Below are 229,056 nucleotides of genomic sequence, written 5' to 3'. Positions count from 1 at the left end.
CGACAGGTTCGGCAGCGTCTGGCTGGACACCTGGGAGATCGCTTCGCCGGTGACCAGCGCATCGATTTCCAGACGGTCGGCCATGCGTGCAGCGCCGCGCAGCATCATGCGCTTGAGGGTCACCCCCATGTAGCTGTTGTCGACTTTGTTGAGGATCTCGCCGACCACTTCTTCGAACGGCACGCTGATGAACAGTACGCGCTGGCTGCTGCCGTACTTTTTCCACAGGTAGTGGGCCACTTCCATCACGCCCAGTTCGTGGGCCCGGCCGCCGAGATTGAAGAAGCAGAAATGGGTCATCAGGCCGCGGCGCATCATCTGGTAGGCCGCCACGGTTGAGTCGAAGCCGCCGGACATCAGTACCAGTGTCTGCTCCAGGGCGCCCAGCGGGTAGCCGCCAATGCCTTGGTGCTGGTTGTGGATCACGTAAAGGCGCTGATTGCGGATTTCGATGCGCACTGTCACTTCAGGTTGCTTCAGCTCGATACCAGCGGCGCCGCACTGCTGGCGCAGCTGGCTGCCAACGTAGCGGTCGACGTCCATCGAGGTGAAGTCATGGTGGCCCCCGCGCTTGCAGCGTACGGCGAAATACTTGCCGCCCAGCAGGTGGCCAAAGTGCTGCTTGCACTTGGCGACGATATCGTCGAAGTCACCGAGCGGGTATTCCTCCACCTGCAGGAAGTGGGTGATACCCGGGGTACAGGTGAGGCGCTCGATCATCTCGCGCTGGACTTTTTCGTCTTCGACGCGGGTAACCACTTCGAGGTTGTCCCAGACACCATCGACCGCGAGCTCAGGGTCGAGATCCTTGAGCACGTTACGGATATTCTTGCCGAGCTGGCGGATGAAGCGCTTGCGTACCGGCCGGCTCTTGATGGTGATTTCTGGGAAGACTTTGACGATAAGTTTCATTGGTTAACAGCGCGCGCAGGGCCTGCCGAAAAATGAGGGGCGCGAATTATATCGGAAATTGCTCAGGATTTGACCAACTTTTGTACAGAAGGTTGGATTTATATTGCCTGTACTGGCCTCATCGCCGGCAAGCCAGCTTCTACAGGACATCGGTAGGCCTCAAGACCTGCGCCTAGATGTGGGAGCTGGCTTGCCGGCGATGAGGCCCTTAAAGGAAGCACACAACCCATTCGATGCACGATATTGGTGCGCCAACCCGAAAAACCGCCTCGTAAGGGTGCATCTTTAACCGCCAAGCCACCGCCAAATGCCCGCAAACGCCCCTTTTTATCCCGGCCTCGCCATTTTCGGGCACTGGCATGCAATTTGCTCCCTTGTGAGGCAGGTAAGCTTGGCCGACTATCCGCGCCCGGCAACACCCTTTTTTCCAGGGCAGCGGCCCACCGCGCTCTAGACCATCCGGAGGACAACATGTCGAAGTCGGTTCAACTCATCAAAGATCATGACGTCAAGTGGATTGATCTGCGTTTCACGGACACCAAAGGCACTCAGCATCACGTGACCATGCCAGCGCGTGATGGCCTGGACGAAGACTTCTTCGAAGTCGGCAAGATGTTCGACGGCTCCTCCATCGCTGGCTGGAAAGGCATCGAAGCCTCCGACATGATCCTGATGCCGGTCGACGATACCGCCGTACTGGACCCGTTCACCGAAGAGCCGACCCTGATCATCACCTGCGACATCGTCGACCCGTCGAGCATGCAGGGCTACGATCGCGACCCACGTGCGATCGCCAAGCGCGCTGAAGAATACCTCAAGAGCACCGGCATCGGTGACACCGTCTTCGCCGGCCCAGAGCCTGAGTTCTTCATCTTCGACGAAGTGAAGTTCCAGTCGGACATCTCCGGCTCGATGTTCAAGATCTTCTCCGAGCAAGGCTCGTGGATGACTGGCGCTGACGTGGAAGGCGGCAACAAAGGTCACCGTCCTGGCGTCAAAGGCGGCTACTTCCCGGTTCCGCCGTTCGACCACGACCACGAAATCCGTACTGCCATGTGCAACGCGCTGGAAGAGATGGGCCAGACCGTCGAAGTTCACCACCATGAAGTGGCGACTGCCGGCCAGAACGAAATCGGCGTCAAGTTCAACACCCTGGTGAAGAAAGCTGACGAAGTACAGGCCCTGAAATATGTCGTGCACAATGTTGCCGACGCATACGGCCGTACCGCCACCTTCATGCCAAAACCACTGTACGGCGACAACGGCTCGGGCATGCACGTGCACATGTCGATCTGGAAAGACGGCAAGAACACCTTCGCGGGTGAAGGCTATGCCGGTCTGTCCGAAACTGCCCTGTACTTCATCGGCGGTATCATCAAGCACGGTAAGGCCCTGAACGGCTTCACCAACCCGTCGACCAACTCCTACAAGCGTCTGGTTCCAGGCTTCGAAGCCCCGGTTATGCTGGCATACTCGGCACGCAACCGTTCCGCCTCGATCCGCATTCCTTACGTCGGCAGCCCTAAAGCCCGTCGTATCGAAGCGCGCTTCCCGGACCCATCGGCCAACCCGTACCTGGCTTTCGCAGCCCTGCTGATGGCTGGCCTGGACGGCATCCAGAACAAGATTCACCCAGGCGATGCTGCCGACAAGAACCTGTACGACCTGCCGCCTGAAGAGGCGAAAGATATTCCGCAAGTTTGCGGCAGCCTGAAAGAAGCTCTGGAAGAGCTGGACAAAGGCCGTGCGTTCCTGACCAAAGGCGGCGTGTTCTCCGACGACTTCATCGATGCCTTCATCGAACTGAAGAGCGAAGAAGAGATCAAGGTCCGTACCTTCGTGCACCCGCTGGAATACGAGCTGTACTACAGCTGCTGATTTGATTGGCGCCTTGCGCCGATGAAATCCCGAAAACGGCCTTCTCATGAAGGCCGTTTTTGTTTTCCAGCCGCCCGAATCGACCTTGCCAATGAACTTCGCCCCCGCCTGGACCAGCTTCAGGAGACGCTGCTCTTCGAGTTGCGGCGCTTCGATCAACGGCAACCAGGGGATTGCCCGCTCAAATTGGCTGACGCCCTCGCGCTGCGCACCCAAGATCCTTTACTCCACCAGGCTCTGGCGCGAGCCACCCAGCACCTCTGCGTCGTACCCCAGGCACGCTGATGCTCTATATTGGTGCAATGCGACGTCACATGCCCTGCCCCGCATCCCAAAACAGGTCACGCTGAACGGTAAATCAGTGCTTTCTGATCCGAATAGGCGCAATTTCGGGGATTTATAAAGCAATCCCGCTTCTTTTCGGAGCCTTGGTTTGTTTCTTGCATTTTCTACGCAAAGAGCCTGGCATGAGCAAATCCATAGTGCGCCGGCCACGCTCACCGCCATGCCCGGCAAGCGCCAAAAGAGGTCAACGACGCCTTATGACCATCAGCGATGCACAGCACCGTCTGCTTCTGGACAACCTGACCACCGCCACGCTCTTGCTCAACGCCGAGCTGCGCCTGGAGTACATGAACCCGGCTGCGGAAATGCTCCTGGCCGTGAGTGGGCAGCGCAGCCACGGGCAGTTCATCAGTGAACTGTTCACCGAATCGTCCGAGGCGCTCAACTCCCTGCGCCAGGCGGTCGAACAGGCGCACCCGTTCACCAAGCGCGAAGCCCAATTGACTTCGCTGACCGGGCAGACCATCACCGTCGACTATGCAGTAACGCCCATCCTGCACCAGGGCAACACCCTGCTGCTGCTGGAGGTGCACCCGCGTGACCGCCTGCTGCGCATCACCAAGGAAGAAGCCCAGCTGAGCAAGCAGGAAACCACCAAAATGCTGGTCCGCGGCCTCGCCCACGAGATCAAGAACCCACTGGGTGGCATCCGTGGCGCGGCGCAACTGCTGGCTCGGGAATTACTCGAAGATGGCCTGCGCGACTACACCAACGTGATCATCGAAGAGGCCGATCGCCTGCGCAACCTGGTCGATCGCATGCTCGGGTCGAACAAGCTGCCATCGCTGGCCATGACCAACATTCACGAAGTCCTTGAGCGGGTCTGCAGCCTGGTCGACGCAGAAAGCCAAGGATGCATCACTTTGGTGCGCGATTATGACCCGAGCCTGCCGGACGTGCTGATCGACCGCGAGCAGATGATCCAGGCGGTGCTGAATATCGTGCGCAACGCCATGCAGGCGATCAGTTCGCAGAACGAGTTGCGCCTGGGCCGCATCACCCTGCGCAGCCGCGCGATGCGCCAGTTCACCATCGGCCATGTGCGCCACCGTCTGGTGGCCCGCGTCGAGATCATCGACAACGGCCCCGGCATCCCCAGTGAACTGCAAGACACCCTCTTCTATCCCATGGTCAGTGGCCGCCCCGACGGTACCGGGTTGGGCCTGGCCATTACTCAGAACATCATCAGTCAGCACCAGGGCCTGATCGAGTGTGAAAGCCACGCCGGCCACACCGCCTTTTCGATCTTCCTGCCACTGGAACAAGGAGCCACCGCCTCATGAGCCGAAGTGAAACCGTATGGATCGTCGACGATGATCGCTCCATCCGCTGGGTCCTGGAAAAAGCCCTGCAACAGGAGGGCATGACCACCCAGAGCTTCGACAGCGCCGATGGCGTGATGGGCCGCCTGGCCCGGCAGCAGCCGGACGTGATCATTTCCGACATTCGCATGCCCGGCGCCAGCGGCCTCGACCTGCTGGCACAGATTCGCGACCAACACCCGCGCCTGCCGGTCATCATCATGACCGCCCATTCGGACCTGGACAGCGCAGTGGCGTCGTACCAAGGGGGCGCTTTCGAGTACCTGCCCAAACCGTTCGATGTCGATGAGGCGGTCTCGCTGGTCAAGCGCGCCAACCAGCATGCGCAGGAACAGCAAGGCCTCGATGTACCTCAGGCCCTGGCCCGTACGCCGGAAATCATCGGTGAAGCCCCGGCGATGCAGGAGGTGTTCCGCGCCATTGGCCGGCTGAGCCACTCCAACATCACCGTACTGATCAATGGCGAGTCGGGTACCGGTAAGGAGCTGGTGGCCCACGCCCTGCATCGCCACAGCCCGCGGGCTGCCTCACCGTTCATTGCCCTGAACATGGCCGCCATTCCCAAGGACCTGATGGAGTCGGAGCTGTTCGGCCACGAAAAAGGCGCCTTTACCGGTGCGGCCAACCTGCGGCGCGGCCGCTTCGAGCAAGCGGACGGCGGCACCTTGTTCCTCGACGAAATCGGTGACATGCCTGCCGATACGCAGACCCGCCTGCTGCGTGTGCTGGCCGATGGCGAGTTCTATCGTGTGGGCGGTCATGTGCCCGTAAAGGTCGATGTGCGAATAATCGCTGCGACCCATCAAAATCTCGAGTCACTGGTACAGGCTGGCAAGTTCCGTGAAGACTTGTTCCATCGCCTGAACGTAATCCGTATTCATATCCCGCGCCTGGCCGACCGCCGCGAGGACATCCCTGCACTGGCCCGCCACTTCCTTGGCCGCGCTGCTCAGGAGCTGGCCGTCGAACCGAAGCTGCTCAAGCCGGAAACCGAAGAATTCATCCGCAACCTGCCTTGGCCTGGCAACGTCCGCCAGCTGGAAAACACCTGCCGCTGGATCACCGTCATGGCCTCCAGCCGCGAAGTGCTGATCGGCGACCTGCCACCGGAATTGCTCAACCTGCCGCAAGACGCTGCACCGGTGACCAACTGGGAGCAGGCGCTACGCCAATGGGCCGACCAGGCCTTGGCACGCGGGCAGTCCAACCTGCTCGACAGCGCCGTGCCCAGCTTTGAACGGATCATGATCGAGACGGCGCTCAAGCATACTGCCGGGCGTCGCCGGGATGCAGCGGTGCTGCTGGGGTGGGGGCGCAATACCCTGACTCGCAAGATCAAGGAACTGGGGATGAACGTGGATGGCGGGGATGACGATGAGGGCGATGATCACTGACTTCCCGATGAATCACTAACACCGTTGGGGCCGCTTTGCGGCCCCAGCCATTTCTGGGCCATGCACCGAAGCTGTGCCAGCTGCACCGCGCCAAGGCACAAATCCCATCAAAACCCGGCCAGATCGCCCTTAAACCCAATGTTTACGGGTTTTCAAAACTGGCACGCCACCTGCAATAAGCAACGTATCTCCAGTTTCGGGGGCCTCGGTACAGGCAGGCCGGGTGAACCCCTCTTTTATACGCAGTTGCTCCAGCTTTTGGGGACCTCGGTACAGGCAGGCCGGGAATCCCCTCTTTTACACGCAGTAGCGCAAGCTTTGGGGACCCTGGTACAGGCAGGCCGGGACATCCCCTCTTTTATTCATGCAGCCTCACCTGCACCCGCCAGCGCCCCGCGTCCTCTGCACCGGCCCATTCGCCACGCAGAGGGCGCGCGGCAATCACGCTCAGCAGCAACCCTTCGTCACTTTTCTGCAAACGCCAGCTCACCGGCTTGCCCTGCAGGGTCAGCTGCCCGCGCTGGGCTTTGCCATCAGCCTGGAACAGCAACGCGACCGTACCCTGGACATTCTCGCCATGCAGCTTGGGCTCATCGTTGAACCACAGGTCCAGCCCATCCTGCACCACCTCCACCTGCTCAAGCACTAGCGCTTCGGGTGCAGTCAGACGGCCGATCATCAAACCGACCATCAGGCCTACGATCGCCAACGAGAGCAAAACCTTCGGCAAGCCCTTCGAACGCACATCAGGTTCGGGGGTAGAATGCTCGCCATCTTCACGCTTGGAGCCGTGCATGTTTCACGTCATCCTCTTTCAACCTGAAATTCCGCCCAATACCGGCAATATCATTCGCCTCTGCGCCAACAGCGGCTGCGCCCTGCATCTGATCGAGCCAATCAGCTTCGAGCTCGACGACAAGCGGCTGCGCCGCGCAGGGCTGGATTATCATGAGTATGCCACGCTCAAGCGCCACGAAAGCCTGGCCCGATGCCTGGAGAACCTGGGCAACCCACGCTTGTTCGCCTTTACCACCAAGGGGTCGCACCCATTTCATGAGGTTGCCTACCAGCCGGGCGACGCCTTCCTGTTCGGGCCAGAAAGCCGTGGCCTGCCGGCCGAGGTGCTGGACAGCCTGCCGGCCGAGCAGCGCCTGCGCTTGCCGATGATGCCGGGATGCCGCAGCCTGAACCTGTCCAACACCGTGGCGGTGACGGTGTATGAGGCGTGGCGGCAGCAGGGGTTTGCCGGCAGCTGACAAGCTTGGAGTAGACAGTCGGGTAATAAAAAGGCGACCTCGAAGGTCGCCTCTGTGCTACCGGGCAAGATTACTGCACGGTCGGTGCTTCACCCGCTTCCTGCATGCGCTGCATCTCTTGCGCGTACAGGGCGTCGAAGTTGACCGGCGACAGCATCAGGGCCGGGAACGAGCCACGGGTCACCAGGCTATCCAGGGTCTCGCGGGCGTACGGGAACAGGATGTTCGGGCAGAACGCACCGAGGGTGTGGCTCATGGAAGAGGCGTCGAGGTTCTTGATCAGGAAGATACCGGCCTGCTGAACTTCAGCGATGAACGCCACTTCGTCACCATTCTTGACGGTCACCGACAGGGTCAGCACCACTTCGTGGAAGTCGCCCTCTAGGGCCTTCTGCTTGGTGTTCAGGTCCAGGGCAACGCTCGGCTCCCAGGTCTGACGGAAGATCTGCGGGCTTTTCGGGGCCTCGAACGACAGGTCGCGTACGTAGATACGCTGCATGGAGAACTGAGGGCTGTTGTCTTCGGCTGCTGCGCCGTTGGTCTGTTGGTCAGTCATGGCAGATCCTTATCCTAATGTTTTTTAATGCAGTGCAAATCAGGCCTTGAGCAGCGCGTCGAGCTTCCCCGCGCGCTCCAGGGCGTAGAGGTCATCGCAGCCACCGACATGTTTACTGCCGATCCAGATCTGCGGCACCGAAGTCCGGCCGGCCTTCTGAGTCATCTCGGCGCGCACCTGCGGCTTGCCGTCGACCTTGATTTCCTCGAAGGCCACGCCCTTGCTCTGAAGCAGGTACTTGGCGCGCATGCAGTAGGGGCAGTAGTCGCTGGAGTAGACGATGACGTCGTTCATATCACTTCACCAGGGGCAGGTTATCGGCTTTCCAGCTGGAAACGCCACCACTCAGCTTGGCGGCGTTGTAACCAGCCTTGAGCAGTTCGCGGCAGATGGTGCCGGACTGCTGGCCCATTGCGTCGACGACGATCAGGGTCTTCTCTTTGTGCTTGTCCAGTTCGGTCATGCGGGTCGCGACCTTGTCCTGCGGGATGTTCACCGCACCGACGATGTGGCCGGCGGAGTATTCCTTGGCAGGGCGGATATCGATGACAAGGCCCTTCTCGGCATTGACCAGGGCGGTCAGTTGGCCATTGCTCAGGCTCTGTCCGCCACGGCGGATTTCATTGAGCAGCAGCAGGACCAGCAGAACAACGAAGATCGCAACCAGGATGTAGTGATCTGTCGCGAATTGAATCAGGTGAGCAACCATCAGCGGTGTTCCAGGCGATTGAAAATGCCGGCCAGTATACACAGCCCCCCAAGACCGCCAAAGCCCGACGGGCCGGCCGGGAAAGTACCTTCATGTTGCTGCGGGCGCCACGCTGGTCAGGGAACAGGACGAATATTCGCCGCAGGTGGCGCATTTGCCCTAAAATGCGTGTCTTTATCATCTTTGAACAACCGTGAGTTTGATTGATGACGAGTACGCCCAAACCCCTGGTCCTGATCATTCTGGATGGCTTCGGCCACAGTGAAAACCCCGAATACAACGCCATCTATGCCGCCAACACGCCGGTCTATGATCACCTGCGCGCCACCGCGCCGCATGGCCTGATTTCCGGTTCAGGGATGGATGTCGGCCTGCCGGACGGGCAGATGGGCAACTCCGAAGTCGGTCACATGAACCTCGGCGCCGGCCGTGTCGTCTACCAGGACTTCACCCGCGTCACCAAAGCCATCCGCGACGGCGATTTCTTCGAGAACCCGGTGCTGACTGGCGCGGTGGACCAGGCTGCAGGTGCCGGCAAGGCCGTGCATATCCTCGGCCTGCTCTCCGACGGCGGCGTCCACAGCCACCAGGATCACCTGATCGCCATGGCCGAACTGGCCGCGCAGCGTGGCGCCGAGAAGATCTACCTGCATGCGTTCCTTGACGGTCGTGACACCCCGCCGCGCAGCGCGCAATCGTCCATCGAGCTGCTCGATTCGACCTTTGCCAAGCTCGGCAAAGGCCGTATCGCCAGCCTGATCGGCCGTTACTACGCGATGGACCGCGACAACCGCTGGGACCGCGTCAGCGCCGCCTACAACCTGATCGTCGACAGCGTTGCCGAACACACGGCAGACAGCGCCATTGCTGGACTCGAAGCGGCCTATGCGCGCGATGAGAGCGACGAATTCGTCAAGGCCACACGCATTGGCGAAGCGGTAAAGGTCGAAGATGGCGATGCCGTGATCTTCATGAACTTCCGTGCCGACCGCGCACGTGAGCTGTCACGCGTGTTCGTCGAAGCCGATTTCAACGAGTTCCCACGGGCACGCCTGCCAAAACTGGCTGCCTACATCGGCCTGACCCAGTACTCGGCGAAAATCCCGGCCCCTGCGGCGTTTGCCCCGGCCAGTTTGAACAACGTGCTGGGTGAATACCTGGCAAAAAACGGCAAGACTCAGCTGCGCATCGCCGAAACCGAGAAATATGCACACGTCACCTTCTTCTTCTCCGGGGGGCGCGAAGAGCCGTTCGAAGGCGAAAAGCGCATTCTGATCCCGTCGCCGAAAGTCGCCACCTACGACATGCAGCCGGAAATGAGCGCCCCAGAGGTCACCGACCGTATCGTCGAGGCCATCGAGCAGCAGCGCTATGACGTGATCGTGGTCAATTACGCCAACGGTGACATGGTCGGCCATACCGGCGTGTTCGACGCCGCAGTCAAGGCCGTCGAAGCCCTGGACGGCTGTGTCGGTCGCATCGTCGGGGCCCTGGACAAGGTGGGCGGCGAAGCGCTGATCACTGCAGACCACGGCAACGTCGAGCAGATGGAGGACGAATGCACCGGCCAGGCGCACACCGCCCACACCACCGAGCCGGTGCCGTTCATCTATGTCGGCAAACGCCAGGTCAAAGTTCGCGAGGGCGGCGTGCTGGCCGACGTGGCGCCGACCATGCTCAAGCTGCTGGGGCTGGAAAAGCCTGCGGAGATGACCGGAACCTCGATCCTGGTCGACGATTAAACTGCAAGCCTCACGCTGCAAGCTGCAAGCGAAACCTGGCCCGGCGCCTGCTTTTTCTTGCCGCTTGTAGCTTGAAGCCTACCGCTGACGCCGTGAGGCGTTTTTTTTGCAGGCCCGGGCGGGCATACTAGGCCAGTCTCCATCCTTGGTACGCCCAACCTCATGCTTCGCGCCCTGATCCTCCTAGCCCTGTCTTGCCTGCTCAGCCCGGCCTTCGCCGACGAGCGCGCACAGACCCAGCAACAACTGGACGCCACCCGCCAGGACATCGCCGAGCTCAAGAAGACGCTGGGCAAGCTCCAGGAAGAAAAATCCGGCGTGCAGAAAGACCTAAAAGCCACCGAGACCGACATCGGCAACCTCGAAAAGCAGGTGGAGGCTCTGCAGCAAGAACTAAAAAAGACCGAGGGCGAGCTGGAGCGCCTTGATACCGAGAAAAAAAAACTCCAGAGCTCGCGCATTGAACAACAGCGACTGATCGCCATTCAGGCGCGGTCCGCCTACCAGAACAATGGCCGTGAGGAATACCTCAAGCTGCTGCTCAACCAGCAGAACCCAGAGAAGTTCGCCCGCACCCTCAGCTACTACGACTACCTGAGCAAGGCGCGCATGGAGCAACTGCGTGCCTTCAACGAGACCTTGCGCCAGCTGGCCAATGTCGAGCAGGACATTTCCCGCCAGCAAGAACAATTGCTGGCCCAGCGCGCCGACCTCGACAGCCGTCGCCAGGCTCTGGAAGCCGAGCGTGGAAAACGTCAGCAGGTGCTGGCCAAGCTCAACAGTGACATGAAAGACCGCGACAAGAAGCTGCAGGCCCGTGAACAAGACCAGGCGGACCTTGCCAAGGTGCTCAAGACCATCGAGGAAACCCTTGCCCGTCAGGCCCGTGAGGCCGAGGAAGCGCGCAAGAAGGCCCTGCTGGCCGAGCAGGAGGCCCAAAAGCGCCGACAGCAGCAAGCGCTGGCCGCACAGCAAGACAGCGAACCGCCAAAAAAGGCGCGCACCACCCTTGGCCCGTTGGTTTCCAGCGACAGCTCAACCTACGGCGGTGCTTTTTCTGCTGCACGGGGCAAACTTCCCTGGCCCGTCAATGGTCGATTGCTGGCACGTTTCGGTGAAGCCCGTGGCAGCGATGCCCGAGCCAAGTGGGACGGCGTGATGATCAGCGCCAACCCCGGCACCCAGGTGCGCGCCGTGCACGGCGGGCGCGTGGTATTCGCCGACTGGTTGCGCGGTGCTGGACTTCTGGTCATTCTCGACCATGGTAATGGTTACCTGAGCCTGTACGGCCACAACCAGAGCCTGCTCAAGAGCGCCGGGGACATCGTCAAGGCCGGCGAAGCCATTTCCACAGTTGGCGACAGCGGCGGCCAGGATGCCGCCGGCTTGTACTTCGCCATCCGCCAGCAGGGCCGGCCCACCGACCCTTCGCAGTGGTGCAGAGGTTAAGGTTCAAGCCTAGTCACTTTTTCACGGCCTGGCGCTCCACGCTGGGCCGATGCTCCCCAAGGAGCGCCTACAGGATCAGGAGTTCGTTCGACATGCTGCACTCGCCTCGTCTCACCCAGCTGGCCCTGACCATCGCCCTGGCGACTGGTATGCCTTTGGCCATCGCTGCCGAGCCGGCGCCCGCCGCGGTGCCTGCCACCGAGGTGACCGCCAAGGCCCCGCTGCCACTGGAAGAGCTGCGCACCTTCGCCGAGGTCATGGACCGCATCAAAGCGGCCTATGTCGAGCCGGTAGACGACAAGACGCTGCTGGAGAACGCCATCAAAGGCATGCTCAGCAACCTCGATCCACATTCGGCCTACCTTGGCCCCGAGGACTTCCAGGAGCTGCAGGAAAGCACCAGTGGCGAGTTCGGTGGCCTGGGTATCGAAGTCGGCCAGGAAGACGGCTTCGTCAAGGTAGTCTCGCCCATCGATGACACCCCCGCCTCGCGCGCCGGCGTGCAGGCTGGCGACCTCATCGTCAAGATCAACGGTGCGCCCACCCGTGGCCAGAGCATGACCGAAGCGGTCGACAAGATGCGCGGCAAAGTCGGCGAGAAGATCACCCTGACCCTGGTACGTGACGGCGGCACCCCGTTCGATGTGAACCTGGTCCGTGCGGTGATCCAGGTCAAGAGCGTTAAGAGCCAGTTGCTGGAAAACGACTACGGCTACATCCGCATCACCCAGTTCCAGGTCAAGACCGGCGACGAAGTCGGCAAGGCATTGGCCAAGATGCGCAAAGACAATGGCAAGAAACTGCGCGGCGTTGTTCTGGACCTGCGCAACAACCCCGGTGGCGTCCTCCAGTCGGCGGTGGAAGTGGCCGACCACTTCCTGACCAAGGGCCTGATCGTGTACACCAAGGGCCGTATCGCCAACTCCGAACTGCGCTTCTCCGCTGACCCGGCCGACGCCAGCGAGGCCGTACCATTGGTGGTACTGATCAACGGTGGCAGCGCCTCGGCATCGGAAATCGTCGCCGGTGCCCTGCAAGACCAGAAACGCGCCGTACTGATGGGCACTGACAGCTTCGGAAAAGGCTCGGTGCAGACCGTGCTGCCGCTGGCCAACGACCGTGCCCTGAAGCTCACCACCGCGCTGTACTTCACCCCCAATGGCCGCTCGATCCAGGCCCAGGGTATCGTGCCCGACATCGAGGTGCGCCCGGCCAAACTTACCGCAGAGGTCGATACCGAAAACTTCAAGGAAGCTGACCTGCAAGGCCACCTGGGCAATGGCAACGGTGGCGCTGACCGCCCGACCGGCAGCAGCAAGCGCAAGGAGCGCCCGCAGGACGATGACTTCCAGCTGAGCCAGGCCCTCAGCCTGCTCAAGGGGCTGAACATCACCTCCGGCAAATGATTCATCCGATGCGGTATCTGCTGCCCGTGCTGTTATGCCTGTCAGCCGCGTTCGCCCATGCAGCGCCGGCCAAGAAGGCCTACATGAGCATCATCATCGACGACCTGGGCCAGAGCACCGAGCGCGACAGCAGAACCCTTGCGCTGCCGGGCCCTGTGACGATGGCGATCATGCCGGATACACCCCACGCCAGCGAGTTCGCCCGCCAGGCGCACAAGGCAGGCAAGACGGTAATCCTGCATATGCCCATGGACCCCGCCACCGGGCCCTATGCCTGGCACCCGGACATCGCCTTGCCGGAGCTCGCCAGGCGACTGGACGCGGCCTTGGCCAAGGTGCCCTACGCCGCCGGCATCAACAACCACATGGGCAGCCGCATGACCGCACAGCGTGGCGCCATGACCTGGCTGATGGGTGAGCTCCAACGGCGGCATCTGTTTTTCGTAGACAGCCGTACCAGTGCTGCCACCGTCGCTGCCGCCGAGGCGCAGGCACAGGCCCTTGGGCATGTCTCGCGCGACGTGTTTCTGGACGACGTACGCACCACAGAGGCCATCACCACACAGCTGCAGCAAGGCGTGGCACTGGCACGCAGGCAAGGCTCGGCTGTGCTGATCGGGCATCCTTATCCGCAAACCCTGCAGGTGCTGGAACAGGAAATGCCCCGGCTGCGAAGCCAGGGCATTGAGTTGGTAACACTGACACAGATGATTGCCGAACGCGGTAATCAGGCCATGCCTGCCCATGGCAAGCACGGCCGCTACAGCAATCGCTGAGCCATTCATTCAAAGGGGATCAGCCCCTCCACCTGGTTCAGGCGTAAATCTCCCCGGTAAATAGCGACCAGGTCTTCGCCGCTGGTGGCAGCCCGCAGCTGCGCCAGGCGCCCCAGTTTGCGCTGTGCCCACAGTTTCAGGTGGCCTTTGCTGAACTGCCGCGCCGGAGTGCCGATGTCCGGGTAGTGAAAGTGTGCCTCCCACAGCCCATCGCCCTGACCCTGGCCGGCCCGCGGCAGGCGCCTGACCTCGTAGACATCCAGGTAATCACCTGCTGCCAATGCCTTGCGTGGCCCAGCGCGCTGGACAGTGACCTGGTTGTTGTCGAGCAGAAACTTGAGGCTCCGTGCGTCGGGGTGGTCGGTGGACAGATAGATGCCGGTCAACAGGTCTCGGCGGGTTGCCTGCAAACGCTCGATGGCCTCACCCAGATTCTCGAACAAGGCATCTTCGGGGCTCATCCTTGGCAACGTGCTCAGGGCATGACGCAGTTTTTCCAGGTGCCCGTCGACAACCGTGGCCAGACTATTGGGCTGCTCTGCCTGAAAGAAACTTCTGGCCAGCTTGTTGATCCGCTCGACCTCCGCAAGCAGGGCCTGTGCACGCTTTCGCGCCAGGCGGGGTTCCAGCGGGGAGAATGGCGGCTCTGACTCAGCGGGTTGCGGCACATCCTCGACCCACTCGCTGCCGCGCTGGTGGAAGGTCTTCAGTACATGCTGAGTACGCTCATCACGTTGCTGGACGATGGCGACACCATCTACCTCGACTTCCTGAGCGAGAACTTTGCGCCCGCGCTGAGTCCTGACCAGCTTGCGCCGCCCACCGCGTGGGGCATAGACCGTTGGACGCGGTGGGGCGGGCTCGCAGAGTTCCTGCTCTCGCACTGCCTGGGCGAGGTCACCTTGAGCAGCGCGCTGCAATCCGTGCAAGGTTTTCTTGTACAGTTGCAGCGCCTCCTGCCTGATAGCCGCGCCCCCCACACTGCCCAGATAGTCGGCCATTGCCGCAGCCTCCTCGTAGCCCTCCAGGATGCCGCTCAGTACCTCGATCCGTTCAGCCAGCGACAGCTCACTTCCTGCCAGGTCGCCATGCGCGTTGCCTGCACTTTTCAGGCTGTCACCGGCCAGGTAATCGAGGTATTGCGATAAAACCCGCTCCTCAACATCGGCCAGCCTTTCCAGGCTGGCTTCGGCCAGGTCTTGAAGCAGACGAAAATCGAGGTCGATGGCCGACAAGCGCCGCGCCTCGATGGTGCCCTTGAGCTCGTTATCTTTGTTGATGCGCTCCTGCGTGTCATCGTCCTTGAACACGAAAGTGTCGTCTTTGAGGGTCTCTTCGAGTAGCGCGTCAAGCAGCCGGGACATGTCAACCAGATCCACCTCCCATTGGATGACCTCCTCCAGTACAGAGCGAAAGTGTTTGTACTGGCTGATTTCCTCCTCGCTCTCAGGGTGGATGACAACCTGCTCGGCGAGGTTTGCCAGGTCCTCTGCATTGATGATCTTGGCCATCTCGTTGTAGAAGACTGAGATATTTTCGATCAAGCTCTGACGGATCAGGCTGCGCTGACCTGCGACGACAATGCTGTAGGCGGAATCTTCGTGGCGCATATTGAACAGGCTGTTGATCACCTGCTCATGCTTGAGTGAGCTCTCAGCCAGGCCTTTGACTTCGTAGATGATTTTCAAATGGATCTGCTTGCGCAGACGCCGGGTCAACTCAAGCTCGCGAGTCGTCAGCTCGTCCGGTTCAGTCACCGCTTCCAGCACTGCGATGCGCTTGTCCTTTTCATTGAGCAGGTCGCGATGCCTGTTCAGGGTTTCGGCCAGCGCATTATGCTGGTTGGCCAGTACCGATTCTTCGCTCTTGAGTTGCTCGACTTTCTTGCGGTTTTCCTCTTTCAGGGCTTCAAGGCGACTGCGTGGCATGCCGCCTCGCAAGCGCAAGCCACGATCGACACGCCATTGTCCATGCTCGAACGCCAACCAAGGCCCCATGACACCGTCGGCCCCGACCATACGCAAACCTTGTTCTTCAAAGGTGGCCCGATATACACCGTCGCCCAGCGTAAGGTAATAGTGCTCACCAACGCGGTACAACCCGCGTCCAGGCCCCGCTGCAAGCGGTTCCAGGCCTTCCAGCGATTGCTCGACGCGCATGCCGGACACCACCTTGCGCTGCTGGGGCGAGAGCACATTGAACCCCTGTGCGCCGCGCCAGGAAAAATCCAGCCGGGTCGAGCCATGTTGCGCCAGCCCTCCCGGAACACCGACCTTGCCTTGTACGGGAACCACCAGTGCTTCTGCGCCACCCCATGCGGGCATTGCGCCCCGACGGGGAATGTTCTGTACAGGCTCGCCTAGGGGTAACTGCGGTAGACGCAAATGCATCAAGGCCATGCAAGCGTTGAGCAATAAGTCGACCACAGCTGCGCTGCGCTCGAACGCGCTGCCATCTCGCAAGGCCGCAAGGTCGTTGTGCAACCCGGAAATGGCCTGTACCAGCCAGGCAACGCCGGCCACTGGCCCACGCAGCATCAACGTCACAACATCGAACAACAGCCAAGCCCCCCGAACGAGAATCGCCCAGCGACTCTCGGCGTTGGAAACCGATTCGCGGTCAGCCAGCTCCACCAGCAGGTTGCGATTGGCCATATAGAGTTTCACATCAACATCATTGCGCCAGAACTGCGCTGCAAAGGTTGGCGGGTGCCCTCGCTCAGGCAGTAGCTGGGTGTTCAGGATAGGCCCTGGCCAATGCGGCTCGTAAAAGCCGCCATACGCGTAGACGGCTCGCGAGGCAGGCGACATCCACTCAAGGACGCTGTCCTGCAACGGCCCGGGCCTGCGGATTGCAGCCATCATCAGGTCCAGGCTGGCAAACTCGAGCAGAGGCGTTTCGTTGTACAGAGGCCGATACAGCAAAACCCTTGCAGGCTCCGTAGCGAACAGAACATACATGCCACTGACCTCATCCTGTTCGATCTCGCCCGCTTCACGCCTGAAGGCCAGAGGCATCAGCATCAGCGCTGGCAATTGCGGATCAAGGTAGCCGTGGCAGAAGTCTGTAACACATTGCAAGCCTGCGTCGCTCAGCTCGCCCTGCAAGCGGGCATAGAGCGCGCTGAACAGTAGTGAACACCGCCATTCACGGCCAAAGCGTTTGATCCGCTCGGCTTGGGTAGCGGGGTCGTCCAGCTTCCGCGCGACGTAGGTGGGGTAGTGCTTGCCGATGTCGACCCGCTGCACCAGCGACTTGACGTAGTCGGCATTCATCCAGTCCATGATCAACTGGTTTTCACGGTGCGTTACGGCGGTAAGCTGTGCGTTTTGAAGCGACCAGAGATTACCGATGGCGAACTCGGTCAAGGTCATGCTGCGGTGTTCAACCGTCGAATCACCCGGCCCAACGCCTGCACCACCGGGCCAGCCAGCATTGATGGTCAACTGCAGGTCCAGGTCATCCGAGAAGTAATTGGCTTCGACCGGAAAATCGGCAAGCATCTGCGCCCGCAGCACCTGCCGGGTATAACTGCGCAGATCGAGCACATCCTCGAGCGCCCCGCTCCCTTCGGACTGAGCCTGAGCCAACGCCAGTTCGAACACCCCCCGCTGATAGGCAAAGCCATTCGCAGCACTGCTATGGCGCAGGCCAGGCGGCAACGCAATCTGTGCCCCGCTGGCCTGGCCGTAACCTTCAATGAACCAGCGCGCGGGGTCACTCAGTGCAGCAAAGTCCCTCTCAAGCAGCGAACAGTTTGGCAACTGCGCATAACGCAAACGCTCAATGTCATCGAGCATGATCTCCAGCAGCAGGCTGCTTTGCTGGGCAAACACGTCGCCTTCGAGCTCATAGCGGTGCCATGCCATGGATTCGAAGCGCTGGCGCTCGGCAAGTTCGTCCCGCAGCGCTTTAGCGAAGAGATCCAGCGATGAAAATGCCCTCACCAGGCTGGACGGGGCGCACCACAGAAACACCTCGCGTTCGTCCCACTCGCCCCTGACCAGCAGGTTGGGCAGCCACTGAACATCCTTATCGAGTTGCACCTGGACCAGAAAAACCGAAGGAGTGGAGCCGTGATTCTTAAGCAAGCTGAGCAAACACTGACGTTGTTGTTCATCCAGCCCCTGCAGTGGCAAATTATGCAACAACACCCTTTTGAGCAGGTGCTGCAGCCACAGGTCCCGGCTAACGCCCTGACTGCCTGGCGCCTTCCAGAAATCGACCTGGGCTTGGCAGAAGCTGTCCGCAAGCAAAAGCAGGAGGTCATCCAGCTCAGCCAGTTGGGCCCCGATTGAAATCGCCCCGGACGGCAACGGGTTACCCGCCTGGTCGCGCAGGAACCAAGGTTCCCGGACCGCCAGCAGGAAATCCCCACCGTCAGCCCCTAGCGACGCCAGGGGCTGACGGGCGTGCAATGCTTCAAGCATGACCTCCAACAATGGCCGAGGTGTCCAGGCATCGTAGGTCTGTGGGCCGGACGCAATGTGGGCAGGGATGTTGAGTATGAGCGATTCGGCATCGGGCAGCCCGGCACCAGCCAGAGTGGCATGGCAGGGGACCAGCAATTCGAGAACCTGCTGGCTCAGAACACTACGCAGGGTTGGGCGACTGAGAAACTCGGTAGCGACTGCCCGACGAAAGTCAGGAACAGGACTTGGCTGGATGGGCATGGGCGGCTTCCTCGCGGCAAATGGAGCGCAAGGATGTGCCAAGGGGCAGAGTTCACTGCGTTACATAAAGCTGTAGCCCCTGCGCGGCCAGGTATCCGGCCGCGCAGGGGCTGACCGGATCAGCTGTAGACGCGACCCAGCAACTGGCGATGGCTCTCGAACTGGTCGAGAACATCACGCACGATCTGCTCAGGCGCGAAGCCCATCAGGTCGTACTCCTGGCTGCCATCGTGCAGGTACACTTCGGCGCGATAGAAGCGCTGGCGCACCTCTGGCTCGCCCTCGACCGGCGCATCGCTCGGTGCGGCCATGTAACCGTCCAGGCTCACTTCGTAAACGAAAGGGTTGCCCTCTTCCATCATCACCCGCAGGCCCATCATGTTGCGCGACTGGCCAACACGGCTCTCGACATCAAAGCCCAGGGTGCGCAGCTGCTCGGCAGCCTCTTTAAGGGCCGGACTGACCTGCCTGTCCATGAAGCGCTGCACCACTGCCTGGGTCGGCTGCAGCTCCAACTGGCTCAGACGCTCACTGAAACCGCGGCGACCACGGGCAGCCAGCTCGGCACGCTCCTGCTCCACGGCAACGTCCTGCTTCATGGCCTTGTACAGGCCGAACATGAACAGTACCAGCACCACCGAGAACGGCAGGCCCGCCAGCACCACCATGGTCTGCATGGCTTCGAAGTTACCGGCGAACAGCAGGCCAATGGTGACCAGGGTGATGATCACCGACCAGAACACCACCATCCAGTGCGGAGCATCTTCGTCGACCTTGCCACCTTTGCACGACAGGTTGGCCATCATCACCGCGCCGGAGTCGGCCGGAGTGAGGAACAGCACGAAGCCCACGAACACCGCCACACCGATCACGATCTTGGCGGCTGGGAAATACTCCAGCAGCTGGTAGATCGACATCGACGGCTGCTCCAGCGCGGTCTTGCCCAGCTCGACGGCGCCCTGGTTGATCACCAGGTCAAGTGCGGTGTTACCGAAGATCGACAACCAGGCCAGGGTGAAGCCCAGCGGGATCAGCAGTACGCCGCAGACCAGTTGGCGCACGGTACGGCCCTTGGAGATACGGGCAATGAACATGCCGACGAACGGACCCCAGGAGATCCACCACGCCCAGTAGAACACGGTCCACAGGCCTAACCAGCGCTCAGAGTTGCCGGCCTCGCCTTCGTAGACATAAAGGTCGAAAGTCTTCAGTACGATGCCGTTGAGGTAGTCGCCGACGTTCTGCACCAGGCCGTTGAGCAGGTGCAGGGTCTCACCGCCCAGCAGCACGAAGATCAGCAAACCACTGAACAGCATAATGTTCAGGTTGGACAGGCGGCGAATACCGTTTTCCACACCTGATACCGCAGCCACCGTAGCCACGCCGGCCATGACCAGAATCACCACCAGCAGGCTGGTCTGGCTGTGGTCCATGCCGAACAGGTATTCAAGGCCCGAGGACACCTGCATCGCGCCGATCCCCAGGTTGGTCACCAGACCCAGCAGGGTGACGAACATGCCAAAGATATCCACGGCGTTGCCAGCAGCACCCTTGACCCAACGCTCACCGACCAGCGGATACAGTGCCGAGCGCAGCGCCAGCGGCTGATTGTGGCGGTAGGCGAAGTAGCCTACGGCCAGACCGACCAGGGCGTAGATCGCCCAGCCATGCAGCCCCCAGTGCAGGAAGGTCAGTTGCAGGCCCTGGCGCGCGGCCTCGAGGCTGGCAGGGGTGCCCTGGGGCGGATTGAAGTAGTGGTCCAGCGGCTCAGAGGCGCCGAAGTACAGCAACGAGATACCGATACCGGAGGAGAACAGCATGCCGGCCCAGGCGCCGTAGCTGAAGTCGGGCTGGTCATCCTTGCCGCCGAGCTTGAGCTTGCCGTAGTCGGAGAACGCCAGGTAAACGACAAACAGCAGGTAACCGCAGATCACCAGCATGTAGTACCAGCCGAAGGTGCGTGTCAGCCACTTCTGGGCCACGCCCAGTACCTGACCGGCAGTTTCGGGAACAGCGATAAGCAAGGCAGTCAAAACGAGGATCATCAGCGCGGAGGTGAAAAACACTACGCGATTGACCCGTACCCTCTCGGCGGGGGGTTTGGTAAGGGAGGCAGAACTCATTGCACGAATGCTCCGGGCAGTGCGGCTGTGGAGGCTAATCAGTCTTTTCCCGAGCAATTGGTGGAATACCCCCACTGCGTCAGGTGTTATAAAAGCAACTTGGAAACCGTGATCCCGAATAAAAACGTTGCAAAACCAGACAGGTGGTCTGCGCAAATGCCTCGCCAAATCAGCTTGGTGCGCGCATTCGTCACAGAGCACCCCGCCCGCTCCAAGGGCCTGCCGCAGGCGCATGGCCGTTGAGCAAATTCTGCATTTCGCATCGCTAATACCCGTCAACACCTTGTATTACGGGGGTTACGCGATTTCCTGGGGTGTCAATTCGTGCCACTGAAACAGCCTTAGAAACTGTCAATGGCACAAATTGTCGCAGAGCTTATTCTTTATTGATTGAACGTTCAATCAAAACAAAATAGACTGGTCCTCGCCGAGTCAGCCGCACTTCGTCTGCTCGCCAGGCCTGAGGAGATAGCAAGATGCCCAAGGTCGGTATGCAACCCATCCGCCGCCAGCAATTGATCGAAGCTACGCTGCAAGCAGTCGATCAGGTCGGCCTGGGAGATGCCAGCATTGCGCTGATTGCCCGTTTGGCCGGTGTGTCGAACGGCATCATCAGTCACTACTTTCAGGACAAGAACGGCCTGATAGCGGCGACGATGCGCTACATCATGAACATGCTCAACGAGGGCGTGATCGCTCGTCGCCAGGCACTGACCGACGACAGTCCGCGAGCCCACCTGAGGGTGATCATCGAAGGCAACTTCGATGCCAGCCAGGTGAATGGCCCGGCAATGAAAACCTGGTTGGCCTTCTGGGCCTCCAGCATGCACCAGCCGTCCTTGCACAGGTTGCAGCGGATCAACGATCACCGCCTGTATTCCAACCTGTGCTGCCAGTTCCGCCGCGCCATGCCGCTCGATGAAGCGCGCACCGCCGCCCGCGGCCTGGCTGCCTTGATCGACGGGCTGTGGCTGCGCGGAGCGCTGTCGGGCGACGCCTTCGACACCGACCAGGCGATACAGATCGCTTACGAATACCTGGAACTACAACTGGCTAAACAGCAGCGCCCGGACACGCAACCACCGGCCTCTGAAAAAATGCGCACAGCCCTTGCCCAGCCGGCCGGAGCGTGACGCGAAAGCCACTCACACACTGCACTTGCGAGGACACTATGGCCCGTTTCGGAACGCAAAAACTCTACATTGACGGCGGTTATGTCGACGCTGGCAGCGATGCCACCTTCGAAGCCATCAACCCGGCGACCGGCGAAGTCCTCGCCCACGTGCAGCGCGCCACTCAGGCCGACGTCGAGAAAGCCGTCGAAAGCGCCGAGCGCGGTCAGAAAATTTGGGCCGCAATGACTGCCATGCAGCGTTCGCGCATCCTGCGCCGTGCCGTCGACATTCTGCGCGAGCGCAACGACGAGCTGGCCATGCTGGAAACGCTGGACACCGGCAAGTCGTACTCCGAAACCCGCTACGTCGACATCGTCACTGGCGCCGACGTGCTGGAATACTACGCAGGCCTGGTACCGGCCATCGAAGGCGAGCAGATTCCGCTGCGTGAAAGCTCGTTCGTCTACACCCGCCGCGAGCCGCTGGGCGTGACCGTCGGTATCGGTGCCTGGAACTACCCGATCCAGATCGCCCTGTGGAAGTCCGCCCCGGCCCTGGCCGCCGGCAACGCGATGATCTTCAAGCCTTCGGAAGTCACCTCGCTGACCACCCTGAAACTGGCGGAGATCTACACCGAAGCCGGCCTGCCGGACGGCGTATTCAACGTGCTGACCGGCAGCGGCCGCGAAGTCGGCACCTGGCTGACCGAACACCCACGCATCGAGAAAGTTTCCTTCACCGGCGGCACCACCACCGGCAAGAAAGTCATGGCCAGCGCTTCGAGCTCCTCGCTCAAGGAAGTCACCATGGAGCTGGGTGGCAAGTCGCCGCTGATCATCTGCGCCGACGCCGACCTGGACAAGGCCGCCGACATCGCCATGATGGCCAACTTCTACAGCTCCGGTCAGGTCTGCACCAACGGTACCCGCGTGTTCATCCCTGCCCAGATGAAAGCGGCCTTCGAAGCCAAGATCGCCGAGCGCGTTGCCCGTATCCGCGCCGGCAACCCGGAAGACGAAAACACCAATTTCGGCCCGCTGGTCAGCTTCCAGCACATGGAAAGCGTTCTGGGCTACATCGCCAAGGGCAAGCAAGAGGGTGCCCGCGTACTGTGCGGCGGCGAGCGTCTGACCGAAGGTGATTTCGCCAAGGGTGCCTTCGTGGCCCCGACCGTGTTCACCGATTGCACCGACGACATGACCATCGTCAAGGAAGAGATCTTCGGCCCGGTGATGAGCATCCTCACCTACGAAACCGAAGAAGAAGTCATCCGTCGCGCCAATGACACCGAATACGGCCTGGCCGCAGGCGTGTGCACCAACGACATCACCCGCGCCCACCGCATCATCCACAAGCTCGAAGCCGGCATCTGCTGGATCAACGCCTGGGGTGAATCGCCGGCCGAAATGCCGGTCGGTGGCTACAAGCAGTCGGGCGTCGGCCGTGAAAACGGCATCAGCTCGCTGGCGCAATACACTCGCATCAAGTCGGTCCAGGTCGAACTGGGCGGCTACTCGTCGGTCTTCTAAGAAACTCAGCTCCAGGCCGCGAGCTACTAGCTGCAAGCAAGAGCCGGTTGCATCCACGCCACCGGCCCTTGCAGCCCTAATCCATTCGCGAGCTTCGCACGGCTGTGTTTTCTTGCAGCTTGTAGCTTGAAGCTTGCCGCTGCTTTCGAGGAGAAAGCCCATGGAATACGATTACATCATCGTTGGTGCCGGCTCGGCCGGTAACACCCTGGCCACTCGCCTGACTGAAGACGCCAGCGTCACCGTCCTGCTGCTCGAAGCCGGTGGCCCCGACTACCGCTTCGACTTCCGCACCCAGATGCCGGCCGCCCTGGCATTCCCGCTCCAAGGCCGTCGCTACAACTGGGCCTACGAGACCGACCCGGAGCCGCATATGGACGGCCGCCGCATGGAATGTGGCCGCGGCAAGGGCCTGGGTGGTTCCTCGCTGATCAACGGCATGTGCTACATCCGCGGTAACGCCCTGGACTTCGACGGCTGGGCTAAGTTGCCGGGCCTGGAAGACTGGGCTTACCTGGACTGCCTGCCGTACTTCCGCAAGGCGGAAACCCGTGACATCGGCCCCAACGATTACCACGGTGGCGAAGGCCCGCTCAGCGTTGCCACGCCCAAAGCTGGCAACAACCCGCTGTTCAACGCCATGGTCGAGGCCGGCGTCCAGGCCGGTTACCCGCGCACTGAAGACCTGAACGGCTACCAGCAGGAAGGCTTCGGTCCGATGGACCGTTCGGTGACCAAGAACGGCCGCCGCTCCAGCACCGCCCGCGGTTACCTGGACCAGGCCAAGAAGCGCCCGAACCTGACCATCGTCACCCATGCCCTGAGCGACCGCGTGCTGTTCGAAGGCAAGCGCGCCGTTGGCGTGACCTACCTGGTCGGCGACAGTGAAGAGCGCGTCGAAGCCCGCGCCCGCAAGGAAGTCATCGTAAGCTCTGGCGCCATCGCCTCGCCGCAACTGCTGCAGCGCTCCGGCGTGGGCCCGCGCGCCCTACTGGAGAGCCTCGACATCCCGGTCGTGCACGACCTGCCGGGCGTCGGCGAGAACCTGCAGGATCACCTCGAGCTTTACCTGCAATACGCCTGCACCCAGCCGGTGTCGCTGTACCCGTCGCTGCTGTGGTGGAACCAGCCGGCCATCGGTGCCGAGTGGCTTTTCAACGGCACCGGTATCGGCGCCAGCAACCAGTTCGAGGCAGGCGGTTTCATCCGTACCCGCCCTGAGTTCGAATGGCCGAACATTCAGTACCACTTCCTGCCTGTCGCGATTAACTACAACGGTTCCAACGGCGTGAAGGAACACGGTTTCCAGGCACATATGGGCTCGATGCGTTCGCCTAGCCGTGGCCGCATCCAGGTCAAGTCCAAGGACCCTCGCCAGCACCCGAGCATCCTGTTCAACTACATGGCCACCGAGCAGGACTGGCAGGAGTTCCGTGACGGTATCCGCCTGACTCGCGAGATCATGGCCCAGCCAGCGCTGGACCCGTACCGTGGCCGCGAAATCAGCCCGGGCGCGCACGTCCAGACGGACGAAGAGCTGGACAAGTTCATCCGCGAGCACGCCGAAACCGCCTTCCACCCGTCCTGCTCGTGCAAGATGGGTACCGACGACATGGCGGTGGTCGATGGCGAAGGCCGCGTGCACGGCATGCAGGGCCTGCGTGTAGTGGATGCGTCGATCATGCCGATCATCATCACCGGCAACCTCAACGCCACCACGATCATGATCGCCGAGAAAATTTCGGACAAGATCCGCAACCGCAAGCCGCTGCCTCGCAGCACTGCCAAGTACTACGTGGCCAACGGCGCCCCGGTAAAAGGCAAGCCAATGCGTGAAGTGAAGCAGGCCTGACCTGCAACAGCCTCATCGCCGGCATAGGCAACACAAGGAAAGGCACCCACCGCGGTGCCTTTTCTACATCTGCAGAAACGCTTTACATGCTGCCAATTCATCAGGTTAGAATCGATTGGCACGCGACCTGCTAGTTCTTCAAAGCTATCGAGTCCTCTTCCCCGCGTTATCCCGGAGTACCTGCCTTTGGATGCAAGCACCATCAACAGCCTGTTCCTGATCGGCGCATTGCTGGTGGGCGCAAGTATCCTGGTCAGTTCGCTGTCGTCGCGCCTTGGCATTCCAATCCTGGTCATCATCCTCGCGGTCGGCATGCTCGCAGGCGTGGATGGTGGCGGCATCATCTTCAACAACTACCCGACCGCCTACCTGGTGGGCAACCTGGCACTGGCGGTGATCCTGCTCGACGGCGGCCTGCGCACGCGGGTAGCGAGCTTCCGCGTGGCTTTGTGGCCGGCGTTGTCGCTTGCCACCGTCGGCGTGATGATCACCACTGCCCTCACCGGACTGGTCGCGGCCTGGCTGTTTGACCTCAGCCTCATCCAGGGCCTGCTGATCGGCGCCATCGTCGGCTCCACAGACGCCGCAGCGGTGTTCTCGCTGCTCGGGGGCAAAGGCCTGAACGAACGGGTCACGGCCACGCTGGAGATCGAATCGGGCAGCAACGACCCCATGGCCGTATTCCTCACCGTCACCCTGATCGACATGATCGCCAGCGGTCAGACAGGGCTGCACTGGAGCCTGCTGGGGCACCTGCTGCGCGAGTTCGGCATCGGTGGCCTGCTGGGCCTGGGCGGTGGCTGGCTGATGCTGCAACTGGTCAACCGGATCAACCTGGCCGGTGGCCTGTACCCTATTCTGGTCATCGCTGGCGGGCTGGCGGTGTTCTCACTGACCAACGCCCTGCACGGCAGCGGCTTCCTAGCCGTTTACCTGTGCGGCCTGGTGCTGGGCAACAAACCGATCCGCAGCCGTCACGGCATCCTGCACATGCTCGACGGCATGGCCTGGCTCGCCCAGATCGGCATGTTCCTGGTGTTGGGGCTGCTGGTCACCCCGCATGACCTGCTGCCGATCGCCCTGCCGGCGCTGGGCCTGGCGCTGTGGATGATCCTGATCGCGCGGCCGCTGTCGGTGGTTGCCGCCCTGCTGCCGTTCAAGGCCTTCCACGGCCGCGAGAAAGCCTTCATTTCCTGGGTCGGCCTGCGCGGCGCGGTACCCATCATCCTCGCGGTGTTTCCGCTGATGGCCGGGCTGCCTGACGCGCAGCTGTTCTTCAACCTGGCGTTCTTCATCGTGCTGGTATCGCTGCTGGTACAGGGCACCAGCCTGCCGTGGATGGCCAAGCTGTTGAAAGTCACGGTACCACCGGACCCGGCGCCGATCTCGCGCTCTGCGCTCGAGGTGCACATCACCAGCGAGTGGGAGTTGTTCGTCTATCGCCTGGGTGCGGAGAAGTGGTGCATCGGTGCCGCCCTGCGCGAACTGAAGATGCCCGAGGGCACGCGTATTGCCGCACTGTTCCGTGGCGAACAGTTATTGCATCCCTCCGGCAGCACCGTACTCGAAGTCGGCGACATGCTCTGCGTGATCGGCCACGAACATAACCTGCCAGCGCTGGGCAAGCTGTTCAGCCAAGCCCCGCAACGCGGCCTGGACCTGCGTTTCTTCGGCGACTTCGTGCTCGAGGGCGATGCCGAACTGGGCGCGGTGGCAGCTCTTTACGGCCTGAAACTCGACGGCCTGGACGCAAAAATGCCGCTGGCGCAGTTCATCCGACAGAAGGTCGGGGGCGCTCCAGTAGTGGGCGATCAGGTGGAATGGCACGGCACGATCTGGACCGTGGCGACCATGGACGGGAACAAGATCCAGAAAGTGGGCGTCAGATTCCCCGAAGGAACGCGACCCGGACCAGGATTGTTCCTCTAAACTCCGAATCTGCATGATCCACAAGTAGTCTGCCTATGTCCCTGCGCGTGTACCTTCGCACAGCCCTGCTCGGGCTGTGCCTGTCCCTGTCGTTCGCCGCTGCTGCGGCCGAAGCGCCGAGCGCTGCCAGTATCCAGAACAGCCTCGACAAGATCGCCGAACGCAAGCTGCCCGAGGCCGATCAGAAGGCCTTGCAGCAGGTGCTCGAACAAACCCTGAGCCTGCTTGCCAACAAGGAAGACAGCGAGAAGAAGCTTGCCGCGCTCAAGCAGCAGCTGGCTGACGCCCCCAAAGAGACCAGCGACAGCCAGAAAGAACTGGCCAAGCTCAAGGCCAGCAAGCCACAACCGGTCGCCCAGCGCTACGCCAGCCTTAGCGTGCCGCAACTGGAGCAGATGCTCAGCGAACGCAACACCCTGCAGGGCGAGCTGCAAAAAGCGCTGTCCGACGCCAACAGCCTGATCATCAATTCGCAGACCCGCCCCGAGCGCGCTCAGGCTGAGATCAGCAACAACCAGACCCGCAGCCAGCAGATCAACACTATCCTCAAGAGCGGCAAGGATGGCGGCAAATCAATCAATGCCGACCAGCGTAACCAGCTCAATGCGGAACTGGCTTCGCTCAACGCCGTGACCCTGCTGCGCCGCCAGGAGCTGGCCGGCAACGGCCTGCTGCAAGACCTGGGCAACGCCCGCCACGACCTGCTGATTGAACGCACCGCTCGCCTGGAGCAGGAAATCCAGGACCTGCAGACGCTGATCAATGAGAAGCGTCTGGCCCAATCCCAGCAAACCGTCACCCAGCAGTCGATCGAAGCGCAGAAGGCTGGTGGCAGCAGCCTGCTGGCCAGCGAAAGCGCAGCCAACCTCAAGCTCTCTGACTACCTGCTCAAGAGCACCGACCGCCTTAACGAGCTGACCCAGCAGAACCTGCGCACCAAGCAGCAGCTCGACAGCCTGACCCAGGCCGACCAGGCCCTGGACGAGCAGATCAGCGTACTCAAAGGCAGCCTGCTGCTGTCGAAGATCCTCTACAAGCAGAAACAAGCCCTGCCGCATCTGAAGCTTGACCGCGACCTGGCAGACCAGATCGCCGACATCCGCCTGTACCAGTTCGAGATCAACCAGCAACGCGAGCAGATGAGCAGCCCGGTGACCTACGTCGACAAACTGCTGGCCAACCAGCCGCAGCAAGACGTCACCCCGGCCTTGCGCAAGGCTCTGCTGGAAGTGGCGATCACCCGCAGCGACCTGCTCGAGCGCCTTAACCGCGAGCTGTCGGCCCTGCTCAACGAATCGATCACCCTGCAGCTCAACCAGAAGCAGCTGCTCAGCACTGCGCAAGGCCTGCGCACCACGCTCGACGAGCAGATGTTCTGGATCCCGAGCAACAAGCCGCTGGACTGGGACTGGTTGAAGACTGTTCCGGAACGCTTTGCCAAGCAGGTCGCCGACCTGCCCTGGGGCTCTGGCCTGAAGGAGCTGGGCGACGGGCTGAGCCAGCGCCCATTGCTGTTCCTGCCGTTGCTGCTGGTGATCGGCGCCCTGCTGTGGCGCCGCAAGTACCTCTACCAACGGCTGAACAAGGTGCACCAGGATATCGGCCATTTCCGCCGTGACAGCCAGTGGCATACGCCCCAGGCGATCCTGATCAACATCCTCCTGGCTATGCCAGTGAGCCTGGGCCTTGCCCTGTGCAGCTATGCCTTGCAGATCGACGCCCGAGGGCAGAATGCCAACCTTGGCTCCGCGCTCTGGCAACTGGCCCAGGCCTGGCTGGTGTTCTACACCGCCTACCGCATCCTCGCTCCCGGCGGAGTGGCAGAAATTCACTTCCGCTGGCACAAGCCTCAGGTCGAGTTCCTGCGCGGCTGGGTGCGCAGGCTCGGCACCGTGGTGCTGGCGCTGGTCGGCGTCGTGGCGGTGGCCGAGCACCAGCCGTCGGCACTGGCCGACGACGTGCTGGGCATCGGGGTAGTGCTGACCTGTTATGCACTGATGGCCTGGCTACTCAGCCGCCTGTTGCTGAGCAGCCCCGCGCACCGCGACGCCTCGCTGTTCCGCAGGGCCGTCGGGCTGGCCTTCACAGCCTTGCCGATCGCCCTGTTCGTGGCGGTCTGCTTTGGCTATTACTACACCGCACTCAAACTCACCGACCGGCTGATCTACACCCTTTACCTGCTGATGTTCTGGCTGGTGATCGAGGCCGCCTTCGTACGCGGCCTGTCGGTTGCCGCGAGGCGCCTGGCCTACCAGCGTGCCCTGAGCAAGCGTGCGGCAGCCAAGGAAGGCCTGGATGGCGAAGTCATTACCGAGGAGCCGACGCTGGACATCGAGCAGGTCAACCAGCAGTCGTTGCGCCTGATCCGCCTGGCCTTGCTCGGTGGCTTCATTGCCGGCCTGTACTGGGTGTGGGCCGACTTGATCACGGTGTTCGCCTACCTCAACAACTTCACCCTGTACGAATACACCAGCGGTACCGGCACGGCCGCCAGCATGGTGCCGATCAGCCTCGGCGACCTGCTTGGTGCACTGGTGATCGTCGGCATTACCTTCGCCCTGGCCGGCAACTTGCCGGGCCTGCTGGAGGTGCTGGTGCTGTCGCGGCTGAACCTGGCCCAGGGCAGCGCCTATGCCACCACCACCCTGCTGTCGTACACCATCGTCGGGATCGGCATCGTCAGTACCCTGTCGACCCTCGGCGTAAGCTGGGACAAGTTGCAGTGGCTGGTGGCAGCCCTTTCGGTCGGCTTGGGCTTCGGCATGCAGGAGATCTTCGCCAACTTCATCTCCGGCATCATGATCCTGTTCGAGCGCCCGGTGCGCATCGGCGACACCATCACCATCGGCAACCTGTCCGGCACCGTGAGCAAGATCCGTATCCGCGCCACCACCATCACCGACTTCGACCGCAAGGACATCATCGTCCCCAACAAGACCTTCATCACCGGCCAGCTGATCAACTGGTCGCTGACCGATACGGTCACCCGCGTCACACTGAAACTGGGCATCGACTACGGCTCCGACCTGGACCTAGTGCGCGAGCTGCTGCTCAAGGGCGCCCACGAGAACCCACGGGTGCTCAAGGACCCGGAGCCGCTCGTGTACTTCCTCAATTTCGGCGAAAGCTCGCTGGACCACGAACTGCGCATGCATGTACGGGACCTGGGCGACCGCAACCCGACGCTGGACGAGATCAACCGCTTTATCAATCGCGAGTTCAAAGCGCACAACATCAAGATCTCTGTTCGCCAGGTCGAGGTGTACCTGATGGACATGCAGGGCGGCAAGCAGCAGCTGATACCGGTGGAGCAGCCAAAACCGGATGGTACTCAACCAGTGTGAGTAGACGCCGTAGCGCTTGAACACCCAAAATACATACGAGGGCTGCGCCCTCGATCGCCGGCAAGCCGGCTCCCACAGGGTCCGCGCCGCTGCGATAGTCATGTGGGAGCCGGCTTGCCGGCGATTGGGCCGCAAAGCGGCCCCTTGGCACCGATCCCCAGGAGCAGCCCGTGAAAGCCCTCGACCAACTCACATTCGACAACCGCTTCGCCCGCCTGGGCGATGCGTTCTCCACTCAGGTCCTGCCAGAACCCATCGCAGATCCGCGCCTTGTCATAGCAAGCAAGTCGGCCATGGCCTTGCTCGACCTGGACCCTGCTCAGGCCGATACGCCCGTGTTCGCCGAATTGTTCAGCGGGCACAAGCTCTGGGAAGGGGCCGATCCGCGCGCGATGGTCTATTCCGGCCACCAGTTCGGCTCGTACAACCCGCGCCTGGGCGATGGCCGCGGCCTGCTGCTGGCCGAGGTAGTCAACGACGCGGGCGAGCACTGGGACCTGCACCTCAAGGGTGCTGGCCAGACGCCCTACTCGCGCATGGGCGACGGCCGCGCAGTGCTGCGTTCTTCCATTCGCGAGTTTCTCGCATCCGAGGCCCTGCACGCCTTGGGTATCGCCACCAGCCGGGCACTGTGCGTGATCGGCTCCAGCACCCCGGTATGGCGCGAAACCCGCGAGAGCGCCGCCATGCTCACCCGCCTGGCGCAGAGCCACGTGCGCTTCGGCCACTTCGAATATTTCTACTACACCAAGCAACCGGAACAGCAGCGGGTACTGATCGACCATGTGCTGGAACAACACTACCCCGAATGCCGTGAGGCCGAACAACCATACCTGGCCATGTTCCGCACCATCGTCGAGCGTAACGCCGAACTGATTGCTCACTGGCAGGCGTACGGCTTCTGCCATGGGGTGATGAACACCGACAACATGTCGATCCTGGGCATCACCTTCGATTTTGGCCCTTATGCCTTCCTCGACGACTTCGACGCCAACTTCATCTGCAACCATTCCGATGATCGTGGCCGCTACAGCTATGCCAACCAGGTGCCGATAGCCCACTGGAACCTCAGCGCGCTGGCCCAGGCCCTGACCACCGTGATCGAGGTCGAGCCTCTGAAGGAGGCGCTGGGGCTGTTCCTGCCACTGTACCAGGCGCATTACCTGGACCTGATGCGCCGGCGCCTGGGCCTGACCACGGCCGAGGACGATGACATGGCGCTGGTCGAGCGCCTGCTGCAGCGCATGCAGAGCGGTGGGGTGGACTACAACCTGTTCTTCCGCAGGCTGGGCGATCAACCGGTGGCCGAGGCACTCAAGGGCGTACGCGACGATTTCATCGATCTGGCAGGTTTCGATGCCTGGGGCGCGGACTATCTGGCCCGCTGTGAGCGTGAAGCCGGTAATGGCGATGGGCGCCGCGAGCGTATGCATGCGGTGAACCCGCTGTACGTGCTGCGCAATTACCTGGCGCAAAAAGCCATCGAAGCCGCCGAGGCCGGTGACTACAGTGAAGTGCGGCGGCTGCATCAGGTGCTGAGCACGCCATTCGAGGAACAAGCAGGAATGCAGGCCTACGCCGAGCGACCGCCAGCATGGGGCAAACACTTGGAAATCAGCTGCTCCTCATGATGGCTGACCGCAGTACCGGCCTCATCGCCGGCAAGCCGGCTCCCACAGGGACCCCACTGGACCTGGGTCTTGTGCGAAACCTGTGGGCACCGGCCGGCCGGCGGTAGGGTCCAAACAAACACTACAAGGAAACGACATGTCCGACCCACTGCTGATCCCTTGCCCCCACTGCGACGGCCTCAACCGCCTGCCTGCCACCCGCCTGGGCGATGCGCCGAAATGCGGCCGCTGCAAACAGGATGTGCTGTTGGGCCGGTCGTTCGAGCTCAGCGAACGCAACTACGCCAGCCAGATCAAAGGCGACCTGCCGCTGCTGATCGACGTCTGGGCCGACTGGTGCGGCCCGTGCAAGTCCTTCGCCCCCACCTTCGAACAGGCCGCGCGCCAGCTCAACGGCCGCTGCCGCCTGGCCAAGCTCGACAGTGAAGCCAACCGCAACCTTGCTGGCCAGTTGGGTATCCGTTCGATTCCCAGCCTGATCCTGTTCAAGAACGGCCGCGAAGTCAGCCGCCAGGCTGGCGCGTTTCCACTGCAGTCGTTGCTGGAGTGGCTACGCAGCCAAGGGGTTTAAGCGTTTTCCTCGAGCAGCGAGTGCAGCTCGACAAACTGCTGGGTCAGCTTGTGCCGTGGCTCCAGGTGGATCAGCGGTAAACTGGCGTGGTGCGACTCGCGCATCTTCACCGAACTGCTCAGGTATACAGGCAATACCGGCAGGCCTTCGGCCAGCAGTTCGTCGAGCATCTGCTGGGGCAGGCTGGCGCGGGACTGGAACTGATTGACGACAATGCCTTCGACCACCAGCTCTTCGTTGTGGTCATCCTTCAACTCTTCGATCTCAGCCAGCAGCCCATACAGCGCCTGGCGCGAGAAACTGTCGCAGTCGAACGGGATCAGCACACGGTCTGCCGCAATCAGCGCGGATACCGCATAGAAGTTGAGCGCAGGCGGCGTATCGATGTAGATCCGCTCGTAATCCTCATCGAGCTCGTCGAGCAACTTACGCAGCTTGTTGATCTTGTGCTTGGCCTCAAGCTTGGGCTGCAAATCGGCCAGCTCGGACGTGGCGGTGATCACATGCAGGTTGTCGAACGGGGTTTCGTAGATATCGACCTTGTTCTTCTTGCTGAACGGCCCGCTGGAGAGGCTTTGCTTGAAGAAATCGGCGATGCCCATTGGAATGTCTTCGCCGGTTAGGCCGGTCAGGTACTGAGTCGAGTTGGCCTGGGCATCCAGGTCGATCAGCAGGGTCCGATAACCCTCGCTGGCGCTGACCGCCGCCAGATTGCAAGCGATGCTCGACTTGCCCACGCCACCTTTCTGATTGAACACCACGCGCCGCATGAGAGACCTCCGTGTATCAACGAATGCCCGAGTATGTGGCGGAGCAGCGGCATTGGCCAGCGCCAATTGCCCCACGCCGATGGCAAGGGCTCAATTGACCCCTGCGGTTACGCCCGTCAGCAATTCGGCAAAGGCCTTGGCCATTGCCGACCCGCCATGTTGACGCTGGACCAGCCATACAGCAGAGGTGGCGCCTTCATCCAGAAGCGTTCGGTACACCACGCCCTCGATGCGCATGCGCTGAAAGGAAGCGGGCAGAATCGACACCCCAAGCCCCGCCGACACCAGCCCAATGATGGTCATGGCCTCCCCTGCTTCCTGGGCGAAATGCGGATTGAACCCTGCCTGCCGCGCCAGGCTCAGCAACTGGGCGTGTAACCCACTGCCGTAACTGCGCGGAAAGAACACGAACGGTTCATGGGCCAGCGCGGCCATGTGTACGCCGTGCTCGGTGCCCTCGGCCAGCGCATGTGAGGCATTGATCACCGCCACCAGCGGTTCGCGAAACAGTTCGGTGGCCACCAGCCCTTCCGGCAAGGGCATGGGGCGCATCAGCCCGACCTCGATGGACTCGTCGAACACCCCTTCGGCGACATCGCGGCTGCTCATTTCCTTGAGGTTCAAGTGCACCGCCGGGAAGCGCTGGCGGAAGGCATGAATCGCCTTGGGAATCTTCGAGGTAAACGGCGCCGACGACGTAAAGCCGATCTTCATTTCGCCCAGCTCACCCAATTGCGCACGGCGCGCAACATCGGCCGCCTTCTCCACCTGCGCGAGTACCTGGCGGGCTTCCTCGAGGAACAGCCGCCCGGCCTCACTCAGCTCGACCCGACGATTGGTACGCTCGAACAGGCGCGCGCCCAGTTCCTGTTCAAGGGCCTGGATCTGTTGACTCAGGGGTGGCTGAGAGATACCCAACTGCAGGGCCGCACGCCCGAAGTGCAGCTCTTCGGCAACCGCAATGAAGTAACGCAGGTGGCGCAGTTCCATGAAGCCTCCCTAATAGGTCGTAAAACATCTTAAATAGGTCGAACAATATATTGGATCTAATCATTAGCCAGCTATATGCTTTTTCCATTGCGCCAGAGGTACCCGCCCGTGAAAACTGCTGTAGCCCCCCTTCCTGCCGACCCCGAGCCTGCCCCGCTGAACGATATCTGGATCGAGAAAGGCACCCCTGCCTTCATGAAGACCGTATTGGCCCTTTTCAGCGGCGGCTTCGCGACCTTCGCCCTGCTGTATTGCGTGCAGCCGATGATGCCGCTGCTGTCGCAGGAGTTTTCGATCAATGCCGCGCAGAGCAGCCTGGTACTGTCGGTGTCGACCGGCATGCTGGCGTTCGGCCTGCTGATCACCGGGCCGATTTCCGACCGCATCGGGCGCAAGCCGGTGATGGTTTTTGCGCTGCTCTGCGCAGCGTTATCGACCATCGTCAGCGCGGTGATGCCGACGTGGGAAGGCGTACTCGCCACGCGGGCGTTGGTGGGTCTGTCGCTGAGCGGCCTGGCGGCTGTGGCGATGACCTACCTGAGTGAAGAAATCCACCCGCAGCACATTGGCCTGGCCATGGGCTTGTATATCGGTGGCAATGCCATCGGCGGCATGAGCGGCCGCCTGATCACCGGTGTTCTGATCGACTTCGTCAGCTGGCACACGGCAATGCTGACCATCGGCGGCCTGGCCCTGATCGCCGCGCTGGTGTTCTGGAAGGTGCTACCCGAATCGCGAAATTTCAGGGCGCAGACGCTCAAACCGCGCAGCCTGCTGGACGGCTTCGTCATACACTTCAAGGACGCGGGCCTGCCTTGGCTGTTCCTCGAAGCCTTCCTGCTGATGGGCGCGTTCGTCACCCTGTTCAACTACATCGGCTATCGCTTGCTGGCCGAGCCCTATCACATGAACCAGGCGCTGGTCGGTCTGCTCTCGGTGGTCTATCTGTCGGGTATCTACAGCTCGGCGCAAGTGGGTGCGCTGGCAGATAAACTTGGGCGCCGGCGGGTGTTCTGGGCGAGCATTCTGGTCATGGCGGCCGGGCTGTTGATGACATTGGCCAGCCCACTGGTGATGATTATCGTTGGGATGCTGATCTTTACTTTCGGCTTCTTCGGAGCGCACTCGGTGGCCAGCAGCTGGATCGGCCGCCGAGCGCTGAAGGCCAAGGGGCAGGCTTCTTCGCTGTACCTGTTCTGCTATTACGCGGGATCGAGTGTGGCCGGGACGGCAGGCGGGGTATTCTGGCACCAATGGGGCTGGAGTGGCATCGGGCTGTTCATCGGCAGCCTCCTGGCGGTAGCGTTGCTGGTGGCGTTGCACCTTAGCAAGCTGGCGCCCAAGGCTGCCTGAAACAGGGCTGCTCTGCAGCCGAATCACCGGCAAGCCGGCTCCCACAGGTAAACCACTGTAATCAAGGGCAGTGGGATACCTGTGGGAGCCGGCTTGCCGGCGATTGGGGCTTCAGATCAGTTCAGGATCTCGACAATGTCCACATCCACTTCACGGCTCATCAGGTGCTTTTCCACCTCACCGGTCAGCTTGACCTTGGTCTTGTCGTTGAACGGCGTCGGCGGCAGGTCTTCATCGTCGATCTCAACGGTGATGGTGCCGGTGCTGTCCTTGAATTCGTACTTGTCGTCGTTGTCGATCTTCTTGGTGACATAGCCCTGCAGCACCACGGGGGTGTCATCGGCTGCGTCACTGGCAGCGGCAACGGTAGTCACCGACTGGGCGCCCGGGCCGGTGTAGCCGGCGGCCAATGCAGCGGTGCTGAACAAGGGGGCGAGGATCAGGGCAAGGTAACGAGTTTTCATGAGGATCGGGTCCTGTTTCGGTTTCGATGGGACCAGATTAGCGACGATCGCTGAATTAAAACTTAATGCAACAAAAACCTGCCCGCAGGCTAGTGCCGGTCAGTTAGCGCTATCAGGGCCGCTTTGCGGCCCCAATCGCTTGCCTGACTAGCATTCAGATCACTGGTGATACTGCGCCGACAGCTCATGCACGGCGTTGATGAACACACCCGCATGCTCCGGGTCGACCTCCGGCGTAATGCCGTGACCGAGGTTGAACACATGGCCGGTACCTTTGCCATAGCTCGCCAGGATACGTGCCACTTCGTTGCGAATGGCCTCGGGCTTGGCGTACAGCACGGTCGGGTCCATGTTGCCTTGCAGGGCAACCTTGTCGCCAACGCGGCGGCGGGCGTCGCCGATCTCGCAGGTCCAGTCCAGGCCCAGGGCATCAGCGCCGGCTTCGGCGATGCTCTCCAGCCACAGGCCGCCGTTCTTGGTGAACAGGATTACCGGCACCTTGCGCCCATCGTGCTCACGGATCAGGCCGCTGACGATCTTGCGCATGTAGGCCAGGGAGAACTCCTGATACGCCGCCGCCGACAGGTTGCCGCCCCAGGTATCGAAGATCTGCACGGCCTGGGCGCCAGCCAGGATCTGCCCGTTGAGGTAGCTGGTGACCGACTGTGCCAGCTTGTCCAGCAACAAGTGCAGGGCTTGCGGGTTGTCGTAGGCCATCGCCTTGGTCTTGCGGAAGTCTTTGGACGAACCGCCTTCGACCATGTAGGTGGCCAAGGTCCACGGGCTGCCGGAGAAACCGATCAGCGGCACACGGCCGTTCAGCTCGCGCCGAATGGTACTGACGGCATCCATCACGTAGCCGAGGTCTTTTTGCGGATCAGGGATTAGCAGGGCTTCGATGTCGGCCGGGGTGCTGATGACCTTCTTGAAACGCGGACCTTCGCCTGTCTCGAAGTACAGGCCCAGGCCCATGGCATCAGGAATGGTGAGGATGTCCGAGAACAGGATCGCTGCGTCAAGCGGGTAGCGCTCCAGCGGCTGCAGGGTGACCTCACAGGCGAACTGCGGGTTCATGCACAGGCTCATGAAGTCACCGGCCTTGGCGCGGCTGGCGCGGTATTCCGGCAGGTAGCGGCCGGCCTGGCGCATCATCCATACAGGGGTGACGTCTACGGGTTGCTTGAGCAGTGCACGCAGGAAACGATCGTTCTTCAGGGCAGTCATGTCGGCATCCGGCAAAAAAGTGCGGGCATTTTCTCAGACGCCAGCGCAAAAGGCACGGTTGAGACCATGCGTTTTGTCTATTGGGTGCCGTGGATCAAGCAATTTTGTATACAAAAAATGATGGGGCCGCTGTCCGGCCCCATCGGAGCCATCAGACTTCGAGGTAATCCAGGATACCTTCGGCAGCGGTACGACCTTCGAAAATGGCGGTCACCACCAAGTCCGAACCGCGCACCATATCGCCACCGGCGAATATTTTCGGGTTGCTGGTCTGGTGCTTGAACTTGCCTTTTTCCGGGGCCACCACGCGGCCTTGGCTGTCCATCTGGATGCCATGCTGCTCGAACCAGGGTGCCGGGCTCGGGCGGAAGCCGAACGCGATCACCACGGCGTCCGCCGGGAGGATTTCTTCGGAGCCCGGGATTGGCTCAGGGCTGCGGCGGCCACGGGCATCAGGCTCGCCAAGACGGGTCTCGACCACCTTCACGCCTTCGACCTTGTCTTCACCGACAATGGCGATCGGCTGACGGTTGTAGAGGAATTTCACGCCTTCTTCCTTGGCGTTCTTAACCTCTTTGCGCGAGCCCGGCATGTTGGCTTCGTCACGACGGTAGGCACAGGTCACCGCCTTGGCGCCCTGGCGGATCGAGGTGCGGTTGCAGTCCATTGCGGTGTCGCCACCGCCCAGCACCACGACTTTCTTGCCCTGCATGTCGATGAAGTCTTCCGGCGACTTCTCGAAGCCCAGGTTGCGGTTGACGTTGGCGATCAGGAAGTCCAGCGCGTCATGCACGCCAGGCAGATCCTCGCCTGGGAAGCCGCCCTTCATGTAGGTGTAGGTACCCATACCCATGAACACGGCGTCATACTCGGCGAGCAGCTGTTCCATGGTGATGTCGGTGCCCACTTCGGTGTTCAGGCGGAACTCGATACCCATGCCGGTGAAGACTTCGCGACGATTGCTCAGCACGGTCTTTTCCAGCTTGAACTCAGGGATGCCGAAGGTCAGCAAGCCGCCGATTTCAGGGTTCTTGTCAAACACCACCGGGGTAACCCCGGCGCGCACCAGCACGTCGGCACAGCCCAGGCCCGCCGGGCCAGCACCGATGATGGCAACGCGCTTGCCGGTCGGTTTGACCTTGGACATGTCCGGGCGCCAGCCCATGGCGAAAGCGGTGTCGGTGATGTACTTCTCCACCGAACCGATGGTCACCGCGCCGAAGCCATCGTTCAGTGTGCAGGCACCCTCGCACAGGCGGTCCTGCGGGCACACACGGCCGCAGACTTCCGGCAGGGTATTGGTCTGGTGCGAGAGTTCCGCCGCAGCCAGGATGTTGCCTTCGGAGACCAGCTTCAACCAGTTAGGGATGAAGTTGTGCACCGGGCACTTCCACTCGCAATACGGGTTACCGCAGCCCAGGCAGCGGTGTGCCTGCTCTACGGACTGCTGGGGTTTGAAGGGCTCGTAGATTTCCACGAACTCCTTCTTGCGCTGGCGCAGCAGCTTTTTCTTCGGGTCCTTTCGGCCCACTTCGATGAACTGGAAGTCGTTACTCAGACGTTCAGCCATTTTTCAAAACCTCTTAACAGCAGCTGCAAGCTACAAGCTGCAAGCCGCAAGACGATCACTTAAGCCGGGCAAACCTCGAGCTGCTCTTACTTGCAGCTTGAGGCTTGCCACTTGCAGCTGTTTTTACTGCGGATTGGCACGGGTGCTGGACAGCAGTTGCTTGAGGTTGGCCGCCTTCGGCTTGACCAGCCAGAAGCGCCGCACGTAATCGTCCAGGTTCTCCGAGAGCTCACGCCCCCACTCGCTGCCGGTTTCTTCCACGTATTCGCCAAGGACCCGCGCCAGGTGGCTACGGTAGGCTTCCATCGCTTCACCACTGATACGCTGGATTTCCACCAGTTCGTGGTTAAGTTTGTCGACGAAGCTGTTGTCCATGTCGAGCACGTAGGCGAAGCCGCCAGTCATGCCAGAGCCGAAGTTGTAACCGGTCTTGCCCAGAACGCAGACAAAGCCACCGGTCATGTATTCACAGCAGTGATCGCCAGTACCCTCGACAACAGCGTGGGCGCCGGAGTTACGCACAGCAAAGCGCTCGCCTGCGGTGCCGGCGGCGAACAGCTTGCCGCCCGTGGCGCCGTACAGGCAGGTGTTGCCGACGATAGCGCTGTGCTGGGTTTCGAACGGGCTGCCCGCTGGCGGCACGATGGTGACCTTGCCACCGGTCATGCCTTTGCCGACGTAGTCGTTGGCGTCACCTTCCAGGTACAGGTTCAGACCACCGGCGTTCCACACGCCGAAGCTCTGGCCCGCGGTACCCTTGAAGCGGAAGGTGATCGGCGCTGCGGCCATGCCCTGGTTGCCGTGCAGCTTGGCGATTTCGCCGGAGATGCGCGCACCAATGGAGCGGTCACAGTTGCAGATGTCGAGCGCGAACTCGCCACCGGCCTGATCGCGGATGGCCGGCAGGGCCATTTCGACCATCTTCTCGGCCAGCTCGCCCTTGTCGAACGGCGGGTTCTTGTCGACTTCGCAGAACTGCGGCTTGTCGGCCGGGATGTGCGAGCTGCCCAGCAGCGGCGACAGGTCCAGGTAGTGCTGGCGTTCGGTATCGCCTGGCAGCACGTCGAGCAGGTCGGTCCGGCCGATCAGCTCGCCCAGGCTGCGAACACCCAGCTTGGCCAGCCACTCGCGGGTTTCCTCGGCGACGAAGGTGAAGAAGTTGATCACCATGTCGACGGTGCCGATGTAGTGGTCCTTGCGCAGCTTGTCGTTCTGCGTGGCCACGCCAGTGGCGCAGTTGTTCAGGTGGCAGATGCGCAGGTATTTGCAGCCCAGGGCGATCATCGGTGCGGTACCGAAGCCAAAGCTTTCGGCACCGAGGATAGCGGCCTTGATTACATCCAGACCGGTCTTCAGGCCGCCGTCGGTCTGTACCCGTACCTTGCCGCGCAGGTCGTTGCCGCGCAGGGTCTGGTGGGTTTCGGCCAGGCCCAGTTCCCACGGAGCGCCGGCGTACTTGATAGAGGTCAGCGGCGAAGCACCGGTACCACCGTCATAACCTGAGATGGTGATCAGGTCGGCATAGGCCTTGGCCACGCCAGCGGCGATGGTGCCAACGCCTGCCTCTGCCACCAGCTTGACCGATACCAGGGCTTGAGGGTTGACCTGCTTGAGGTCATAGATCAGCTGGGCCAGGTCTTCGATCGAGTAGATATCGTGGTGCGGTGGCGGCGAGATCAGGGTCACGCCCGGTACCGCATAGCGCAGCTTGGCGATCAGGCCGTTGACCTTGCCGCCTGGCAACTGGCCGCCCTCGCCCGGTTTGGCGCCCTGGGCAACCTTGATCTGCAGAACCTCGGCATTGACCAGGTATTCCGGGGTCACGCCGAAGCGGCCGGTGGCCACCTGCTTGATCTTGGAGCTGCGGATGGTGCCGTAACGCGACGGGTCTTCACCGCCCTCACCGGAGTTGGAGCGCGCGCCCAGGCGGTTCATGGCCTCGGCCAGCGCTTCGTGAGCCTCTGGCGACAGCGCACCCAGCGAGATACCGGCGGAGTCGAAGCGCTTGAGGATCGCCTCCAGCGGCTCGATCTGATCCAGCGGCAGGGCCTCGTCGGCCACCTTCACTTTCAGCAGGTCGCGGATCATCGACACCGGGCGCTGGTCGACCAGCGTGGTGTACTCCTTGAACTTGGCGTAGTCGCCCTGCTGCACGGCGGCCTGCAGAGTATTGACCACATCCGGGTTGTAGGCGTGGTACTCACCACCGTGGACGAACTTGAGCAGGCCACCCTGCTGGATCGGCTTGCGTGCGCTCCAGGCCTCAGCGGCGAGCAGCTTCTGGTCGCCCTCGAGGTCGACGAAACGCGCACCCTTGATACGGCTGGAGACGCCTTTGAAGCTCAGGCCGACGACTTCTTCGGCCAGGCCCACAGCTTCGAACAGCTGGGCGCCACGGTAGGAGGCGATGGTGGAGATGCCCATCTTCGACAGGATCTTCAGCAGGCCCTTGGAGATGCCTTTGCGGTAGTACTTGAAGACTTCGTCCAGGTCGCCCAGCACTTCGCCGGTGCGGATCAGGTCGGCCAGCACTTCATACGCCAGATACGGGTATACCGCAGAGGCGCCGAAGCCCAGCAGCACGGCGAAGTGGTGCGGGTCACGGGCGGTGGCGGTTTCGACCAGAATGTTGCTGTCGCAACGCAGGCCCTTTTCTGTCAGGCGGTGGTGGACCGCGCCAACGGCGAACGAAGCATGCACCGGCAGCTTGCCCGGTGCGATGTAACGGTCGCTGAGTACCAGCTGGGTCTTGCCCGCGCGGACCGCTTCTTCAGCCTGGTCGGCGATGTTACGGATGGCCGCTTCCAGGCCAATGCCTTCCTCGTAGTTGAGGTCGATCAGCTGGCGGTCGAAGCCTTCGCGTTCCAGATTCATCAGCGAACGCCACTTGGCGGGCGAGATGACCGGGGAGCTGAGGATTACCCGCGAGGCGTGCTCTGGAGATTCCTGGAAGATGTTGCGCTCGGCACCCAGGCAGATTTCCAGCGACATGACGATCGCTTCGCGCAGCGGGTCGATCGGCGGGTTGGTGACCTGGGCGAACTGCTGGCGGAAGAAGTCGTAAGGCGAACGCACGCGCTGCGACAGCACGGCCATTGGCGTGTCGTCACCCATCGAACCGACCGCTTCCTGGCCTTGCTCACCGAGTGGGCGCAGAACCTGGTCACGCTCCTCGAAAGTGACCTGGAACATCTTCATGTACTGCTTGAGCTGGTCAGCGTCGTAGCTGGCCGCGCCCTGGTCGTCGGTGAGCGTCGCCTGGATGCGCAAGGCGTGCTGACGGAGCCAGCGCTTGTACGGGTGGCGCGACTTCAGGCGGTTGTCGATGGCATCGGTGTCGAGGATGTGGCCGGTCTCGGTATCCACGGCGAAGATCTGGCCTGGGCCGACACGGCCCTTGGCGATTACATCCTCAGGCTTGTAGTCCCACACGCCAATTTCCGACGCCAGGGTGATATAGCCATTCTTGGTGGTCACCCAGCGCGCCGGGCGCAGGCCGTTGCGGTCAAGCAGGCAGACCGCATGGCGGCCTTCGGTCATGACGATGCCGGCCGGACCATCCCACGGCTCCATGTGCATGGAATTGTATTCATAGAACGCGCGCAGGTCGGCGTCCATGGTCTCGACGTTCTGCCAGGCTGGCGGTACCAGCATGCGCACGCCGCGGAACAGGTCGATACCGCCGGTGACCATCAGCTCCAGCATGTTGTCCATGCTCGAGGAGTCGGACCCTACGCGGTTGACCAGCGGGCCGAGCTCTTCGAGGTCGGGGATCTGGTCGTTGGCGAACTTGGTGCGACGGGCCATGGCCCAGTTGCGGTTACCGGTGATGGTGTTGATCTCGCCATTGTGGGCGAGGAAGCGGAACGGCTGCGCCAGCGGCCATTTCGGCAGGGTGTTGGTAGAGAAGCGCTGGTGGAACACGCAGATTGCGGTTTGCAGGCGCTCGTCGTCCAGGTCTGGATAGAAGGCCGCGAGATCGCGCGGCATCATCAGGCCTTTGTAGATGATGGTCTTGTGCGAGAAGCTGCAGATGTAGTGGTCGGCGTCGTGGGCGTTGGCCACGGACGAACGGCGACGGGCACTGAACAGCTTGATGGCGAATTCCTGATCGCTCAGGCCTTCACCGCCGATGAACACCTGTTCGATCTGCGGCAGGCGCTCCAGCGCCAGGCGGCCGAGCACGCTGGTGTCGATCGGAACTTTGCGCCAGCCAATCAGGGTCAGGCCGGCAGCGATGATTTCGCGGTCCATGTTGGCGCGAGCGGCTTCTGCTTTTACCGGGTCCTGATTGAAGAACACCATGCCAACGGCGTACTGCTTGGGCAGCTCGACGGCAAAGTGTTCCTGGGCCACGGCGCGCAGGAATTGATCGGGTTTCTGCATGAGCAGACCGCAACCGTCACCGGTCTTGCCGTCGGCGTTGATGCCGCCGCGGTGGGTCATGCAAGTCAGGGCCTGCATGGCAGTTTGCAGAAGGTGGTGGCTGGGTTCGCCCGTCATATGGGCGATCAGGCCAAAACCACAGTTGTCCTTGAATTCTTCGGGATGGTACAGACCTGTTTTCATAGACACTTTCTCACCAGGTTCACCTCTCAACCGGAGGCAAATCTCTTTTTTAACAACCACTTACCATCCACGCCGATCAAATGCCAGCTTTTTTGCGGTGGCCATGGAAAACCATTGTTGCACAGCGACAGCGATGCCCACAAATTTTCATGTCTCACCATTGAAAATTTATGTCGCGATTTTGAATGTTTTTGCGCCATGCGCCGTGATAGCGGCTTGGCTCGAGTCTGAAGCGTTTCAGCCATGACTGCAAGGTTGGCTTGTGGCCGGCAGCCTGGGACAGAAAAGCCTGCCGCGCTCGGGCGCAGCAGGCTAGACGAAAGTCAGTTATCGCTCAGCAACTGGGCGGCGGGGTGGTGCCGCCCGGAAGGTATCAGCGGGCCGTAGCCAGCTCTTGTTGGACGCTGGCGACAGTACGTGGCCAAGGTTTACCAGCCTGAACCTTCGCTGGCAAGTTCTTGATTGCCGCAACCGCTGCATCGCGGTTGGCGAAGCTGCCGTAGGTGACCACGTAGAGCGGCTTGCCTTGCAGGTTTTTCTTGAAGTAGCGATAGTCGCCACCCTGCGCCTTGACGAAGGCCTGCGCCGACGCTTCGGAGCTCGTACCAAGGATCTGCACTACATAATTGCCTGGTTTCTGTCCGGAGTACCAGCCGCTGTTACCGCTGCCGCCAGCAGGTTTGGCAGTGGCAACCTGGGTCGGTGCCGGAGCGGGCTTGGCAGGTGCAACCGGCTTGGCCGGCTGGGTTGCTACCGGCTTCTGCGCAGGCGCAACCGGCTGAGCCGGCGGCGCGCTGGTGGTGGCCTGGGCCATGGTGGGTGCGGGGCCTGCAGCCTCACCCTGCGGCGGGGCAATGGTCGTTACCGTTGGCGGATTGCCTGGCTGCAGCGCAGTGCTGTCCGCCGGGCCACCTTCTTCACCATCCCCCATGCCGGCGGCCTGCGCCAGCGGCTCGCGCATCACCGGCTGCGACTGGCCAACCAAGGGCAGTGGCATCGGCTGCGACGAGCCTGAGAATTCGATGGCCGGGTCAGTGGGCTTTGCTTCCCCCAGCGGCAATTGGGCTTGGGCCGCGGGCGCATCCGTAGCCGCCTTGTCGCTTTTCTTGGGCATGAGAACCGCGGCAGCAACGGCCACCACAACGACAGCGGACAGCGCGAGCACGTGTTTCTTAGGCATTTTGAACCCCATGGTTGGTCGCTTCGCCGTACTACGGCTGGCGATCATGGCTTCGATCAAGGTATCGCGGGCGACCTGGTTGATGTTGCCAGGCCAACCGTCGGAGTGTTCATGAATATCGACGATCTGCTCATGGGTGAACACCTCGATGCCCCGGCCTGCACCTTCCAGGCGCTGCTCCAGGTACTCGCGGGTCTCTTCCTCGCTGTAGGGGGCGAGTTCGATGACGTGGAAACGTTCTTCCTCGACATGGATCTCATCCAACCCGGCGATCAGCGACGCTTCGCCGAACAGGAACACGTGCGGGCGCCCCTCCGGGACACCTGCCGCCAGCTCCAGCAACGCTTGGAGTGCCGACTCGTCGAGTTGTTCCGCATCGTCCACCAGTAAATAGACTTCCTGCCCGGTGAGGGCAAGCTGTACCACCTTGGAGAGGATCGCCTGAACTTCCGCCGGGGCCACGTCCAGCGCCTGGGCCACCTGGCCCAGCACGCTGGCGGCGTCGCTGGCGCCGCGCGCCGATACCACTACGCTCTGTACCGACTGCTTGTTGGTACTGGCCACCAAGGCCTGGCGCAACAAGGTTTTACCACTGCCGACCGGGCCTGTAACCACCAGCATCAGCTGGCTGTAACGGGCCAGGTGGTGCAGTTGGCCGAGCACAGGCTTGCGCTGGGCAGGGAAAAACTTGAAGCCGGGCACACGCGGCGCGAACGGATCGTGGCTCAACTGGTAATGGTCGAGAAACGCCTCATCGGCATGCAAACTGGTCATTGCGCTGTCACAACCTCAAAGCTGGGCCACGATCGCGCGGTAATCCGCCGACAGCGTGGCCTGAAGAATCTCTTTCGGATAGTCGTCGGTAACCACGGCTTCGCCCATCTGGCGCAGGAGCACCAGACGCAAACGCCCATCAATCACCTTCTTGTCGACCGCCATATGCTCCATGAAATGCGCCGGGGTCATTTCCTGTGGTGGCACCACCGGCAAACCTGCATCCTGCAGCAGGCGGATTGCGCGATCGCGCTCGGACTGATCGATCCAGCCCAGACGCATCGACATCTCCAGGGCCATCACCGTACCCGCTGCCACGGCTTCGCCGTGCAACCAGACACCGTAGCCCATATGCGTTTCGATGGCATGCCCGAAGGTATGCCCCAAGTTGAGCGTTGCGCGCACACCAGACTCACGTTCATCAGCCCCGACCACCGCGGCCTTGGCTGCACATGAGCGCTGGATCGCTTCGGTCAGCGCCGCTGGCTCGAGGGCGCGCAAAGCCTTGATATTGTCCTCGAGCCAACCAAGGAAGGGCTTGTCGCAGATCAGCCCGTACTTGATCACTTCGGCCAGGCCCGCCGACAGCTCGCGCTCGGGCAGGGTATTGAGGGTGGTGGTGTCGATCAGCACGGCGTTGGGCTGGTAGAACGCACCCACCATGTTCTTGCCTAGCGGATGGTTGATGCCGGTTTTGCCGCCGACAGAGGAGTCCACCTGGGAAAGCAGGGTGGTCGGTACCTGGATGAAATCGACGCCGCGCTGATAGCACGCCGCAGCGAAGCCGGCCATGTCGCCGATAACGCCACCACCGAGGGCCACCACCGTGGTGCGGCGGTCGTGCCGGGCCGTGAGGAGGCCGTCGAAGATCAACTGCAGGGTTTCCCAGTTTTTGTGGGCTTCGCCATCCGGGAGGATCACTGGCAGCACCGAATAGGCACCCAGCGCCTTGCTCAGGCGTTCGAGATACAGGGGCGCGACGGTCTCGTTGGAAACGATGGCAATCTGCCGGCCGGCAATATGCGGCGCCAGCAGTTCTGGCTGGTCAAGCAGGCCTTCGCCAATGTAGATCGGGTAGCTGCGCTCGCCCAGGTCGACCTTAAGTGTCTGCATGTATCCCCACAATGTACTTGGGCGCGGCGTCGGCTGAGCGACCCACGCGGTAACGTTGAACCTCGCCTCGGCGCTGGCCGAGAATAGTCCCGGCCTACCGGGGCGGCAACTGCTGCAAGCGCTCGAGAATATCCAGTACGACCATGCGCGGGGGCCGTTCGTCGGTTTCAACCACGATGTCGGCGATCTCACGGTAGAGCGGGTCGCGTGCTTCAAGAAGGCTACGCAAAGTCGCTTCCGGATTGGCAGTACGCAGCAACGGGCGATTGCGATCGCGCGCAGTACGCCCGACCTGCTGTTCCACTGAGGCATGCAGGTAGATCACCCGGCCACCATGGTGCAGGGCCTGGCGGTTGGCCTCGCGCATCACCGCGCCGCCGCCGGTCGCCACGACCACGCCATCGAGCGCGCAGAGCTCGGCGATCATCGCCTGCTCACGGTCACGGAAGCCCGGCTCGCCTTCTTTGTCGAAGATCCACGGGATGTTGGCGCCTGTTTTCAGTTCGATTTCCTTGTCGGAATCTTTGAACAGCAGGCGCAGCTCTTTGGCCAACAGGCGCCCGATGGTGCTTTTTCCAGCGCCCATGGGCCCTACAAGTATCAAATTTCGCACAGAATCAACGACTCACAGCAATCGCCTGGTCATTCATGATACGCGGAGTCAGGAAGACCAGCAGCTCGGATTTTTTCTCTTGTAATGCATCGCGTCGAAACAGCCGCCCAACATACGGCAGATCGCCGAAAAATGGCACCTTGTCCACCACATTGTTTTGCGTAGTCGAATACACACCGCCAATGACGATGGTTTCCCCGTCAGCTACCCGTACCTTGGCATTGACCTCGTTCTTGCGGATCGGCGGCACATCGTTCAAGGCATTGACGAAATCAGGCTCGTCCTTGGTCACCTTGACCGTCATGATCACCTTGCCGTCCGGCGTGATCTGCGGAGTGACCTCCAACGACAGCGACGCCTCGCGGAATGTAACCGACGTAGCGCCACTCTTCGTGGTCTCCTGGTAAGGGACTTCGGTACCTTTGAGGATGCGGGCAGTTTCGTTGTTAGCGGTGACCACCTTGGGCTGGGAAATGATTTCACCATTGCCGGTCTTCTCCATGGCGCTGAGTTCAAGGTCCAACAGCACGCCCCCACGCAACACTCCAAAGCCGATGCTGGAGCCGGCCCGCTCCATGCCAAGATCAACAAACACGTCCTTGCCCAAAGCAGGGGCTTCGCTGTAGAGGCGAGGGCCCCAGCGCACCCCAAGGCTGTTCTCGTAATCGACATTGGCCTCCACGATGCGCGCCTCGATCTCTACCTGTCGTACCGGCACATCCAGTTGCGCAACCAACTGGCGCAACTCGGCAAGCCGGTCCTCAGGCTGGTGCGCAACCAGCGTATTGGTGCGCACATCCACACTCAAACTACCGCGGCCAGTCAGAATGCCGTCATCGGCCAACGTAGCCAGCAGCAACTCGGCAAGTTCCGAGGCCTCGGCGTGGTGTATCGGCAGCAACTCGCGGCGCAACGGCCGCGATTGGGCCTCCAGCTCCAACCCCATGCGCGCTCCCAGAGCCTGTTCGGCCAGCTCAACCGCTGGCGCCACCAACAGCACATTGCCCTCCTCCCGCCGGCCCAGCCCTTTGCTGCGCAACACCAGTTCCAGAGCCTGATCCCAAGGAACATCCTGCAGACGCAAGGTAATACTGCCCTGCACCGTGTCGCTTGCGACCAGATTGATCCCGGCATAATCGGCAAGCACCTGCAACACAAGGCGCACTTCTACGTCCTGGAAGTTCAGCGAAATCGGTTCACCCCGATAAGGCGTTGCCGCCAGCAACGGCATCGGCAGCAATGCCGCCACCAGCCACTTCATCAACCCGTTCATTGTCCTCCTGGATCTCCCTGTCCACGCCCTTCCTGAGCGTCAGCAATGTAGTGCGCTCACGCCAAGTGCCTCCTACGAACAACCGTTCGCACACCTCGACCTGTTGCTCATCTACGCGCACTACCACCCCCTCATCGCGCCCCAGCCGGTCACCGGAACGCACGCGATAGAGCCGCCCTGAAGACAACAGCAGAGCCTCATGCTGCATGCCTCGGGACAAGCTGCCGACCATTTCAAGCTGAGCAAGCGGTATATTGGCGAGCCCTTGCCTGACAGCGCGGCCCGACCAAACTGAAAACGGATCGGCAACAGGTGGCTTAATGTGATCACGGGCAGGCAACCAAGCCAGTGATTCCGGCTCTGCCACCGCCCCATCGGCATGGAAGGCGTCGACACGCAGCCTTAACCTCAACAATCCGGGCCTGCCATGAGCACTGGCCAGATGCATATCACCGGCACGCAGCAGGCGAACCTGCCCAAGCCAATCATCGAGCCACATTCGCAATGCCGCGTAACGCCCCACTACCTGCACATCCAGCGGCGTTCGTCCAAAACCTGCCTGACTCTGCTCCTCCAGTACCTCAAGTTGCTCGAAATGCAGCCCATGCACAGGCCCCGACGCGGCCAACTGATCGAGCAGATCACTGATTTCGCCCCCAGCCGCCAGGCGCCATCGCATATCGTCCAGGCGCCGCTGGGCTTCACTCAGCGCTTGCGGGGAATGCACACGTGCCAACACTTGGGTGGCCTTGGCCTGATGCATGTCGTTCAGGGTCCTTTGGTTTGCCTGCTCTGTCTGCTGCAGTTGCCGCCATTCCGGCCAGCGAACCAGGCACCCAGCCGCAAATACAAGGCACGCCGTGACTATCGGCAGTGCACATCGGAACAAGCGCGAGCGCGCGACGAGCGCCTGCCAGTCCAGACGCAAGAGCAGATTCACGACCAGGACGCCGACATCCGCGCCAGCAGCAAGAACTCTTCTCCTGCAGGCATGCTCTTGATCCGCTTCAGTTCCAGATCGAGCAATATCCCGGAGCGCCCGAGATCCCGCATCAACTGAGCGATCACAGCACTGGAAGCGGCCAGCCCAGCCAAGTGCAACCGCTCACCCTCGACCCTCAGTTCGACAACCTGAACGCCCTCAGGCAATGCCCGCTCCAGATCGGTAAACAGCGTCGTCAGAAGCTCTTGATCAGCGTACAAGGCGTCCAGTACGGTCGTTTGGGCCCTTACTGCGTCGATGGCCTTCTGAATACCGTCTAGCTGCTCCAACTGCGTATTGAGCTCTGTGATGACGGCCTGACGAGCGAGGTTGGCATTAGCATGATGCTGCGCACGCTGGCGTGCCAGCTGGTCCATCAACAACACAACACACAGTGCCAGCACCACACCGCCAAGCAGCATGAACCGCAAGCGGCGAAGCGCCGCCTGGCGCTGCTGCTCGCGCCAGGGCAGAAGATTGATACGCAGCATCAGCGCAAAGCTCCCAGCGCCAGGGCAGCCGCCAGTGCCATATTGTCGTCGTGGCATGTAAGACCTGCCACCTGCGGCAATGGCCGGCAAGGCATACTCAACTGGTCGAACAATTCACCGAGCCGAACTTGCTCAAGCAGCACGCTTCCCGTCAGAAGCAGGTCTTGTACCTGTAGATCATCGACAAACAGTTCACCCAGCCGGCCCAAGGCCACTTCGCGCCGCTGCGGCAACATACCCTGTGACCAGCAATGCAGGGTTGCGCCGCCGGGCTCGAGACGCAGCAGCGCGGAGCCGTCTGCACGCGGTTGTGGCATCATTCGCAACAAGGCGATGCTGTCGACCTCCACGACCTCCAGCTGCAACCCAGCCTCATCGAACAGCGCTTCCAACGGCTGCAGCACGGTCTGCCGGCAGGCCACCACCAGGACATCATGTGCGCCAGCCTGTCCACATGAAGCACCCAAAACCTGGAAGTCCATCACCAGGTCTTCCAGCGGAAACGGAAACAACCTGTCCGCATCAGCCAAAAGTTGCGCCTCCATCTCGGCTACTGGCAGGTCTGCCGGTAGCTGGCACAACTTGCAGATTACCTGCGAGGCAGGCAGGGCCACTGCGACCCTGCGCTGGCGACTGCCACTGCGCCGACAAGCACTACGCAGCGCCGCAACAACGCGATCGGGCACCTGCCACCAATCAGCAGTACCTGCGGGCTCGAATCGCTCAACCTCCCAGGCAAGACGCTCACAGCGCCCTTTTCTACGTCGCAGTTGTACAAGCCGAACCGAATCGGCGGCAATTTCAACCCCCAACAGTGAACCGGCATCCTTGCCAATGCGTCCAAGCATCGCTGCTCCTTTGTGTCAGCCCTGAAACCCGCGCCAGCACCATGGTTTGATGACCAGACGGTGCAGCGGGCCGCCCGGCCGGTCACCCGGCGAGGCGAAAAATGCTTATAATGCCCAGCGTTGTGCGACACGTTTTGCGTGTCTCCTCCCACCAAGCTGTATGGTCAGCTTGATGTGGTTTTCCAAAGGAAACCGAAAACTTGGGTACCCATCCCCAAGAAACAAAACCAACCCAGAAGTCCACTGCCTTCAAGGACTTAACGCTGCGGCGGATGGCAAAACCCAAGGTCGTTCAGCTCTCGGTAGCACGACCGCAGGACCGGCAATCCCGGTTTTGGAGAGCCCTCTACACACCAACCCAAGCGGGGGAGAAGACCCCCGCAGGGGTCCCCTCCTGCTTATTTTGAAACAGGAGGTAACAACTTCCCGACCAACGGTCATTTCACCGTCTTGGTTCGGTCCTTCCTCTGGAGACATGAGCGGAAGCTCTGTCTGTCATTGTCCAACTGCCGCCTACATGGAGCAGTAGCGGACTCGTTGTGCGACCAACGGTAGCCTACGACGGCATGCATCACTGGCAACGGTGGTGTGTGAAGCCCGTCTGACAATGTAGCCCCCACCTCGGGTGCATTCTCTCCGCGAGGAGAGGTGCGGAGACTCGGAGCAGTGCCGGGTTGAGGCGCTAGGCTGACTGGTATGGGTAACGTATGTGAACCACTGATAAACACCGTAAGCATTGCCAAGCCAAAGCTGCTGACAGGCTTGAACCAAAAGGTACGTGATCGGATATCTCCGTAGCGCTTGGGGATACGTCGCCTTCAAGATCACCGGTGAAAAGGTGGGCCCTAACCCAGTCGTGTGACAGACAGGGAACGTGGTAAGCCCGTATCGCTGCCCTGTGGGCAGGTGAACCGTAAGGAACACTGTTGGCGGTGCGGGTATGGGATCGCAGAGAAAGCGAACGCCAGGCTGTAATGGCTTGGATAGGGGTTGGAACATCACCCCACGGGAAACCGGGCAGACTTCTGCGTGGTCTTCTGCCGCAATGACTCTGACTGAGACCGTCTCATCAACTTCAGGGCTGGCTTCATTGGCCCTTGATCATCCAACCCTGACGGGGTGCACGCGCCCCTCAGGGGTACGTGCGCCTTCCGCTCGGGTGGTATCACTTTGAGAGGAAAGCAGCATGAAAGAGCTCAGCCAGCAAGGTGAGCCTGCGCTTTCCGGCACTCCGCAGCAGTGGCATGACGTCGATTGGCGTCGGGTTCAGCGGAATGTCCGGGGAATGCAGGTGCGAATTGCGAAGGCTTGTCGGGAAGGCAAATGGCGCAAGGTTAAATCCCTGCAACGGATGCTTACCCACTCGAAGTCGGCCAGATACTTGGCCGTACGGAGAGTCACGGAAAATCAGGGAAGCCGCACGGCGGGAGTCGATAGGCAACTCTGGGACACACCCAACGCTAAATGGAATGCGGTTGGTCAGTTGAAGACGCGGGGTTACCGGGCTCGGCCACTACGGCGAGTCTACATCCCGAAGTCGGATGGACGGGAACGCCCTCTGGGCATACCGACCATGACGGATAGGGCCATGCAAGCACTGTACATGCTGGCCCTGTCTCCCATCGCAGAAACCCAGGGCGATCCGAATAGCTACGGCTTTAGGATCGAACGTTGTACGGCGGATGCGATGGCGCAGCTCTTCCTGTGTCTTTCCAAACAGGCTTCCGCCTGTTGGGTTTTGGACGCAGACATCGAAGGGTTCTTCGACAACATCAACCATGAATGGCTGTTAGGAAACGCCCCTACGGATAACCGGATGCTTCGGCAGTGGTTGAAGGCTGGAGTCATCCACAAGGGGCAGTTGCACGCAACGGATGCAGGCACGCCACAAGGGGGAATTATCTCCCCGGTGTTGGCGAATCTGGCACTGGATGGTCTGGAAACACTCCTCAAGCAACACCTAGGAGTGACAAGGGCGAAGAAGCTGAAGGTGAATGTGGTGCGATACGCGGATGATTTCGTGATTACTGGCACTTCCTCGGAAGTGCTGGAGAACGAAGTAAAACCTTGGGTAGAACAGTTCCTCGCGAAGCGTGGACTGCGGTTGTCACTCAAGAAAACGCGTATTGCTCACATCGACGAAGGCTTCGACTTCCTTGGATGGAATTTCCGGAAATACGAAGGAAAGCTGCTGATCAAACCGAGCAAAAAGAACGTTAAAGCGTTCTACGGCAAGATCAGGGAGGCAATCAACACCCACAAGACGAGTAAGCAAGAGGATCTAATCCAACTGCTAAATCCGATGCTGAGGGGTTGGGCGCTATACCATCAGCCAGTGGTAGCCAAGCAAACGTACAGCCGGATGGACCACCGAGTGTTTGTAAAACTGTGGCGTTGGGCGAAACGGCGACATCCAAACAAGTCCCTCGACTGGGTTAGGAAGAAGTACTTCCGAGCCTCCGGAGAACGGAACTGGGTTTTCGCCACCACGACAGTGGACGATGCTGGGAGGAGACGGGAGATCGAGCTTTGCTCGCTCGCGAGCACGCCGATCGAGCGACACAAAAAGGTGAGTGGGGATTACAACCCTTATGACCCTGCCATGGAGGCCCAAAGCGAAAAACTGCGGATGGACCGGATGCTGAAAAAGCTGCAGTACCGGAAACAAATCGGCAGCCTATACGCCAGCCAAAACGGCCTGTGTTTGCTTTGCAAGCAACCGATCACCAAGGAAACGGGGTGGCACGACCACCACATCATCCACCGGGCCGTTGACGGTGGTGACGCCTTGGCCAATCGGGTACTCTTGCACCCCAACTGTCATAACCAGCTCCACACGCGTGGTCTGTACGTGACCAAGCCGGCTCCCCTTGGGGGCTTAAAGAAGGCTTGAGCCGTATGCGCTGAAAGGCGCACGTACGGTTCTTAGGGGGGAGTCAGCCAGCAATGGCTGGCTCCCACCCGACTTTTTCGTCCGCCGGCTCCGTGCGCAACTCACCCCTCAACCTGGACACCCAAAAGCCTTGATACGCCTGCTGAAGTTCTTCTGGTGGTCTTTCGTCGCAGTCATCTGCGCGCTCGTACTCGGTGTGAGCGGTGCGTTTCTGTATCTTAGCCCCAACCTGCCGTCGGTCGATTCGCTCAGAAGCATCCAGTTGCAGATCCCCCTGAGGGTGTACAGCAGCGATGGCAAGCTGATCGCCGAGTTTGGCGAAATGCGCCGCTCGCCCATCCGCTTCGCGGACATTCCCCCGCAATTCATTCAGGCGCTTCTGTCAGCAGAGGACGACAATTTCCTCAATCACTACGGCGTCGACCCGGGAAGCCTGATGCGCGCCGCGACCCAACTGGTGAAAACCGGTCACATACAGACCGGCGGCAGCACAATCACCATGCAGGTGGCGAAGAACTTCTTCCTCACCAGCGAGCGCAGCTTCTCGCGCAAGACCAACGAGATTCTCCTGGCCCTGCAGATCGAGCGCGAACTGACCAAGGACGAAATCCTCGAGCTGTACGTGAACAAGATCTACCTGGGCAACCGCGCCTACGGCATCGACGCTGCCGCACAGGTTTACTATGGCAAGTCGATCCGTGACGTGAGCCTGGCGCAGATGGCGATGATCGCCGGCCTGCCCAAGGCACCGTCGCGCTTCAACCCTTTGGCCAACCCGGTGCGTGCAAAAGAGCGTCGCGACTGGATCCTGGGCCGCATGTACAAGCTCGGCAAGATTGACGAGGCGAGCTACCAGGCCGCCCTGGCCGAACCGCTCAACGCCAGCTACCACGTATCGGCGCCTGAGGTTAACGCGCCCTACATCGCCGAGATGGCCCGTGCCGAAATGGTTGGCCGCTATGGCAGCGATGCGTATACCGAGGGTTTCCGCGTCACCACCACAGTGCCGAGCGACATGCAGGAAATCGCCAACAAGGCCGTTCACGGTGGCCTGTCCGATTATGATGAGCGCCACGGCTACCGCGGCCCTGAATCGCGCTTCCCGGGCAAAGGCCAGGCTGCCTGGCTGCAGGAATTGAACAAGCAGCGCACCTTGGGCGGGCTGGAACCGGCCATCGTTACCCAGGTTGATAAGAGTGGCCTGAAGGTGCTGACCCGTGGCGGCAAGGAAGAAGACGTCGCCTGGGACACCATGAAGTGGGCGCGCCCGTTCATCAATAGCAATGCGCAGGGCCGGGCGCCACAATCGCCGGCAGACGTAGCCCAGGTTGGCGACCTGGTGCGCGTGCAGCGGCTGGACGACGGCAAACTGAAGTTCAGCCAGGTGCCGGCAGCACAGAGTGCACTGATTACTCTGGACCCTTACAACGGCGCCATCCGTGCGCTGGTTGGGGGTTTCTCGTTCGAGCAGAGCAACTACAACCGCGCCATGCAGGCCAAGCGCCAGCCAGGGTCAAGCTTCAAGCCGTTCATCTATAGCGCAGCACTGGACAGTGGCTATACCGCCGCCAGCCTGGTCAACGACGCTCCGATCGTGTTCGTCGACGAGTACCTGGACAAGGAATGGCGACCCAAGAATGACACCAACACCTTCCTCGGCCCGATTCGAATGCGCGAAGCGCTGTACAAGTCGCGCAACCTGGTATCGATCCGCCTGCTGCAGGCCATGGGCGTAGGGCGTACCATCGACTACATCACCAAGTTCGGCTTCAACAAACAGGACCTGCCGCCCAACCTGTCGCTGGCATTGGGCACCGCGACCCTGACGCCAATGGAAATCGCCACCGGCTGGAGCACCTTCGCCAACGGTGGTTACAAGATCAACCCGTACCTGATCGAGCGCATCGAGAGCCGCAACGGCGAGACGCTGTTCACCGCCAACCCTGCGCGCGTGCCGCAGGGCGCCGAAGACGATGCGGGCCTGGCGGCACCAGAACAGCCGATCAGCACGGCGTCGCTGCCAGGTGAGGCGCCGTCCGTTCCTGGCCTGCCCGCACCCGCCACACAGGTACCGGTAACCGCCGAGCAGATCATTGATGGCCGTACCACCTACATCCTCACCAGCATGCTGCAAGACGTGATCAAACGCGGGACCGGGCGCCGCGCCCTGGCCCTGGGTCGTACGGACCTGGCGGGCAAGACCGGCACCACCAACGAGTCCAAGGATGCCTGGTTCTCCGGCTACAACGCCGATTACGTCACTACCGTCTGGGTCGGTTTCGACCAGCCGGAAACCCTGGGTCGCCGCGAATACGGCGGGACGGCTGCCCTGCCGATCTGGATGAGCTTCATGGGCGCGGCCCTGAAGGACAAGCCCAACCACCCGCCTGCAGAACCGGAAGGCATCCTCAGCCTGCGGGTCGACCCGGTCAGCGGTCGTGCGGCCTCTCCAAGCACGCCTAACGCCTACTTCGAACTGTTCAAGGCTGAAGATTCGCCACCGTCGGTGGATGAACTGGGCAACGGTGCAGCGCCGGGCAGCCCGCTGCCGGCCGATGAAGCGGCGCCCATGGATCTGTTCTGAGCTGCAAGCTGCAAGAGGTTCCTATACTGGCTGTCCCACCGCGCCAGTCAGTACTAGCACGATCCGGCTTGTAGCTTGTAGCTCGCAGCTTGAACAAAAAAAAACCGGCTCATATGAGCCGGTTCTTTTTTGCGCCCTGCTTCAGCCGTTGAACACTTCGTCAACGCTGTTGAGCGGGTAGTGCTTCGGATATGGCAGGGTAGCCACGCCGGATTCGATGGCAGCCTTGGCTACGGCATCGGAAACCACGGTGATCAGACGTGCGTCCAGCGGCTTCGGAATGATGTACTCGCGACCGAATTCCAGGCCTTCAACGCCATAGGCTTCGCAAACTTCCTTAGGCACCGGCAGCTTGGCCAGGTCCTTCAGGGCGATGGCGGCGGCGATCTTCATTTCTTCGTTGATACGCTTGGCGCGTACGTCCAGGGCACCACGGAAGATGAACGGGAAGCCCAGCACGTTGTTGACCTGGTTCGGGTAGTCGGAACGACCGGTAGCCATGATCACGTCGTTGCGGGTGGCATGAGCCAGCTCTGGCGAGATCTCCGGGTCCGGGTTCGAGCAGGCGAACACGATCGGGTTGGCAGCCATCGATTTCAGGCCTTCCGCGCTCAGCAGGTTCGGGCCGGACAGGCCAACGAACACATCGGCACCGTCCAGCGCATCAGCCAGGGTGCGTTTGTCGGTAGCGTGAGCGAACTGGGCCTTGTACTGGTTCAGGTCGTCACGGCCAGCGTGGATCACGCCGCTGCGGTCGATCATGAAGATGTTTTCGACCTTGGCGCCCATGCTGACCAGCAGCTTCATGCAGGAGATGGCGGCAGCGCCGGCACCCAGGCAGACGATCTTGGCGTCTTCGAGCTTTTTGCCTGCGATTTCCAGGGCGTTGATCATACCGGCTGCGGTAACGATTGCGGTGCCGTGCTGGTCATCGTGGAACACTGGAATGTCGCACTGCTCGATCAGGGTGCGCTCGATTTCGAAGCACTCTGGCGCCTTGATGTCTTCGAGGTTGATGCCACCGAAGGTGATCGAGATGCGGCGAACGGTGTCAATGAAAGCTTGCGGGCTTTCCGACTCGACTTCGATATCGAATACGTCGATACCGGCGAAACGCTTGAACAGAACACCCTTGCCTTCCATGACCGGCTTGGAAGCCAGTGGGCCAAGGTCACCCAGACCGAGGATGGCGGTGCCATCGGAAATAACTGCAACAAGGTTGCCCTTGCCAGTGTATTTGTAGGCCAGCTCAGGATCACGGCCGATTTCACGCACCGGTTCTGCAACGCCTGGGCTGTAGGCCAGGGCGAGATCGCGGGCGGTGGCGGTGGGCTTGGAGAGCTCGACGCTCAGTTTCCCCGGACGAGGTTGAGCGTGGTATTCGAGAGCGGCGGTTTTCAGGTCTGACATGGTGGGCATTCCGCTATTTACTGTTCTGACGGACCGCCGAGGATACGCAAAGAGCCGGGGAGCCACAAGACTGGTCGGTCACTTGTGTCAAGGCCTTTAGCCTACGACTTTACGCTATAACACACGGGGGCATTCAAGCGACAGTGTGTACAATCTAGTAGCGAAATGTCTACATCTTTTCAGCTTGAAATGCGCTCCAGCATGCTCGGGTCGGTGATTGGCAACACCCAGCGTCGCTGCCCCGGCTTGAGCCCACCCTTGCGGGAACGATCCAGCACCCAACCACGCGCCTCGACCTGGCGTCCCTTGAGGTTATCGAAGAAGCCTTTGGGGAAGTTGCGTTGCAGACGAGCGGGAACCTGAAGCACCACGCCAGTTTCCAGTTCCAGCCAGATGCCGCCACGATTGCGTGCAATATTCCGGATGGTGCCGCCGATCACTGCAAAGCCCGACTCGCGGACCTGGCTTGCGCGAAGTACCGGTGAACTGCGCCAAAGGCCAGCGCCTGCCTTGCGCGCCGATTGCTCGGCCACTTGCTGGCACGCCACCAAACGCACATTGGGCGCAACCGCGACGCGATAACCAAGCCCTTCGCCAAGCAATCGCGCTTCAAGATTGTCGCCAGTGCGGGCGTAAACATGTGCCAGCGTCCGGCCGTACTTGTCCTTGGGCTCGACGCCGAGCACCAAGCCGACACGGCCGTCGCTGGCTTTGACCAAGGCTTGCAAACGCCGCTTGGCGGCCTCGGCAAACGGTTCGCTGGTGCGCCCCTTGCGCCCTATCTCCGGGGCGTTGATGCCAATCATGCGCACGCTGCGACCATCGGTAAGGCGCAGGGTATCGCCATCGACCACCTGACGCACTGCCACGATCTGCGGCCTGTCCGGCAATGGGCAAAACGCCAGGGCCGGCACTTGCCAAAGCGCGCCCACAAAAAAGGCGCCCACAAGGGGCGCCTTTTTCAGCAACAACGCGAAGCCCGAAGGATTCGCCATGCGCATGATTACTTCTTGGTACCGAACATACCGAAGCGATCGGCGAAGCGCTGAACGCGACCACCGGTGTCCAGCACTTTCTGCTTACCGGTGTAGAACGGGTGGCACAGGTTGCAAACGTCGATCGCCAGGGTGCTGCCCAGGGTCGAACGGGTTTCGAATTTGTTGCCGCAGCTGCAGGTCACAGCAACTGCTTCGTAGTTCGGATGAATATCAGCTTTCATGGTCACTTCCTCGAGCTGCGTGCCGCCACCCAACACCAATTGTTGAATACCGCACGTAATTAGGCGGGGAATAATACCAGAGAGCTGCGTCGACGCAAGTTGTCGCTTGCACCGACTGTCGTCTGCTAGGCTCGCCAGTCTTTGAAATGCCCTGCGAGACCTTACGCGTGTCCGACGTCATCCTGCGCCTTGCCCTGCCCTCCCCCCTGCGTCGCCTGTTCGACTACCGGGCGCCGGCGAGCATGGCGCGCCAGGCACTCACTCCCGGGATGCGCATCCGAGTGCCGTTCGGCCGCCGCGAGATGATCGGCGTGCTGGTAGAGGTCTGCGACCACAGCGAAGTCCCTGCCGACAAGCTGAAACCGGCCAGCGCCCTGCTCGACCCCGTTTCACCGGTGCCGGCGCCGCTGTTCAAGCTATGCCTGTGGACGGCCCAGTACTACCAGCACAGCCTCGGCGACACCCTGAGCTGGGCCTTGCCCACCTTGCTGCGCCAGGGCGAGCCGGCCGAGATGCGCCAGGAACGCTTCTGGCACGTGGCCCCCGGCGCCCGCCTTGAAGACCCCCGCATCGCACGCGCACCGCGCCAGCGCGACGCCCTGAAAACCTTGGCCCAACACCCGCATGGCGTTGCCCACAGCCTTTTGAGCAAACTGAACCTGAACAAGGACAGCCTCGATCTGCTGCTCGCCAAGGACCTGGTTCAGCAGGAAGTACGCCGCCACCTGCCGGCGCAACGGCATGAACACTGGCTGGCCCAACCGGAACTGCCGCTCAACGACGAGCAGCGCGAAGCATTCGAGGCTGTGCGCGATGGCTTTGGCGGTTTCAATGCGTTCCTCCTGGCCGGCGTTACCGGCAGCGGCAAGACCGAGGTCTACCTGCAACTGATCCGCGAAACCCTGGAGGCTGGAAAGCAGGCGCTGGTGCTGATCCCGGAAATCAACCTCGGCCCGCAAACCCTGGCGCGTTTCGAACAGCGTTTCAACGCACGCATCGCCTTGGTGCATTCGGCCGTCAATGACCGCGAACGCCTCGACGCCTGGCTGGCAGCGCGAGATGGCGAGGCCGATATCATCATCGGCACGCGTTCGGCGCTGTTCACCCCAATGAAGAACCCGGGCCTGATCATCATCGACGAGGAACATGACGGTTCCTATAAGCAGCAGGAAGGCCTGCGCTACCACGCCCGCGACCTTGCGATGGTGCGCGCTCACCAGGAAAACATCCCGATTCTGCTCGGCTCAGCCACCCCTTCGCTGGAAACCCTGCACAATGCCCTGACCGGCCGCTACCGCCTGCTACGCATGAACCAACGCGCAGGGGGCGCGCGCCCGCCACGCATGTTACGCCTGGACGTGAAAAGCCTGCCGCTGGACAGTGGCATCAGCGGTCCCCTGCAACAGGCCATCCGCCAGACACTGGAAGCAGGCCAGCAGGTGCTGGTTTTCCTCAACCGCCGCGGTTTCGCCCCGACGCTGCTATGCCACGACTGCGGCTGGCTCAGCGAATGCCCGCGCTGCGATGCCCGCATGACCGTGCACCAGCGCGCCGGCGTGCTGCGCTGCCACCATTGCGGGTACGACGAACGCCTGCCGCACCAGTGCCCTAAGTGCAACCATGTCGACTTGCGCCCGGTAGGTGCAGGTACCGAGCGCGCCGAGGAACGTCTGAAGGTATTGTTCCCCGATTACCCAATCCTGCGGGTCGACCGCGACAGCACGGCCCGCAAGGACGCCATGAACAATTTGTTCAGCACCATTCAGCGCGGCCAGCCGAGCATCCTGGTCGGGACGCAGATGCTGGCTAAGGGGCACCACTTTCCGCGGGTTACCTTGGTCGCGATTCTCGATGCCGATGGGGGGCTGTTCTCCGGCGACTTTCGCGCCACCGAGCGCATGGCACAACTCATCGTGCAGGTGGCCGGGCGCGCCGGGCGTGCCGAGGAGCCCGGCAAAGTGGTCATCCAGACGCACCTGGCCGACCACCCCCTACTGGTACAGTTGACCGAGCAAGGCTACTTCGCCTTTGCCGAACAGGCCCTGGACGAGCGCCGCGCCGCCGGCCTGCCACCGTATTCCCACCTTGCCCTGCTGCGCGCCGAAGCGCACAAGCCAGGGCAGGCCGAAGGTTTTCTCGACGAAGCCTGCAACGCAGCGCAGCGCCTGGTTGCGGAGCAACGCTTGCCCGGCATTGAACTGTTGGGCCCGGTGCCTGCTCCGATGGAGCGCAAGGCCGGGCGCTTCCGTGCGCAATTGCTGATACAGGCCGAAACCCGGGCACCGCTGCATCGACTGATCAGTGCCTGGTTGCTAGTGTTGGAGCAGCTTCCAGGCGGGCGACAAGTACGCTGGTCGCTGGATGTCGACCCGGTCGACCTTTATTGAGCTGCAAGCAAGAGCAAGAGCAGGCCGGGCGATGGCGCTTTTTCTTGCAGCTTGCAGCTTGCAGCTCAAAGGTTGGCAACCCGGCCCCAGCAACGGATAATACCCAGTTTTTCCACCTGCGCATCCAGGCGCTCCACCGCGCTAGCGGTCGAAAAGAGATCCCCATGAAAGACACCATTCGCCAGCTGATCCAGCAAGCCCTCACCCAACTCGTCACCGACGGTGTGCTGCCTGAAGGGCTGTCGCCGGCGATCCAGGTGGAAAACGCCCGGGACAAGACACACGGCGACTTCGCCAGCAACATCGCGATGATGCTGGCCAAGCCGGCTGGCATGAAGCCGCGTGACCTGGCCGAAAAGCTGATTGCAGCCCTGCCGGCCAGTGCAGACATCAGCAAGGCCGAAATCGCAGGCCCAGGCTTTTTGAACTTCTTCCAGAACACCGACGCCTTGGCCAACCGCCTGGACGCCGCCCTGGCCGATGCACACCTGGGTGCGCGCAAGGCTGGCCCTGCGCAGAAGGTGGTGATCGATATGTCGGCACCGAACCTGGCCAAAGAGATGCACGTCGGCCACCTGCGATCCACCATCATCGGTGACAGCGTCGCCCGCGTGCTGGAATTCCTGGGCGACCAGGTCATCCGCCAGAACCACGTGGGCGACTGGGGTACTCAGTTCGGCATGCTGCTGGCCTATCTGGAAGAAAACCCGATCACCAGCGACGAGTTGTCTGACCTGGAGAACTTCTACCGCGCCGCCAAGAAGCGCTTCGACGAGTCCGAGGAATTCGCCACCCGCGCCCGCGGCCTGGTGGTCAAGCTGCAGGCCGGCGACCCGGACTGCATGGCCCTGTGGACGCGCTTCAAGGACATTTCGCTGTCGCACTGCCAGAAAACCTACGAGTTGCTCAACGTCAAACTGACCATGGCCGACGTGATGGGCGAAAGCGCCTATAACGCCGACCTCGCCAACGTGGTTGCCGACCTCAAGGCCAAAGGCCTGCTGGTCGAGGACCAAGGCGCCCAGTGCGTGTTCCTCGAAGAGTTCAAGAACAGCGAAGGCGAGCCATTGCCCGTGATCGTGCAGAAGGCCGACGGCGGCTACCTGTACGCCACCACCGACCTGGCTGCAGTGCGCTACCGCAGCAATGTGCTCAAGGCCGACCGCGCACTGTACTTCGTCGACCAGCGCCAGGCGCTGCACTTCAACCAGGTGTTCGAAGTGGCGCGCCGCGCCGGTTTCGTCGGGCACCCGATGCAGATGGAACACATGGGCTTCGGCACCATGAACGGCGCCGATGGCCGCCCGTTCAAGACCCGTGACGGCGGCACCGTGAAGCTGATCGACCTGCTCACCGAGGCCAAGGAGCGTGCCTACGCACTGGTCAAGGAGAAAAACCCGAGCCTGGCCGAGGACGAATTGCGCCACATCGGTGAAGTGGTCGGTATCGGCGCGGTGAAATACGCGGACTTGTCCAAGCACCGCACCAGCGACTACAGCTTCAACTTTGAGCTGATGCTCAACTTCGAAGGCAACACCGCGCCCTACCTGCTGTACGCCTACACCCGCGTGGCCGGCGTGTTCCGCAAGTTGGGCAAGGGCTTTGACGAGGTGGAAGGCCACATCGTCCTGCAGGCTGCCCACGAGCAGGACCTGGCTGCACGCCTGGCGCAATTCGGCGAAATCCTCAACAACGTCGCGGACAAGGGCACCCCGCACGTGTTGTGCACCTACCTGTACGACCTGGCCGGCCTGTTCTCCAGCTTCTACGAGAATTGCCCGATCCTCGCCGCCGAAACCCCCGAGCAGCAGCAGAGCCGTCTGCGCCTGGCGGCCCTGACGGGTCGCACCCTGAAGCAAGGTCTGGAACTGCTCGGCCTGGAAACCCTGGAGCGCATGTAAGTTGGCCGCCAAGAAAAAACCAGCTCCCAAGCGCGGTGCAAGCCGCACCCAGGCACCGGCCAAACAGCCGATCCCCGGTTGGATATGGTTGGCGGTCGGCCTGACGGTCGGCGCCTTCATCGTCTTTCTGATGAAGCTCGAGCCTGGCGGTGGCGATATCAAGCGCGCCAAGCCCGAGCAGCAGAAGCCCGAGAAAGTTGCCGAGGCGGGCAAGTCCACGGCGGCCACGACGCAGCAGCCGGTAAAGCCCAAGTATGACTTCTACACTCTGCTGCCCGAGTCGGAAGTGATCGTGCCGCCAGAAGCCGTGCCTGAGAAGACGCCGCCTGTCCCAGCCCAGCCGGTGACTCCGGTCACACCTGCCGAAGCGGCGAAAATCGACACTGCGCGCGCCCAGGCTGCACTGTTGGGCCAGACGCCACCCCCGGCTCCGCCAGTGATCAAGCCTGCGGCCACCACGCAATACTTCCTTCAGGCCGGGTCGTTCCGTAAACAGGCCGACGCCGACAAGGTGCGGGCGCAGATCATCCTGCTGGGCCAGACGGTGAAGGTGGAGTCGGGCACGGTCAAGGATGAAACCTGGTACCGCGTGCTGGTCGGCCCATACAGCAACCGTGAACAGTTGACCGGTGCGCAGAAGCAGCTGGCCGGAGCGGGGTTCAGTAACCTGCTACTGCAGCAGCGGCAGACCCGCCAGTAACGAAAAAGGCCTTGTCGCTCTGCGTGACAAGGCCTTTTTTGTGCTCAACGGCGTTCGGCGTTGGCCTGGGAAACCTGACTGTTCAGCGTCCAGAAGTCATACAGCACACCCACCAGGAACAGGCCACCGGTGAAGAAGTAGATGATCGCGGTGATCCACTTGCCCTGGTACAGGCGATGCACGCCAAAAATACCGAGGAAGGTCAGCAGTATCCAGGCAATGTTGTAGTCGATGCGTCCAGACTGGAAGCGCAAGTCGGCCTCCCGGTCCATCGACGGAATCAGGAACAGGTCGATCAGCCAGCCTATGCCGAGCAGACCCAGGGTGAAGAACCAGATCGTCCCGGTAATCGGCTTGCCGTAGTAGAAACGATGCGAACCAGTGAAGCCGAAAATCCACAACAGATAGCCGATGACCTTGCTGTGGGTGTCGTGAAACGGCGCCCCGCTTTCATAGCTGTTCATTCATAGCCCCCATGGCTTAGCCGAAAATTTTCTAAAAAAAAATGTGACTTTTGCGGTGCAGGCCGACGTACGGCAGCATGACAATCGACCAACGGATCAGAAATTGATCAAAAAGCTGTTATAAAGTTGCGCGCCAACACCAAAACCAACATCAAAACTTCACAAGAGCTTCATCTATGCCGCCTTTGTTAAAGACATGGCTGACCCTCTGCCTATTATTGCCCCTGGCCGCCCACGCCACCAACCGTGAGCAACGTCTTCCCAATGGTTTCACCGGCTATACCACCAATGCCACGGTGAAACACGCGCCGAGCAAGCACACCGCGATGCGTGCACGCGCCAATAACGCTGGTCAGGTTCATAACCTGCCGGTCGCCGCCATGTCGCCGAAACAGAGCAGCGATGTGCTAAGCCGCGCCGTGAACGTGCTCGGTACCCCTTATGTTTGGGGCGGCAGCAGCCCTAAAAAAGGCTTCGACTGCAGCGGGCTGGTCAAGTACGCCTTCAACGATGTGGCTGATGTCGACTTGCCGCGCACCTCCAATGCCATGGCCCAGGGCCACGGCGTGAAGGTGGCTAAAAGCGATCTGAAGCCTGGCGACCTGATCTTCTTCAACATCAAGAGCCGGCGCGTCAACCACGTAGCCATCTACCTGGGCAACGATCGCTTCATCCACGCACCGCGCCGCGGCAAGCGGGTGAGCATCGACAACCTGAGCAAACCTTACTGGCAGAAGCACTATGTCGTGGCCAAGCGGGTGTTGCCGAAGGCGCCGCAGCAGTTGGCCCTGGCCAAGCGCTAACCTGGCCAGTTCACCCATGGATTGCTGGGGCCACTGCTATACGGCCCCGATCAAACCTTCGGTCTTCAATCGCTGCAACGCCCCCTCCATCGTCCGCATTCCTTGCGCAGCCCCCGTCTGCATCACCGAATTCAATTGTGCCATACGCCCCTCGCGGATCAGGTTGCGCACCGCAGGCGTAGCCACCAGCACCTCCCGGGCGGCCACCCGCCCACCCCCCACACCCTTGACCAGCACCTGTGCAACCACCATACGCAGTGACTCCGCCAACATCGCCCGCATCAGCGGTTTCTCCTCGGCGGCAAACACTTCCACCAGCCGGTCGACACTGCCAGCAGCCGAGCGCGTATGCACCGTTGCCAGCACCAGGTGCCCGGTCTCCGCGGCCCGCAACGCCAGGCGAATCGTCTCCAGGTCGCGCAATTCGCCTATGACGATCACATCTGGGTCCTGCCGCAGCGCGCTGCGCAACCCTTGCGAAAAGTCACGGCAGTGCCGACCGATCTCACGCTGATTGACAAGGCTTCGCTCGCTGCTGTGGATAACTTCGACTGGGTCTTCGAGGGTGATGATGTGCAAGGAGCGCTGGCGGTTCAACTGATCGATCAGGGTAGCCATAGTGCTGGATTTACCGCTGCCGGTAGGCCCGCCGACCAGAATCAGACCGTCAGTCCAATGTGCAACAGACCGAAACACATCTTCCAGGCCGAGCTCGTCGAGTGTCGCAATCCGCTTCGGGATCAAGCGAAAGGTGGCCGCCGGGCCATTCAACTGGCGAAAGAGGTTCAGACGAAAGCGCCCGAGCGAGGGCAGATCCAGTGCCAGGTCCTGCTCATCACCTTGCGCCCACCGCTGGCGCTGGCCCTCATCGAGCAGCGGCGCCAGGGCATCGCTCAACGCCACGGGCGTCACGCTCGGTAGCGCCATGCGCCGCAGTTCGCCATCCACGCGTAGCATTGGTATCTCGCCCGCGGCCAGGTGCAGGTCACTCGCCCCTGCATCGCCAGCCCGGGCCAACAGGTCAGTCACGTCCATGAGACTCCCCAACGGCCATCAAGCAGGTAGAATGCCGCAGACTCCTGAGCCAACGGCATCGATCCATGTCCACCATAGCAGACAACCTTTGCGCCCTTGCCGCACGTATCGATAGCGCAGCCAAGGCCGCCGGACGCGACCCGGCCAGCCTTCATCTGCTGGCAGTCAGTAAGACCAAACCGGCTAGTGCCATCCGCGAGCTGCATGCCGCAGGCGTTTGTGATGTCGGTGAAAACTACCTGCAGGAGGCCCTGGCCAAACAGGACGACCTGCGGGACTTGCCCTTGATCTGGCACTTCATCGGCCCCATTCAGTCGAACAAGACCAAAGCCATTGCCGAGCATTTCGACTGGGTACACTCCGTGGACCGCCTGAAGATCGCCCAACGCCTGTCCGAACAGCGCCCCAAAGACCTGCCACCTCTGAACATCTGCCTGCAGGTGAATGTCAGCGGCGAAGAAAGCAAATCCGGCTGCGCCCCCGAGGACCTGCCGGCATTGGCCAATGCCGTGGCCGTACTGCCCAACCTGCGCCTGCGCGGGCTGATGGCGATCCCCGAACCCAGCGAAGACCGCGCCGAGCAAGAAGCCGCCTTCGCCAGCCTGCGGCAGTTGCAGGAGGGCCTGAATCTTGGCCTTGATACCCTGTCCATGGGCATGAGCCACGACCTGGAAGCCGCGATCGCGCAGGGTGCGACCTGGGTGCGTATCGGCACCGCCCTGTTCGGCGCCCGCAGCTACGGCCCCGCCTGATTCCATGCTTTACTCACTCTTTCCCTCAAGGACCTGACATGAGCAAGACACGTATTGCCTTCATCGGCGCCGGCAACATGGCTGCCAGCCTGATCGGCGGCCTGCGCGCCCAGGGCCTGGACGCCACGCAGATCCGCGCCAGCGATCCAGGCGCCGAGACCCGCACCCGGGTCCAGGCCGAGCACGGTATCGAGGTATTCGAAGACAACGCACAGGCCATCGCCGGGGCCGACGTGATCGTCCTGGCAGTCAAACCGCAGGTGATGAAAACCGTCTGCGAGGCCCTGCAGCCGAACCTGCAGGATGGCCAACTGATCGTTTCGATTGCCGCCGGCATCACCTGCGCCAGCCTGCAGGCCTGGCTCGGGGCCCGCCCGGTAGTGCGTTGCATGCCCAACACGCCGGCCCTGCTGCGCCAAGGCGTAAGCGGGCTGTATGCCACCGCCGAAGTGAGCAGCACACAGCACCAGCAGGCCGAGCAGCTGCTATCGGCCGTGGGCACCGCCTTGTGGCTTGAGCATGAACACCAGCTCGATGCCGTGACAGCTGTCTCGGGCAGCGGGCCGGCCTATTTCTTCCTGCTGATCGAAGCCATGACTGCCGCTGGCGAGAAGCTTGGCCTGCCACGCGAAACCGCTACCCAGCTGACCCTGCAGACCGCACTGGGTGCCGCGCACATGGCGGTGGCCAGTGACGTTGACGCCGCCGAGCTGCGTCGCCGGGTCACTTCGCCAGCCGGCACCACAGAGGCTGCAATCAAGTCGTTCCAGAGCAACGGTTTCGAAGCCATCGTCGAGCAGGCACTGGCAGCCGCGGCGAAGCGTTCTGCCGAGCTGGCCGAGCAATTGGGCAAATAAGGAGTATTAGATGAATGCATTGTCCGGCGCCGCGATCTTCGTGGTGCAAACCTTGGTCAGCCTGTACCTGGTGATCGTCCTGCTGCGCTTCGTGCTGCAGTTGGTAAAGGCCAACTTCTACAACCCGCTGTGCCAGTTCGCGGTGCGCGCCACGCAGCCGCTGCTCAAGCCGATCCGGCGCATCATCCCAAGCGTCGGCGGCCTGGATACCTCGTCGCTGCTGCTGGCGGTGGTGATCCAGGCTCTGCTGATGGGCTTCGTGCTGATGGTGACCTACGGCACCTTCGGCGATGTGCTGCACCTGCTGATGTGGGCGATCATCGGCATCACCTCGCTGTTCCTGAAGATTTTCTGGGTCGCGATGATCGTTATGGTGATCGTGTCCTGGGTTGCGCCGAACAGCCACAATCCGGCGGCCGAGCTGGCCTACCAGATCAGCGAACCAGTGCTGGCGCCGTTCCGTCGCATTGTGCCCAACTTGGGCGGCATGGACATTTCGCCGATCTTCGCCTTCATCGCGATCCAGGTGCTCCAGTCGTTTGTCATGCCACCGCTGGCAGCCTATGCCGGCATGCCACAAGAACTGTGGCGGATGATCTGACCCCTGTTGTTCCCAGCGGCAAGCCTTTGCTTGCCGCTGGGGGTAGCGCTCTTTAGACTTACGCCTCCGTCAAGCGTGAGCAGGGTCGATGTCCACTGTCCTTCCCGAAGATTCCGTCGGTCTGGTTACACCGCAAACAGCCCGGTTCGATGAACCGCTGGCCCTGGCCTGTGGCCGTTCTCTGGCCAGCTACGAGCTGGTTTACGAGACCTATGGCAGCCTGAATGCCAGCGCAAGCAATGCTGTGCTGATCTGCCATGCCCTGTCTGGCCATCACCACGCGGCCGGCTACCACGCCACCACCGACCGCAAGCCCGGCTGGTGGGACAGCTGCATCGGCCCCGGCAAGCCGATCGACACCAACCGTTTCTTCGTGGTCAGCCTGAACAACCTCGGTGGCTGCAACGGCAGCACCGGCCCCAGCAGCGTCAACCCCGCCACCGGCAAGCCGTATGGCGCAGATTTCCCGGTACTGACCGTTGAAGACTGGGTACACAGCCAGGCACGTCTGGCCGATCGCTTGGGCATCCGGCAGTGGGCGGCCATTGTCGGCGGTAGCCTCGGCGGCATGCAGGCCCTGCAATGGACCATGACCTACCCCGACCGCGTGCGCCACTGCGTCGACATCGCCTCGGCACCGAAGTTGTCGGCCCAGAACATTGCTTTCAACGAAGTGGCGCGCCAAGCCATCCTCACCGACCCCGAATTCCACGGCGGCTCGTTCCAGGACCAAGGCGTGATCCCCAAGCGTGGCCTGATGCTGGCGCGCATGGTCGGGCATATCACCTACCTGTCCGACGACTCGATGGGTGAAAAGTTTGGCCGGGAGCTCAAGAGCGACAAGCTCAATTACGACTTCCACAGCGTCGAATTCCAGGTCGAGAGCTACCTGCGCTATCAGGGCGAAGAATTCTCTGGCCGCTTCGACGCCAACACCTACCTGCTGATGACCAAGGCGCTGGATTACTTCGACCCGGCGGCGGCCAATGGCGGCGACCTGGCCGCGACCCTGGCCCACGTCACAGCCGACTACTGCATCATGTCGTTCACCACAGACTGGCGCTTCTCGCCGGCCCGCTCGCGCGAGATCGTCGATGCCCTCATGGCAGCACGCAAGAACGTCTGTTACCTGGAAATCGACTCCCCTTACGGGCACGATGCCTTCCTGATCCCCACGCCTCGCTACATGCAGGGTTTCGCGAACTACATGAACCGCATCGCCATCTGAGGACAGCATGAGAGCCGATCTGGAAATCATCCACGACTGGATTCCCGCCGGCAGCCGGGTACTCGACCTGGGCTGCGGCAGTGGCGAGCTGCTGGCCTCGCTGCGTGATCGCAAGCAGGTCACCGGCTACGGCCTGGAGATCGACCCCGACAACATCGCCGCCTGTGTGGCCAAAGGCGTCAACGTCATCGAACAGGACCTGGACAAAGGCCTGGGCAACTTCGCCAGCAACAGCTTTGACGTAGTGATCATGACCCAGGCCCTGCAGGCCGTGGAGTACCCTGACCGCATCCTCGACGAGATGCTGCGGGTGGGCCGCCAGTGCATCATCACCTTCCCCAACTTCGGCCACTGGCGTTGCCGCTGGTACCTGGCGACCAAAGGCCGCATGCCGGTTTCGGACTTCATGCCGTACACCTGGTACAACACGCCGAACATCCACTTCTGCACCTTTGCCGACTTCGAGCAGCTGTGCCATGAGCGCCGCGCCAAGGTCCTGGACCGTCTGGCGGTCGACCACTTGCACCGCAATGGGTGGGGCGGCCGGCTTTGGCCTAATCTGTTAGGGGAAATCGGCATTTATCGCGTCAGTAGCCCAGGCCTGCAGGAGCACCAGCTCGCGGTCTGACGCCCAGCAGAGGAATCGCACCATGCGTCGCCTAGCCCTGTTTCTGATCAGCTTGTGCCTGGCACTGCCGGTACTGGCTGCCGATGCCGCCAAACCCGAGCGCAAGGAAGTGTTCGGCGATGTGACGGTGCACTACAGCGCCTTCACCTCCAGCATGTTGCAGCCGGACGTTGCCGCCGCCACAGGGCTTGTCCGCAGCAAGAATCAGGGGGTGCTCAACATCGCCGTGCTCAAGGCCAGCAAACCCGCCATGGCGGTGGTCAGCGGCACGGTAAAAGACCTCACCGGGCGCAGCAACCCGTTGTCGTTCAAGCAGATTACCGATCGAGGCGCGATCTACTACATCGCCCAGTTCAAGATCGAACAGGCCGAGACGCTGACCTTCGACCTGAATGTCGAAACCGGCGGGGTCAGCCATAAACTCAGCTTCAACCAGGAAGTGTTCCCAGGCGAATGATGAATCTCCAGCAACTCGTATTGGCCAGCCACAATGCCGGCAAACTCAAGGAACTCCAGGCCATGCTCGGCCAGGCCGTGCAACTGCGCTCGATCGGTGAGTTCAGCCAGGTAGAACCCGAAGAAACCGGCCTGTCGTTCGTCGAGAACGCCATCCTCAAGGCGCGCAATGCCGCACGCATCTCCGGGTTGCCGGCGCTGGCCGACGACTCTGGCCTGGCGGTCGACTTCCTCGGTGGCGCGCCAGGCATCTACTCGGCGCGTTATGCCGACGGCAAAGGCGATGCGGCAAACAACGCCAAACTGCTCGAAGCACTCAAGGATGTACCGCAAGATCAGCGCGGCGCCCAGTTTGTCTGTGTACTGGCACTGGTACGCCATGCCGACGATCCACTGCCCATCCTCTGCGAAGGCCTGTGGCATGGGCGCATCATGTGCGAAGCCAGCGGCGAACAAGGCTTTGGCTATGACCCGCTGTTCTGGGTGCCTGAGCGCAACTGCTCGAGCGCCGACCTCGCGCCTGCCGACAAGAACCAGCTCAGCCACCGCGCCCGCGCCATGGCTCTGCTGCGCCAACGTCTGGGCCTGGCATGATCGAACTGTTGTCTACCCAGCCGCGCCAGCCTGGCGTGGCGGGTTTCGCCACGCTGCCACCTTTGGCACTGTACATCCACATTCCGTGGTGCGTGCGCAAATGCCCTTACTGCGACTTCAACTCCCATGCGGCTGGGCCTGATCTTCCGGAAGAGGCCTATGTCGATGCCCTGCTGACCGACCTCGACCAAGAGCTGCCTGCTGTTCAGGGAAGGCCAATATCATCGATCTTCTTCGGCGGCGGCACCCCTAGCCTGTTCAGCGCCAATGCCCTTGGCAGGCTGCTGCGCGGCGTGGAGCAACGCATCCCCTTCGAGCCGGACATCGAGATCACCCTGGAAGCCAACCCCGGGACGTTCGAGCAGGAGAAATTCAAGGCGTACCGGCAAACGGGCATCAATCGCCTGTCGATTGGCGTACAGAGCTTCCAGCCGGCCAAACTGCAAGCGCTGGGGCGCATCCACAATGGCGACGAAGCAATCCGCGCAGCGGGCATGGCCCGGGCAGCCGGCTTCGACAACTTCAACATGGACCTGATGCACGGCCTGCCAGATCAGTCGCTGAACGATGCGTTGGGTGACTTGCGCCAGGCCATCGACCTGGGGCCAACGCACCTGTCCTGGTACCAACTGACCGTGGAGCCAAACACGGTGTTCTGGAACCAACCGCCGGAACTGCCCGAGGACGACATTCTTTGGGACATTCAGGAGGCCGGCCAGGCACTGATGGCGGCGCACGGATACAAGCAGTATGAGGTTTCGGCCTATGCCCAGCCTGGGCGTGCCGCCAAGCACAACCTGAACTACTGGTGCTTTGGCGATTTCATCGGCATCGGCGCCGGCGCCCACGGTAAGCAGACCTTTGCCGACGGCCGCATCCTGCGCACCTGGAAGACCCGCCTGCCCAAGGACTACCTGAACCTGGCCAAGCCGTTCAAGGCCGGCGAGAAGCTGCTGCCGGTGGACGAGCTGCCGTTCGAGTTCTTGATGAACGCACTGCGCCTGACAGATGGCGTGGAAGCCGAGCTGTTCAGCCAGCGTACCGGCTTGCCGCTGGTGCAACTGGCTGAGGCCCGCCGCGCCGCCGAACAAAAAGGGCTTTTGCAGGTCGAACCGGATCGGCTGGTGGCCACGCCACGCGGCCAGTTGTTCCTCAATGACCTGCTGCAGTATTTCTTGACCTAAGGATGACCCATGGATCTGGTACTTGACCTGCTGGCAACGGTTTCTCGCTGGAGCCGTAGCAACCTGTCTGAGATTTCGCTGGCCTTGGTAGGCTGCCTGCTGGTGCTGTTTGGCACCGACATCAAGGGCTGGGTGGAACAACGGCTAGGCGGCCTGGCAGGTGCCCTGAGGGTTCCATTCATGGCGCTGCTGGTGATGATCGGCAGCGGCGCGGCGCTGATTTATGCCACGCCGTGGGTGGTGAAGGGGCTGAGCCAGTTCAACAACTACGCGTTGGCGCCGGTGCTGTTGGTGGTGCTGGTGTTGATTGGCGTGGTCGCTGATCGGCGGGGGTAAAGCTCACTGGAAGCTGCCCCGCAGAACCAGGGCAGCTCTACCACTCGACTGCCCCTTGCAGGGAGTCACCGAGGCGGTCAGGCATGCCCACCTCGGCCTTGATTACAAACAAGCCCCGGAGGGCTTGCATAGGCGGCTCAGCGCAACATCGAAAGGCTCAGACAGCCAATCAACCCACCTTCTCGAACTTCAAATCCCAAACTCCATGTCCCAAGCGCTCACCACGGCGCTCGAACTTGGTGATCGGACGCTCTTCGGGGCGCGGCACATAAGCCCCGTCCGCTGCCAGGTTTCGGTACCCCGGCGCCGCGCTCATTACTTCCAGCATGTATTCGGCATACGGTTCCCAGTCGGTGGCCATATGGAATATGCCTCCCGGCTTGAGCTTGCGACGCACCAGCTCGGCGAACTCCAACTGCACGATACGACGCTTGTGGTGGCGCGCCTTGTGCCATGGGTCGGGGAAGAACAGCATCAAGCGGTCGAGGCTGTTATCGGCCACACAGCGGTTGAGCACTTCAATGGCGTCGCAATCGTACACCCGCAGGTTTTTCAGGCCCTCGGTCAGCACGCCGTTAAGCAGCGCGCCGACACCCGGGCGGTGCACTTCAACACCGATGAAGTCTTGTTCAGGTGCAGCAGCGGCCATTTCCAACAGGGAATGGCCCATGCCGAAGCCGATCTCCAGGGTGCGCGGCGCCGAACGACCGAACACCTGGTCATAGTCCACCGGGCTTTCGGCCAGCGGCAGGATATACAGCGGGCCGCCTTGGTCCAGGCCTCGTTGCTGGCCTTCGGTCATGCGCCCGGCGCGCATCACGAAACTCTTGATGCGGCGGTGTGGGCGCGCTTCGCCGTCGGTGGTGATCGGCGTATCTTGCGATTCAGTCATCAGTAGCTCTTACTTGATCAGACCATCCAGCGGCGAAGACGCGCTGGCATAGAGTTTCTTCGGCATGCGCCCGGCGAGGTAGGCCATGCGCCCAGCGACGATTGCGTGTTTCATGGCCTCGGCCATCAGCACCGGCTGCTGGGCGTGGGCGATAGCCGAGTTCATAAGCACCGCTTCACAGCCCATTTCCATGGCGATGGTTGCATCGGAGGCGGTACCCACGCCTGCATCGACCAGCACCGGCACCTTGGATTCTTCCAGGATGATCTGCAGGTTGTACGGGTTGCAGATACCCAGGCCAGTGCCGATAAGGCCGGCCAGCGGCATGACCGCGATGCAGCCAGCTTCGGCCAGCTGACGAGCAATGATCGGATCATCACTTGTATAGACCATCACGTCGAAGCCATCCTTGACCAGTACTTCGGCGGCCTTCAGGGTTTCGATCACGTTGGGGAACAGGGTCTTCTGGTCTGCCAGGACTTCCAGCTTGACCAGGTTATGACCATCGAGCAATTCACGGGCCAGACGGCAGGTGCGCACCGCTTCTACGGCGTCATAGCAGCCGGCGGTGTTCGGCAGAATGGTGTAACGGTCCGGTGGCAGCACGTCGAGCAGGTTCGGCTCGCCCGGGTTCTGGCCTAGGTTGGTGCGGCGCACGGCGACAGTGACGATTTCGGCGCCCGAGGCCTCGATGGCCAGGCGGGTTTCTTCCATGTCACGGTACTTGCCGGTGCCGACCAGCAGGCGCGACTGGAAAGTACGCCCGGCCAGGGTAAAGGGCTTGTCGCTACGAACGTTGCTCATCAAAGATCCTCTGGAAAAGGTTGCTGGGCTTGCAGGTGAATCGCCAGGCCGGAATCAGCCGCCACCGATGGCGTGGACCACTTCGACCTGGTCGCCGTCATTGAGCTGCGTGCTGTCGTGCTGACTGCGCGGCACGATATCCAGGTTCAATTCCACTGCCACCCGGCGCCCGGTCAGCTCCAGGCGGGTCAGCAGCGCCGCGACGCTTTCGCCCGCGGGCAATTCATAGGGTTCACCGTTCAATTGAATGCGCATGCGCACGGCCACCATTGTGCGTTGGGGGCCAGCATTCTAGCGCCGATCAACGCGTTAACCCAAGGGCGGTGCACGCCATTAGTCGTGATTGTGGACCGCTTGGTCAGCCCAAACGCCATGCCGCCATACCCAGGCAGACCCAGCCGGCCAGGAAGCACAAGCCGCCGATAGGGGTGATGATGCCAAGCTTGCCCAGCCCGCTCAGGGTCAGTAGGTACAGGCTACCGGAGAACAGCACGATGCCCAGGGCGAACAGACCACCGGCCCAGCCAACCAGGCGCCCAGGCAAGTGCGCCGCGAGCAGCGCGACACCGAAGATTGCCAAGGCATGCACCAGTTGATAAGTCACCCCGGTTTGAAAGATGGCCAGGTAATCAGCGCTCAGGCGGTTTTTCAGCCCATGGGCGGCGAATGCGCCCAGGCCGACACCGGTAAAGCCGAAAAAGGCGGCGAGCATGAGGAAGGTGCGAAGCATGGGACGACTCCTGGGATCGGGTCTGTATAATGGCCCGTTCCACCGGTCCGGCCAAGCCATCGCCATGCTGTCATCCCTACTCCGTCGCCTCGCCCGCGCCCTGTTCTGGTTCGCTGCCGGCAGTATCGTGCTGGTGCTGGTGTTCCGCTGGGTGCCGCCTCCCGGCACGGCATTGATGGTCGAGCGCAAGGTGCAGTCGTGGGTCAGTGGCGAGCCGATCGACCTGCAGCGCGACTGGCAGCCGTGGGAGAGTATCTCCGATGACCTCAAGGTCGCGGTCATCGCCGGTGAGGATCAGAAGTTCGCTAACCACTGGGGGTTCGACATCCCCGCCATCCAGGCGGCGCTGGCCTATAACGAGCGCGGCGGCAACATCCGTGGTGCCAGCACATTGACCCAGCAGGTGGCCAAGAACCTGTTCCTGTGGTCGGGCCGAAGTTGGTTGCGCAAGGGGCTGGAGGCCTGGTTCACGGCGCTGATTGAGCTGTTCTGGTCGAAAGAGCGGATCCTTGAGGTCTACTTGAACAGTGCCGAATGGGGCAAAGGGGTGTTTGGTGCCCAAGCTGCGGCGCGTTACCACTTTGGTATCGATGCCAGCCGGCTGAGCCGCCAGCAGGCTGCTCAATTGGCTGCAGTGCTGCCAAGCCCCATCAAGTGGAGCGCCAGCCGGCCTAGTGCCTACGTGGCGAGCCGGGCAGGCTGGATTCGCAGGCAGATGAGCCAGCTGGGTGGGCCAAGCTATCTGATGCAACTGGATGCTTCGCGCAGGCCCTGAATGAACACGCTGACTTTAGCTGCCCCTTCCCGAGGCCGGTAAAGACTGCGCAAACAAAAAAAGCCGCTCACCCTGTCATAGGTCAGCGGCTTTTTAGTGCATCAGGCGCCAATCAGGCTGCAATCAACGCTTTTACCTTGTTCATCGCATTCTTTTCCAGCTGACGAATACGCTCAGCCGAAACGCTGTACTTGTCGGCCAGCTCATGCAACGTGGCTTTTTCTTCAGCCAACCAGCGCTGGTAGAGAATGTCGCGGCTACGCTCGTCCAGGCCCTGCAAGGCTTCATGCAGATTGCTGGTGGAGTTGTCGCTCCAGTCAGCGTCTTCAAGCTGCACAGCCGGGTCGTAGCGATGGTCTTCCAAGTAATGTGCAGGCGACTGGAAGGCGCTGTCGTCGTCCGCTTCCGCTGCAGGGTCGAAGGCCATGTCCTGGCCACTCAGACGGCTTTCCATCTCACGCACTTCTCGCGGTTCGACACCGAGACTTTCAGCCACGCGGTGGACTTCATCGTTATTCAACCAGGCCAGACGCTTCTTCTGGCTGCGCAGGTTGAAGAACAGCTTGCGCTGGGCCTTGGTGGTAGCCACCTTGACGATGCGCCAGTTGCGCAGGATGAATTCGTGGATTTCAGCCTTGATCCAGTGCACAGCGAACGACACCAGGCGCACACCCATTTCGGGGTTGAAGCGCTTGACCGCCTTCATCAAGCCGACGTTGCCTTCCTGAATGAGGTCGGCCTGGGCCAATCCGTAGCCAGCATAGCTACGGGCGATATGTACGACGAAGCGCAGGTGGGCCATCACCATTTGCCGAGCGGCCTCAAGATCCTGCTCATAATAGAGACGCTCGGCCAGATCACGCTCCTGCTCGACAGTCAGCAGCGGGATGCTGTTGACCGTGTGCACATAGGCTTCCAGGTTTGCACCGGGAACCAGGGCATAGGCAGGTTGCAACGATGTGGTCATTCAAGAACCTCCGACTTACCAGACTCGTGCCTTGTGAGCACTGCCAACATAGACCTGGAACCAAGGTGCAAGTTCCAAAAATGAAAAATTGTCAATGCTGGCTCAGAAAAACTATCGCGGGGCCAGCTCGTTCAAATGGCGAGCGACCGCAATCCATGCACCGATATACCCCAACAGTACCGCCCCGATCAAGAGCGACAGACCATCGGATGCTGGCACCCCGCCCAGGGAGAAGTCGCTGCCGTAGAGCCCGGACAGCCCTACAACGGCCTCGTTCAGCCAGTTGAGGCCGAACGCGAGGATACCCCAGGCCAGCAGGCCGGCACCCAGGCCGTACAACGCGCCCATGTACAGGAAAGGCCGACGTACGTAGCTGTCGGTGCCGCCTACCAGCTTGATGACTTCGATCTCGGTGCGGCGGTTTTCAATATGTAGACGAATTGTGTTACCGATTACTAACAACAAGGCAGAAATAAGCATCACCGCCAGGCCGAAGACGAACCGGTCGCCCAGTTTGAGGATCGCCGCCAGGCGCTCCACCCACACCAGGTCGAGTTGTGCGTTTTCCACCCGCGGCAGCTCGGCCAGACGCTGACGCAACGCTTCCAGGGCCGGCTTATCGACTTCGGTCGGGGTCACCACCACGACGCCAGGCAGCGGGTTGTCGGGCAACTCTCGCAGGGCTTCGCCCAACCCGGACTGCTGCTGGAACTCTTCCAGCGCCTGCCCTGGGCTGATGTACAAGGCATCGGCCACTCCAGGCATGCCTTTGATCTCTTCGCGAAGGGCCTCCCCCTCCTTGCTGCCCGCATCGAGCTTCAGGTACAGGGAAACCTGCGCGGCGCGCTGCCAGGAGCCCCCCAGTTTCTCGACGTTCTTCAACAGCAGCGACAGGCCCATGGGCATGCTCAGCGCCACGGCCATCACCAGGCAGGTGAAGAAGCTGCCGATCGGCTGCTTACCCAGGCGACGCAGGCTGTCGGCCAGGCTGGCACGATGGCTGTCCAGCCAGGCATGCAACAGCGTGCGGAAGTCCGGGCCGTCATCATCATGCTCGCCGCGCTTTTTCCTGGTATCCGCGTCGGCGGCCTTGGGCGCCACCCGCTCGGAAACCTTGGGTGTACGTGTAGTGCTCATTGCCCGGCCTCCCCATCGCCGATCAGACGGCCGCGCTGCAAGGTCAGCATGCGGTGGCGCATGCGCGCAATCAGTGCCAGGTCATGGCTGGCGATCAACACCGTGGTACCCAGCCGATTGATGTCCTCGAACACCCCCATGATCTCTGCGGCAAGGCGCGGATCGAGGTTACCGGTGGGTTCGTCGGCCAGCAGCAAGGCGGGCTGATGGACGATCGCGCGAGCGATACCGACCCGCTGCTGCTGGCCGGTGGACAGGTCGGCCGGGAACAGCTCACCCTTGTCGACCAGCGACACACGCTCCAGCGCCGAATCCACGCGTTTGGTGATCTCAGCCTTGGACAGGCCGAGAATCTGCAGCGGCAGGGCGATGTTGTTGAAAACGGTGCGGTCGAACAGCAACTGGTGGTTCTGGAACACCACCCCGATCTGCCGACGCAGGAACGGGATCTGCGCATTGCTGATCTGGCCCAGGTCCTGCCCTGCCAGCATCAACTTGCCGCTAGTGGGGCGCTCCATGGCCAGCAGCAGACGCAGCAAGGTGCTCTTACCGGCGCCGGAATGGCCGGTGACGAACAGGAATTCGCCCCGGCGCGCCCGGAAACTCAGCTCATGCAAGCCAACATGGCCGTTGGGATAGCGCTTGGCAACCTGTTCGAATCGGATCATGGGTGCTCTCGCTCGGCAAACAGAGCCTTGACGAACGGCTCGGCTTCGAAGGTGCGCAGGTCGTCGATGCCTTCACCCACGCCGATGAAGCGGATCGGGATGTTGAACTGCTTGGCAAGGGCGAAGATCACCCCACCCTTGGCGGTGCCATCCAGCTTGGTCAGGGCCAGGCCGGTCAGCTCGACGCTCTGATTGAAGTACTTGGCCTGGCTGATGGCGTTCTGGCCAGTACCGGCATCGAGCACCAGCAGCACCTCATGCGGCGCCTCGGCGTCAAGCTTGCCGATGACCCGGCGAACCTTTTTCAGCTCTTCCATCAGGTTGTCTTTGGTGTGCAGACGGCCGGCGGTATCGGCGATCAGCACATCGACGCCACGGGCCTTGGCGGCCTGCACGGCATCGAAGATCACCGACGCGGAGTCGGCACCGGTGTGCTGGGCGATCACCGGGATCTGGTTGCGCTCGCCCCAGACCTGCAACTGCTCGACTGCGGCGGCACGGAAGGTATCACCCGCAGCCAGCATGACTTTCTTGCCCTCGAGCTGCAGCTTCTTGGCCAGCTTGCCGATAGTGGTGGTCTTGCCGGCGCCGTTGACGCCTACCACGAGGATCACATAGGGCTTGTTCTGCGCCTGGATCTTCAGCGGTTGCTCGACCGGGCGCAGCAGCGCGGCCAGTTCTTCCTGCAGCGACTTGTACAGGGCATCGGCATCGGCCAGCTGTTTGCGCGCGACCTTCTGGGTCAGGTTCTGAACGATGGTCGAGGTCGCCTCCACGCCAACGTCGGCGGTCAGCAAGCGTGTTTCGATCTCGTCTAGCAGGTCGTCATCAATGACCTTCTTGCCCAGGAACAGGCTGGCCATGCCTTCGCCGATGCTGGCGCTGGTCTTCGACAGGCCCTGCTTGAGGCGAGCGAAGAAGCCGGGCTTGGCAGGTTCGGCAACGGCTGGGGTAGCGGCGGCGACGGCCTGTTCGGGGGCCGGGCGCTCGGGAATCGCTGGCGGGGCTTTTGGCTCAAGGTCTGGAACCAGGGCGACCGGCTCTTCGGCAACGGGCAAGACCAGGTTGCTGACCGGAGCTTCGGGGGCTGCTGCGACTGGAGCAGGGCTTTCGAGCTGCGCAGCAGCGGGCTCAGCACTCGCAGGCAACTCCGCGCTCACAGGGGCAGGGGCAGGCTCGGGAACCGGCACTGGCTCAGGGGCTGGAGCAGGCTCAGGAACCGGTGCAACCTCAGGAGCCGGAGCAGGCTCAGGGGCCGGTTCGACCTCCGGGGCCGGAGCAGGCTCAACGACAGGCGCAGGCTGGGGGGCCAGCACCGGCTCAGCGGCAGACGGGGGCGCTTCGGCAACCACCGGCTCGGCCGCAGCCGCTTCAGGCTGCTCGGCGGCAGGCTGCGGCGATACCGGCTCTACTGCCTGAGCATCAGGGGCTTGTGGCTGTTCGGCGACAGGTTGCTGCGGCTTCTTGCGAAACCAGCTGAACAGGCCTTTTTTCTCGCCAGCCTCGGCCGGCGCTTTTTTGTCGTCGTTGGAACCAAACATGGAAGACGGCTATCTCAGGGTAGCGATGGGCCAGCAGCGGCTCATCTGGAATTCTCTAAACGCAGAACAGACTCTTTTGAAGCCAGCTGGTTCATGCGCAATGTTTTGTCTTAATGGACCTGCAGGCCAGAACGGCGACAGGCATGGTCGCCAGGCAACCGGATCAGTATCCTAGCACCTCCTGGCCCGCCGACGCTAAACCCTGCGGGCCGCCGAACAGGTTAAACACCTTATGAATGCTCTAGCCCGCCGCGCCGCTGGCCTGTTGCTCAGCACGCTCTGCCTGCCGCTCGCAGCCTTTGCCGCCGATGCGCAACCCACCCACGAATTCATCCTCGACAACGGCCTGAAAGTGGTCGTGCGCGAGGACCACCGCGCACCAGTAGTGGTTTCGCAGATCTGGTACAAGGTCGGCTCCAGCTATGAGACTCCCGGCCAGACCGGGTTGTCCCACGCTCTGGAACACATGATGTTCAAGGGCAGCGCCAAGGTCGGCCCCGGCGAAGCTTCACGCATCCTGCGCGACCTGGGCGCGGAAGAGAACGCCTTTACCAGCGACGATTACACCGCCTACTACCAGGTTCTGGCCCGCGACCGCTTGCCGGTGGCTTTGGAGCTGGAGGCCGACCGGCTGGCCAGCCTGCGCCTGCCGGCCGATGAGTTCAGCCGCGAAATCGAGGTGATCAAGGAAGAGCGCCGCCTGCGCACTGACGATCAGCCAAGCGCCAAGGCTTTCGAGCTGTTCCGCGCCATGGCCTACCCGGCCAGCGGCTACCACACCCCGACCATCGGCTGGATGGCCGACCTCGAACGCATGAAGGTCGAGGAGCTGCGCCACTGGTACGAGTCCTGGTACGCGCCGAACAACGCCACCCTGGTGGTGGTCGGCGATATTACCGCCGCCGAGGTCAAAGGCCTGGCGCAGAAGTACTTCGGCAGTATCCCCAAGCGCGCTGTTCCGGCGGCCAAGCTGCCGCTGGAGCTGGCCGAGCCAGGCCGGCGCCAGCTGACCCTGCACGTACGCACCCAACTGCCAAGCCTGATCTACGGCTTCAACGTACCGGGCCTTGCGACCGCCAAGGACCCGCGCACCGCGCACGCCCTGCGCCTGATTTCGGCGTTGCTCGACGGCGGCTACAGCGCCCGCCTGCCGGCGCGCCTGGAGCGTGGCCAGGAACTGGTGGCCGGCGCCTCGTCCAGCTACAACGCCTTCACCCGCGGCGACAGCCTGTTCCTGATCTCGGCTACCCCTAACGTGCAGAAGCAGAAGACCCTCGCCGATGTCGAGAAAGGCGTCTGGCAATTGCTCGATGAACTCAAGACCACCCCGCCGAGTGCCGAGGAACTGGAACGTGTACGCGCCCAGGTGATCGCCGGGCTGGTCTACGACCGTGACTCCATCAGCAGCCAGGCCACCACCATCGGCCAGCTGGAAACGGTCGGCCTGTCCTGGAAACTGATCGACAGCGAACTGGACGAACTCAAGCGTGTGACCCCAGAGGACATCCAGGCCGCCGCACGCACCTATTTCACCCGCGAACGCCTGAGCGTTGCCCATGTACTGCCTGAGGAGTCCGCTCATGAGTGATCGCAGCGCACCACGCTACACCCTGATCGGCACGGGCATCATCGCACTGGTGGTGGCGTTGACCTGCGTCCTGGCTCGCCCTGCCCACGCCGAAGCCGACAGCACCGCAGCGCGCCCCGCCAATACCCTGCAGTCGCTGGCCGAGCTGGACGGCAAGGCCCCCAGCCGGCGCCAGCTGAACATCCAGAACTGGACCACTGCCGAAGGCGCACGCGTCCTGTTCGTCGAGGCCCGCGAGCTGCCGATGTTCGACCTGCGCGTGACCTTTGCCGCCGGAAGCAGCCAGGACGGCAACACGCCGGGCCTGGCCACCCTGACCAATGCCATGCTCAACGAAGGCGTTGCCGGCAAGGATGTGACCGCCATCGCCGAAGGCTTCGAAGGGCTCGGCGCAGACTTCGGCAACGGTTCCTACCGCGACATGGCCGTGGCCTCGCTGCGCAGCCTGAGTGTGAAGGACAAGCGCGAACCGGCCCTGAAGCTGTTCGCTGAAGTGGCCGGCAAGCCGACCTTCCCGGAGGACGCACTCAAACGAATCAAGAACCAGCTGCTGGCCGGTTTCGAATACGAGAAGCAGAACCCCGGCAAGATCGCCGGCAAAGCGTTGTTCGGCAAACTTTATGGCGAACACCCTTACGCCCATCCAAGCGACGGCAGCGCTGAAAGCATCCCGGGCATCACCTTGGAACAGCTGCGCGCATTCCACGCCAAAGCCTATGCAGCGGGCAACGCGGTAATCGCCCTGGTCGGCGACCTCAGCCGTGAAGAGGCCGAGACGATTGCCGCCCAGGTCTCCGCCGCCCTGCCCAAAGGCCCGGCGCTAGCCAAGCCTGCGCAACCCGTCGAGCCCAAGGCTGGCGCTACCCACATCGATTTCCCGTCAAAGCAGACCCACCTGATGCTGGCAGAGCTGGGCATCGACCGCCAAGACCCGGACTGGCCAGCCCTGTCGCTGGGCAACCAGATTCTCGGTGGCGGCGCCTTCGGTACCCGCCTGATGAGCGAAGTGCGGGAAAAACGCGGCCTGACCTACGGCGTATACTCGGTATTCAGCCCGATGCAGGTGCGCGGCCCGTTCATGATCAACCTGCAAACCCGTGCCGAACTCAGCGAGGGCACCCTCAAGCTGGTGCAGGGCATCCTTGCCGACTACCTCAAGAGCGGCCCGACCCAGCAGGAGCTGGACGACGCCAAGCGCGAACTGGCCGGCAGCTTCCCACTGTCGAACGCCAGCAATGCGAGCATCGTCGGCCAATTGGGCGCCATCGGCTTCTACAACCTGCCACTGACCTGGCTGGAAGACTTCATGCAGCAGTCCCAAGCGCTGACCGTCGAGCAGGTCAAGGCAGCCATGAACAAGCATTTGGCAGCCGACAAACTGGTGATCGTTACCGTCGGCCCGAGCGTGCCGCAAAAACCGCTGCCAGCCCCTACTGACAAACCCGCCGAGCAGCCCCTCGGCGTACCGGAGCACTAATGCCTAGATCCACCCCTCCCGCCCGCCCTCAGCAGGGCCAAAGCAAGGGTCAGGGCCACCTGCGCATCATCGCCGGCGAGTGGCGCAGTCGCCGCCTGGCGGTGCCTGAAGGCGAAGGCCTACGGCCGACCACCGATCGGGTGCGTGAAACCCTGTTCAACTGGCTGGCGCCCTACATCGAAGGCGCCCGGGTGCTGGATGCCTTTACCGGCAGTGGCGCCCTGGTGCTCGAAGCGTTGTCCCGCGGTGCTGCAGATGCCGTCGCACTGGACAGCAACGCGGCAGCTATCAACAACCTGAAGAACAACCTGGAAATCCTGCGCTGTCCGCGCGGGCAAATCCTCCAGACCGACGCCCAGCGCTACTTGCAAGCCCCGGCCAAGCAACAGTTCGACGTCGTGTTTCTCGATCCGCCGTTCCATCAGGACCTGCTGGCCAACACCTGCAACCTGCTTGAGCAGAACCAGTGGCTTCGCGAGCAGGCGTGGATCTACACCGAGAGCGAAGCGGCACCCTCTACCCTGCAAATGCCAGGCAACTGGCGCCTGCACCGCGAAAAAAAGACTGGCCAAGTGCATTACGCGCTGTGGCAGCGTGCCTGACTGCGAGCCCTAACTATTTAACGCAGGCAAAGGCACAATCTCACCGAAGCTGCTCCTGGTCACCTAAACCAGGAGCACTTGAGCAATGCCATCGACTCCCCCGTTTACCCTCGACGACAAAACACTGTCAGCCGGCATCGAGTCCATCGCGGATGCCACCCAGCCCTCGTTGCAGCACTTCACACTGGATAACGGCCTGAGTGTCTACCTGCGCGAGGACCACAGCACCCCGCTCGCCGCAATCCAGCTCTGGTACCACGTTGGCACCAGCCATGAACCAGCCGGCCATACCAACCTCTCGCACCTGCTGGAACACCTGATATTCGAAGGCAGCCGCAAACTCGAGGCGGGCCGATACACCCAGGTGATAGCACGGCTCGGCGGAGAGGCCAATGCCACTACCACCGATGATGCAACGGCATACGACGTACTGTTACCCGCGGCACGATTGCCGATTGCGCTGGAAATAATGGCGGATGCCATGACGGGCGCAACCTTTGGCCAGGCAGAAATGGAACGGGCAGTCAAAGCGATCGAAGACGAGCGGCGACTCAAAGTTGAAAACGTTCCTGCACAGCAAGCCGCCGAACGACACATGGCGCTTGCGCACGGTGGCAGCCCGTATGCCACGGCGACGTTTGGCAACCCGTCAGACCTGAGCAACTTGCGCTTGGATATGGTGCGTACCTGGTATCAAACGTGGTACCGGCCCAATAACGCCACCCTCGTGGTGGTGGGCGCGGTCGATCTTCCCACGCTTCGCCAGCACGTAAGCCGCTATTTCGCCAGCATCGCCAGGGCTTCGCTTGGCGCAGTACCGGTCCCCCGGCATGACGCGCACCTGCAGGAACGAAGCCAGAAGCTGGAACTGCCAGGCCTGCGTGATGGTTTGTTCATGTCCTTCAATGTACCAAGCCACGCCACGGCCATCGACGCAAGCACAGTGCCTGCCCTGGGCCTGCTCTGTGAAGTGCTTGGCAAGGGGTTCAGCGCAAGGCTCTACAGCGAGCTGGTGCGAGACCAACGGCTGCTCAAGGGCATCGGCCTGTCATATGAGCCAATAGCGCGTGGCGACACGCTGTTGACCCTCTCAACCTATATCAACAGTCAAAGATCCACGCACGAGCACGCCGTAGAAGCGATCTATGCCTTGATCGATACCCTGCGCCATACGCTGCTTTCCCCCCAGGAACTGGAGCGCGCGAAACTGCGCATGCTTACCCGCCGCCTGTTCAGCCGCGACAGCATCACCCTTCAAGCTGAGCGCATCGGTGCAGGGGCGGCCGCTGGTCTGTCTACCTCGCTGATCGATCAAGAAGCCGAAAGTGTCCGCCACCTCGATAGCGCGACATTACGACAGGTAGCGTTCGACTATCTGAGCCGCGAAAGGCTGACCATCACTCACCTGCAAACAGGAGCAGCGGCATGAACAAACCTCTTACAACCAGCAGCATGCCACTGATTTGCAAGGGCCCCATGACCGATACCGCCGTGGCAGCAATGGCCAGGCTGGAGTCCACGCAAGGCCTTGACCTGGAGCAGCACCAGCCCCTGCCGGCCCAGATACAGCAATGGCAGACCGACGAAGGCGCCAAGGTCAGCTTCACGCCATCCCATGACCGCCCGATATTCGACCTGGCGCTGCGCTTTCGCGCTGGCAGTGCGCTCGATGGCAATCGTCCGGGCCTCGCCGCGCTTGTCCTTTACAGCCTCGACCAGGGTACCGAGGGTCTGGATGCCGCCCAATTCGCCCAGGCCATCGAGGGGCTAGGCGCGATCATGGCGAGGCAGATGAACCAGGATGAGGCTGTGATCACGCTGCGCTGCCTGAGCCTGCCGGCGCTGCGTACAAGCGCCCTGCAACTGCTCACGCAAATGCTGGCACGCCCCGCCTTCCGGGAAGAAGCCGTCGCAGGTATCCGCGAACGACTGCTCAACTACCTTGGCGCAATGGCATCGACCCCGGTCTTTGGGATGTCCCACGCGACAATGAGCCATGTGTTCGATGGCCACCCCTACGCCACACATTGGGCTGGCACGCCTGAGAGCCTCAACCAGATCGACGAGCAGCAGCTGCGCGACTTCCACCGACGTGCCTACTCTGCCAACAACCTCGATATCGGCCTGGTGGGCGACCTGTCGCGCGACGAGGCGCAGACACTCATCACGGAACTCCTTCAGGCGCTACCGCAACACTGGGCAGGACAGCCCCCGCCACCGGCGCCGTTGCCAGAGGCCCTCACCCGGCATCAAGAACACACCGCAAGTACCACACGGGCCACGCTGACTCTGCTGCTGCCCATATCACCCGACAAGCCAGGGTATGCAGCTTTGACCATGCTTGACGAAATCCTCGGCAGCGGTTTCGAGTCGCGTCTGACACAAGAGCTACGAAGCCGTCGTACCTTGACCTACACCATCCGCTCGTCGCTCAAACCCTTTGATGCGGCGAGCCTGCTGCAGATTGAATGGGACATCGCACCCGAATACCGCGATGCCTCGCGTGAGCTGGTTTCAGGAATGCTGGCTTGCCTGCGCGAGCATGGCCCAAGCCAGGCGGAGTGCGACATGGCGTGCAACCAGATAGCAGGCAGGTTGCATCGCACCATGGTGAGCAACGCAGAGCTGGCCGAGAGTCTGGCAACGTCAAGCCACCTTGGGCAACCAGCAGATCATTTTGCAACCTACATCCAAAGCCTGGCAGCGCTGACCCCCAAGGACATTCGCGAAGCCGCCCGCGTATGGCTGAGTCCTGCGCAGGAAGTGTTCATCACTGTCGGCCCGTCCCATGCACAAAAATCTTTGCCCGAGCTGTCCTGACGGACCAATAGCGTGAGTACAACGGCGGTGTTTCATGGCAGTCTAGGCAAGCACAACACGAGTCGCCCAGCATGCCCAGTCTTCCCGCCACCTTTCGCCCGGCCACCGGGTTGTCCAACCCTCACCTGCAAACCCTTTGGGGCCCGCTATGGCGCAAGCTGCCTGCGCTTGAACGCAAGCGCGAGCGCCTGTGGCTGGCCGATGGCGACTTCATGGACCTCGACTGGCACGGGCCTCACCAGCCAGATACACCGCTGGTGCTGGTGCTGCACGGCCTGACCGGTTCGTCCCATTCGCCTTATGTCAAAGGCTTGCAGCAGGCGCTCAATGCCCGCGGCTGGGCCAGCGTTGCGCTGAACTGGCGTGGCTGCTCGGGGGAGCCGAACCTGCTGGCACGCAGTTACCATTCCGGGGCCAGCGGGGACCTGGCCGAGGTTGTCGCCCACCTGCGCGCCCAACGCCCGCTGGCCCCCTTGTATGCCGTCGGCTATTCGCTGGGCGGCAATGTGCTGCTGAAGTACCTGGGTGAAAGTGGCAGCGCCAGCCAGTTGCAGGCGGCCGTGGCGGTTTCCGTACCGTTTCGCCTGGATCAGTGCGCCGACCGCATCGGCCAAGGCTTTTCGAAGGTCTATCAGGCACATTTCATGCGCGAAATGATGGCCTATGTGCAGGTCAAACAACGGCACTTCCGCGCACAGGGCCGTCATGAAGGCCTTGCCGCACTCGACCGGCTCGGGTCATTGCGCAAGCTCCGTACCTTCTGGGATTTTGACGGCAAAGTGACCGCGCCACTCAACGGCTTTGACGATGTACACGACTACTACCGTCGCTCATCGAGCCGCTACTATCTCGGGGAAAACCGCACGCCGACGCTGATCATCCACGCAAACGATGATCCGTTCGTATCCCGCCACAGCCAGCCCACGGCGAGCGAGCTGACACCGCAGACTCAGTTCGAGCTGCACGAGCGGGGTGGGCATGTGGGGTTCGTCGAAGGCAGCCTGCGAAATCCGGGGTATTACCTTGAGCGGCGGATTCCGCAGTGGCTGGTGGATGGGCGATAAACCAGCGGATCAGTCGCCCGTGGCAACCTGACGGGTTGGCTCATTGATCCACTCACTCCACGACCCGGCATACAGCCTGCCCAGCGGATACCCCGCCAATGCCAGGGCAAACAGGTTATGGCAAGCCGTCACTCCCGAACCGCAATACGCCACCAAGTGTTCCGGCGAACGCCCCGCCAGCTTCTCGGCAAAGCGCTGCCTGAGCTGCTCTGGCGCGAGGAAACGCCCATCTTCGCCCAGGTTGTCGGTGAAGGCTGCGCACTGAGCGCCAGGAATATGCCCGGCCACCGGATCGATCGGCTCCACATCCCCACGAAAACGCGGCAACGCACGCGCATCGATCAATGTCAGCTCGGGGCTTGCAAGCTCAGTGACCAAGTGCTCTGCGTCAATCAGCAGCTTCGTATCCGGCTCGCCGTTGAACGTACCCTCATAGCGTGCTGGCGCGTCCAGGCTCAATGGCTGGCCTGCGGTGTGCCAGGCTTTGAGGCCTCCGTCGAGCATGGCCACACCTGTGCGGTTACCCAACCAGGCCAGCAGCCACCAGGCACGAGCGGCAAAGGCACCAGGCCCATCGTCGTACAGCACCACCTCGCTGTCATTGTCCAGCCCCCACTCACGCAAGCGCTCGACCAGCCGCTGCGGATCAGGCAAGGGATGGCGGCCGGTCTTGCCCTTGCTTACCGGCCCACTCAGATCGCGCTCCAGGTCGGCGAAGTGAGCCCCGGCGATATGCCCCTCGGCATAGCTGCGTTGGCCGTAATCCACGTCTTCCAAGGCAAACCGACAATCGAGGATCACCAACTTGGGCGAGCCCAGGCGCTCAGCCAGTTGCTGCGGGGTGATCAATTGCGCAAGGGGCATGACAATCTCCTGATCGATGGCACGAAGGCTCTGGGCTAACGTTCCAGGGCCTGGTTGAACGGAACATGAAACTCCTGACACAGGGCGTCCACAGCACTGCGGGCGCTGGCGGTGACGAAGCCGAGCTCCAGCACCAGTACCTGATAGACACCACGCTTGAAGGCTTCTTCACCCAGGTGAGCGGAATGCTCCCGCGTGGTGCTGAGAAAGCGGACCCAAGAGGTAAGCACGATCCAGGCGTTGATGGTCAGCGATTCGATCTGCGCAGGTGCCATGACCAGAATGCCGGCCTCAACAAAGCCCCGGTAGATCGCCTGGCCCTGGCGCAGGCAACGTTCGGAAAAGCGCCGGTAACGGGCGGCCAGCTCAGGGTCGCTGTCGAGCAGGTGCTCAAGGTCACGATGCAGGAACCGGTAGTTCCACATCGCTGCGAGCAACGCCTTGAGGTAGAAGCGCTTGTCTTCGACGGTAGCGGCGCGCCCCTGCGGCGGGCGCAGGAAGCTGTCCACCAACTCTTCATACTGGCTGAACAACAGGGCGATGATCGCCTGCTTGTTAGGGAAGTGGTAGTAGAGGTTGCCGGGCGAGATTTCCATGTGCGCAGCAATGTGGTTGGTACTCACGCTACGCTCGCCTTGCTGGTTGAACAGTTCAAGGCTGTTCTGCACGATGCGCTCTCGGGTCTTCATGCGCGGGGCCATGCTCAGCTCCCAGTCTGCAGGCTTACGGTAAGGGTTCATATTACGGGGTAACAGGGCCCGGATGCACCGTGCGGTGGCGCGAAAATATTCGTACCATCGTCCCGATTAGAGTATAGGCTCTAGAGATTCTCTAGCCCCGATGAGAGCCGCCGTGACTTCACCTATCGCCGTGCCTCCCTTGCAGTCCGACATCGACCTGGCGGCCACGTTCGCCACCCAGCGCAAAGCATTTGCGGGCAACCCCATGCCGCCCCTGGCCCAACGCCGGCAATGGCTGAAAAGCCTGCGCGAGGCCTTGCTGGCGGATCAGCAACGACTGATAGAAGCCATCGATACGGATTTCTCCGGCCGCAGCGCCGACGAAACCCTATTGGCCGAACTGCTGCCTTCGGTACAAGGTATTCGCCATGCCGAGCGCCACCTCAAGCGCTGGATGCGACCTGCAAGGCGAACCGTAGGCCTGGCCTTCCAGCCGGCCATCGCCCGCGTGCTATATCAGCCGCTGGGCGTAGTGGGCATCATCGTGCCGTGGAACTACCCCCTGTTTCTCGCCATTGGCCCGCTGACCTGCGCCCTGGCCGCCGGCAACCGGGTGATGCTCAAGCTCAGTGAGGCCACACCTGCCAGCGCCCTGGCGCTGAAAACCTTGCTTGAGCAGGTATTCCCGCACGACTTGGTCAGCGTGGTGCTGGGCGAGGTGGAAGTCGGCCAGGCATTTGCCCGGCTACCCTTCGATCACCTGCTGTTCACCGGCGCCACAAGCGTCGGGCGCCAGGTCATGCTGGCCGCAGCGCAAAACCTGACCCCGGTCACACTGGAACTCGGCGGTAAGTCGCCGGCCATCGTTTCGTCCAGCGTGCCGCTGGATAGCGCCGCCGAGCGTATCGCGTTCGGCAAGACCCTCAACGCCGGCCAGACCTGCGTCGCCCCAGATTACGTCCTGGTACCACGCGAACGCCTGATCGCCTTCAGCGATGCCTACCGCAGGGCGGTCCACCGGTTTTACCCACGCATCGCCGACAACCCAGACTACAGCGCCATCATCAATCCGAGGCAACTGCAGCGCCTGCAACACCTGGCGGACGACGCCAGCAGCAAGGGCGCGCAGATCATCGACCTGTACCCGGACGAGCCCCGCCAGGGCAGGCGCCTGCCGCCGCAGTTGCTGCTGGAGGTCAATGACAGCATGCAGGTGATGCAGGACGAAATCTTTGGCCCGCTGCTGCCGGTAATACCCTATGACAGCATCGACGATGCCCTTGACTACATCAACGAACGGCCACGCCCACTGGCGCTGTACTACTTCGGCTACGACCGTGCCGAGCAGGAACATGTACTGCAGCACAGCCACTCCGGCGGTGTATGCCTCAACGACACACTGCTGCATGTCGCTCAGGACGATCTGCCGTTCGGCGGCATCGGCCCTTCGGGCATGGGCCACTACCACGGCCATGACGGCTTCCTGACCTTCAGCAAGGCCAAGGCAGTGCTGGCCAAGCAGCGCCTGAACGCCGCACGCCTGATCTACCCGCCATATGGCAAGGCGTTGCAGCGCCTGGTCTACAAACTGTTCATCCGCTGAGGTCCGGGCCATGCAGCGGCGCGAATTCATGCGTTTCAGCCTGGGGGCCAGTGTGTTCCTGGCCAGTGCCAGCCTGGTCGGTTGCAGCCCTCAGGCGCCTGCATCCGGGTACCACGTATTGCGCGAAGACGACCTGCCATTGCTGCGGGCACTGATCCCGGTGGTGCTTGCCGGTACTTCGGCAAGCGCAGTACTGGTGCTGCCCACTCTCGACGACAAACTGGCGGCACTGTCCCCGCAAATGCTCAAGCTCACCCGGCAGTTGTTCGATGTGCTCAGCCTGCCGCTGACCCGTGGGCCGCTGACCGGGGTCTGGGGCGCCTGGGAACAGGCCGGTGAACCGCAGATAACCGCTTTTCTGCAACGCTGGCAGGACAGTTCGCTGAACCTGCTGCGCATGGGGCACTCGTCGATCGTGCAACTGCTGACGATGGCCTGGTACGAACGCCCGGAAAGCTGGGCAGCCTGTGGTTACCCCGGGCCGCCGAAAATCTGACCAACAACAAGAGCATCTTCAATGCCTGTCATCGACCCGTTTCGCCAAGGCCTCGAACGCGGCTGGATTACCCATGATGGCTCACGCCTGGAGCAGGACCTCAGCCTGCAAGCCGACATTGCCGTGATAGGCAGCGGTGCCGGCGGCGCCACCAGCGCGCAGATGCTCAGTGCCGCAGGCCTCAAGGTACTGCTGATCGAGGAAGGCCCCCTCAAAACCAGCAGTGACTTCCACCTGCTAGAGAATGAGGCCTACGCCAGTCTCTACCAGGAAGGCCTGGGCAGGATGAGCAAGGACGGCGCCATTACCATTCTGCAGGGCCGTGCGGTAGGCGGCACCACGCTGGTCAACTGGACCTCCAGCTTTCGCACGCCCGCGCCGACCTTGGCCCACTGGGCCACGGCCCACAACGTAAAAGGGCTGGACAAAGACGCACTACGCCCCTGGTTCGAACGCATCGAGCAAGACCTCGGGATTACCCCCTGGGCGGTGCCACCAAACGCCAACAACGACGTACTGCGCCGTGGGTGTGAACAGCTCGGCTACCGATGGGCCGTAATTGCGCGCAATGTCCGGGGGTGCTGGAACCTTGGCTATTGCGGCATGGGTTGCCCGGTCAACGCCAAACAATCGATGCTGGTGACGCGCATTCCAGCCATGCTCGACAAGGGCGGCGAGCTGCTGTACCTGGCCCGGGCCGAACGCTTTGAGCATGACGGCGAGCGCATCGAGCATCTGCGCTGCCAAGGGCTGGACGCACGAGGAATACACACCAACGGGCGCAGCATCACTGTGCGCGCACGCCACTACATCCTCGCAGGCGGTGGCATCAACAGCCCCGCCCTGCTGCTGCGCTCCAAGGCTCCTGACCCCCACCAGTGCCTGGGCAAGCGGACTTTCCTGCACCTGGTCAACTTCAGCGCGGCACGCTTCGAAGCACGCATCGACCCTTACTACGGCGCTCCGCAGTCCATCTACAGTGACCACTTTCAATGGCAGGACGGCGTCGATGGCGCGGTCGGCTACAAACTTGAAGTACCGCCCCTGCACCCGGCGCTGGCCAGCACCTTGCTCGGTGGCGATGGTGTCGAAAATGCCCTGCGCATGGCCGAGCTGCCGCACACCCACGTCATGCTTGCGCTGTTGCGCGACGGTTTCCACCCAGAAAGCCCGGGCGGCACGGTGGAACTGCGTGGCGATGGCTCACCGGTGCTCGATTACCAGGTCACCGACTACTTGCGAGACGGCCTGCGCCGGGCCTTTCACAGCATGGCCCAGATTCAGTTCGCGGCGGGCGCCACACAGGTTACACCCGCGCACAGCAGTGCCTGCGCGGCTACAAGCCTGGCGCAGGCCCAACGCATGATCGACGGCTTGCAGCTGGAGCCGTTCCATACGCGCCTGGGCAGCGCCCACGTGATGGGCGGCTGCGCAATGGGCGAAGACCCACGTCACGCGGTGTGCGACAGCCTGGGCCGTCACCATCAGCTGGAAAACCTGTCGATTCACGACGGCTCGCTGTTCCCGACCAGCATCGGTGCAAACCCGCAACTGTCGGTCTACGCCATCAGCGCGAAGCTCACCGACGCCCTGCTCTCCCGCCTGGCACAGAGTGCATGACAACAAATGCCCCTGCTGTCTATAGTGCCATCAGCCGGCCGCATGACTTGGCCGCGCGCAATCGCTGCGCTACCATCCGACTCCCCAACGCACTCCAGCCAGGATGACGCGATGAACCGAGTGTTGTACCCGGGTACTTTCGACCCTATTACCAAGGGCCATGGCGACCTGGTCGAGCGCGCCTCGCGGCTGTTCGACCACGTGATCATCGCAGTGGCAGCCAGCCCGAAGAAGAACCCGCTGTTCCCGCTGGAACAACGGGTAGCGCTGGCCCGTGAGGTGACCAAGCACCTGCCCAATGTCGAAGTCATCGGCTTTTCCACCCTGCTTGCGCATTTTGCCAAGGAACAGGGCGCCAACGTCTTCTTGCGTGGGCTGCGGGCAGTGTCCGACTTCGAATACGAATTCCAGCTGGCGAACATGAATCGGCAACTGGCGCCAGAGGTCGAAAGCCTGTTCCTCACGCCTTCGGAGCGCTATTCGTTCATTTCCTCGACCCTGGTCCGGGAAATCGCTGCACTGGGAGGCGACATCACCAAGTTCGTGCACCCGGTGGTGGCCGAGGCTTTGACTGAACGCTTCAAGAAATAAGCCTGAGCGCTGATTATCGCGCCCGCGTGCACTGCGGGCGCGAATGCGGCACAATTGTGCCCATTGCGTTGAACATGCCCGGGCGGTGAGCCCCGGCCGGAGTCCCCATGTCCCTGATTATCACCGACGATTGCATCAACTGCGACGTCTGCGAACCCGAGTGCCCGAACGAGGCCATCTCCCAAGGCGAAGAGATCTACGTGATCGATCCGAACCTGTGCACCCAGTGCGTGGGTCACTACGACGAGCCGCAGTGCCAGCAGGTCTGCCCGGTCGACTGCATCCCGCTGGATGAAGCGCACCCGGAAACCGAAGAACAGCTGATGGCCAAGTACCGCCGGATTACCGGCAAGGCTTGATCGATGCGCCGCTCCGTATGGCCCAATCGCCGGCAAGCCGGCGATTGGGCCATACCATTCAACGCTGGCAACGCGGGCAGTAAACGCTGGCCCGCTGCCCAAGCTTGGCCTCACGCAAGGTAGTGCCGCACAGCTTGCAAGGCATCCCGCCCCGGCCGTACACGAATAGTTCCTGCTGGAAATAACCCGGCTGTCCGTCGCCGCCAATGAAATCGCGCAAGGTCGTGCCCCCTTGCTCGATGGCTGCCGCCAGCACGCGCTTGATCTCGATGGCCAGTTTCAGGTAACGGGTACGGGAGATTCCGCCCGCCTCACGGCGTGGGTCGATACCGGCGGCAAACAGCGCCTCGGTCGCGTAGATATTGCCCACGCCCACCACCACCGCGTTATCCATGATGAAAGGCTTGACGGCCATCGTCCGCCCACGCGACAGCTGAAACAGGCGCTCGCCGTCGAACAGGTCGGTCAACGGCTCTGGGCCCAGACGCAGGAGCAGCTCGTGATTGAGCGGATCAAGGCTCCAGAGCATGGCACCGAAACGACGTGGGTCGGTGTAGCGCAGCATCAGCCCCGACTCCAGTTCGATATCGACGTGCTCATGCTTGGCCGCCGGTAGCCCCAGCTGCACCAGACGCAGGTTGCCCGACATGCCCAGATGGCTGATCAAGGTGCCGACCTCGGCATTGATCAGCAGGTATTTGGCGCGCCGCTCGACGCTGAGAATACGCTGCCCGGACAAACGCACGTCCAGGTCCTCCGGGATTGGCCAGCGCAAGCGCCGGTCTCTCACCACCACGCGGCTGACCCGCTGGCCTTCCAGGTGCGGCGCGATACCACGCCGCGTGGTCTCTACTTCGGGTAATTCCGGCATGAATCAGTGCCCGCCCAGCTCGCGAATGGTCTGTTTGAGGTTCTCGAAGTCGTACTCCGACAAACCGATGTAGTCCAGTACCAGCGGGCCGACCGCATTCCACTCATGGTCGACATGCTGGTTGCCCAACACCCGGCAGGACGCGCAGATGTGTTCGGCCATCTTCAGCACCGCCAGCAGGTTCTTCAGCTGGCTCTGGGTGTTGCGCGGCGACTCCTCGCGGAACACGGCCAGGGCATTGTGATGGTTGGCGATGGCCGCGCTGATGTGCTCCGGCAGGCGCCAGGACTTGGCGGTGAAATAGCCGACCACCGAATGATTGGTGTTGAATGCACGGTTCTCGGTGTCGACCACCCGTGTTTGCGCATCAGCCTTGGCGTAGGCCTCTTCCAGTACATCCATATAGTTGGGGAAACGCTTGAGCATCAGCGGGACGCCGCAATCATGGAACAGCCCGAGGGTGTAGGCCTCGTCCGCCGCCTGGATGCCGGTACGCTTGGCCAGTGTCAGGCAGGTCATGGCAACATCCTGGGCAGTGTCCCAGAAGCGGTTGAGGGTAACGATGGTCTCGTCGCTCATTTCGCCCTTGATCGACTGGGCGTTGATCAGGTTGATGATCGAACGGCTACCCAGCAGGTTTACCGCACGCTGGATCGAACCGATCTTGTTGGACAGCCCGAAGTGCGGCGAGTTGACCAGCTTGAGCAAGGCACCGGACAGGCCAGGGTCCTGGGAAATCAGCTTGGCGATGGTTTCCAGGTCCGGGTCGGGCATGTACTGCTCGAACTGCAGGTCGACCATGATCTGCGGTTGCGGCGGGATGGTAATGCCTTGCAAGGCTTGCTGGATCTGTTCGGCGCTGAGTTCTTGGGACATACGTACATACTCGTTGAGGACGGGGGATTCTAACCCTGTAGGTCGCTCGACTTGTAGCGCTTGTGCCCGCGAACAGGCAGGGCAGTTTGTCGTACCCTGCACCGAATCAAGGGCCAACCGGTTATACTCCCGCTCTTTTTTCCCGGAGCGACGTCATGTCCCTGCCCAGCCTTCGCCTCAAAGCCAATGCCGACCGCCGCCTGCGCGCCGGCCACCTGTGGGTCTACAGCAACGAAGTCGATGTCACCGCGACGCCGCTGCAGGGCTTTCAGGCCGGCCAACAGGCGATCCTCGAGGCCGCCAACGGCAAGCCGCTGGGTATCGTGGCGCTGAGCCCGAACAACCTGATCTGCGCCCGCCTGCTGTCGCGCGATGCCAAGCTGCCGCTGGACAAGTCGCTGCTGGTACACCGCCTCAACGTTGCGCTGTCCCTGCGCCAGCGCCTGTTCGACCAGCCGTGCTACCGCCTGGTCTATGGTGATTCCGACCTGCTGCCGGGCCTGGTGGTCGACCGCTTCTTCGACATTCTCGTGGTACAGCTGGCCTCCGCCACCATGGAACTGCACAAGGACGACGTGATCGCCGCCCTCGTCCAGGTCCTCAAGCCCAGCGGCATCCTGTTCAAGAACGATTCCGCCGCCCGCGACGCCGAAGGCTTGCAGCGTTACGTCGAAACCGTCTACGGCGAAGTGCCGGACTGGGTGCCACTGGAAGAAAACGGCGTGAAGTTCGAAGCGCCGGTACGCGAAGGCCAGAAGACCGGCTGGTTCTATGACCACCGCATGAACCGCGCGCGTCTGGCGCCCTACGTCAAAGGCAAGCGTGTGCTCGACCTGTTCAGCTACATTGGTGGCTGGGGCGTGCAGGCCGGCGCATTCGGCGCCAGCGAAGTGTTCTGTGTGGATGCCTCAGGCTTTGCCCTGGATGGCGTTGAACGTAATGCCGCGCTCAATGGCATCAGCGAAAAACTGACCTGCATCGAAGGCGACGTGTTCGAGGCTCTGCGCGAGCTGAAAGCCGCTGAGGAGCGCTTCGACGTGATCATTGCCGACCCACCCGCGTTCATCAAGCGCAAGAAAGACCTGAAAAACGGCGAAGCCGCCTACCGCCGCCTCAACGAACAGGCCATGCGCATGCTGACCAAGGACGGCATCCTGGTCAGTGCTTCGTGCTCGATGCACCTGCCCGAGGACGACCTGAACAACATCCTGCTGACCAGCGCCCGCCACCTGGACCGCAACCTGCAACTGCTCGAACGCGGCGGCCAGGGCCCGGACCACCCGGTTCACCCGGCCATCGCTGAAACCCGCTATATCAAGAGCATTACCTGCCGGTTGCTGCCCAACAGCTGATACACGTCCAAGGGGCCGCGCTGCGGCCCATTGGATGCCTCAGATGTCCAGCACGTAAGAAGCAATACCGAAATACACCAGCACACCTGCCGCATCGGCGATAGAAGTCACCAGCGGCCCGCTGGCAGTGGCCGGATCGAGCTTGAGCCTGGTGAACATGAAGGGCAGGCTCATGCCAATCAGGCTGCCAAGCAGGACGATCACCAGCATGCTGCTGGCAACGATCAAGGCGACATCCGCCCCACCGCGCAGCGCCCCCAGCGATGCCACCGCCACCGCCATAGTGCCGCCCAGCGCCAGCGCCACAGCGCATTCACGTGCCAGCATGCGCAACCAGTCGCGCATCACCACCTCGCCCGTTGCCAGGCCACGTACCATCAGTGTCGCCGACTGCGCACCCGCGTTGCCACCGCTGTCCACCAAAAGCGGCAGGAAAAACACCAGGACGATATGCGCGGCAATGGTTTCCTCGAATGCCGCGATCCCCGCCCCTGAAAACAGATTGCCAAACACCAGCAGCACCAGCCACAACACCCGCTTGCGGTACAGCAGACTGACAGTGGCGTCCCTGAGATTGCCCACGTGGTTGGTGATGGATGCGCCCTTGTGGAAGTCCTCGGTAGCCTCTTCGACGACCACATCGAGTGCGTCATCGCAGGTCACCAGGCCTACCAAACGGCCGGCCTCATCCAGCACCGGCACCGCCAGCAGGTCGTGCTCGCGGATCAACCGCGCCACTTCTTCCTGGCGGGTCGAGGTACAGACGCAGATGACCTTACGCACCATGAACTGCTCGATCGGTTGTTCAGGCGCGGCAAGGATCAGCTCGCGCAGGGAAAGTGTACCCAGCAGGTTGCGTTTCTCGTCGAGCACATAGGACTGATAGATGGTTTCTGCATCTGCGGCCTCGCGGCGCAGCATGTCGATCGCCTGGCTGGCAGTGAGGCCGGCATCGAGACACGAATATTCGCTGGTCATCAGGTAACCGGCAGTGCCTTCGGGGTAGCCTTCAGGATGAAGCAGGCAATCACGACGCGCCTGGGCAGCCTGACGCAGGTCGAGCGGGGAAACGACGAAATCGGAAGTGTGTTGCATGAGATTCTCCAGGCGCCGACGCAGGCACCCGTAAACCTCAGCCACACGGGCTCAAGCCTTCGGAAGCCCTGGCGACGGCGCGCTCAGTGCCAATTTGCAGGTTCTGTATGAACTGAAACTGGGAAGGTCCATTGAGGTAATGTCTCGTGAAGCCGCACATGCGGCGCGGCGGATCATAAGCAGCCAAGACGCACCTGTCAGCTGCGCACTGGGCTTTTCAGATCGGTCCTACAAAGTGCCGGTCATGCTCCCCGAGCCACCGCCCAGACACATCGCCATTCCCTCGCTGCGCCAGCGGTGTAGAATCGGGCTATTCATCGCCAGTCATCCCCGGCGGGTTTATGAGCTCTGGTCGAGCACGCGGCGATCCCGTTGTGTCTTCGGCCCCATCCGTGCCAGTGGCAACCGGCCTAAGGCGCATAGGAAAAGAGAAGCTCACTCCCCTTTTTGTGACCTGATTAAGCCGCCAGGAGTGCTTCATGCCTGATTATCGTTCCAAGACTTCCACCCAAGGCCGCAACATGGCCGGCGCCCGTGCCCTGTGGCGCGCAACCGGGATGAAAGACGAAGATTTCAAGAAACCGATCATCGCCATCGCCAACTCGTTCACCCAGTTCGTCCCGGGCCATGTGCACCTGAAGGACCTGGGCCAGCTGGTCGCCCGCGAAATCGAACGCGCCGGTGGCGTGGCCAAAGAGTTCAACACCATTGCGGTGGATGACGGCATCGCCATGGGCCATGACGGCATGCTGTACTCCCTGCCGAGCCGCGAGATCATCGCCGACGCCGTGGAATACATGGTCAATGCCCACTGCGCCGACGCCATCGTGTGCATTTCCAACTGCGACAAGATCACCCCCGGCATGCTGATGGCCGCCCTGCGCCTGAACATCCCTGTGATCTTCGTGTCCGGCGGCCCGATGGAAGCCGGCAAGACCAAACTGGCCAGCCACGGCCTGGACCTGGTCGACGCCATGGTCATTGCTGCAGACTCTTCGGCCTCCGACGAAAAGGTTGCCGAATACGAGCGCAGCGCCTGCCCGACCTGCGGTTCCTGCTCCGGCATGTTCACCGCCAACTCGATGAACTGCCTGACCGAAGCACTCGGCCTGGCCTTGCCAGGCAACGGTTCGACCCTGGCCACCCACGCCGACCGTGAGCAGCTGTTCCTCACCGCCGGCCGCACGATCGTCGAGTTGTGCAAGCGCTACTACGGCGAGAACGACGACTCGGTACTGCCGCGCAGCATCGCCAACTTCAAGGCGTTCGAAAACGCCATGATGCTCGACATCGCCATGGGCGGTTCGACCAACACCATCCTGCACCTGCTGGCCGCAGCACAGGAAGGCGAAGTGGCATTCGACCTGCGTGACATCGACCGTCTCTCGCGCAAAGTACCGCAGCTGTGCAAAGTGGCGCCGAACATCCAGAAGTACCACATGGAAGACGTCCACCGCGCCGGCGGCATCTTCAGCATCCTCGGCTCGCTGGCCCGCGGCGGCCTGCTGCACACCGACCTGCCGACGGTACACAGCCGCAGCATGGAAGAAGCCATCGCCAAATGGGATATCACCCAAACCGACGATGAAGCGGTGCACACCTTCTTCAAAGCCGGCCCGGCGGGTATCCCGACCCAGACTGCCTTCAGCCAGTCGACCCGTTGGGAAACCCTGGACGACGACCGTGAAAACGGCTGTATCCGCAGCTTCGAACATGCCTACTCACAGGAAGGCGGCCTGGCAGTGCTGTACGGCAATATCGCCCTGGATGGCTGCGTGGTGAAAACCGCAGGTGTCGATGAGTCGATCCACGTGTTCGAAGGCAACGCAAAAATCTTCGAAAGCCAGGACAGCGCCGTGCGCGGCATCCTCGCCGACGAAGTGAAGGCCGGTGACATCGTCATCATCCGTTACGAAGGTCCGAAAGGTGGCCCGGGCATGCAAGAAATGCTCTACCCGACTTCGTACCTGAAATCCAAAGGCCTGGGTAAAGCTTGCGCGTTGCTCACCGATGGCCGCTTCTCGGGTGGTACCTCGGGCCTGTCGATCGGCCATGCCTCGCCAGAAGCCGCTGCTGGCGGCGCGATCGGCCTGGTACGTGACGGCGACAAGGTATTGATCGACATCCCCAACCGTTCGATCAACCTGCAGGTCAGTGATGAAGAGCTGGCTGCACGCCGCGTGGAGCAGGACAAGAAAGGCTGGAAACCGGCCGAAGTACGCCCACGCAAGGTTACCACCGCGCTGAAAGCCTACGCCCTGCTGGCGACCAGTGCCGACAAGGGTGCTGTGCGCAACAAGGCGATGCTTGAAGGGCTGTGAGGCCTTGATGACGTGAAGAAACCGGCGCCCTGAGCCCTAGTGCCAGGCAGTCAAGTGATTTAGGGCCGCTTTGCGGCCCATCGCCGGCAAGCCGGCTCCCACAGGCACCCCGCTGCTCTCAAGCTCAGCGCAAACCCAGTGGGAGCCGGCTTGCCGGCGATAGGGCCGGTAAATCCGATACAAGACTCAAAAGAAAGCCCCGCAAAGGTAATCCTGGCTAGAAAATTCGCACGAGTGGCATTCGCCCTGATGAAAAATCAGAACGAATAGGTCACCAAAGGCGCGAAAATGGCTTGCTGATAACCATAGAGTCTCCCACATGTACAGCGCAGACCTCAGGATCTGCGCGGTCCATGTGGGCCTGCACAGGCACCCAATGGCCTACTGAATCTGCTCCGGCGTGACGATCACCCAGTTCTTGTCCGCTGTCACCGGCAACCCCGCCTTCGCCTGGGCCGCCGCGTTCCTGGCGATCATCCCGTTCAACTGGTCCATGTATTTGGCCTTGCGGTTTATCCACAGGTGGATACCGCCCTTGCCAATGTCCACGCCATGAAACTGCATGTAGCCATCACTGGTCGGGGTATCACCGCCCACCAGTACCGGCTTCTTCCACTCATCGATATAGGTAAGGATCGCCGCCTGTTTGCCAGCCATCCAGGTCGCCGGCGTCCACAGGTAAGGGGTCAGTTCCAGGCCAGCGTTGGCCGTCGCATCGTACTTGCCTTCACTGATCTGCTTGCGTGCGGTGGTCAAGTGGCCGCTGGTGCGGTCCTTGAGTAGCAGGCTGACGCCTATGACGTTCTGCGGTTTCACGTTGTAGCCGTACTTGGGGTCGGACGCGACCATGCGCACCAGCTCTTCGGACGCTGCCGAAATGACATACACCTCGATGCCATTTTCCATCAGTTTGTTGTAAAGCTCGGCCTGGCCGGTGAAGACCTTGGGTGGTTGCACCTCGATGGCTTTTACCTTGCCCCCTTCAAAGTAGGTGCTAGGGATAGGCGTGGCAGAAGCCATCAGCTCATCGACCTGCACTTTCAGCTCCTTGAGGGTAAAGCCCGAGAACACCTGGGCCACCCACGGGTAGCAGACCATGTCGTCGATTTCGCACAGGCGGTAGTAGTAACTGAACAGGCTTTCCTTGTGCTCGGCGGTGTCTTTGAACGGGATCAGCTTGAGTGACGGGTCGAGCTTTTCGCGGGTCAGCAGGCCCTTGTTCTCCATGAACGGCAGCAAGGCTTCTTCAAGGTCGTAGCGGTAGCTGGTGTTGTCCATGTCGAACACCGCGTAATTTCCCTTGTTGGCATTGGCGGCAATCATCGCGTCGAGCTGCTTGGCCGCCTCAGTTGGCCAGTGCTTAAGCTCAGTGGCTCCGCTTTCGATACTGAACAGCAGCGACAAACCGATGGCCAAGGCTTTCGGAGCAAACTTCATGTACGAATCTCCTGAATTGATCGGGAAAAGCTAGACCACCCACTCACCCGAGCCCCCTTCCACTGCGACGCTCATACAATTGTAAACGTCGTGTTCATTGCTATTTACGACCACCTGTTATTCCATAAACGACTAAGCAAATTACCTTTGGGTATAAATTCGTTTGTTTTCAGGCTGTTAGCATTTCCGTTCGCAATCGCTCACAGAGGCGATGCCTCTTCTGCTTTTTCCTGGAGCTTCAATGAACCTGCCGCTGTCTCTCAACCTGCTAGTGTTCCTGGCCTTGCTGCTGGGCCTGGCGCAAACTCGCCATACCGACTGGAGCCTGGCCAAGAAAGTCTTGCTCGGCCTGGCATTGGGTGTGGGCTTCGGCCTGGTGCTGCACACCATCTACGGTGCTGGCCACCCGGTACTGAAAGCCACCATCGGCTGGCTGGACCTAGTCGGCAACGGCTATGTCGGCTTGCTGCAGATGATCGTCATGCCGCTGATCTTCGCCTCGATCCTCAGCGCCGTGGCCCGCCTGCACAACGCCTCCTCGCTTGGCCGCATCAGCTTCCTGACCATCGGCACACTGCTGCTGACCACTGCCATCGCAGCGCTGATAGGTATCGCCCTGACCAATCTGTTCGGCCTGAGCGCCGAGGGGCTGGTGGCAGGCGCACAGGAAAGCGCACGCCTGCAGGCCATCCACAGTGACTATGCCGGCAAGGTCGCCGACCTCAACATCCCGCAACTGCTGCTTTCGTTCATCCCAAGCAATCCGGTAGGCGACCTGGCACGGGCCAAGCCGACCTCAATCATCAGCGTGGTGATCTTCGCCGTGTTCGTCGGGCTGGCCGCGCTGCAGCTGATCAAGGATGACTCCGAGAAGGGCGCACGCGCCCTCTCGGCCATCGATACCCTGCAGGCCTGGGTAATGCGCCTGGTGCGCCTGGTGATGAAGCTGACCCCGTACGGCGTGCTGGCGCTGATGACCAAAGTGGTGGCCAGCTCCAACCTGGACGACATCCTCAAGCTCGGCAGTTTCGTCGTAGTGTCGTACATCGGCCTGGGCCTGATGTTCGTGGTGCACGGCATCATCTTGGCCGCAACCGGCGTCAGCCCGCTGCGCTTCCTGCGCAAGGTATGGCCGGTGCTGACCTTCGCCTTCACCAGCCGCTCCAGCGCGGCAAGCATCCCGTTGAACATCGAGGCGCAGACCCGTCGCCTGGGCGTACCACAGTCGATCGCCAGCTTCAGCGCCTCGTTCGGTGCAACCATTGGCCAGAATGGCTGCGCCGGGCTCTACCCGGCCATGTTGGCGGTGATGGTGGCCCCGGCAGTGGGTATCGACACCTTCGACCCGCTGTGGATCGCGACCTTGGTGGCCATCGTGACCTTGAGTTCCGCTGGCGTTGCCGGCGTGGGCGGCGGTGCGACCTTCGCAGCGCTGATCGTGCTGCCAGCGATGGGGCTGCCGGTCGAGCTGGTGGCACTGCTGATTTCGGTTGAACCGCTGATCGACATGGGCCGAACGGCCTTGAACGTGAACGGCTCGATGACGGCGGGCGTGGTGACCAGCCAGTTGTTGAAAGAAACCGACAAGGATGTGATGGCCGGCGATGAGCATGCCGAGTTGAGCCACTCCTGATCTCAACGGGGCTGCTTGCGCAGCCCCAAGCACTTCAAGACTTGTCCCACACCTCGAAGTGATACGCAGGCTTGTCCGCCTCTGTCTGCGGCTCACTCGATGCCAGCTGCCACTGCGCCTTGTCGAACTCCGGGAACCACGCATCCCCTTGCGGCGAAAGCTCCACCCGGGTCAGATACATACGGCTCACCAAGCCCTTTTCCAGGGCCTGAGCGTACAACTGCGCCCCGCCGATCAGCATCAGTTCGTCAACACCCTGCTCACGCGCCCATTGCTCAGCGCGCTCCAGCGCATCTTCGAGCGAAGCGAACACTTCGGCGCCGGCCAGCGCCAAGCCCGTCTGACGACTGACCACGATGTTCAGGCGCCCCGGCAGCGGCCTGCCCAGCGAATCCCAGGTCTTGCGGCCCATGATGATCGGCTTGCCCAAGGTGGTGGCCTTGAAGTATTTGAAATCCCCCGGCAAGTGCCAGGGCATGGTGTTGTCGATGCCGATGACGCGGTTCTCGGCGAGGGCCGCAATCAGGCTGAGGGGGAGTGAAGTAGTCATGCCGGCGAGGATAGCAAACCCATGGTGGGTTATGCTTGCGCCCTGAACCGTGCAATGGAATACCCTGTGACTGGACATACTCCACTGGACAAGCGCTGGCTCACCGAAGCGGTGCGCCTGCGCGAGGAACACGCCGGCCCCCTGGAGGATCAGGAAGCCAACCGCCACGCCCGCCAGCAGGGCGGCGACCTGGCAGCCCGCATCGAAGCACGTGCACTGTTCCTGGCCGATCGGGATGGCATGACCACTGCCCTGCAGCACTGGAAACAAGGCGCACGCCTGGCCCTGCTGGCGTTGCTGCTGTTGGCCATACTCAGCGGCGCGGGCCTTGCCTTTGCCGCCCTCGGCGATGGCCTGCGCCCGGTGAACGTGTTCTGGGCGCTGGGCAGCCTGCTCGGGCTCAACCTGCTGATGCTTCTGGGCTGGGCCGCCGGGCTGGCCTTGAGTGGCGAACATGGCGCCAGCCTGGGACGGCTGTGGCTCTGGCTGAGCGAACGCTTCGCGCGCGACGCCAAGGCCGTACACCTGGCGCCAGCACTGCTGGTGCTACTGCAGCGCCAGCGCCTCAACCGCTGGTTGCTTGGCCTGCTCGTGCACAGCTTGTGGCTGGCGGCCATGCTCAGTGCGCTGACACTACTGCTGGTGTTGCTTGCCACCCGGCGCTACGGCTTCGTCTGGGAAACCACCCTGCTCGCCCCCGAGCCCTTCATCACCCTTACCCAAACGCTTGGTGCCCTGCCCTCACTGCTCGGCTTTGCCGTGCCGGACGAGGGCATGATCCGCGCCAGCGGCGACACCCAGCTGGCCGTTGATATCGCCCGCCAGGCCTGGGCCAGCTGGCTGCTGGGCGTAGTGTTGGTTTATGGCCTGCTGCCGCGCCTGCTGTTGGCTGGTTTGTGCCTGTGGCGCTGGTACCAGGGTCGCCGACGCCTGGCACTGGACCTCAGCCTGCCCGGCTACGCCCAACTGCGCGATGCACTGATGCCCCGCAGCGAACGGATTGGTGTGCAGGACACCGCCCCCGAAGCGTTGCCACAGTTCCAGGCAGGTCAACTGGAAACCGGCAGCAGTGGGGCCTTGCTGGTCGGCCTCGAACTGGACGACCAGCGCCCATGGCCGCCTGCGCTGGCCAAGGGGGTGACCGACGCCGGCGTACTCGACAGCCGTGAATCGCGCAACCGGCTGCTCGAGCAGTTGAGCCGCTTCCCTCCGGCACGCCTGGCCATCGCCTGTGACCCCCGCCGCTCACCTGACCGCGGCAGCCTGGCACTTCTGGCAGAGCTGGCACGCAATGCCGGTGCCACGCGCATCTGGTTGTTGCAGGCTGCCCCGGGCCAGGTCCTGGACGCCGAGCGCCTGGGGGACTGGCATGAAGCCCTCGACCGGCTGGGCCTGCCCCACGCCGACAGCGCCCCCATGAACTGGCTGGAGCATGGCCATGACTGAGCCACTGAAACTGGCCGTGGTCGGCCACACCAATGTCGGCAAGACCTCGCTGCTGCGCACCCTGACCCGCGATGTCGGCTTCGGCGAGGTGTCTCATCGCCCGAGCACCACCCGCCACGTCGAGGGCGCGCGCCTTTCGGTGGACGGTGAGCCGCTGCTTGAGCTCTACGATACCCCCGGGCTGGAAGATGCCATTGCCTTGCTCGACTACCTGGAGCGCCTCGAACGGCCGGGCGAGCGCCTGGACGGCCCGGCACGGCTGGAGCGCTTTCTGCAGGGCAGCGAAGCACGTCAGCGCTTCGAGCAGGAAGCCAAGGTGCTGCGCCAGTTGCTGGCCAGCAACGCCGGCCTGTATGTGATCGATGCCCGCGAGCCGGTGCTGGCCAAATACCGCGACGAACTGGAGGTGCTGGCCAGTTGCGGCAAGCCATTGCTGCCGGTGCTCAACTTCGTCGCCAGCAGCCAGCATCGCGAACCTGAATGGCGCGAGGCCCTGGCCCGCCTCGGGCTGCATGCGCTGGTACGGTTCGACAGCGTTGCGCCTCCCGAAGACGGCGAGCGCCGCCTTTACGAGAGCTTGGCATTGCTGCTTGAAGACGCCCGCCCCGCCCTGCAGCGGCTGATCGACGACCAGCAGGCACAGCGGCTGGCCCGCCAGCACAGCGGTAAACGGCTGATCGCAGAGCTGCTGCTCGACTGCGCAGCATGTCGGCGCAGCGTCGAAACTGAACCAGCGGCTGAAGCCAAGGCCATCGAGGCCTTGCGCCAAGATGTGCGCCAGCGAGAACAGCGCTGCGTCGAAGCGCTTCTGAAGCTCTACGGTTTCCGTCGCGAAGATGCCAATGCCGGTGACCTGCCGCTGTTGAACGGGCGCTGGGGCGATGACCTGTTCAACCCTGAAACCTTGAAGCTATTGGGCGTACGCCTGGGCAGCGGCGTGGCGGCAGGGGCAGCGGCCGGCGCGGGGGTCGACCTGCTGGTCGGTGGCCTTACGCTGGGTGCTGCCGCCTTGGCCGGAGCCATTGCCGGCGGAGCCCTGCAGACTGCACGCAACTATGGCGCACGGTTGATGGGCAAACTGAAGGGCCAGCGCGAGCTGACGGTGGATGACACGGTGTTGCGGCTATTGGCGTTGCGTCAGCAACAGTTGATGGCAGCACTGGATACCCGCGGGCATGCAGCACAGAACAGTATTCGCCTGAATGAGCCGGACGAGAAAACCTGGCGTGAAGGCAAGCTTCCCGAGGCGCTGAGCAAAGCGCGGGCGCATCCGCAGTGGTCGACGCTCAATCCGGGGGCGCGGGTGAACCAGACTGAGCGGCAGGAACAGCTGGAAGCACTGGTATTGCAGATTTGAGCTATCCGTTCCAGCCTGATCGCGGGTAAACCCGCGCCCTCAGGTTTGGCACTGCCAACCTGAGGTCGCAAGCCTCACAGATCTTACTGCTGCGCCACCTTCTCCGACTTGCCGTCATAACGCTTGCGCCACTCGGCCAGGATCTGGTCACGGTTCTTCGAAGCCCAGGCAAAGTCGTTCTTGATCAGGCGCTGCTCATAGTCCGCGGGCAGCTCGGTTTGCGGCTTGGCAATGCCCGGCGCAGCGAGTACAGCGAAGTTCTCCTTGTACAGTTCCATGGCCGCAGGGCTTGCCGAGAAATCCGCCAGCCGCTTGGCGGCATCAGCCTTCGGTGAACCTTTGATCACTGCAGTCGCCTCGATCTCCCAGCCCAGGCCTTCCTTGGGCAGGACGATATCCAGTGGCGCGCCCTGGCGCTTGAGCTGCACCGCCGGGTACTCGAAGGAGATACCGATCGGGAACTCCCCTGCCGCAGCCAGTTTGCAAGGCTTGGAGCCGGAATGGACGTACTGGCCGATGTTCTGGTGCAGCGCGTCCATATAAGCCCAGCCCTGAGGCTCGCCAAAGGTCTGCAGCCATGCGCTCACATCCAGGAAGCCGGTACCCGACGACGCCGGGTTCGGCATCACGATCTTGCCCTTGTACTCCGGCTTGGTCAGGTCCTGCCAGCTCACCGGTTTGCTCAGGCCCTGCTTCTGAGCCTCGATGGTATTGAAGCAGATCGTCGCGGCCCAAACGTCCATGCCGACCCAAGCTGGCGGGTTGGCAGCGTCACGGTAGTTGGCGGAGATCTTGCCCAGATCTTTCGGTGCATAGGCTTCAAGCATGCCGTTCTGGTCGAGGATGGCCAGGCTGGAAGCCGCCAGCCCCCATACCGCATCGGCCTGCGGGCGCTCTTTCTCGGCCAGCAGCTTGGCGGTGATGATGCCGGTGGAGTCACGCACCCACTTGATCTCGATGTCCGGATTGGCCTTTTCGAAGGCCAGCTTGTACGTCTTGAGCTGCTCGGCTTCCAGGGCGGTGTAGACGGTCAGCTGCGTACTGGCGGCCGAAGCCTGCAGGCTGAATACAGCGGACACGGCAGCGGCAAGTGCGAGGGGCTTGAACATGATGCGTTTCCTGTCAGTGTGGGCAGTCGGTCAATGGCCGGGAGCGCGCTGGCGCCAGGCCTGGGAGCGGCGTAGCAGGCCGCGGGAAGCGCCGGCCAGCAGCAGCGATGCAGCCGCACTGGTCAGCAGGATCAAGGTCGACATGGCGGCAGCGCCGCCGACATTGCCGGCATCGTCCATGTTCAGCACGGCGACGGCGGCGAGAATGGTGTCGGGGCTGTACAGGAAGATTGCCGCCGATACCGTGGTCATGGCCGAGACGAACAGATAACGGATGATGTCCAGCAGTGCGGGCAGGCAGATCGGCACGGTGACCCGCACGAAGTGCTTGTACAACGGCGCCTTGAGCGACAGCGCGGCGGCCTCGAACTCGCCATCGAGCTGGCGCAACGCCGTGGTTGCGGTCATCTGCGCAGTGGTCAGGTAGTGGGCGATGGTGCATACCACCAAGAGCCCCATGCCGCCATAGAACACGTGCAGGGGGTTGCCACTGAGGTTGAAGAAGAAGACATAGCCCAGGCCCAGCACCAACCCCGGCACCGCCATGGGGATGAAGCTGAGTAGGCGCAGGGCCTGGTTGAGCAAACGCTGGCCCTGGGTTTTCTCCATCAGGTAGGCACCGGCAAAAATCACCATGCTGCCGATCAGCGCGGTGCCGATGGCCATGGTCACGCTGTTGCGATAGGCCAGCCAGCCACCGCCAGCGGTGTCTTCGAACATGTAGTGCTTGAACGACAAGGTCAGGTTGTAGGGCCAGAAGGTCACCAGAGACGAGTACACCGCCATACCGATCACGCCCACCAGCACCGTGCATACCAGCAGGACGATCACCAGATAGCAGGCATCACGACCAGACGACGGCTTGGGCTCGAACACCTGGGCACGACCACTCATGGCCTCGCCCTGACGGCGACGCAGCCAGGCATCTACCGCAAAGCTCAGCAATGCCGGCACCAGCAGTACCATGCCGATCAATGCACCCCGGCCGAATTGCTGCTGGCCGACGACCGCCTTGTAGGCCTCGAGCGCCAGCACCTGGTAGTCGCCACCGACAACCACCGGTACACCGAAATCGGTGATGGTCAGGGTAAACACCAGGCAGAACGCCGCGAACACCGCCTGGCGCGTTGCCGGCCAGGTAATGCTGCGAAACGCCCGCGAAGCCCCGGCTCCCATGCTGGAGGCGGCATCGAACAACCGTGCGTCGGCCAGCGACAAGGCCGACAGCAGGATCATAAGCGCATGCGGGAAGGTGTAGATGGCCTCCCCCAGGACAATGCCCCAGAAGCCATAGATGTTGTCACTGAGCAACCCGCGCAGCAGGCCTTGGTTACCGAACAGATAGACCAGGGCAATCGCCGGCAACATCGACGGCGCCAGCAGTGGCAGCAGCGAGATCCCCCGCCACAGCCCCTTGGCCGGTATCAGCGTGCGCTGCAAGGCATAAGCGAACAGGTATGCCAGGGGGACCACGATCGCGGCAACCGTGAAGGCAACCGACAAGCTGTTGCCAAGCAGCCAGTGGAAGTTTTCGCTGGCGAACAATTCACGAGCCGCCAGCAGGCCGCCACCCTGGCCGGCATCACCGCTGAAGCCGCGCCAGAAGATCGCCAGCAACGGCATCAGCACCGCCAGCAACAGCAAGGTCAGCAGCAGGCACTTGCCACCGACGACGAACAACCGATCACCGAAGGCAACATCATTACGCGCTGTGTGCTTGGGTTGGGTCAGCGACAAGGGCATGGGCGCGGCCATCTCAGGCAAACACCTGCAGGCTCTGTGGCGGTAGAGCCACCCAGATGTCCTGCGAGCCCAGGCGTGGCATGGCTTCTGGCGACAACTCGGCGAGCAGCGGATGGCCCGGCAGGGCCTTGAGCTCAAAGCTCATGCGGCAGCGGTTGCCGAGGAATGTGATTTCATGGACCTTGGCCGGGAAGAGGTTTTCTTCGTGCATCACTGGGTTGACGGTAATTGCCTCCGGGCGGCAGAACAGTCTTCCGCTGCTGGCCCGCAGCGCACCCGCTGCCAGACGCATACTCATGGCGCCCACTTGAGCGTGGCTGTCGCCAGTACGCTGAAACGGCAGCCAGTTGCCTTGGCCAACGAACTCGGCAACGAACGGCGTGGACGGCTGATCGTAGATTTCCTGAGGGGTGGCGTACTGCTCGACCTGGCCGTTGTTCATCACCGCAATGCGGTCGGCCATCAACATGGCCTCGTCCTGGTTGTGGGTGACCATCAGCGTCGTGATACCCAGTTGACGCTGCAGCTGTCTAAGTTCGGTACACAGGTGCTCACGCACACGCGCATCCAGCGCCGACATCGGCTCGTCGAGCAACAGCAGCGAGGGCGACGGGGCCAGGGCACGGGCCAACGCAACCCGCTGCTGTTGACCACCGGACAATTGCCCGGGGTATTTCTTTTCACTGCCGGCCAGGCCTACCAGGTCCAGCATCTCGGCTACGCGCTGGCGGCTTTCTTCACGGCCACTGCGGTTCAGGCCGTAGGCAATGTTGGCTTCGACATTGAGGTTGGGGAACAGCGCGTAGGATTGAAAGAGGATGCCGTAGTCACGCGCCTGGGGGGGTAATTCGCTGATGTCACGCTCACCGATGTACAACTCGCCACGGTCTTGGCGTTCCAGCCCTGCGATGCATCGCAGCAGGGTGGTCTTGCCGCAGCCGGAAGGGCCGAGCAGGCAAACCAGCTCGCCGGCGGCGATGTCCAGGGAGACATTGTTCAACGCCGTGAAGGCGCCGAAACGCTTGTGGATACCGCGCACTTTCATTTGTGCGCCCGGGGTGGCGTGGTTCATGGCAAAGCCTCATCGAGCAGATGTGGCCATGCTAAAAAGGCTGTGCGAAGGTTCTGTGGCGGCGGGGCAAAAGCGGGCGATAGTGGTATAGGCAGATTTTGTAGTGACGCTGCCGGTTCAGAACTGCGACCCCACCACTTCTTGCGCTACACCGAGAAAGGCTGCCGGCAACCGGGCCTGGCGTCTTTCCTTCAGGCAGTACAGGTACTCATGCATCACCGGCGCGTCTTCCAGTGTCAGCACCCGCAGCTCCGAGTTGTGCGGCACCTCGTGCCGGGCAATCACGCTGACGCCGATATTGCGCAGCACCGCCTCACGGATCGACTCGCGGCTGCCGATTTCCAGCACCGCTTCGGCCTTCAGCCCAGCGCCGTGCATCATTTCTTCGGTGAGCTTGCGCGTGGTCGAGCCTTTTTCGCGCATCAGCAGGCATTGCCCTGCCACCACCTCGATAGATACCACTTGACGGTGCGCCAGCGGATGATTGCGGTGCACCGCCACCACCAGCGGGTCAGTGCCCAGCACGCGCCTCACCAGGCGAGCATCCTCCACCAACTGTGAAGAGGCGGCGACATCGACGCGGTAGTCCTCCAGCATCTCCAGCACCTGCTGCGAATTGCCGATTTCCACGGTCACGCCCACCTGTGGCAAGCGCTCACGGAAGATCTTCACAAGGTCGAGGATGTAATACGGCGCGGTGGCAGCGATGCGCAGGTTGCCTTGGGCATGGCCGCTGTTGCGCAGCTCGAACTCGATATCAGCTTCCTGTTGCAGCAGCGCCTTGACCATCGGCAGCAGGCGCACGCCCTCCTCGCTCAGCACCAGGCGTCGGCCGCCGCGGTAGAACAGCTCCACCGCGTACTGGCTTTCGAGGTTGCGGATCTGGGTGGTCACCGTCGGCTGGCTGAGGCCAAGTTTCTTTGCCGCCAGGGTGATGCTGCCCAGGCGGGCCACCATGTAGAAGGCTTTGAGCTCGGCACTTAGCATTGCTGGGCTCCGCAGCCGCAAAAGCAGCCGTAAGCAGAGGCAGCGCTGTGTAGTTTCATAAGTCTGGATTCCACCTCGATCAGCTTGTAGCTTGCAGCTGCTACTTGCGCAAAAGGCGCAGGCCGTTGAACACCACCAGCAGGCTGACGCCCATGTCGGCGAACACCGCCATCCACAGCGTGGCCATGCCGGCAAAGGTGATTGCCAGGAAGATGGCCTTGATGCCCAACGCCAGCACGATGTTCTGCTTCAGGATCGCCGCACTTTGCCGCGACAGCCTGACGAAGGCCGGGATTTTGCGCAAGTCGTCATCCATCAGCGCCACATCGGCGGTCTCGATGGCGGTGTCGGTACCGGCCGCCGCCATGGCGAAACCGATCTCGGCGCGGGCTAACGCTGGCGCATCGTTGATGCCGTCACCGACCATGCCAACCCGGTGCCCCTGGGCGTAGAGCTGCTCGATCGTGCTCAGTTTGTCGGCAGGGAGCAGGTTGCCTTCGGCGCGGTCGATACCTACCTGGGCAGCGATGGCCTGGGCAGTATGGGCGTTGTCGCCGGTAAGCATGACAGTCTTGATGCCCAGCGCGTGCAACTCGGCGATGGCCTCACGGCTGCTTTCCTTGACCGTGTCGGCAACGGCAAACAGCGCCAACGGGCCAGAGCGGTCAAGCAACAGCACCACCGTCTTGCCTTGGCGCTCGAGTTGGTCCAGCTGTGCTTCGAGCTGCGGTGAGCACAAGCCCAGCTCTTCGACCAGACGATGGTTGCCCAGGTGATAGGTTTCGCCATCGATGTCACCACGCACACCGCGCCCCGCCAAGGCAGAGAACGCGCTGACCTCACTCAGGGCCAGCCCCTGCGCCCTGGCGAACTGGGCGATGGCAGCCGATACCGGGTGGTCTGAGCGCTCGGCCAGGCTTGCCGCCAGTGCCTGGGCGCGGCCCTCGAACAATGGGTCTAGCACCTTGGTATCGGTCTGCACCGGCTTGCCGTAGGTAAGAGTGCCGGTCTTGTCCAAGGCCAGGAAGTCCAGCTTGCGGCCCCCTTCCAGGTACACACCCCCCTTGATCAGGATGCCCTTGCGCGCCGCAGCCGCCAGGCCACTGACAATGGTCACCGGGGTGGAAATCACCAGGGCACATGGGCAGGCCACCACCAACAGCACCAAGGCGCGGTAGACCCAGTCGAACCAGGCGCCGGCCATGAACAGCGGCGGGATGAGCGCTACGGCCAAAGCCAGGGCGAACACCACAGGCGTGTAGATGCGCGAGAAGGTATCGACGAAACGCTGGGTAGGCGCTCGAGCGCCCTGCGCCTGCTCCACGGCCTTGATGATACGGGCCAATGTGGAATGCCCTGCCACTGCAGTTACCCGGTACTCCAGAGCGCCGGCCTGGTTGATGGTGCCGGCGAACAGCTTGTCGCCAGGGGCCTTGTCCACAGGCAGGCTCTCGCCGGTGATCGGCGCCTGATCGACGCTGGATTGCCCACTGACCACTTCACCGTCCAGGCCGATACGCTCACCGGGGCGTACCCGCACAAGCGTACCGATCGCCACGTGGCGCACCTCGGCCTCACGCCATTGGCCGTCGGCCTGCTGCACTGTGGCCATGTCCGGCGTAAGCTGCATCAGGCCACTGATGGCATGGCGCGCACGGTCAAGTGAACGTGCCTCGATCAGTTCGGCGATGGTGAACAGCACCATGACCATGGCCGCCTCAGGCCACTGGCCGATCAGCACGGCACCGGTCACGGCGATACTCATCAGAGCGTTGATGTTCAGGTTGCGGTTCTTCAGGGCAATCCAGCCCTTCTTGTAGGTGCTCAGGCCACAGCCAAGGATCGCTGCCAGCGCCAGCGCGGCTACCACCCACTCGGGAGCAAGCGCGCTGAAATGAATGATTTCGGCAGCGATCGCCGCGATGCCGGACAATGCCAATGGCCACCAGCGAGTCTTGGCTGGCGCGGGTGCGATGACGCCACCCTCTTCCTCTACAGCCAGCGGTTCTGCCTTCATGCCCAGGCTTTCGATGGCCCGCTCAATCTCAGTAGTGCCATCCAAGGTATGGCGCACGCCCAGCACGCGGTTGATCAGGTTGAACTCCAGCTGCTCGATGCCGGCCAGCTTGCCGAGCTTGTCCTGGATCAGGGTCTGTTCTGTCGGGCAGTCCATGGCTTGTATGCGAAAACGGCTGAGCCGGGCCTGGTCACTGGCCTTTTCGCTCAATTGCACAAACGCAGGCGCCGCACTGGAACCGCAGCAACTGTGCGCATGTGCGTCGTGGCAATGGCTTTTACCGGCGTTGACGTGGTCATGGTCATGCACGTGTTCGTGGCTGACAGGCTGGTTCATGGGGTCGTCCTTATTGAGCACCTGTTGCCAAGTGAACACCCTGTAGCCACTATAGGGTCAAGCCACCTGCTGGAGATTCGCCATGAAAATCGGAGAATTGGCCAAAGCCACCGACTGTGCGGTGGAGACCATCCGTTACTACGAGCGTGAGCAGCTACTGCCGGAGCCAGCACGTACCGACGGGAATTACCGCTTGTATACCCAGGCCCATGTCGAGCGGCTGACCTTCATACGCAACTGCCGCACCCTGGATATGACGCTGGACGAGATACGCAGCCTTTTGCGCCTGCGCGATAGCCCAGCAGGCTCATGTGGCAGCGTCAATGCGTTGATCGACGAACATATCGAACACGTGCAGGCGCGGATCAATGGTCTGGTGGCATTGCAGGAGCAACTGGTGGAATTACGCAGGCGGTGCAGTGCGCAGGGAGAGGAATGCGCGATCTTGCAGCGGTTGGAGGTAAACGGAGCAGTATCTGTGCCGGATACCGAGCATTCGCACGTGGGGCGTAGCCACGGGCATTGAAGCCGCAGGGGCTGCTGCGCAGCCCTCGGCATTTGAGTAAATCAGACCGCCATCGGCGCCGTCATCGGTGCATGGTGCTCATAGCCTTCCAGGCTGAAATCGCTTGGTTCGATCTTCTCCAGCCATTCTGGCTCGTACTTGCCCGTCTCGGCGAACGCAGGCACGCGGTCGCTGATCACCAGCTTCGGCGCTTCCAGCGGCTCGCGCTTGAGTTGCTCGTTAAGCATGTCCAGATGGTTTTCGTACACATGGGCATCGCCAATGAAGTACGTGAACCAGCGTGGCGTGTATCCGGTCAGGCGGCCGAACAGCGACAGCAGCGCCGCACCTTCGGTGAGGTTGAACGGCGTGCCCAGGCCCAAGTCATTGGAGCGGATGTAGAGCGTCAGGGAGATTTCCCTGGTCTGGACATTCGGGTGGAACTGGTACAGCAGATGGCACGGCGGCAGCGCCATTTCGTCCAGCTGCGCGCAGTTCCAGCCATGGAACAGGATGCGTCGGCTGCCAGGGTCGTTGGCGATGGTGTCCAGGCACTGACGCACCTGGTCGATGGCCTTGTACAGGACGACGAACGCCTGGCCATCTTCCTCGTCCTGGGCAATCCTGCGAAAGCCAGCTTTTTCGGCCATTTCGATCGCTGCCGGGTTGCTCAGCGGGATGCGCTTGTAGCCCGGCCACTGGCGCCACTGCACCCCGTAGATCTCGCCGAGGTCGTCATGGCCCTGGCGGAACGGGTTGGCCAGCCACTGGGCGTTCTCGTTGGCGTTCTGATCCCACACCTTGCAGCCCAACTCGCGGAACTCACCGGCGTTTTTCACGCCCCGCAGGAAACCGACCATCTCGCCGATTGCCGACTTGAACGCCAGCTTGCGCGTGGTGATGGCCGGGAAACCCTTCTGCAGGTCGAAACGCAGCATGGCGCCCGGCAGGCTGATGGTGCGGATGCCGGTGCGGTTTTCCTGCAGGGTGCCGTTTTCGATGACGTCGCGGACCAGATCTAGATACTGTTTCATGACTTTCCTGTAACAAGAACGGCAGGGGGATCGCCCCTGCCGTGAAAATCATACGGCTGGTTTTGCCGTAGGTTTGCGGTTGTAGGCCAACCAGATCAAGAACAGGCCACCGACGATCATCGGCACGCAGAGTAATTGACCCATGGTCAACCAGCCAAAGGCGATGTAGCCAAGCTGGGCGTCGGGCACCCGTACAAACTCCACGATAAAGCGGAAAATGCCGTAGAACAGCGCGAACATACCGGAAACGGCCATGGTCGGGCGCGGTTTGCGCGAGTACAACCAGAGAATCACGAATAATGCCACACCTTCCAGGGCAAACTGGTACAGCTGCGACGGATGACGGGGCAACTGAGCAGGGTCGCTGAACGGCGGGAAGACCATTGCCCAAGGTACATCGGTGGCCTTGCCCCACAATTCGGCATTGATGAAGTTGCCGATACGCCCTGCCCCCAGGCCAATCGGCACCAGCGGTGCGACGAAGTCCATCAGTTCGAAGAACGACTTGTTGTTGCGCTTGCCGAACCACAAGGCTGCCAGCATGACGCCGATGAAGCCGCCGTGGAACGACATTCCCCCCTTCCATACCTCGAAGATCAGTGTCGGGTTGGCCAGGTAGGCGTGCAGGTCGTAGAACAGCACATAACCCAAGCGTCCGCCGACGATAACCCCCATCGACAACCAGAACACCAGGTCAGAAAGCTTTTCGCGCGACCAGGTGGGGTCGAAGCGGTTGAGCCGGCGTGAGGCGAGCAGCCACGCGCCGCCAATGCCGATCAGGTACATCAGGCCGTACCAATGGATTTTCAGCGGCCCGAGCGCAACGGCCACGGGGTCTATCTGCGGGTAAGGCAGCATGGATATTCCTCTGGTTTCAAATCAAAAAGCTCAGACCTACGCTAAACAGCAGCGCGGCGAACAAACGCTTGAGCAGACGGGGCGACAACTTGTGCGCCAGCCGCGCGCCGAAGCGGGCGAAAAACATACTGGTCACGGCAATGCCGACCAGCGCTGGCAGGTACACGAAGCCCACGCTATGGGCTGGCAGATGCTCATCGTGCCAACCCAGCCACATGAAACTCAGGGCGCTGGCCACGGCAATCGGCAGGCCGCAGGCCGAAGACGTGGCCACCGCCTGCTGCATCGGCAGGCTGCGCCAGGTCAGGAATGGCACGGTCAACGAACCACCGCCGATCCCGAAGATTGCCGAGGCCCAACCGATCACGCCACCGGCGCCGATCAGTGCGGGCTTGCCGGGAATGCCGCGGCTGGCCTTGGGTTTGAGGTCCAGTGCCATTTGCGCGGCAATGATCAGGGCGAATACGCCGATGATTTTCTGCAACAGCGGGCCCTGGATAAGCGAAGCCGTCTTGGCGCCCACCCCGGCGCCCAGCAGGATACCCACGGTCATCCAGGCGAAGATCGGCCACTGCACCGCACCCCGGCGATGGTGCTCGAGCACGGCATTGATCGAAGTGAAGACGATGGTTGCCAGCGAGGTACCGACTGCCAGGTGAGTGAGCACCGAAGCGTCGAAGCCTTGCAGGGTGAAGCTGAACACCAGCACCGGCACGATGATGATGCCGCCGCCCACGCCAAACAGCCCGGCAAGCACGCCGGCACAGGCGCCCAGAAGCAGATAGAGTGCGAACTCCATTCGTCGTCCCCGAAAAAACAATCCGGCATGGTAACGGAAGCCGGGCTCGGGGCTCTAGTGAACTCTGTGACAGGATGGATCGGCGCCGCCGCAGTGGGTAGAGTGGCAAAAAACACAGAGGCCCAACCTATGTGCCTGATCGTATTCGCCTGGCGGCCAGGGCATGCCCTGCCGTTGATCGTGGCGGCCAACCGCGACGAGTTCTATGCCCGGCCCACTCAGGCGCTGGCACACTGGGAAGATGCGCCCGGCGTGCATGCCGGGCGTGACCTGGAGGCCGGCGGTACCTGGCTTGGCGTGGGGCCGCGGGGGCGGTTCGCCGCCCTGACCAATATTCGCGACCCAGGGCAGCCGTTGGGCTCCCGCTCGCGCGGCGAGCTGGTGGCGGCATACCTGCAGGGTGAACTTGGGGTCGAGGCATATCTGGACCAGGTCGCCAGCCGCAGCAAACAGTATTCGGGGTTCAACCTGCTGGTTGGCGATGGTGTGCGCCTGGGGTATCTGCACGCTCGAGAAGCGGCGCCGCGCTTGCTGGCGGCTGGTGTGTATGGGCTTTCCAATGCCGGGCTGGACACGCCGTGGCCCAAGCTGGTCAAGGCGCGCGACGGGCTGGAACGGTTACTGGGGTCAGCAGACCCACAGCGTTTGATGGCGTTGCTGGCCGATGGTGAGACGGCTCCTGAGGCGGAGCTGCCGGAAACTGGCGTGGGGGTGGCGACAGAGAAGCTGCTGTCGAGTGTGTTTATTGCCAGCCAGAATTATGGGACGCGGGCCAGTACGGTGCTGATCGTGGATGATCAGGGTAAAAGACGGCTTATCGAGCGCAGTTTCGGGCCTTTTGGGGGGCACTTGGGGGAGGTTGAGCTTTGGGTTTGAGGGCCATGGGGCTGCTTTGCAGCCCTTTCGCGACACAAGGCCGCTCCTACAAGGGTCGCGTCGCCTGTAGGAGCGGCCTTGTGTCGCGAAAGGGCCGCAAAGCGGCCCCAGAATTCACAAGGTCTTGTTGGCCTCTGGCCCGATCATCCGCGCCAGCCCCAGGTTCTTCAGCGCCAATTGCAACGAGCTGTGGATGACCTGCGGGTTGTCATGGCTCAGGGCATCGGCCAGCAGCTCCTTGGCCTTGCTCATGTTGATCTGACGCAGCATCCACTTCACCTTCGGCAGGTTGGTGGCGTTCATCGACAAGCTGTCGAAGCCCATGGCCATCAACAGGACCGCTGCTGCCGGATCACCGGCCATCTCGCCGCAGATACTGACTGGCTTGCCCTCGCCATGAGCATCACGCACCACAGTGTTCAAGGCTTGTAGCACTGCAGGGTGCAGATAGTCGTACAGGTCGGCAACCCGCGGGTTGTTGCGGTCCACTGCCAGCAGGTACTGGGTCAGGTCGTTGGAGCCTACCGACAGGAAATCCACCTGACGCGCCAGCTCTTTGGTCTGGTACACCGCCGCCGGGATCTCGACCATCACCCCAACCGGTGGCATGGGCACGTCCGTGCCTTCGTCACGCACCTCGCCCCAGGCGCGGTGAATCAGGTGCAGCGCCTCTTCCAGTTCGTGAATGCCGGAGATCATCGGCAGCAGAATGCGCAGGTTGTTCAGGCCTTCGCTGGCCTTGAGCATGGCGCGGGTCTGGACCAGGAAGATTTCCGGGTGGTCGAGGGTCACGCGAATGCCGCGCCACCCCAGGAACGGGTTTTCTTCCTTGATCGGGAAGTACGACAGTGCTTTGTCCCCACCGATGTCGAGGGTACGCATGGTCACAGGCAGCGGGTGAAACGCCGCCAACTGCTCTCGATAGATGGCCAACTGCTCTTTTTCGCTGGGGAAGCGCTGGTTGATCATGAACGGCACTTCTGTGCGGTACAGGCCCACCCCTTCGGCGCCCCGCTGCTGGGCACGGGCCACGTCGGCAAGCAGGCCGGTATTGACCCACAGCGGCATGCGATGACCGTCCGGGGTGACGCACGGCAGTTCGCGCAACGCATCCAGGCCCTGGGCCAGCTGACGCTCTTCTTCGACCACCTCGCTGTATTGCTTGCGCAGCACGTCGCTGGGGTTGGTGAACACCTCGCCCTTGTAGCCATCGACGATCAGCTCGATACCATCGACCTTGGAATACGGCAGGTCGACCAGGCCCATCACCGTCGGGATACCCATGGCACGGGCCAGGATGGCGACGTGGGAGTTGCCCGAGCCCAGCACCGAGACCAGGCCTACCAGCTTGCCTTCCGGCACCTCACCCAGCATCGCCGGCGTCAGCTCCTCGCTGACCAGGATGGTGTTGTCGGCATACACCAGCGATTGCGAACGGGCTTGCTGGAGGTAGGCCAGCAGGCGGCGACCGAGGTCTTTGACGTCCGAGGCGCGTTCGCGCAGGTAGTCGTCGTCCATCAGCTCGAACCGGTTTACGTGCTCGCCGACCACCTGGCGCAAGGCGCCCTGGGCCCACTGGCCGGTCTTGATGACGTCAGTCACCTCACCGCCCAGGGCGGCGTCCTCAAGCATCATCAGGTACACGTCGAACAGCGCGCGTTCTTCCGGGCGCAGCTGGGTGGCCAGCTTGGCCGAAAGCTTGCGCATGTCGGCGCGCACGCCCTCAAGGGCGTTGTGGAACAGTTTGAGTTCAGCGTCGATGTCTTCGACCGTCTTGTCCGGCACCACCTCAAGGTCGGCAGGTGGCAACATGACCACGGCACGCCCGACGGCAGCACCCGGCGAGCCTGGCACGCCGACGAAGCGAGCTTCCTGGATGCCCTTGCCCTGGCGGCCCAGGCCACGAATCGAGCCGGTGGCCTCGGCGTGAGCGATAACTCCGGCGAGCTGAGCACTCATGGTGACCAGGAAAGCTTCTTCACCCTCGTCGAACTGGCGGCGTTCTTTCTGCTGAATGACCAGCACGCCGACCACACGACGGTGGTGGATGATCGGTGCACCCAGGAAGGAAGCGAAACGCTCCTCGCCCGTCTCAGCGAAGTAGCGGTAACGTGGATGATCAGCGGCGTTTTCGAGGTTCAGCGGCTCTTCCCGGGTACCGACCAGGCCAACCAGGCCTTCGTTGGGGGCCATGCTGACCTTGCCGATGGAACGCTTGTTGAGGCCTTCGCTGGCCATCAGCACGAAGCGGTTGGTTTCTGGGTCGAGCAGGTAGACCGAGCAGACCTGGCTGCCCATGGCCTCCTTGACGCGCAAGACAATGATCCCCAACGCCGTCTTGAGATCTTTGGCGGAGTTCACTTCCTGGACGATCTTGCGCAGCGTATTGAGCATGGCTCGGGGTCGAACTCCGTCGTCAGTCGCGCGTCAAAAGACGCGGTGCTAGCTCTTTCAGGGCGCGGCGATACACTTCACGCTTGAAGGTCACCACCTGGCCCAGCGGGTACCAATAGCTGACCCAGCGCCAGCCATCGAATTCGGGCTTGCCGGTCAGGTCCATCCGCACCCGTTGCTCATTGCTCACCAGGCGCAGTAAAAACCATTTCTGCTTCTGGCCGATACACAGCGGTTGGCTGTGGGTACGTACCAGACGCTGGGGTAAACGATAACGCAACCAGCCGCGGGTGCAGGCAAGAATTTCCACATCATCGCGTTCAAGGCCAACTTCTTCGTTCAGCTCGCGGTACAGGGCATCTTCCGGCGTCTCGTCAGGGTTGATACCACCCTGAGGGAATTGCCAGGCATCCTGGTTGATCCGCCGAGCCCATAGCACCTGCCCGGCATCATTCGTGAGAATGATCCCGACATTTGGGCGAAAACCATCCGGGTCGATCACGGCAGCAACCTCGCAAACGCATGTCACCGCATTGTTCCACAAAGCCTGCGAGCGCAGCAACGCGCCCGCCACGCTTATGTGCAGCGAGGTCAAAACTCCGTATTCTGCGGGCCTACCCTATGGCTGACGCGAGTAACCGCAATGCGCCTGGCTTTATTCGACCTGGACAATACCCTCCTCGGTGGCGACAGTGACCACGCGTGGGGTGATTACCTGTGCGAACGGGGGATTCTTGACCCGATCGCGTACAAAAAACGTAACGATGACTTCTATCAGGATTACCTGAACGGCACCCTCGATCTGCAGGCCTACCTGGCCTTTTCCATGGAAATTCTCGCAGCCACCGAACCCGCCCAACTCGACCAATGGCACCGCGAGTTCATGCACGACTGCATCGAGCCGATCATCCTGCCCAAAGCCCTGGCCCTGCTGCAGCAACACCGTGAGGCAGGCGACCAACTGGTGATCATCACCGCCACCAACCGTTTCGTCACAGCGCCGATTGCCCGCCGCCTGGGCGTTCGCACGCTATTGGCGACCGAATGCGAAACACGCGATGGCCGCTATACCGGGCGCAGTACTGATATACCGTGCTTCCGTGAAGGCAAGGTGACGAGGCTGGAACGCTGGATGCTGGAGAACGGGTTCGATCTGCAAGACAGCTATTTCTACAGCGACTCCATGAATGACTTGCCGCTGTTGCAGCGGGTGTCACATGCTGTCGCGGTGGACCCGGACCCTAACCTGCAGGCGGAGGCTCAACGGCGCGGATGGCCGGTGATTTCGCTTAGGGATTGACGCTTTTTGGAGCCGCCTTGTGCCCCATCGCTGACAAGCCAGCTCCCACGAGGTAAGTAGTTGGCTTGCCGGCGATGGGCTGCAGGGCGGCCCGGTCAACTTCAGACCGGCTTGGCGCCCATCAAACCGGCGATGGACAGGAAGCAGACACCGCTGAAGACCGCCAAGGCCAAGGTAAACCGCAAACCCACCACCTCAGCCTTGCGCAGCCGGTTCAGACGCACCAGCAGCCACCACGCGGCGAACGCACCGAGGGTATAGATGACGCTGGACGCCAGCACCCAGGTCTGCCCCAGCGGCCAACCTACCAAGTGAACCAGCCACCAACCGGTGAACGGCATGCTCAGCAGGCTAACGCCCATCACCAGCCAGACGAACACCAAAGGCCGACTCAGCAGCTTGCCATAGACTTGGGCGTCACCTTGGCGCCGGGCGTGTACGGTCCAGATCGCCAAGCCCAATGCGCCCAGCAATAACAGGGCGGTGGCAATGAGGTGCAGGGCCTTGAGGGTGGTCAGGTGTTCCATGTCTTCACATCCTTGGAGGGTTAGCCAAGCTTAGTCGCTCAACCCAGGAACAGCCGGTAAGCCGGATTGTCTGTCTCATCCCAGTACGGATATCCGATCTTGGCCAGCGCCGCCGGCACCAGGTGGCGCTCGTCCTCAGGCACCTGCAACCCCGCCACCACACGCCCATCGGCAGCACCGTGGTTGCGGTAGTGGAACATCGAGATGTTCCAGCGCCCGCCCAGCTTGTTGAGGAAGTTGAACAGCGCCCCAGGCCGCTCAGGGAATTCGAAGCGCAGCACAATCTCGTCGCGGGCGCCGGCCGAATGGCCACCCACCATGTGGCGGATGTGCATCTTGGCCAGTTCGTTGTCAGTAAGGTCGGTGACCGGGAAGCCCTGCTCAGTCAGTTGCTGCACCAACGCAGCGCGCGGGTCGTTCTCCGGATGGGTCTGCACGCCAACGAAGATATGGGCTTCGTCAGATGTGTGCTTGCGGTAGTTGAATTCGGTGATCTGGCGCTTGCCGATGGCCTCGCAGAACGCCTTGAAGCTGCCCGGGCGCTCGGGAATGGTCACGGCGATAATCGCTTCGCGTTTCTCGCCCAGCTCGGCACGCTCGGCGACGTGACGCAGGCGGTCGAAGTTGACGTTGGCACCCGAGTCAATGGCCACCAGCGTTTGCCCGGTTACACCGTTGAGCTCCACATACTTCTTGATCCCAGCAACACCCAAGGCGCCTGCAGGCTCGGTGATAGAGCGTGTATCGTCGTAGATATCCTTGATTGCTGCGCAGATCTCGTCAGTACTGACGGTAACCACTTCATCCACATGCAAGCGGCAGATGTCGAAGGTATGCTGGCCGATCTGCGCCACGGCCACGCCATCGGCAAACAGCCCGACCTGCGGCAGCACCACGCGCTCCCCGGCGGCCATGGCCGCTTGCAGGCAATTGGAGTCATCCGGCTCGACGCCAATCACCTTGATTTCAGGGCGAAGGTATTTAACGTAGGCGGCGATGCCGGCGATCAGCCCACCGCCGCCCACCGGCACGAAGATAGCATCCAGCCGGCCAGGGTGCTGGCGCAGGATTTCCATTGCCACGGTGCCTTGCCCGGCAATGGTGTGCGGGTCGTCATAAGGATGGATATAGACGAAGCCCTTTTCATCGACCAGTTTCAGCGAGTAGGCCAGCGCCTCGGGGAACGAGTCGCCATGCAGTACCACCTTGCCGCCACGCGAGCGTACGCCTTCGATCTTGATCTCCGGGGTGGTCTTGGGCATCACGATGGTGGCCTTGATGCCCAGCTCGCGGGCTGCCAGGGCCAGCCCCTGTGCATGGTTGCCGGCCGAGGCGGTGACCACGCCGCGCGCCAGTTCTTCCGGGCTCAGTTGCGCCAGCTTGTTGTAAGCCCCACGGATCTTGAAGGAGAACACCGGCTGCAGGTCTTCACGCTTGAGCAAAATCTGGTTGCCCAGGCGCTTGCTCAGTTGCCCGGCGCTGTGCAGCGGGGTTTCGACAGCGACGTCGTAGACGCGCGAGGTGAGGATCTTCTTGACGTACTGTTCAAGCATCGGGAAAGCATCACTGGCCGCGGGACAAGGGCTGCGAGTCTACCCCAGCGCTACGTCGGGCGACCACAGCAAAGCCGCCCGAGCCGTTATACTAGCCTCCTTTCATACCGCCCTGCCCCTTTCCGGAGCCCGCATGACCCAGGACCAACTCAAACAGGCCGTCGCCCAGGCCGCTGTCGACTTCATTCTGCCCAAGCTGGATGAAAAGAGCGTCGTCGGCGTCGGCACCGGTTCGACTGCCAATTTCTTCATTGACGCCTTGGCCCAGCACAAGACGGCGTTCGACGGCGCGGTCGCCAGCTCCGAGGCCACTGCACAGCGTCTGAAGGGCCATGGCATCCCGGTCTATGAGCTGAACAGCGTCAGCGAGCTGGAGTTCTACGTCGACGGCGCCGACGAGAGCGACGCACACCTGAACCTGATCAAAGGCGGTGGCGCGGCACTGACGCGGGAGAAAATCGTCGCGGCCGTGGCCAAGACCTTCATTTGCATCGCCGATGCCAGCAAGCTGGTGCCGGTGCTGGGCGCCTTCCCGCTGCCGGTCGAGGTCATCCCGATGGCCCGCAGCCACGTGGCGCGCCAACTGGTCAAGCTGGGCGGAGACCCGGTGTACCGTGAGGGTGTGGTCACCGATAACGGCAACGTGATCCTGGATGTGTACAACCTGCAGATCACCAACCCCGTGGAGCTGGAAGCGCAGATCAATGCGATCGTCGGCGTGGTGACCAATGGCCTGTTTGCCGCACGGCCGGCAGACTTGCTGTTGCTGGGCACCCCGGAAGGCGTGAAGAGCCTGAAAGCCGAGTGATGCCATTGCCGGCAAGCTGGCTCCCCCAGGCAATCCACAGCAGTGGAGAACTTGTGGGAGTCGGCTTGCCGGCAATGACGCTCAAAAGCCGGGTCAATCCGATGGCTGTTTGAACACATAGAACAGGTTCGGCTCACTGACCAGATAAATGGTCCCCGCTTCATCCATGGCAATCCCCTCCGCCTGCGGCACCGTCTGTTTCAGCCCTTGGTAACCCTTGCGCAGCGACAGCGTGCTCAGCGGTTTACCCTTCACATCCAGCTCCAGCACCAGGCGTGATTCATCCGACAGCGCCAGCAGATGCCCGCTGCGCTCGTCGAACTGCAGGCTCGACAGATCCCTCACGAACAGCCGCGCATCACGCTTGCGGTCCTGCACCACATGCACTGCATAAGGCTGCTCCGGGTTTTCATGGGGAAAACCGTGAATTTCGTAGATCACCATCGGGTCCCGCTCCTTGGCCACGAACAGGCGTTTGCCCGCCGAGTCATAGGCCAGCCCCTCGAACCCCTTGTTGCCGTTCAGGCCGATACCAAGGCTCAACTGCTCGGCATCGTTGGCATCCAGGAACATTGTGTCGTCCTCAAGGCGCACGCGAATCAGCCGTTGCTGGCGCTCATCGGTGATCACGTAACTGTTGGGCCCTACGTATTCCACCGCCTCGGGGTCGCCGAAACCGGTCAACGGCACCCGCCGCAGGATACGGCCGTCGAGGGACAACTCGATCAGTTCGGACCGCTTGTTGGTCACCGTGAACAGGGTCTTGCGGTCGGGGTCGTAAGTCAGTGCCGAAACATCATCGTCCAGCCCGTCTATAGGCTGCGCCTCGGTCACTACCCGATAGCGATCCAGGCCCATGCTTTGCTCAGCGGGCTGCCACCAGGTCTTGAAGTTGAACCAGCCACGCTCGAGCAAACGGAACTGCTGCTCCGCCACGCCCAGCAAGAGCACGGCGAGCAGGCCAATGACAGCCAGGACCAGGGGCAGACGAACATAGCGACGCATAGGGCAGACTCGGTTTGAGGATGACGAATCTAACCACGAACAACTGAAGTAAAGCTTAATGCCAGCATGCGAAAAATCTGAAATGGCCGTCAGTTTTTCTTGAACCGATAGAACAGCGCCGGCTCACTGACCATGTACAGGTTGCCCTGATCGTCCATCGCCACCCCTTCAGCACGCGGAATGGTGTCCTTGAGGCCGTTGAAACCGCCCAGCAAGGTCATGAAACTCACCTGCTGACCTTGCTCGTCGAGCTCCAGCAGCATGTTGGAGTCCGCCGACAGCACCAAAAGGTGGCCCGTACGCGGGTCGACGCTCAAGGCTGAGAGGTTGCGCAGGTCCAGTTCGTTGCTGGCCAGCGGCTGCTTGTCACCTTTGAGCGGGCTGCGCCCATCGGTGCTCCAGGTATAGAGCTTTGGCGGCCGCTCCTCGCCGATCACCAGACGCTGGCGCATCGGGTCCCATGCCACAGCTTCGAAGCCTTTGTTGCTTTTCACCGACTCGCCCAGGTCGTGGCTCTGAAAATCTGCATGGTTCAGCGACTTGGTTTGCGCATCCACCTTGACCACGGTCAGATCGTGCAGACGTTCATCGGTAATGGCCAAGCGGCCATCTTCCAGCACGGCAACCCCTTCGGGGTTGTTCCACCCCTGCAATGGGATCTGCCTCAGCACATCACCATCCAGGCTCAGCTCGACCAGGAACGGGTTCTTGCCCATGACCACAAACAGCGTGCGGGTATGCGGATTGAACGCTACGTCCGAGGCTTCATCATCTTCCATGCCCGGCATAGGCTTGGCATCGATATCGACCTTATAGTCCGGCAACCAGACGCTTTCGCTGCGCTCGGCGCTGCTCTCGAAGCCTTCCTGGACCCACAGTCGGCCGCGGTCATCCCAGTGCATCGCCACGGCCACGCCGTAGCCGATCACCGCAGCTACGGCCAGGCCGAACGGCCAGCGCAGGTAGAAGCGACGCTTGGGGGATACGGAAGCGCTGGAAGACAGGGCCATACAGAGTATTCCTGGGTAAATAGGCGGAGATTCGCGCATTATCCAGATAGGTTGTGAAAAAAACGGTAAAACGCGCGCCCGCTTCGCGGGCGACGCAGTCTCTGCTCAGAGCACCCGGCTTTCGAAGCGGCTGACGCCCGGCAACTCCAGCACCAGCTCATCACCCACTTCGAAGGGGCCGACGCCTGCCGGGGTCCCGGTCAGGATCACATCCCCCGGCAGCAGCGAAAAGTGCGAGGCCATGTGCTGGATGATCGGCACGATCGGGTTGAGCATCATCGCGCTGTTACCGTCCTGGCGAACGTCACCATTGATGGTCAGGCGCACCGGGATGTCGGCCAGGTCTTCGAACGTGCCGGCAGCGACGAAAGGCGGCAGTACGCAGGCACCGTCGAAGCTCTTGCAAGTCTCCCACGGCATGCCCTTTTCCTTGAGCTTAGCCTGCACGTCACGCAGGGTCAGGTCCAGCGCCGGGGCAAAGCCGGAGATGGCATCCAGCACTTCCTCTTCAGATGGATGTGCCGACAGCGGCTTGCCCAGCAACACCGCGATTTCGGCTTCGTAATGCACCGAACCACGGTCGGTAGGAATCTTGAAACCACCCTCCAGCGGCACCACGCAACTGCCCGGCTTGATGAACAGCAACGGCTCGGTCGGAATGGGATTGCCCAGTTCCTTGGCGTGCTCGGCATAGTTGCGGCCAACGCACACCACCTTGCCCAGCGGGAAGTGGATACGGGTGCCGTCTACGTACTGGTGCTGGTAACTCATGGCCGACTCCTTTGATTACTGCTTTTATTCAGGAGCGAAGATCTTACCCGGATTCATGATGCCGTTAGGGTCGAAGACGGCCTTTATCGCCTTCATGCAGGCGATTTCCTGTGGTGAGCGGCTATAGCCAAGGTAATCGCGCTTGGTCATGCCCACACCGTGCTCGGCGGAGATCGAGCCGTTATAGCGCTGGACGATCTCGAACACCCACTTGTTGACCTTGGTGCATGAAGCGAAGAAATCGTCTTTGCTCATGGACTCGGGCTTGAGGATGTTCAGGTGCAGGTTGCCGTCGCCGATGTGCCCGTACCAGACCACCTCATAGTCGGGATAGTGCTGGCTGACGATGGCATCGATGTCGCGCAGGAATGCCGGCACCTTGGAGACCGTGACCGAAATGTCGTTCTTGTACGGCGTCCAGTGGGAGATTGTTTCGGACAGGTACTCGCGCAACTTCCAAAGGTTTTTCAGTTGAGCTTCGCTCTGGCTCATCACCCCGTCTATTACCCAGCCTTGCTCGACGCAGTGCTCGAAGGTGGCTAGCGCATCGTTGGCCACCTCCTCGGTGCTGGCCTCGAACTCCAGTAGGGCATAGAACGGGCAGTCGGTGGCGAACGGCGCAGGTACATCGCCACGTGCCATGATCTTGGCCAGGCCCTTGTCGGAGAAAAACTCGAATGCCGTGAGGTCAAGCTTGCCCTGGAAGGCATGCAACACCGGCATGATCGAATCGAAGTCTGGCGTGCCCAGCACCATCGCGGTTAGGTTGCGTGGGGCGCGGTCCAGGCGCATGGTGGCCTCGACCACGAAACCCAGGGTACCTTCGGCGCCGATGAACAACTGGCGCAGGTCATAGCCCGTGGCGTTCTTGATGAGGTCCTTGTTCAGCTCGAGCAACTCGCCCTTGCCAGTGACAACTTTCAGGCCAGCAACCCAGTTACGGGTCATGCCGTAGCGAATGACCTTGATGCCGCCTGCGTTTGTGCCGATGTTGCCGCCAATCTGGCTGGAGCCACTCGAGGCGAAATCCACCGGGTAATAAAGCCCCTGTTCTTCGGCGAATGCCTGCAGCTGGCGAGTAATGACCCCTGGCTGGCAGACCACCGTGCGGTCGAAGGCATTGAAATCGAGAATCTGGTTCATGTAGTCGAAGGCGACTACCACTTCACCATTGGCTGCCACGGCACCGGCGGAGAGCCCGGTCCGACCGCCGGAAGGCACCAGCGCCACCTGATGGCGATTGGCCCAGCCAACGATGGCCTGAACCTGTTCCACGCTTTTGGGGAACACGATTGCTGTGGGTGCGGGCGGAAAATGCTTGGTCCAGTCCTTGCCGTACGCTTCTAGGGAAACGGCATCGGTCAGGACCTTGCCAGGGTCTACCAAGGTCATCAGTTCATCAATTACCGCGGGGTGCGTCATCGCCGGAACTCTCGACTTATTCATAGTCACCCTGAGTACTCTTCACCTGTCGGGATAAGCTCAGATTGTGTCGCGTATGCTAGCATAGCGCCCCCGCTGTTCGTGCTAAGGCCCGCGCTGCGCCTAGCATCACTTCTCGCCATTTTTTCTCCGGGATACAGGTTTACGCAGATGAGCAAGACTTCTCTCGACAAGAGCAAGATCAGGTTCCTTCTTCTTGAAGGGGTGCACCAGAACGCGGTGGATACCCTCAAGGCCGCCGGGTACACCAACATTGAGTACCTCACTGGCTCGCTGCCGGAAGCAGAACTCAAGGAAAAGATCGCTGATGCGCACTTCATCGGCATCCGTTCGCGTACCCAGCTGACCGAAGAGATCTTCGACTGTGCCAAGAAACTGGTCGCCGTCGGTTGCTTCTGCATCGGCACCAACCAGGTCGACCTGGACGCTGCACGCGAGCGCGGCATTGCCGTGTTCAACGCGCCATACTCCAACACCCGTTCGGTGGCGGAACTGGTACTGGCCGAAGCCATCCTGCTGTTGCGCGGCATCCCCGAGAAAAACGCCTCCTGCCACCGTGGCGGCTGGATCAAGAGCGCGGCCAACTCGTTCGAAATCCGCGGCAAGAAGCTGGGCATCGTCGGCTATGGCTCGATCGGTACCCAGCTGTCGGTACTGGCCGAGAGCCTGGGCATGCAGGTCTACTTCTACGACCCGCTGACCAAGCTGCCACTGGGCAACGCCGTACAAGTCACCAGCCTGCACGAACTGCTGGGCCTGGCCGACATCGTCTCGCTGCACGTGCCTGAGCTGCCATCCACCCAGTGGATGATCGGCGAGAGAGAAATCCGCGCGATGAAGAAGGGCTCGATCCTGATCAACGCCGCCCGTGGCACCGTGGTAGAACTGGACCACCTGGCCGCAGCCATCAAGGACAAGCACCTGATCGGCGCCGCCATCGACGTGTTCCCGGTCGAGCCACGCTCCAACGATGAAGAGTTCGAAAGCCCGCTGCGCGGCCTGGACAACGTGATCCTCACCCCGCACATCGGCGGCTCCACCGCCGAGGCCCAAGCCAACATCGGCCTGGAAGTGGCCGAGAAGCTGGTCAAGTACAGCGACAACGGCACCTCGGTATCGTCGGTCAACTTCCCGGAAGTCGCCCTGCCGGCGCACCCGGGCAAGCATCGCCTGCTGCACATCCACGAAAACATTCCGGGCGTGCTCAGCGAGATCAACAAAGTCTTCGCCGAGAACGGTATCAACATCTCCGGTCAGTTCCTGCAGACCAACGAGAAAGTGGGTTACGTGGTAATCGACGTTGACGCCGAGTACTCGGACCTTGCGCAAGAGAAGCTGCAGCACGTCAAGGGCACCATCCGCTCGCGCGTACTGTTCTGAGCGTAATTGCGGTATGAAAAAAGGGAGGCCTTGGTGGCCTCCCTTTTTTTGTTTCGCCAACAAGCCAGCTCACACCACGATGCCAGTAGGGATCGACTTGCCAGCTTAAGGGCTGCGTAATGGCTCGGCTTACTTCACTTCAACCGTGATCTTCTTCGACTCAACGCTTGGCTTGAACGGCACGTGATACTGGTCACCCAGCACCAGCTGCAGGGTGTGCTTGCCCGGCGTCAGGGTAAGGGTGGTCTCGGTCTGGGCCTTGCCGAAGTGCAGCACCTGCGGGCCGGCAGGCAGCGCTGCCCCGCCTTCCGGCATCAGGCTGGTCGGCAATGGCTGATCGGCAACAGGCTCCTTGTCCACATCCACCAGCAGGTGGTGGTGGCCCGTGTGCGGGGTCTGGTCACCCGCAGGCTTGAGCCCCATGCCTTCGATGCCAAACTTGACGGTGAAGGTCTTGTCGACCGTTGCGCCGTCGGCGGGGGAAACGATGAAGACCTTGGCATCCTTGGGCGGCTCCTGGCTCTTCAGCGCATCCGCAGCGCTGACCAGTACCGAGGCCCCCATCAGCAGACCGGCTACGGCAGCACGCGAAAATAGGCTGTTCATTCACTTCTCCTGTGATTCACTTATTGACCGCAACCTGCAAACGAACGGCGGCGGAAGTTCACCATAGCCCACAAAGAGAAAAAATTCAGTTAGGGTTAAACCTCGCCAAGGCTTCAAGGTCATAGGCTGCGCTCGACCACGACGAGGAAGAAAGTCGTGGCGACAGTTATTCATTTGCCAAAGAAAAGGGGCATTAGATGCGTTCGACCATGGGTGTACTGCTGGCAGTACTGATCACGCCATTGGCTCAAGCCGAGCTGATAGACGAAATCGCCGACCGGGGCGAACTGCGCATTGCCGTACAGGCCGACAACTCGCCGTATGCCTTCAAGCAAAACGACCATCTGACGGGGTTTGAAATCGAATTCGGCCAAGAGCTGGCCAAACAACTGGACCTGCGTGTCGAGTTCATTGAAACGCCTGTGGCCGAGATACTGCCGGGTGTTGAAAGTGGCAAATACGACATCACTGTGACCCCATCGGACAATGCTCCCAAGGCCGATACGCCGTTTGATCTGAGCCAGCCTTTTGGCGAGAGGAAGCTGGTCATCCCGTTCCAGAAAGACAACCCGGCGTTCGAGAGTGCGGTGAACAACGCGCTGCAGCGCCTCAAGGACAGCGGCCGTACAGCGGAGCTTGAGCAGAAGTGGTTCAAGGGTGTGCCGGAGACGGCTACCGGGCAGTGAGTCACTTATTGCCTGCACCAGCTTTTTCGCGGGTAACCTCGCGAAAGGGCCAGCACCAAACTACGCTGACAACCCAGCCAGCGTTCGCTGGGCCTCTTCCAGCTCCAGCTCACTGAACACCAGCACTCCCTCCCGCCGCAGCAGTGCGGTGGTCACCCCCTGCCCTGGCACCTTCACCCCAGCGAACGTGCCATCGTAGGTCAAGCGGTTGCCACACGAAGGGCTGCCCGCCTTAAGCACAGCCACCCGGATGCCATGCCGACGCACCAGCGCCAGCGCCTGCTGGGCACCGGCAAGAAAGGCCGCGCTTACGTCCTCGCCATTCACCGTCAGCACCTGCGCCGCCCCGTCGAGCACCTCGCCGCCCTGCCCGCCCGGGATCTCCGCGGGCGGGCGCGGTGTGGGCAGGCCGCCGGCCACCTCCGGGCACAACGGCACTACACGCCCTTCAGCCTGCCAGCGCTGCAACAGATCAGGATGGCCGCTGGCCCGCCCGTCATAACGCACCGGCTGTCCCAGCAGGCAGGCGCTGACCAGCACCTTGGGCGGGTCAGAACGGGTCATTGCCACGGCGCCGGAACCAACCCGTCAACGAAAGCCGCTCACGCCCCGCTGGCAAGACTTCGTGAGGCACTTCACCCGATAGAAACACCACCAGACAGCCGGCAACGGGCTGCACGTCATGCTCGACAGCGTCAGCCAGGAACATGCGCAACTGGCCACCATCCTGCGGCTGCCAGTCTTCATTGAGGTAAAGCACAGCCGAGACCATGCGCCGGTCGTCGTCGCGAAAACGGTCCAGGTGGCGACGGTAGAACGCACCTGGCGGGTATAGGGCGAAGTGACACTCGAACTCTTCAAGGCCAAGGAACAGGCCCTGGTTGATTGCCAGACGCAGCTGGTCCATGGCTTCCAGGTATTTGTCGCAAGCCTCGGCCTGCCCCGGGTCGACCCACTGGATCTGGTCCCCACGGATCGCCTCGCGCACTTCCTGGGCCACACCGCGCCCCACCCCGGCAGGGTTGAGCTGGCCTTCGGCATCACGGCGCCGACACTCGGCCGCAAGCGCACGCACCAGCTCAGCCGGCAGGAAAAGGGCCTGCTGCGACCAGCCATGGGAGGCCAGATCGTCAACGACGGCCGCAAGCATCGGGTGTTCAGGGGAGATATGCATGGCGCGCATCATATCCATTAGCCATGCACTCGCACAGCGCCACTTGGCCGAGAATTACGCCCCTATCTCGACAAACCGGCGCCGAGCCAAGGACAATAGCCACCTGCCGACAGGAGTCCTGAATGCGCCGTCTGTTTTCCCTGATTCTGCTGATGATCTGCACCATGCCTGTCTGGGCAGACAGCCTTGATCAGCTCTACAAGGCCGCCGGTTGGCCCGACCAGCGCGCCCATTTCAATGATGCCGTGAGCGCCGCCCAGCAGCGCTACCGCAACAGCCTGCCGCCTGCGGTTTACCAGGCTCTGGTCAGCAACAGCAACCAGCGCTTCCAGGCAGCGGCCATGGACCGCCGTGCCCAGGCACAATTGCGCAGCGCCCTGCCCGACCCTGCGCCGGCGCTGGCCTTTTTCCAGTCACCGCTGGGGCGCAAGATCGTCGCCGCCGAACTGCTGGCCACGCGCAAGGACCAGCTGGCCAAGCACGCCAAGGGCTTGCCGAAAATTCAGGCCAGCGATAACCGTCTGTTGATCATCGGACACCTGGCTCAGGCCCTCCCGGCCCGCGAAGCCGGTGCCGAGGTTAGCCTGGCTATCGCCGGCGTGGCGGCCGACAGCCTCAGCTCGATGATCCCCGGTCTGTTCGGCGGCGGCCAGGCCCAAGGCCTGCTCGATGGCCAGCGCCAGCGGCTGATGAACCAGATTGGCGAAGACCTCAACAACACGTTGCTTTACGTCTACCGCGACCTTTCCGACGCCGAGCTGGAAGAGTTCGCCACTTTCGCCGAGTCACCTGAAGGCAAAGCGTACTACCAGGCCGCAGTGGCAGCGGTGCGCGCCGGCCTGGCAGTCGGCCAGAACGGCGCGAACCTCAAGTAGTCAGCCCAAGCGCTGGTTGATGAAGTCGAAATAGCGCTGACGGATGCCCGGCAGTTCATTGGCCAGGTGGTGACGGGCTTCGGGCAGCAGCAGGATCTGTGGCTCAGCAAACTTGGCCTTGAGCACTTCGAGGTTGTAGGGCCAGTCCACCGTGCCGTCAGCCTCCCCCTGAACGATCAACGGTCGCCGCGCACTGCACGGCGCGGCCTCGATCCGCTTGACCCAGGCCATCAGCGCGCCGACCCAGGCTGTCGGCAGGCGCCGAGGCTGCAGCGGGTCGGCCTCCAGAAACGGTAGGAACGTCGGGTCGTTGCTGTTCTCGCTGAAGCGCCGCTCAATGCCATTGACGAAGTGACGCAACACTCGATAACTGAGTTTCGACCACAGCCAGGCACGTGGGCGCACGAGCGGCGCAAGCAGGATCACCTGGCCATCAACCGGGCTCTGTACCCCCTGGTGCAGCAGATGATCGACGGCAATGGCGCCACCAGTGCTTTGCCCGCACAAGTGCCACGGGCACGGCAAAGCAAGGCTGCGCGCCTGCTCGAACAAGGCATCGAGCACCTGCTGATAGAGTGCGAAATCAGTGATGCTGGCGCGCTCGCCACTGGACAGGCCATGGCCAGGCAGGTCGCAACTGATCACTGCATAACCCTGTTGCAGTGCCCATTCGATCACGTGGCGGTAGAGGCCCATGTGGTCGTAATAGCCATGCAGCAGAAACAGTGTCGCCACGGGCTGCGAAGGTAGCCAGACCTGCCCCGCCAGCTCGAAACCCGCCGCCTGAAAACCGCCCAGCCAGCTCTGCGCTGGCAGGTTCAAGCCGTAGAAGCGCTGATAATCCTGCGCCTGAACGGACAAGGGTTGGCGTTTGCCAAGGGGCGCGAGGCTGGCGCGCAGGCGGTCGGGGTGAAAAGCGGCAGGCATCGGGTACATCCACAGCGAAGCGAGTATTGATCCGGGATATTCAGCTCTTGGCTGCGCCGTGGCAAGCTTGGCCACTTTTGAATCAACAATGCCGCTCCTCAAAGGGCTGCGGATGGGCCATGAAAAATCGAACAATCAAGCCGATAATTTTAGCCATTGCACTGCTCTCATGCGCCGCCGTGCTCTGGTGGGCATACGACAGCTTTAAGTCCCGCTACCTGCGCCCGTTCGAAAGCCAGACCACGCTGTTCGACGGCACCCAGCTACGCCTGCCCGCCGAGCTCGCCGGCCCCGGCCCTGTGCGCGTAGTACACTTCTGGGACCCGACCTGCCCATGCAATGTCGGCAACCAGCAGCACCTGGGTGACCTGCTCAGCCACTTCGCAGACAAGGGCGTGGCATTCCACGTCGTGCAAAAGCCCGGCAGCCAAGGCCGGCTGCCGGCCAACCTCACCCGCCTGCAGCCCATCACCCATCTGCCCGGCAGTGAAAACCTGCCCGCCTCTCCGGCCGTAGCGATCTGGGACCGCCAAGGCAACCTCGCTTACTTCGGCCCCTACAGCGAAGGCGCGGTGTGCAACGCCAGCAACAGCTTCATCGAGCCGATCCTAAAGGCCCTGCTCGATGGCCGCCACGTCACCGCATCGAACACGCTGGCCGTCGGCTGCTATTGCCCTTGGGCCGGCTGACGCGCGCGCGCCGGGTTACCGACCACTACCGCGCCTGCCGGCACATCGCGGGTCACCACACTGCCCGCACCAACCACTGCGTTATCGCCAATGGTCACCCCGGGCAGGATGATTGCCGCGCCACCGATCCACACATTGTTACCGATAGTCACCGGCCGTCCGCTCTCCAGCCCGGTGCGCCGCAGTTCAGGGTCGAGCGGGTGATCGGCGGTGTAGATCTGCACCGCCGGGCCAATCTGGCAATCATCGCCGATACGCACCGGCAGCACGTCCAGGATCACGCAGTTGAAATTCATGAAGGTATTGCGCCCGACGCTGATGTTGTAGCCGTAGTCGCAATAGAACGGTGGGCGAATGACCGTGCCTTCGCCCACATGGCCGAAGTGCTCGGCAAGCAGGCCGTTGCGGGCTTCGTTAAGCAGGTCGAAGCTGGTGTTGTAACGCTGCATCCAGTGCTTGGTGGCGATTTGCTCGGCCTGTAGTTCGGGGCAGCCGGCATGGTAGAGCTGGCCACTAAGCATTTTCTGTTTTTCGCTGAGGGACATGGAAACTCCTGTCGAGGGCTATGCTCTTTGCGCGAATCCGCCGAAGATCGGACCACAATTTCCGCTCGAATGCACAAGGAGCCTCAATGAAGCGCAGCCTGACCCTGTTGGCCGTGGTAGTGGCCGTGGCCACCGGTGCCGGTTACTGGTACGTGCACGGTAAACTGCCGCAGCGTGACGGCGAGGTAGCGGTAGCCGGCCTGCAGGCCCCAGTCAGTGTGCGCTATGACACCCGCGGGGTGCCGCACCTGCAGGCGCAGAACGAAGCAGACTTGTACCGCGCCCTCGGCTACGTGCATGCCCAGGACCGATTGTTCCAGATGGAAATCATGCGCCGCCTGGCCCGCGGTGAGCTGGCCGAGGTGTTGGGTGACAAGCTGCTGCCCACCGATACCCTGTTCCGCAGCCTGCGTATCCGTGATCAGGCGGCGCTGATGGTTCAGCGCCTGGACCACCAATCCCCCGCGTGGAAGGCCTTGCAAGCCTACCTCGATGGCATCAACGCCTGGCAGGCGAGCCACCCCAAACCCATGGAGTTCGACCTTATAGGCATCACGCCCAGGCCGTTCACCGCTGAAGATACCCTGAGCATTGCCGGGTACCTGGCCTACAGTTTTGCCGCCGCGTTCCGCACCGAGCCTGCGTTGACCTATATCCGCGACCAGCTCGGGCCGCAGTACCTGAAGATTTTCGACCTCGACTGGCAACCTGACGGCGCGCTGGGAACCCCGCTGGCGACGGCCGATTGGCAGGGCCTTGAAGCCCTCGCCCGCCTCAGCCACGAAGCCCTTGGCGATGCCGGCATTCCCCAATTCGAAGGCAGCAACGCCTGGGCAGTGGCCGGCGGCCGTACCCGCAGCGGCAAGCCGCTGCTGGCCGGCGATCCGCACATCAGCTTCGCGGTGCCGGCCGTCTGGTACGAGGCCGAGCTGTCGGCGCCAGGGTTCAACCTGTACGGCTACTTCCAGGCGCTGAACCCGTTCGCGCTGCTCGGTCACAATCGCGACTTCGGCTGGAGCCTGACCATGTTCCAGAACGACGATGTCGACCTGATTGCGGAAAAGACCAACCCGACCAACAGCGATCAGGTCATGGTCCAGGGCCAATGGCGAACACTGGAAAAGACTGAGCAGAGAATCGCCGTCAAAGGCGAGCAGCCGGTCAGCATCAGCCTGCGCCGCTCACCCCACGGGCCGATCGTCAACGACGTGCTTGGCGCGACCGCCGGCACCACGCCAATCGCGATGTGGTGGGCCTTTCTGGAAACCGAGAATCCGATCCTCGAAGGCTTCTATCAGCTCAACCGTGCCGACTCCCTTGCCAAGATGCGCGAGGCGGCGGCCAAGGTTCAGGCGCCGGGGCTCAACTTCGTCTGGGCCAGTGCAGGTGGCGATATTGGTTGGTGGGCTGCGGCGCAACTACCAATCCGCCCGGATGACGTCAACCCGTCGTTCATCCTCGATGGCGCGAGCCACCAGGCCGACAAGCTGGGTTTTTACCCTTTCAGCGTCAACCCACAGCAGGAAAACCCGGCCAGCGGTTACATCGTTTCAGCGAACTACCAGCCGCCAGCGGCGGTACCGATACCGGGCTACTACAACTTGCCGGACCGGGGCCGCCAGCTGGAGCGCCACTTAGCCAACCCGCAGGTGAAGTGGGATACCCAGAACAGCCAGGCGCTGCAACTGGACACCGCCAACGACTACGGCCCACGTACCCTGGCGCCCCTGCTTGCGACGCTGCGCGACATCGCCCTGGGCGATGAGGAAAAAGAGCTGGTAGAGCAACTGGCCGCCTGGCGCGGAGATCACCCGCTGGACTCGACCAACGCCACACTGTTCAACCAGTTTCTCTACCAGTTGGCACATGCCGCGCTGCATGACGAGCTGGGCGATACCTGGTTCCCGGTGCTCATCAGTACCCGCACCATCGACTCTGCACTGCCACGCTTGGCGGCGGACGCGCAATCACCGTGGTGGAACACGCGCGGTGCCAACCAACGTACCGACCGCACCGCCATCGTGCGCATCGCCTGGCAGCAAACCCTCGAGCACCTGCGCGAAACCTTTGGCAAAGACCCGGCCAGCTGGCAATGGGGCAAGGCGCATACCCTGACGCACAACCATCCACTGGGTGTTAAAAAGCCGATGAACCTGCTGTTCAACGTCGGCCCGTTTGCCGCGCCGGGCACCCACGAGGTACCCAACAACCTATCGGCGAAAATCGGGCCTGCGCCGTGGCCGGTGACGTATGGGCCATCGACACGGAGGCTGATCGACTTCGCCGACGCTGGGCAGGCGTTGACCAGCAACCCGGTCGGGCAGAGTGGTGTGCCGTTCGATCGGCACTATTCGGATCAGGCTGAAGGCTATATCGAGGGGCAGTACCAGCGCGCCCAGATGGGGGTGATACCGGCTCGCACTACCTTGCGTCTGGTGCCGGCAGAGTGATGGAAACTTTTCTTCGGGTCGGCTTCTCCAACAGCTTCAGACTGCGATCCGCACGGCCATCACACTACAAGGACGATAACGATGAAAAGCCCCTGCCCGACTGACTCCAACGAACAACTGCTGTGGCTGCTGGCATTGAGCCGGGCATTAGGTAGCCAACGCTGAGCGTTGTGCCCCCCCAAAAAAAACGCCGACGCGAATGCGCCGGCGTTTTTCATGCAAGGGCTAAGCAGGCGAATCAGAACGCCGGCAGCACCGCACCGCTGTACTTTTTGGCGATGAATTCCTTGACCTCAGGGCTGGTCAGGGCCTTGGCCAGCTTCTGGATAGCCTCGCTGTTCTTGTTGTCCGGGCGGGCCACCAGGAAGTTCACGTAAGGCGAGTCGCTACCCTCGATCACCAACGCATCCTTGGCCGGGTTCAGGCCAGCTTCCAGCGCGTAGTTGGTGTTGATCATGTCCAGGTCGACCTGATCCAGCACACGCGCCAGCATGGCCGACTCAAGCTCCTTGAACTTCAGGTTCTTCGGGTTCTCGGCAATGTCTTTCGGAGTGGCCAGGGCGTTTTTTGGATCTTTCAGGGTGATCAGGCCAGCCTTCTGCAGCAAGATCAGGGCGCGGCCACTGTTGCTGCCTTCGTTAGGAATGGCAACGGTGGCGCCGTCCTTCAGTTCGGACAGGTTCTTGATCTTCTTCGAGTAGCCACCGAACGGTTCGACGTGCACGCCGATCACGGTTTCCAAATGGGTGCCTTTACCTTCGTTGAAGCTCTTCAGGTAAGGCAGCGTCTGGAAGTAGTTGGCGTCCAGGCGCTTCTGATCTACCTGTACGTTGGGCTGTACGTAGTCAGTGAAGACCTTGATCTGCAGGTCCACGCCTTCCTTGGCCAAGGTCGGCTTGATCAGCTCCAGAATTTCGGCGTGCGGCACCGGGGTAGCGGCGACCACCAGTTTCTCGGCGGCGGCAGCCAGGCCGGAGAACGACAGGGCAGCGGCCAGGGCAGTGGTCAGCAGGGTCTTCTTCATGGTGGTCCTTGTTTTGTTTCTGGGCCATCTGTGATGGCGAAGTCAGGTGCCCAACCGTTTCATCAGCGGGCGTGAGGCGGAAGATACCGAGATTTTTTATTCCGCAACAATACCTTTTAATTAGCTGCTTATTCCAAAAGCAAATTGCCATTACCCACTTTGTTTATGAGCAACGTCTAGCGCGGGGTATTCGGCAGGTCGAGGTCCTCTGGCTGGATCTCTTCACTGTCATTCACCAGCAGGGCGAAGTGGATGATGTTCTCCAGTTCGCGGGTATTGCCGGGCCACGTGTGGGCTTCGAGCACCTGCTGGGCCGCTTCGCTGATCAACGGCACAGGGCGCTGCAGGCGTGCGCAGTAGATGCCCACGAAATACTCAGCCAACGGCAGGATATCGCCGCAGCGCTCACGCAACGGAGGCAGCTCCAGCGCACCTTCGTGCAAGTACTGGTACAAGCGTTCATTGAACCTGCCAGCTTTAACCACCCGGGCCAGGTCAATACTGGTCGCAGCCACCAGGCGCACGTCCACCGGCTGTGGCTGCTGCGCGCCCACCCGGGTGACCTCGCGGTTTTCCAGGGCCGCCAGCAGCTTACCCTGGATAGCCAGCGGCAAGTCGGCAATCTCGTCCAGGTACAGCGTGCCGCCGTTGGCCGAACCGAACCAGCCGGCGCGGCTGCTGGCCGTACCGCCATGGCTGCCAGCGCTATAGCCGAACAGCTCGGCATCGGCGTAAGTGGGGCTGATAGCCGCACAGTTGACCGACACGAATAGCCCTCCACGGTCGCTGGCACGATGGATCTGCCGGGCCAGCAGTTCCTTGCCCGTGCCGGTTTCGCCACGGATCAGCACCGGCAAGGGTTGCGGTGCCAGACGCTCAAGGTCTTCGCGTAACTGCTGTGAACGCGGGTCGATGAACACCAAGGCCTTGGCACGGATGCTCAGCGGGCTTTTGTCCAGCTCGGGGAAGGTCAGCAGTGGCTGGCCAAACGGGTGTTGAAGCGTCATGACGAACTCCCGCCCCAGGCCTGCATAGGCCGGGCGTCAGGTAAACGGTAAGCAGTGAGGGCTGTCAGGCGCGACGCAGTGCGCGCTGCTCGACCCGGCTCTGCAAGCGATACAAGTAGGCGAAGCCTTGTTCCCAGCGCTCATGGCCGGACTTGACGTTGATGTGCCCGGCATTGCTCAGCAACCCCGCTTCGGCGCCCCATGCCTGGGCCAGGTACAGCGCCCGTGGCACGCTCACGGCCGGGTCGTTGTCCGAGCTGACTACCTGGCTGGGAAACGGCAGCGCTTCGGTAGGGATCGGCGCAAAGTTACGCAGGGCTGGCGCGCAGGTGGGGCGCTCGACGTCTGCCGGCGCCACCAGCAGTGCACCACGCACCCTGCGCAGCAAGGCCGGGCTGGCCTGCGCGGCCCAATGGGCGACAGTGATGCAGCCAAGGCTGTGGGCAATCAGGATCACCGGCGCACATTCAGCGGCAACCGCCTGCTCCAGCGCCTGCACCCAGTCCTCACGTTGCGGGGTGAGCCAGTCGTGCTGCTCGACCCGTGCACTGTTGGGCAGGGTACGCTGCCAGTGACTTTGCCAATGGTTGTCTGGCGATCCTTGCCAGCCCGACACAATCAGGTAACGAATAGACTCATTGCGCATGGGGACGCCTCCAGTAAGTTTGCGTGCTTGGAGACAAGTATAGGGAGGGAGTTATATCCGTAAAGGAATAAGAAGATATTTATTAATAACCAAAAAAGATTTTCCCAGGCGCGGACCCTGTAGTGACGCGAAATGCCCGGACAAAAAAAAGGGCCAACCCCTGCCAAGAGATATGGCCCCAACGCACTCGCGAAAGTCACTTGCCTGATGAGGTTTTACAGGTATCAGCGTGCGGTTATCACCGCCAGCTTGGTGATCCCCGCACGTTCGATGGCGGCCATGGCACGGGCCACCTCGCCGTAGTTGACGCCGTCGTCGGCCTGCAGTTGCACACGAACGTTCGCGTCCTTGTCCCTGGCGGCCTTGAGGTTGGTCTCCAGCAGGTCCGGCTGTATCTCGTCCTTGTTGATGAACAGCTTGCCGGCGCCATCGATGCTCACCACCAATGGGTCCTTCTGCTCAACCGGGGCCACGGACTCGGTCTTGGGCAGGTTGATGGGGATGGCGTTGGTCAGCAGCGGCGCGGTGACGATGAATACCACCAGCAGCACCAGCATGACGTCCACCAGGGGCGTAACGTTGATTTCACTTAGAACTTCGTCGCTGTCCTGCGTCGAAAAGGCCATATCAGGACGCCTCCTTCACAGGCTGGGTAAAGCCGGCCTGCACCTTCTGCACGCCAGGATGCACCAGCACGCGGAAGGCACTCTTCTGCGCCAGGCTGTAGAAGTCGTGGGCAAAGTCATCCAGCTCAGCGGCAGTCAACTTGAGGCGACGAAGGAAGTAGTTGTAGACCAGCACCGCCGGCACCGCGACGGCGATACCCACACCGGTAGCTACGAGTGCAGCGCCAATAGGGCCGGCCACGGTTTCCAGGCTGGCCGAACCCGCCGCGCTGATGCCTTTGAGTGCTTCCATGATGCCCCATACGGTACCGAACAGGCCGATGAAGGGCGAAGTGCTGCCGATACTGGCCACCACCGCCAGGCCGGTTTCAAGCGAGCGCCGCTCCCGCACTATCTGCTGGTGCAGGGCGCGTTCGAGGCGGTCCTGGTGATTGATCGCATGGCTCAGGTCATTGGTCTGTGCCTCGCCGACGGCAATGGCGGCATAGCCGGACTGGGCGACGCGGGCGGCCGGGCCAGGCAGTTCGTGGCTGACCTGGGCCGCCGCGTCGAGGCTTGAGGCGGCCCAGAACTGCGTGTGGAAGCGCTTGTCCTGGTTTTTCAGCCGCACGAATTGCACGATCTTGGCCAGGGCAAGGCCCCAGGTGACGACGGAAAAACCGACCAGCAGCCAGATGACTGCACTTTCAACGGATTCGAGGGGGGATGCCAGCAGGCTCATGAGGGTGTCTTCCTTTGTTCTGCGAAAAAGTTAACGAAGCTTGAAATCGATCGGCACGCTGACCCAGCCGGCCTGCGCCACGTCGCCCTGCTTGGCGGGGACGAAACTCCAGCGCTTGACCGCAGCCAGGGCGGCAGCGTCGAGGGCATCGCGACCACTGCTTTTCTGGACTTGGATATGCCCGGGTTTGCCGCTGGCCAAAACCTCCACCCGTAGCAATACGGTGCCTTCCCAGCCGCGGCGCTGAGCCATCTGCGGGTACTCCGGCGCCGGGTTCTTCAGGTACGCAGCGTTGGCCGAGGGCGGCGTTACCGGGGCCGGCGCGGGTGGCGCAGGCGTTGAAGGAGCGGCGACCGGTGTGGGGGCAGGCGGTGGTGCCTCCACAGGCTTGGGCTGTGGTTTGGGCGGTTGCTTGGCCAGCGGCTTAGGAGCGGGTTTTGGCTTGGGCTTGGGTTTGGCGGCCAATTCGTCAACTACAGGTGGAGGCGGCTCGACAACCGGCGGTGCCGGGGCCGGCGGTGGCGGCTCGACTACCGGAGGTGCCGGGGCGGCAAACTCGATGGTCATGGGAGGAATTTGTGGCGGTACTACGGGCAACTCCCGCGTCGGGGCCCGGCTCACCCAAAAGGCGGCAGCACCGTGCACAGCCAGCACCAGCAAAGCCAGCGCCAGCTTGTCGCGGCGCTTGAGGCCGCTGGCCGGGGTACGTTGCAGGCGGAGCTGGCCCAACGGCAAGCGAAGCGTCCGTCCAAGCTCGACCAGGTCACCCGGTGCAGGGTGCCGTGGCTGGTCGTAGGCCCTGACGGCCGAATGGACATTACCCATTGATCAAACTCCTGGGGTTCTTGATTCAGGTGTGTGGCTGAATCATCAGGGCAGGAGACTTATCTCTTAAAGTAATGTTTAAAGCTAAAATTAGATCTTTTTCATATATGATCTTTTGCCTAAATCTTGAAACCCGCGTAATACGGGGCCTGCGCGCTAGCACTACACATGTGATGCAATCCTTGCATGGTAAACATTCCTAAAAGACATCGAATTTGCACCAGGGCTGCAGCACAGCACCCATAATCCCCAGGACAAAAAAAACCCGGGACCAAGCCCGGGTTGTTCATCCTCTGAAGCGAATCAGATATCCGCCACCTTTTGCCAGACCTTTGGCCTGAAGAACAGCGTCTCACCTCGCGCCAGGCCGGTCAGGCTGTCGTGATCCTTGACCACCTCCGCCTCGATCAGCTCGCTCTGCCCTTCCACCTTCAAGGTCACCCGGGTAGTCGCGCCCAATGGGCGGATATCACGGACTTCGGCGGCATGGTGCCCTTCTGTTTCATGGCGCGACAGCGACACCTCGTGCGGGCGGAACAGCACATGATGACCCTCGCTCAACGCCAGCCGGTTGGAGTCGCCGAGGAAGTGGTAGACGAAGTCGTTGGCCGGCTTCTCATATACTTCCCCTGGGGAGCCGATCTGCTCGATCACCCCCTTGTTCATCACCACGATGCGATCGGCCACTTCCATGGCCTCTTCCTGGTCGTGGGTAACGAACACCGAAGTCAGATTGATATCCTCGTGCAAACGCGCCAGCCAGCGGCGCAATTCCTTGCGCACCTTGGCATCGAGGGCACCGAACGGCTCATCGAGCAGCAGCACCTTGGGCTCCACCGCCAAAGCGCGGGCCAGGGCGATACGCTGGCGCTGGCCACCGGAAAGCTGTTCAGGGTAGCGGTCCGCCAGCCAGTCCAGCTGCACCATGTTCAGCAGCTCATGAACCTTCTCGGCAATCTTGCTCTCGCTCGGGCGCTCGCCCTTGGGCTTCATGCGCAGGCCGAAGGCAACGTTGTCGAACACGCTCATGTGGCGGAACAGCGCGTAGTGCTGGAACACGAAACCAACGTTGCGATCACGTACATCATGGCCGGATACGTCTTCGCCGTGGAACACGATATTGCCGTCATCCGGCGTTTCCAGGCCGGCGATGATGCGCAGCAGGGTGGTCTTGCCACAGCCAGAGGGGCCGAGCAGGGCCACCAGCTCGCCGCTGTGGATATCCAGGTTGATGTTGTCCAGGGCCTGGAAGCTGTTGAAGCGCTTGCTAACGTTACGAACTTCGATCGACATGACTTATTCCTCCGCTGCGCTATGGCGCAGGCGGTTAATACGGTTCTCGCTCCACTGCTTGAGCAGCAGGATGAAGAGCGCCAGGATCAGCAACAGGCTGGCCACGCTGAAGGCCGCGACGTGGTTGTACTCGTTGTAGAGGATCTCCACGTGCAGCGGCAAAGTATTGGTGACGCCACGGATATGGCCCGAGACCACCGATACCGCACCGAACTCGCCCATGGCCCGCGCGGTACACAGCACCACGCCGTAGATCAGGCCCCACTTGATGTTCGGCAGGGTCACGTGCCAGAACATCTGCCAGCCGTTGGCACCGAGCAGACGCGCAGCCTCTTCTTCCTGGGTACCCTGCTCCTGCATCAGCGGGATCAGCTCACGGGCAACGAAGGGCACGGTGACGAAGATGGTCGCCAGCACGATGCCCGGCAAAGCGAAGACGATCTGGATATCGTGGTCCTGCAGCCAAGGCCCGAACAAGCCTTGGGCGCCGAACATCAACACGTAGACCAGGCCGGCGATCACCGGCGATACCGAGAATGGCAGGTCGATCAGGGTGACCAGGATGCTCTTGCCACGGAAGGTGTATTTGCTCACGCACCAGGCGGCGCTGACGCCGAATACCAGGTTCAGCGGCACCGAGATGACGACGGCGAGCAGCGTCAGCTTCAGCGCCGACAAGGCATCAGGCTCGAAGATCGCCTCGAAAAAGGTACCGAAACCGTTCTTCAACGCCTGCGATACCACGATCACCAGCGGCAGCAGCAGAAACAGTGCGAACACCAGCCAGCCAAGGCCGATCAGGATGCGCCGCGACGTGGCACTGCCGCGTCGTGCGGCATTGGCGGCAGCGGTAGCGCTCAGGGATGAACTGGACATACCGGCCTCCTTCAAGGGGTTTCGATGCGGCGCTGCAGCAGATTGATCAGCAGCAGCAGGATGAAGGAAACCACCAGCATCAACACGCCGATGGCAGTCGCGCCGGTGTAGTCGTATTGGTCGAGCTTGACCATGATCAGCAGCGGCAGGATCTCGGTCTTCATCGGCATATTGCCGGCAATGAAGATCACCGAACCGTACTCGCCCACGCCACGGGCAAAGGCCAGGGCAAACCCTGTGAGCCAGGCGGGCAGCAGGGCCGGTGCAAGCACGTGCCGGAACACCTGCAGTGGTTTCGCGCCCAGGCAGGCAGCAGCCTCTTCGACTTCCCGCGGGATGTCCGCCAGCACCGGTTGCACTGTACGCACCACGAACGGCAGGGTGACGAAGGTCAGCGCCAGGGTGATGCCCAGTGGGGTGTAGGCGATCTTGAAGCCCAGGTCGGTGGCGAACTGACCGACCCAGCCCCCAGGTGCGTACAAGGCCGTCAGGGCGATGCCTGCAACGGCGGTAGGCAGCGCAAACGGCAGGTCGATCATCGCATCGATGATCTTGCGCCCAGGGAAGGTATAGCGCACCAGCACCCAAGCCAGCAGGGTACCGATAACACCATTGATGATGGCGGCGAACAGGGCGGTGCCGAAACTCAGCTTGAGCGCGGCGATCACACGCGGCGCACTGATGATGTTCCAGAACTGATCCCAGGTGAGCTGCGCGGCATGCACGAACATGGCGGCCAGCGGTATCAGCACGATCAGGCTGAGATACACCAAGGTGTAGCCCAGTGTCAGCCCGAAGCCGGGTATGACGGGGGAAATACGACGTGACATAAAGATCCCTGGTTTAACGCACGAAGCCCGGCGGATGTGCCAGGCGGGTGCAGGCTTGTGAATCCTGGGGATGCTGCGCAGCCCTTACGCGACGCAAGGCCACGCTCTACCTGTAGGAGCGGCCTTGTGTCGCGAAAGGGCCGCAAGGCGGCCCCGCTTCTCCATGGCTGTTTACTGCGCCTGATAGATCTGGTCGAACACCCCGCCATCATTGAAGAATTTGGGCTGTGCTGTCTTCCAGCCACCGAAGTCCTTGTCGATGGTTACCAGATCCAGTTTCGGGAATTGCTTGCCGAACTCGGCAGCGACCTTCGCGTCACGTGGGCGGTAAAAGTTTTCGGCAGCGATTCTCTGGCCAGCGGGGCTGTACAGGTGCTTGAGGTACTCCTCGGCGATCTGTTCATTACCCTTCTTCTGAGCGTTCTTGTCGACCACCGCCACAGGCGGTTCGGCCAGGATCGACAGCGAAGGCACGACGATTTCGAACTTGTCGGTACCGCCGTCTTCCTTTAGCGCCAGGAAAGCTTCGTTTTCCCAGGCCAGCAGAACATCACCCTGGCCGTTGTTGACGAACGTGATGGTCGAGCCACGGGCACCGGTATCCAGAACCGGCACGTGCTTGAACAGCTCCTGCACGTATTCCTTGGCTTCGGCTTCGCTGCCACCTTGCTTCAGGCCGTAGGCCCAAGCGGCGAGGAAGTTCCAGCGAGCGCCGCCGGAAGTTTTAGGGTTGGGGGTAATGACCGAAACGTCCTTCTTGATCAGGTCACCCCAGTCCTTGATGCCTTTCGGGTTGCCCTTGCGCACCAGAAACACGATGGTCGAGGTGTACGGGGTGCTGGCGTCCGGCAGGCGCTTCTGCCAGTCCTCCGGCAAGGTCTTGCCCAGCTTGGCGATCTCGTCGATGTCACCTGCCAGGGCCAGGGTCACCACGTCGGCGCGCAAGCCGTCGATCACCGCGCGGCCCTGCTTGCCCGAGCCGCCATGGGACTGCTGGATCTTCACCTTGTCGTCCGGGTGAGACTGCTGCCAGTGCTTGATGAATTCAGCATTGTATTGCTGATACAGCTCACGGGTCGGGTCGTAGGACACGTTCAGCAGTTCGTAGTCCTTGGCGATGGCGGAACCGGCAAAAACAGCACTGGCCAACGCGGCGAGTGCATAACGGCGGATGGACATGGTGAAGCTCCCGATTGGCATTTTTCTAATTTTGTGTGTGGTGCGTGATCAGCCGGGTTTGTTGCCAGGCTGTTGCAGGCGGAACTTCTCTTTACGCTCGATCTGCACGACCTGAGCGTTGTGCACGGTTATCTCCACTGCACCGAAACGCAGATCGCGCAAGGCGCTCTGGATCTCACGCAAAATGGTGGCTTCGTCCTGACCGTCGATGCTGCGCACAGATGCACTCATGCTCGTTCTCCTGTGAGTGAGGTGCCGGGCAGAAGTTTTTGAAGGGGGTTTGCGCCTGGCTTGAGAGCAATAGTAGCCAGCCGCAGTTATTCTTAAAAATACTGTTTAAGAATTTTTATATAACCGTTTTGAAATTACGGTTCGAAGCGTTTGTGGGAGCTGTTTTGCCCAGCTCCCACAAAGATCACGCCGCAGGTTTTTCGCTATTTTCTGGCTCGCGGATCTTGTACCAGGCCACGTAAAGCGCTGGCAGGAACAGTAGCGTCAGCAGCGTTGCGCTGATGATGCCGCCAATCATGGCGTAGGCCATCGGCCCCCAGAACACCTCACGGGCAATCGGGATCATGCCCAGGCTGGCCGCCGCCGCTGTCAGCAGGATGGGCCGGCGGCGATGGTTGGTGGCTTCCATCACCGCATCCCAGGGTGAATAGCCCTGGGCTTCGAACTCATCGATCTGGGTCACCAGGATGACCGAGTTACGAATGATGATACCGGCCAGCGCGAGAATCCCGAGAATCGCCACAAAGCCCATGGGCGTGCCCGTCGGCACCAGTGCCACGACCACGCCGATCAACCCCAGCGGCGCCACGCTGACCACCAGGAACAGCTTCTGCACGCTGTGCAGCTGGATCATCAGGAACGTCGCCATCAGGAACAGCATCAATGGAATGACCTTGGCGATCGGGCCCTGCGCCTTGCTGCTTTCCTCCACCGTACCGCCGGTGGCCACTTCATAACCGACTGGCAATTGGCTGGCGAACTCGTCGATCTTCGGCTTGAGCTGCGCGACCAGGTCGGTAGGCTGGATCTCACCGTTGACCGACGCCTTGATGGTGATGGTAGGTTTACGGTCGCGGCGCCATACCAGCGGCTGCTCCAGCTCGTAGCGCACCGTTGCGAATGCCAGCAAGGGTATCGAGGTGCCACTGGGCGTGACGATCTGCAGGTTCTGCAGAGTGTCTGGTGAGCCCCTCTCACTGTCCACGGCACGGGCGATCACGTCCACCAGGTAGATGTTGTCGTTGACCTCGGTGACCGGCGCGCCGCTGACGATGCTGTTCATCACATTGGCCACATCCTCGGACGACAGCCCGAGCTGCCGCGCCTTGTCCTGGGCGATTTCTATGCGCAGCACCTTACCCGGCTCGTTCCAGTCGTAGATCATCTCGCCGATGTGCTCATTGGTATTGAGCATCGTGGCCAGGTCGATCGCATGCTTGCGCACCTGGTCGATGTCCTTGCCGCTGACCCGGTACTGGATCGGCCGCCCCACCGGCGGGCCCATTTCCAGCGACTGCACATTGGTGCCGATGCCGACGAACTCTTCGTGCAGCAGCTTCTGCAGGCGCGCCATCATGCCTGCACGCTCCTCGAAGCCTTTGCTGACGATGACCAGCTGGGCGTAGTAGGGATTCTGCAGTTGCTGGTCCAGCGGCAGGTAGAAACGGATAGCGCCCTGGCCGATGTAGGTGCTCCAACGCACCATGTCGGGGTCGTCCTTGATCTTTGCCTCCAGGCGATCGACCACCTTGCGCGTCTCCTCGATCGAGGCGTTCTGCGGCAGGTTGAGGTCGACGAGGATTTCCGGACGGTCCGAGGACGGGAAAAACTGGTTTTGCACAAAGCGCATGCTGAACAGCGACAGGGCGAACAGCAGGATGGTGCCGATGATGGTCAGCCAGCGGTGCCGCATGCACCACAGCAAACCACCTTCGAACGCCCGCCCCACGCGGCCGGGCTCCGCCTCATGGCCCTTGAGCTTGTCGCTCTTGAGAATATGCACACCGAGCACTGGCGCAAAGAATACCGCAACCACCCAGGACACGATCAGCGCAACGGCAATCACCGCGAACAGGGTGTAGGTGTACTCACCGGCGGAGCTGGCGTTCAGGCCGATCGGCACGAAGCCGGCCACGGTCACCAGGGTGCCGGTAAGCATGGGGAACGCGGTCGAGGTATAGGCGAACGTCGCCGCCTGCTCTTTGCTATCACCCATTTCCAGGCGTGTGACCATGACCTCGACAGTGATCATCGCATCATCCACCAGCAGGCCCAGCGCGATGATCAGCGCACCGAGTGAGATCCTCTGCATGGTGATGCCGCTGTACTCCATGAACACGAAGACCATGGCCAGCACCAGCGGGATCGAGCAGGCCACCACCAGCCCTGCACGCACGCCAAGGCTGACGAAACTCACTGCCAGCACGATCACCACGGCCTCGAACAGTGCGCTGGTGAAGCCCCCTACCGCCTCTTTGACCACCACCGCTTGATCGGACACGGTGTGAACGCCCACGCCAACCGGCAGGTCGTTGACGATGCTGTCCATCTTCTTCTTGAGTGCGGCGCCGAACACCTGGATGTTGCCGCCGGCCTTCATGCCAATGGCCAGGCCAATCGCGGTCTGGCCGTTGTAACGGAACATCGGTGACGGAGGATCGACATAGCCGCGCTCGATATCGGCGATGTCGGCCAGGCGGAAAAAACGGTCATTGATGCGCAGGTTGACAGTCTGCAGGTCTTTCTCTGACGCGAATTGCCCGGTGGTGCGCACCGAGATCCGCTCTGGACCCGCTTCGATCACCCCGGCCGGGGTTACCGCGTTCTGTTGCTGCAGGGCCTGCATGACCTGGCGTTGGTCGATGCCCAGAGCGGCCAGTTTGCGGGTGGAGAACTTCAGGTAGAGCGCTTCGTCCTGGGTGCCGACCAGCTCGATCTTGCCGATATTGGGGACTTCGCGCACCTCGGCGCGGGCCTGCTCCACGTAATCGCGCAGCTGGCGCAGGGTCAGCCCATCTGCGGTGAACGCGTAGATCGAGCCGAACACATCGCCGAACTCGTCGTTGAACCCTGGCCCCTGGATACCCTGTGGGAACTCGCCGCGAATATCCTGGATCTTCTTGCGCACCTGGTACCAGATTTGCGGGATGTCGGCGGCTTTGGTGGTGTCTCGCAGGTAGACGTAGACGGTGGACTCACCCGGGCGGGTGTAGCTCTTGGTGTAGTCGAGGGAGTCCAGCTCCTCGAGTTTTTTCTCGATGCGGTCGGTAACCTGGTACAGGGTTTCGTCCTGGGTCGCGCCAGGCCAGCGGGTCTGGATCACCATGGTCTTGATGGTGAACGATGGGTCTTCTTCGCGGCCAAGGTTGAAGTAGGAAAAAATCCCCATCAGTAGGCCGACGAACATCAGGTACCAGACGAAAGACTGATGGCGCAAAGCCCATTCGGACAGGTTGAAGCTTCCTTTCATTGCGCATCCTCGTCGAAGGTGACCTTCTGGCCAGGCTTGAGGCTGTTGACGCCGGCAGTGACCACACGCTCGCCAGGCTGCACTCCAGACGCCAGCACGATACTGTCGCCGGTGCGGTCCAGCAGGGCAACGTCGCGGGTAGCGACGGTTTTTTGCTGCGGGTCGATGACCCATACCTGGGTCTTGCCATCGCGTTCAAGCAGCGCGCTCAGCGGCAATTCGCTGCGCGGGGTGATTGCCGAGGTCAGTGTGACACTGATCGCGGTGCCCAGGTGGAAGGCATCGGGTGTACTGGCAAGGGTCAAGCGGGCACGCCGGGTGCGCGTGGCGGCATCAGCCTGGGGCTCCAGCTCACGCAGCGTGGCAGTGGTATTGATGCTGTTGTCCAATTGCGAGGCAACCGTGAACGTCAGGTCCTTGGTCAGCTGTTCGGCGATGCTGATGGGGAGGTCGATCACGGCTTCCTTGATGTCAGGCCGGGCCAGCGTGACCACCGCCTGACCGGCGGTGACCGTCTGCCCGGCCTCTGCCTGCCAGGCCGTGATCACCGCTGTATGGTCGCTGCGCAAGGTGCTGTAATCGAGCTGGTCACGCGCTTGGCTGACCGCCGAGCGCGCTTGCTCCAGGCTCGCGCCGGTGGTTTTCAGGTCGGTCTGGGCAATGTCCAACTGGGCCTGGGCGCCGACGCCACGGTCATACAACTGTTGTTGCCGGCGGGCATTGGCCTGGGCGTTGATCCATTGCGCCTGGACCCTGGCCAGGTCGCCCTCGGCAGCGCGCAACTGGTTCTGCTGGTCGGTGGGATCAAGGGTGGCGAGCGTGTCACCCGGTTTGACCTGAGCCCCCACATCCAACCAGCGCCGGGCAATGCGCCCGGCCACCCGGAAACCCAGCGTGCTCTCATAGCGCGCCTGGATGGTACCGGCGAAGCGGCCAAGCTGCGACTGCGCCTGGGCTTCGACCACGGTTGATAGCACCGGTCGCACAGCTTCGGGTTGTTCTTCCTCTCTGCCACAGGCCATCAACAGCAAGCATGCCGCACACATCAGCAGTACTTTATTCATGGCGCGGCGCCTCCGCCCTTGGCATCGATCTTCTCGACCTGCATGCCTGGATGCAACAACTGGCCACCGCTGACGACTACTGTCTCACCGCCTTTTATGCCTTGGGCGATGACCACTTTACCGGTGAGATAGCGGGTTACCTGGACTTTGCGCAACTCAACCTTGTCGCCTTCGCCCACCACCCACACCGCAGGCTCATGCAACGCCTTGGTCAGTGCCGACCAGGGCAACTCGATACTCGGCCGCCCCTGCGCGTTGGCCGTGGCGGTAACAGGCGAACCCAGGCGCATGGCCGCTGGCACATTGCGCAGGGCCACCTTGACCTGCACCGTGCCGCTCTGTGCCGATACGGTCGGGGTGATTTCACGAACAAATCCTTGGGCCTGGACCTTAGGGTCGTCGAGCAGGCTGACCATCACACCGGCATCGCTCGGCGGCGCCACCAGCAGGGACTCGTAGACATTGAACACAGCATCGCGGTCGCCATCGCGCGCAAGGCTGAAGATCGGCATGGTCGCCTGGACCACTTGCCCGACCTCGGCCTGGCGCTCGGTGATCACCCCGTCAGCCTCCGACACCAATGCGGTGTAGCTCAGTTGCTCCTGGGCATTGGCCAGTTGCGCCTGGGCTGCCTTGAGCGCGCTCTGGTTGCTGCGCAGCGCGGCTTCGGCGGAATCGTACTCGCTCTGGCTGGTGTAGCCCTTGGGCAACAGTTTTTGCTGGCGCACAAAGGCGGCGCTGGTCTGGGTGACACGCGCCTGAGCGGCGAACACCTCGGCCTTGGCCGAATCGACATTGTTCTGCAGGTCTTTGGGGTCCAGCCGGGCCAGCACCTGATTGGCCTTCACATGATCGCCCACGTCAACGCTGCGCGAGATGATCTTGCCACCCACACGAAACGAAAGATCGGTCTGCACACGCGCCTGCACATCACCGGTCAGGGTGACCCTGGCGGCGAAGTCAGTGGGTTGAACTTGCAATACACCGACCCGTGGCAAAACCTCGGGAGCTTCTTCCTTGCTGCAGCCTGCGAGCAGGCCAAGCAGCCCCATGCCTACAACCAACAGTGAACGCGTCACCCTCATGCAGGCTCCTGGCTTGCGCGCAAATGATTCGTGGGATGCGACTGTTAGCGTAGATCAGGGTTCAGAAAAAACACTGATCAGGGTCAGTTGGGCGGTCATGTCGACAATGCGGGCCCTGAAACAAGCAAGCCCGCTTCCACTGGATCGATGCAGCCCTCGCGGCGTGCAACCTACCTGTGGAAGCGGGCTTGCCCGCGACTACCGCGCTCAGGCCGACGCAGCGGCTGCCGTCGGGCGCTTGATCTGCGGCTGCGACACGCTGGCCGCAGCACCCTCTTCGATCGCCTGCTGAATCGCCTTGCGGCGATGCTCTTCGGCGCGGCGGCTGAAGTACCAGACCATGAAGGTCACCAACGACACCGACAGCAGGATCAGGCTGGCCACGGCGTTGATCTCCGGCTTAACGCCCAGGCGCACAGCGGAGAACACTTCCATCGGCAAGGTGGTCGAACCAGGCCCGGACACGAAGCTGGCCAGTACCAGGTCATCCAGCGAAAGGGCGAACGACATCATGCCGCCCGCCGCCAGCGATGGGGCGATCATCGGGATGGTGATCAGAAAGAACACCTTCCACGGCTTGGCACCCAGGTCCATGGCCGCTTCTTCGATCGACAGGTCCAGCTCGCGCAGGCGCGCCGACACCACTACCGCCACATAAGCCGCGCAGAACGTGGTGTGGGCGATCCAGATGGTGACCACGCCCCGTTCCTGCGGCCAACCGATCATCTGCGCCATGGCCACGAACAGCAGCAACAGCGACAGGCCGGTGATCACTTCAGGCATCACCAGCGGTGCAGTGACCAGGCCACCGAACAGCGTGCGGCCCTTGAAGCGGGTGACCCGGGTCAGCACAAAGGCTGCCAGGGTACCCAAAGCCACCGCCGCCACCGCCGTGTAGCAGGCGATCTCCAGCGAGCGCATCACCGAACCCATGAGCTGGGTGTTGTCGAGCAGGCCGACGTACCACTTGATCGACCAGCCGCCCCACACCGTTACCAGCTTGGATGCGTTGAACGAATAGATCACCAGGATCAGCATCGGCAGGTAGATGAACAGCAAGCCGAGCACCAGCATCAGCTTGGAGAAACTGAAGCGCTTCATGCCCTGCCCTCCATCTCTTTGGCCTGGCTACGGTTGAACAGCAGGATCGGTACGATCAGGATCGCCAGCATCACCACCGCCAGGGCAGATGCCACCGGCCAGTCACGGTTGTTGAAGAACTCTTGCCACAGCACCTTACCGATCATCAGGGTTTCCGGGCCGCCTAGCAGTTCCGGAATGACGAACTCGCCCACCACCGGGATGAACACCAGCATGCAGCCGGCGATAATGCCGTTTTTCGACAGCGGCACGGTAATCTTCCAGAAGCTGTTGAAGGTGCTCGAACCCAGGTCCGATGCGGCTTCGAGCAGACTCTGGTCGTGCTTTACCAGGTTGGCGAACAGCGGCAGGATCATGAACGGCAGGTACGAATAGACCACGCCGATATACACCGCCAGGTTGGTGTTGAGGATCTGCAGCGGCTGGTCGATCAGCCCGGTCCACATCAGGAACCCATTGAGCAGGCCGTTGTTGCTGAGGATGCCCATCCAGGCATAGACGCGGATCAGGATCGCGGTCCAGGTCGGCATCATGATCAGCAGCAACAGCACGGTCTGGGTTTCCTTGCGTGCGTTGGCAATCGAATAGGCCATCGGGTAGCCGATCAGCAGGCACAGCACGGTGCTGATGAAGGCCATCTTCAGCGAGCCCAGATAGGCCGAGATGTACAGCTCATCCTCGGTCAACAGGCCATAGTTGGCCAGGTTGATTACCAGCTGCACCTTGTCTTCGACGTAGCTGTAGATCTCGGTATAGGGCGGGATCGCCACGTCGGCTTCGGCAAAGCTGATCTTCAAAACAATGAAGAACGGCAGCATGAAGAACAGGAACAGCCAGATGAACGGCACGCCGATCACCAGGTGCCGCCCCTCGGGGATAAGGCGCTGGAAGGCTCGCTTGAGCTTGCGCAGTTTCATGACCGCAGTACCACGCCGCTGTCGTCTTCCCACCAGACGTACACTTCATCGCCCCAGGTCGGGCGGGTGCCCTGGCGCTCGGCGTTGGCGACGAAAGACTGGACCACCTTGCCGCTGGGCAGCTCGACGTAAAACACCGAGTGGCCACCCAGGTAGGCGATATCATGGACCTTGCCGCGTGACCAGTTGTGCTCGAAATCCGGCTGCTCGGTAGTCACCAGCATTTTTTCCGGGCGCAGGGCGTAGGTAATGTGCTTGTCTTCAACCGAAGTGGACACACCGTGGCCAACGTAGATCTTGCGCTCGAGCTCCGGCGAGGCGATCAGCGCATGGCCTTCGGCATCGTCAATCACTTCGGCCTCGAACAGGTTGACGTTACCGATGAACTCGCACACCAGGCGGCTGGTGGGCGTCTCATAAATATCCACAGGTGAACCGATCTGAGCAATCCAGCCCAGGTGCATGATGGCAATGCGCTGGGCCATGGTCATGGCCTCTTCCTGATCGTGGGTCACCATCACGCAGGTCACGCCCACGCGCTCGATGATCTCGACCAGCTCCAGCTGCATCTGCGAACGCAGTTTCTTGTCCAGCGCCCCCATTGGCTCATCGAGCAGCAACAGCTTGGGGCGCTTGGCCAGCGAACGGGCCAAGGCCACACGCTGACGCTGACCACCGGAGAGCTGGTGCGGCTTGCGCTTGGCGTACTGGGTCATGTGCACCAGCTTGAGCATCTCGGCCACGCGGGCATCGATTTCGGCCTTGGGCATCCGGTCCTGCTGCAAGCCGAAGGCGATGTTCTGCGCTACGGTCATGTGCGGGAACAGCGCGTAGGACTGGAACATCATGTTGATCGGCCGCTCGTAGGGCGGCATGTCGGTGATGTCTACGCCATCGAGGAAAATACGCCCTTCAGTCGGGCGCTCGAAACCGGCCAGCATGCGCAGCAAGGTCGACTTGCCCGAACCGGAGCCACCGAGCAGGGCGAAGATTTCGCCCTTGCGGATCTCCAGCGACACATCGTCCACCGCTACCGTTTCGTCGAATTTTTTTGTGACCCGGTCGATCTTGACCAACACCTGCTTGGGTTGCTGGCCACCCTCGAGGGCTTTCTTATAGGCACCGGAGGCAACTGCCATGAGTGAAACTCCCAACAAGATTTGTGTGCCCGCCCCTGCTTTGGCGACGGGCCTGGATTGTTACTTGCCCGACTTGACCTTGGTCCAGCTGCGGGTCATCAAACGTTGCACCTTGGGTGGCAACTCACTGTTGACGAACATCTTGTCCAGCACTTCCTGCGGTGGGTAAACCGCGGCGTCAGTCCTCACGGCCTGGTCCATCAGGTCGCCAGCCTTGGGGTTCGGGTTGGCGTAACCGACGTAATCACTGACCTGGGCGATAACCTCAGGTTTCAGCAAATAGTTGATGAAGGCGTGAGCCTCTTTGACGTTCTTGGCGTCCTTGGGGACTGCCAGCACGTCGAACCAGAGGTTGCCGCCTTCCTTGGGAATCGCGTAGGCCAGGTTCACGCCTTTCTCCGCTTCTTCAGCGCGGGCCTTGGCCTGGAACACATCGCCGGAAAAACCTGCCGCGACGCAGATGTCGCCGTTGGCCAGGTCCGTGATGTACTTGGACGAGTGGAAGTAGGTCACGTACGGGCGTACCGCCAGCAGCTTCTGCTCGGCCTTCTCGTAGTCCTTGGGGTTGGTGCTGTTGGGGTCCAGCCCCATATAGTTGAGCACCGCTGGCAGCATTTCATCCGCCGAGTCCAGGAAGGCCACGCCGCATTGGGAGAGCTTCTTCATGTTCTCGGGCTCGAACAGCACGGCCCAGGAATCGATGGTGTCCACGCCCAGTGCCGCCTTGACCTTGTCGACGTTGTAGCCGATGCCATTGGTGCCCCACAGGTAAGGCACGGCGTACTGGTTGCCTGGGTCGTTCTTTTCCAGGCGCTTCATCAACGCCGGGTCCAGGTTGGAATAATTGGGCAGCAGGTTCTTGTCGAGCTTCTGGAACGCGCCCGCCTTGATCTGCTTGCCGAGAAAATGGTTAGACGGCACTACCACGTCATAGCCGGTGTTGCCGGCCAGCAGCTTGCCTTCCAGGGTTTCGTTGGAGTCGAACACGTCCTGCACAGGTTTGATACCCGTGGCTTTCTCGAAGTCTTCGAGCGTGGTCGGGCCAATGTAGTCGGACCAGTTATAAAAGTGCACCGTAGGCGCCGCTTGGACGCTGCATGCCAGCGTCAGGCCCGCTCCAGCCATCAAGGCTTTGCGTAATACAGAAATAGACAAGTGGGTGGTCCTCACAATCAGTGCCTTGGTAACGGCGCAGCGCTGCCACGCACGCAAAACCGGCGCGCAACTTACCTTCGCAGCCACGATGCCGCAATCATCAATTGCCATTCACCGGCTCTGGGCCGGAAAACCCCGGCCCAGAGGTACTGCATCGGGCTTATTTACCCGACTTGATCTTGGTCCAGCTGCGGGTGATCAGGCGCTGGGCAGCAGCTTCTGGCGCGGCGATCGCGTACAGGTGCTTTTTCACGTCAGCAGGCGGATAGATGCTCGGGTCGCTGGTGATGTCCTTGTCCACGAACGGGGTCGCAGCAGCGTTACCGTTCGGGAAGCGTACGGCGTTGGTGATCTCAGCCATGATCTCCGGCTGCATCAGGAAGTCCATGAACTTGTAGGCGGCTTCCTTGTGCTCGGCATCCTTGGGGATGGCGACCATGTCGTAGAAGGTACCGGCGCCTTCTTTAGGAATGACGTAATCGACCTTGACCTTGTCGCCGGCTTCATGGGCGCGGGCCTTGGATTGCTCAAGGTCACCCGAGTAACCCACGGCCACGCAGATGTTGCCGTTGGCCATGTCGCCGATGTATTTGGACGAGTGGAAGTAGGTGATCGAAGGACGAATCTTCAGGAACAGGTCCTCGGCCGCCTTCAGGTCTTCTTTCTTGGTGCTGTCGCTAGGCAGGCCCAGGTAGTGCAGCGCGGCCGGCAGCATTTCGGTCGGCGCGTCGAGGAAGCTCACACCGCAGCTCTTGAGCTTGGCGATGTTCTCAGGCTTGAACACGACGTCCCACGAATCGATCTTGTCGACGCCCAGCGCGGCCTTGACCTTCTCCGGGTTGTAGCCGATACCGATCGAGCCCCACATGTAAGGGAAAGCGTGCTTGTTGCCTTTGTCGCTGGCGTCACCGACGGCCTTGAGCAGGTCTTCGTCGAGGTTCTTCCAGTTCGGCAGCTTGGAGCGGTCGAGCTCTTCGTAGACCCCCGCCTTGATCTGCTTGGCCAGGAAGTTGTTGGACGGTACGACCACGTCATAGCCGGACTTGCCCGCCAGCAGCTTGGCTTCCAGGGTTTCGTTGCTGTCGAAGACGTCGTACTTGACCTTGATGCCTGTCTGTTTTTCGAACTTCGCGATGGTGTCCGGAGCGATGTAGTCCGACCAGTTGTAGACGTTCAACACCTTGTCTTCAGCCTGTACAGCGGTGGCCATGGCACCCATCAGGGCGGCGGCCAGCAACGTCTTGCCCATTTTCTTCATGCGTCATGCTCCAGAATTTTTTATTTAGCCATCTGTTCAGCAGCCAGAACCTACCGTGCAGAGCGCCGGGCGACTGAAACAGCCGCTAGTCTGGCAAGTTACAAGGCGCTGTTTCAAGGAAACCATCCCCTTGTAACGACTTAATGTCACATCGCTAGCCTAGCAGGCGCTCAACGGATCGCTTCGAGGGTCAGGTCCAGGCACTTGCGCGCCTTTTCCACCAGCTCGTCCACCTCTGCATGGCTGATCACCAAGGGCGGAGCGATGATCATGGTGTCACCCACCGCGCGCATGATCAGGCCGTTGTCGAAGCAGAAATTGCGGCACACCATGCCAACACCCTTGCCTTCGTACCGGCTGCGGGAGGCCTTGTCCTTGACCAGCTCGATCGCGCCGAGCAGGCCCAGGCCGCGTACCTCGCCCACCAGCGGGTGGTCCTGCAGCTCACGCAGACGTTTTTGCAAGTAGGGTGCCACTTCCGTACGGACCTTCTCGACGATCTTCTCCTCGCGCAGGATGCGCAGGTTTTCCAGGCCTACCGCAGCCGCCACCGGGTGGCCGGAATAGGTGAAACCGTGGTTGAAGTCTCCGCCTTCGCTGAGCACCTTGGCCACCTTGTCACGCACGATCACACCGCCCATGGGGATGTAACCGGAAGTGAGGCCTTTGGCGATGGTCATCAGGTCGGGCTTGAGATCGTAGTAGTCGGAGCCGAACCACTCGCCGGTACGGCCAAAACCGCAGATCACTTCGTCAGCGACGAACAGAATGTCGTACTTGGCGAGGATCTCCTTGACCTTGGGCCAGTAGGTTTCTGGCGGGATGATCACGCCGCCGGCACCCTGGATCGGCTCGGCGATGAAGGCCGCGACGTTGTCCTCACCCACTTCCAGAATTTTCTTCTCCAATTGCTCGGCCGCCCACACCCCGAAATCGTCCGGGCTCATGTCGCCGCCTTCACCGAACCAGTACGGTTGCGGAATATGCACGATGCCCGGGATCGGCAGACCGCCCTGTTCGTGCATGCCGCTCATGCCGCCCAGGCTCGCACCGGCGACGGTCGAGCCGTGGTAGCCGTTGATACGGCCGATGATGGTCTGCTTCTGCGGCTTGCCCTTGAGCGCCCAGTAGTGGCGGACCATGCGCAGCACGGTGTCATTGCCTTCGGAGCCGGAGCCTGTGAAGAACACATGGGTCATGCCTTCGGGCGCTACGTCGGTGATGGCCTTGGCCAGCTCCAGCGCAGGCGGGTGGGCCGTCTGGAAGAACAGGTTGTAGTACGGCAGTTCGCGCATCTGCTTTTCGGCAGCCTGCACCAGCTCTTCACGGCCATAACCCACCGCGACGCACCACAGGCCGGCCATGCCGTCGAGGATCTTGTGCCCCTCGCTGTCCCACAAATGCACACCCTGCGCCTTGGTGATAATGCGCGGCCCCTTTTCCTTCAGCTGCTTGTAGTCACTGAAAGGTGCAAGGTGGTGCTCGCCGCTCAGGGTTTGCCAGTCACGGGTTTGCGGGTTTTTGACGCTCATGTGCTTCTCCAGGGTCCACAGGCCGCCGGCGGGCGGCCTCAGGGGTTGATCACACAGCAAACAGCAGGAACTCACGCTCCCAGGAGCTGATGACACGCTTGAAATTCTCATGCTCGGCGCGCTTGGTAGCGACGTAACCGGTGATGAATTTTTTGCCCAGGTATTGGGTCAGCGCGCGGCTGACTTCCATGCGTTCCAAGGCGTCCTCGATGGTCAGCGGCAGGCGCAGGTTGCGCCGCTCGTAGCCGCGCCCCTGCACCGGCGCGCTGGCGGCAATGCCTTCGACCATGCCGATGTAGCCGCACAGCAAGCTCGCAGCGATGGCCAGGTAAGGGTTGGCATCGGCGCCTGGCAGGCGGTTCTCGACGCGACGGTTCTGTGGGCCAGCATCCGGTACGCGCAAGCCGACGGTGCGGTTTTCCTCGCCCCACTCGACGTTCACCGGGGCCGAAGTGTCTGGCAGGAAGCGGCGGAACGAGTTGACGTTCGGGGCAAACAGCGGCAGCGCCTCGGGGATGAACTTCTGCAGGCCACCGATGTGGTGCAGGAACAGCTCGCTCATGCTGCCGTCTTCATTGCTGAAGATGTTCTTGCCGGTGACCGAATCGACCACGCTCTGGTGCAGGTGCATGGCGCTGCCCGGCTCGCCGGTCATGGGCTTGGCCATGAACGTGGCGGCCACATTGTGCTTGAGCGCCGCTTCGCGCATGGTGCGCTTGAACACCAGGATCTGGTCGGCCAGATGCAGGGCGTTGCCGTGACGGAAGTTGATCTCCATCTGCGCCGTGCCGTCTTCGTGAATCAGGGTGTCAAGGTCCAGCTGCTGCAGCTCGCACCAGTCGTAGACGTCCTCGAACAGCGGGTCGAATTCGTTGGCAGCTTCGATGGAGAACGACTGACGGCCGGTTTCCGGGCGGCCAGAACGACCTACCGGCGGCTGCAGCGGGAAGTCCGGGTCCTCGCTGCGCTTGGTCAGGTAGAACTCCATCTCTGGCGCGACGATCGGTTGCCAGCCCTTGTCGGCATACAGCTGCAGGACTTTCTTCAGTACGTTGCGCGGCGACAGCTCGACCGGGTTGCCCTTCTTGTCGTAGGTATCGTGAATCACCTGGGCGGTAGGCTCGATGGCCCACGGCACGAGGAACACAGCGTTTTCATCGGGCCGACAGATCATGTCGATGTCGGCCGGGTCGAGCAGTTCGTAATAGATGTCGTCATCGACGTAATCGCCGGTCACGGTCTGCAGCAACACGCTCTCGGGCAGGCGCATGCCTTTTTCGGCGATGAACTTGTTGGTTGGCGAGATCTTGCCGCGGGTAATGCCGGTCAGGTCACTGATCAGGCATTCGACTTCGGTGATCTTGTGCTCTTTCAACCAATCGGTGAGCTGGTCGAGGTTGTTACTCATAGATACCTCAGGAGGTAATGTGGTCCGCGCATTGATTCTGGATGGAGTGGGTTGCTAAAGCAAAAACCCCCACGCAGGAGCACAGTGGATACACTGGAAACAAGCGTGTCCGTAATGAGTTCGAAGGGCAGGAATACAAGAAAGGAAGCGAAACGGCGCTACGAGGGGTGGTCCAGAAGCGCAAGGCGTCAATTATTGCGGCCAGTGCGACCACAGCGCAATTGATGCGTGCCGGAACGGCAGGGATACCCGAGCGCGCTGCACAGGCAGCGCTTTCAGGTCGCGACAAGCGGACCATGTGACCCTCGTATTATTGTGTTTTGGGTTGAGACCGAGCTTAGCCTTGTTCATTTTTTTACACAACACCTCCGTAAAAAATAAAACACGGCATGTCGGAGATAGCCCTATGACAGGGAAATAGCGGATAATGGCACGCCCCGATATGCAGCAAATCTGCCGTCGATGTGCCATTTCAGGGCATCATGGGGTTGGCTTGACATCAGTAAGGCTTTTCGATTGACTGGTCCTGCAAGCCCCCCTTGATTGATATTTTTAACAACAAAGGTGTTGCATCATGTCGGTACCCCCGCGTGCCGTTCAGCTTAACGAAGCGAACGCGTTCCTTAAGGAACATCCTGAGGTTCTCTACGTTGACCTTCTGATTGCAGATATGAATGGTGTGGTGCGCGGCAAGCGCATAGAGCGCACCAGCCTCCACAAGGTTTACGAGAAAGGCATCAACCTGCCGGCCTCCCTCTTCGCCCTCGATATCAACGGTTCCACCGTCGAAAGCACCGGGCTTGGCCTGGACATCGGCGATGCTGACCGCATCTGCTATCCGATCCCGGATACGCTCTGTAACGAGCCGTGGCAGAAACGCCCAACCGCACAGCTGCTGATGACCATGCACGAGCTTGAAGGCGAGCCTTTCTTCGCCGACCCTCGTGAAGTGCTGCGTCAGGTGGTGAGCAAGTTCGACGACCTGGGCCTGACCATCTGCGCCGCGTTCGAACTGGAGTTCTACCTGATCGACCAGGAGAACGTGAACGGCCGCCCGCAGCCACCACGCTCACCGATCTCGGGCAAGCGCCCGCAGTCGACCCAGGTGTACCTGATCGACGATCTCGACGAATACGCCGATTGCCTGCAGGACATCCTCGAAGGCGCCAAGGAGCAAGGCATTCCGGCCGACGCCATCGTCAAGGAAAGCGCCCCGGCACAGTTCGAAGTCAACCTGCACCACGTCCCCGACCCGCTCAAGGCCTGTGACTATGCAGTGCTGCTCAAGCGCCTGATCAAGAACATCGCCTACGACCATGAAATGGATACCACGTTCATGGCCAAGCCCTACCCGGGCCAGGCAGGCAACGGCCTGCATGTACACATTTCCGTGCTGGACAAGGATGGCAACAACATCTTCACCAGCGAGGATCCCGAGCAGAACGCCGCGCTACGTCACGCTGTCGGCGGTGTGCTCGAGACCCTGCCTGCGTCGATGGCGTTCCTTTGCCCGAACGTCAACTCGTATCGTCGCTTTGGCGCTCAGTTCTACGTGCCGAACGCGCCGAGCTGGGGCCTGGACAACCGCACCGTAGCCCTGCGCGTGCCGACCGGCTCGCCCGACGCAGTACGCCTTGAGCACCGCGTGGCCGGCGCCGACGCCAACCCGTACCTGATGATGGCCGCCGTGCTGGCTGGTGTGCACCATGGTCTGACCAACAAGGTCGAGCCGGGTGAGCCGATCGAAGGCAACTCGTACGAGCAGCTGGAGCAGAGCCTGCCGAACAACCTGCGCGATGCTCTGCGCGAGCTGGACGACAGCGAGATCCTGAACAAGTACATCGATCCGAAGTACATCGACATCTTCGTCGCGTGCAAGGAGAGCGAGCTGGAGGAGTTCGAGCATTCGATCTCCGACCTCGAGTACAACTGGTATCTGCATACCGTGTAAATGAAAACGCCGCCCTCTGGGGCGGCGTTTTTCGTTGGTTGGCAGGGCACTCGATTCCCTGGCTTACAGAGACTTTTCGAAAATCTTCGAATTGCGCTGGTAGTTGTACAGTGATGCTCGCGCCGACGGCAGCCGCTCTACCCCACTGGGGGCAAAGCCACGCTCGCGGAACCAGTGCGCGGTCCGGGTGGTAAGCACGAACAAGGTATTCAACCCCAAAGCCCGCGCCCGGCTCTCGATCCTCTCCAGCAGCTCGTCACCGCGCCCGCCATGGCGGTACTCCGGGTTCACTGCCAGGCACGCCAGCTCACCCGCCTGAGAATCGGCAATCGGATACAACGCCGCGCAAGCGATGATCATGCCCTCGCGCTCGACCACGCTGAACTGCTCGATCTCACGCTCCAGCACTTCACGTGAGCGCCGCACCAGAATGCCCTGCTCTTCCAGCGGGCTGATCAGTTCCAGCAACCCCCCCACATCCTCGATGGTCGCCTCGCGCACTACTTCGAACTGCTCCTGCGACACCAGCGTGCCGCCACCGCCGCGGGTGAACAGTTCGGTGAGCAGTGCGCCGTCCTCGGCATAGCTGACGATGTGGCTACGCGCCACGCCACCCTTACATGCCTCGGCGGCGGCATCGAGCAACTCGCCTTGGTAATCACTACCCAGCCGCGCCAGGTGCGGTGCGACCTGTTGCGGGCGCAATTCACGCACCAGCTTGCCGCTCTCATCCAGCAGCCCGGGCTCGGCGCCAAACAGCAACAGCTTGTCGGCACCCAATTCGATGGCAGCACGGGTGGCCACATCTTCGCAGGCCAAGTTGAAGATCTCACCAGTCGGCGAGTAGCCCAGCGGTGAAAGCAACACAATCGAGCGCTCGTCGAGCAGGCGGCTGATGCCTTTGCGGTCGATGCGCCGTACTTCACCGGTGTGGTGGTAGTCCACCCCTTCGAGCACGCCGATAGGACGGGCGGTCACCAGGTTGCCGCAGGCCACGCGCAGGCGCGAGCCCTGCATCGGCGAGGCGGCGATGTCCATCGACAGGCGTGCTTCGATGGCCAGGCGCAAGGCACCCACCGCGTCGATCACGCAGTCCAGGGTTGCCGCATCAGTAATGCGCAGGCCATGGTGGTAGTGCGGAGTCAGGCCACGGGCCGCCAGCCGGCTCTCGATCTGCGGGCGCGAGCCATGCACCAGCACCAGGCGCACGCCCAGGCTGTGCAGCAGAACCAGGTCATGGACGATATTGCCGAAATTCGGATGTTCTACCCCATCGCCGGGGAGCATGACCACAAAGGTGCAGTCGCGATGGGCATTGATGTACGGGGAGGCATGACGCAGCCAGTTGACGTAATCGGGCATGACAGGGCCTGTGGATAAAGTGGACGGAGAACGTTGGATCACACGGCGTTCAGGATCATCGTCGGAACAGGCTTGCGGTCACGCGCGGTCTCCTCTAGGCAAAGACGAATCAGCAGGGTGGACGTTTAATTCAGGCAATAGTGCCGGATCAGGTCACGCAATAGACGCACGGTAGGCTCGATTCGTGACATTTCCAGGTATTCGCCCGGCTGGTGGGCGCAGGCAATGTCGCCAGGGCCAAGAACGATGGTCTGACAACCCAGCTGCTGAAGATAAGGCGCTTCGGTACCGAACGCCACCGCTTCGGCGCGATGGCCGGTCAAGCGCTCGGCCACCTGCACCAGTTCGGCATCGGCCGCCTGCTCGAATGGTGGCACCTCGGGGAACAGCGGCGCGTAGTCAATACGCACCTCATGGCGCTCGGCCACCGGTCGAAGCTTTTCACGGATGGCTGCACGCAACTGCTCTACATCCATGCCTGGCAGTGGGCGCAGGTCGAACTCCAGGGCACACTGGCCGCAAATACGGTTGGGGTTGTCGCCACCGTGGATGCAGCCAAAGTTCATGGTCGGCGTGGGCACGGTGAATTGCGGGTTGCGGTAGGTTTCCTGCCATTGCCGGCGCAGGCCCATCAGCTCACCCATCACCGCGTGCATGGCCTCCAGCGCGCTGTGGCCAAGGCTTGGGTCAGAGGAATGGCCGCTGCGCCCGAGAATGTCGATGCGGTCCATGAGGATCCCCTTGTGCATGCGGATCGGGCGCAGACCGGTCGGCTCACCGATGACCGCCGCACGGCCAAGCGGCTGACCCGCCTCGGCCAAGGCGCGGGCACCGGACATCGAGCTTTCTTCGTCGCAGGTAGCGAGGACCAGCAGCGGCTGCTTGAAGTCATGCTCCAGCAACGGAATCACCGCTTCGATGATCAAGGCGAAAAAACCCTTCATGTCGCAGCTGCCCAGGCCCACCCAGCGACCATCGACCTCGGTCAGCTTGAGCGGGTCGCTCGTCCACAACTGCTCGTCATACGGCACCGTGTCGCTGTGGCCAGCCAGCACAAGCCCGCCCGGCCCAGTGCCACGGCTGGCCAACAGGTTGAACTTGCCTGGGCTGACCTGCTGGATGTCGCAGCTAAACCCCAGGTCGCCCAACCAGCCTGCCAGCAGGTCGATGACCTGGCGGTTGGACTGGTCCAGTGCAGGTTGGGTGCAGCTGACCGAGGGCGCGGCGATCAAAGCGGCAAACTGGTCTTTCAGCGTGGGCAACGACATACGCGAACTCCTCGGAAGCATTGCCCATCATAGGGCCATCCGCCGTAAGGAATAAACCGTTGCCGGCACACTGCTGTAGACTGCACGGCAATCACGCCCCTCTTCGAGCCTGCGATGCACAAAGAAACCGAACTCAAGCTCCGCGCCAGCCGCGACACCCTGGCCGCACTGCGCGAGCACCCTCTGCTGAAAAAGCGCAACAAGTCCGGCTGGCAGACCCGCGAGCTGCTCAACCAGTACTTCGATACCCCTGAGCGCGACCTTTCTGCTGCCCGAGTCGCGCTGCGCCTGCGCCGCGACGGCGAGGTGATCATCCAGACCCTGAAGTGCCGTGGCCAAAGCGTCGCCGGCCTGTCCGAACGCAACGAATACGAGTGGCACCTGGATAAAGTCAAACTCGACCTGAAAAAGCTCGACGCCACCTGCTGGCCTGAGCAACTGGCCGAACTGGACAAAAAATCCATCAAACCGCTGTTCACCACCGATTTCACTCGCGAATTCGCTGAGATCGCCTGGGGCCGCGGCAAGAGCAAAGTGGTGATCGAGGCAGCGCTGGACCAGGGCTTCGTGATTGCCGGCAAACGCAAGGAAGAGATCTGCGAGCTGGAGCTGGAACTGCGCGAAGGTGCCCCCGAAGCGCTGCTGGAGCTGGCCGCCGAGCTGGCCGCCAGCCTGCCCCTGATGCCGTGCGACATCAGCAAGGCCGAGCGCGGTTACCGCCTGCTGGAGCCGGACAGCTACGAACTGGGCCTGCCAAGCACCGAACTGGACGCCGAAATGCCAGTCGACGATGCCTTCGCTGCCCTTGCCTGGCAACTGCTGGGCAGCAGCCAGCGCCTGGCCGAGCAATACCGCCACAATGGCCACTGGCGCCTGCTGCAGGACTGGGTACAGTGCCTGGCAGAACTGCGTGCACTGGTCGCAAGCCTTGGCCAAGCCGCGCCGCGTGCCAGCACCCGTGACCTGCGCGCCAGCCTGGACGCGCTGCTGGAAGACTGGCGCCCGCTGGTACAGGCCGGCAATGACGACGAAGACATCCGTCGCGCCGCGCCAGAGCAGTTCCTCGAAGAGCTCGAAGACGTGCGCTGGGGCCAATTTTCCCTGGAAACATCACGCTGGCTGCTGGCCCGTGCCTGGACCGCAGAGCGCAAGGGCCGTGGCGAACGCCAGGGCAAGGCGCAACTGGCCAGCTGGGTGGCACACCTGCTGGGCGAAGAAGGCCGTGCGCTGAAGCTACCGCTTTACACCCAACGCCCGGAAGACCTGGCAGAACAACTGCCGCGCATCGAACAGTTGCTGGCCTGGCTGCACCATGCGCGCCATGTGCTCGAGGCTCCGCAGATGGACCGCCTGTATGGCGACCTGAAAAAGCTGCTTGAGCTGGCTGAGCTGCCACTGGCCGAAGAGCCTGGCGAGCTGCTGGAGGCCCGCGTGGAACAGGCCCGTGCGATTGATCAGAGCCGTGGCTGGAAGCATCTGCTCAAGGCCTGACATTCGCTTGTGCATCATCGCCGGCAAGCCCTACGATCGCCACGGCCCCGAGAGCCGTGGTTGACGTGTAGGGGCCGGCTTGCCGGCGACAGTCTCAGCGCATCAGCGGCAGGCTGGTGGTGGACTTGATCTCCGACAGCGCCACAATGGAATTGACCTCCTGAATCCCTGGCACGTTCGACAGCTTTTCGAAGAAGAACCGCTCATAAGCCTCGATATCCTGTGTGACGATACGCAACAGGAAGTCTACTGACCCCATCAGCACATAACATTCCAGCACCTCGGGAAAGCCCCGGATCGCCTCGGTGAACTCGGTGAAGTTGGAGCGACCATGTGCGTTCAGTTTCACCTCGGCAAAGATCTGCGTGTTCAGGCCGACCTTCTTGCGATCAAGCAAGGTGACCTGCCCACGGATCACCCCCTCGTCCTTGAGCCGCTGAATACGGCGCCAGCACGGTGACTGCGACAGCCCTACGCGCTCGGCAATCTGCGCGCTGGACAGTGAAGCATCCTCCTGAAGAAGCTCGAGAATCCGCCGATCATACGCATCCAGTTCGCTTTGCATTAAAAACCCCCAAAGCTTGCATATTTCAAATTGATCAATTCGCCTGAACGGCTAATTCGTCAAATCATAGCGAAAAAATACCGTCATCAACCTGCCAGAATTTCTCCCTACCTTGCGGAGACCAGCATGAACCCTTTCGAACGCCCCCTGCCCCGAACCGATGTCTGGGCCGCCAGCAGTAACCACCGCACCGTGTGCTATCGCCTGCAAGCCGAAGCCGAGCCGGACACCCTGTGCCGGGTACTCAACCTGTTCGCCCTGCAGTTTCTGACGCCGCACAGCGTGCAGGTCAGCCGGCAGGATGACTGGCTGGATATCGAAATAGGTATCGGCGGCCTGAGTGGACACCGGGCGGAGGTGATTGCGCAAAAATTGCGCAATCTGGTGTGCGTCGCGCAAGTGAGCCTGGATCAGGAAAAATGGACCAAGATCAAGGCGATGGACGCAACCGAATCAGATGGGTATCATGCGTGCGCGTTGCACTCGTAGCTCAGCTGGATAGAGTACTGCCCTCCGAAGGCAGGGGTCGTGGGTTCGAATCCCGCCGAGTGCGCCATATCAAAAAGCCCTGGGCATGCGCCCGGGGCTTTTTCGTTTGTGCAGTACATCGCGTTTCTGGCACTCCCGTGCCATGGGTCATTGATGTTAGCGTGGGCACCTTCCCGTTTCTCGACGGGCATCCCATTGACACTGACCTGCGAAGGAATGCGCACACCCATGCATTTGAAAAAGCTCACTGCCACTACCCTGCTGCTGGCCAGCATCGGCCTGTTCACCCAACCCGCCCAGGCCAACCTTACGCAGCAGCAGTCCGCCGCGATCGTCAAGGCCTTCGACGGCACCGAGCCAAGCGACTTCAAGCAATTCCTCGGCAAGCTTAAGGCCAGCGAACAGGCTAAAGCCGACAACCTGGACGGCACCCTCGACACCTACCTGGCGGGTACGCCGCTCAACGCCGAGCAGCAGAACCAAATTAACCGCCTGCTCGGCCTGTATACCCGTATCAAGTATGGCAAGGCTGCTACCGATACCCTGCGTGAACTGGTGGCCATCCCCACCTTCAGCGTCGACGGTGTCCCTCAGCACGAGAACCCCGAGTTCCTCAAGATCGCTGAAAAGATCAAAGCTTTGGCCGAGGGCTTTGGCCTGACCTTCCGCAATATCGACAACCGCGTCTACGAAGTTTCGCTGGGTGCCGGCCAGGAAGTGGTAGGCATCCATGCCCACGCCGACGTCGTGCCGGTCAACCCGGACAACTGGAAACTGGCCGACGGTACACGCCTGGACCCGTTCAAGGTCACCTTGGTGGGCGATCGCATGTACGGGCGTGGCACCGAAGACGACAAGAACGGCATCGTCGTCGCGCTTTACGCGCTTAAAGTTGCGAAAGACGAGAACCTACCGCTGGCCCGGCAGTTCAAGTTACTCATCGACACCACCGAGGAAACCAGCGGTGATGCCATCCCCTACTACTTCGAGCGCAACCCCACGCCCGCTTACAATCTGGCGCTCGATGGCGGTTACCCGGTTGTGATAGCCGAAAAAGGCTACGGCACGGTCATGGCCAGTTTCAGTACACGCCCAGGCAGTGGCAAGGGAGCGGAGATCACCCACCTCACCGGCGGGCTGGCCACCAACCAGATTCCGACCACCTCGGTAGCCACCCTGGCCGCCGACAATCCGGCGCAACTGGCAACGCAGCTTGAAAAAGCAGGTGCCGACTTTGTGAAGCGCAATGGTGGCGACTTCAGCATCGATGCCAAGGTCGATGGCAAAAACGTACTGCTTACCGTGACAGGTGTTTCTGCGCATTCTTCCGAGCCGGAATCGGGGGTCAATCCGGTGGCGCGCATGCTGGTCTTCATCAATGGCCTTGGCGCGCAGGTGCCGCTCAAGCACAACCACTTCACCGATGCTGCACGCTACGCTGCCGACAACTGGGGGCTGGACTACCTGGGCAAACACCTCGGCATAGGCTTTGAGGACGAGTTCATGGGCCCGCTGACGACATCGCTGACGTTTGTAGGCGTGGATGAAAAAGGCCTGAAACTTGCGGTCAACCTGCGCATCCCCAAAGGCAAATCGCTGGCGACGATCAAGGACGAATTGGCCGACAAACTCGGCAATTGGACACGCCAGAGCCACACCTCGGTGGCCTTCGACTATAGCCTTGACGAACCGATGTACCGCAACCCGGAAGGCGAATGGGTCAAGGCGCTGCTCGACGTGGCCACCGAGAACCTGGGCATGAAGCACGCGTTCGGCACTTCAGCCGGCGCCACCTCGGTACATGACCTGCCCAACGGCGTGCAGTTTGGCTTGGCAATGCCGGACGTGAAGTACACCGGGCACAATGACAACGAGTTCAAGACCGTAGAGCAGTTCATGCTGGACTTGCAGGTGGTGAGCGAGATGGTGGCGCGAATCGGGCAGATGCCGAAGCTGTAAGCCTGAGCTATGGGGAGTGCTGGCTTGCCGGCGATGGGCCGCAGAGCGGCCCCTTGGTAAGCGTATCGAGCAGGACGCATCCATGACGTTTTTCAATCGACTCGATGCCGTTTCCTGCATTGCCGTGCAAGCCACCTTACCGGATGCTTTAGTTACTCCAAGAGCCCGTTTTTTCCATCCGCAGAGGCCTGTATGAAGAACGTCGAACAAATTCTCAAGACCAAGTCCCAGCACCAGACCGTCTACACCATCGGCCCGGATGACTCGGTACTCGACGCCCTGAAAATGCTGGCGGAGAAAAACGTCGGTGCGCTGCCGGTGGTGGAGAACAACCAGGTAGTGGGAATCGTCAGCGAGCGTGACTATGCCCGTAAGCTCGTGCTCAAGGGGCGCTCTTCGGCGGCCACGCCAGTGCGGGAAATCATGAGTGCACCTGTGGTCACGGTGGAGCCCAAGCAGAATCTTGAGTACTGCATGAACCTGATGACCAACCGCCACCTGCGCCACCTGCCAGTGGTCAGTAATGGCGAGCTGCTCGGGCTGCTGTCGATCGGCGACCTGGTCAAGGAAACCATCGCCGAACAGGCCAGCCTGATCCTGCAACTGGAGCAGTACATCCGCGGCGAATGACCACCCTCAATGGTAAGCGCGCTCCAGTTCGTCCAACTGATGGTCGAAGCTGCGCAGGCGCGCCGACCAGGTGTAAACCAGCACTTCAAGGTCACGATTGAGTACTGCTGTGTTGCCCTGGCCACTACTCAAGGGCTCGCACAGGTCGAGTTGATAACGCTCGCGTGCCATGGCCGTGGCCACACTTGATAAGTCGCGGGCATTGGCCAACCAGTGATGGTGATGGTCGTGGACCTCACGGTCCAGCGCCCGACATTGGCGCTTTAGCGCATCCAGGCTTTGCTCCAGGGGGGTGCCTTTGAGCTCGCCCATCACTTCCTCGAAGGTGCGCCCCGAATGCCAATAGCTGCCCCAGAAATACCGGTCGAAAACCGTCTCTACCCGGCGTAGCGCTACCTTGGTGTTCCAGATGGTGAGCAATGTTCGCCCCTGGATCACCTCGCGCTTGTTCAGGTGCAGTTGCTGCCAGGCGATCCAGGTCAGGCCCAGCAGCGCGACCGCCGCCGCGACTGCCGCCGCCGCGTACAGGAACTGCACAGCCTGGCTCATCTGGTGTGTATGGCGGATACCGTAGAAGTAACCGGCCGTCAGAGTGCCCAGGATGGTCACGGTGCACCAGAAACCTGGTGCGTAGGGATCTTTCATCGCGCATATCCCCTTATTGTTTTCCTGAGCATAGCAACGGCCGATCACTCGTCAGGTGCCGCTCGGCGCTTTATTTTCGGGGGCGGCGCAATGCTTCGTTGAGTTGATCGAAGGGCACTGCCCAATCGGAATCTTCAATGATACTTTCCTTGAGAAAAGCACGCTGGGAGTCGCTCCAGAACGGCGCATCCACCAGCTTGATCTCGTTTTTCAGCGGTGAATGGCTGGTGATGAACTGATCGATACTCTGAGGATCGTCGGGCAAGCCCAACTGCTTGAACAGCTCGGAAAAGTGGTGGGTAGGCGCTTCCATGTTTACTCCTCGGTACCGGGCGGGCCATCCACGACGCCGGCCCGGCATTGGTTTGAGAACATCAGCACAGCTCGCGTACTTCGGCTTGCGGCACCAGTTTCAGGTACTGCTCCATGCTCATGTGGATCAGGTGATCGTGGTCACCCGCCTCCAGGTAGACATCGCCTTGGCGGGTAAGACTCGAATCGAGCAGCATCTTTATCTGATAAACGTCGCCCATTGCCGGAATGGCGCCACGCTCGCAGTCACCGAACAAGCTCGGCAGGCCGCTTTCACGGGTTAGTTGCCAGGCGCCGGACATGCGCACCTTGCTCATGTCCAGGTGCCGATTGGCAGGCAGCACCGCCATGATGTAATTGCCATGGCGGTCGTCGAGCATGACCGACTTGGCGACCCGCTCGGCCGGCACGCCAGCCGTACGCGCCGACTCCAGGCTGGTCGCCGAGTGGGGATGAGGAATGATGTCGTAATCGCAGTTGGCCTGGTCCAGGCGCTGCTGCAGGGTCTTGGCCATTCGCATGATGCACCTCCGGTTTCGCCCCCATCTCCAATTTTAGGCCTTGCCTGGGCAGGCATGACTAAACTTGCGGTATAGAGGCGAACAAGGTGACGACAGGTGATCGCTCGCTGCTGGCGCTGGTGGTTGCTGGTTTTGATGCTTGGCTTTGCACCGGGCAGCCAGGCTGCGCCCGGCGCTATCTGGGTGCTGAGCATCGACGATGCCATAGGGCCGGCCAGTGCCGATTATCTGATGCGCGGCCTGGATCAGGCCAGGGAACAAGGCGCGCAATTGGTGGTGATCCGCATGGATACACCCGGCGGCCTGGACAGCGCCATGCGTCAGATCATCAAGGTTATTCTCGCCAGCCCCGTGCCGGTCGCGACCTTCGTTGCCCCAGGCGGTGCCCGTGCAGCCAGCGCTGGCACCTACATCCTTTATGCCAGTCACGTAGCGGCCATGGCTCCCGGGACCAACCTCGGCGCCGCCACACCCGTGCAGGTTGGCAGCCCCACGGGTGCGCCAAAGGATGACAAGGCCAAAAACGACACCAATGAACAAGCCCTTGCGCGCAAGCAAGTGAACGATGCAGCCGCGTATATCCGCGGCCTGGCGCAGCTGCGCGGGCGCAACGCCGACTGGGCAGAAAAGGCTGTACGCGAAGCGGTAAGCCTGTCGGCCAGCGAAGCGTTCAAGCAGAAGGTGATCGACCACGTGGCCAACGACCTGCCTGACCTGCTGCGCCAGCTCGACGGCAAGACCCTGATCGCCGCTGACCAGCCGCGCCAGTTGCAGACTCGCGACGCCAGCCTGGTCGAACATGTGCCGGACTGGCGCACGCGCCTGCTGGCCGTGATCACCAACCCTAGCGTGGCACTGATTCTGATAATGATCGGCGTCTATGGCCTGCTGTTCGAGTTCATGAACCCAGGCTCCGGCGTGGGCGGCGTGGTCGGTGGAATCTGCCTGTTGCTGGCGCTGTATGCCCTGCAATTGCTACCGGTGAGCTTTGCCGGTGTCGCGCTGGTCATGCTCGGTATCGCCTTCATGATCGCCGAGGCGTTCCTCCCCAGCTTTGGTGTGGTCGGCTTCGGCGGCATAGTGGCGTTCGTGGTAGGCGCGGTGATCCTGATAGACACCGACGCCCCCGGCTTTGGCATTCCGTTGGGGTTGATCGCGAGCCTGGCAATGCTGTCGGCATTGTTGATCGGTGGTGTGCTGGGCATGGCCCTCAAAGCTCGCAAGCGAGCCTTGGTCAGCGGTGATGCCGGCCTGGTAGGCAGCTTGGTGACCGTCACTCAGGTGGTGGCAGGCAATCCGTTCTGTGGCGCGGTAATGGCCCAGGGCGAACAATGGCAGGTCCAGTGCACTACGCCCTTGCAGCTCGGCCAGCAGGTGCGGGTCACCGCGCGTCATGGCGTGATGCTCGAAGTGAGCGCTGCTGCCCCTACAGCGCAAGGAGAATGACGATGTTCATGCAATTGGGTTTCGGCGCCCTGCTGATGCTGCTGGGCGTTCTACTGCTGTCTGCGTTTCGTATCTTGCGCGAATACGAGCGCGGTGTGGTGTTCCAGCTTGGGCGCTTCTGGCAGGTCAAAGGCCCGGGGCTGATCCTGCTCATCCCCGTGATCCAGCAGATGGTTCGGGTAGACCTGCGTACCGTGGTGCTGGATGTACCGCCGCAGGATGTGATCACCCGCGACAACGTGTCAGTGAAGGTCAATGCGGTGCTGTACTTCCGTGTGCTCGACCCTCAGAAAGCGATCATCCAGGTCGAAGACTTCCTGGTCGCCACAAGCCAGCTGGCACAGACAACGCTACGCGCGGTCCTGGGTAAGCATGAACTTGACGAGCTGCTGGCCGAGCGGGAACAGTTGAACCTGGATATCCGCCAGGTGCTGGACGCGCAAACCGATGCCTGGGGCATCAAGGTGGCCAACGTCGAGATCAAGCACGTCGACCTCAACGAATCGATGGTCCGCGCCATCGCCCGTCAGGCCGAAGCCGAGCGTGAACGCCGGGCCAAGGTCATCCATGCCGAAGGGGAACTGCAGGCATCGGAGAAATTGATGCAGGCGGCGCAGATGCTCAGCAAGGAGCCGGGGGCCATGCAGTTGCGCTATATGCAAACGCTGGGGTCGATTGCCGGCGACAAGACATCGACCATCGTGTTTCCGATGCCGTTGGACTTGCTCAAGGGGATGATGGACCGAGAGAAATGAGGGGCCTGTGCGAGGCCCCCCGCAAATCGGTCAGACAGGCGCGCGGCGCAGGGTCGCCAGGAACGTGGCAGCACCAATGAACAAGCCGGCGAAGGTCCGGTTCAAGCGCTTCTGTTGCTTGGGGGTGCGCAACAGGCGCAGCACCCGTGAAGCCAACCCGGTATAACCCGCCATTACCAGCATGTCGACGGTGACCATGGTGACCGTGATTGCCACGTATTGTGGCAACAGCGGAGCATGCGGGTTGATGAACTGCGGCAGTACAGCGAGCATGAACACCAGCGCCTTGGGGTTGCTGACGTTGACCAGGAAACCACGGAACACCAGGCTCAACGGCTTGCCGATCGGACGCACGGCGGACTCATCGGTCATGTCCATCGGCAAAGCGCGCCATTGCTTGTAGGCCAGGTAGACCAGGTAGGCGACGCCGAACCATTTGATGATGGTGAACGCTGTAGCGGAAGCCGCAAGGATGGCGCCGACACCCGCTGCGATGATGGCGATCTGCACGACCAGACCAATCTGCAGGCCCAGCGCGTTCCAGTAACCGCGCCAGAAACCATATTGCAGGCCGCTGGACATCGAGGCGATCGCCCCGGCCCCGGGTGAAAGGCTGATCACCCAACAAGCGGCAAAGAAGCCCAGCCACACTTCCATCGACATCACACACCTCGCTCGAACATATGTTGCAAAACGTTAAGCTAAGGTGTTGGCGAAAAAATAACCAGCGAATTTTGTAGGGTTCAAAGGGAAAGCTTGGGGTTTTGGGTGTGTTGTAAATACACAGCCTGACACCCGCAAACCCTACCGCGATCCAGCTCCCCCCGCCTGCGCCAACTCCGGCCTCAGGACAGCGCCTCAAGCTCGGCCTGCATGCTCTCCAACGTTTCCAGGGCTTGCATCCAGCCTTCCTCGAGTTCGCCTTCACGCTGCTTCAGCTTGCTCTGGCGGGCCAGCAGGTCGCGCAGCTCATCTTTGCGCGCCACCTCGTAGAGGCCGCTGTCGCCCAAGGCGGTTTCGATCTCGGCCAGTTGCGCATGCACCTGGTTGAGTTCGGCCTCCAGCTTGTCGGCAGCCTTCTTGTGCGGTGCCAGTTGCTGGCGCAAGGCAGCGGCGGCCTGGCGCTGGGCCTTCTTGTCGGTCTTGTCCGGGTTGACCGGCGCGTTGCTCGCCGGTGCGCTGCGCTGCCGGTACTCGACCAGCCAGCGGCTGTAGTCGTCCAGGTCGCCATCGAAGGTATCGACCTTGCCATCGGCCACCAGCAGGAAATCGTCGGTGGTGCTCTTGAGCAAATGACGGTCGTGGGACACGACAACTACGGCACCGGCAAACTCCTGCAACGCCATGGTCAGCGCCAGGCGCATTTCCAGGTCCAGGTGGTTGGTCGGTTCGTCGAGCAGCAGCAGGTTTGGCCGCTCCCAGGCGATCAGGGCCAGCGCCAGGCGGGCTTTTTCGCCCCCGGAGAAATTCACCACCGGTTCGTCCACGCGGTCGCCATGGAAGTCGAAACCGCCGAGGAAGTCACGCAGCGTCTGCTCGCGCTCGGCCGGCGCAATGCGCTGCAAGTGCAGCAGCGGGCTGGCCTTGTCGTCCAGCGAGTCCAACTGATGCTGGGCGAAGTAACCGACGGCCAGGTTCTCACCCAACACCAGGCGGCCCGACAGCGGCGCAAGTTCGCCGGCAAGGTTCTTGATAAGGGTCGATTTGCCGGCGCCGTTAGGGCCCAGCAGGCCGATGCGCGCACCGGGCACCAGTTGCAGCTTGACCTTGTCGAGGATCGCCTTGTCGCCGTAGCCCAGACAGCCTTCGGAAAGGCTCAGCAGCGGGCTGGAAATCTTCTGCGATTCACGGAAAACGAAGTCGAACGGCGAATCGACATGCGCCGCCGACAGCTCTTCCATGCGCTCCAGGGCTTTGATCCGGCTCTGCGCCTGACGGGCCTTGGTGGCTTGGGCCTTGAAGCGGGCAATGTACTTTTCCATGTGCGCACGCTGGGCCTGTTGCTTCTCGTAGGCTTGCTGCTGCTGCGCCAGGCGCTCGGCACGGGTGCGCTCGAAGGCGGTATAGCCACCCTTGTACAGGTTCAGCTTGCGCTGCTCGACGTGCAATACATGGTCGACAACAGCGTCAAGGAAGTCGCGGTCGTGGGAAATCAGCAACAGCGTGCCCGGGTACCCCTTGAGCCAGTCTTCGAGCCACAAGATCGCATCGAGGTCCAGGTGGTTGGTCGGTTCGTCGAGCAGCAGCAGGTCGGATGGGCACATCAGGGCCTGGGCCAGGTTCAGGCGCATCCGCCAGCCACCGGAGAAGTCGCCGACGCGACGGTCCATCTGCTCGTTGGTGAAACCAAGACCGGCAAGCAATTTGCGTGCACGGGCATCGGCGGTATAGCCATCAGCGCTTTCCAGCTCACTGTGCAGGCGTGCCAGGGCAGTGCCGTCGTGGGCCGACTCGGCCAAAGTGAGCTCGGCCTGGACCTTGCGCAGGCGCGCGTCGCCATCGAGCACATAGTCCACGGCCAGGCGATCGAGGGTATCGACCTCCTGACGCATGTGGGCGATGCGCCAGTCACCCGGCAGTTGGCAGTCGCCACCATCAGGCGACAGCTCACCGCGCAGCAAAGCGAACAGGCTGGATTTTCCGGCGCCGTTAGCGCCGATCAGGCCGGCCTTGTGACCGGCGTGCAGGGTCATCTCGGCGCCTTCTAGCAAGCGCTGCGGACCACGCTGTAAAGTGAGGTTGGATAGTCTGATCATGATGGTCGCGGAGTCTACCAGCTTCCTCGACCCGGAGCGTAAGTGGAATCATGTACACCGACCTGTGGAATTACGCCCTGGCCCTGTATGCCCGGCCGGGAGTTGAAGCGGCTTGCCTGAGCGTGCAGGCCGAGGGGGGCGATGTGTGCCTGTTGCTGTGCGCGAGCTGGCTGCAAACCCGAGGTGTCGCCGTAGAAGCCGGGCGAATCGACGCTTTGCGCGCAATTGCCGAGCCTTGGCAAACTGAAGTGGTAACGCCGCTACGCAGTTTGCGCCAGAAATGGCGGACTACCGCGCAGCATGACCCGCACCTGGAGGCGTTGCGTGAGCAAGTAAAGGGCTTGGAACTGCAGGCGGAGAAGCGCTTGCTGCAACGCCTTGAGGAATGCGCACGGCAATGGCCCACGGGCTCGCTTGAGCCCGCAGACGATTGGCTGGCCAGGCTGGCGCCCGACCAGGTCCGTGGCCACGACTCGCTGGCTCAGCTGCGAGTCGCCGCCACAGGGCTTCAAGAGGCCGAAGACGGCGTCTGAGGCGAGGTGCTTGCCGGTGCGGAGGACGGCGCCGGGATTGCGGGGCCTGCCGAGTTGGTCACCGCAGGCGTAGCCGGTTTGGGTTCAGCCGGCTTGTTGGCGGCCGGCTTGGCAGCGGCAGGTTTTGCCGCAGGTTTGGCCGGGGCTTTGGCGGCTGGCTTGGCTGCAGGTTTCGCGGCAGCTTTCGCAGCAGGCTTGGCTGCGGTGGTTTTAGCCGGCGCCTTGGCCGCAGCCGGTTTAGCCGCAGCCCCTCTGGAAGTGGCTGGTTTGGCGGCAGGCTTGGCAGCAGCGACTTTGGCCGGAGCCTTGGTGGCAGCAGGCTTGACCGCAGCAGCGCGCGATGGCGCCTTGGCAGCAGCCGCTTTGGCAGCGACTGGTTTGGCTGCAGGTTTAGCCGCAACCTTGGCCGGGGCTTTTGCGGCAGCAGGTTTGGCAGCAGCAGCCCGCGACGGCGCCTTGGCAGCGGCGGCCTTGGCAGGCGCTTTTGCGGCAGCTTTGGCGGCCGGTCTTGCTGCAGGTTTGGCCGCTGCTCTGGCAGGCGCTTTTGCAGTGGCCGGCTTAGCCGATTTGGCTGCCACAGCCCGCTGGTCCAGTGCCTTGCCAGCAGCCTCGCGCACCTTGCCTACACCCTGGGCCAGCTTCAGGCTTTCTTGGGCATCGCGTTTGAGTTGCTGGATATAAGTACGGGTTTGCGTCTGACGCTCTTTGAGCGAGTCGAGCAACGACTCAAGTTCACCAATGGCTTTCTGGGCTTTGCCCTGGGCCTTGGCTTTACCTGCCTTGGCCGCGTCCTGCAACTTCAGGCGACCGTTGTGCAGTTTTTCCTGGGCCTTTCCACGCTGCTTTTCCAACTTCGCCAGCAGTTTTTCCGCATCAGCCAGCGCTTGCGAGCAGGCATCTTCCAAGTGTTCGAGCAAGCTGCCCGAAAGTTGCTGGAGCAGGTGTAACGGCGTACTTACTGGCTTCTTCTTGGCCGACATGGTTTACCTCCTGGCTGACGAGATTGCGGCTAATACTATGCTTGTGCTGCTACCGCCGCTAGGGCATGTTGACAGTATCGTTGGCGCCGCGTTGCATGCCTGGGCAAAGTTGTTGTCTTGCAGCTGCGTGAAAGTGTAGTTGCTTAGCAAATCGTTGCCGACATTTACGCAAATCGAAGCAACAAGGCTGGCATACTTCGCAGCTCTTGAGCTCGGAGTTGACCATGCCTCGTTATCTTTTTATCGGCCTGTGCCTGGTGGCTCCTATCGCGCTCGCCGCCCCCGAGTCGGCTCCTGCCAGTGATCACGACGTGGCCTACAGCCTGGGCGCCAGCCTTGGGGAGCGACTGCGCCAGGAGGTGCCTGGATTGCAGCTGGAGGCGTTGGTTGAAGGCCTTCGCCAGTCCTATCAGAACCAGCCCCTCAAACTCGACAAGGCTCGCATGCAAGCCATTCTTCAGCAGCATGAAGAACAGGCGAACAACGCCGCCGTGCAAGCCGAAGTGGAAAAACTGCAAGCCATCGAGGCGCGCTTCATGGCCAACGAGCGCGCACGCGCCGGTGTGCATGAGCTGCCTGAGGGTGTGCTCTATAGTGAACTGAAAAGTGGTATCGGCGCGCAGCCCAGCCCCAAGGGCAAGGTGCAGGTCCGCTATGTAGGCAGGTTGCCTGACGGCACGGTGTTCGATCAGAACCAGCAACCACAGTGGTTCGGCCTGGATTCGGTCATCGAAGGGTGGCAGGTGGCGTTGCCACACATGAAAACGGGAGCGAAATGGCGCCTGGTGATCCCATCGGCACAAGCCTACGGTGCCGAGGGCGCGGGAGACCTGATCGCGCCCTACACGCCGCTGGTATTCGAAATCGAGCTTCTGGCGGTCGGCGGCTGACGTCGACCATCAGGCCTCGATCGCGTCTTCTTCCTTGTGCGCGTTGTGCAACACTTCGATCAGGCAGTCTTCCAGCTCGAAGCGTTCGTGCAGCAGGCTGCCGAGCTTGCCGAGCTTATCGGCGAAGCGCTCAGTGTCCTTGCAATCACCTTTCTCGCAGTGGTCATTGAAAGCCAGCGCAATCTGGGTAATGTCATTGATCCGCGGGTTGATCTCTTCAGCCAGCTTCAGCGCTTTCTGGTCACCAAACGCCTTGGCCTCAGTGACCAGTTGTTCACTGACCTCGAAATGCCAGGCTGACACATAATCGACAAGCACCGCACAAAAGTCGCGGCTCTTGTCTTTGTCCGCAAATGCCGGCTTGGCATCGCGCAAGGCACCGAAAGCCTGAACCAACTCCTCCCGCTCCTTGAGCCAGGTGTCGATCAGCTTGTGAACCCCACCCCAGCGTTCCTGGGCGTTCTGACAACTATCGAGCATGGCGATCTCTTCCCTTCTGGGTAGATGCCGCTGCACCTCGCACCCCGATCGTGCGGTACAAAGGTGACATCAGCAGGACGGCATCGAGCAGTTGTGTTTTTGGTATGCGTGCTGGGAGATTATTCCCGCACGTGCTGCCCTTCAAGGTACGCAGCAGACAAAGTTCATACAAGTGTTTAATACCCTGGGGTATCACCACTGGTCGTGCCATCTACTGAAGCCTGCGCCAAGTCAGGCTTTGCCCAGTGTGCGGAAACGATACGCCAGCAGACAGGCCATGGGTAGCATTGCCAGCAACAGGAAGGCCAGCAGGCTCCATTCGGGCAAGGTCAGGTCAAGAAAGCTCCAGGTCAACGAGCTGCAATCCGGCCCGCCAAGCAAGAGTTGACGGGCCGCTTCACGCCAGGAGCTTTCCAGTGTTTGCCAGAATGGCACCGGGCACTCATGGCTTGTACCAATCTCCCCTTGCAACCAGACATGCCTGGCCGCCAGCAGGGCTCCGGCCACCGAACAACCCAAAGCTGCTCGCGCATACCGGCACATAGCGGCAACGCCCGGCGCATGAATGGCCGCACACAGGCAGATCATGGCATACACGCCCACCAGGAACCGCTGACTGAAGCACAGCGGGCAAGGTACCAGGCCCAGAGCGCTCTCCAGGTAAAAGGACGCAAGCAGCACCGCCAATGAGGCAAGGCAGGCCGGTAGAAAAAAAGTGCGCAAGCGGGCCGGCAACATGAAAGGTGGTTGTCCCGGGGCAAATTGAGTGGCTTGGAACGGTAGAGGAAAGATGTCCTTTGTTTCAAGGCACTACAGGGGAGATAAGTCACTGAGGGGTAGAAGAAATTTCCACTCGCATTGTGGGAAATTTCTTGCGAAGCGCATTACAGAAAAAAACAGGTATCGCAAGACTCACCAACCATCCCATGAGCCCGCCCGGTGCGGGCTCATGGGGCCTTTCAGGCGCGCACGCCCTCCGGCAATGGCAAGGCCAACAAACGCTCATCAAGCAGACCCAGGCCTTCCTGGAACAGTTGGTTGCTGCGCTCGGTCTCACCGAGGCCAGCCAGCAGCCGAGCCAGTTCGGCGCAGGTTTCCGGGTTGCGCTCCATGCGCAAGCTGCTTTCCAGGTAATCGCGCGCCTTGCCCCAAAGGCGGTTTTGCAAGCTAAGGCGGCCAAGAGTCAGCAACAGGCTCGGGTCTTGGGGATTCGCCTTGAGCCAGCCTTCGGCTGTTTGCAGTTGACGCGCCGGATCATCGCCGCGCACCAGGCCATACAGGCGCGCCAGGTGACTTTCGTAGTCACGTTTGAGGGCAGCGCGTAGTACCTGTTCGGCTTCACCTTGAGCTCCCACCTGGCGCAGTTGTTCGGCATAAGCCAGCACCAACCTAGGTTCCTGACGCTGGGCCGCAGTCAGCTGTTGCCAGGCCCGCTCCAACGACTGACGGGCACTTTGCTCATCGTCACCACGGGTCGCCGCAAGGCCCAGGTTCTGACCCCAGGCACGCTGTTCAAGTGCAGCAAGCTCCTCGGGCGGCAGCACTTTGCCCTTGCGCAGGTCGGGCAACAGGCGAATCAACGCCGACCAGTCGCCGCGCTCCAGATACAGGCGCTGCAACAGGCGCAAGACCTGACTGTTGTGCGGGTGCCGCTCCTGCATGGCCAGCAGGGCTTCCAGGGCGCCATCGCTTTCGCCACGGTCCATCTGCAATTGCGCGTGAGTCAGGGCGACCGCCAGTTCCGCCTGGGGCTGACGCTCCAGCGCACGCTCGAGCAGGTTGTCCCTGTCTTCCTTTCGCCCCTGTTCATTGGCCGCACGGGCGGCACCGAGGTAATACAGCAATGGCTGGCGTTCGGCCTCGGCGGCGCGGTGCAAGTGACGCTGGGCGCTGGCCCAACGGCCCTCTGCGAGGTCCAGTTGGCCCTGCTCGATTGCGATGCGAATGCGCCGGCTGCGGTTACGTCGCGACCAGGGGTTGACCACACCACTGGACGTCAGCACCAACCCAACCAGATAGCGCAGCAGCCACAACAGGGCAAGCACGGCAACCAGCGCCGCGAGAGCCGCCCACAGCCCGGACTGGTAACGGAAGCCACCGTAGGAAATCAACACGTAGCCACTGTGCTTGGCCACCGCGATGCCCAGTGCCGCAGCGATCACGATCGCCAGCACGGCCAGCAGGTACACACGTTTCATGGCTTGCCCCCCTCACCCTCGGCAGGCAGATGGCGGCGCTGGATATACGCCTGCACCGCCGCCAGGCTTTCACTCAGGTCCGGGGTAACCACCGACACCGGCTGCTCGACCAGCGCATTGAGGCTTTCGAGCATGGCCTTGCTCTGCGGGTTGTCAGCGTTGAAATTGGCCACCAGCACACTGCGCGCATCATCCAGCGCCTGGGTGTAGACCTTGGCGTCGCCATTGAGCGCAGCCCATTGGGCTTGCTCGATGGTCAGGCTCAGGGCCAGGCGCAACTGGTTGAGCGACTGCCCGGCCAGCAACGGACGGACGTTGTCGTCGGCGTTGAAATCAATCTGGAAATACTTGGAAATCTCCGCCCACCACTGCGCCAGGCGGCTGGTGCCATCGCCATCGGCGGTCAAAGCACCGAGGGCATCGGCATCGCTGTCGAACTCTGGCGACTGGGCATTGAGCTGCTGCACCAACTCCCGCTGGGCAGCCAACTTCAGATACAAACCGCTACGGTCCGGCTGCTGGGTGCTGTTGAGCATTGCCAGGCTACGCGCCAACTGCTCGCGCGCGGCAAACGAGCCAGGGTCGCTCTGCTCGCGCAGGATTTCGTCGGCGCCTTCGACCAGGGCCTTGGCGCTGGTGATGTCCTGCAGGGCCGAAAGCCGCAGGGTGGCCAGGCGCAACAGGTGCTCGGCCTCGGCCAGGCGCCATTCCTTGCGGCTTTCGCCAAGCACGGTTTCCAGCCGCTGGCTCAAGCGCTGCTGATCACCTTGCAACTGCGCCACGAGGCGGCGGCGGTCTTCCAGTTCGCTGGCTGCCGGCAGGCTGGCCAACTGGGCACTGATCTGTTGCTCGCGCTGCTGCAGTGCCGCGGCACGCTGGCTCAGCGCCTCGAGGTGCTGACCCTGGCTCAGCTCACTGCCTTGCAGATGCCGCACCTGCCAGACACCCCACCCGCCCACTGCGACCCCGGCAGCACCCACCAACAGTGCCAGCAAGGCCAGGCCTGTGCCGGAACGTTTGGCAGGTGGGGGGGTGACGGGTTGCGTCGGCTCTTGCGCCGACGGCTGATCATTGTGGGACAAGACAGTTTCGCTCACGTATCCATCCTTTGCATGGGGGCGCGTCGCTCTGAGCTTAGCGCCTTAAGAGGCAGGTGCAGCGCTGCGCTGCACGGCTGCCAGCAAGGCCGTGGCACTCGCGCCACGACAATCCACAATCTGTTGTGCCCCAGCGGCCCTGGCCTGCTCGGCCACCCTGGGGCTCGGCACGAACAATGGCAAGCGCGCCACACGCGGCCAATCGGCAGCGGCCAACTGTTGCAGGTGTTCAAGACCCTGCCCACTGCTGACCACCACGCCGTTCAGGCGTTCCGCTTCGATGCGACGCACCAGCGTGCCCGCCGGATACACCGGCAGGCAACGACGATACAGTTCCAGATAATCGACACTAGCACCTTGCTCTGCAAGACGCTCGGCCAGCAGTTCGCGCCCTCCTACACCACGGACGATCAGAACACGTGGCGCAGGGCCCGCCATAGCCCCGCGCAAGGCCGGGAGCGTGAGCAAGGCTTCGCTGTCGTCACCCTGAGCAGGGTAAGTCACCGTCAGCCCCGCAGACTGCAACACCGCCGCCGTGGCTTCACCTACAGTGAACCAACCGGCTAGGGGGGGCTGCAGCCCTTCATGTGCGAGCTGCGCAAGCAGCAACCTGGCTGCCGGTTTACTGACCACAATCATGGCCTGGCACTGCCCTAACCCGGCAAGCTGCTGGCGCTGCCGAGCGCCCAGTTGCACGGGTTCGATCGCCAGCAAAGGCAGGCACTCGCTGCAAATACCGGCAGTTGCCAGCGTCTGCGCCAGCGCGGCACAGTCCTCTTCAGGACGGGTCAGCAGCAGGCGCCACGAGCTCACGGGTGCCCGGCCTCACCGTAGACTTCCTTGAGAATGGCCGCAGCACCTTGGCCCAGCAGGTCTTCGGCCACCTGTACCCCCAACGTTTCGGCCGATGCCCGCGGTGCACGGGCGTCAGCCATCAACAGGGTCCCACCGCTGGGCTGGCCAACCAGGCCGCGCAGCCATAGCTGCTCGCCTTCGAGCACGGCATAACAGGCAATCGGTACCTGGCAGCCGCCGTTCAAGTGCTTGTTCAACGCTCGTTCGGCCACCACACGGTCAGCGGTATCAGTGTGATGCAAAGGCGCCAACAGCGCATGGATCTCGCTGTCTGCGCTACGGCATTCGATGCCCACCGCGCCCTGGCCACCGGCCGGCAGGCTATCGTCGACGCTGATGCTGGCGGTGATCCGTTCTTCAAAGCCCAAGCGGATCAGGCCCGCCGCTGCAAGGATGATGGCGTCGTACTCACCGGCATCGAGCTTGGCCAGACGAGTGTTGACGTTGCCCCGCAGGAAGCGGATTTGCAGGTCAGGGCGGCGTGCCAGCAACTGGGCCTGACGGCGCAGGCTGGAGGTGCCGACGATGCTGCCGGCAGGCAGTGCATCGAGGCTGGAAAAACGGTTGGAAACGAAGGCGTCACGCGGGTCTTCACGTTCACAGATGCAGTACAGGCCCAAGCCTTCGGGGAAGTCCATGGGTACGTCCTTCATCGAATGCACAGCGATGTCGGCTTCATTGTCCAGCAGGGCGGTTTCCAGCTCCTTGACGAACAGGCCTTTGCCGCCGATTTTCGCCAGGGGCGCGTCGAGCAGCTTGTCACCGCGGCTGACCATGGGCACCAAGGTCACCAGCAGCCCAGGATGTGCCTGCTCGAGGCGGGCTTTGACGTATTCGGCCTGCCACAGGGCCAAGGCACTTTTACGGGTGGCAATGCGGATTTCGCGAGTGGACATGGAACGCCCCGATGCTTAGGAATGCCGCCGATGATAACAGCTCCGTCGGTATCGCTAGCAGATTCGGGTCACGATCCGGCTCTGCCTCCAGCGGCCTCATCGCCGGGTTGCCGGCGATGAGGCCGCTGGAGGGCTCAGAGCGTCTGCATCATCTTGCGTACGCCAGCCACATGCCGACGGCTGACAGTCAAGGCATCACCATCCAGGCCTTTGAGGAACAGTTGAAAATGCCCAAGCGGCGTGCGCTGCAAGCGCTCGATGCGCTCGCGGGCGACCAGAGCGTTGCGGTGGATACGCACGAAGCGTTCGCCGAATTCATCTTCCAGGGCCTTGAGTGGCTCATCAAGCAGCACTTCACCTGCTTCATGGCGCAACGTCACATATTTGTGGTCGGCGATGAAATAGATCACCTGGGGCAAAGGGATCAGTTCGATGCCCTTGCGCGTACGCGCGCTGATATGGCTGCGCGGCCCTCCCCCTTCACTGCCAGGCCGGGTCAGCGCCGCCAGCTGCGTACGGCTGGGTTTCTCAGCCTTGCGCAAGGCATCACGCAGAGCATGGGGATGGATAGGTTTGGTTACATGGCTGAGGGTGCTGTCCGTGAAAGCCTCTGCGCCGTATTCATCGTCACCGGTGCAGAACACCACCGACGGCGGTGCTTCGCGCTCGCACAAGCGGGCAGCGACCTGCAGGCCGTCAAGGCCCGGCATGCCGATATCCAGCAGGACCACATCAGGCTTGAGGCTTTCGATCAGGGCCAGGGCCTCCTCGCCGTTGGTGGCGCTGGGCTCCAGCACGGTGTACCCCTCCAGTTCCGCGAATAACCGCGTCAAGCGTTCACGGGCTTGGGGTTCGTCATCAACGATCAGGACATTCATAATTGCTCTGGATTCCTGAGTGAGTCTCGCACAGGTATAGCGTAGACAGTTGCAGGTCGAGCGACACTGCGGTCACGCTCTAGACCAATACGATGGCCAAAGATTCACTGCGCCGGCAGATTCGCTGCCAGTCCTTTGTCCAACTGTAGACGGTCCGTGGAACACTGCCGTTCAATCGTTGAATATCGTCTTTGCCTGCATTGAGCAGTGTTTTATGCCGATTTCTGTCGACCGGCGTCCTTCGGACGCAAGCCCAACCCTGCTATTATCGCCGCCACTTTTTCGTTCACGCCTTCAACGAGTGAATCCATGAGCACCGACAAGACCAATCAGTCCTGGGGCGGCCGCTTCAGTGAACCCGTCGACGCCTTCGTCGCCCGCTTCACCGCCTCGGTCGATTTCGACAAGCGCCTGTACCGCCACGACATCATGGGTTCGATCGCCCACGCCACCATGCTGGCGCAGGTCGGTGTACTCAGCGATGCCGAGCGCGACACCATCATCGATGGCCTGAACACCATCCAGGGTGAAATCGAGGCCGGCAACTTTGACTGGCGCGTCGACCTCGAAGACGTGCACATGAACATCGAAGCACGCCTGACCGACCGCATCGGCATCACCGGCAAGAAGCTGCACACCGGCCGTAGCCGCAACGACCAGGTCGCGACCGACATCCGCCTGTGGCTGCGCGACGAAATCGACCTGATTCTGGCCGAAATCACCCGCCTGCAGCAGGGCCTGCTGGAACAGGCCGAGCGTGAAGCGCAAACCATCATGCCTGGCTTCACCCACCTGCAGACCGCGCAGCCAGTCACCTTCGGCCACCACCTGCTGGCCTGGTTCGAAATGCTCAGCCGCGACTACGAGCGCCTGGTCGATTGCCGCAAACGCACCAACCGCATGCCTCTGGGCAGCGCTGCGCTGGCTGGCACCACCTACCCGATCGACCGCGAGCTGACCTGCAAGCTACTGGGGTTCGAAGCCGTTGCCGGCAACTCGCTGGATGGCGTTTCGGACCGTGATTTCGCCATCGAATTCTGCGCTGCCGCCAGCGTGGCAATGATGCACCTGTCGCGCTTCTCCGAAGAGCTGGTGCTGTGGACCAGCGCCCAGTTCCAGTTCGTCGATTTGCCCGACCGTTTCTGCACTGGCAGCTCGATCATGCCGCAGAAGAAGAACCCCGACGTGCCCGAGCTGGTGCGTGGCAAGAGCGGCCGCGTGTTCGGCGCCCTGACCGGCCTGCTGACCCTGATGAAAGGCCAGCCGCTGGCCTACAACAAGGACAACCAGGAAGACAAGGAGCCGCTGTTCGACGCCGCCGATACCCTGCGCGATTCGCTGCGTGCCTTTGCCGACATGATCCCCGCGATCAAGCCACGCCACGCGATCATGCGCGAAGCAGCTCTGCGCGGCTTCTCCACCGCCACCGACCTGGCCGACTACCTGGTTCGCCGCGGCCTGCCGTTCCGTGATTGCCACGAGATCGTCGGCCATGCCGTGAAGTATGGTGTCGACACCGGCAAGGACCTGGCCGAGATGAGCCTGGACGAACTGCGCCAGTTCAGCGACCAGATCGAACAGGATGTGTTTGCCGTGCTGACCCTGGAAGGCTCGGTGAATGCCCGTGACCACATTGGCGGCACTGCACCAGCGCAGGTACTCGCTGCAGTTGTACGTGGCAAGGCGCTGCTGGCCTCTCGCTAAGCGCCACTGCGAGGGCTTGGCCCTCGATCGCCGGCAAGCCGGCTCCCACTCGACCGCATCGGCTTCAAGCCCTGTGCAGTACCCGTGGGAGCCGGCTTGCCGGCGATTGGGCTGCGAAGCAGCCCTCGTCTTCAGCGCTTACCGCTGCGAATCATCTCCATGAAGGCCGGCATCGCCGCCTCCTTGTCTGCCACGATCCGCGCCATGTGCGGGTTTTCGTGCATTTTCTGCAGCAGCGCTCTGGCCTCAGGGAAATCGGCGAGGAAGTCGACGTTCAGCACCTTCTTGCCTACTGCACAAGCCAGGTCGACCGAGAAGCAGAACATCAGGTCGGCAATCGTCAGTTGCTCACCGGCCACATAGGGCGCAAAACGGCCATTGCGCTTCAAGGTGGCGAACCCCGCCAGCAGATCCGCACGCGCCCGCTCCTTTATCAATGGCTCTACCGCTGCGCCGAAGAACGACTCGGCATAGCAGGTACGGGCCGGCAGCTCGATATACAGCTCGATCTCCTTGAGCAGCTCGCGCACCTTGGCCTGCTCGAACGGGTCGGCTGGCAGCAGCGCCTTGCCCGGTTGGGTCTGCTCGATATAGTCGAGAATCACACCGGTTTCGCTGAGCGAGCCGTGTTCGGTCTGCAGCACCGGCACTTTGCCGCGCGGGCTGATTTCCAGCGCCTGAGCCGTCTGACCTCCATAGAAGGTGACCTCTTCGAACGGCAGGCCCTTTTCCAGCAGGGCCAGTTTGACCATGTTGTAGTAGTTGCTGACCGAGAATCCGTGAAGCTTGAGCATGGGGTAACAGCCTCCAGGCCGTAGGGGTTGGCCGGGCTTTTATAGCTCGTTACGGCTGTGCCTGACCAGCGTCATGCACCTGGTCGATGACCGGGCATTGCCGACGCGGGCATGGCACACTGTGTGCCCATTCACAGGAGTAGCGCCATGAGCGAGCCCACCGACATCGACAATGACGACGAAGCCTTCGCCGAAGCGACGCTGACCCAGGCCATCGAAAACCAGATAGAAAGCGGCGAACCGCCGGCAGCCAAGGCTACGTTCAACAAACTGAGCCTGGTCGGCTACGAGCGCGAAGACATCCTCAACCTCATGGCCCACGTGCTGGCCATCGAGATCGACAACATGCTCGACGAGGACCGTCCTTTCAACACCGAGTGGTACGAAACCGCCCTGCGCGCTCTGCCCGAGCTGCCACCTGAGGCAGATCAAGGCGAGGCCGAATAACCCGACTACACTCCAGGGTCAGGCACCGCTGGCGGTGCCGCCATCCTCGTCTGGAAGTCAGGAGTCGCCATGTCCTTCACCCCCGAACTGATTGCTGAACTGGAAGTCCTTGCCCTGTTCAACCTGGACAGCAGCCAGGAAGGCATCAAGATTCACGCCAATGCCTCCCCCGCGCTGGTCGCAGCAGCTCGACGCCTGCATGAAAAGCAATTGACCGATCAGCCCGATGGCGGTTACCTCACCAGCCTTGGGCATGACGCAGTCGAAAGCGTGCAACTGTTGCTGAACATTCTCAAGTCGCCCCAGCCGGCATAAGCCTGCCCCGCCCCATCGCTGGCAAGCCGGCGATGGGGCCCGCCAAGGCGCAAGAAAAATGGCGTCAAAACTCCAATTGCCGCTTATCCGAGTGCATTACTCAGGCTAAACTCGACAGAGCTTCCCCGGCCTGCCCTGAGTGTGCAATGACCCACCCCCACGAAATCCGCCCCGATATCGACGAAGGCATCGATCGCAAGGTGCTGGCGAAATTGCGTGCGCGGTTTCTGCAACTGAACACAGGCCGGCTACAGCGCGCCATGGATGGGCTTTCGACCCGCCAGCAACAGGTGTTGACCCTGCTACCACTGCTGTTTCACGTCAACCACCCGCTGCTGCCTGGCTACGTTTCGGGTAGCACCCCGGCCGGTGTGTCGGGCTTCGAGCCCGATGCCAACCTGGTCGCCGAGGGCCAACGGCTGGCGCGATCGTTCACTTACAAAACACGCCTGGGCAACCCCAACCGCCCGATACACGGCCTGTTTCTGATGGGCAGCCTTGGCACGCTGGCCCAGGCTGAGCAAAGCGACATCGACCTGTGGGTCTGTCATGCCCCCGGCCTGGGTGACAGCCAGCTCGATGAACTGCGACGCAAATGCCAGTTGCTCGAAACCTGGGCCGCCAGCCTGGGCGCCGAAGCACACTGCTTCCTGATCGACCCGCAAAGCTTCGCCCAAGGCCAGCGCGACAGCCAGCTCAGCTCCGACGACTGTGGTACCACCCAGCACTACCTTCTGCTCGACGAGTTCTACCGCACGGCCATCTGGTTGGCCGGGCGCACACCGCTGTGGTGGCTGGTGCCGGTGTATGAAGAGCGCAACTACAGCAGCTACACCGAAACCTTGCTGTCCAAGCGTTTCATCCGCAGCACCGATGCTCTCGATCTCGGCAACCTGGCCCACATCCCGGCCGGCGAGTATGTCGGCGCTGGCCTGTGGCAGCTGTTCAAAGGTATCGATTCACCTTACAAGTCACTGCTCAAGCTGTTGCTGACCGAGGTCTACGCCAGCGAACATCCAGCCGTACGCTGCCTGAGCCTGGACTATAAACAGGCGGTATTCGCCAACCACCTCGACCTCGATGCGCTTGATCCCTACGTCATGGTTTACCGGCGCATCGAACGCTACCTGCAAGCACGCGGTGAAACCAGGCGGCTGGAGCTGGCAAGGCGCAGCCTTTACCTGAAGGTCAACAAGAAACTCAGCGGCCTGGACCGCGCACGAAGCAACGGCTGGCAGCGCCGGTTGCTCAAGCGCCTGGCCGATGAGTGGGGTTGGGACGAGCGCCAACTGGCGTTGCTCGACAGCCGCAGCCAATGGAAAGTGCGTCAGGTCGCCGTGGAACGCAGCGAGCTGGTTGCCGAGCTGAACCATAGCTACCGCTTCCTCAGCCAGTTCGCGCAAAACAACAATGCCAGCAGCCGCGCCGACCAGCGCGACCTGAATGTCCTGGGCCGGCGCCTTTATGCCGCGTTCGAGCGCCGTGCCGGCAAGATAGAAGTGATCAACCCCGGCATTGCCCCGGATCTCGCCGAGGACACCCTGACCCTGGTCCAGTCGCCAAATCGCAAGGAACCCGGCAGCCATCACTGGGGCCTGTACAACGGTAGCCTGAGTGTTCACGAATGGGAGCACTTCAGCCCGATCAAACGCTGCCGAGAGCTGATCGAGCTGCTGACCTGGGCACACCGCAACGGCGTCATCGACAACACCACGCGCCTGGCGCTGCACCCCGGCGTCAGTGACCTGAACGAGTTCGAGCTGTTCAACCTGCTCGGCAGCCTGCAGCAGAGCATCCCTTTGCCATTGGAAACCGTCAGTGAAGTGCGCCTGTTGCAACCGAGCGTGGCCAACGAGATTCTGCTGCTGGTCAACGTCGGCGTCGATCCGTTGCAACACCATCGCGACTTGAACATCCTGATGACCACCGAGCGGACCGACTCGTTGAGCTACGCGGGCGTTCGCGAAAACCTGGTGCTGACCCTCGACCAGATTACCCTCAACAGCTGGAACGAAGTGCTGGTCCAGCGCTACGACGGCGAGCACGCCCTGATGCGTTGCCTGCGCGATTTCCTCAACAGCCTCGGCCAGCGCAGCCATCGGCCGAGCGTGCGGGTGCGCTGTTTCTGCCACAACCGCGCCCAGGCCATCAGCCAGCGGGTCGAGGAGATTTTCGACACGGTGCAACTGTTGCTCGACCAGGGTCGCAACCACCGCTACCTGCTGCAGGTGGCGCAGCACACACACGTGCTGGAACTGCTGCCCGGCCAGGTCAGCCTGACCACGCTCGCAGAGCATGAGGCCGTACTCGATTGCCTGGGCGAAGAACGCAGCACCTACAGCCCGCTATACCTGGATGCCAATGCCCTGCAGGACCACGACCTGCCACTGGTGCTGGAACACGGCCGCCCCGGCTGCATCCAGGTGTTCTACCGCCTGCTTGAGGGCTGGGCCGACCTGTATGTGCTGGATGAGTACAATGCCCTGTGGCAGCAACGCCTGCCCTTGCACGACGAAAACCACCTGCTGCTGCCGCTGCAGCGCTTTCTGCGCTCGATGGTAATGCGCCACGACGCACGCGTGCCGCTGGACAACCTGCAGCAAGCACCATTGCAGACCCACTATGCGCAACTGTTGCCCTCGGGGCCGGGCAAGGCACGCAGCATAGAGCCGCGGTCAACGCCCAACGACCTCAATGATCAGCCGTATTACGAAGTGCAGGCCATCCTCCAGGCCGGCACGGGCGATGACATGCATGTCACGCTCTATTGCAATCAGCAGGAGTTTTCCGAGCTGGACCACGGCGATGAGCTCTACACCGTGGTCGCCCGGCAGATTCTCAGCCAGCGCCGCAGCGCCGGGCACTACCGCTGTTACATCACAGATCTTGACCTGTCCGAACTGCTCGATGACGAAAGGGGCTCGACCGTCCTCTACCTGCGCTACAAGCGCGAACTGGAGCAGGCCCTGAACGATGGCCTGGCTCAGTTGCAGGCTACCCTGGAGCCTTGAACCCTCAGAGGTCGAAATCGCCCGCAGCTTCAGGCTGGTACTCGACGGCCAGCAACTTGAGCTTGAGGGTTTTGCCCCCCGGCGCAGGCCAGTCGATCTGCTCGCCCACCGACAAGCCCAGCAGTGCGCAACCAATCGGCGCCAGGATCGATACCTTGCCTTCGCCGCCGGCATCCTTCGGATACACCAGGGTCAGATGGTAGTCCTTGCCGCTGGCTTCCTCACGGCAGTGCACGCGCGAATTCATGGTCACAACACCCGCCGGCACTTCCTCGTGACCGACCACCTGCTCGGCGCGGTCCAGCTCGTCCTGAAGGGCGAGCACACCCGGGGTACTTTCGTCGAGGCTGTCGATCAGGCGCTCCAGACGCTGCACGTCCAATCGGGTAAGGATGAGGGAAGGCTTGGTGCTCATGATCCAGTCAGACTCCATTGAACGGTTGGTTTTCTAGGGGCAGATAAAGCAAAACCCCGCCCAGAGGGCGGGGTTTGATGAGTGCTTTGGCGTCACCGACGCATAACCCGACACTACCACAGCCGGGCAAATACTCAAGCCTGCGCGCGCAAGGCATCGGCTTCGCGGCAAATCTGCCGGCGCCGTTCGTCGTCGGCCGAGCGCCACTCGCGAATGTGCTCGACATGGCGATGGCAACCTGTGCAAACGCGCTGTTCATCCAGCCGGCACACGCTGATGCACGGCGACGGCACCGCTGGGCTGACGTTGCTGTAAAGCGGCTTGGCGGGCCGCGCCTGGGCGCTCATATCAGATCTCGTCGAAGTCCAGCTTTTCGCCGGCCCGCTCCCAGACAATCCGCTCGAGCATCTCGCCCAGCAGCTCTTCGCTCTTCTCGCAGACCCACTTGCCGCTCTCTTCGTCGTAGTCGAAGTGGAAGCCACCGGAGCGGTCGGCCAGCCAAAGCTGACGCAGTGGCTCCTGGCGGCTGAAGATCAGCTGGCTGCCGTTGTCGAACTTGATGGTAAGTACGCCGGCGGAATTCTCCATGTCCAAGTCCAGGCCGCTCTCGTCGAACAGGTCTTCCAGGGCCTGTTGGGTGGCGTCGACCAGATCATGGAAACGCGCTTCGCTCAAACTCATTGCAGGAACCTCGAAATTGGCTGCGTTACAGGCAGGTCGGGCAAGATACGGGCGCTTGGCGCCAGCCGCAAGCGGCGAGCTCCAAGCTGCAAGAAAAAGGTCAGCGTACACCTGAGGGCTTTTTCTTGCCGCTTGCCGCTCACCGCTTGTGGCTAATTTCTGCCCGCCCGGCGGACCGGCTCTTGCATAGGCAATCCGGCAGTCGCTCGGTATACTCGGGCGCAATACTGCATATTTCAAAGGATTTCACCCATGAAGCGCCTGATTTCCTCGCTCGCGGCGCTGGTCGCGGTTGCCTGCCTCGTTTCGGCCTGCGGTCAGAAGGGCCCCCTGTACCTGCCAGAAGACGGCAAGGACGGCAAGGGCAGCCAGAAGTCGCATCAGCACCAGCACGCTCAGCCTGTCCAGCCACAGGATGAGCAGCCAATCGAGCCCGAGCAAACGCCAGAGCAGTAAGGAAATCAGATGAACGCTTTCAATTACCGCGACGGTGGACTGTTCGCGGAGGGCGTGGCCCTGTCGGCCATCGCCGAACGTTTCGGCACCCCCACCTACGTGTACTCGCGCGCCCACATCGAGGCCCAGTACCGCAGCTATACCGATGCCCTGCAAGGTGTCGAGCACCTGGTGTGCTTCGCGGTCAAGGCCAACTCCAACCTTGGTGTGCTGAACGTTCTGGCCCGCATGGGCGCAGGCTTCGACATCGTTTCCGGCGGTGAGCTGGAGCGGGTACTGGCCGCCGGTGGGCGGGCTGACCGTGTGGTGTTCTCCGGCGTCGGCAAGACCCGCGAAGACATGCGGCGCGCGTTGGAAGTCGGCGTTCATTGCTTCAACGTCGAATCCACCGACGAACTGGAGCGCCTGCAGGTGGTTGCCGCCGAGATGGGCAAGGTTGCCCCGGTCTCGCTGCGGGTCAACCCGGACGTCGATGCCGGCACCCACCCTTACATTTCCACCGGCCTCAAAGAGAATAAGTTCGGCATCGCCATCGCCGACGCCGAAGCCATCTACGTGCGTGCCGCGCAGCTGCCAAACCTGGAAGTGGTCGGTGTCGACTGCCACATCGGCTCGCAGCTGACCACCGTAGAGCCATTCCTCGACGCGCTCGACCGCCTGCTGGACCTGGTCGACCGCTTGGCCGATTGCGGCATCCACCTGCGCCATCTGGACCTGGGCGGCGGTGTTGGCGTGCGCTATCGCGACGAAGAGCCGCCACTGGTAGCCGATTACATCAAGGCCATCCGCGAGCGCGTCGGCGACCGTGACCTGGCCCTGGTGTTCGAGCCGGGCCGCTACATCGTGGCCAACGCCGGTGCCCTGCTGACCCGCGTGGAATACCTCAAGCACACCGAACACAAAGACTTCGCCATCATTGATGCGGCGATGAACGACCTGATCCGTCCAGCCCTGTACCAGGCCTGGATGGGCGTTAGCGCGGTCACCCCACGTGAGGGCGAAGGGCGTGCCTACGACCTGGTCGGGCCAATCTGCGAAACCGGCGACTTCCTCGCCAAGGACCGCCAGCTGAACCTGGCCGAAGGTGACCTGCTGGCTGTGCAGTCTGCGGGCGCCTATGGTTTCGTCATGAGCTCGAACTACAACACCCGTGGCCGTTGTGCGGAAATCCTGGTCGACGGCGATCAGGCTTTCGAAGTCCGCCGTCGCGAGACCATTGCCGAACTGTACGCTGGCGAAAGCCTGCTGCCGGAGTGACCCCATGCTTCTGCGTTTTACCAAGATGCATGGGCTGGGCAATGACTTCATGGTCCTGGACCTGGTCAGCCAGCACGCACACATCCAGCCCAAGCACGCCAAGCAATGGGGCGACCGCCACACCGGTATCGGTTTCGACCAGTTGCTTATCGTCGAGGCACCGAACAACCCGGAAGTGGATTTCCGCTACCGGATCTTCAATGCCGACGGTTCGGAAGTGGAGCAATGCGGCAACGGTGCGCGCTGCTTCGCACGATTCGTGCTGGACAAACGCTTGACCGCGAAAAAGCGCATCCGTGTTGAAACCAAGGGCGGCATCATCGAGCTGGACGTGCAGAACGACGGCCAGGTGTGTGTCGACATGGGGCCACCGCGCTTCATTCCCGCCGAAATCCCATTCGTCGCTGATGAGCAGGCGCTCAATTACCCGCTGGAAGTCGACGGCGAGTTGCACTCTATTGCTGCCGTATCCATGGGTAATCCGCATGCCGTGCTGCGCGTCGATGACATACGTACTGCGCCGGTCCATGGCCTGGGCCCGAAAATCGAGAACCACCCACGCTTCCCGCAGCGGGTGAACGCCGGTTTCCTCCAGGTCATTGACCGCCACCGCGCCAACCTGCGGGTATGGGAACGTGGCGCCGGCGAGACCCAGGCCTGCGGCACCGGTGCCTGTGCAGCAGCCGTGGCCGCCATCAGCCAGGGCTGGATGGACTCTCCGGTGTCCCTGGACCTGCCTGGTGGGCGCCTGAACATCGAGTGGGCCGGCCCCGGCACGTCCGTGTTGATGACTGGCCCAGCCGTACGCGTCTACGAAGGACAGGTTCGTCTCTAAGCGAGTAACCGCCATGACCGATCAGCCCAAGGTTGTACCCCAGCAGTCCAGTGAGCTCGATGCCGAAGCGGTGGTCGCCTACCTGCGCGCCCACCCGACCTTCTTCGCCGAACACGACGAACTGTTGGTCGAGCAACGTATCCCTCACCAGCGTGGCGACAGCGTGTCGCTGGTGGAACGCCAGCTCAAACTGCTGCGCGATCGCAACATCGAGATGCGCCATCGCCTGTCACAACTGATGGACGTGGCCCGGGACAACGACCGGCTGTTCGAAAAGACTCGCCGGCTGATCCTCGACCTGCTCGATGCCGGCAGCCTGGAAGAAGTGGTCATGGCGGTCGAAGACAGCCTGCGCCAGGAGTTCCAGGTCCCGTTCGTCAGCCTGATCCTGTTCGGTGACCATGCAGCGCCAGTCGGCCGTTGGGTCAGTAATGCCGAGGCCCAGCAGGCCATCGGCGGCCTGCTGGGCGGCGGCAAGACAGTCAGTGGCAACCTGCGTGAGCACGAACTGGCCTTCCTGTTCGGTGAGGAGCAGCACCATGAAGTGGGCTCCAGCGCCGTCGCTGCCCTGGAGTACCAAGGGTTGCACGGCGTGCTGGCGATCGGCAGCCGCGATCCGCAACACTACAAGAGCAGCGTCGGCACCCTGTTCCTTGGCTACATCGCCGAAGTGCTAGGCCGCGTGGTGCCGCGCGTTACCCAGCCCCTGCGCCCGGTGCGCTGATGGAACGCCAGCTGGAGGCTTATTGCGCCCACCTGCGCAACGAGCGCCAGGTGTCCGAACACACGCTGCTGGCCTACCGCCGCGACCTCGAAAAGGTCATCGAATACTGCAACACCCAAGGCATCGCGGGCTGGGGCGCCTTGCAGATCCAGCAACTGCGCCAACTGATCGCCCGCCAGCATCATCAGGGGCAATCCTCGCGCAGCCTGGCGCGGCTACTGTCGGCGGTACGCGGGCTGTATCGCTACCTGAACCGTGAAGGCCTCTGCCAGCACGATCCCGCCAGCGGCCTGAGCGCCCCCAAGGGCGAGCGCCGGCTGCCCAAGGTGCTGGACACCGACCGTGCCCTGCAACTGCTCGACGGCGGCGTGGACGACGACTTCATCGCCCGCCGCGACCAGGCCATCCTCGAACTGTTCTATTCCTCTGGCCTGCGCCTGTCCGAGCTGACCAACCTCGACCTTGAGCACCTGGACCTTGCTGCCGGCCTGGTACAGGTGCTCGGCAAAGGTGGCAAGGCGCGCGTGCTGCCTGTCGGCCGCAAAGCGCGCGAAGCCATGCAGCAATGGTTGCGGCTGCGCGGCATCGGCGGCCCGCGTGACGGCGCCGTCTTCATCAGCCGTCAAGGCAATCGCCTTGGGCCACGGGCTATCCAGATGCGGGTCAAGGCAGCCGGTGAACGCGAACTGGGCCAGCACCTGCACCCGCACATGCTTCGCCATTCATTCGCCAGCCATGTGCTGGAATCGTCCCAGGACCTGCGGGCGGTGCAGGAAATGCTCGGCCATGCCGACATCAGCACCACACAGATCTACACCCACCTGGACTTCCAGCACCTGGCGGCGGTGTACGACAGCGCCCACCCACGGGCCAAACGCAGCAAAGGCACAGACTCATGAGCATCAAGCTGATCACGTTCGACCTTGACGACACCTTGTGGGACACCGCGCCAGTGATTGCCAGCGCGGAAGTCGTGCTGCGCGACTGGCTGCAGGCCAACGCTCCGATACTTGGCGGCGTGCCGGTGGAACACCTGTTCGCCATTCGCGAACGTCTGGTGCAGGCTGAGCCAGGCCTCAAGCACCGTATCAGCGCTTTGCGCCGGCGCGTGCTGTTCCATGCGCTGGAAGAGGTGGGATACAGCGAAAAGCACGCTCAGGAGCTTGCCAACGAAGGGTTTGAGGTGTTCTTGCATGCCCGGCACCAGGTTGAGGTGTTCCCAGAAGTGCAGCCGGTGCTGGAAATTCTGCGCCACCACTACACCCTGGGGGTGGTCACCAATGGCAATGCCGACGTACGCCGCCTGGGCCTGGCCGATTACTTCCGCTTCGCCCTGTGCGCCGAGGACCTGGGGATAGGCAAACCAGACCCGGCGCCCTTCATCGAAGCGCTGAAGCGTGGCGAAGTAGAAGCCAGTGCCGCCGTGCATGTTGGCGATCATCCCGGGGATGACATTGGCGGCGCCCAGCGCGCAGGCTTGCGGGCGGTTTGGTTCAACCCCCAGGGCAAGGCCTGGTTGGGGGAAGCGGCGCCGGATGCCGAAATCCAGCGCCTGTCGCAGCTGCCCGACATACTTGCGCGCTGGCGCTGACAGGGGCCGCTTTGCGGCAGTGAAAACCGATAGCCACAAAAAAGCCCGCGGCGACGGCGGGCTTTTTGGTGTTCAGCCACTCAGATAGGGCGGCTGCCGTACTTGTTGTCCGGCTTCTTGGGCGGGTCGGCGACTACGTTGGCCTCGACTTCCTGCACCTTGCCACCGCGCGAAAGGAATTCTTCCATCGCCTTGGCCAGGGCATCACGCTCCTTTTGCTTGGCTTCCATGCTCGGCATCTCGTCTACCGAAACAGCCGCCTTGGATTTGCCTTTGGCAACCGGTGCCGGGCTGCTGTCGTCATCGCCAGCGTCTTCAGCGCCATCGTCAGCCGCAGCTTCGAGGCCATCATCAGCCTCGTCTTCGTCGCCTACTTCGAGGTCATCATTTTCCAGATCGTCGTCGCTCATGTTCTACCTCATGACTTGCGAAAAGCAGGTTAGTTATAGACCAGTGCAGCCGTAGACCGGCAGCCACCAGTGAAAATTCAACTGGCCGTGGGTTGGCCACTGCCCTTGGGACGGCACTCCTGATGGGACGCCCCGCCCGGCAGGCCCTGCTCCTGGCAGGACCTGACAAAACCTTGCAGCCCTTGCTGGCCACACGCTATTGGCAAGCCTAGCAAAGGCTGACGAAGCGTGCGGACAACTCGTGCAACACCTCTCGGCGCGCATTCTAGCGCGCCCGTGGAAAAAGCAAAGCTCCATAAACGCCCTGCTTGTTGTAAGTTTTTGGCCTACGTCGCGAACGTGACTGATAAACCGTTTGCTCTGCGGGAAATGGCAAAAAACAGGCAAAAAAATGCCCGGCAAGCCGGGCAAGTTTTTCCAGCGTCGCAGTTACAGGTTGTAACCGCGTTCGTTGTGTTGAGCCAGGTCGAGGCCGACCGACTCTTCTTCTTCGTTGACCCGCAAGCCCATCACCACGTCCAGCACCTTGAGGATCACGTAGGTGACGATGGCGGTGTAGACCACGGTGAAAATCACGCCCTTGGCCTGGATCCAGACCTGCGCACCGATATCGGTGACCGCGCCGAAGCCGCCCAGGGCCGGAGCCGCGAACACACCGGTGAGGATGGCGCCGATGATGCCGCCGATGCCATGCACGCCGAAGGCATCCAGGGAGTCGTCATAACCCAGCTTGCGCTTGAGGGTGGTAGCGCAGAAGTAGCAGAGCACGCCAGACACCAGGCCAATCACCAGGGCGCCCATCGGGCCCACGGTGCCGGCAGCAGGGGTGATGGCAACCAGGCCGGCGACCACACCCGAGGCGATGCCCAGGGCGCTAGGTTTGCCGTGGCCGATCCACTCGGCGAACATCCAGCCCAACGCTGCAGCAGCGGTGGCGATCTGGGTCACCAGCATGGCCATGCCGGCAGTGCCGTTGGCGGCTGCGGCGGAGCCGGCGTTGAAGCCGAACCAACCGATCCACAGCATGGCTGCGCCCATCAGGGTGTAGCCCAGGTTGTGCGGGGCCATCGGGGTAGTCGGGTAGCCTTTGCGCTTGCCCAATACCAGGCAGCAGACCAGGCCGGCGATACCTGCGTTGATGTGCACCACGGTGCCGCCAGCGAAGTCGAGCACGCCCCAGTCCCACATCAGCGCGCCATCACCGCTCCAGACCATGTGCGCGATCGGTGCGTAGACCAAGGTGAACCAGATGCCCATGAACACCAGCATTGCCGAGAACTTCATGCGTTCGGCGAAGGCACCCACGATCAGCGCCGGGGTGATGATGGCGAAGGTCATCTGGAAGGTAATGAAGACCGCTTCAGGGAACAGTGCGGCAGCCGACGTCAGGCCGTCCGGAGTGACGCCGCTGAGGAACGCCTTGGAGAAGCCGCCGACGAAGGAATTGAAGTTGAGCACGCCCTTTTCCATACCGGTGGTATCGAAGGCCATGCTGTAGCCGTAAACGACCCAGAGAATGCTCATCAGACCGGTGATGGCAAAGCATTGCATCATCACCGAAAGTACGTTCTTCGAACGCACCATACCGCCGTAGAACAGGGCCAGGCCCGGGATGGTCATGAACAGCACCAGCGCCGTGGCAGTCAGCATCCAGGCGGTGTCACCTGAGTTCAGTACTGGGGCGGCAGCCTCCTCTGCCAGGGCGATGCCCGGCATTACGAGGGACAATAGGGCTCCTAGCCCTGCGATCTTACGCAGAGTCATGTTGTTTTCTCCTGGGGCGTTGGGTTTGGTGAGGCTTTTTTGGGCGCTTAGATCGCGTCGGTATCGGTTTCGCCGGTACGGATGCGGATTGCCTGCTCCAGATTCACCACGAAGATCTTGCCGTCACCGATCTTGCCGGTGTTGGCAGCCTTGGTGATGGCTTCGATCACTCGATCGAGGTCCTTGTCGTCGATGGCGACGTCGATCTTCACCTTGGGCAGGAAGTCGACCACATATTCCGCACCGCGATACAACTCGGTGTGACCCTTCTGCCGACCGAAGCCTTTGACTTCGGTGACGGTGATGCCCTGCACGCCGATTTCCGACAGTGACTCTCGCACGTCGTCCAGCTTGAACGGCTTGATGATGGCTGTGACTAGCTTCATGAAACTCTCTCCCGATTTGGTGGACTTGCCCCAGGAAAACAAACCCGTCTCAAGTCTAAGCGCAGCGGTTGGCTTTGTAACGCGTCGTCGGCATCCGGCTCCGCGTGCGCACTGCCTGGTCACAAGGAACTGCATCAGTGCATGGCTCGTACAGGTCTTTGCAGAAACCTTGCCAGTTCCGTTAAAGCGCCGAAAAACAGGCAGTTGCGTGAAAGAGTCAGGATTGGCCAGTCGCCAGCATTAAAAAGATGCACAGCCTTGGTGCACATCAGTGCACGGGCCTGCTCGAAAAACGTGCAACGAAGCGCGAAAGGGCCACGTGTTACACTGCCGGCCATTCCCATCAGCAGTGGACAGCCGATCATGCTCGCGCCCAAAGCCCTTCTCGATGCCCTGAGCGACCAGGCCTCGCGCCTGTTCAGCGGCGACACCGCCCAGCCCCGCGCCGAACTGGAAAGCCAGTTCAAGGTGCTGATGCAAGGTGCCTTCAGTAAGCTGGACCTGGTCAGCCGCGAAGAATTCGACAGCCAGATGGTCGTATTGGCCCGCACCCGTGCGCGCCTGGAGGCCCTGGAGAAACAGGTCGCCGAGTTGGAAGCCCGCATGGCACCCGCGGCACAGGATTAAGCTCCGCGCCCTGCCCTCACGCGGGAGCCCGCAGCCGGCCGGGTGCCTGGCTGCTTGGCTTGGGCGGCAGCTCACTGGCATGCAGGTCCCCTCGAAACAGCGTTGCACCGCACACCGTGAACAGCGTCCTGAACAGGTTGTGCGAATTGCGAATCCGGGCCTGAATGCCCTCGATGACCGAATCCCCTGGCTGCAGCGCGACCGCACGGTTGGCCCATTCGATGGCCGCGAAGCGGCTCGGCTTGCGCGTACCATGCCCGTGCATCCAGGCCAGGCCAAGCTCCGCGCTGGCACGCCCGGCTATCGCGCAATCAACGTAGTGCACCAGATCCAGCAGGTAGGCGACTGCCTCTGCACGCTCCCGGGGGTCGCCGAACTGGCGCTGCAGAATGGCCAACTGCAAGCGGGCCTGGGCATCGAGCGCCTCGTTGCCCAGGCAATCGAGCAGCAAGCGCCTTACCGCCAGCATCGCGCTACGCTCGCTCAAGTTCTGGTCATTACGCATGCGTTGGCAGGCCAGGTCGTACTTGGCCATCTGGCTGCCTGCCTGCGCGGCACACAGCAGCCAATGCGCTGCTGCACCAGAGTCTATGTAGTGTTCCGGCGTCCCCTCGAGCCGACCGCAATGCAGCGCGTAAAGCGCGGCGGCGGCATCGGGCAACTTGCACTCGGCACACTGCCTGTAGAGGAAATACGCGGCCTCGTAATACTTGGCGGCCCAAAGCAGGCGCGCTACCTCGAGTACATCAAAGCCCAGCCCCTCGCGGCCGCACTGTCGTTTAACCGCAGCGTTCAGCCAGGTGCGGGCCTGCTCGGCGCATTGCCTGAAACCCCACAACCCGAACTGGTGCCCCACGGACCGCAAAGCACAGGCCGCCGCTTGCCTGCGGTTTTCGCTTAACCGCTCGATGGCGATACGCAAGCTTTGCGCATCGTCTTGCACGCCATGTGTCACTACCAGGCAAACAAAGCTGTAGAACGGCTCACCAATGGCCGGTACGAAGCCCTGATCGGGGTATAGCGCCACAGAAGCGACGAAGTCGTGCATCGCACCGGGGTAATCCTTTAGCGAAAAGCGGCGAAAAGCCCCTCGTCGGGCCATGAGCGTGGCGCGTTCCTTTGGCCTGAGCTCGCGTTGCATCCACGGCTCGAAGAGTCGCTGCCAAGCCGCGACTTGCTGCACCTGATCGGCAGAAGGCAGCCGGAACTGATCCTCAAGTGCCAGCCAACGGATCGCATTACGCAGGGTTTCAGGCCAGCCCCGGCATAAAGGGCCGCTGGCCACGGCATCAATGGCCTCATAACTACCGCCCCAACGGGGTGTGAGGTAGCTGGCATAGGCCTCGACCACCTCGAAGCAGCCAGGGAACCAGTTCAAGGCATGGCGCAGCCAGTAGTCCCGCGCAGGCTCCTGCTCAGCCAGCAGGCGGTGAGTCAGGCACGAAGGCAGCACTTGCGGCAGCTCAACCAGGGGTGCCAGCCCATATTTGACCAGCAGCGGTGCCGCAGCCTCCTGCACTTCGACATCGGCATGGGCACTGGGCCGAAAGCACGCCGTCCGGCCCTGAAACAGCTCCACCAGCCAGCCCGGTTCACGAAAATGCGCACTGATCTGCAACATACCGATCGCCGCCGCTACAGGCTGCGCGCAACGCTCAATGGCCCGCAGAAAGTGCGCTGCGGCCATTTCGCAGGCCTGCTCGGCGGCCAGCCAGCGCGCTGCGGACACCTCATTGGCGGCAGCCGTACCGCGAATACGGCAAGCGCGATTGAAGCAGTGAAAGCCCATGGCTACCTGGGGGTGATAAGCCTTGGGGCAGGCGTCGATCCACGCTTTGAGGCGTTGCGTCAGGGCCTTGCTGCCTTCTACATCCCAGTCGACCAGCATGTGCCCCTGAACGGCTTCAAGGTAGGCCGGGCACTCCCCTGGGCGCGCTTGCCGCCACTGCGCCTGAAGGGTATCGAAGAAATGGTTGAGTTCAGCGAACTCCTTGGCCTTTACCTGTTCATGGATCTGCTGGCGGATGCGAGTGAGCGTTTGCACGGGCAGTACCTTAAGTCCATTTGGAGGAGACGCATTGCCATCCCATGGCAAGGCAGTAACGGTTGAACACTAAGCCATAGCTTTGCCAGGCGCAAAGATATTGGATCCATTGTTTGTCAGGTTGTATGAAAAGCAGGGGAGATCCCTGACCTGAAAAACAAGGACGCACTCTTCTTGCGCTTGTTCCCCCTACCCTCTCTATGCTTGCCCAAGCCGCAGGAAGCGGCGTCCTCATCATCGACAACGGAGCGTCCATGTCCCTTGCCCTCGTCCACAGCCGCGCCCAGGTTGGCGTGCAGGCACCTGCTGTCAGCGTCGAAACCCACCTGGCCAACGGCCTGCCCCACCTCACCCTGGTCGGCCTGCCCGAAACCACCGTCAAGGAAAGCAAAGACAGGGTGCGCAGCGCCATCGTCAACTCCGGGCTGAACTACCCGCAAAGGCGCATCACCCAAAACCTGGCACCGGCAGACCTGCCCAAGGACGGCGGGCGCTACGACCTGGCCATCGCCCTGGGCATCCTTGCCGCTGACGGCCAAGTGCCGGTGGCCACGTTGACCGACATCGAATGCCTGGGCGAGCTGGCGCTTTCGGGCAAGCTGCGTCCGGTGCAGGGCGTGCTGCCTGCTGCACTGGCGGCGCGGGAGGCTGGCCGGGCACTGGTGGTGCCGCGGGAAAACGCCGAAGAGGCGAGCCTGGCGGGTGGGCTGGTGGTGTACGCCGTGGGGCACCTGCTGGAACTGGTCGCGCACCTCAACGGCCAGGTGCCGCTGCCTCCCTTTGCCGCCAACGGTCTGTTGCTGCACAGCCGCCCTTACCCCGACCTCAGCGAGGTGCAGGGCCAGGTGGCCGCCAAGCGTGCCTTGCTGCTGGCGGCTTCAGGTGCGCATAACCTGCTGTTCACGGGGCCGCCCGGCACGGGCAAGACACTACTCGCCAGCCGCCTGCCCGGTCTGCTGCCGCCGCTGGATGAGCATGAAGCGCTGGAAGTGGCAGCCATCCAGTCGGTAAGCGGGCACAAACCGCTTGATAGCTGGCCGCAACGGCCGTTTCGCCATCCGCACCACTCAGCGTCCGGGCCCGCGCTGGTAGGCGGAAGCAGCCGGCCACAGCCAGGTGAAATCACCCTGGCGCACCATGGGGTACTGTTTCTGGATGAGCTTCCGGAGTTCGAGCGCCGTGTACTTGAGGTGCTTCGCGAGCCGCTGGAGTCTGGCGAGATCGTGATTGCCCGGGCACGGGACAAAGTACGCTTTCCGGCGCGCTTCCAACTGGTGGCGGCCATGAACCCGTGCCCTTGCGGTTACCTGGGCGACCCCACGGGCCGCTGCCGCTGCAGCACCGAACAGATCCAGCGCTACCGCAACAAGCTTTCCGGCCCGCTACTGGACCGCATCGACCTGCACCTGACCGTGGCGCGCGAAACCACCACGCTCAACAATCAACCTTGCGGCGAGACAAGTGCCGATGTGGCGGCCCGGGTGGCCGAGGCGCGCGAGGTGCAGCACCGGCGACAAGGCTGTGCCAATGCGTTTCTGGACCTTGAGGGGCTACGACGGCACTGTGAATTGTGCGCTGCCGACCAGGCCTGGCTGGAGAGTGCCTGCGAGCGCCTGACGCTTTCCCTGCGCGCCGCACACAGGCTGTTGAAGGTAGCACGCACGCTGGCCGACCTGGAGGGGGCCAGCACGATTGCCAGGGCGCATCTGGCCGAAGCCCTGCAGTACCGGCCGGGAAGTCATTAGCCCTACGGCCAGCCCTTCATATGCGCACTCAATGCTGCCCATAGCAGCAATATATTTTGCGCGCTAACTAATTGCGCGCAATATTAGTTCCAGACAGCAAGCAATCGTCGCCACCCCTTACTGAATCTGGAGAACGACCATGACCCTTCGCACCGTTTTCGCACTCACCCTCGCTACCCTTGCACTGGGCACCAGCGCCGGCGCCTTTGCCCAGTCCACCGAAGCGACGCCCTACCACTACGGCATGAACCTGGACATCGCCGAAGTGATCAGCCTCGCCCCCTCGGCCACAAGCCAAGGCCAGGCAAGCACCGCGACCATGACCTACCGGGACAGCACTGGCCAGGTTCGGAGCATTCGCTACTACCAACCAGACGACGCTCAAGGCAACCAGAACTAAATGCCCATGCGAGTTCGAAGAAGGCCGTGCAAACGGCCTTTTTCATTTGCAGGATACTGGCACTTTCGAGGCATCTGCTCGCGACACCAGTAGTAACAAGGCATCACCTAAAATCTGTAATACTTAGAAACATTTGAAAACAAAATGTAGTTGTACGACATCCTATCTATTGTGTTCGACTGCGCTCGTTTAACAAGAACAATAATCGGAGACATCCCCATGTCGAGCATTCATTCGGCCGAGGGCAGTGCTGCCACACCCTCTCAAGGCCGTGTAACACGGCTGATCAAACTGCTGGGCCCAGGTATCATCGCGGTGCTGTCCTGGCTTGGCGCAGGTGATCTGATAACCTCATCCGTAGCCGGCGCCAACTACGGTTACGCCATGATGTGGGTACTGGCCGTTTCGCTGCTGCTCAGATACCTGATCGTCAACATCATCGCCCGCTTCCAGCTGTGCAATAACCAAGGCATGACCATCCTTCAGGGGTATGCGCAACTGCACCCCGTATTTGCCTGGTTCATGCTGGCCTATGCGCTGCTGATGGGCCACCTGATGAACGCCTACATGATCAAGGGCGCCGGCGAAGCCTTGGCGATGCTGTTGCGCATCGACTATCCGCTGCTGTGCTCGATGGCTGTAGTGCTGGCTGTGTGGATGCTGGTCGGGCGCAACATCTACGCAATGATCGAAGGCGTGATGAAGGTCCTGCTGGCCGTGATGACGCTGGCGTTTCTGGCACTGGCCGTGATGTCTGGCCCGGATGTGGCCGGTATCGTCAAAGGTACTATCGGCTTCAGCATCCCGGCTGACGAAGGCGTGCACGGGGCGCTGCTGGTGGCGGTCTCGGTGATCGGCGCGGTGGCAGGCTCGGTGGCCAACTTCGTGCACCCGTACGTGATGCGCCAGAAGGGCTGGGTAGGCCCGCAACACAAACGCATCCAGCGCAACGACCTGCTGTTCGCGGTGTTCGTCGGTATCGTCATCAACCTGGCCATCTGGATCGTCGGCGCGGAAATCCTGCGGCCGAACGGCATCGAAGTGAAAACCCTCGGCGACCTGGGCAAGGCGCTGGAAATCTTCTTCGGCCCGATCGGCTGGTACATCTTCTTCATCGGCGTGTTCGCCACGCTGTTTGCCAGCATTTCCGGCAAGACCACGGCCTTCCCGATGCTGATTACCGATGCCTTCCAGCATGTACAGCCGCAGCGGCGCGAGCGTTACGGCAAAGAGTTCCACAAAGACCCGATGCACAAGTGGTTCATGCTGTTCATTCTGGTCACGCCGCTGATCTGGTCGATCCCGGGCATGCCCGACTTCGTGACCCTGACCATTGGCGTCAGTGCGTTGAACATCATCGGCTTGCCCGTCATTTCGCTGGGCCTGCTGATCATGTCCAACCAAAAGTCGCTGCTCAGCAAGGAATACCGCAACAACCTGTTCGAAAACATCGCGCTGGCATTCGCGACCGGGCTGGCGTTGTGGGTGGCCTTCCAGTTGGGTGTGGATCTGCTCGGCCTGGGCTGAGCCCCTTGCACCATCGCCGGCAGGCCGGCGATGGTGCACTGAAGGTTAACGCTGCCTGTTCTTGGCGATCTCGATATCGTCCATCAGCGCTCTGGCCAATAGGCTAAAAGCCATGAAGGAGATCGTACCCGGTCCACCCAGCCGTAAACCCATCGCTACTCAATTCTCCAAACAGGCCAATGCTGAAGCATTTGGTTTCAGGTTCAGAAATGTCTTAAAGCTGCCAGTGCTTCTTCGACAACCCGAAGCAAAACCTCTTCGCTGAACGGTTTACCAAGGCATGCCAAGGCCCCGTTGCGCATAGACGCCTCCACCGCCAAATCATCCCAATGCGCCGACATACAGATCACCGGCAACCGCCAACCCAGCCGCGCCATCTCCCGCTGAACCTCAAGGCCGCTCAACACAGGCATCTTCAGGTCCAACAGCACACAGCCGGCCATCGGTGCCAGGTCAGATGCCAGCAGCTCTTCACCTGAGGCGAACAGCAACGTGGCAACCCCGGCCGAACGCAACAGGTTGGCCAGGCTTTTTCGCACTGAAGCATCGTCATCAACGATACACACCGCACTGTTCATGCCGGGCCCTGGCCCTCGACACGCGATTCGATGACGTGGTGCATGGCTACCAGTTCGACCAGTGAGCGGGACTGCATCTTGTTCATGATGTTCTTCTTGTGGACCTTGGTCGTCACCTCACTGGTGCCGATCTGCTTGGCAATCTGCTTGTGCGAAAGGCCATCGACCACCAACGAGAACACCTGGCGCTCACGCTGGGTAAGGCGCTGGTATTTCTGCTTCACCTGCCGCGCTTGATGCCATTTGCGACCTTGCACCAGGGCACGTGCGCGCGCAGCGTCGAGTACCGCCAGCAACTGGTCTTCGTCAAAGGGCTTGGTCAGAAACTCCACCGCACCTGCGCGCATGGCTTGCACCGTCAGGGGGATGGTGCCGTAACCGGTCATGAAGATGATCGGCCAGGGCAGGTCGAGACGACGCAGCACATCCTGAACCTCCAGCCCGCTGGCCTCCGGTAGGTTCATGTCCAGCAACAGGCACGCGTAGGGCGTTTCGACCTGGCCTTCGAACAATTCTTCGGCCGAGGCATACAACCGATGCGCGATATCCTGCGAACGGAACAGCCGCGCCAGAGCCTTGCGCACCGACGGGTCGTCATCCACCACGAGCACCGGTACGCTCGCACTGTCGCCCAGAGGCACGAGGGCCTCTGCCGCATCCTTCAAGGGCGATCTACCCAGCGCAGTGCATGGCAGATCTAGGACAACGTCGACAGCCAGCCGGTAGCCTCGGCGTGGTACCGTCTGGATCAGACCCGGGGCGCCAAAGGCTTTGCGCAGCAAAGAGATCTGCACCTGCAGGTTGTTGTCTTCAACCACCGTGCCCGCCCAGACCTCGCTGAACAGCTCGTCCTTGCCGACCACGCGGCCCTTGGCCTTGATCAAAGTGGCCAGTACCTCGAACGCGCGCCCACCCAATGGGACCGGCTTGCCGTCGACAAAGGCTTCTCGCCGCTCCAACGATACTTGGGCATTGCCTAATCGGATCATGGGCTTCTCTCGCGGGCACGGGCGGTTGCGCGGCCTTGTGCAATCTAGGCCAGCGGGCGCGATGTAACAATTATCCCGAGGGATAGGTTGGCCTTAGGACTATACAAGCGCGCGCCGCTGCACCGGGGCTCATAACGGTCAAGATGGTGCCCATTCCTGCCAAGCGGCATGCATGCACCAAGCGCAAGGGTTTCGCTGCGTATACTCGCGCCTCTGGATGTCGCCAAGCAGGGGGTGATGGATGCTCGATGAACGCCTTGTGCAAAGGCCCGTCGATTACGCTCAGTCTATCGACGACGGCTGGTTGAGCCGGTGTGACATCACGCAACTGGACCAGGAAGGTGACCTCACCTACTTCCGCCTGCACGACCCCGTCACACGCCTGGCCTGGCTCGCCGTGCGCGCCCCGGTCGAAGCTCCAGCCGCCTGCCAACGCCTGGAGCGCGACTACCGTCTGCACCTTGACCCTGAGTGGGCGGTTCTCCCTTCGGCCTTTCTGCGCTCCGCCGAAGGCCCATTGCTGGTATACCCGGCCGGCCGTTCGATCGCTGACCTCATCGCCCAAGGCCCTGCCGCGCTTGCGCCCTTTCTCCGCGTTGCGGTAAACGCTGCGCGGGCCCTGGCGCAGGCACATGAGCACAATGTGCTGCATGGAGCCTTGCAACCGGAACACATCTGCATCGGGCAAGCGCTACGTGTTCGGCTTGGTTGCTTTCGCGCCGACACTCAAGTGCAGGGCAGCCCGCAGCAAATGGCGATCGGCAACTGGTCCTATCTGGCACCAGAGCAGCTCTGCGCCCATGGCACCAGCCGCGATCAGCGCAGCGACATCTATGCCTTGGGCGCGATCCTCTACCAGTTGCTGCTGGGCGAGCTGCCCTTGAGCGGGCGCGACACGCTGCACTGGCGCCAGCTGCATGCCGGCGTGCAACCGCGGGCAGCCAACGAAGTCGACGCCAGGGTGCCGCTGGCGCTCAGCGACATCCTCGCCAAAGCGCTGGCCAAAGAGCCTGAAGCCCGCTACCAGAGCGCACGTGCCCTGGCCATCGACCTTGACCACTGTCAACGGCAGTGGGCCGCCTCACAGGCCATCGAAGGCTTTGAACCGGGCAGCGCGGACGGTATCGCGCCCAGCCGCGAACGCCTGTACGGTCGCGATGCCGAACAGAAGGTGATCGCTCTGCTGATGAAAGCCTTGCGCCGTGACAGCACACCGCAAGCGCTGTTCGTCAGTGGTGCCACCGGCATGGGCAAGTCACGCCTGGTCGAAACGGCGCTGAAGGCCGGCGCCGACGGTTATTGGGCCATCGGGAAATGCAACAGCCTCGAACAGGCAGTGCCCTACGCGCCCTGGATCGAAATTCTGCAGTCGCTGGCCACGCAGTTGCTGGCGAAAAACAGCCAAGACCTCGAAACGCTGCGCCGCGAGATCCTGCGTCGGCTAAAAGGCCGCGGCCGACTGCTGGGCAAGCTGGCTCCTGACCTCAACCTGATCATCGGCCCACTGCCCGAACTGCCGGAAAAACCTACGCGGTCGGCACTGCAGAAGGAGCTACGGGCCATCGTCGAGTTCCTCCACGTGTTCAGCCGGCCCGGCCACCCGCTGGCGCTATTCCTGGATGACATGCAGTGGGCTGACGATGGCACACAGCACTTGCTGGCGGAGCTGTTCGCCAAGCCGCCGGGTAACCTTTTGCTGATTTTCGCCCGGCGCAACGATGCGCACCCCAGCAGCAATGCCTTCACGCCTGCTGCCGCTGTGCGCAGTACCACCTTGAACCTGCGCCCGCTTACCGTGAGCGCAGTGACAGAGCTTATTGGCGAGCGATACCACGTGCAGCCGGAGGCGGCTTTGGAGGTTGCGCAGCTGGTGCACGACAAGACCGCGGGCAACCCGTTTTTCATCAACCAGATTCTCACTGCGATGGTCGAGGATGGGCTGTTTACGTTCGACACCCAAGCCATGCGCTGGTCATGGTCACTGGACGCGGTGGCGCGCCACCGTTATGCCGATAACGTCGCCGACCTGATGGTCCAACGCATGGCCCGCCTGCCCGCTGTCCAGCGCGATGTGCTGCGCATTGCCAGCGCCGTGGGCAACCGCTGCGATGAGCGGTTGCTCGAGCGCATCCTGGCGCTGCCTGCAGGGCTACCCGCCGAATCGCTCAAAGCACTGACTGCCGCAGGCTTCCTTCTGCCTGGGCAGAGGGGCCTTGGTTTCGCCCATGACCGTGTGCAGGACGCCGCCTACGAACTCACGCCGATGCGTGAACGGGCACAGTTGCATGCGCGGATCGCGCAGGCCATGCAGCTTACATGGCAAGACGATCTGCAAGATGCCGTCTTCGATATCGCCAACCAGCTACAACGCGCCAGCCCGAAAGCGTTCGAAACGAATGACTGCGAGGCCTTCCTGCCATTACTGCACGAGGCCGCCCTGCGTGCGCGCGACAGTGGCGCCGTTGACCAGGCGGCCGCCTACCTGCACACCGCCGACCATGTGCTACGCGTCAGCGCGACACCCTCAGCCCATGCCGAACACGCCTTCAGCATCGCCTGCATGGCAGCGGAGTGCGACATGCAGCTGTCACGCATGCCGCAGGCTGAGGCCCGCCTCGCCGATTGCCAGAACCGGGCGAGAACGGCCCTTGACCAGGCACGGGTATGCAGGCTACAGGCACGCCTACATACCTTGCGCTGCGACTACCAAGCGGCCATCAGCGCAGCGGTCTACGGCCTTGAGCTACTGGGCATCACACTGGACCGCGGAAGCAATCAGGCCCAGGTCGAGGCCAGCTTTGCCCATGTGCAGGCCCTGATCGAGCGCAAAGGCCGCCACTGCCTGGAGTCACTGCCACGTTGCAATGCGCAGGAAGTGACGGTTGCCGTGGGCCTGCTGGCGACCCTTTCATCATCTTTTTTCGTCCAGGACGATATCTGTTTCCTGCACTTGGCCAAGCTCATGGAATTGTCCCTGAGCCAGGGTGTTGCGCCAGGCAGCACGTATGGGCTCGCCTGGTACGGCGTGATGATCGCCGAGCGCTTCGGTGCCTACCACGATGGGCATGCCTGCTGCCTGGCGGCGCTGAAACTGATCGAGCGTCACGGCTTCGAGGCAGACCTGACCAGCGCGCTGCTTGCCCTGGACCAGGTCAGCGCCTGGACCGCACCCATGGAATTCGCCCGGCGCACTGCCCTGGAGGCTATTGATTCAGGCCGCCTGAGCGGCGACCTGGCAATGAGTTGCTATGCCAGCAATCACTTGGTCTCGGACTCGCTGTTCATGGGGCGCTACCTGCCGGAAGTAGCCGATGAGGTGGCACAGGGCCTGGCCACCGTGCGCAGGTACAGCTACAGCGACATTGAACATATCCTGTTGGCCCAGCAAGCATTCGTCGCCGACCTGTGTGGCAACGCCTTCTCAGGCTCGACCGCAGGGGTGAAATCACGAACGACTCTGTTCTTCAAACACCTGTTCAGCGGCATGTCGGCCTTCTATCTGGGCAACATCAAGCAGGCCATACACAGCCTCGCCTGTGCTGGCGAGCATGCCTGGGCGGCACCCGCGCACATCAACCTGGCGGACTACCACCTGTTTCATGGCCTGGCTCTGGGCAGCCCGGAAGCACCTGGCAGCCTTGCCAGTAAACTGGCCGCGCTGCAGGCAGTGCGCGTGCGCTTTGCCAGCTGGGCCAACTTCAACCCGGTTACCTTCCGCAACAAGCTGCTGTTGATAGAAGGGGTCATCGCCAAACTCAATGGCGACGGCATGGCCGCCATCCGCTGCTTCGATCAGGCGCAGATCGCCGCCACTGCGGCCGGTTTCATTCATGAACAGGCTCTGGCTCATGAACAACTGGCCGAGGTGTGCATCCCCAACGGGTTGATCTCTGGCGCCAACCTGCACCTGCGCATTGCCCGCGACTGTTTTCATATCTGGGGCGCGACAGGCAAAGTACGCCAACTCGAGACACTGCACCCGTTCCTGCGCACCCAGCCGGTACAGGAAACCCACCGTTCTTCCAGCCAGGCGCGGCTGGACCTGGAAGCGGGTATCGAAGCTGCGCGGGCGCTGTCCGAAGAGGTGTTGCTCGAAGGCCTCATCGAGACGCTTATGGGCCACCTGACCCAGCACTCCGGTGCCGATCACGGCGCACTGCTGATCGTCAGTGGCGCCGAGTTCCAGATGGCTGCCCTGGCCTATATCGATGATGTCGGCCTGCATGTGCGCATGGACAACTGCCAGAAATTCCTCACCCAGGCCCCGCTGTCGATCATCAACGCCACCATGCGCACCAAGAAACCGCTGGTGCTCAACGATGCCCTGAGCGAATGCCCGGAAGCCTTCCGCCAGGAGCTGCAGGCGCGTAATGCGCGCTCGGTACTGTGCCTGCCACTGGTTATTCAGGGTGTGCTGATTGGCCTGGTCTACCTGGAGAACCGCCTGGTGCCGAACCTGTTCGGCGGCCAGCGCCTGGCCATGCTGGAGATTCTGGCATCACAAGCGGCGGTGTCGCTGCAGACAGCAAAGTTCTATACCCGTCTGGCAGAAGACAACCAGACTCGCGCGCAGATGGAAGCCGAACTGCGCCGTTCACGTGCGCAGCTTGCCAGCAGTGCGCACCAGCAGGTGATGAACGAGCTTTCGGCATCCATCGCCCACGAGATCAGCCAGCCGCTTCTGGGTATCGCCTCCAATGCCGCAGCCAGCCTGCGCTGGCTCAAGCGCGAAACGCCCGATCTGAAGGAAGCCATTGCCGGCCTCGAAGACATTCGCAACGACAGCGAGCGCGCAGCCAACATCGTGCGGGCACTGCGTTCGCTGGCCAAACAAACGCCGATGCAACTCAAGACGGTGAAGCTGGACGAACTGATTCTGGAAGTAGTGCGGCTGACCTCTGGCGATGCCGGCAAATGCAAGGTGGATGTGCAGACCCGGCTGCATGCAGCGGTAAGCGTGATGGCTGACCCGGTGCAGTTGCAGCAGTTGGTGTTCAACCTCATCACCAATGCGCTGGAGGCGCTGGCGGGCTATCGCAGTGATGGGCGGCTGCAGATTTCATCCGAGGTGCTGGCAGACAAAGTGGAGATCTGCGTCGACGATAACGGCCCGGGCATCGCTCCAGAGGAGCGGGATCAGGTCTTCGGGGCGTTCTACACGACCAAGAGCGGCGGTTTGGGGATGGGCCTGGCGATCTGCAATTCGGTGGTACAGGCCCATGGAGGGCAGTTGCAGGCGCAGGTTTCGGCGCTTGGTGGGTGCAGGATTCGGCTTACCATCCCGGTGCAGCAGGTCTGAATTCTGCTGTCTGCACCGGCTTGCAGGCGATTGGGCCGCATAGCGGCCCTTGATTCACATCAACGCGCGCTCAAGGCCGCATAGCTGTTCATCAGGTTGCGGTAGTTTGGAATGCGCTGTGACAGCAGGTTGCCCAGCCCTTCGATATCGTTGCGCCAGTCACGGTGCAGCTCACAGGCCACCGAGAACCAGTTCATCATCTGCGCGCCCGCCTCGGTCATGCGTACCCACGCTGCCTGCTGCACGGTTTGATTGAAGGTGCCCGATGCATCTGTCACCACGAAAACCTCGAAACCCTCGGCCAGTGCCGAGAGGGTCGGGAACGCCACGCACACATCGGTAACCACACCGGCAATGATCAGTTGCTTGCGGCCGGTGGCCTTGATTGCCTTGACGAAGTCCTCGTTGTCCCAGGCATTGATCTGGCCAGGGCGGGCGATGTACGGCGCGTCCGGGAACATCTCTTTGAGTTCAGGCACCAGCGGACCGTTAGGACCTTGTTCGAAGCTAGTGGTGAGAATGGTCGGCAGCCCGAAGAACTTGGCAAGGTCGCCCAGCGCCAGAACGTTGTTCTTGAATTCATTTGGCGAGAAGTCCTGCACCAGTGAGATAAGGCCGGTCTGGTGGTCGACCAGCAACACCACGGCGTCGTCTTTGTTCAGGCGCTTGTAATCTGGTTGGCTCATTGGGGTAACTCCTTGGGTGGGGAAAATGGCCTCGGTACTGTCCCGAGGGCTTATACCTGTGGATAAAACCGTCTTAAGGATGTGCGTCGATGCGCGCTGCCTGGCGCCAGGCCTTGGGCGGTTGGCCGACCAAGCGGCTGAAGGCGCGAGTGAAATGGGCCTGGTCGCAAAAACCGCACTCCAGGCTCACATGGGTGATAGGCGCCTCGGTGGCCAACAGGCGCTTGGCCTTCTCCATCCGCGCCAGCAGTCGCCAGGCCTGGGGCGAAAGGCCGGTGTTGACCTTGAAGGCACGGGAGAAATGGCTACGGGTGAGGTTGCACACCCCTGCGATCTCAATGATCGACAGCGAGCTGCGCAGCATCAGTTCCTTGGCCTGGCGTAACCGCGCGGGGGTCAGGGCACCGGGGGAATGAGGGTTGTCTTCGGGCGTGCCAGGGTTCATGGCGGCTCTCCTGTTCAATGCAGGAAGTCTCGCCCTCGGGACATGACAAAGTCCTGAGCCAAACCTGAATAGTTCTTAATTGTGCACTGCTGGCCCCGATGCCCTGCCGATAACTTAAAATGCACTCCGAATTCAGCTTCAGGCCGCACAAGCGGCCAGCATTCAAGGCGTAAGAGGTATGCAGGAAAATCCCGCTCATCGCACCGTGGTCATGGTGCTGTTCAACGATGTGCTGTTGCTGGATGTCACGGGGCCCATGGACGCCTTCGCCATCGCCAACCGGTTCTTGCCCGAAGACAGGCGCTACCGGCTGATCACCGTGGCCGAAAGCCAAAGTGCCATTCGGGGCTCCTGTGGCCTGAAGGTCATGGCAGACCTGCGCCTGGAAGACCTACCGGGCAACGTCGACCTGCTACTGGTGCCCGGCGGGCCAGGAGCCTATGACGTCGCCCTGCCCAGGCTGGAGCGCTGGCTTGGGCACGCCGTGCACAGTGCCAAACGCTTCGGCGCCATCTGCACCGGAGTGTTCCTGCTCGGGCGGGCCGGGCTGCTGGGCGGCTATCGCTGTACCACCCACTGGAATTATGTGGAGCGCCTGGCACGCGCATTCCCCGAGGCGAAAGTCGAGACCGAGCAGATCTATGTGGTCGACCGTGGCCTGATCACTTCAGGTGGTATAACCGCAGGTATCGACCTGGCGTTGGCCGTCGTCGCAGAAGATCACGGCAAGGCGCTGGCCCTGGAAGTGGCCAAGGTGCTACTGGTGGCCCGTCATCGCCAGGGCGGGCAGACGCCCTACAGTCCACTGCTCGCGGCGGTGCCACGGGACGGCTCGGTAACAGCACGGGTACAAGCGTATGTCGTCGATCATATCGACCAGGCCTTTACCGTGCAGAAGATGGCCGATCTGGTGGCGATGAGTGGGCGCAACTTCGCGCGTACCTTTCAGCGCGAGGTGGGCATCACGCCGTTGCAGTACCTGCAGAACGCGCGGATCGACCAGGCACGCAAACTGCTCGAAGGCAGCGACCGGCCGTTAAAAGTGGTGGCGGCGCAATGTGGCTTTGGCAGCGACCGGCATATGCGCAAAGTGTTCTGCGAGCGGATAGGGATGACGCCGGCGCAGTATCGGGCGCAGTTTGGCGGCATTTGAGCTGATAGATCTCTGTTGCCCGCAAAGAGGCCAGGCAAGACTGTCACACTTGGTGGGACAATGTTTCTCCTCTCCGGCAGATTGTCTTAGGCACCGGCAATCCCCAGAATTGCCCGCCACACTGTTCTAACGCTGCCCCGGCAGCTCATGGAGTTCGAGCCAATGCCACACGAAGGCAGCCTTCTGCAAACCGCGGTGATCTTCTTGCTCGCCGCCGTCCTCGCCGTCCCCCTGGCCAAACGCCTGCAACTTGGCGCCGTCATCGGCTACCTGCTGGCTGGCGTGGCCATCGGCCCACAGGCCTTGGGTCTTATCCGCGACACCGAAAGCGTGGCGCACATTTCCGAACTGGGCGTGGTCTTGCTGTTGTTCATCATCGGCCTGGAATTGTCGCCCAAGCGCCTGTGGCTGATGCGTAAGTCAGTGTTCGGCGTCGGTACTGCACAGGTGCTGCTGACCGGCGCACTCATCGGCGCCATCGCCCTGTTCGGCTTCGGCCAGTCACTCTCTGCCGCCATCGTGGTAGGCCTTGGCCTGGCCCTTTCGTCCACCGCCCTGGGCCTGCAGAGCCTGGCCGAGAACAAGCAGCTCAACGCCCCGCATGGCCGCCTGGCATTCGCCATCTTGCTGTTCCAGGACATCGCCGCGATCCCGCTGATCGCCCTGGTGCCACTGCTGGCCGCCAGCGGCCCGGAGACCAGCCACGGTGACAGCCTGCAACATGGCCTGAACGTCTTCGCCAGCATCGCTGTGGTGATCGTCGGCGGGCGCTACCTACTGCGCCCGGTGTTCCGCATCGTGGCCCGCACCGGCCTACCGGAAGTGTCCACCGCCACCGCGCTGCTGGTAGTGATCGGCACCGCCTGGCTGATGGAGGAAGCAGGCATTTCCATGGCCCTGGGCGCCTTCCTCGCGGGCCTGCTGCTGGCCGACTCGGAATACCGGCATGAGCTGGAATCGCAGATCGAACCGTTCAAAGGCCTGCTGCTGGGGCTGTTTTTCATGAGTGTCGGCATGGGCGCAAACCTCAGCCTGCTGCTGGAAATGCCGCTCGTTCTGCTGGGCCTGACCCTGTTGTTGGTGACGGTCAAACTGGTGCTGCTGATCGGCGTCGGCCGCCTGGCCGGAGGCCTGAACAGCGCCAGCGCACTGCGCCTGGGGATGGTGCTGGCCGCCGGTGGTGAGTTCGCCTTCGTGGTGTTCAAGCTGGGCAAGGACCAGGGCCTGTTCGACACTCAGACCTACGACCTGCTGCTGATGACCATAACCCTGTCGATGGCCATCACCCCGCTGCTGATGCTCGGCTGCGCCCGCGCCCTCAAGCACACGCAACCTGCACGCGAAGTACCCGAGCAATACAAGGCCATCGATGCCGGTACCCCGCGTGTGGTGATCGTCGGCATGGGCCGCATGGGGCAAATCGTCTCGCGTATCCTGCGGGCGCAGAAAATCCCCTTCGTCGCCCTGGAAACCTCGGTGGACGCCATCGAGATGACCCGCATGTTCGAACAGGCCCCGGTGTTCTACGGCGACCCGCAGCGCCCCGAGGTGCTGCATGCAGCCAAGGTCGGCGAAGCGGAGTATTTCGTCATCACCACCGACGACCCGGAAGTGACCACACGCACGGCAGAGCGGGTCAAACGCCTGTACCCACACCTTAAGGTACTGGCACGCGCGCGTAACCGGCAGCATGTGCACAAACTGGTAGACGTGGGCGCAGAGCCAATTCGCGAGACGTTCTATTCGAGCCTGGAAATGACCCGCCGGGCGCTGGTCGGGTTGGGGCTGAGCAGTGAACAGGCGGCGGACCGCATCGATCGGTTTGCCCAGCATGACGAGGAAGTGCTGGAAGCGCAGGGGCAGGTGCGTGATGACCGGGCCAAGGTGATGCAGACGGCCAAGGAAGCGCGGGTGGAGTTGGAGCGGTTGTTTGATTCGGATGCGGATTAAGCTTCAGGCAAATTTCCGGATTGGCCAGCCTGTTCTCAAGGGCAACTGATTTGGCGCTCCGGCAAAAGCGATAGACTGCGAAAATTGCCCTTAGCGTTCCACCTGGAGAACGATCATTGGAAGACCTCAACTCCCTCTACTACTTCACCCAAGTGGTAGAGCACGGCGGCTTCGCCCCGGCCGGGCGGGCGCTGGACATGCCCAAGTCGAAACTCAGCCGCCGCATCGCCGACCTTGAGGACCGCCTGGGCGTGCGCCTGCTGCACCGCACCAGCCGGCACTGTTCGCTCACCGAGATCGGCCAGGCCTACTACAACCGTTGCCTGGCCATGCGCGTAGAAGCCGAGGGCGCGGCAGAAATCATCGAGCGCAACCGCAGCGAACCGCGCGGGCTGGTGCGCATCAGCTGCCCGACTACCCTGCTCAACTCCTGGGTCGGGCCAATGCTCACCCGCTACATGCTCAAGTATCCGCAGGTAGAGCTGTTCATCGAGAGCACCAACCGCCGCGTCGACCTGCTGCACGAAGGCTTCGACGTAGCGCTGCGCGTGCGCTTCCCGCCGCTGGAAAACACCGACATGGTGATGAAAGTACTGAGCAACAGCACCCAGTGCCTGGTGGGGCACCCGCAGTATCTGGAGCACTTGCCCAAGGGCTTCAACCCGCAGTTGCTCGGCACGCTGCCCAGCGTGCATTGGGGTAGCGCCCAGCGCGAGTACCAGTGGGAGCTGTTCCAGGGCGAGGACATGAGCCGCAGCATCGTGATCCCGCACACACCGCGCATGGTCACCGATGACCTGTTTGCCCTGCGCCATTTCGTGGTGGCCGGAGTTGGTATCGCGCACTTGCCACGGGTGGCGGTGCGCGAAGACCTGGCCGAAGGCCGTTTGGTGGAGCTGTTGCCGCAGTGGCACCCGCGCTGCGGCATCGTGCATGCCATCTTCCCTTCGCGGCGTGGGTTGCTGCCGTCGGTGCGGTCGCTGATCGATCACCTGGCGGAGGAATTCGCGATCAGCGACATGGCCTGAGTCAGTACAGGCCCTATCGCAGGCTTGCCGGCGATAGGGCCATCTAAACCAGCACACCCTTACAAGACCCTGTTCTACGCTTCCCGCACAGTCCCGGATCATCCACCCCGGAGCCCCCATGATCCGCGCCACTCACGGACCAGGCCGCGCCCTGCTCGCCACCCTCGCCCTCTGCCCCGCGCTCAGTCAGGCAGAAGACCCCGGCTGGTCGCTGCTCAGCCGCAACTATTTTCTGCACAGCGACTTCCGCTCGCCTTCCGGCAGCGGCCAGAACTACCGCCAGGAATGGGCCCAAGGTTTCATCGGCGAGATTCGCTCCGGTTTCACCGAAGGCCCTGTCGGTGTAGGCATCGACGCCCATGGTTTCCTTGGCCTCAAGCTCGACGGTGGCCGAGGCCATGCCGGCACCGGCCTGCTGCCACGTGACAGCGACGGCCGCGCCGCGTCCGACTATTCCAGCGCCGGCGCCGCCCTGAAGTTCCGCCTGGGCAACACGCAATTGCGCTACGGCGAATTGATGGTGGAAACCCCGGTGTTCGACACCGGCGACAAACGCCTGCACCCGGAATACGCCACCGGCTGGCTGCTGGAGAACACCGACCTGCCCGACTGGCACCTGCAGGCTGGGCGCTTCACCGCGTTCAACAACCAGGACAACAGCTCGACCCATGACGACTTCAGCGGCTACGGCGCCACCACCCAAGGCCGCGCCATCAGCCTGGCCGGCGCCACTTTCGCGCCTGATGGGCCGTTCGGCGGCGCGCTGTACGCCGGGCAGCTGCAGGACACCTGGCGCCAGGCCTACCTCAACCTGAACCTGGCCGAGGGCAACTGGCGCCTGGACGGCAACCTGTACCAGACCCGCGACACCGGCAACGCCAGTGCCGGCGCCATCGACACCCTCGCCTACAGCCTTTCAGGCAAATACCGCTTCGGTGCTCAAGCCGTGACCCTGGCGTACCAGAAGATCGAGGGCGACACCCCGTTCGACTTCGTCGGCGGCGACTCCATCTACCTGGCAAACTCGATCAAATACGCCGACTTCAACGGCCCAGGCGAGCGCTCTTGGCAACTGCGCTACGACCTCAATTTCGCCACCCTCAGCGTGCCCGGTCTTAGCCTGATGGCGCGTTATGTAAGTGGTAGCGCGATCGATGGCACGCATGCTCCGGCGGGCGGTGCCTACACGGGCCAGCAGGGTCAAGGTGGGCGCCACTGGGAACGCGACATCGACCTCAAGTATGTGGTGCAGTCCGGCGCCGCCAAGGACCTCAGCCTGTCGTTCTCACACGTCAGTCACCGCGCCAACGAGGCACAGGCAGGCGACGACATTGACCGCATCTACCTGATCATCGAATACCCACTCAAAGGCAGCTTCTGACCTGAGCACCTCTTCTGCGGGAGTCTTCCAGACCAAGGCTTTAGCCGTAAGACATTTCTGAACCTGAAACCAAATGCTTCAGCATCGACCTGCTTGGGAATTATCCTACGAGCGCTGCTGAAGTATCGCTGTTGTCGGGGAAATGCCTCAGGGATAACGTTTTCGGGTCACTTCGGTGACCGGGTGTGAGAACCCGACTGATACAAGGCATCGTCGTTATGGCGGCCGTGCGCGGGCAGGCTTACGTCTGGCCGAGTTTTGCCTTTGTTCCTCGGTTTCTCACCCTGCGTACGGCTGCCACCCACAATCCGTGAGAAAGATTCAGGTGGCGGTTTCCATAAGCAGAACAAAGGTTACAAGCCATGAAGAAGATCGTACCCGACCCACCCAGCCGTAAACCCGTCACTACCCCATTCTTCACCGTCCAGTCCGACATGTACCCGCCCGACGCCCTGGCCCATGCCAGCGAGCTGTTGCGCGGCGTCATCGAAACCATCGACGAACACTGCCGCGCCCGCGCAGGCGAACCTGGCCTGAACATGCTGAGCAATGCCATGCATGCCAGCGAGATCGCCCATTCGCTGGTCGAGCACGTGCACGCTCGGCTTTTTTGCCAACGGACCGAGGAGTGAAGCCATGGCAGACGAACCCAAGGTCCTGACCACCGTTGGCGTGGCGACCTTCCTCGATGTGGGTAACCCGCCGGTTGATCTGCTGCGTGTGCAGCCGGGCATTCCGATTGACGATGCCTACGAGCAGGTATCCGTGCTGCTCAGCTACATCAAGCACCTGGTGCGTGAAGGCGACATGGAGGATGACCACAAGCTGCTGTCGGCAGCCGACTATCTGAGCCTGTTGGCCAAAGCGCTGATGGACGATATCGAGATCGCCAAGAACAGACAGCGTTGATACCCGTCAGTCAAGCGTTTGGGGCCGCTTTGCGGCCCATCGCCGGCAAGCCAGCTCCTACAGGCCCTGTGGGAGTCGGCTTGCCGGCGATGGGCTGCGTAGCAGCCCTGATAACTAACTGACTGGCATTACCGCAGAGAGTCGCTTCCTTACATCAGCTCAAAACGCAAAGCACGAACACCCCAAGGCTCCCCAGAAGCCCTGGAAGTCATTCACCGGCACACTCGAATGCCGCGCCTTTTCATGGCTGTGCGCATGCACCCCGCAAGGCCCGCTGCACTGGTGCACCGCTGCAGCCAGTGATGGCGTACCCACGCGCCAGTGCCCCGGCACCTTGGCCACCGGCGACCACTCCGGCAGCACCGGCACCTGTGGCGGGCCAAGCCTGTCGAATTCGCCAGCGCCGTACACCACCTTGCCGTCGACGATAGTCAGTACCGACTCGATGCCCTTGATCGCCTCTTCATCAACGCTGAAGAAGTCCAGCGACAGCGCCGCCAGGTCCGCCAGCTGGCCAACCTTGATCTGGCCTTTCTTGCCCTGCTCGCTGGAGAACCAGGCGCTGCCCTGGGTGAACAGTTGCAGTGCGGTGTCGCGGCTCAGGCCTTCCGGGTACAGCTCCATACCGCCTACGGTCTTGCCGCTGACCAACCAGTACAGCGAAGTCCACGGGTTGTAGCTGGAGACCCGGGTGGCGTCGGTACCGGCGCCCACAGGCACACCCATTTCGAGCATGCGCTTGATCGGCGGGGTCTGCTCGGCGGCTTTCGCACCATAGCGATCGACGAAGTACTCACCCTGGAAGGCCATGCGGTCCTGGATGGCAATACCACCGCCCAACGCACGCACGCGCTCGATGTTCTGCGGGGTAATGGTCTCGGCGTGGTCGAAGAACCATGGCAGCCCGTTGAAAGGGATGTCGCGGTTGACCTTCTCGAACACGTCGAGCATGCGCGTGATCGATTCGTTGTACGTAGCGTGCAGGCGGAACGGCCAGCGCTGCTCGACCAGGTGGCGCACCACCGGTTCCAGCTCTTCTTCCATGGTTTGCGGCAGGTCCGGGCGCGGTTCGAGGAAGTCCTCGAAGTCGGCGGCAGAGAACACCAGCATCTCACCGGCGCCGTTATGGCGCAGGAAGTCGGTGCCACTGTGCAGCTTGACGCTGGAGGTCCACTTCCTGAAGTCGTCCAGTTCTTCCTTGGGCTTCTGGGTGAACAGGTTGTAGGCGATGCGCACGGTCAGCTGGTTATTGTCGGCCAGCTCCTGAATCACCGAGTAGTCGTCGGGGAAGTTCTGGTAGCCGCCACCTGCGTCAATGGCGCTGGTCAGGCCCAGGCGGTTGAGCTCACGCATGAACTGACGGGTCGAGTTGACCTGGTATTCCAGCGGCAGCTTCGGCCCTTTGGCCAGTGTTGCGTAAAGGATCATCGCGTTGGGGCGGGCGATGAGCATGCCGGTCGGGTTGCCGAACTTGTCGCGCTGAATTTCACCGCCCGGCGGGTTTGGCGTGTCCTTGCTGTAGCCCACGGCCTTGAGCGCGGCGCGGTTGAGCAGTGCGCGGTCGTAAAGGTGCAGCAGGAACACCGGGGTATCGGGCGCAGCCTGGTTGATTTCTTCCAGGGTGGGCATGCGTTTTTCGGCAAACTGGAATTCGTTCCAGCCACCGACCACGCGCACCCACTGCGGGGTTGGCGTACGCGCCGCCTGGTCCTTGAGCATGCGCAGGGCATCGGCCACCGACGGCACACCCTCCCAGCGCAGTTCAAGGTTGTAGTTCAGGCCGCCGCGGATCAGGTGCAGGTGCGAGTCGTTCAGGCCCGGGATAACCGTGCGCTGCTTCAGGTCGATGATCTGCGTGGCAGCACCCTTGTGGGCCATGGCCTCGGCGTCGTTGCCCACGGCAATGAAGCGGCCATCCTTGATGGCGACGGCGGTGGCCGTGGGCTTTTCACGGTCGACTGTATGCAGCTTGCCGTTGAACAGGATCAGGTCGGCGGTCATGGAACCTCCTTGGATGGATGCGTGGGCGGAGCCGGCGGCGCCGGTGAAGGGCAATGCGGACCAGAGCGCGCCGGCGGCACCGAGCACGGTACTGGTAGCGAGGAACTGGCGACGGGTCTTGTCGTTGGGGTCCTGGGACATCTTCTTCTCCGTCTGGGTGCGGCGGTGGCTGGGGCAACTGCGGAGCATGCCGGTTCAAGCCTGGCCAGGGATTGCATGGATGTGCGGTGGGTTGATGAAGGTTAGCCCCGTTCACATTTTGTGCTGCCGGGGCCGGCCCTTCGCCGGCAAGCCGGCTCCCACAGGGTGCTGTGTACATCAATCACCGTGGGAGCCGGCTTGCCGGCGATGGGCCGCAACGCGGCCCCCGCTTATTCAGCGGCTCAGGAACGCCAACAGGTCTTCATTGAGCTGCTGCGCATGGGTCACTGCAAACCCGTGCGGCGCCCCGCTGTACACCTTCAGCTCAGCCCCACGAATCAACTCCGCGGCCCGCTTGCCGGTGGTCTCGAACGGTACGATCTGATCGTCGTCACCGTGGATCACCAAGGTCGGCACATCGATCTTGGCCATGTCCGGGCGGAAGTCGGTTTCGGAGAATGCACTCACACAATCCAGCGTGCCCTTGATCGAAGCCATCAGGGCAATGTTCAGAGTCTGCGTCTGCACACCCTGAGACACCTGCTGCCCATGGTTCAGGCCATAGAACGGCGTCGCGAAATCGGCGATGAACTGCGCCCGATCCGCCCGCAGTCCAGCCTTGATGCCGTCGAATACCGAGGTGTCGACACCGTCCGGGTTGTCGTCACGCTTGCCGAACACCGGCGTCACCGCGCCCAGCAGCACCAAGCCGGCAACGCGTTCGCTGCCGTGGCGGGCAATGTAGCGGCTGACATCGCCGCCACCCATGGAGAAGCCCACCAGGGTCACGTCGCGCAGGTCGAGGTGCTCGATCAGCTGGGCGATGTCGTCAGCGAACGTGTCGTAGTCATAGCCGTTCCAGGGCTGGCTCGAACGGCCGAAACCACGACGGTCGAAGGCAATGGCGCGGTAGCCGCGGCTAGCCAGGTACTCCATCTGCGAGTCCCACATGTCGGCATCCAACGGCCAGCCATGGCTGAACAACACGGGCTTGCCGCTGCCCCAGTCCTTGTAATAGATCGAAGTGCCATCGCGGGTAACGAGCGTAGTCATGTCGGTATCTCCTTGAAAGTGTCGAGGTCAAAAACTGATCAGCTGCGCAGCCAGTTGGCGCAGCGACGGGTTACCCACGGCATGATGAAAAACACCACGGGCAGGATGACGAACAGGTTGACGATCAGGTTGCCGGTGATCACCCCGCCCAGTTGTGGGAAGCGTGCGAAAAAGGGCGCCAGCAGTTGCGGGATGATCATGGTCATCGGGCAGATCACCAGGTAGGTCAGCAGCGCCTGCTTCCAGCGCGGCGGTTGCGCGGAGGTAGTGCTGGGCGGTGTGAACCAGAACTCCGGGTCTTCGTGCACCTGGGTGTGGTCGCCGCCTTCGAGCAGCGGCAGTACTTCGTTGACCAGCGTCTGGCGCTCGCTGGAGTTGACCCAGGCCTGCAGCAGGCTGGCATCTGCGAAGCGCACCACGGTGGTGAAGTGCAACCCGCCGTCGTCCGGGCGGATCACATTGACATCAAGGTGCCCCGGCTGACGCCGTGCGGTGCTGACCGTACGCTTGAGCCAAGCCTCGTAGCTGGCCAGCGCCTGGGCGCGGACCTTGTGCTGGATGACCAGGGTCACCACGTTGCGGTTGTCTTGGAGTGCGGTGTTCATCGGCGTTCCTTGGGATGAGCTTGCCCGCATCCACTGTGCAACGGCGGACGGGCGGAGGATTGGATGGGTGTGCTGCCCTGCGCGGGCACCGCTGTCGGTGCCCGGGGCGGTCGGCTTACTTGCCGGCGTTGAAGGCGTTGTAGCTGGTCATCAGGTTGCGGTAATCCGGGATGTGGTTGGAGCACAGCGCGGCCAGGCCTTCGACGTCGTTGCGCCAGTCGCGATGCAGCTCACATGCCACGCCGAACCAGGTCATCAGCTGTGCGCCAGCCTGGCTCATGCGGTCGTGGGCGGCGTCGCGGGTCATGGCATTGAAGGTGCCGGAGGCATCGGTCACCACGAACACCTCGAACTCTTCTTCCAGTGCCGACAGCGCCGGGAACGCCACACACACCTCGGTCACTACACCGGCGATGATCAGCTGCTTCTTGCCGGTGGCCTTCACTGCCTTGACGAAGTCTTCGTTGTCCCAGGCGTTGATCTGGCCAGGGCGGGCGATGTACGGGGCGTCCGGGAACAGTGCTTTGAGTTCTGGTACCAACGGGCCGTTAGGGCCTTGTTCGAAGCTGGTGGTGAGGATGGTCGGCAGGTTGAAGAACTTGGCCAGGTCAGCCAGGGCCAGCACGTTGTTCTTGAACGCATCCGGCTCGATGTCGCGAACCAGGGACAGCAGACCAGCCTGGTGGTCGACCAGCAGAACAGCGGCGTCGTCTTTGTTCAGGCGGTTGTATTTGAAGTTGGTCATGGTCGTGCTCCTAAGGGTTTTGATGTTCAGTAAGTTGGGTGTTTCGCGTTGATGGGAGAAGATTAAAACCATCACCTTTGGAGCGGTAGATAGTGGTTTTTGGCTTTAGCGTTCTATTTTATGAACGATGATCTAGCCGTGGATTTGCCGGCACATTGAAGACGGGCAAGCTCTCGCAGGACTCCCCGAGAGCCGAAGCCGGAGAGTTTTCTCTAGTTTGCGTAGGACGTTTCCCAAAGCATCTTCAAGTGACCTCAAGGCCTATTGCGGGGTGCTAGCTTCCAGGTTTTGCCTAGGACCTGGATATGAGTCGCATCAAGATGAATGGTAGAGGCCAAGCACTGGAGGGTGATCGCACCACGACGGGCGCTACCTGCCTTGCCAGCATCGGCAGCTTCCGCGTTGGTGGTCGCCGGGTACTGCGCGAAGGCGACGTGACTACCCCTTGTCCGGTCTGCGACAAGAGCGGCACCATCGTGGAAGGGATGCCAGGGTTCGTGGTTGCTGGCCGGCTGGCCGCAATGGATGGAGCTCGAGTAGCCTGCGATTGTCCGGATGGATGCCGGGTAATCGCGCCCTTGGGAGATTCCTCCCCGTCCAAGCCAACATCCGTGGCCAGGTCTGCTGAAGCAAGCCCAACACCACATGAAGCGGATTCACTGCCTACTCGCTTCAGACGAAATGTTGCAAGCTCCCCGGTGGATACCTTAGAGCCAGGTTTCTTCATCGTCCCGCGCTGCATGACCTACCAGGAAGTCCTGGTTGAACTCGGCGCTCCGCAGGCCAATCTGCCGCGCTCCCTCCTGGAGCGCCTGAATCCTACCTATCAACAGGGTTTCAAAGCGGGCGAACTATTCATCATTGGCGACGGCCTCAGCCGACCGGTCTGTACGCGCGAAGAGCTGCATGCGATGAGCGCGGCGAAACAGGCGCGGGAGGCGTTGGCAAGCCTGACGCCGGAAGAGGCGGATTTCATGATGAAGCATCAGGCAGAGATTGCCGGGTTGCTCAGTGAGGTGAGCCTCTCCGTCGGTGTGAGCGAGGCGATGATGGCCAAGACGCTGGATGACATAGGTCTCACATTGCGAAAGATTGAAGCGCTGCATCAGCAGCAATTTGCCAAGTACGGGCACCTACACAGTTCAGAGTTTTTCGCTGAACGCATGAAGTTGCTTAAGCAGTTAAATACACACCTCAAAGCGACCTTTCTGAACAAGCGGCTCAATCTTGGCAATTATGAAAGGCTGCGCCGGGACCTGGGCATCTCATCAAAAAGCCTGACTCACCACTGGAGCAAAGCAGGGGCACCTGGCCAAATCCCCGGATATTCAACACATCTGGATAAATTGGCGAGCATCTCCAAGTACTTGAAGGCAGGGGGACGTGTAGGTATTGGCATTGGCGGTGTTGGTTCGGTAGTGAAGATTTCCGATGTGTGCCGAGCGGGGGATGCCAGGGCCTGCGAAAAAGTCAAAGTCACTGAGGCAGGGAATTTTTCGGGTGGGTTAGCCGGAGGCTGGGCTGGAGGCAAGGCAGCCGCTAGGGTTGCAGCAACGGTTTGCTGGATGGCCGGATCCCCTACCCGCACATTGATATGTGGGCTGGCAATCACTGGAACGGGGGCATATATCGGCAGCACCGAAGGGATGAGGACCGGTGAAAATATGGGAGATCTTATTTTCGAGACTTTCCAAGATGATTGATCACCTCGACTTCAAGTTGAAGCTATTTCTATTAGCCTCGCCGTTCTGCCTAGGCTTGGTCGGGCTTGCAATTGATCTGCGTATTGCCTGCTCCCGCGAATATAAAATAATGACTTCAGCGCTTCAGCGAAGCGATTGCCTTAACTTTGCGACCAGACTATGGGGAGAGCGAAGTATCAGCTCCAAAATATTCGTTATCTCCATGATATCAAGCGAACTCATGTCCCCCGCTTCCAGAATCCGCAGAGGCTCACTGGATGCCCAGGATTACTTGCAGTTCCCCAAACAGCTGAAAAGAAAAATAATCATTTCCGCCTGGCTAAACATCACGAGCTTCACTTGGCTAATATTAAATGGCTACATCATATAATCTGCAGAAGGCAAAGATGAATAAACCCGAGAACCCTGCACATTCACCTCACGCAAGCAGGCGCACAGAAAGCACGCAACTCAATATAATGTCCATATCAAAGCTCCTGATCATGGGCTGCTTATCCCTAGGCTTTTACTTTACCTACTGGAACTACCGCCACTGGCTTCTTATTCGGGGGCAGCACGGCTTCAGATTAATCCCTTTGTTATGCACGATTTTTGGTGGCTTTACCCTGTACTGGCTCATGAAAAATATCGTCGCTCGTAGCCGAGAAGCGAATGTAACGGTCGAGGGCACAGCGCTCAGT

At 61.8% G+C, this 229,056-nt stretch carries 204 protein-coding genes and 1 tRNA gene (2 of these 205 running past the window's edge); 91 read left to right on the top strand and 114 right to left on the bottom strand.

The window, feature by feature from the left end; genetic code table 11:
- Positions 1-912, bottom strand: the 5' portion of a protein-coding gene (gene thiI, locus JET17_RS02095; protein ID WP_012312361.1) for a tRNA uracil 4-sulfurtransferase ThiI. It extends 543 nt beyond the left edge of the window; the window shows 912 of its 1,455 coding nt (coding positions 1-912); its start codon is at positions 910-912; its stop codon lies off the left edge, out of view.
- Between the two features lie 471 nt (positions 913-1,383).
- Between thiI and glnA the strand changes: the two genes are divergently transcribed.
- From glnA to ntrC, 3 genes are all read left to right on the top strand, one after another.
- A complete protein-coding gene (gene glnA, locus JET17_RS02090; RefSeq protein WP_012312360.1) occupies positions 1,384-2,790 on the top strand; it encodes a type I glutamate--ammonia ligase in 1,407 nt (468 codons plus the stop codon).
- Between the two features lie 542 nt (positions 2,791-3,332).
- Positions 3,333-4,418: a nitrogen regulation protein NR(II) gene (glnL, locus tag JET17_RS02085; RefSeq protein WP_012312359.1), complete on the top strand. Its 1,086-nt coding sequence runs from the start codon at positions 3,333-3,335 to the stop codon at positions 4,416-4,418.
- Positions 4,415-5,851, top strand: coding sequence for a nitrogen regulation protein NR(I) (gene ntrC / locus JET17_RS02080; protein ID WP_012312358.1), 1,437 nt, complete (start codon positions 4,415-4,417; stop codon positions 5,849-5,851). Before glnL ends, ntrC begins: the two co-directional genes overlap by 4 nt.
- 358 nt (positions 5,852-6,209) lie before the next feature.
- Here ntrC and JET17_RS02075 read toward each other — a convergent pair whose 3' ends face one another.
- Positions 6,210-6,647: a hypothetical protein gene (locus tag JET17_RS02075; RefSeq protein ID WP_012312357.1), complete on the bottom strand. Its 438-nt coding sequence runs from the start codon at positions 6,645-6,647 to the stop codon at positions 6,210-6,212.
- Between JET17_RS02075 and trmL the strand changes: the two genes are divergently transcribed.
- Positions 6,646-7,107, top strand: a complete 462-nt coding sequence (gene trmL, locus JET17_RS02070; RefSeq protein ID WP_012312356.1) for a tRNA (uridine(34)/cytosine(34)/5-carboxymethylaminomethyluridine(34)-2'-O)-methyltransferase TrmL — start codon at positions 6,646-6,648, stop codon at positions 7,105-7,107. The genes JET17_RS02075 and trmL overlap by 2 nt on opposite strands.
- 70 nt (positions 7,108-7,177) lie before the next feature.
- Here the strand turns inward: trmL and secB are convergent, their stop codons facing one another.
- Genes secB through JET17_RS02055 form a run of 3 tightly spaced genes read right to left on the bottom strand, consistent with a single transcriptional unit; the run spans position 7,178 to position 8,372 of the window.
- Entirely contained in the window at positions 7,178-7,663 is a 486-nt protein-coding gene (gene secB / locus JET17_RS02065) for a protein-export chaperone SecB (RefSeq protein ID WP_012312355.1), read from the bottom strand.
- A gap of 39 nt (positions 7,664-7,702) precedes the next feature.
- The gene (gene grxC / locus JET17_RS02060; RefSeq protein ID WP_012312354.1) at positions 7,703-7,957 is read right to left on the bottom strand and encodes a glutaredoxin 3; all 255 of its coding nucleotides are present in this window, start codon (positions 7,955-7,957) and stop codon (positions 7,703-7,705) included.
- A 1-nt stretch (position 7,958) separates the two neighbouring features.
- Positions 7,959-8,372 (bottom strand): rhodanese-like domain-containing protein, encoded by a 414-nt coding sequence (locus JET17_RS02055; protein WP_012312353.1) that lies wholly within the window; start codon positions 8,370-8,372, stop codon positions 7,959-7,961.
- A gap of 206 nt (positions 8,373-8,578) precedes the next feature.
- Between JET17_RS02055 and gpmI the strand changes: the two genes are divergently transcribed.
- The 4 genes from gpmI (at position 8,579) to JET17_RS02035 (ending at position 13,745) form a co-directional block, all read left to right on the top strand.
- The gene (gene gpmI, locus JET17_RS02050) at positions 8,579-10,114 is read left to right on the top strand and encodes a 2,3-bisphosphoglycerate-independent phosphoglycerate mutase (RefSeq protein WP_012312352.1); all 1,536 of its coding nucleotides are present in this window, start codon (positions 8,579-8,581) and stop codon (positions 10,112-10,114) included.
- A 162-nt stretch (positions 10,115-10,276) separates the two neighbouring features.
- Positions 10,277-11,563: a murein hydrolase activator EnvC family protein gene (locus JET17_RS02045; RefSeq protein WP_012312351.1), complete on the top strand. Its 1,287-nt coding sequence runs from the start codon at positions 10,277-10,279 to the stop codon at positions 11,561-11,563.
- A gap of 92 nt (positions 11,564-11,655) precedes the next feature.
- Complete coding sequence (locus tag JET17_RS02040; RefSeq protein ID WP_012312350.1) at positions 11,656-12,969, top strand: S41 family peptidase; 1,314 nt, start codon at positions 11,656-11,658, stop codon at positions 12,967-12,969.
- Between the two features lie 8 nt (positions 12,970-12,977).
- On the top strand, positions 12,978-13,745 hold the full coding sequence (locus JET17_RS02035) for a divergent polysaccharide deacetylase family protein (protein ID WP_042111092.1): 768 nt from the start codon (positions 12,978-12,980) through the stop codon (positions 13,743-13,745).
- Between the two features lie 5 nt (positions 13,746-13,750).
- Here JET17_RS02035 and JET17_RS02030 read toward each other — a convergent pair whose 3' ends face one another.
- Both JET17_RS02030 and JET17_RS02025 read right to left on the bottom strand, forming a co-directional pair.
- Positions 13,751-18,418 carry a dermonecrotic toxin domain-containing protein gene (locus tag JET17_RS02030; RefSeq protein WP_012312348.1) on the bottom strand — a complete coding sequence of 1,556 codons (4,668 nt, stop codon included), beginning with the start codon at positions 18,416-18,418 and terminating at the stop codon, positions 13,751-13,753.
- Positions 18,419-18,537: 119 nt separating this feature from the next.
- Positions 18,538-20,484 (bottom strand): BCCT family transporter, encoded by a 1,947-nt coding sequence (locus tag JET17_RS02025; RefSeq protein ID WP_233100461.1) that lies wholly within the window; start codon positions 20,482-20,484, stop codon positions 18,538-18,540.
- Positions 20,485-21,017: 533 nt separating this feature from the next.
- On the opposite strand from JET17_RS02025, the gene betI reads away from it, so the two are divergent.
- From betI to trxC, 7 genes are all read left to right on the top strand, one after another.
- Positions 21,018-21,674 carry a transcriptional regulator BetI gene (gene betI / locus JET17_RS02020; RefSeq protein ID WP_012312346.1) on the top strand — a complete coding sequence of 219 codons (657 nt, stop codon included), beginning with the start codon at positions 21,018-21,020 and terminating at the stop codon, positions 21,672-21,674.
- A 38-nt stretch (positions 21,675-21,712) separates the two neighbouring features.
- Positions 21,713-23,185, top strand: coding sequence for a betaine-aldehyde dehydrogenase (gene betB, locus JET17_RS02015; protein WP_012312345.1), 1,473 nt, complete (start codon positions 21,713-21,715; stop codon positions 23,183-23,185).
- Between the two features lie 160 nt (positions 23,186-23,345).
- Positions 23,346-25,037 carry a choline dehydrogenase gene (betA, locus tag JET17_RS02010; RefSeq protein WP_012312344.1) on the top strand — a complete coding sequence of 564 codons (1,692 nt, stop codon included), beginning with the start codon at positions 23,346-23,348 and terminating at the stop codon, positions 25,035-25,037.
- Between the two features lie 186 nt (positions 25,038-25,223).
- Entirely contained in the window at positions 25,224-26,966 is a 1,743-nt protein-coding gene (locus JET17_RS02005) for a potassium/proton antiporter (RefSeq protein ID WP_012312343.1), read from the top strand.
- A gap of 35 nt (positions 26,967-27,001) precedes the next feature.
- Positions 27,002-30,310 (top strand): mechanosensitive channel MscK, encoded by a 3,309-nt coding sequence (gene mscK / locus JET17_RS02000; RefSeq protein ID WP_012312342.1) that lies wholly within the window; start codon positions 27,002-27,004, stop codon positions 30,308-30,310.
- A gap of 170 nt (positions 30,311-30,480) precedes the next feature.
- Positions 30,481-31,941: a protein adenylyltransferase SelO gene (selO, locus tag JET17_RS01995; protein ID WP_012312341.1), complete on the top strand. Its 1,461-nt coding sequence runs from the start codon at positions 30,481-30,483 to the stop codon at positions 31,939-31,941.
- Positions 31,942-32,077: 136 nt separating this feature from the next.
- Positions 32,078-32,512, top strand: a complete 435-nt coding sequence (gene trxC, locus JET17_RS01990) for a thioredoxin TrxC (protein WP_012312340.1) — start codon at positions 32,078-32,080, stop codon at positions 32,510-32,512.
- On the opposite strand, the gene JET17_RS01985 is transcribed toward trxC, so the two are convergent.
- Both JET17_RS01985 and JET17_RS01980 read right to left on the bottom strand, forming a co-directional pair.
- On the bottom strand, positions 32,509-33,282 hold the full coding sequence (locus JET17_RS01985) for a ParA family protein (protein ID WP_012312339.1): 774 nt from the start codon (positions 33,280-33,282) through the stop codon (positions 32,509-32,511). The two genes, trxC and JET17_RS01985, sit on opposite strands and share 4 nt — an antisense overlap.
- 90 nt (positions 33,283-33,372) lie before the next feature.
- A complete protein-coding gene (locus JET17_RS01980; protein WP_012312338.1) occupies positions 33,373-34,272 on the bottom strand; it encodes a LysR family transcriptional regulator in 900 nt (299 codons plus the stop codon).
- A gap of 108 nt (positions 34,273-34,380) precedes the next feature.
- Between JET17_RS01980 and JET17_RS01975 the strand changes: the two genes are divergently transcribed.
- A complete protein-coding gene (locus JET17_RS01975; protein WP_012312337.1) occupies positions 34,381-35,625 on the top strand; it encodes an MFS transporter in 1,245 nt (414 codons plus the stop codon).
- A gap of 116 nt (positions 35,626-35,741) precedes the next feature.
- Here the strand turns inward: JET17_RS01975 and JET17_RS01970 are convergent, their stop codons facing one another.
- From JET17_RS01970 to pilM, 11 genes are all read right to left on the bottom strand, one after another.
- Entirely contained in the window at positions 35,742-36,089 is a 348-nt protein-coding gene (locus tag JET17_RS01970) for a YgiW/YdeI family stress tolerance OB fold protein (protein WP_012312336.1), read from the bottom strand.
- Between the two features lie 159 nt (positions 36,090-36,248).
- The gene (gene hemE / locus JET17_RS01965) at positions 36,249-37,313 is read right to left on the bottom strand and encodes a uroporphyrinogen decarboxylase (protein ID WP_012312335.1); all 1,065 of its coding nucleotides are present in this window, start codon (positions 37,311-37,313) and stop codon (positions 36,249-36,251) included.
- A gap of 151 nt (positions 37,314-37,464) precedes the next feature.
- Positions 37,465-38,883 carry an FAD-dependent oxidoreductase gene (locus tag JET17_RS01960; protein ID WP_012312334.1) on the bottom strand — a complete coding sequence of 473 codons (1,419 nt, stop codon included), beginning with the start codon at positions 38,881-38,883 and terminating at the stop codon, positions 37,465-37,467.
- A gap of 123 nt (positions 38,884-39,006) precedes the next feature.
- Complete coding sequence (gltB, locus tag JET17_RS01955; RefSeq protein WP_012312333.1) at positions 39,007-43,452, bottom strand: glutamate synthase large subunit; 4,446 nt, start codon at positions 43,450-43,452, stop codon at positions 39,007-39,009.
- Between the two features lie 373 nt (positions 43,453-43,825).
- Complete coding sequence (locus tag JET17_RS01950; protein ID WP_012312332.1) at positions 43,826-45,406, bottom strand: SPOR domain-containing protein; 1,581 nt, start codon at positions 45,404-45,406, stop codon at positions 43,826-43,828.
- A gap of 15 nt (positions 45,407-45,421) precedes the next feature.
- Positions 45,422-46,519, bottom strand: a complete 1,098-nt coding sequence (aroB, locus tag JET17_RS01945) for a 3-dehydroquinate synthase (protein WP_012312331.1) — start codon at positions 46,517-46,519, stop codon at positions 45,422-45,424.
- A 94-nt stretch (positions 46,520-46,613) separates the two neighbouring features.
- Positions 46,614-47,132, bottom strand: a complete 519-nt coding sequence (gene aroK / locus JET17_RS01940) for a shikimate kinase AroK (protein WP_039602073.1) — start codon at positions 47,130-47,132, stop codon at positions 46,614-46,616.
- A gap of 4 nt (positions 47,133-47,136) precedes the next feature.
- Positions 47,137-48,405: a type IV pilus secretin PilQ gene (locus JET17_RS01935; RefSeq protein WP_012312329.1), complete on the bottom strand. Its 1,269-nt coding sequence runs from the start codon at positions 48,403-48,405 to the stop codon at positions 47,137-47,139.
- Entirely contained in the window at positions 48,329-49,345 is a 1,017-nt protein-coding gene (locus tag JET17_RS01930; RefSeq protein WP_012312328.1) for a pilus assembly protein PilP, read from the bottom strand. Before JET17_RS01930 ends, JET17_RS01935 begins: the two co-directional genes overlap by 77 nt.
- Positions 49,342-49,878: a PilN domain-containing protein gene (locus JET17_RS01925; protein WP_012312327.1), complete on the bottom strand. Its 537-nt coding sequence runs from the start codon at positions 49,876-49,878 to the stop codon at positions 49,342-49,344. The genes JET17_RS01930 and JET17_RS01925 overlap by 4 nt, the downstream gene beginning before the upstream one ends.
- Positions 49,878-50,726 carry a type IV pilus biogenesis protein PilM gene (gene pilM, locus JET17_RS01920; protein WP_012312326.1) on the bottom strand — a complete coding sequence of 283 codons (849 nt, stop codon included), beginning with the start codon at positions 50,724-50,726 and terminating at the stop codon, positions 49,878-49,880. The genes JET17_RS01925 and pilM overlap by 1 nt, the downstream gene beginning before the upstream one ends.
- A gap of 1,186 nt (positions 50,727-51,912) precedes the next feature.
- Between pilM and ltrA the strand changes: the two genes are divergently transcribed.
- Positions 51,913-53,619: a group II intron reverse transcriptase/maturase gene (ltrA, locus tag JET17_RS01915; protein ID WP_012312325.1), complete on the top strand. Its 1,707-nt coding sequence runs from the start codon at positions 51,913-51,915 to the stop codon at positions 53,617-53,619.
- Positions 53,620-53,752: 133 nt separating this feature from the next.
- Positions 53,753-56,203 (top strand): penicillin-binding protein 1A, encoded by a 2,451-nt coding sequence (locus tag JET17_RS01910; RefSeq protein ID WP_420094563.1) that lies wholly within the window; start codon positions 53,753-53,755, stop codon positions 56,201-56,203.
- Between the two features lie 141 nt (positions 56,204-56,344).
- On the opposite strand, the gene JET17_RS01905 is transcribed toward JET17_RS01910, so the two are convergent.
- From JET17_RS01905 to rpmE, 3 genes are all read right to left on the bottom strand, one after another.
- Positions 56,345-57,613 (bottom strand): malic enzyme-like NAD(P)-binding protein, encoded by a 1,269-nt coding sequence (locus JET17_RS01905; RefSeq protein ID WP_039603148.1) that lies wholly within the window; start codon positions 57,611-57,613, stop codon positions 56,345-56,347.
- A gap of 179 nt (positions 57,614-57,792) precedes the next feature.
- A complete protein-coding gene (locus JET17_RS01900; RefSeq protein ID WP_012312322.1) occupies positions 57,793-58,614 on the bottom strand; it encodes a thermonuclease family protein in 822 nt (273 codons plus the stop codon).
- A gap of 2 nt (positions 58,615-58,616) precedes the next feature.
- Positions 58,617-58,832, bottom strand: coding sequence for a 50S ribosomal protein L31 (gene rpmE / locus JET17_RS01895; protein WP_012312321.1), 216 nt, complete (start codon positions 58,830-58,832; stop codon positions 58,617-58,619).
- A gap of 167 nt (positions 58,833-58,999) precedes the next feature.
- On the opposite strand from rpmE, the gene JET17_RS01890 reads away from it, so the two are divergent.
- The 3 genes from JET17_RS01890 (at position 59,000) to JET17_RS01880 (ending at position 63,820) form a co-directional block, all read left to right on the top strand.
- Positions 59,000-61,219 carry a primosomal protein N' gene (locus tag JET17_RS01890; RefSeq protein WP_042111864.1) on the top strand — a complete coding sequence of 740 codons (2,220 nt, stop codon included), beginning with the start codon at positions 59,000-59,002 and terminating at the stop codon, positions 61,217-61,219.
- A 164-nt stretch (positions 61,220-61,383) separates the two neighbouring features.
- Positions 61,384-63,120: an arginine--tRNA ligase gene (gene argS / locus JET17_RS01885; RefSeq protein WP_012312319.1), complete on the top strand. Its 1,737-nt coding sequence runs from the start codon at positions 61,384-61,386 to the stop codon at positions 63,118-63,120.
- Between the two features lies 1 nt (position 63,121).
- Positions 63,122-63,820, top strand: a complete 699-nt coding sequence (locus JET17_RS01880) for an SPOR domain-containing protein (protein ID WP_012312318.1) — start codon at positions 63,122-63,124, stop codon at positions 63,818-63,820.
- Between the two features lie 44 nt (positions 63,821-63,864).
- On the opposite strand, the gene JET17_RS01875 is transcribed toward JET17_RS01880, so the two are convergent.
- On the bottom strand, positions 63,865-64,284 hold the full coding sequence (locus JET17_RS01875; RefSeq protein WP_012312317.1) for an NINE protein: 420 nt from the start codon (positions 64,282-64,284) through the stop codon (positions 63,865-63,867).
- Positions 64,285-64,460: 176 nt separating this feature from the next.
- On the opposite strand from JET17_RS01875, the gene JET17_RS01870 reads away from it, so the two are divergent.
- Positions 64,461-65,087, top strand: coding sequence for a C40 family peptidase (locus tag JET17_RS01870; protein ID WP_012312316.1), 627 nt, complete (start codon positions 64,461-64,463; stop codon positions 65,085-65,087).
- Between the two features lie 36 nt (positions 65,088-65,123).
- Here JET17_RS01870 and JET17_RS01865 read toward each other — a convergent pair whose 3' ends face one another.
- Positions 65,124-66,122, bottom strand: a complete 999-nt coding sequence (locus JET17_RS01865; RefSeq protein WP_012312315.1) for a type IV pilus twitching motility protein PilT — start codon at positions 66,120-66,122, stop codon at positions 65,124-65,126.
- 65 nt (positions 66,123-66,187) lie between these two features.
- Here JET17_RS01865 and JET17_RS01860 point away from each other — a divergent pair, with 65 nt between their 5' ends.
- The 9 genes from JET17_RS01860 (at position 66,188) to JET17_RS01820 (ending at position 72,758) form a co-directional block, all read left to right on the top strand.
- Positions 66,188-66,874 carry a YggS family pyridoxal phosphate-dependent enzyme gene (locus JET17_RS01860; RefSeq protein ID WP_012312314.1) on the top strand — a complete coding sequence of 229 codons (687 nt, stop codon included), beginning with the start codon at positions 66,188-66,190 and terminating at the stop codon, positions 66,872-66,874.
- A gap of 38 nt (positions 66,875-66,912) precedes the next feature.
- Positions 66,913-67,731 carry a pyrroline-5-carboxylate reductase gene (gene proC / locus JET17_RS01855; RefSeq protein WP_012312313.1) on the top strand — a complete coding sequence of 273 codons (819 nt, stop codon included), beginning with the start codon at positions 66,913-66,915 and terminating at the stop codon, positions 67,729-67,731.
- Between the two features lie 10 nt (positions 67,732-67,741).
- The gene (locus JET17_RS01850; protein ID WP_012312312.1) at positions 67,742-68,332 is read left to right on the top strand and encodes a YggT family protein; all 591 of its coding nucleotides are present in this window, start codon (positions 67,742-67,744) and stop codon (positions 68,330-68,332) included.
- A gap of 88 nt (positions 68,333-68,420) precedes the next feature.
- Positions 68,421-69,560: a homoserine O-succinyltransferase MetX gene (gene metX / locus JET17_RS01845; RefSeq protein ID WP_012312311.1), complete on the top strand. Its 1,140-nt coding sequence runs from the start codon at positions 68,421-68,423 to the stop codon at positions 69,558-69,560.
- Positions 69,561-69,567: 7 nt separating this feature from the next.
- Positions 69,568-70,188, top strand: coding sequence for a methionine biosynthesis protein MetW (gene metW, locus JET17_RS01840; RefSeq protein ID WP_012312310.1), 621 nt, complete (start codon positions 69,568-69,570; stop codon positions 70,186-70,188).
- 22 nt (positions 70,189-70,210) lie between these two features.
- Positions 70,211-70,645, top strand: coding sequence for a DUF4426 domain-containing protein (locus tag JET17_RS01835; protein ID WP_012312309.1), 435 nt, complete (start codon positions 70,211-70,213; stop codon positions 70,643-70,645).
- Complete coding sequence (gene rdgB / locus JET17_RS01830) at positions 70,642-71,238, top strand: RdgB/HAM1 family non-canonical purine NTP pyrophosphatase (protein WP_012312308.1); 597 nt, start codon at positions 70,642-70,644, stop codon at positions 71,236-71,238. Before JET17_RS01835 ends, rdgB begins: the two co-directional genes overlap by 4 nt.
- Entirely contained in the window at positions 71,235-72,422 is a 1,188-nt protein-coding gene (hemW, locus tag JET17_RS01825; protein ID WP_012312307.1) for a radical SAM family heme chaperone HemW, read from the top strand. Before rdgB ends, hemW begins: the two co-directional genes overlap by 4 nt.
- A gap of 9 nt (positions 72,423-72,431) precedes the next feature.
- On the top strand, positions 72,432-72,758 hold the full coding sequence (locus tag JET17_RS01820) for a DUF3392 domain-containing protein (RefSeq protein ID WP_003257821.1): 327 nt from the start codon (positions 72,432-72,434) through the stop codon (positions 72,756-72,758).
- Between the two features lie 169 nt (positions 72,759-72,927).
- On the opposite strand, the gene trmB is transcribed toward JET17_RS01820, so the two are convergent.
- From trmB to JET17_RS01800, 4 genes are all read right to left on the bottom strand, one after another.
- Positions 72,928-73,650 carry a tRNA (guanosine(46)-N7)-methyltransferase TrmB gene (gene trmB, locus JET17_RS01815; RefSeq protein ID WP_012312306.1) on the bottom strand — a complete coding sequence of 241 codons (723 nt, stop codon included), beginning with the start codon at positions 73,648-73,650 and terminating at the stop codon, positions 72,928-72,930.
- A gap of 9 nt (positions 73,651-73,659) precedes the next feature.
- On the bottom strand, positions 73,660-74,454 hold the full coding sequence (locus JET17_RS01810; protein ID WP_008092966.1) for a thiazole synthase: 795 nt from the start codon (positions 74,452-74,454) through the stop codon (positions 73,660-73,662).
- 54 nt (positions 74,455-74,508) lie between these two features.
- Entirely contained in the window at positions 74,509-74,709 is a 201-nt protein-coding gene (gene thiS, locus JET17_RS01805) for a sulfur carrier protein ThiS (RefSeq protein ID WP_012312305.1), read from the bottom strand.
- A 103-nt stretch (positions 74,710-74,812) separates the two neighbouring features.
- Complete coding sequence (locus JET17_RS01800; RefSeq protein ID WP_012312304.1) at positions 74,813-75,184, bottom strand: DUF423 domain-containing protein; 372 nt, start codon at positions 75,182-75,184, stop codon at positions 74,813-74,815.
- A 64-nt stretch (positions 75,185-75,248) separates the two neighbouring features.
- On the opposite strand from JET17_RS01800, the gene mtgA reads away from it, so the two are divergent.
- A complete protein-coding gene (gene mtgA, locus JET17_RS01795) occupies positions 75,249-75,959 on the top strand; it encodes a monofunctional biosynthetic peptidoglycan transglycosylase (protein WP_012312303.1) in 711 nt (236 codons plus the stop codon).
- Positions 75,960-76,071: 112 nt separating this feature from the next.
- Here mtgA and rpoH read toward each other — a convergent pair whose 3' ends face one another.
- The 4 genes from rpoH to ftsY form a co-directional block, all read right to left on the bottom strand.
- A complete protein-coding gene (gene rpoH, locus JET17_RS01790) occupies positions 76,072-76,926 on the bottom strand; it encodes an RNA polymerase sigma factor RpoH (protein WP_012312302.1) in 855 nt (284 codons plus the stop codon).
- 111 nt (positions 76,927-77,037) lie between these two features.
- Positions 77,038-78,063 (bottom strand): permease-like cell division protein FtsX, encoded by a 1,026-nt coding sequence (ftsX, locus tag JET17_RS01785; RefSeq protein ID WP_012312301.1) that lies wholly within the window; start codon positions 78,061-78,063, stop codon positions 77,038-77,040.
- A complete protein-coding gene (gene ftsE, locus JET17_RS01780) occupies positions 78,060-78,731 on the bottom strand; it encodes a cell division ATP-binding protein FtsE (protein ID WP_012312300.1) in 672 nt (223 codons plus the stop codon). The genes ftsX and ftsE overlap by 4 nt, the downstream gene beginning before the upstream one ends.
- Positions 78,728-80,272, bottom strand: coding sequence for a signal recognition particle-docking protein FtsY (ftsY, locus tag JET17_RS01775; protein WP_012312299.1), 1,545 nt, complete (start codon positions 80,270-80,272; stop codon positions 78,728-78,730). Before ftsY ends, ftsE begins: the two co-directional genes overlap by 4 nt.
- Before the next feature lie 232 nt (positions 80,273-80,504).
- Here ftsY and JET17_RS01770 point away from each other — a divergent pair, with 232 nt between their 5' ends.
- The 6 genes from JET17_RS01770 (at position 80,505) to JET17_RS01745 (ending at position 87,823) form a co-directional block, all read left to right on the top strand.
- The gene (locus tag JET17_RS01770; protein WP_012312298.1) at positions 80,505-81,860 is read left to right on the top strand and encodes a M16 family metallopeptidase; all 1,356 of its coding nucleotides are present in this window, start codon (positions 80,505-80,507) and stop codon (positions 81,858-81,860) included.
- Positions 81,853-83,337, top strand: coding sequence for a M16 family metallopeptidase (locus JET17_RS01765; protein WP_012312297.1), 1,485 nt, complete (start codon positions 81,853-81,855; stop codon positions 83,335-83,337). Before JET17_RS01770 ends, JET17_RS01765 begins: the two co-directional genes overlap by 8 nt.
- Positions 83,337-83,939: a 16S rRNA (guanine(966)-N(2))-methyltransferase RsmD gene (gene rsmD, locus JET17_RS01760; protein WP_012312296.1), complete on the top strand. Its 603-nt coding sequence runs from the start codon at positions 83,337-83,339 to the stop codon at positions 83,937-83,939. Before JET17_RS01765 ends, rsmD begins: the two co-directional genes overlap by 1 nt.
- Before the next feature lie 85 nt (positions 83,940-84,024).
- Positions 84,025-85,368, top strand: a complete 1,344-nt coding sequence (locus JET17_RS01755; RefSeq protein WP_012312295.1) for a M16 family metallopeptidase — start codon at positions 84,025-84,027, stop codon at positions 85,366-85,368.
- Entirely contained in the window at positions 85,365-86,759 is a 1,395-nt protein-coding gene (locus JET17_RS01750; protein WP_012312294.1) for a M16 family metallopeptidase, read from the top strand. Before JET17_RS01755 ends, JET17_RS01750 begins: the two co-directional genes overlap by 4 nt.
- A 71-nt stretch (positions 86,760-86,830) precedes the next feature.
- A complete protein-coding gene (locus JET17_RS01745; protein WP_012312293.1) occupies positions 86,831-87,823 on the top strand; it encodes a hydrolase in 993 nt (330 codons plus the stop codon).
- Positions 87,824-87,832: 9 nt separating this feature from the next.
- Here the strand turns inward: JET17_RS01745 and JET17_RS01740 are convergent, their stop codons facing one another.
- Positions 87,833-88,687, bottom strand: coding sequence for a sulfurtransferase (locus JET17_RS01740; protein WP_012312292.1), 855 nt, complete (start codon positions 88,685-88,687; stop codon positions 87,833-87,835).
- A gap of 35 nt (positions 88,688-88,722) precedes the next feature.
- A complete protein-coding gene (locus JET17_RS01735; protein ID WP_012312291.1) occupies positions 88,723-89,388 on the bottom strand; it encodes a TetR/AcrR family transcriptional regulator in 666 nt (221 codons plus the stop codon).
- A 151-nt stretch (positions 89,389-89,539) separates the two neighbouring features.
- Here JET17_RS01735 and JET17_RS01730 point away from each other — a divergent pair, with 151 nt between their 5' ends.
- The 5 genes from JET17_RS01730 to JET17_RS01710 all read left to right on the top strand — a co-directional run bounded on the left by JET17_RS01730 (position 89,540) and on the right by JET17_RS01710 (position 94,036).
- Complete coding sequence (locus tag JET17_RS01730; protein WP_042111078.1) at positions 89,540-90,970, top strand: coniferyl aldehyde dehydrogenase; 1,431 nt, start codon at positions 89,540-89,542, stop codon at positions 90,968-90,970.
- Positions 90,971-90,980: 10 nt separating this feature from the next.
- Entirely contained in the window at positions 90,981-91,466 is a 486-nt protein-coding gene (locus tag JET17_RS01725) for a hypothetical protein (protein ID WP_012312289.1), read from the top strand.
- Positions 91,467-91,487: 21 nt separating this feature from the next.
- Positions 91,488-93,086, top strand: a complete 1,599-nt coding sequence (locus tag JET17_RS01720; protein WP_012312288.1) for a GMC family oxidoreductase — start codon at positions 91,488-91,490, stop codon at positions 93,084-93,086.
- A 111-nt stretch (positions 93,087-93,197) separates the two neighbouring features.
- Complete coding sequence (gene coaD, locus JET17_RS01715) at positions 93,198-93,677, top strand: pantetheine-phosphate adenylyltransferase (RefSeq protein ID WP_012312287.1); 480 nt, start codon at positions 93,198-93,200, stop codon at positions 93,675-93,677.
- Between the two features lie 107 nt (positions 93,678-93,784).
- Positions 93,785-94,036: a YfhL family 4Fe-4S dicluster ferredoxin gene (locus JET17_RS01710; RefSeq protein WP_009683359.1), complete on the top strand. Its 252-nt coding sequence runs from the start codon at positions 93,785-93,787 to the stop codon at positions 94,034-94,036.
- 58 nt (positions 94,037-94,094) lie between these two features.
- On the opposite strand, the gene mutM is transcribed toward JET17_RS01710, so the two are convergent.
- Both mutM and JET17_RS01700 read right to left on the bottom strand, forming a co-directional pair.
- Positions 94,095-94,907, bottom strand: coding sequence for a bifunctional DNA-formamidopyrimidine glycosylase/DNA-(apurinic or apyrimidinic site) lyase (gene mutM, locus JET17_RS01705; RefSeq protein ID WP_012312286.1), 813 nt, complete (start codon positions 94,905-94,907; stop codon positions 94,095-94,097).
- 3 nt (positions 94,908-94,910) lie between these two features.
- On the bottom strand, positions 94,911-95,729 hold the full coding sequence (locus JET17_RS01700) for an HDOD domain-containing protein (RefSeq protein WP_174141113.1): 819 nt from the start codon (positions 95,727-95,729) through the stop codon (positions 94,911-94,913).
- A 209-nt stretch (positions 95,730-95,938) separates the two neighbouring features.
- Between JET17_RS01700 and JET17_RS01695 the strand changes: the two genes are divergently transcribed.
- Positions 95,939-97,135, top strand: a complete 1,197-nt coding sequence (locus tag JET17_RS01695) for a class I SAM-dependent rRNA methyltransferase (protein WP_012312284.1) — start codon at positions 95,939-95,941, stop codon at positions 97,133-97,135.
- A gap of 39 nt (positions 97,136-97,174) precedes the next feature.
- Here JET17_RS01695 and mgtE read toward each other — a convergent pair whose 3' ends face one another.
- A complete protein-coding gene (gene mgtE, locus JET17_RS01690; protein WP_012312283.1) occupies positions 97,175-98,230 on the bottom strand; it encodes a magnesium transporter in 1,056 nt (351 codons plus the stop codon).
- 479 nt (positions 98,231-98,709) lie between these two features.
- Between mgtE and ilvD the strand changes: the two genes are divergently transcribed.
- Positions 98,710-100,551 (top strand): dihydroxy-acid dehydratase, encoded by a 1,842-nt coding sequence (gene ilvD, locus JET17_RS01685; protein WP_012312282.1) that lies wholly within the window; start codon positions 98,710-98,712, stop codon positions 100,549-100,551.
- Positions 100,552-100,932: 381 nt separating this feature from the next.
- On the opposite strand, the gene JET17_RS01680 is transcribed toward ilvD, so the two are convergent.
- On the bottom strand, positions 100,933-101,988 hold the full coding sequence (locus tag JET17_RS01680; protein WP_012312281.1) for a phosphorylcholine phosphatase: 1,056 nt from the start codon (positions 101,986-101,988) through the stop codon (positions 100,933-100,935).
- A 241-nt stretch (positions 101,989-102,229) separates the two neighbouring features.
- On the opposite strand from JET17_RS01680, the gene JET17_RS01675 reads away from it, so the two are divergent.
- On the top strand, positions 102,230-103,621 hold the full coding sequence (locus JET17_RS01675) for an L-cystine transporter (protein ID WP_012312280.1): 1,392 nt from the start codon (positions 102,230-102,232) through the stop codon (positions 103,619-103,621).
- Between the two features lie 34 nt (positions 103,622-103,655).
- Here JET17_RS01675 and JET17_RS01670 read toward each other — a convergent pair whose 3' ends face one another.
- Positions 103,656-104,171, bottom strand: coding sequence for a dihydrofolate reductase (locus JET17_RS01670; protein WP_012312279.1), 516 nt, complete (start codon positions 104,169-104,171; stop codon positions 103,656-103,658).
- 54 nt (positions 104,172-104,225) lie between these two features.
- Here JET17_RS01670 and JET17_RS01665 point away from each other — a divergent pair, with 54 nt between their 5' ends.
- Together JET17_RS01665 and JET17_RS01660 are read left to right on the top strand one after the other, a co-directional pair.
- On the top strand, positions 104,226-105,617 hold the full coding sequence (locus JET17_RS01665) for a DUF2868 domain-containing protein (RefSeq protein WP_042111861.1): 1,392 nt from the start codon (positions 104,226-104,228) through the stop codon (positions 105,615-105,617).
- Positions 105,610-106,974 (top strand): GTPase/DUF3482 domain-containing protein, encoded by a 1,365-nt coding sequence (locus JET17_RS01660; protein WP_012312277.1) that lies wholly within the window; start codon positions 105,610-105,612, stop codon positions 106,972-106,974. The genes JET17_RS01665 and JET17_RS01660 overlap by 8 nt, the downstream gene beginning before the upstream one ends.
- 83 nt (positions 106,975-107,057) lie before the next feature.
- Here the strand turns inward: JET17_RS01660 and JET17_RS01655 are convergent, their stop codons facing one another.
- The 5 genes from JET17_RS01655 to JET17_RS01635 form a co-directional block, all read right to left on the bottom strand.
- A complete protein-coding gene (locus JET17_RS01655; RefSeq protein WP_012312276.1) occupies positions 107,058-108,083 on the bottom strand; it encodes a putative 2-aminoethylphosphonate ABC transporter substrate-binding protein in 1,026 nt (341 codons plus the stop codon).
- Positions 108,084-108,113: 30 nt separating this feature from the next.
- Positions 108,114-109,838: a putative 2-aminoethylphosphonate ABC transporter permease subunit gene (locus JET17_RS01650; RefSeq protein ID WP_012312275.1), complete on the bottom strand. Its 1,725-nt coding sequence runs from the start codon at positions 109,836-109,838 to the stop codon at positions 108,114-108,116.
- 1 nt (position 109,839) lies between these two features.
- Complete coding sequence (locus JET17_RS01645; RefSeq protein ID WP_012312274.1) at positions 109,840-110,898, bottom strand: putative 2-aminoethylphosphonate ABC transporter ATP-binding protein; 1,059 nt, start codon at positions 110,896-110,898, stop codon at positions 109,840-109,842.
- Between the two features lie 117 nt (positions 110,899-111,015).
- Complete coding sequence (locus tag JET17_RS01640; RefSeq protein ID WP_012312273.1) at positions 111,016-111,885, bottom strand: LysR substrate-binding domain-containing protein; 870 nt, start codon at positions 111,883-111,885, stop codon at positions 111,016-111,018.
- A 100-nt stretch (positions 111,886-111,985) separates the two neighbouring features.
- Complete coding sequence (locus JET17_RS01635; RefSeq protein WP_012312272.1) at positions 111,986-114,238, bottom strand: heavy metal translocating P-type ATPase; 2,253 nt, start codon at positions 114,236-114,238, stop codon at positions 111,986-111,988.
- A gap of 82 nt (positions 114,239-114,320) precedes the next feature.
- Here JET17_RS01635 and cadR point away from each other — a divergent pair, with 82 nt between their 5' ends.
- Positions 114,321-114,764 carry a cadmium resistance transcriptional regulator CadR gene (gene cadR / locus JET17_RS01630; RefSeq protein WP_012312271.1) on the top strand — a complete coding sequence of 148 codons (444 nt, stop codon included), beginning with the start codon at positions 114,321-114,323 and terminating at the stop codon, positions 114,762-114,764.
- Between the two features lie 41 nt (positions 114,765-114,805).
- Here the strand turns inward: cadR and JET17_RS01625 are convergent, their stop codons facing one another.
- The 3 genes from JET17_RS01625 to JET17_RS01615 are packed head-to-tail and all read right to left on the bottom strand — an operon-like array spanning position 114,806 to position 117,434.
- Positions 114,806-115,777 (bottom strand): thymidylate synthase, encoded by a 972-nt coding sequence (locus JET17_RS01625; protein WP_012312270.1) that lies wholly within the window; start codon positions 115,775-115,777, stop codon positions 114,806-114,808.
- A 48-nt stretch (positions 115,778-115,825) separates the two neighbouring features.
- A complete protein-coding gene (gene lgt / locus JET17_RS01620) occupies positions 115,826-116,635 on the bottom strand; it encodes a prolipoprotein diacylglyceryl transferase (protein WP_012312269.1) in 810 nt (269 codons plus the stop codon).
- A 16-nt stretch (positions 116,636-116,651) separates the two neighbouring features.
- On the bottom strand, positions 116,652-117,434 hold the full coding sequence (locus JET17_RS01615; RefSeq protein WP_012312268.1) for a sulfite exporter TauE/SafE family protein: 783 nt from the start codon (positions 117,432-117,434) through the stop codon (positions 116,652-116,654).
- Positions 117,435-117,563: 129 nt separating this feature from the next.
- Between JET17_RS01615 and JET17_RS01610 the strand changes: the two genes are divergently transcribed.
- Entirely contained in the window at positions 117,564-118,310 is a 747-nt protein-coding gene (locus tag JET17_RS01610; RefSeq protein ID WP_012312267.1) for an NRDE family protein, read from the top strand.
- 114 nt (positions 118,311-118,424) lie between these two features.
- Here the strand turns inward: JET17_RS01610 and ptsP are convergent, their stop codons facing one another.
- Both ptsP and JET17_RS01600 read right to left on the bottom strand, forming a co-directional pair.
- Positions 118,425-120,704 carry a phosphoenolpyruvate--protein phosphotransferase gene (gene ptsP, locus JET17_RS01605; RefSeq protein WP_012312266.1) on the bottom strand — a complete coding sequence of 760 codons (2,280 nt, stop codon included), beginning with the start codon at positions 120,702-120,704 and terminating at the stop codon, positions 118,425-118,427.
- 22 nt (positions 120,705-120,726) lie between these two features.
- Positions 120,727-121,206, bottom strand: coding sequence for an RNA pyrophosphohydrolase (locus JET17_RS01600; protein WP_003249017.1), 480 nt, complete (start codon positions 121,204-121,206; stop codon positions 120,727-120,729).
- A gap of 141 nt (positions 121,207-121,347) precedes the next feature.
- On the opposite strand from JET17_RS01600, the gene JET17_RS01595 reads away from it, so the two are divergent.
- Entirely contained in the window at positions 121,348-122,004 is a 657-nt protein-coding gene (locus JET17_RS01595) for an HAD family hydrolase (RefSeq protein ID WP_012312265.1), read from the top strand.
- Positions 122,005-122,105: 101 nt separating this feature from the next.
- Here JET17_RS01595 and JET17_RS01590 read toward each other — a convergent pair whose 3' ends face one another.
- On the bottom strand, positions 122,106-122,531 hold the full coding sequence (locus JET17_RS01590; RefSeq protein WP_012312264.1) for a DUF2269 family protein: 426 nt from the start codon (positions 122,529-122,531) through the stop codon (positions 122,106-122,108).
- Positions 122,532-122,569: 38 nt separating this feature from the next.
- Entirely contained in the window at positions 122,570-124,084 is a 1,515-nt protein-coding gene (gene ilvA / locus JET17_RS01585; protein ID WP_012312263.1) for a threonine ammonia-lyase, biosynthetic, read from the bottom strand.
- Between the two features lie 133 nt (positions 124,085-124,217).
- Here ilvA and rpiA point away from each other — a divergent pair, with 133 nt between their 5' ends.
- Positions 124,218-124,892, top strand: a complete 675-nt coding sequence (gene rpiA, locus JET17_RS01580; RefSeq protein ID WP_012312262.1) for a ribose-5-phosphate isomerase RpiA — start codon at positions 124,218-124,220, stop codon at positions 124,890-124,892.
- Positions 124,893-124,985: 93 nt separating this feature from the next.
- Here rpiA and JET17_RS01575 read toward each other — a convergent pair whose 3' ends face one another.
- The 4 genes from JET17_RS01575 to JET17_RS01560 form a co-directional block, all read right to left on the bottom strand.
- Entirely contained in the window at positions 124,986-125,897 is a 912-nt protein-coding gene (locus tag JET17_RS01575) for an SdiA-regulated domain-containing protein (RefSeq protein WP_012312261.1), read from the bottom strand.
- 89 nt (positions 125,898-125,986) lie between these two features.
- Positions 125,987-126,907 carry an SdiA-regulated domain-containing protein gene (locus JET17_RS01570; RefSeq protein WP_012312260.1) on the bottom strand — a complete coding sequence of 307 codons (921 nt, stop codon included), beginning with the start codon at positions 126,905-126,907 and terminating at the stop codon, positions 125,987-125,989.
- Positions 126,908-127,012: 105 nt separating this feature from the next.
- The gene (locus JET17_RS01565) at positions 127,013-127,678 is read right to left on the bottom strand and encodes a fumarylacetoacetate hydrolase family protein (protein WP_012312259.1); all 666 of its coding nucleotides are present in this window, start codon (positions 127,676-127,678) and stop codon (positions 127,013-127,015) included.
- A gap of 24 nt (positions 127,679-127,702) precedes the next feature.
- Positions 127,703-129,100 (bottom strand): FAD-binding oxidoreductase, encoded by a 1,398-nt coding sequence (locus tag JET17_RS01560; RefSeq protein WP_042111074.1) that lies wholly within the window; start codon positions 129,098-129,100, stop codon positions 127,703-127,705.
- Between the two features lie 171 nt (positions 129,101-129,271).
- On the opposite strand from JET17_RS01560, the gene serA reads away from it, so the two are divergent.
- Complete coding sequence (serA, locus tag JET17_RS01555) at positions 129,272-130,501, top strand: phosphoglycerate dehydrogenase (protein ID WP_012312257.1); 1,230 nt, start codon at positions 129,272-129,274, stop codon at positions 130,499-130,501.
- A 129-nt stretch (positions 130,502-130,630) separates the two neighbouring features.
- Here serA and JET17_RS01550 read toward each other — a convergent pair whose 3' ends face one another.
- Entirely contained in the window at positions 130,631-131,107 is a 477-nt protein-coding gene (locus JET17_RS01550; protein WP_012312256.1) for a DUF4399 domain-containing protein, read from the bottom strand.
- Positions 131,108-131,304: 197 nt separating this feature from the next.
- Between JET17_RS01550 and JET17_RS01545 the strand changes: the two genes are divergently transcribed.
- Positions 131,305-131,793 carry a transporter substrate-binding domain-containing protein gene (locus JET17_RS01545; protein ID WP_012312255.1) on the top strand — a complete coding sequence of 163 codons (489 nt, stop codon included), beginning with the start codon at positions 131,305-131,307 and terminating at the stop codon, positions 131,791-131,793.
- A gap of 60 nt (positions 131,794-131,853) precedes the next feature.
- Here the strand turns inward: JET17_RS01545 and JET17_RS01540 are convergent, their stop codons facing one another.
- Complete coding sequence (locus JET17_RS01540) at positions 131,854-132,357, bottom strand: DUF523 domain-containing protein (protein ID WP_012312254.1); 504 nt, start codon at positions 132,355-132,357, stop codon at positions 131,854-131,856.
- Complete coding sequence (locus JET17_RS01535) at positions 132,344-132,976, bottom strand: 2OG-Fe(II) oxygenase (RefSeq protein WP_042111860.1); 633 nt, start codon at positions 132,974-132,976, stop codon at positions 132,344-132,346. The genes JET17_RS01540 and JET17_RS01535 overlap by 14 nt, the downstream gene beginning before the upstream one ends.
- Positions 132,977-133,089: 113 nt before the next feature.
- On the opposite strand from JET17_RS01535, the gene JET17_RS01530 reads away from it, so the two are divergent.
- The gene (locus JET17_RS01530; protein ID WP_012312252.1) at positions 133,090-133,842 is read left to right on the top strand and encodes a DUF2059 domain-containing protein; all 753 of its coding nucleotides are present in this window, start codon (positions 133,090-133,092) and stop codon (positions 133,840-133,842) included.
- On the opposite strand, the gene JET17_RS01525 is transcribed toward JET17_RS01530, so the two are convergent.
- The gene (locus tag JET17_RS01525; protein WP_012312251.1) at positions 133,843-134,769 is read right to left on the bottom strand and encodes an alpha/beta hydrolase; all 927 of its coding nucleotides are present in this window, start codon (positions 134,767-134,769) and stop codon (positions 133,843-133,845) included. It lies immediately after the preceding gene.
- Between the two features lie 119 nt (positions 134,770-134,888).
- Here JET17_RS01525 and JET17_RS01520 point away from each other — a divergent pair, with 119 nt between their 5' ends.
- Positions 134,889-135,458 (top strand): DUF6436 domain-containing protein, encoded by a 570-nt coding sequence (locus JET17_RS01520; RefSeq protein WP_012312250.1) that lies wholly within the window; start codon positions 134,889-134,891, stop codon positions 135,456-135,458.
- Here the strand turns inward: JET17_RS01520 and JET17_RS01515 are convergent.
- Positions 135,437-136,003: a sugar O-acetyltransferase gene (locus tag JET17_RS01515; protein WP_012312249.1), complete on the bottom strand. Its 567-nt coding sequence runs from the start codon at positions 136,001-136,003 to the stop codon at positions 135,437-135,439. The two genes, JET17_RS01520 and JET17_RS01515, sit on opposite strands and share 22 nt — an antisense overlap.
- Before the next feature lie 86 nt (positions 136,004-136,089).
- Between JET17_RS01515 and JET17_RS01510 the strand changes: the two genes are divergently transcribed.
- A complete protein-coding gene (locus tag JET17_RS01510) occupies positions 136,090-138,453 on the top strand; it encodes a penicillin acylase family protein (RefSeq protein ID WP_012312248.1) in 2,364 nt (787 codons plus the stop codon).
- 238 nt (positions 138,454-138,691) lie between these two features.
- Here the strand turns inward: JET17_RS01510 and JET17_RS01505 are convergent, their stop codons facing one another.
- From JET17_RS01505 to JET17_RS01405, 21 genes are all read right to left on the bottom strand, one after another.
- A complete protein-coding gene (locus JET17_RS01505; RefSeq protein WP_012312247.1) occupies positions 138,692-139,477 on the bottom strand; it encodes a MetQ/NlpA family ABC transporter substrate-binding protein in 786 nt (261 codons plus the stop codon).
- Between the two features lie 176 nt (positions 139,478-139,653).
- Complete coding sequence (locus JET17_RS01500; RefSeq protein ID WP_012312246.1) at positions 139,654-140,484, bottom strand: sigma 54-interacting transcriptional regulator; 831 nt, start codon at positions 140,482-140,484, stop codon at positions 139,654-139,656.
- Between the two features lie 64 nt (positions 140,485-140,548).
- Positions 140,549-141,130 (bottom strand): alpha/beta hydrolase, encoded by a 582-nt coding sequence (locus tag JET17_RS01495; RefSeq protein WP_012312245.1) that lies wholly within the window; start codon positions 141,128-141,130, stop codon positions 140,549-140,551.
- Positions 141,131-141,354: 224 nt separating this feature from the next.
- Positions 141,355-141,756, bottom strand: coding sequence for an ExbD/TolR family protein (locus tag JET17_RS01490; RefSeq protein ID WP_012312244.1), 402 nt, complete (start codon positions 141,754-141,756; stop codon positions 141,355-141,357).
- 1 nt (position 141,757) lies between these two features.
- On the bottom strand, positions 141,758-142,477 hold the full coding sequence (locus JET17_RS01485) for a MotA/TolQ/ExbB proton channel family protein (RefSeq protein WP_012312243.1): 720 nt from the start codon (positions 142,475-142,477) through the stop codon (positions 141,758-141,760).
- 30 nt (positions 142,478-142,507) lie between these two features.
- The gene (locus tag JET17_RS01480; protein WP_012312242.1) at positions 142,508-143,302 is read right to left on the bottom strand and encodes an energy transducer TonB; all 795 of its coding nucleotides are present in this window, start codon (positions 143,300-143,302) and stop codon (positions 142,508-142,510) included.
- 303 nt (positions 143,303-143,605) lie between these two features.
- A complete protein-coding gene (locus JET17_RS01475) occupies positions 143,606-144,595 on the bottom strand; it encodes a sulfate/molybdate ABC transporter ATP-binding protein (protein WP_012312241.1) in 990 nt (329 codons plus the stop codon).
- A 3-nt stretch (positions 144,596-144,598) separates the two neighbouring features.
- Positions 144,599-145,471 carry a sulfate ABC transporter permease subunit CysW gene (gene cysW / locus JET17_RS01470; RefSeq protein WP_012312240.1) on the bottom strand — a complete coding sequence of 291 codons (873 nt, stop codon included), beginning with the start codon at positions 145,469-145,471 and terminating at the stop codon, positions 144,599-144,601.
- 11 nt (positions 145,472-145,482) lie between these two features.
- A complete protein-coding gene (gene cysT / locus JET17_RS01465) occupies positions 145,483-146,301 on the bottom strand; it encodes a sulfate ABC transporter permease subunit CysT (RefSeq protein ID WP_012312239.1) in 819 nt (272 codons plus the stop codon).
- Positions 146,302-146,472: 171 nt separating this feature from the next.
- Positions 146,473-147,480, bottom strand: coding sequence for a sulfate ABC transporter substrate-binding protein (locus tag JET17_RS01460; protein WP_012312238.1), 1,008 nt, complete (start codon positions 147,478-147,480; stop codon positions 146,473-146,475).
- A 48-nt stretch (positions 147,481-147,528) separates the two neighbouring features.
- Complete coding sequence (oscA, locus tag JET17_RS01455; protein ID WP_012312237.1) at positions 147,529-147,711, bottom strand: sulfur starvation response protein OscA; 183 nt, start codon at positions 147,709-147,711, stop codon at positions 147,529-147,531.
- Positions 147,712-147,895: 184 nt separating this feature from the next.
- Positions 147,896-150,961, bottom strand: a complete 3,066-nt coding sequence (locus tag JET17_RS01450; RefSeq protein WP_012312236.1) for an efflux RND transporter permease subunit — start codon at positions 150,959-150,961, stop codon at positions 147,896-147,898.
- Complete coding sequence (locus JET17_RS01445; protein ID WP_012312235.1) at positions 150,958-152,025, bottom strand: efflux RND transporter periplasmic adaptor subunit; 1,068 nt, start codon at positions 152,023-152,025, stop codon at positions 150,958-150,960. The genes JET17_RS01450 and JET17_RS01445 overlap by 4 nt, the downstream gene beginning before the upstream one ends.
- On the bottom strand, positions 152,022-153,110 hold the full coding sequence (locus JET17_RS01440; protein WP_012312234.1) for an efflux RND transporter periplasmic adaptor subunit: 1,089 nt from the start codon (positions 153,108-153,110) through the stop codon (positions 152,022-152,024). Before JET17_RS01440 ends, JET17_RS01445 begins: the two co-directional genes overlap by 4 nt.
- Before the next feature lie 207 nt (positions 153,111-153,317).
- Positions 153,318-154,211 (bottom strand): ABC transporter permease subunit, encoded by an 894-nt coding sequence (locus tag JET17_RS01435; RefSeq protein WP_012312233.1) that lies wholly within the window; start codon positions 154,209-154,211, stop codon positions 153,318-153,320.
- Entirely contained in the window at positions 154,208-155,089 is an 882-nt protein-coding gene (locus JET17_RS01430; RefSeq protein ID WP_172655290.1) for an ABC transporter permease subunit, read from the bottom strand. The genes JET17_RS01435 and JET17_RS01430 overlap by 4 nt, the downstream gene beginning before the upstream one ends.
- Positions 155,090-155,124: 35 nt before the next feature.
- The gene (gene potA / locus JET17_RS01425; RefSeq protein WP_012312231.1) at positions 155,125-156,267 is read right to left on the bottom strand and encodes a polyamine ABC transporter ATP-binding protein; all 1,143 of its coding nucleotides are present in this window, start codon (positions 156,265-156,267) and stop codon (positions 155,125-155,127) included.
- Between the two features lie 60 nt (positions 156,268-156,327).
- Positions 156,328-157,422, bottom strand: a complete 1,095-nt coding sequence (locus tag JET17_RS01420; RefSeq protein WP_042111859.1) for a polyamine ABC transporter substrate-binding protein — start codon at positions 157,420-157,422, stop codon at positions 156,328-156,330.
- Between the two features lie 160 nt (positions 157,423-157,582).
- Complete coding sequence (locus JET17_RS01415; RefSeq protein WP_012312229.1) at positions 157,583-158,680, bottom strand: polyamine ABC transporter substrate-binding protein; 1,098 nt, start codon at positions 158,678-158,680, stop codon at positions 157,583-157,585.
- Positions 158,681-158,850: 170 nt separating this feature from the next.
- Positions 158,851-160,212 (bottom strand): aspartate aminotransferase family protein, encoded by a 1,362-nt coding sequence (locus JET17_RS01410; RefSeq protein WP_012312228.1) that lies wholly within the window; start codon positions 160,210-160,212, stop codon positions 158,851-158,853.
- A 49-nt stretch (positions 160,213-160,261) separates the two neighbouring features.
- Positions 160,262-161,620 (bottom strand): glutamine synthetase family protein, encoded by a 1,359-nt coding sequence (locus tag JET17_RS01405; RefSeq protein ID WP_012312227.1) that lies wholly within the window; start codon positions 161,618-161,620, stop codon positions 160,262-160,264.
- 41 nt (positions 161,621-161,661) lie between these two features.
- On the opposite strand from JET17_RS01405, the gene JET17_RS01400 reads away from it, so the two are divergent.
- Together JET17_RS01400 and JET17_RS01395 are read left to right on the top strand one after the other, a co-directional pair.
- Positions 161,662-161,922 (top strand): hypothetical protein, encoded by a 261-nt coding sequence (locus JET17_RS01400; RefSeq protein WP_042111067.1) that lies wholly within the window; start codon positions 161,662-161,664, stop codon positions 161,920-161,922.
- Positions 161,923-162,194: 272 nt separating this feature from the next.
- Positions 162,195-163,571, top strand: coding sequence for a glutamine synthetase family protein (locus JET17_RS01395; RefSeq protein ID WP_012312226.1), 1,377 nt, complete (start codon positions 162,195-162,197; stop codon positions 163,569-163,571).
- A gap of 63 nt (positions 163,572-163,634) precedes the next feature.
- Here JET17_RS01395 and argA read toward each other — a convergent pair whose 3' ends face one another.
- Together argA and argE are read right to left on the bottom strand one after the other, a co-directional pair.
- The gene (argA, locus tag JET17_RS01390; protein WP_012312225.1) at positions 163,635-164,933 is read right to left on the bottom strand and encodes an amino-acid N-acetyltransferase; all 1,299 of its coding nucleotides are present in this window, start codon (positions 164,931-164,933) and stop codon (positions 163,635-163,637) included.
- A gap of 125 nt (positions 164,934-165,058) precedes the next feature.
- Complete coding sequence (argE, locus tag JET17_RS01385; protein WP_012312224.1) at positions 165,059-166,201, bottom strand: acetylornithine deacetylase; 1,143 nt, start codon at positions 166,199-166,201, stop codon at positions 165,059-165,061.
- Positions 166,202-166,315: 114 nt separating this feature from the next.
- Between argE and JET17_RS01380 the strand changes: the two genes are divergently transcribed.
- Positions 166,316-167,692, top strand: coding sequence for an inorganic triphosphatase (locus JET17_RS01380; RefSeq protein WP_012312223.1), 1,377 nt, complete (start codon positions 166,316-166,318; stop codon positions 167,690-167,692).
- 94 nt (positions 167,693-167,786) lie between these two features.
- On the opposite strand, the gene JET17_RS01375 is transcribed toward JET17_RS01380, so the two are convergent.
- Complete coding sequence (locus JET17_RS01375; protein ID WP_012312222.1) at positions 167,787-168,257, bottom strand: Lrp/AsnC family transcriptional regulator; 471 nt, start codon at positions 168,255-168,257, stop codon at positions 167,787-167,789.
- A gap of 126 nt (positions 168,258-168,383) precedes the next feature.
- On the opposite strand from JET17_RS01375, the gene JET17_RS01370 reads away from it, so the two are divergent.
- The 4 genes from JET17_RS01370 (at position 168,384) to JET17_RS01355 (ending at position 171,335) form a co-directional block, all read left to right on the top strand.
- The gene (locus JET17_RS01370; protein WP_012312221.1) at positions 168,384-168,746 is read left to right on the top strand and encodes a hypothetical protein; all 363 of its coding nucleotides are present in this window, start codon (positions 168,384-168,386) and stop codon (positions 168,744-168,746) included.
- Positions 168,737-168,813: transfer RNA gene (locus tag JET17_RS01365), tRNA-Arg, on the top strand. Before JET17_RS01370 ends, JET17_RS01365 begins: the two co-directional genes overlap by 10 nt.
- A gap of 161 nt (positions 168,814-168,974) precedes the next feature.
- Entirely contained in the window at positions 168,975-170,705 is a 1,731-nt protein-coding gene (locus JET17_RS01360) for a dipeptidase (protein ID WP_012312220.1), read from the top strand.
- A 192-nt stretch (positions 170,706-170,897) separates the two neighbouring features.
- A complete protein-coding gene (locus JET17_RS01355) occupies positions 170,898-171,335 on the top strand; it encodes a CBS domain-containing protein (protein WP_012312219.1) in 438 nt (145 codons plus the stop codon).
- Positions 171,336-171,341: 6 nt separating this feature from the next.
- Here JET17_RS01355 and JET17_RS01350 read toward each other — a convergent pair whose 3' ends face one another.
- The 3 genes from JET17_RS01350 to JET17_RS01340 all read right to left on the bottom strand — a co-directional run bounded on the left by JET17_RS01350 (position 171,342) and on the right by JET17_RS01340 (position 172,813).
- Positions 171,342-171,980, bottom strand: a complete 639-nt coding sequence (locus JET17_RS01350; RefSeq protein ID WP_012312218.1) for a hypothetical protein — start codon at positions 171,978-171,980, stop codon at positions 171,342-171,344.
- A 70-nt stretch (positions 171,981-172,050) separates the two neighbouring features.
- Positions 172,051-172,293, bottom strand: a complete 243-nt coding sequence (locus JET17_RS01345) for a DUF2789 domain-containing protein (protein WP_012312217.1) — start codon at positions 172,291-172,293, stop codon at positions 172,051-172,053.
- A 61-nt stretch (positions 172,294-172,354) separates the two neighbouring features.
- On the bottom strand, positions 172,355-172,813 hold the full coding sequence (locus JET17_RS01340) for an aminoacyl-tRNA deacylase (protein WP_012312216.1): 459 nt from the start codon (positions 172,811-172,813) through the stop codon (positions 172,355-172,357).
- Positions 172,814-172,909: 96 nt separating this feature from the next.
- Between JET17_RS01340 and JET17_RS01335 the strand changes: the two genes are divergently transcribed.
- Together JET17_RS01335 and JET17_RS01330 are read left to right on the top strand one after the other, a co-directional pair.
- The gene (locus JET17_RS01335) at positions 172,910-174,259 is read left to right on the top strand and encodes an NfeD family protein (protein ID WP_012312215.1); all 1,350 of its coding nucleotides are present in this window, start codon (positions 172,910-172,912) and stop codon (positions 174,257-174,259) included.
- Positions 174,260-174,261: 2 nt separating this feature from the next.
- Positions 174,262-175,014: a slipin family protein gene (locus JET17_RS01330; RefSeq protein ID WP_012312214.1), complete on the top strand. Its 753-nt coding sequence runs from the start codon at positions 174,262-174,264 to the stop codon at positions 175,012-175,014.
- 30 nt (positions 175,015-175,044) lie between these two features.
- Here JET17_RS01330 and JET17_RS01325 read toward each other — a convergent pair whose 3' ends face one another.
- Both JET17_RS01325 and JET17_RS01320 read right to left on the bottom strand, forming a co-directional pair.
- Positions 175,045-175,677, bottom strand: coding sequence for a LysE family transporter (locus JET17_RS01325; protein WP_012312213.1), 633 nt, complete (start codon positions 175,675-175,677; stop codon positions 175,045-175,047).
- Positions 175,678-175,859: 182 nt separating this feature from the next.
- The gene (locus JET17_RS01320; RefSeq protein WP_012312212.1) at positions 175,860-177,770 is read right to left on the bottom strand and encodes an ATP-binding cassette domain-containing protein; all 1,911 of its coding nucleotides are present in this window, start codon (positions 177,768-177,770) and stop codon (positions 175,860-175,862) included.
- Between the two features lie 50 nt (positions 177,771-177,820).
- On the opposite strand from JET17_RS01320, the gene JET17_RS01315 reads away from it, so the two are divergent.
- Positions 177,821-178,303 carry a TIGR02444 family protein gene (locus tag JET17_RS01315; RefSeq protein WP_012312211.1) on the top strand — a complete coding sequence of 161 codons (483 nt, stop codon included), beginning with the start codon at positions 177,821-177,823 and terminating at the stop codon, positions 178,301-178,303.
- Here JET17_RS01315 and JET17_RS01310 read toward each other — a convergent pair.
- Entirely contained in the window at positions 178,279-179,283 is a 1,005-nt protein-coding gene (locus JET17_RS01310) for an AlgP family protein (RefSeq protein WP_012312210.1), read from the bottom strand. The genes JET17_RS01315 and JET17_RS01310 overlap by 25 nt on opposite strands.
- Before the next feature lie 224 nt (positions 179,284-179,507).
- Here JET17_RS01310 and JET17_RS01305 point away from each other — a divergent pair, with 224 nt between their 5' ends.
- The gene (locus tag JET17_RS01305) at positions 179,508-180,173 is read left to right on the top strand and encodes an FKBP-type peptidyl-prolyl cis-trans isomerase (RefSeq protein WP_012312209.1); all 666 of its coding nucleotides are present in this window, start codon (positions 179,508-179,510) and stop codon (positions 180,171-180,173) included.
- Between the two features lie 9 nt (positions 180,174-180,182).
- On the opposite strand, the gene JET17_RS01300 is transcribed toward JET17_RS01305, so the two are convergent.
- The 7 genes from JET17_RS01300 to JET17_RS01270 form a co-directional block, all read right to left on the bottom strand.
- Positions 180,183-180,653, bottom strand: coding sequence for an Rsd/AlgQ family anti-sigma factor (locus JET17_RS01300; RefSeq protein ID WP_012312208.1), 471 nt, complete (start codon positions 180,651-180,653; stop codon positions 180,183-180,185).
- Between the two features lie 231 nt (positions 180,654-180,884).
- A complete protein-coding gene (locus tag JET17_RS01295) occupies positions 180,885-181,391 on the bottom strand; it encodes a disulfide bond formation protein B (RefSeq protein ID WP_012312207.1) in 507 nt (168 codons plus the stop codon).
- A 221-nt stretch (positions 181,392-181,612) separates the two neighbouring features.
- Positions 181,613-182,851, bottom strand: a complete 1,239-nt coding sequence (locus JET17_RS01290; RefSeq protein WP_012312206.1) for a heme biosynthesis protein HemY — start codon at positions 182,849-182,851, stop codon at positions 181,613-181,615.
- Positions 182,848-183,948, bottom strand: a complete 1,101-nt coding sequence (locus tag JET17_RS01285) for a uroporphyrinogen-III C-methyltransferase (RefSeq protein WP_012312205.1) — start codon at positions 183,946-183,948, stop codon at positions 182,848-182,850. The genes JET17_RS01290 and JET17_RS01285 overlap by 4 nt, the downstream gene beginning before the upstream one ends.
- Positions 183,949-183,993: 45 nt before the next feature.
- Complete coding sequence (locus JET17_RS01280; RefSeq protein ID WP_012312204.1) at positions 183,994-184,761, bottom strand: uroporphyrinogen-III synthase; 768 nt, start codon at positions 184,759-184,761, stop codon at positions 183,994-183,996.
- Entirely contained in the window at positions 184,758-185,699 is a 942-nt protein-coding gene (gene hemC, locus JET17_RS01275; RefSeq protein WP_012312203.1) for a hydroxymethylbilane synthase, read from the bottom strand. The genes JET17_RS01280 and hemC overlap by 4 nt, the downstream gene beginning before the upstream one ends.
- Before the next feature lie 134 nt (positions 185,700-185,833).
- Positions 185,834-186,577: a LytR/AlgR family response regulator transcription factor gene (locus JET17_RS01270; protein WP_012312202.1), complete on the bottom strand. Its 744-nt coding sequence runs from the start codon at positions 186,575-186,577 to the stop codon at positions 185,834-185,836.
- 309 nt (positions 186,578-186,886) lie between these two features.
- On the opposite strand from JET17_RS01270, the gene argH reads away from it, so the two are divergent.
- Complete coding sequence (gene argH / locus JET17_RS01265) at positions 186,887-188,281, top strand: argininosuccinate lyase (RefSeq protein WP_012312201.1); 1,395 nt, start codon at positions 186,887-186,889, stop codon at positions 188,279-188,281.
- Positions 188,282-188,412: 131 nt separating this feature from the next.
- Here the strand turns inward: argH and JET17_RS01260 are convergent, their stop codons facing one another.
- Complete coding sequence (locus JET17_RS01260; RefSeq protein ID WP_012312200.1) at positions 188,413-189,075, bottom strand: glutathione S-transferase; 663 nt, start codon at positions 189,073-189,075, stop codon at positions 188,413-188,415.
- A gap of 147 nt (positions 189,076-189,222) precedes the next feature.
- Here JET17_RS01260 and JET17_RS01255 point away from each other — a divergent pair, with 147 nt between their 5' ends.
- The 3 genes from JET17_RS01255 to JET17_RS01245 all read left to right on the top strand — a co-directional run bounded on the left by JET17_RS01255 (position 189,223) and on the right by JET17_RS01245 (position 192,848).
- Positions 189,223-189,522 carry a hypothetical protein gene (locus tag JET17_RS01255; protein ID WP_012312199.1) on the top strand — a complete coding sequence of 100 codons (300 nt, stop codon included), beginning with the start codon at positions 189,223-189,225 and terminating at the stop codon, positions 189,520-189,522.
- Between the two features lie 69 nt (positions 189,523-189,591).
- On the top strand, positions 189,592-189,837 hold the full coding sequence (locus tag JET17_RS01250; protein WP_012312198.1) for a TIGR02647 family protein: 246 nt from the start codon (positions 189,592-189,594) through the stop codon (positions 189,835-189,837).
- A 146-nt stretch (positions 189,838-189,983) separates the two neighbouring features.
- Positions 189,984-192,848, top strand: a complete 2,865-nt coding sequence (locus JET17_RS01245; protein ID WP_012312197.1) for a class I adenylate cyclase — start codon at positions 189,984-189,986, stop codon at positions 192,846-192,848.
- Between the two features lie 4 nt (positions 192,849-192,852).
- Here JET17_RS01245 and rnk read toward each other — a convergent pair whose 3' ends face one another.
- The 3 genes from rnk to cyaY all read right to left on the bottom strand — a co-directional run bounded on the left by rnk (position 192,853) and on the right by cyaY (position 193,944).
- Positions 192,853-193,263 (bottom strand): nucleoside diphosphate kinase regulator, encoded by a 411-nt coding sequence (gene rnk, locus JET17_RS01240; protein ID WP_012312196.1) that lies wholly within the window; start codon positions 193,261-193,263, stop codon positions 192,853-192,855.
- 134 nt (positions 193,264-193,397) lie between these two features.
- A complete protein-coding gene (locus tag JET17_RS01235; RefSeq protein ID WP_012312195.1) occupies positions 193,398-193,610 on the bottom strand; it encodes a DUF1289 domain-containing protein in 213 nt (70 codons plus the stop codon).
- A 1-nt stretch (position 193,611) separates the two neighbouring features.
- Positions 193,612-193,944, bottom strand: coding sequence for an iron donor protein CyaY (cyaY, locus tag JET17_RS01230; protein WP_012312194.1), 333 nt, complete (start codon positions 193,942-193,944; stop codon positions 193,612-193,614).
- A gap of 252 nt (positions 193,945-194,196) precedes the next feature.
- On the opposite strand from cyaY, the gene lptM reads away from it, so the two are divergent.
- The 6 genes from lptM to JET17_RS01200 are packed head-to-tail and all read left to right on the top strand — an operon-like array spanning position 194,197 to position 198,807.
- Positions 194,197-194,400 (top strand): LPS translocon maturation chaperone LptM, encoded by a 204-nt coding sequence (gene lptM / locus JET17_RS01225; RefSeq protein WP_012312193.1) that lies wholly within the window; start codon positions 194,197-194,199, stop codon positions 194,398-194,400.
- Positions 194,401-194,409: 9 nt separating this feature from the next.
- The gene (gene lysA / locus JET17_RS01220; RefSeq protein ID WP_012312192.1) at positions 194,410-195,657 is read left to right on the top strand and encodes a diaminopimelate decarboxylase; all 1,248 of its coding nucleotides are present in this window, start codon (positions 194,410-194,412) and stop codon (positions 195,655-195,657) included.
- Positions 195,658-195,661: 4 nt separating this feature from the next.
- The gene (gene dapF / locus JET17_RS01215; RefSeq protein WP_012312191.1) at positions 195,662-196,492 is read left to right on the top strand and encodes a diaminopimelate epimerase; all 831 of its coding nucleotides are present in this window, start codon (positions 195,662-195,664) and stop codon (positions 196,490-196,492) included.
- Between the two features lie 13 nt (positions 196,493-196,505).
- The gene (locus JET17_RS01210; protein ID WP_012312190.1) at positions 196,506-197,216 is read left to right on the top strand and encodes a DUF484 family protein; all 711 of its coding nucleotides are present in this window, start codon (positions 196,506-196,508) and stop codon (positions 197,214-197,216) included.
- The gene (gene xerC, locus JET17_RS01205) at positions 197,216-198,115 is read left to right on the top strand and encodes a tyrosine recombinase XerC (RefSeq protein ID WP_012312189.1); all 900 of its coding nucleotides are present in this window, start codon (positions 197,216-197,218) and stop codon (positions 198,113-198,115) included. Before JET17_RS01210 ends, xerC begins: the two co-directional genes overlap by 1 nt.
- On the top strand, positions 198,112-198,807 hold the full coding sequence (locus JET17_RS01200; RefSeq protein WP_012312188.1) for an HAD family hydrolase: 696 nt from the start codon (positions 198,112-198,114) through the stop codon (positions 198,805-198,807). Before xerC ends, JET17_RS01200 begins: the two co-directional genes overlap by 4 nt.
- An 80-nt stretch (positions 198,808-198,887) precedes the next feature.
- On the opposite strand, the gene sutA is transcribed toward JET17_RS01200, so the two are convergent.
- The 3 genes from sutA to glnK all read right to left on the bottom strand — a co-directional run bounded on the left by sutA (position 198,888) and on the right by glnK (position 201,367).
- Positions 198,888-199,217: a transcriptional regulator SutA gene (gene sutA / locus JET17_RS01195; RefSeq protein WP_012312187.1), complete on the bottom strand. Its 330-nt coding sequence runs from the start codon at positions 199,215-199,217 to the stop codon at positions 198,888-198,890.
- 429 nt (positions 199,218-199,646) lie between these two features.
- The gene (locus JET17_RS01190) at positions 199,647-200,981 is read right to left on the bottom strand and encodes an ammonium transporter (protein WP_012312186.1); all 1,335 of its coding nucleotides are present in this window, start codon (positions 200,979-200,981) and stop codon (positions 199,647-199,649) included.
- A 47-nt stretch (positions 200,982-201,028) separates the two neighbouring features.
- The gene (gene glnK / locus JET17_RS01185; RefSeq protein WP_002555808.1) at positions 201,029-201,367 is read right to left on the bottom strand and encodes a P-II family nitrogen regulator; all 339 of its coding nucleotides are present in this window, start codon (positions 201,365-201,367) and stop codon (positions 201,029-201,031) included.
- A gap of 363 nt (positions 201,368-201,730) precedes the next feature.
- Between glnK and JET17_RS01180 the strand changes: the two genes are divergently transcribed.
- A complete protein-coding gene (locus tag JET17_RS01180; RefSeq protein ID WP_012312185.1) occupies positions 201,731-201,994 on the top strand; it encodes an accessory factor UbiK family protein in 264 nt (87 codons plus the stop codon).
- A gap of 16 nt (positions 201,995-202,010) precedes the next feature.
- On the opposite strand, the gene JET17_RS01175 is transcribed toward JET17_RS01180, so the two are convergent.
- On the bottom strand, positions 202,011-204,038 hold the full coding sequence (locus tag JET17_RS01175; RefSeq protein WP_012312184.1) for a DUF4034 domain-containing protein: 2,028 nt from the start codon (positions 204,036-204,038) through the stop codon (positions 202,011-202,013).
- Positions 204,039-204,292: 254 nt separating this feature from the next.
- Between JET17_RS01175 and JET17_RS01170 the strand changes: the two genes are divergently transcribed.
- The 3 genes from JET17_RS01170 (at position 204,293) to JET17_RS01160 (ending at position 207,710) form a co-directional block, all read left to right on the top strand.
- The gene (locus tag JET17_RS01170; protein WP_012312183.1) at positions 204,293-205,783 is read left to right on the top strand and encodes a YifB family Mg chelatase-like AAA ATPase; all 1,491 of its coding nucleotides are present in this window, start codon (positions 204,293-204,295) and stop codon (positions 205,781-205,783) included.
- A gap of 139 nt (positions 205,784-205,922) precedes the next feature.
- Positions 205,923-206,183 (top strand): DUF2790 domain-containing protein, encoded by a 261-nt coding sequence (locus JET17_RS01165; RefSeq protein WP_012312182.1) that lies wholly within the window; start codon positions 205,923-205,925, stop codon positions 206,181-206,183.
- A 219-nt stretch (positions 206,184-206,402) separates the two neighbouring features.
- Positions 206,403-207,710: an Nramp family divalent metal transporter gene (locus tag JET17_RS01160; RefSeq protein ID WP_012312181.1), complete on the top strand. Its 1,308-nt coding sequence runs from the start codon at positions 206,403-206,405 to the stop codon at positions 207,708-207,710.
- Between the two features lie 203 nt (positions 207,711-207,913).
- On the opposite strand, the gene JET17_RS01155 is transcribed toward JET17_RS01160, so the two are convergent.
- Positions 207,914-208,288 (bottom strand): response regulator transcription factor, encoded by a 375-nt coding sequence (locus tag JET17_RS01155; RefSeq protein ID WP_012312180.1) that lies wholly within the window; start codon positions 208,286-208,288, stop codon positions 207,914-207,916.
- Positions 208,285-209,277 carry a response regulator gene (locus JET17_RS01150; RefSeq protein WP_012312179.1) on the bottom strand — a complete coding sequence of 331 codons (993 nt, stop codon included), beginning with the start codon at positions 209,275-209,277 and terminating at the stop codon, positions 208,285-208,287. The genes JET17_RS01155 and JET17_RS01150 overlap by 4 nt, the downstream gene beginning before the upstream one ends.
- A 241-nt stretch (positions 209,278-209,518) precedes the next feature.
- Between JET17_RS01150 and JET17_RS01145 the strand changes: the two genes are divergently transcribed.
- Positions 209,519-214,576: a trifunctional serine/threonine-protein kinase/ATP-binding protein/sensor histidine kinase gene (locus tag JET17_RS01145; protein WP_012312178.1), complete on the top strand. Its 5,058-nt coding sequence runs from the start codon at positions 209,519-209,521 to the stop codon at positions 214,574-214,576.
- Between the two features lie 59 nt (positions 214,577-214,635).
- Here JET17_RS01145 and ycaC (JET17_RS01140) read toward each other — a convergent pair whose 3' ends face one another.
- Together ycaC (JET17_RS01140) and JET17_RS01135 are read right to left on the bottom strand one after the other, a co-directional pair.
- On the bottom strand, positions 214,636-215,262 hold the full coding sequence (gene ycaC, locus JET17_RS01140; RefSeq protein WP_012312177.1) for an isochorismate family cysteine hydrolase YcaC: 627 nt from the start codon (positions 215,260-215,262) through the stop codon (positions 214,636-214,638).
- Between the two features lie 73 nt (positions 215,263-215,335).
- On the bottom strand, positions 215,336-215,707 hold the full coding sequence (locus tag JET17_RS01135) for a helix-turn-helix domain-containing protein (protein WP_012312176.1): 372 nt from the start codon (positions 215,705-215,707) through the stop codon (positions 215,336-215,338).
- Positions 215,708-215,885: 178 nt separating this feature from the next.
- Between JET17_RS01135 and JET17_RS01130 the strand changes: the two genes are divergently transcribed.
- The 6 genes from JET17_RS01130 to JET17_RS01105 all read left to right on the top strand — a co-directional run bounded on the left by JET17_RS01130 (position 215,886) and on the right by JET17_RS01105 (position 222,128).
- Entirely contained in the window at positions 215,886-216,860 is a 975-nt protein-coding gene (locus JET17_RS01130; RefSeq protein WP_012312175.1) for a GlxA family transcriptional regulator, read from the top strand.
- A gap of 162 nt (positions 216,861-217,022) precedes the next feature.
- Entirely contained in the window at positions 217,023-218,810 is a 1,788-nt protein-coding gene (locus tag JET17_RS01125) for a monovalent cation:proton antiporter-2 (CPA2) family protein (RefSeq protein ID WP_012312174.1), read from the top strand.
- 116 nt (positions 218,811-218,926) lie between these two features.
- On the top strand, positions 218,927-219,838 hold the full coding sequence (locus JET17_RS01120) for a LysR substrate-binding domain-containing protein (protein WP_012312173.1): 912 nt from the start codon (positions 218,927-218,929) through the stop codon (positions 219,836-219,838).
- Positions 219,839-219,956: 118 nt separating this feature from the next.
- Complete coding sequence (locus tag JET17_RS01115; protein WP_012312172.1) at positions 219,957-221,219, top strand: OprD family porin; 1,263 nt, start codon at positions 219,957-219,959, stop codon at positions 221,217-221,219.
- A gap of 362 nt (positions 221,220-221,581) precedes the next feature.
- Entirely contained in the window at positions 221,582-221,851 is a 270-nt protein-coding gene (locus JET17_RS01110; protein WP_012312171.1) for a hypothetical protein, read from the top strand.
- 4 nt (positions 221,852-221,855) lie between these two features.
- Entirely contained in the window at positions 221,856-222,128 is a 273-nt protein-coding gene (locus JET17_RS01105; protein ID WP_012312170.1) for a DUF3077 domain-containing protein, read from the top strand.
- Between the two features lie 159 nt (positions 222,129-222,287).
- Here the strand turns inward: JET17_RS01105 and JET17_RS01100 are convergent, their stop codons facing one another.
- From JET17_RS01100 to ycaC (JET17_RS01085), 4 genes are all read right to left on the bottom strand, one after another.
- A complete protein-coding gene (locus tag JET17_RS01100) occupies positions 222,288-224,129 on the bottom strand; it encodes an amidohydrolase (protein WP_172655341.1) in 1,842 nt (613 codons plus the stop codon).
- 375 nt (positions 224,130-224,504) lie between these two features.
- The gene (locus JET17_RS01095) at positions 224,505-225,323 is read right to left on the bottom strand and encodes an alpha/beta fold hydrolase (protein ID WP_012312168.1); all 819 of its coding nucleotides are present in this window, start codon (positions 225,321-225,323) and stop codon (positions 224,505-224,507) included.
- A gap of 38 nt (positions 225,324-225,361) precedes the next feature.
- Positions 225,362-225,928, bottom strand: a complete 567-nt coding sequence (locus JET17_RS01090) for an antibiotic biosynthesis monooxygenase (protein ID WP_012312167.1) — start codon at positions 225,926-225,928, stop codon at positions 225,362-225,364.
- 115 nt (positions 225,929-226,043) lie between these two features.
- On the bottom strand, positions 226,044-226,673 hold the full coding sequence (ycaC, locus tag JET17_RS01085) for an isochorismate family cysteine hydrolase YcaC (protein WP_012312166.1): 630 nt from the start codon (positions 226,671-226,673) through the stop codon (positions 226,044-226,046).
- 305 nt (positions 226,674-226,978) lie between these two features.
- On the opposite strand from ycaC (JET17_RS01085), the gene JET17_RS01080 reads away from it, so the two are divergent.
- On the top strand, positions 226,979-228,376 hold the full coding sequence (locus JET17_RS01080) for a PAAR domain-containing protein (protein ID WP_012312165.1): 1,398 nt from the start codon (positions 226,979-226,981) through the stop codon (positions 228,374-228,376).
- 386 nt (positions 228,377-228,762) lie between these two features.
- Positions 228,763-229,056: the beginning of a hypothetical protein gene (locus tag JET17_RS01075; RefSeq protein WP_012312164.1), read on the top strand. It continues 330 nt past the right edge of the window; 294 of the gene's 624 nt are visible here — the first part of the coding sequence; the start codon lies at positions 228,763-228,765; the stop codon falls past the right edge of the window.

Source organism: Pseudomonas putida (genome assembly GCF_016406145.1).
GTDB classification, from domain to species: Bacteria; Pseudomonadota; Gammaproteobacteria; order Pseudomonadales; family Pseudomonadaceae; genus Aquipseudomonas; species Aquipseudomonas putida_E.
The sequence above is the reverse complement of the archived record's forward strand: the minus strand, read 5'-3'. Positions and strand labels throughout refer to the sequence as shown.

Bases quoted from the DNA above. Each gene is read 5' to 3' on its own strand.
- JET17_RS01295 (WP_012312207.1), bottom strand. From the start codon at position 181,391: ATGTTGCCGGCCCGCTTGCGCACTTTTTTTCTACCGGCCTGCCTTGCC.
- JET17_RS01510 (WP_012312248.1), top strand. From the start codon at position 136,090: ATGAAGCGCAGCCTGACCCTGTTGGCCGTGGTAGTGGCCGTGGCCACC.
- ftsX (WP_012312301.1), bottom strand. From the start codon at position 78,063: ATGAGCACTACACGTACACCCAAGGTTTCCGAGCGGGTGGCGCCCAAG.
- betI (WP_012312346.1), top strand. From the start codon at position 21,018: ATGCCCAAGGTCGGTATGCAACCCATCCGCCGCCAGCAATTGATCGAA.
- JET17_RS01960 (WP_012312334.1), bottom strand. From the start codon at position 38,883: ATGGCTGAACGTCTGAGTAACGACTTCCAGTTCATCGAAGTGGGCCGA.
- rsmD (WP_012312296.1), top strand. From the start codon at position 83,337: ATGCCTAGATCCACCCCTCCCGCCCGCCCTCAGCAGGGCCAAAGCAAG.
- JET17_RS01380 (WP_012312223.1), top strand. From the start codon at position 166,316: ATGCACAAAGAAACCGAACTCAAGCTCCGCGCCAGCCGCGACACCCTG.
- JET17_RS01340 (WP_012312216.1), bottom strand. From the start codon at position 172,813: ATGCGAATGGCCAAGACCCTGCAGCAGCGCCTGGACCAGGCCAACTGC.
- JET17_RS01800 (WP_012312304.1), bottom strand. From the start codon at position 75,184: ATGCTTCGCACCTTCCTCATGCTCGCCGCCTTTTTCGGCTTTACCGGT.
- JET17_RS01305 (WP_012312209.1), top strand. From the start codon at position 179,508: ATGCCTCGTTATCTTTTTATCGGCCTGTGCCTGGTGGCTCCTATCGCG.
- JET17_RS01525 (WP_012312251.1), bottom strand. From the start codon at position 134,769: ATGCCTGCCGCTTTTCACCCCGACCGCCTGCGCGCCAGCCTCGCGCCC.
- potA (WP_012312231.1), bottom strand. From the start codon at position 156,267: ATGGCAGTTGCCTCCGGTGCCTATAAGAAAGCCCTCGAGGGTGGCCAG.
- ltrA (WP_012312325.1), top strand. From the start codon at position 51,913: ATGAAAGAGCTCAGCCAGCAAGGTGAGCCTGCGCTTTCCGGCACTCCG.
- JET17_RS01900 (WP_012312322.1), bottom strand. From the start codon at position 58,614: ATGCGCATGGCGAATCCTTCGGGCTTCGCGTTGTTGCTGAAAAAGGCG.
- grxC (WP_012312354.1), bottom strand. From the start codon at position 7,957: ATGAACGACGTCATCGTCTACTCCAGCGACTACTGCCCCTACTGCATG.
- JET17_RS01255 (WP_012312199.1), top strand. From the start codon at position 189,223: ATGAGCGAGCCCACCGACATCGACAATGACGACGAAGCCTTCGCCGAA.
- JET17_RS02055 (WP_012312353.1), bottom strand. From the start codon at position 8,372: ATGGTTGCTCACCTGATTCAATTCGCGACAGATCACTACATCCTGGTT.
- rnk (WP_012312196.1), bottom strand. From the start codon at position 193,263: ATGAGCACCAAGCCTTCCCTCATCCTTACCCGATTGGACGTGCAGCGT.
- ftsY (WP_012312299.1), bottom strand. From the start codon at position 80,272: ATGTTTGGTTCCAACGACGACAAAAAAGCGCCGGCCGAGGCTGGCGAG.
- JET17_RS01210 (WP_012312190.1), top strand. From the start codon at position 196,506: ATGACCGATCAGCCCAAGGTTGTACCCCAGCAGTCCAGTGAGCTCGAT.
- metW (WP_012312310.1), top strand. From the start codon at position 69,568: ATGAGAGCCGATCTGGAAATCATCCACGACTGGATTCCCGCCGGCAGC.
- JET17_RS01770 (WP_012312298.1), top strand. From the start codon at position 80,505: ATGAATGCTCTAGCCCGCCGCGCCGCTGGCCTGTTGCTCAGCACGCTC.
- JET17_RS01950 (WP_012312332.1), bottom strand. From the start codon at position 45,406: ATGACCAGTTTGCATGCCGATGAGGCGTTTCTCGACCATTACCAGTTG.
- betA (WP_012312344.1), top strand. From the start codon at position 23,346: ATGGAATACGATTACATCATCGTTGGTGCCGGCTCGGCCGGTAACACC.
- rpoH (WP_012312302.1), bottom strand. From the start codon at position 76,926: ATGACCACATCGTTGCAACCTGCCTATGCCCTGGTTCCCGGTGCAAAC.
- JET17_RS02075 (WP_012312357.1), bottom strand. From the start codon at position 6,647: ATGCACGGCTCCAAGCGTGAAGATGGCGAGCATTCTACCCCCGAACCT.
- JET17_RS01485 (WP_012312243.1), bottom strand. From the start codon at position 142,477: ATGAGCCTGCTGGCATCCCCCCTCGAATCCGTTGAAAGTGCAGTCATC.
- JET17_RS01310 (WP_012312210.1), bottom strand. From the start codon at position 179,283: ATGTCGGCCAAGAAGAAGCCAGTAAGTACGCCGTTACACCTGCTCCAG.
- JET17_RS01190 (WP_012312186.1), bottom strand. From the start codon at position 200,981: ATGACTCTGCGTAAGATCGCAGGGCTAGGAGCCCTATTGTCCCTCGTA.
- JET17_RS01550 (WP_012312256.1), bottom strand. From the start codon at position 131,107: ATGAACAGCCTATTTTCGCGTGCTGCCGTAGCCGGTCTGCTGATGGGG.
- serA (WP_012312257.1), top strand. From the start codon at position 129,272: ATGAGCAAGACTTCTCTCGACAAGAGCAAGATCAGGTTCCTTCTTCTT.
- JET17_RS01080 (WP_012312165.1), top strand. From the start codon at position 226,979: ATGAGTCGCATCAAGATGAATGGTAGAGGCCAAGCACTGGAGGGTGAT.
- JET17_RS01720 (WP_012312288.1), top strand. From the start codon at position 91,488: ATGCCTGTCATCGACCCGTTTCGCCAAGGCCTCGAACGCGGCTGGATT.
- cysT (WP_012312239.1), bottom strand. From the start codon at position 146,301: ATGTCACGTCGTATTTCCCCCGTCATACCCGGCTTCGGGCTGACACTG.
- JET17_RS01850 (WP_012312312.1), top strand. From the start codon at position 67,742: ATGAATGCATTGTCCGGCGCCGCGATCTTCGTGGTGCAAACCTTGGTC.
- JET17_RS01110 (WP_012312171.1), top strand. From the start codon at position 221,582: ATGAAGAAGATCGTACCCGACCCACCCAGCCGTAAACCCGTCACTACC.
- JET17_RS01350 (WP_012312218.1), bottom strand. From the start codon at position 171,980: ATGAAAGATCCCTACGCACCAGGTTTCTGGTGCACCGTGACCATCCTG.
- JET17_RS01755 (WP_012312295.1), top strand. From the start codon at position 84,025: ATGCCATCGACTCCCCCGTTTACCCTCGACGACAAAACACTGTCAGCC.
- JET17_RS01970 (WP_012312336.1), bottom strand. From the start codon at position 36,089: ATGAAAACTCGTTACCTTGCCCTGATCCTCGCCCCCTTGTTCAGCACC.
- JET17_RS01765 (WP_012312297.1), top strand. From the start codon at position 81,853: ATGAGTGATCGCAGCGCACCACGCTACACCCTGATCGGCACGGGCATC.
- JET17_RS01375 (WP_012312222.1), bottom strand. From the start codon at position 168,257: ATGCAAAGCGAACTGGATGCGTATGATCGGCGGATTCTCGAGCTTCTT.
- lptM (WP_012312193.1), top strand. From the start codon at position 194,197: ATGAAGCGCCTGATTTCCTCGCTCGCGGCGCTGGTCGCGGTTGCCTGC.
- JET17_RS01415 (WP_012312229.1), bottom strand. From the start codon at position 158,680: ATGAAGAAAATGGGCAAGACGTTGCTGGCCGCCGCCCTGATGGGTGCC.
- JET17_RS01680 (WP_012312281.1), bottom strand. From the start codon at position 101,988: ATGAAGTTTGCTCCGAAAGCCTTGGCCATCGGTTTGTCGCTGCTGTTC.
- glnK (WP_002555808.1), bottom strand. From the start codon at position 201,367: ATGAAGCTAGTCACAGCCATCATCAAGCCGTTCAAGCTGGACGACGTG.
- JET17_RS01355 (WP_012312219.1), top strand. From the start codon at position 170,898: ATGAAGAACGTCGAACAAATTCTCAAGACCAAGTCCCAGCACCAGACC.
- cysW (WP_012312240.1), bottom strand. From the start codon at position 145,471: ATGTCCAGTTCATCCCTGAGCGCTACCGCTGCCGCCAATGCCGCACGA.
- betB (WP_012312345.1), top strand. From the start codon at position 21,713: ATGGCCCGTTTCGGAACGCAAAAACTCTACATTGACGGCGGTTATGTC.
- JET17_RS01595 (WP_012312265.1), top strand. From the start codon at position 121,348: ATGCGCCTGGCTTTATTCGACCTGGACAATACCCTCCTCGGTGGCGAC.
- JET17_RS01625 (WP_012312270.1), bottom strand. From the start codon at position 115,777: ATGAAACAGTATCTAGATCTGGTCCGCGACGTCATCGAAAACGGCACC.
- JET17_RS01155 (WP_012312180.1), bottom strand. From the start codon at position 208,288: ATGAACAGTGCGGTGTGTATCGTTGATGACGATGCTTCAGTGCGAAAA.
- JET17_RS01560 (WP_042111074.1), bottom strand. From the start codon at position 129,100: ATGACGCACCCCGCGGTAATTGATGAACTGATGACCTTGGTAGACCCT.
- JET17_RS01260 (WP_012312200.1), bottom strand. From the start codon at position 189,075: ATGCTCAAGCTTCACGGATTCTCGGTCAGCAACTACTACAACATGGTC.
- JET17_RS02035 (WP_042111092.1), top strand. From the start codon at position 12,978: ATGCGGTATCTGCTGCCCGTGCTGTTATGCCTGTCAGCCGCGTTCGCC.
- ftsE (WP_012312300.1), bottom strand. From the start codon at position 78,731: ATGATCCGATTCGAACAGGTTGCCAAGCGCTATCCCAACGGCCATGTT.
- JET17_RS01870 (WP_012312316.1), top strand. From the start codon at position 64,461: ATGCCGCCTTTGTTAAAGACATGGCTGACCCTCTGCCTATTATTGCCC.
- metX (WP_012312311.1), top strand. From the start codon at position 68,421: ATGTCCACTGTCCTTCCCGAAGATTCCGTCGGTCTGGTTACACCGCAA.
- JET17_RS01490 (WP_012312244.1), bottom strand. From the start codon at position 141,756: ATGGCCTTTTCGACGCAGGACAGCGACGAAGTTCTAAGTGAAATCAAC.
- JET17_RS01150 (WP_012312179.1), bottom strand. From the start codon at position 209,277: ATGATCCGATTAGGCAATGCCCAAGTATCGTTGGAGCGGCGAGAAGCC.
- ycaC (WP_012312166.1), bottom strand. From the start codon at position 226,673: ATGACCAACTTCAAATACAACCGCCTGAACAAAGACGACGCCGCTGTT.
- JET17_RS01410 (WP_012312228.1), bottom strand. From the start codon at position 160,212: ATGAGCGTCAAAAACCCGCAAACCCGTGACTGGCAAACCCTGAGCGGC.
- JET17_RS01905 (WP_039603148.1), bottom strand. From the start codon at position 57,613: ATGTCAGACCTGAAAACCGCCGCTCTCGAATACCACGCTCAACCTCGT.
- JET17_RS01515 (WP_012312249.1), bottom strand. From the start codon at position 136,003: ATGTCCCTCAGCGAAAAACAGAAAATGCTTAGTGGCCAGCTCTACCAT.
- JET17_RS01170 (WP_012312183.1), top strand. From the start codon at position 204,293: ATGTCCCTTGCCCTCGTCCACAGCCGCGCCCAGGTTGGCGTGCAGGCA.
- JET17_RS01875 (WP_012312317.1), bottom strand. From the start codon at position 64,284: ATGAACAGCTATGAAAGCGGGGCGCCGTTTCACGACACCCACAGCAAG.
- JET17_RS01250 (WP_012312198.1), top strand. From the start codon at position 189,592: ATGTCCTTCACCCCCGAACTGATTGCTGAACTGGAAGTCCTTGCCCTG.
- rpiA (WP_012312262.1), top strand. From the start codon at position 124,218: ATGACCCAGGACCAACTCAAACAGGCCGTCGCCCAGGCCGCTGTCGAC.
- JET17_RS01865 (WP_012312315.1), bottom strand. From the start codon at position 66,122: ATGGACGTGACTGACCTGTTGGCCCGGGCTGGCGATGCAGGGGCGAGT.
- mgtE (WP_012312283.1), bottom strand. From the start codon at position 98,230: ATGCAACACACTTCCGATTTCGTCGTTTCCCCGCTCGACCTGCGTCAG.
- ilvD (WP_012312282.1), top strand. From the start codon at position 98,710: ATGCCTGATTATCGTTCCAAGACTTCCACCCAAGGCCGCAACATGGCC.
- JET17_RS01615 (WP_012312268.1), bottom strand. From the start codon at position 117,434: ATGGAGTTCGCACTCTATCTGCTTCTGGGCGCCTGTGCCGGCGTGCTT.
- argA (WP_012312225.1), bottom strand. From the start codon at position 164,933: ATGCCCGATTACGTCAACTGGCTGCGTCATGCCTCCCCGTACATCAAT.
- JET17_RS01320 (WP_012312212.1), bottom strand. From the start codon at position 177,770: ATGATCAGACTATCCAACCTCACTTTACAGCGTGGTCCGCAGCGCTTG.
- argS (WP_012312319.1), top strand. From the start codon at position 61,384: ATGAAAGACACCATTCGCCAGCTGATCCAGCAAGCCCTCACCCAACTC.
- JET17_RS01740 (WP_012312292.1), bottom strand. From the start codon at position 88,687: ATGCCCCTTGCGCAATTGATCACCCCGCAGCAACTGGCTGAGCGCCTG.
- JET17_RS01165 (WP_012312182.1), top strand. From the start codon at position 205,923: ATGACCCTTCGCACCGTTTTCGCACTCACCCTCGCTACCCTTGCACTG.
- cyaY (WP_012312194.1), bottom strand. From the start codon at position 193,944: ATGAGTTTGAGCGAAGCGCGTTTCCATGATCTGGTCGACGCCACCCAA.
- lgt (WP_012312269.1), bottom strand. From the start codon at position 116,635: ATGCTGCCTTACCCGCAGATAGACCCCGTGGCCGTTGCGCTCGGGCCG.
- JET17_RS01505 (WP_012312247.1), bottom strand. From the start codon at position 139,477: ATGAAGAAGACCCTGCTGACCACTGCCCTGGCCGCTGCCCTGTCGTTC.
- JET17_RS01725 (WP_012312289.1), top strand. From the start codon at position 90,981: ATGCAGCGGCGCGAATTCATGCGTTTCAGCCTGGGGGCCAGTGTGTTC.
- JET17_RS01675 (WP_012312280.1), top strand. From the start codon at position 102,230: ATGAACCTGCCGCTGTCTCTCAACCTGCTAGTGTTCCTGGCCTTGCTG.
- JET17_RS01130 (WP_012312175.1), top strand. From the start codon at position 215,886: ATGCAGGAAAATCCCGCTCATCGCACCGTGGTCATGGTGCTGTTCAAC.
- JET17_RS01980 (WP_012312338.1), bottom strand. From the start codon at position 34,272: ATGGAACTGCGCCACCTGCGTTACTTCATTGCGGTTGCCGAAGAGCTG.
- JET17_RS01325 (WP_012312213.1), bottom strand. From the start codon at position 175,677: ATGTCGATGGAAGTGTGGCTGGGCTTCTTTGCCGCTTGTTGGGTGATC.
- xerC (WP_012312189.1), top strand. From the start codon at position 197,216: ATGGAACGCCAGCTGGAGGCTTATTGCGCCCACCTGCGCAACGAGCGC.
- JET17_RS01360 (WP_012312220.1), top strand. From the start codon at position 168,975: ATGCATTTGAAAAAGCTCACTGCCACTACCCTGCTGCTGGCCAGCATC.
- gltB (WP_012312333.1), bottom strand. From the start codon at position 43,452: ATGAAAACAGGTCTGTACCATCCCGAAGAATTCAAGGACAACTGTGGT.
- JET17_RS01245 (WP_012312197.1), top strand. From the start codon at position 189,984: ATGACCCACCCCCACGAAATCCGCCCCGATATCGACGAAGGCATCGAT.
- proC (WP_012312313.1), top strand. From the start codon at position 66,913: ATGAGCAAGACACGTATTGCCTTCATCGGCGCCGGCAACATGGCTGCC.
- rpmE (WP_012312321.1), bottom strand. From the start codon at position 58,832: ATGAAAGCTGATATTCATCCGAACTACGAAGCAGTTGCTGTGACCTGC.
- mutM (WP_012312286.1), bottom strand. From the start codon at position 94,907: ATGCCGGAATTACCCGAAGTAGAGACCACGCGGCGTGGTATCGCGCCG.
- JET17_RS01735 (WP_012312291.1), bottom strand. From the start codon at position 89,388: ATGGCCCCGCGCATGAAGACCCGAGAGCGCATCGTGCAGAACAGCCTT.
- JET17_RS01300 (WP_012312208.1), bottom strand. From the start codon at position 180,653: ATGCTCGATAGTTGTCAGAACGCCCAGGAACGCTGGGGTGGGGTTCAC.
- JET17_RS01135 (WP_012312176.1), bottom strand. From the start codon at position 215,707: ATGAACCCTGGCACGCCCGAAGACAACCCTCATTCCCCCGGTGCCCTG.
- ilvA (WP_012312263.1), bottom strand. From the start codon at position 124,084: ATGCTTGAACAGTACGTCAAGAAGATCCTCACCTCGCGCGTCTACGAC.
- JET17_RS01475 (WP_012312241.1), bottom strand. From the start codon at position 144,595: ATGTCGATCGAAGTTCGTAACGTTAGCAAGCGCTTCAACAGCTTCCAG.
- aroB (WP_012312331.1), bottom strand. From the start codon at position 46,519: ATGCAGACACTTAAGGTCGACCTGGGCGAGCGCAGCTACCCGATCTAC.
- JET17_RS01935 (WP_012312329.1), bottom strand. From the start codon at position 48,405: ATGAACGGGTTGATGAAGTGGCTGGTGGCGGCATTGCTGCCGATGCCG.
- JET17_RS01540 (WP_012312254.1), bottom strand. From the start codon at position 132,357: ATGACCCGTTCTGACCCGCCCAAGGTGCTGGTCAGCGCCTGCCTGCTG.
- JET17_RS01655 (WP_012312276.1), bottom strand. From the start codon at position 108,083: ATGTTCAAGCCCCTCGCACTTGCCGCTGCCGTGTCCGCTGTATTCAGC.
- trxC (WP_012312340.1), top strand. From the start codon at position 32,078: ATGTCCGACCCACTGCTGATCCCTTGCCCCCACTGCGACGGCCTCAAC.
- ptsP (WP_012312266.1), bottom strand. From the start codon at position 120,704: ATGCTCAATACGCTGCGCAAGATCGTCCAGGAAGTGAACTCCGCCAAA.
- JET17_RS01545 (WP_012312255.1), top strand. From the start codon at position 131,305: ATGCGTTCGACCATGGGTGTACTGCTGGCAGTACTGATCACGCCATTG.
- rdgB (WP_012312308.1), top strand. From the start codon at position 70,642: ATGATGAATCTCCAGCAACTCGTATTGGCCAGCCACAATGCCGGCAAA.
- JET17_RS01575 (WP_012312261.1), bottom strand. From the start codon at position 125,897: ATGCGTCGCTATGTTCGTCTGCCCCTGGTCCTGGCTGTCATTGGCCTG.
- JET17_RS01860 (WP_012312314.1), top strand. From the start codon at position 66,188: ATGTCCACCATAGCAGACAACCTTTGCGCCCTTGCCGCACGTATCGAT.
- coaD (WP_012312287.1), top strand. From the start codon at position 93,198: ATGAACCGAGTGTTGTACCCGGGTACTTTCGACCCTATTACCAAGGGC.
- JET17_RS01985 (WP_012312339.1), bottom strand. From the start codon at position 33,282: ATGCGGCGCGTGGTGTTCAATCAGAAAGGTGGCGTGGGCAAGTCGAGC.
- JET17_RS01480 (WP_012312242.1), bottom strand. From the start codon at position 143,302: ATGGGTAATGTCCATTCGGCCGTCAGGGCCTACGACCAGCCACGGCAC.
- thiS (WP_012312305.1), bottom strand. From the start codon at position 74,709: ATGCGCATTCAATTGAACGGTGAACCCTATGAATTGCCCGCGGGCGAA.
- glnL (WP_012312359.1), top strand. From the start codon at position 3,333: ATGACCATCAGCGATGCACAGCACCGTCTGCTTCTGGACAACCTGACC.
- JET17_RS01640 (WP_012312273.1), bottom strand. From the start codon at position 111,885: ATGCTAAGTGCCGAGCTCAAAGCCTTCTACATGGTGGCCCGCCTGGGC.
- JET17_RS01535 (WP_042111860.1), bottom strand. From the start codon at position 132,976: ATGCGCGCCATGCATATCTCCCCTGAACACCCGATGCTTGCGGCCGTC.
- JET17_RS01160 (WP_012312181.1), top strand. From the start codon at position 206,403: ATGTCGAGCATTCATTCGGCCGAGGGCAGTGCTGCCACACCCTCTCAA.
- pilM (WP_012312326.1), bottom strand. From the start codon at position 50,726: ATGCTTGGACGCATTGGCAAGGATGCCGGTTCACTGTTGGGGGTTGAA.
- JET17_RS01650 (WP_012312275.1), bottom strand. From the start codon at position 109,838: ATGGCCGCGCCCATGCCCTTGTCGCTGACCCAACCCAAGCACACAGCG.
- JET17_RS01450 (WP_012312236.1), bottom strand. From the start codon at position 150,961: ATGAAAGGAAGCTTCAACCTGTCCGAATGGGCTTTGCGCCATCAGTCT.
- JET17_RS01090 (WP_012312167.1), bottom strand. From the start codon at position 225,928: ATGAACACCGCACTCCAAGACAACCGCAACGTGGTGACCCTGGTCATC.
- gpmI (WP_012312352.1), top strand. From the start codon at position 8,579: ATGACGAGTACGCCCAAACCCCTGGTCCTGATCATTCTGGATGGCTTC.
- JET17_RS01820 (WP_003257821.1), top strand. From the start codon at position 72,432: ATGGATCTGGTACTTGACCTGCTGGCAACGGTTTCTCGCTGGAGCCGT.
- JET17_RS01145 (WP_012312178.1), top strand. From the start codon at position 209,519: ATGCTCGATGAACGCCTTGTGCAAAGGCCCGTCGATTACGCTCAGTCT.
- ntrC (WP_012312358.1), top strand. From the start codon at position 4,415: ATGAGCCGAAGTGAAACCGTATGGATCGTCGACGATGATCGCTCCATC.
- JET17_RS01435 (WP_012312233.1), bottom strand. From the start codon at position 154,211: ATGAAGCGCTTCAGTTTCTCCAAGCTGATGCTGGTGCTCGGCTTGCTG.
- JET17_RS01670 (WP_012312279.1), bottom strand. From the start codon at position 104,171: ATGACTACTTCACTCCCCCTCAGCCTGATTGCGGCCCTCGCCGAGAAC.
- JET17_RS01315 (WP_012312211.1), top strand. From the start codon at position 177,821: ATGTACACCGACCTGTGGAATTACGCCCTGGCCCTGTATGCCCGGCCG.
- oscA (WP_012312237.1), bottom strand. From the start codon at position 147,711: ATGAGTGCATCTGTGCGCAGCATCGACGGTCAGGACGAAGCCACCATT.
- JET17_RS01105 (WP_012312170.1), top strand. From the start codon at position 221,856: ATGGCAGACGAACCCAAGGTCCTGACCACCGTTGGCGTGGCGACCTTC.
- JET17_RS02040 (WP_012312350.1), top strand. From the start codon at position 11,656: ATGCTGCACTCGCCTCGTCTCACCCAGCTGGCCCTGACCATCGCCCTG.
- JET17_RS01810 (WP_008092966.1), bottom strand. From the start codon at position 74,454: ATGAGCAACGTTCGTAGCGACAAGCCCTTTACCCTGGCCGGGCGTACT.
- JET17_RS01660 (WP_012312277.1), top strand. From the start codon at position 105,610: ATGACTGAGCCACTGAAACTGGCCGTGGTCGGCCACACCAATGTCGGC.
- JET17_RS01745 (WP_012312293.1), top strand. From the start codon at position 86,831: ATGCCCAGTCTTCCCGCCACCTTTCGCCCGGCCACCGGGTTGTCCAAC.
- cadR (WP_012312271.1), top strand. From the start codon at position 114,321: ATGAAAATCGGAGAATTGGCCAAAGCCACCGACTGTGCGGTGGAGACC.
- JET17_RS01565 (WP_012312259.1), bottom strand. From the start codon at position 127,678: ATGAGTTACCAGCACCAGTACGTAGACGGCACCCGTATCCACTTCCCG.
- JET17_RS02045 (WP_012312351.1), top strand. From the start codon at position 10,277: ATGCTTCGCGCCCTGATCCTCCTAGCCCTGTCTTGCCTGCTCAGCCCG.
- JET17_RS01750 (WP_012312294.1), top strand. From the start codon at position 85,365: ATGAACAAACCTCTTACAACCAGCAGCATGCCACTGATTTGCAAGGGC.
- JET17_RS01125 (WP_012312174.1), top strand. From the start codon at position 217,023: ATGCCACACGAAGGCAGCCTTCTGCAAACCGCGGTGATCTTCTTGCTC.
- argH (WP_012312201.1), top strand. From the start codon at position 186,887: ATGAGCACCGACAAGACCAATCAGTCCTGGGGCGGCCGCTTCAGTGAA.
- JET17_RS01645 (WP_012312274.1), bottom strand. From the start codon at position 110,898: ATGAACCACGCCACCCCGGGCGCACAAATGAAAGTGCGCGGTATCCAC.
- JET17_RS01610 (WP_012312267.1), top strand. From the start codon at position 117,564: ATGTGCCTGATCGTATTCGCCTGGCGGCCAGGGCATGCCCTGCCGTTG.
- JET17_RS01235 (WP_012312195.1), bottom strand. From the start codon at position 193,610: ATGAGCGCCCAGGCGCGGCCCGCCAAGCCGCTTTACAGCAACGTCAGC.
- secB (WP_012312355.1), bottom strand. From the start codon at position 7,663: ATGACTGACCAACAGACCAACGGCGCAGCAGCCGAAGACAACAGCCCT.
- JET17_RS01495 (WP_012312245.1), bottom strand. From the start codon at position 141,130: ATGCGCAATGAGTCTATTCGTTACCTGATTGTGTCGGGCTGGCAAGGA.
- JET17_RS01270 (WP_012312202.1), bottom strand. From the start codon at position 186,577: ATGAATGTCCTGATCGTTGATGACGAACCCCAAGCCCGTGAACGCTTG.
- JET17_RS01500 (WP_012312246.1), bottom strand. From the start codon at position 140,484: ATGACGCTTCAACACCCGTTTGGCCAGCCACTGCTGACCTTCCCCGAG.
- JET17_RS01400 (WP_042111067.1), top strand. From the start codon at position 161,662: ATGGAGTGGGTTGCTAAAGCAAAAACCCCCACGCAGGAGCACAGTGGA.
- trmB (WP_012312306.1), bottom strand. From the start codon at position 73,650: ATGACTGAATCGCAAGATACGCCGATCACCACCGACGGCGAAGCGCGC.
- JET17_RS01460 (WP_012312238.1), bottom strand. From the start codon at position 147,480: ATGTCCATCCGCCGTTATGCACTCGCCGCGTTGGCCAGTGCTGTTTTT.
- sutA (WP_012312187.1), bottom strand. From the start codon at position 199,217: ATGAGCGACGACGATCTGGAAAATGATGACCTCGAAGTAGGCGACGAA.
- JET17_RS01180 (WP_012312185.1), top strand. From the start codon at position 201,731: ATGCTCGCGCCCAAAGCCCTTCTCGATGCCCTGAGCGACCAGGCCTCG.
- dapF (WP_012312191.1), top strand. From the start codon at position 195,662: ATGCTTCTGCGTTTTACCAAGATGCATGGGCTGGGCAATGACTTCATG.
- JET17_RS01200 (WP_012312188.1), top strand. From the start codon at position 198,112: ATGAGCATCAAGCTGATCACGTTCGACCTTGACGACACCTTGTGGGAC.
- JET17_RS02030 (WP_012312348.1), bottom strand. From the start codon at position 18,418: ATGCCCATCCAGCCAAGTCCTGTTCCTGACTTTCGTCGGGCAGTCGCT.
- JET17_RS01370 (WP_012312221.1), top strand. From the start codon at position 168,384: ATGAACCCTTTCGAACGCCCCCTGCCCCGAACCGATGTCTGGGCCGCC.
- trmL (WP_012312356.1), top strand. From the start codon at position 6,646: ATGTTTCACGTCATCCTCTTTCAACCTGAAATTCCGCCCAATACCGGC.
- hemE (WP_012312335.1), bottom strand. From the start codon at position 37,313: ATGACTGCCCTGAAGAACGATCGTTTCCTGCGTGCACTGCTCAAGCAA.
- JET17_RS01440 (WP_012312234.1), bottom strand. From the start codon at position 153,110: ATGAGGGTGACGCGTTCACTGTTGGTTGTAGGCATGGGGCTGCTTGGC.
- argE (WP_012312224.1), bottom strand. From the start codon at position 166,201: ATGTCGTTGCCCACGCTGAAAGACCAGTTTGCCGCTTTGATCGCCGCG.
- lysA (WP_012312192.1), top strand. From the start codon at position 194,410: ATGAACGCTTTCAATTACCGCGACGGTGGACTGTTCGCGGAGGGCGTG.
- JET17_RS01330 (WP_012312214.1), top strand. From the start codon at position 174,262: ATGTTCATGCAATTGGGTTTCGGCGCCCTGCTGATGCTGCTGGGCGTT.
- mscK (WP_012312342.1), top strand. From the start codon at position 27,002: ATGTCCCTGCGCGTGTACCTTCGCACAGCCCTGCTCGGGCTGTGCCTG.
- JET17_RS01445 (WP_012312235.1), bottom strand. From the start codon at position 152,025: ATGAATAAAGTACTGCTGATGTGTGCGGCATGCTTGCTGTTGATGGCC.
- JET17_RS01095 (WP_012312168.1), bottom strand. From the start codon at position 225,323: ATGACTACGCTCGTTACCCGCGATGGCACTTCGATCTATTACAAGGAC.
- JET17_RS01520 (WP_012312250.1), top strand. From the start codon at position 134,889: ATGAAAAATCGAACAATCAAGCCGATAATTTTAGCCATTGCACTGCTC.
- JET17_RS01665 (WP_042111861.1), top strand. From the start codon at position 104,226: ATGGAATACCCTGTGACTGGACATACTCCACTGGACAAGCGCTGGCTC.
- JET17_RS01345 (WP_012312217.1), bottom strand. From the start codon at position 172,293: ATGGAAGCGCCTACCCACCACTTTTCCGAGCTGTTCAAGCAGTTGGGC.
- JET17_RS01570 (WP_012312260.1), bottom strand. From the start codon at position 126,907: ATGGCCCTGTCTTCCAGCGCTTCCGTATCCCCCAAGCGTCGCTTCTAC.
- JET17_RS01925 (WP_012312327.1), bottom strand. From the start codon at position 49,878: ATGCTGCGTATCAATCTTCTGCCCTGGCGCGAGCAGCAGCGCCAGGCG.
- JET17_RS01695 (WP_012312284.1), top strand. From the start codon at position 95,939: ATGTCCCTGCCCAGCCTTCGCCTCAAAGCCAATGCCGACCGCCGCCTG.
- JET17_RS01405 (WP_012312227.1), bottom strand. From the start codon at position 161,620: ATGAGTAACAACCTCGACCAGCTCACCGATTGGTTGAAAGAGCACAAG.
- JET17_RS01710 (WP_009683359.1), top strand. From the start codon at position 93,785: ATGTCCCTGATTATCACCGACGATTGCATCAACTGCGACGTCTGCGAA.
- JET17_RS01530 (WP_012312252.1), top strand. From the start codon at position 133,090: ATGCGCCGTCTGTTTTCCCTGATTCTGCTGATGATCTGCACCATGCCT.
- JET17_RS01635 (WP_012312272.1), bottom strand. From the start codon at position 114,238: ATGAACCAGCCTGTCAGCCACGAACACGTGCATGACCATGACCACGTC.
- JET17_RS01835 (WP_012312309.1), top strand. From the start codon at position 70,211: ATGCGTCGCCTAGCCCTGTTTCTGATCAGCTTGTGCCTGGCACTGCCG.
- glnA (WP_012312360.1), top strand. From the start codon at position 1,384: ATGTCGAAGTCGGTTCAACTCATCAAAGATCATGACGTCAAGTGGATT.
- hemW (WP_012312307.1), top strand. From the start codon at position 71,235: ATGATCGAACTGTTGTCTACCCAGCCGCGCCAGCCTGGCGTGGCGGGT.
- ycaC (WP_012312177.1), bottom strand. From the start codon at position 215,262: ATGAGCCAACCAGATTACAAGCGCCTGAACAAAGACGACGCCGTGGTG.
- JET17_RS01395 (WP_012312226.1), top strand. From the start codon at position 162,195: ATGTCGGTACCCCCGCGTGCCGTTCAGCTTAACGAAGCGAACGCGTTC.
- hemC (WP_012312203.1), bottom strand. From the start codon at position 185,699: ATGTCCACTCGCGAAATCCGCATTGCCACCCGTAAAAGTGCCTTGGCC.
- mtgA (WP_012312303.1), top strand. From the start codon at position 75,249: ATGCTGTCATCCCTACTCCGTCGCCTCGCCCGCGCCCTGTTCTGGTTC.
- JET17_RS01290 (WP_012312206.1), bottom strand. From the start codon at position 182,851: ATGAAACGTGTGTACCTGCTGGCCGTGCTGGCGATCGTGATCGCTGCG.
- JET17_RS01590 (WP_012312264.1), bottom strand. From the start codon at position 122,531: ATGGAACACCTGACCACCCTCAAGGCCCTGCACCTCATTGCCACCGCC.
- JET17_RS01115 (WP_012312172.1), top strand. From the start codon at position 219,957: ATGATCCGCGCCACTCACGGACCAGGCCGCGCCCTGCTCGCCACCCTC.
- JET17_RS01100 (WP_172655341.1), bottom strand. From the start codon at position 224,129: ATGACCGCCGACCTGATCCTGTTCAACGGCAAGCTGCATACAGTCGAC.